This is a genomic window from Rickettsia senegalensis (assembly GCF_056135685.1).
On record NZ_JBVYTQ010000001.1, the window covers coordinates 865,072 to 1,095,757 of the forward strand.

Consider the following 230,686-nt stretch of genomic DNA (forward strand, 5'->3'; position numbering starts at 1 on the left):
AAGTGAAACTGGAGGAATTACCCAGCATATCGGGGCTTATAGAGTAACTCTTGCAGACGGTAGAGCGATTACTTTTATTGATACTCCGGGTCACGAGGCTTTCTCGGAAATGCGGTCAAGAGGCGCTAAAGTAACGGATATAGTTATTATAGTAGTCGCAGCAGATGATGGAATCAAAACGCAAACGGTTGAGGCAATTAATCATGCGAAAGCAGCGGGCGTTCCTATAATTGTAGCTATTAATAAGATTGATAAGCCTGATATTGATATTGAACGTGTAAAGAACGAATTATATGTACACGAAATTATAGGTGAAGAGGCAGGTGGTGACGTTATGGTCATTCCTATCTCGGCACTAAAGACAATTAACTTAGATAAACTTGAAGAAGCAATTTTGTTAATTGCAGAAATGCAGGATTTAAAAGCGAGTCCTTTCGGTTCGGCTGCCGGTGTTGTAATCGAGTCAAAAATCGAAAAAGGAAGAGGAACACTAACCACTATATTAGTTCAGCGAGGTACTTTAAGAAACGGTGATATTATAATAGCAGGTAGCTCTTACGGTAAAGTTAAAAAGATGACTAATGATAAGGGATTAGAAATAGTGGAAGCAACACCATCTGTTCCTGTAGAAATTCAAGGCTTAAACGTAGTACCTTTTGCCGGTGATAAATTTAACGTAGTACAAAACGAGAAACAAGCAAAAGATATAGCCGAATATAGAATGCGTCTTGCTAAAGAAAAGAAAATATCTATTGCACTGCGTTCAAGTTTAGAGGATTTGTTTTTAAAGGCTTCCGGTAATAGTAAAATTAAGGAATTACCTTTAATTATTAAAGGTGATGTCCAAGGGTCGGTTGAAGCTATTTCAGGTAGCTTATTAAAATTACCGAGTGATGAAATAAAGCTTCGTATACTTCATAGCGGCGTAGGTCCGATAACGGAATCCGATGTATCTCTTGCACATGCTTCTTCAGCTATTATTGTCGGCTTTAACGTTAGAGCAGGGACAAATGCTTTAACTGCAGCAGAAAAAGAAAAAGTCGATATTAGATATTATAGTATAATATATAATTTAATTGATGACGTAAAAGCCATTATGAGCGGTATGCTTGATCCGATCGTTAGAGAGCAATATATCGGAAGCGTAGAAATCAGACAAATATTCAATATTACCAAAGTCGGTAAAATAGCCGGTAGCTATGTAACTAAAGGGATTATTAAGAAAGGAGCGGGCGTACGCTTATTACGTGATAATGTAGTAATTCATGAAGGAAAACTCAAAACCTTAAAACGCTTTAAAGATGAAGTTAAAGAAGTTAGAGAAGGATATGAGTGTGGTATAGCATTTGAAAATTACGAAGATATTAGAGAAGGAGACACAGTTGAAGTTTTTGAGCTAGTTCAAGAACAGAGACAATTATAATATACTCTGCTGATTTCAAGAATTGCTTTTTCATTTTATCAAGGATTCGCATCCTCTCCTATTAAGTATAGGCTGCGGGTGCTCGCCTTTCAAAATAAAATTCAATTATTGAAATCATTTGAGTATATACGAAAATCAACTTCAAAAATTGGCTACGTCATCCTACAAGTACTGCGGTACTCACGTGGCATTGTTACGTGGATCAGTGTTAGCTCTGTCATCCCGTGGCTTGACCACGGGATCCAGTTAAAAGTACTAAAATTATTAGTATTTTTTATTGTTTTTATGGACCTAGTTAGCAAGCGAACTAGGTGCCACAGTGGGTTTTACTAGTCCACGCAATAAGATCTGCCCGCCTACGCAGGAATAACATTTAGTAGAATATCTCTCTTTGATAAATTAATCAATTTTAAGCAAAATATAATAAAAAAGTTAATAATTATTAGCCTTTATCTTGACCTCCTCATAATTTCTATTATTATGCAACGCTGATTATTATAATAAGAAATGAGAAAGAATTATGGCAATAACATCAATTTTTAATAAGTTACAAAATTTAATCCCACATAATACTTATCCAAAGCCAGCCTCTTATCTTGCTAACGATGAATTTAATTATCGTTCAAATGAAGAATTAAAAATTTGGGGGTATAAAGATACTCTAGACATCTCTCAAATCAAATATACTGATATTATGAATGAGCTTGATGGTAGCGAAAAAGTAACTAACACAGCTGAAAGTAAAGGCTTTTTCAGTACATTTAGTTCATCATTAAAAACAGTTTATGATTTTGGAGTAAAGAGTTTTAATATTATAAAAAATACATCTAGTATTCTTTCTTCTAAAGTTACTGAAACTTTTAATCTTGTGAGTAATAAAGTTTTTTCTTATTTAAATAATGAAGCTGAAGAAACATTTAATCTCTTAGATCAACTTGAAACTCCTTCTGATAATGAGTTAGTAGAAGAAATTTTAAACACGCCTGAAAATGAATTAGATGAAGTGTTTGAAAAGATGACATATGAAAAATTAGCAGAATTAATTAATAATATTTCCGATGAGCAAGCACAAAAATTAGTTAATTATATTTTGCCTTGGCATCTTGAAAAAGTAATAGATTTAATTACACAAGATAAGTTGGATAAATTATTTAATGAAAACCCTAATAATCTTTCTTTAGAAGAACTTACCGAGCAGGAACTAAAAAAATTATCAAATGAGGGTATTTCTGATGAATGGCTTGAAAATATAATTATTTTAGCAGGAGAAGAAAAATTTGCAGAAAAGCTTGATATTATTCCAAATGAAAATTTAGTAAGAATCATCAGTAATATTTCAAATGATAAGCTAGTAACAATAATTTCTCACGCCTCAGATGAAAGTATAGTAAGAATCATTAATATCAACTTACCAAAGATATTGCCTTTGCTTCCTTTTGAAAAAATTACACAAATACCAACTTTAATGGACAATGAAGAAATTGTAGAGCAGCTTGAAAAACAGAAATTATTAGAAGAAATTTTAAACATTTCTGAAAATGAACTGGATAAAATTAAGACCACAAAATTAGCAGAATTAATTCATAATACTTCAGATGAAAGTTTAGAAAGAATCGTTGATAGTATTCCAAACGATAAATTAGCAGTGATAATTAATACCGCCTTAGATGAAGATTTAGAAAGAATCGTCGATAGTATATCAGATCAAAACTTATCAAAAACATTGTCAGAGATATCATCTTTATTACCTGAAGAAAAATTTAAACAAATAATGATCTTAATTCATGGTGCAGAGGTTGTAGAGCAGCTTGAAAATCAACAATTATTAGAAGAAATTATAAATACGCCTGATAGTGAATTAGATAAAATTAAGATTACATATGAAAAATTGGCAAAATTAATTAATAATACTTCGGATGAGGATTTAGAAAGAATTGTTGATAGTCATAGTTTATCAGAATCGTTAGTTCAACAAATAATAACCCTTATATATAACAAGAAGTGTGCAAAGCAAGAATCAGATGGAGTATCTGATAGTGATTCCGGGTTCTCTGATTATGAAGATGAAATAGAAGTATCATGCAATCAAGTAGGATTTTCTAATAGTGATTTTACTACGAAGTTATCAGGTAATGATTTTGGATTCATTGATTATGAAAGTGATGATGTAGTATATTTATAATAAAGCTCTTATCTCAACCTATCTTATGGTAGACAAAAAATGGATTACTGTTTTTAGCAGCTTTGTTGCATGGATCAAAAAACCTACTGGGTGTCACACCGTGGCTTGTCCACGGTATCCAGTAAAATAACTAAAAATACTAATAATATTAGTATTTTTAACTGGATCCCGTGAATAAATCACGGGATGACAAAAAAAACTGAGCCATGCAACAAGGTTGCTTTTAACTAGGAGTAGGAGCGACGTAATTTATTGCTATTTTAGCATCAGGCAGGCGTATATAAAGCGGTTCGATAGCGCTATTTAACTTCATACCGCTGGATAATCTACTAGCAATATATCTACAAATAACCCATGCTTTAACTCGTGCAAAACGTGGCAAGGTTATTATATTCGGTAAATGTATAATTTGAGGATATATAAATTCAAGCCCACTACCGCAGCAAACTATATTCCCTTTCTCATTTGCAAGCAGTTTTATAGCATACTCGAAATCTATCAATAACGGCTCTTCTATTTTTTCTGATTTATGAAAAACTTGCATATAAAGCTGTGAGCGATAAGCGTTTAAAAAGACATATATTTTATCATAATCTTTAACTTGAGTTATGGCTCTAAAGTAGGCATATTCAAAATTGCTAACCGCTACTGCTTTAGTATTTTCCTTGGCAAACAATATACCTTTAGCACTAGCAAGTCCTATCCTAATACCTGTAAAGCTACCAGGACCTAGAGTTACCGCTAAATAATCTAGATCATCATATGAACATTTAGCCGATTTCATCACGTCTTCTATCATCGGCATGAGATTCTCTGCTTGCATGGAAGGGCGTAATTCTTCTATATATGCCAGAATATTCTCATTTTCGGATATTGCTACCGATGCAGTATTATTGGCTGTGTCAAATGCCAGTATTTTCATAGGTTATTATTTGAATAAGTCGCTATAGGTGCCGAGTGTACCGGAAAATTTTTAAAAAATCTCTTATGTCATTCCTGCGAAAGCAGGAATCTAGGCTAAAAAAGTCTTTTTATTATGTTGTTTTCTTTTTGAGTAAAGCTTTTAAGAAGCTTTACTCAACTGGATTCCCGCTTTTAGCTAGGAATGACATAGAATAAAATACCAGAAGTTTGCAAAATCATATTAAATTAAGTTTTTTATACATTTCTTTATATGAAGAATATTTATTAATATTTAAACCTTTTGCTGATTCTTCTAATATTTTAATTGATTCTGCATTTAATTCTTTTTCCTGTTCTATTTTATGATATATCGCTTCTCTTACAAAATTCATAATAGTATCATTTTTATGTGCAGTATGAACTTTAAGAAAACGATGTAATTCGTTTGGTATATCTATGCTTAGTCTAGTCATATTACGTACTTATTTAAGTAATTACTTAAATAAGTATATCATTAAAAAAGAAAAATAAAAGTAAAAATATAGCCTCTAAGAATTATTTAAAATATACTCCATAAAAATTTGGCGCGCTTCAGCCTGTCTATTATTATGAAACAAATACCTATTAAAAAAATAGTTTGTTAAGGTTAAAGCTTGTCTTTTTTCTTCTAATGTAATCTCACTATCATCTGAAAGTAAAAATTTTGGTAAAATCAATAATTTATCTTTGTAAGGCTTTCCTACTTCATATGATAACGCTCTACCTGATTTAGGTGATACATAAGTTAAATCAATTGTTGTGTGGCTAACTGCACACTTGCTAAGGTCGAGTTTATAACCCGTCTCGGCAAGTAAAGTCAGCTCAAAATTAATATAATCACGAAAACAAAAATTCTTTGATAAATTATCTAAATAATTAATTAGAAACAAAAAAAAACTAGGATGTTCTTCTCTTTCATGAAATAACTCTTTGATCAAAGATATAACAGAATTAAAGGCATATAATTTAACTTTATTTGTAATAAAATGACCGGTATAAGATTTTATAAGTTCACACTTGGCTATGCCTATATGTTCATGTAATCTTGCTTGCCAAAGAAAATCTACAATATTACCTTCTTGATATATAAATTTACTTTTCTTAGAAGATTCCTTTGCAACTCCCGAATATAAACCGTGATTTTTAGTAAAAATTGTAACAATAAACATATTTTCTTTTAAAGGCTTTCTAGCAATTATTACCCCTATATCTTTGACATTCATAGTTTTTAGTATTAAATTTTTGTCAAATCGTCATTGCGAGCGACCGTAGGGAGAGCGGCAATCCAGTAAACATGCTGATTTACAGAATTTTTTTAATCTTTTTCTGGATTGCCACGTCGCTTCGCTCCTCGCAATGACGACTGGGAGTCCACGCAAGCAAGCCTTTCTCGCAAGGCGTTGTTGCGTGGAGATTAAAAAAAGTCAATATAGCGCTTAGAGTATAAAAATAATTAAATTTTATATAATTCTAAAAGCTATATTGAGCTGTAGAAGTCAAGATTTAATCTTACAGACATTATAAAAATTATATCTGAATGTCTGATAAGTTATGACTGTCAGATGAGTATTCAAGATATAAGATTTCGTTATTCTTTTCAACAGCTAACTTTTTACTATCCATAAAAGTCTGCATAGGTGTTTTTCCATAGCAATATTTACCGGAATGCGGTCTTTCATTATTATAATATTCTAGCCAAATATCAAGATCTAGTTGTAGATCATCAAGATCAGTATAGATCTTTTTACGCATAGCAGTATCAAAGAATTCTTGTTTCATAGTTTTATTAAAACGTTCACACATACCATTTGTTTGAGGAGAATATGCTTTAGTAGTAGTATGCTCAATACCCTCAATGCTTAAGAACAATTCAAAAGCATGATGTTCTATATTACCTTTATACTCACCACCTCTATCAGTTAAAATACGAAGTACTGGTATTTGCTGACTCTCATACCATGGTAACACTCTATCATTAAGCATGTCAGCAGCGGTAAGTGCTGTTTTATCAGTATATAGTTTAGCCTCTGCAACCCGAGTGTAACTATCAATAAACACTTGAGAATATACCTTGCCTATGCCTTTAAAATTACCTACATAATATGTGTCTTGGCATCCTAGATAACCTGGATGCTGTGTATCAATCTCACCATGAGCTTCTTTCTCGCTACGCCGTTTCTCTAATACTTGTAACTGAGCTTCGGTAAGAACAATACCATCCTGAGCCATTTTGGCTTCTAATGCTTTAAGTCTTTTATTGATATTATTTAAATCATTACGTAGCCAAATAGATCTAACTCCTCCAGGTGATACAAGAATACCAGTCTTTTTAAGCTCATTTGATACTCGCAGCTGACCATAAGCGGGGTATTCTATTGCCATATCTAATACTGCTCTCTCTACGGCAGGATCAACTCTATTCGCTATAATTGGCTTCTTCCGACTAATCTCATATAATGCTTCTTCTCCTCCTGTTTCATATAACTCTTTAAACCTATAATAACTGTCTCTACTGTAACCCATAGCTTTATATGCTGACGATATACTACCAAGACTCCTAGCTAATTCTAGTAATCCTATTTTTGGCTTTATTATTTTTTGATTTAGATTCATCTCTAATCCTCCATTTAATATTATCTTAATTTTACTAAATGTAAGATTAAATCTCAACTATTACATATAATTCTAAAAGCTATATTGAGCTTTCCCAAGGGCAATCATTTCATTTAATATATTTATCTTAGTAATTACTTCGTTTTTTCTTCCTTTCTCTGTTTTTTGTTGTAAGTTAAAGCCAAACGTTCGCTTCAACCTAAACATAAACGATTCAACCCTTGACCTTTGATGATAGCCGCTATTAATTTTCCATGCTTTTAAACCTTCATCAAAATTTTTATATTCTCTAATTCCTTTTATTACTTTATCTCTGTAAGCTAAATGTTCTTTCTCTACCTTGCTTTTATTCTTTAATTCATCTTGTGACTTAGATGTTCGTGCTGGGGGCATTAAATCTTGTGCTCCCCAATCATATATTATCTTTCTAAACTCCTGCGTATCATAAGCTCCATCTGCTATAACGGTTTTAGCTTTGCCTGTTATCTCTTTGCTCATATCACCAACAACTTCACAGTCGTTTGTGTTACTATCCGTATAGGCTACAGATAGTACTTCCATACTATCTAAATCGACTGCTACATGTATCGGTAATCCTCCCATTTTTAATCGCAATAGAGAGTAGAGAGTTAAGTTGCGAGAGCTAATTTTTGTATTGGTGTTATACCGCCAATAGCCATATTAAGTCTTTCGTTATTATAAGACCAAAGCCATTGAGTTGCAAGATCCTGTGCTTCTTGTATATTAACAAATAAATACTGATTTAACCAATCATATCTTACAGTTCTATTATATCTTTCAATATATGCATTTTGCTGAGGCATGCCTGGCTGAATGAATAATAACTTGATATTCTTTTCTTTTGCCCACTTGCTCAATAATTTACTGATATATTCAGGTCCATTATCACAACGTATAGATTTTGGCTTACCTCGCCATTCTATAATTTGATCTAGTGACCTGATAACTCTTCCTGCTGACAATAAAAAATCAGTCTCAGTACCAAGGCTCTCTCTATTAAAGTCATCAATCACATTAAATAAACGATATTTCCTACCATTCTCTAAACTATCGTGCATAAAATCCATGGACCAGCAATCATTTATTGTTTTAGACACTATAAGGGTCATGCCTCCATATTGCAGTTACGCCTATTAAAAAGCTATACGTTCAATAAGAGTACCAATAACCTTATCATGAATATCCAATGACCTGGAAAAGCAGATTGTCTTACGTGCAAGCCTCTTGCATCTCGTTCTAAGGTTCAAGTTACTTCGTTCTATCCGTTGAGTGTATTTTTTACTGATAATATACTTTTTAGGGTCTAATAACCTAGCATAACTCCCCCATCCATCTGTATAGTAAAAAGTCACCTTGAAATTCTCTAGTTTTTTCAGTAATGATTCTAATGTGCTATCACATCTTGTACCAAACGTATAAGCAACTACTTTTAACGAAATCTTATCCAAGGCATACCAAAGCCATCGTTGTCTGGATTTATTCTGTACATAAGACCATTGTTCATCTATCTCAGGAGCAATAATTACTTCTGTTGTACTGATAGAATGATTTATTGTTTTTTAATACTAGATTTTTTTAAAACACGGATAACTGTATTGATACCCACTTTTAATACTCTTACTGTATCTCTAACTCCAGAGCCGTTGATTGACATTTCTACTATTTGCTCCTTAACTCCAGGCTTAGATGCATTATTAATATACTCCAATTGAAAATATCGATTACACCGCTTGCATTGATATCTCTGTTGTTTTGAAATTGAATATCCTGACTTTATTACTTCTTCTGTGTTGTTACAATATCTACACTTAACATCTATTTTTGCCATAACTCCTTAACTATAATTCTCTCTTATTACTGTTTGAGGATTATAGACTATTTACTCTAAACTGCAATACGGAGGCACGACCTAATTTAGTAATCATCGGTAAAGCCATACCACCATACTTTGATCTCCATTTATAAAATGTCGCTGATGGTATTTTGTGCTCTCTCAGTATAGACGCTACAGGCATCCCACCGCTCGCTTGCTTTAAGATAGACATGATTTGGCTATCACTGTGCTTTGATATTGTCATTTATAGAATCTCCTCCTTTGTTTCTAGAAAATTCTACTCCTTTTGTCGATTGTTTTTGGGGGGGTTGCCCATCTGCTATAACGGTTTTAGCTTTGCCTGTTATCTCTTTGCTCATATCACCAACAACTTCACAGTCGTTTGTGTTACTATCCGTATAGGCTACAGATAGTACTTCCATACTATCTAAATCGACTGCTACATGTATCTTCTTCCACTGTTCTCTCTTACGATATAATCCATCCTTACCGTTATAATCCATCCTTACCGTATTTCCTTTGATGCCACCCACTGGTGCTATATACATTTACTCCGGTACTATCAAATACTATCTCTTTCCCTGAACCTTTCTCTTGTACTCCAATATTTTTTACTCGTAACTTTAGCTTACTAGCGATTCTTGATGCATGGGCATAATCCGGTATTCTTAAATCCTTACCCGCAAATATTTTGCTAAACATTCCTTCTGCAAATCCGCTTGTTGCTCGCCATGGCAATCTTAATAACAGCTTAATTGTTAGCAAATATTCATACATCTTGCTATTATATCTTCTCGCTCCTCCTTGCCTCTGTTCCCCTCCATAATATAACTCTTTTAAATATTCTTCACAAAATGTGAAAATTATTGTTCCTCTTTTCTTTAAACTTCTGTTATATTCTTTCCAGTTGCAAACTTTTTGTAGCTTTGACATACACACTTGTGGTTAAGTTTTTTGTCGATTTACTACTTTTCTTAGTTCGCAGCTACTTTTTTTATATCTACGCAACAAGGTCTCCTCGTGAAAGCGGGAATCCAGAAAAAGTAATATTGGATCCCGTTTTCACGGGGATGACAATAAAATACAGCAGTATGATAAGAAAATTCTGTTGCTTGAAGATATTAATGAAAAAGCCTATGCCGTGCATCGTAATCTAGTTCAGTTAAAAAATGCCGATATATTTGATGATATAGAGGCAATAATTTTCGGTGATTTTACCAAAGGGGATGAGTTTGTAGAACAAGCTACAAAAAGTTTTTGTTTAAATCATATTCCGCATATAGAAACTTATAAAGCTGACGGAATAGGGCATGGAGAGGTAAATCATCCGGTTATTATGAATCATGAAGTAATTATAAACAGTAATATTTTAAGTTTTACTAGCCCTTTTGAAATAGTAGAAAACAAATGATAAATTCTATCAGAATAGGTACAAGAAAAAGTCCACTTGCTTTAATACACACTAATTTAGTTATTCAGCAAATCAAACAATTTTTTCCTGATATTAATTGCGAAATAGTACCCATTATTACTAGCGGTGATTTAATTCAAAATAAACCATTATACGATATAGGAGGTAAAGCTTTATTTTTAAAGGAAATAGAGCAAGCTTTACTTGATAAAAAAATTGACTTAGCCGTTCATTCTTTAAAAGACGTACCTGGTAGAATACCCGAAGAGCTAGTAATAGCTGCTGTTTTAGAGCGTGAAGACCCCAGAGATGTTTTTGTATGTTTAAATTATAAATCCATAGAAGAACTGCCGCAAAATGCCGTAATAGGTAGCTCGGCAGTGCGAAGAAAAGCATTTATCCAAAAAATAAGACCGGATTTAAAGGTAACAATTTTTAGAGGGAATGTTGATTCAAGAATAAAAAAGCTAATGACCGGCGAAGTTGATGCAACAATTTTAGCATATGCGGGTCTGAAAAGGCTTGGAGCGTTTAATCCGGAATATTGCCATTTGATAGAATATTCACAGATGTTACCGTGTGTAGGGCAGGGAGTCATTGCAATTGAGATACGACAGGATGATAATGCTATGCTTGAGATAGGTAGCCGCATTAATCATCTTCCTACCTTTGAACTAATAAAACCCGAAAGAGCATTTTTAGAATATCTAGATGCTAATTGCCGTACACCGATTGCTGCTTATTCAAAATATCTAGATGCGGATAATATACAAACCGATTTCATGCTCGGTAATCTCGCCGGCAGTAAAACAATCTTCCACACCGAAGTCACCGATATAAATACCTCAAAAGAAGCGGGCATAAAAGTTGCCAAAATGATATTGAACCAACTGGATAAATAGATATTTTGGGAGTATACCCCTTAAATATCTAAATTTGAAAAGATTGATTTTATATTTCACAATAATGCATTTGAAGTTAAAAATTGCTTCTTCTATACAAATAATTAATCACTTTTTAATCGAGGAATATATGAAAACAATTTTACTTGTAGTACTACTTAGTTCTCAATATATGGGTGATAACAGTAATACATTAGGCATTAGAACGACATTAAGCGAAGGTTATGAGAAAGAAGGCTTTACGGTTGAGAATGTTGGGATAAATATTGAAGAATTAGCGAATGCTCAAATAAATACTAATCAAGCAAAAAAGCAAGTCATTTTTATAGGTGCAGGGCTTGATGGGATCAAAGGATTTGATATCTTAAAATCGACAAAAAATAATAGTAAATTTATTTGGAGCGGCCATCAGCTACCAACGGAAGTAAAGGATGATTTAGAAGTTTTAGATACGATATCCTTGTCTTTTTATGCTTTAAACGAAGAACAAAAGAAATACATTAAGCAAGCGAATCCTGAAATTAAATTAATAGAAACTATAGGCATACCTCATAACCTTACAAAAGAAGAATGTATAAAAGATTACAATGATTTAAAAAATGCCGAAAAGATTCCTTCTTCTCATAAAGGCTATATAATTACATGTTTAGCAGGTGATACACCGGATGCACAAGGAAATATAAAATTTTATACAGAAAATGAAGCATATGAGTTAGGAAAGCATTTAGCTAAAATTGCAAAAGATCAAAATATGATACTTTTAGCAACTAACGGTCATAGAACAGGTCAATATAATCCGGAAACTAAAGAAAAACTTTCGGTACATAAAAAAGAAGATCAATTGGATAAAGTTAGTCAAAAATTCTTAGAAGAAGTTAAATCAGAAGGAATAGCCCAATATTTGAAAATTTTGTATTTGGAGTAAAAACTATATTTAACGGGTATTTAGGGGTGGCTTTAGAAAATCAACAAAGCATAGTAATTATTCCGGGCGAATCTTCAAGCCAAGTGACCGTAGGTACAAATTTATTACTGGGGCAGGTATATATCAAACCGGTCATGCCTCCATATTGCAGTTACGCCTATTAAAAAGCTATACGTTCAATAAGATGTAGAAGTCAAGATTTAATCTTACAGACATTATAAAAATTATATCTGAATGTCTGATAAGTTATGACTGTCAGATGAGTATTCAAGATATAAGATTTCGTTATTCTTTTCAACAGCTAACTTTTTACTATCCATAAAAGTCTGCATAGGTGTTTTTCCATAGCAATATTTACCGGAATGCGGTCTTTCATTATTATAATTATGTAATAGTTGAGATTTAATCTTACATTTAGTAAAATTAAGATAATATTAAATGGAGGATTAGAGATGAATCTAAATCAAAAAATAATAAAGCCAAAAATAGGATTACTAGAATTAGCTAGGAGTCTTGGTAGTATATCGTCAGCATATAAAGCTATGGGTTACAGTAGAGACAGTTATTATAGGTTTAAAGAGTTATATGAAACAGGAGGAGAAGAAGCATTATATGAGATTAGTCGGAAGAAGCCAATTATAGCGAATAGAGTTGATCCTGCCGTAGAGAGAGCAGTATTAGATATGGCAATAGAATACCCCGCTTATGGTCAGCTGCGAGTATCAAATGAGCTTAAAAAGACTGGTATTCTTGTATCACCTGGAGGAGTTAGACCTATTTGGCTACGTAATGATTTAAATAATATCAATAAAAGACTTAAAGCATTAGAAGCCAAAATGGCTCAGGATGGTATTGTTCTTACCGAAGCTCAGTTACAAGTATTAGAGAAACGGCGTAGCGAGAAAGAAGCTCATGGTGAGATTGATACACAGCATCCAGGTTATCTAGGATGCCAAGACACATATTATGTAGGTAATTTTAAAGGCATAGGCAAGGTATATTCTCAAGTGTTTATTGATAGTTACACTCGGGTTGCAGAGGCTAAACTATATACTGATAAAACAGCACTTACCGCTGCTGACATGCTTAATGATAGAGTGTTACCATGGTATGAGAGTCAGCAAATACCAGTACTTCGTATTTTAACTGATAGAGGTGGTGAGTATAAAGGTAATATAGAACATCATGCTTTTGAATTGTTCTTAAGCATTGAGGGTATTGAGCATACTACTACTAAAGCATATTCTCCTCAAACAAATGGTATGTGTGAACGTTTTAATAAAACTATGAAACAAGAATTCTTTGATACTGCTATGCGTAAAAAGATCTATACTGATCTTGATGATCTACAACTAGATCTTGATATTTGGCTAGAATATTATAATAATGAAAGACCGCATTCCGGTAAATATTGCTATGGAAAAACACCTATGCAGACTTTTATGGATAGTAAAAAGTTAGCTGTTGAAAAGAATAACGAAATCTTATATCTTGAATACTCATCTGACAGTCATAACTTATCAGACATTCAGATATAATTTTTATAATGTCTGTAAGATTAAATCTTGACTTCTACACTTTCTCGCTACGCCGTTTCTCTAATACTTGTAACTGAGCTTCGGTAAGAACAATACCATCCTGAGCCATTTTGGCTTCTAATGCTTTAAGTCTTTTATTGATATTATTTAAATCATTACGTAGCCAAATAGATCTAACTCCTCCAGGTGATACAAGAATACCAGTCTTTTTAAGCTCATTTGATACTCGCAGCTGACCATAAGCGGGGTATTCTATTGCCATATCTAATACTGCTCTCTCTACGGCAGGATCAACTCTATTCGCTATAATTGGCTTCTTCCGACTAATCTCATATAATGCTTCTTCTCCTCCTGTTTCATATAACTCTTTAAACCTATAATAACTGTCTCTACTGTAACCCATAGCTTTATATGCTGACGATATACTACCAAGACTCCTAGCTAATTCTAGTAATCCTATTTTTGGCTTTATTATTTTTTGATTTAGATTCATCTCTAATCCTCCATTTAATATTATCTTAATTTTACTAAATGTAAGATTAAATCTCAACTATTACATATAATGAACCTTGTAAATCTAATTTTGATGCAAAATCAATCAAGTAATTAGATCCCATGCCAGGACCGCCGGGAAGAAAAAGCCAATTAAGTTTACAAACACTATGTTCTTTTAATTTATTTAACCTATAATTTCTTACGAATAAATAATTAGTTTTCATTCCCTCCTCTTTCATATAAATTCCTTATATTGTCTTAGGTTTTGTGAACATCTCTAAAAAGATTTAATTTTTGCTATTTTTTGCTGCAAGAAATATAAGTAAAGAAAGCGTGGCATTTTTTAAAGATCAGGCAGCTACTGCCCATGTCCCTTATCAAAAAATGATTAGGATTTTACTAGATAAATATACTAAACACTATAAAGGAAATAAACGGGCATAATACCCTAGACTGAGCTGGCGGATAGGGTGGGATTCGAACCCACGGTACGGTTGCCCGTACGCCAGTTTTCAAGACTAGTGCCTTAAACCACTCGGCCACCTATCCAAGAAGATTCATACCAAATAATCTTATATATTTCAAGGGAAATCGTAAAAATTAATATTATAATGTTTAAATAGTTTATTAACATAATTTTTGACCATTGGGTACCTTAGGGTCAACTGTAACTAAACATATATCATTATTAATATCGGAAAAGCCAACTAACAAGAATTGAGACAAGACACCGGATATATTTTTTTCTCCTAAATTTATACAGCCGACAATAGACTTGCCTACTAATTTTTCAATAGTATAATGTTTTGTTATTTGTGCAGAAGTCTGCAAAACTCCAATTTCAATGCCAAAATCAACCCAAACTTTAAAAGCCGGTTTTTTAGCTCTTGGCAACACTTCTACTTTGACAATATACCGGAACGTAATTCAACACGTTCAAATTCTTCATATGTGATTGTTTTCGTACTTACCTAAAGGTTAAAATCATATGTTTTCCTATATACCAAAAATAAATACTTAAAGCAAATTAAATTACAAATCCGAATTGTTCTTTCACTTCGTTAACCGTTTCAGAGGCTCTAATTCTTGCTTTTTCTGCCCCAATGCGTAGTATTTTTAATAAATATTCTTTATCATTCATTAATTCTAAATATTTATCACGTATCGGTTGTAGATTTGTAATAATAATTTCTGCTAAATCCTCTTTAAATTTTGAAAAACCTTGGTTCTGATAATTATTGATTATGTTTTCTAAACTTTCCTCGGATAAACTTCTATAAATATCTAATAAATTACTAATTTCCGGTCTTGTTTCTTTATCATAGCTAACAAAGCTTAAATGATCGGTTTTGGCTTTTTTTATTTTTTGATGAATAAGATCGTTATCGTCTTTTAAATTGATACGGGCAAAATCCGAAATATCAGATTTGCTCATTTTCTTTAATCCATCCCGTAAGCTCATGATTCTTATACCTGTTTCACTAATTAAAACCTCAGGAACTTTTAGAATTTCTTTATCAAATCTCCTATTTATCACCCCTGCAATATCTCTTGTTAGTTCTAGATGCTGTTTTTGGTCTTCACCGACAGGCACTATATCAGCTTTATATATAAGTATATCAGCTGCCATAAGAACCGGATAGGAAAATAACCCAAGGCAAGCTTTCTCTTGATCACTTCCGGCTTTATCTTTAAATTGGGTCATTCGCTTTAACCATCCGAGCGGTGTAACACAATTTAGTAGCCAAGCAAGTTCTGCATGCTCTTTTACCATACTCTGGGCAAAAATCGTTACTTTGTCGGGGTTAAGCCCTGCCGCTAAATAAACGGCAAGAACCCCCATAATTGAATTATTAAGTTCTGAGGGCTTAATATCAACCGTGATAGCATGCAAATCCGCTAAGAAGAAAAAACAATTATATTCTTCCTGCATTTTAACCCAGTTTCTAATTGAACCTAAATAGTTACCGAGATGTAAAGAACCGGTTGCTTGCACACCGGAAAGAACAGTTTTTTGCATTATAATACCTTATTTATTTTACTCGTTGTAAAATTATGTTATATATACTCGATCAACTTGAAAAATTGGCAACAAAGTTTTTCATTTTTAATCCTCACGTAGCTTTAACTACGATGTGGTTAAAAATCTCAAAACGCCTTGCTCTTTTTCAAGTTGATCTTCGTATACTAAATTATATTAATTTTTTGTTAAATTATGCTTTGGCGTTTAAGAATTTTATCATTTTACGGATTATTATCGTTATTTACATTTATTTTTTTTCTTATATGTTACATACCCGTAACATTTTTCAATGTCAACTATCAAATAAGATACAGAATTGCCATTATCTTTTCTTATGCTTTTGTGTGGCTTGCAAAAATTTGTTGCGGTCTTAAATATGAAGTAGAGGGGCTTGAGAAATTACCGAAAACTACTTCAATAGTTGTGTCTAATCATCAATCCTTTTGGGATCAAATGTTTATGCAACTGATTATTCCTAAACATTCTTGGGTATTAAAGCGTGAATTATTTAATATACCCTTGCTTGGTTGGGGGCTTCGGATGGTTAAACCTATTGCGGTTGACCGTGGTACTAATAGCTCGGTTGCTCAGATTTTAAGAGAAGGTCAGGAAAAAATAAAAGAAGGGCTATGGTTAATAATATTTCCGGAATCAACCAAAGTCCCACCTGATAGAACAGTGAAATTTAAGCCAAGCGCCGTAAAGCTTGCTTCAATTACTAAAGTTCCAATTGTAATGATGGCTCATAATGCCGGTTTATTTTGGCCTAGAGGCTTTTGGTTTAAGCAGCCTGGTACTATACAGGTAAAGATTATAGGTGTAATAGAAAAAGAAGAAATAGAACAAACAGACGTACGTATACTTAATGACAAGGTTGAGCAAATTATTAACAGTGAAAAGCAAAAATTATTAAATTAATATTAGGTTTTAAAAATAATTAGTATTATCATAAAATTACAACCTAGTTCTTATGGGGGTATTTATGGTAAGTACAGCACCGTTAAAATTAATTGCAGTTATCGATAGTAAGCAAATGATGCTTTACGACGCATTGGGGATTAAAATTACTACTAATAAACCTTTAAAATTATCTTTAGATTTAGAGGAACATCATCACCATAGAGAAAAAAGACAAAGCCTTTACCAGAATAAATCGACCCCAGGATCACTTTTTGAGCCACATACTTCGCTAAAAGATATAGAACATAAAGAAGCAGCAAGGAGCGTTATTAAACATTTAGAGAAAGTAACTACTGCTGATCAAGCTAAATATAAGGAATTGATTATTGTAGCAGAACCGCAGATGCTTGGATGTGTTAGACAAGAACTTAAAAACGGTCTAAAAAAGATGGTTACTAAAGAAATCGCTAAGGATTTAGTACAACATAGTACAGATGCAGTCGAGCGAGCAGTATTTTCTTAGACCAAATAGTATTTTTGTAATAGTTGAGATTTAATCTCACATTTAGTAAAATTAAGATAATATTAAATGGAGGATTAGAGATGAATCTAAATCAAAAAATAATAAAGCCAAAAATAGGATTACTAGAATTAGCTAGGAGTCTTGGTAGTATATCGTCAGCATATAAAGCTATGGGTTACAGTAGAGACAGTTATTATAGGTTTAAAGAGTTATATGAAACAGGAGGAGAAGAAGCATTATATGAGATTAGTCGGAAGAAGCCAATTATAGCGAATAGAGTTGATCCTGCCGTAGAGAGAGCAGTATTAGATATGGCAGTAGAATACCCCGCTTATGGTCAGCTGCGAGTATCAAATGAGCTTAAAAAGACTGGTATTCTTGTATCACCTGGAGGAGTTAGATCTATTTGGCTACGTAATGATTTAAATAATATCAATAAAAGACTTAAAGCATTAGAAGCCAAAATGGCTCAGGATGGTATTGTTCTTACCGAAGCTCAGTTACAAGTATTAGAGAAACGGCGTAGCGAGAAAGAAGCTCATGGTGAGATTGATACACAGCATCCAGGTTATCTAGGATGCCAAGACACATATTATGTAGGTAATTTTAAAGGCATAGGCAAGGTATATTCTCAAGTGTTTATTGATAGTTACACTCGGGTTGCAGAGGCTAAACTATATACTGATAAAACAGCACTTACCGCTGCTGACATGCTTAATGATAGAGTGTTACCATGGTATGAGAGTCAGCAAATACCAGTACTTCGTATTTTAACTGATAGAGGTGGTGAGTATAAAGGTAATATAGAACATCATGCTTTTGAATTGTTCTTAAGCATTGAGGGTATTGAGCATACTACTACTAAAGCATATTCTCCTCAAACAAATGGTATGTGTGAACGTTTTAATAAAACTATGAAACAAGAATTCTTTGATACTGCTATGCGTAAAAAGATCTATACTGATCTTGATGATCTACAACTAGATCTTGATATTTGGCTAGAATATTATAATAATGAAAGACCGCATTCCGGTAAATATTGCTATGGAAAAACACCTATGCAGACTTTTATGGATAGTAAAAAGTTAGCTGTTGAAAAGAATAACGAAATCTTATATCTTGAATACTCATCTGACAGTCATAACTTATCAGACATTCAGATATAATTTTTATAATGTCTGTAAGATTAAATCTTGACTTCTACATATCGAACAAATTAAATATTATGAATAATTATGCCGCAAATTTATTTTAACGGTCCGGAAGGACGAATTGAAGGAAGATATGCAAAAGCTACCTCGCCTAATGCCCCTATTGCATTAGTTCTTCATCCTCATCCTTTATATGAGGGTAATATGAATAATAAAGTAGTTTATAATGCCTATAAAATTTTAGCAGATAACGGTTATACCGTCTTACGTATTAATTTTAGAGGAGTAGGGGGTTCGCAAGGTAAATTTGATAACGGAGTCGGTGAAGTTGTTGATGCGGGGGCAGCTCTCGACTGGTTACAGCAGAATAACCCAAATGCTCAATCCAATCTAATATTAGGATTTTCGTTTGGAGCATGGATAGCTATGCAGCTTGTAATGAGACGTCCGGAAATAAATCATTTTATTGCTATTTCGCCGCCGGTTAATACAATTCATAAATATGACTTCTCTTTCCTTTCACCTTGTCCCATCCCAGGGTTTATATTACAGGGAGATAATGATAGTATAGTATCGGCAGATGATGTAAAAGACCTAGCAAATAGATTATCTAAGCAACAATCCCATATTAAAGTTGATTATAACATTATCAATGGGGCTGACCATTTCTTTCGTTATAAAACTGAAGAATTTTCTAAAGCAATAAGTGATTATTTAATAACGATCCAATCTAATTATCATCACCATAATAACAATGTAAATGAAGAAGTTAGTAAGAGCCAAAAGAAACTATTTTTATATTAGGTTTTATCTTATCCGTCATTCCTGCAAGACCTTGTTGCGTAGATATAAAAAAAGTAGCTGCGAACTAAGAAAAGTAGTAAATTGACAAAAAACTTAACCACAAGTGTGTATGTCAAAGCTACAAAAAGTTTGCAACTGGAAAGAATATAACAGAAGTTTAAAGAAAAGAGGAACAATAATTTTCACATTTTGTGAAGAATATTTAAAAGAGTTATATTATGGAGGGGAACAGAGGCAAGGAGGAGCGAGAAGATATAATAGCAAGATGTATGAATATTTGCTAACAATTAAGCTGTTATTAAGATTGCCATGGCGAGCAACAAGCGGATTTGCAGAAGGAATGTTTAGCAAAATGGTAATCCTCCCATTTTTAATCGCAATAGAGAGTAGAGAGTTAAGTTGCGAGAGCTAATTTTTGTATTGGTGTTATACCGCCAATAGCCATATTAGGTCTTTCGTTATTATAAGACCAAAGCCATTGAGTTGAGTGTAGAAGTCAAGATTTAATCTTACAGACATTATAAAAATTATATCTGAATGTCTGATAAGTTATGACTGTCAGATGAGTATTCAAGATATAAGATTTCGTTATTCTTTTCAACAGCTAACTTTTTACTATCCATAAAAGTCTGCATAGGTGTTTTTCCATAGCAATATTTACCGGAATGCGGTCTTTCATTATTATAATATTCTAGCCAAATATCAAGATCTAGTTGTAGATCATCAAGATCAGTATAGATCTTTTTACGCATAGCAGTATCAAAGAATTCTTGTTTCATAGTTTTATTAAAACGTTCACACATACCATTTGTTTGAGGAGAATATGCTTTAGTAGTAGTATGCTCAATACCCTCAATGCTTAAGAACAATTCAAAAGCATGATGTTCTATATTACCTTTATACTCACCACCTCTATCAGTTAAAATACGAAGTACTGGTATTTGCTGACTCTCATACCATGGTAACACTCTATCATTAAGCATGTCAGCAGCGGTAAGTGCTGTTTTATCAGTATATAGTTTAGCCTCTGCAACCCGAGTGTAACTATCAATAAACACTTGAGAATATACCTTGCCTATGCCTTTAAAATTACCTACATAATATGTGTCTTGGCATCCTAGATAACCTGGATGCTGTGTATCAATCTCACCATGAGCTTCTTTCTCGCTACGCCGTTTCTCTAATACTTGTAACTGAGCTTCGGTAAGAACAATACCATCCTGAGCCATTTTGGCTTCTAATGCTTTAAGTCTTTTATTGATATTATTTAAATCATTACGTAGCCAAATAGATCTAACTCCTCCAGGTGATACAAGAATACCAGTCTTTTTAAGCTCATTTGATACTCGCAGCTGACCATAAGCGGGGTATTCTATTGCCATATCTAATACTGCTCTCTCTACGGCAGGATCAACTCTATTCGCTATAATTGGCTTCTTCCGACTAATCTCATATAATGCTTCTTCTCCTCCTGTTTCATATAACTCTTTAAACCTATAATAACTGTCTCTACTGTAACCCATAGCTTTATATGCTGACGATATACTACCAAGACTCCTAGCTAATTCTAGTAATCCTATTTTTGGCTTTATTATTTTTTGATTTAGATTCATCTCTAATCCTCCATTTAATATTATCTTAATTTTACTAAATGTAAGATTAAATCTCAACTATTACATTTTATACTCTAAGCGCTATATTGACTTTTTTTAATCTCCACGCAACAACGCTGTAGCGAAGTGCTTTATTGCATGGCTTGTATCATGTCATTCCTACGAAAGCAGGAATGACATGATACAACAACACCTATAATTCTAAATAAGCTTCTATTGCCAAAATTAATATTTCATCTTTTTTAGCATCTAACTCTTGAGTTAATTCTTCGTAAATTTGCCTATCTGATAGAGAAGTAAATTTTTTAAATAGCTGCACTAATTTTAAAGAAGGGATAATACGAAAAGCATCTTTTAATATTTTGGTCTTTTTATTAACATTAAGCTTATCATTTAAATTAAAGTAAAATTCTAGTAATTCATCGTTATAAAAATTTAAATCTATAGCTGTTTCCAAATAATCTATAGCATTAGCTGCATTATTACTTTCTACTTCTTGCTTTGCTGCTAATAAATAATACTCAGCAATTTTCGGCATAGACTCATGTTTATGAAATTTTGCGAGTTTATTTGTTATAAAAATAAATTTCGTCCATAGAGAAAGTCTAGCATAACAACGCATTAAAGTAATTAAATTGTCACTATCAAGTTCATTGAAATTATAAGCCTTTGTTGCGTAATTTTCTGCTTTCTCATACAAGGATTTATCATAATAAAGTTTTGCTAGGTTTTTGCTACTGAAAAAAGCGAATTCTTTAGATGCAATAAGTTTTTCAAAATAGAAAATTTTTCTATCTACATCCTCTTCAGTTACGGCTAAGATTAAATTATGGAATTCTTGTGAATCTTTTAGATCTTCAGAAGATAAATTTTTGCGAACAATAGAAGCAGATTTAGCTTTATTACTCATAATATATTCGGCAAAAGCTAAAATTAAAGTATATTTATCATGATTAACTTTTCGTTTATTAAAAATATTATGTATTTTAGACGGTAAATCGATAATTAATATTAGAAATCTAATGACAATAAAACAAGAAATTAGTAATAATAACCCTAAAATAAGACTAAAGAACAAAGTAGTCTCAATATTATAATCGTATAAACTAATAAAAACTTTTGAATCAAAGCTCTCTATTAAAGTAAACCCGAAATAAAGTAGTAAAAAAGTAGTGCATATTAATAATAACCTAAACATCTTTATTTACACACTCCTGCATAAATTTTTCTGAATAAAGAAAATCGATTAGATAGTTTAATTTCTCTAAAATTAGAGTTTTATCTTGTTCTTTTATTATCATAGAAGAAGGTTTTTTCTCAATTTTGATAAATTTCTCCAGCCACTTATGGTTGGTAGGAAAAATTACTTCTGTACTACTTGATTTCGAGAAAAGATAATTATTATTATATGCTTCTAGGCTAGTTAAAATATTCTTTATATCTCGAGGCAGCAGGCGGAATTTTACTATTCTTAACTCCTTACTATAGTCTTTATCCTGCATGAAATTATATACTAATAGATTTACATTTAATAAGTAATTAATATAATCCACTGAATATTGTTTAATAGGAGCTTCTACATTATTATCCCGTAGCTTGACCGAGGAATCCGGTTCCGGTGCTTCAGGGAACTTTAAAGAACTTACGTAATTTAAAAGCGACTTAGTAGATAATAGAGAGGCTGCTTCCTTTTCTTCTACGGTATTTTCTTTATTTTCTACTGCTTGATCAGGAATTTGACTTAAATCTTTATTTTCACTTTTAAACAGTTTTAAAATATCGGCTCTATTATGATAAAAAGTAAAAGAAGATAAGACAAATATTACTATTGCTATAAAAAAGATATTTTTGCTTTTAAATAAACTATCAAATTTTTGCATTTTCGGATAATAACTTGATTATATCGTTAGGATTTCGATCATCACAATAAACCACATTTTTTATAAAAGGTCTAACTATATTTGCAACTTTCAAACTTATAGCTACAACTAAACTATCTTGTAAATATTCTAGTAAATTATTTTGAAGTAATAATCTTAAAAAAGTTTTAGCACTATTCTGAGAATAAAGTAAAATAAAGTCAATAGACATCTTCCCAAACTCCGCTTCCAGAGGTAATTTATACGTCGATCCGGTACTCGCATCCTCACGTACTTCTATGTACGCTGCGGTGCTGCGTCCCGTGTCTCCTTTAAATTCCTCTCTATAAGCTGGTTTGGAAAGATGTCTAATATTGCTTTTAAATTCTTTTATAACAGATAACGGCAGCTCGTTCAAATATTCTACATTATAAATGATATGTCTAGCTATTTTATTAGGCAAATCTTTAGTAATTTCATTTGAAGATAAATATATAGTCTGCTCATATAAATCAGGAGGAAAATGCTTAATCAAATCTTCCGCGTTTTTAGCAGTATAAATTACTTTCTTGCCTAATAATCGTTTTGACTTACTACCTACTACCCAAATATCTTGTTTTAAGTTATGACCGGCTAAGATATTTGCTGCGTATTTACTAGTGATTATTATATTTAAGTAATTATCTAAAATATCAATATTAAAATCTAGAATTTCATATTTAATTAAAGGACAATGAATATAACGTAAATCTAAATTATATTTACTTATTTCTTTTATAGTTTCATTATTTTCTTCAATATTTCTAGTTAATAAAACCGATTTCATACAATATTTGTACCCCAATATAAAAAGCAACTGCCCAAATAATAATAGCAGCTATTTTATTAATTATGGTTAAAATCGTGCTACTTTTATTTAGCTTTCTGATATTATAACCTGCAACTGCTAAAGAAAAAAACCATATCCAAGATATAAATATACAAGTTAAGGTAAACATAATTTTTGCAATACCGTTATACTTTAAAGCACTAGTACCTATTACTATAATCGTATCCATAATAGCATGAGGATTTAATATTGACACCGATATAGTAAATAAAATTTGTTTTTTAGCTGAAAAAGCCCCGGAATTCATTGTAAGATCAATAGGCGGCTGTTTCCAAGTATTATATCCCATATAAATTAAAAAAATAAATCCAACAATAAATATAGATAATTTTAACCAAGAAATTTCAAGAATTAATAAAGATACCCCAAGAACTGCCATACATATAAGAATAGTATCACATATTGAGGCTGCAATTATGCTAGGTAAAGCTTTACTAAACTTTGGCTGTTTTGCTCCTTGATTAAATATAAAAATATTCTGTACTCCGAGCGGCACTATTAAACCAAGAGCTAAAACAATACCATGTAAAAAAGCACCTAATATATCATTCATTATTGTAATTTAGTTTTTATCTTTAATAATATTAACAAAGAGGGGATAGTTATAATAGTAGTAAATAAAAAGAAATTTTGCCAACCGAAATTTACTACCATATAGCCTGAAATTATAGGAAAAATTGAGCGTGAAATTCCCATCATCGACGAAAGAAAAGAATATTGAGTAGCTCGAAATTTACCTTGGCATAGCGAAGAAATAAAAGCTATATAAGCAGTCATCGTCATACCACCAGTAATACTTTCTATTCCTATCGTGATAAATAATAATAAAGAATTTTTACCGTTTATTTCAAGAACAATAAACAAAATATGTCCTAAAGCATGAATAATCCCAAATAAAAATATATTATTTAATATATTTTTATGTTTCATAATAAAGCCACCAAGTAGTCCGCCGATTATAGCTCCTACAACACCCCAAAACTTCCCAACACTTGCTATCTCAAAAGCATCATACTCAAGATGAAGCAAAAACGGATTAATCATAACATTGATTAAGTTATCCGGTAATCTATATAATACTAGGAAAATTAATATATGGATAATGAAATATGCGAGGCTGATGCCATTCCCGCGGAAGCGGGAATCCAGAAAGATCTTTAAGAAATTAGAATAATAACGTTTTATAAAAAATTCATTATTTGGATTCCCGCTTCCGCGGGAATGACATATTCTTTCTTCAACGAGACCAAAAGAATTAGTATATCTAGCAGCTACAATCAATAAAATTAAATAAATAAATACTAAGCCGGCAAAGATTTTATATATTTCATTAAATGTAAAATAAATAGATAAATAAATAGCTCCGGAACCAGCTAAAAGCATACCGACCCGATAACCGAATATATATATTCCTGAAGTAAACCCAAGCGATTCTTTAGGTACTATTTCCGTTCTTAAAGCACTTAATATAGTATCTTGGGCTGCACTAAAAAAAGAAATAATTAAAGCCGTAAAGGTAAATAATACTAGATTAGTACGAGGATCTAGAAAGCTGAAAATATATATAAGAAATATTAACGCAGTACTAGTTAAGCAAATCCAAGATAATCTATGACCGAATATTTTGTTTAAATATTTAATTTGCACTGCATCAAAAATCGGTGCTAACAAGAAATTAATAGAGTAGGGAAGCGTTATGAATGATAATATACCGATTGTTTGCAGTGCCATATCCTCTTTAGCAAGCCAATAATTTAAAGTATTACCGGTAATCATTAGATTAAAACCGCTAATAAGTCCAAACAACCAAATAATAAGTAAATGAGAGTTATTTAACATGAATTTTATATATGTATTAATTTTATGATGTGGGTCTTATTGCATGATTCGACCTACTCGATGTCATTCCCGCGTAGGCAGGAATCCAAAAAAAATAACTTCAATAAGTTTTTATAGATTTTACTGGATTCCCGCCTACGCGGGAATGACATAAAATGAGCCATATAACAAAGCTTATGATGTGCGACCACGATAATTGTTGTGACACTGCCACAACAATTTCTTGATAAGGATATAATTTAGAAAATTTAACCATACGCGAAAGGTTAGCAAAATCAAAACCATTACCATATAGTAGGGTTAACCTTTTAGCCATTTGAGATAATATTTGCTCTCCATATTCAGCCCGTTATTGTTTAGAATTTCTTGATTAATAAGAGAACCAATATGCCAATATAACATTACTAAAGTACTATTAGTGTAACTTGCTACCTGCGATTTAGCTGATTTAATTTGATAAATTATATTACTATAATGGACTGAGAAATCAAGACAAAAAATAATCAAATTCGTTTCCTATTTTTATTATATTGTTAAGCAGCTAATTGATAATAATTTTGCGTATAATTCAGATAAACATCCATAGGTTTTTTGTAACCAATACCCGAATGAAATCTTTGATAATTATACTTATACAGATAATTATCAATACCTATCCTCAGTTCTTTAATATTTTTAAAATCATTAATAAATATACAGTTATATTTTATAGTCCTAAAAAATCTCTCTATTACGATATTATCAATACTTCGACCTTTTCCATTCATTGAGATTTGAATATTATTATCTTTTAGTATCTGTATATGGTCATGACTAGTATATTGACTACCCTGATCACTATTAAATATCTTTGGAGCATTATATTTATTAAGGGCATCCTTCAAGACATCAGTAACAAGAGTTGCATCCATAGAATTGGATAATTTATAACTTAATATAGCTTTGCTATGCCAGTCTATAATAGCCGCCATATACATAAAGCCATCATGAGTTCTAATGTAAGTAATGTCACCACTCCAAACCTCATTGACATTAGGTACATGTACTGTTTTTGTTGTTCTAGATTTAGTCCAATATTGATCAAGTAAATAACTGTATACTTTATGCTCATTATCCTTTACAGAAGTAGACTTTCTCTTATGAGGATAAATGGCTTCTATTCCCATCATCCTCATATATTTTAATACTCGATCTCTGCCAATTGAAAAACCATCCTCTAATAACTGATGATAAATATAACGATAACCAAATTCGGGATTATCTGTATATATTTCATCTATTCTATTTAAGATACTTAATTTATCTACACTAAGCGGTTTAACTTTATAATATGTTGTAGAGCGACTAATATCTAGCAACTCACATTGTCTTGTCTTTGGTAGTTGATCTAGCTTGGACTGGACAAGACTCTTTCTATTTGATAAGTCCAAGCTTTTTAGCTTTCCCACAGCCCAGTCCCTCTCCACCGTAGCTTTCCCAAGAGCTTTAGCTAGTTCATCATTTTGTTCTTTGAGATCACTAATTTGTTCTTGATATTCACTCAAAACTTTAGCTGGCTCAAAAGCTAGAGCTGCATTAGCAACAAACTGCTTTTTCCAATTCTGAATTGTCTTGGAGCTTATCTCATATTTTGATGCTAATTGACTTAAGGTAGCATCCTCTTTTATTAATTCTAATACTACCTTAGTCTTTTCTTCACTACTGAAAATCCTAACCTTATTTTTCTTCATCTTTCCTCCTAAGTTTTACCTATTTATTGTAACTTATTTCGGAAACTTGAGTACTATTTTTTCTGTCCAGTTTTCTCAGTCCATTATATAGTTTAATCTCTCTTAATATACCGGAACTTACTGCTAGATGTTTATATAGGCTTAGCTTAATTCACTTACTAGGCAGGTCATCTTTTAATGAAAAAACCATACAAACTGATTATAAGCTTGCCATAGAAGAAATACAAAATGTAATTAAGTTAACCGGTATAAGGCAAAAATAACATACTAGATATAGCATTAACTATTAATGATAAGTTTGCTATTCATGCCGGTACAGTAATAGCCTCTAGTTTACTAAATAGCGATTTAGATAGTTTCTATAGATTTCATATTGTTATGGATTCTAATGACCCTGTTAGTCAAGAATCAATGGAAAAACTAGCTTCCATGAAATATATCAGAGATTATTCTATAGATTTTATTACTTTTCCTGAAAATATATTAAATCAAGCTTTAAAAGATAAGAAAATAAAATTTACGTATAATTGGCCTAGTCTAGTAATGTATAGGTTATATTTTGATCAAATCTTTCCTCATCTAGACTCTATATTATATCTTGATGCGGATATTGTAGTGTTGCATGATTTGAATTCTCTTAAAAAAATAGATATGAGTAATTATATTGCCGCAGGTAGCATAGATACAGGTATTACATATTGTAATCACAAATTGATAAAAGAATGTAAAAGAAATATGGATCATTCTTACAAAAATAGCGGGATAGTATTTTTAAACTTAAAAAATATGCGAGAAAAACAAACTGAATCTGCGATATTAGAAACTATAAAAAGATCAGAATGTGACTTTTCGCTTCCTGATCAAGATGTGTTAAATATAGCTTTTCATGATTACATTTATCCTTTGTCGATGAGATGGAACTTTTTGACATATTTTGAGGATCAAGGCCCTTATTTTTCTTGCTTCATTTTACACTATGCAGGACCTAAGCCATGGACTACCGATAAGCATGAACTATGGAAGACAAATCAGGACAAATTAGATAAAATCACAAAATATTACTGGCGATATAGAGAAATAACACCTTGGAGTAATATAAATTAATTATTTTAATTGACTTTAGCACTTAAGAGATTTAAAAGTTAACTTTAATATGTAAGGTTACAATAAAAATGTTACCGCCTAAAATTTTCTTTGAAAAAGTTAAAGAAATAATTTGGCCTATAGAAAGGAAAGAATTAAAGCTATTTATACCTATGGCTTTAATGATGTTATGTATCCTTTTTAATTTTGGGGCTTTAAGATCTATCAAAGATAGTTTAGTAGTACCCTCTATGGGGGCCGAAATTATTAGTTTCTTAAAATTATGGTTAGTATTACCCTCGTGCGTAATTTTTACCGTACTTTATGTTAAGCTTAGTAATAAATTAAATTTTGAATATATTTTCTACATTATAGTCGGCAGTTTTTTACTATTTTTCTTATTATTTGCCTATATTATTTATCCCAATCAAGATATTTATCATCCTAACGATGAAATGATAAATAATTTAATTGCTTCATACCCTAATTTTAAATGGTTCATTAAAATAGGTAGTAAATGGAGTTATGCACTGATGTATATTTTCTCAGAATTATGGAGTGCAGTAGTCATAAACTTAATGTTTTGGCAGTTTGCCAATCACATTTTTGATACTTCTAAAGCTAAAAGATTCTATCCAGTTCTTGGAATGGTCGGTAATATAGGTCTTATAATAGCAGGCAGCGTACTTGTCTTTTTCTCAAGCGGGCAGGATGTCATTGATTCAGAATTATTACTGGATTCTTTTAATTTATCTGCCGGAAATGCTATAATGCTTCAGCCAATCATGTCAATTATTGTTGCTGCAGGAATAGTTGCTATGTTTCTATTTAGAATAATAAATAGATTTATTTTAACGGATTCCATAAATGTTTTAGATACAAAAAAAGTTACGACTAAAACGAAAACAAAACTTTCGGTAATTGAAAGTATCAAATTAGTAATTCACTCAAAATATATAGGTCGTATTGCTTTACTAATAATTTGTTATGGATTATTAATAAATATAGTCGAAGGACCTTGGAAAGCAAAAATAAAAGAATTACATCCAAACACTATAGACTATGTTAACTTTATGGGCAGGTTTAATATTTGGATGGGGATATCATGCGTTACTTTCATGGTAATAGGCAGCAACATCCTTAGAAGGCTCGGTTGGCTCAGTTCTGCATTATTAACTCCTATTATGTTGTCTATTACCGGCTTGATGTTTTTTATCTTTATAATTTTTATTGAAGAAATAGGAGCGTGTTTCGGCGATTTTAATCTTCTATATGCAGCGATTATCGTTGGAGCTATTCAGAACATACTTAGTAAATCGTCCAAATACTCATTATTCGATTCAACAAAAGAAATGGCGTATATCCCTTTATCTTTAGAGCTTAGAACTAAGGGAAAAGCTGCTGTAGAGGTAATAGGTACTAAATTCGGTAAATCGCTTGGAGCATTTATACAGTCTTTGATATTTATTATTATTCCGACTGCTACCTTTGATTCTATTATAATATATTTATTAGTAATTTTTATAGTTATGATGAGTTTATGGATTTGGAACGTTATAAAACTAAATAAGGAATATATAGAGCTGTGTAAGTAGATTGGGTTTTAAATACTTTTTATTATATTAGTTGCTAAATTGTACCAATTATGGTACATTATTATAATGCTTAATACATCAAAAACTCTCACTGTAAAATTTTACCGTGCTATAACTAAAAAAGAACCGGTACGCGATTGGTTACTTGAATTAGACCCTAAAGATTGTAAAATCATTGGTACAGACATTAAAGTCATAGAATATTTTTGGCCAATTGGAATGCCTGCATGCAAATCTTTAGGTAAAGGAATGTATGAAGTAAGATCAAATTTAACAGATGGCAAAATAGGAAGAGTATTTTTTGTGTAGCAGTTAATAAAATGATTCTATTGCATGGGTTTTTAAAAAAATCTCAAAAAACTCCTGATAAAGAATTAGACTTAGAATTTAAAAGAAAAAAGAGGTAGAATTATGAATAAACTTAATCAAAAGTATATTGGTTCTAATTTTGATGATTTTCTTAATGAAATAGGAATATTAGAAGAGGTAACAGCAGTAGCTCATAAGCGTATTATTGCACAGCAAATAAAACAGATTATGGAACAAAAACACATAACAAAATCAGAAATGGCTGAAAAAATGAAAACAAGTAGATCGGCTGTAAATAGACTTCTAAACCCTAACAACCCTAATGTTACTATTGATACTCTTGATCGTGCCGCTATTGCTCTAGGAATGAAATTAAATATTTCTTTAATTTGATTTCTTATTTAAATTAAAAGAAATGAAAAAAATTCTTAAAATAATATTATTTATAACTATCTTTACTATACTCGCATATAGTGGGCTATGGTTTACTATTATGTTCTCTTTATCACACTCTATAAATCAAAAATATGCCGGTACCAACCTTAATATAGAAGAGACTGATAATAATCCTAATCAACAATATCTTATTAAATTTTCTAAAGTTCAGCCATATGGTTTTCCTTTTAAATTAGGTATTTCGGTAATTAATTGGCAAGAAGAGAGTATTAATAGAGTAATTGAATTTACCTCACCGATAAATATCGGTTATGATTTACTTAAACAGAAATTATTTATAAATTTTTCCGGAGAAGCATTCGGAAAATTTAAGCCGGTTCAAAGAGGCTTTGGAGTAAGGTTTTATAATGAGAACTGTATATTATCAACAAAAATACCGTTAAATTTTAAATTATTTGAAATAGTACGATCAAAAAAAGATTTATTTGAAGTTATAAATTTAATAGAAAATATTAAATTTACTTCCGGTAAAACAGAAATTTTTGACTTAGTCGATAATCAAAAATTATATGAAGAAGCTCATACTATACTTACTATGTTATTTGACAAAAGTAAGTATTATATAAGTAAACAGGATTTCCTTGATAATATACCGCAAAAATTAGAAATTTATTATGAAACCGAAATAGTAAAAAGTAACCTTGAAGATAGAATAATACCTGCCGGCTTATTATTATATAGACCCGCTTGGAATAATAATTTCAAATTTTCCGGTAATTTCTTGATTAGTACTAGTAGTTTGCATTTTAAAGATATTGCTAAAGATTTAACAATTGAAGTTACTAATGCAAAAATAAATAGTAATAACTTTGAAAATAATATTAATTTATTATATAAAGGTAAGTTAAACGATTTCGGCAATAATAATATTGATCTTTTAATAGATTCGCAATTTAAGCTAAAACCTGGTTTTATAATAGGTTCATTAGAATTTATAAAGAAATATTACGATAGGCAAACCTATCTGTTTAAACTCACCGATAATAATCTATATAAAGATTTGAATAATGAACTAAGCTATATTTTAAATAATAATAAACAATATAATTTTAGTATTTTTGAAGATAGGCGATATAATTTTAATTTAAATATTAATTTAGTTACTGAATTAAATAAATTAACTAGAGCACAGATAAATGCTTTAAGTCTATATTCAAACGCATCGGGATTTAATATAACAAATGAAACTATAGTAAATACTCTTAAAGATTCTTACAGTAAAGGTACGATAGTAATTAATGATTACTCTAAAATAATAGATGTTTTAAGTCTATATGTATATGGGGTAGGTGATTTTAAAAACTTATCCAAAGAGAGCAAAGAAGTATATGGAGATGCTCTAAAATCATTTTTAAAAACTATATCCGATCACCCGAACTCATCTAATTTAATTGACGCTAGCATTGAGTATGAGTTTGATTTATCCGATTTAAACAAAGCTAAAATAGGTAATATAGATGATATAAATAAACTTATACCTTTATATTATTTATCTTTATACCAAGCAGCAGTAAAAAAAGTGAAACTCGGTGAAAATGTAAAAGAAAAAATTATGGAGTTAATTCCGAGTGTTAATCAAAAAATATTAGAGGAATGTATAATTAATGAACCTCGTTAGTCGTCATAAGCTAAACGGTCGAAGACCGCGTGGCAATATCGTGAAAATAGTACAAAATTTCTGAGATTGCCACGTCGAGACTTCGCCTCTCCTCGCAATGACAGAAAAATTTAAAAAAATACCATGAATATTATAGTAAAAATACAGCAAGATTTAAAAGATGAAGTAACTAAGTTAAACGATTTAATCATTAGCTGTTTAAAAAGTGATGAAGAATTAATAGAAATAGTAGGTAAATATTTGCTAGAGGCGGGGGGTAAAAGAATTCGTCCACTTTTAACTATAATAACCGCTAAAATGTCTGATTATAAAGGCGATAATCATATAAAGCTCGCAAGTGCCGTTGAATTCATGCATACCGCCACATTGCTTCATGATGATGTCGTAGATGACAGCACTTTAAGAAGATTCAAACCTACCGCTAACGTTATTTGGGGAAGTAAAACAAGTATTTTAGTGGGTGATTTCCTCTTTAGCCAGTCTTTTAAGTTAATGGTCGCTTCCGGCTCTATTAAAGCTATGAATGTTCTAGCTAAAGCTTCAGCAATTATTTCCGAAGGGGAGGTAGTACAGCTAGTTAAGCTAAATGAACGACGCATTATAACTATCGAAGAATATCAGCAAATAGTTAAATCTAAAACCGCCGAACTATTTGGAGCTTCTTGTGAAGTTGGAGCTATTATAGCAGAACAGGTAGACCATATTTCTAAAGATATGCGGGACTTTGGGCAATTACTCGGAACGATATTTCAGGTTATAGATGATCTACTTGATTATTTGGGTAATGATAAACAGGTAGGCAAAAATATCGGCGATGATTTCTTAGAAGGAAAAGTTACATTACCGCTGATTTTTTTATATAATAAGCTAGAGCAAGATAAGCAGCTCTGGCTTGAAAATATAATTAAATGCGATAAGCGTACTAATGATGAGTTTATTAAAGTACGTGATTTGATGATTGAACATGAAATTCATAATGAAACAGTTAGTTATTTGAGTAACTTAGAAAATGAAGCAAATAAGTTATTAAATAAAATTCCGGTTCAGAATGGTTATAAAGATTATTTGTTTTCGATTATTAGATTTATTTTGGACCGTTCTTATTAATTATTGTTTTTTCCGTCATTGCGAGAAGAATTACGTAGTAATTCGACGAAGCAATCCAGTAAAAATGCTGATTTACAGAATTTTTTTAATCTTTTTCTGGATTGCCACGTCGCTTCGCTCCTCGCAATGACGACTGGGAGTCCACGCAAGCAAGCCTTTCTCGCAAGGCGTTGTTGCGTGGAGATTAAAAAAAGTCAATATAGCGCTTAGAGTATAAAAATAATTAAATTTTATATAATTCTAAAAGCTATATTGAGCTGTAGAAGTCAAGATTTAATCTTACAGACATTATAAAAATTATATCTGAATGTCTGATAAGTTATGACTGTCAGATGAGTATTCAAGATATAAGATTTCGTTATTCTTTTCAACAGCTAACTTTTTACTATCCATAAAAGTCTGCATAGGTGTTTTTCCATAGCAATATTTACCGGAATGCGGTCTTTCATTATTATAATATTCTAGCCAAATATCAAGATCTAGTTGTAGATCATCAAGATCAGTATAGATCTTTTTACGCATAGCAGTATCAAAGAATTCTTGTTTCATAGTTTTATTAAAACGTTCACACATACCATTTGTTTGAGGAGAATATGCTTTAGTAGTAGTATGCTCAATACCCTCAATGCTTAAGAACAATTCAAAAGCATGATGTTCTATATTACCTTTATACTCACCACCTCTATCAGTTAAAATACGAAGTACTGGTATTTGCTGACTCTCATACCATGGTAACACTCTATCATTAAGCATGTCAGCAGCGGTAAGTGCTGTTTTATCAGTATATAGTTTAGCCTCTGCAACCCGAGTGTAACTATCAATAAACACTTGAGAATATACCTTGCCTATGCCTTTAAAATTACCTACATAATATGTGTCTTGGCATCCTAGATAACCTGGATGCTGTGTATCAATCTCACCATGAGCTTCTTTCTCGCTACGCCGTTTCTCTAATACTTGTAACTGAGCTTCGGTAAGAACAATACCATCCTGAGCCATTTTGGCTTCTAATGCTTTAAGTCTTTTATTGATATTATTTAAATCATTACGTAGCCAAATAGGTCTAACTCCTCCAGGTGATACAAGAATACCAGTCTTTTTAAGCTCATTTGATACTCGCAGCTGACCATAAGCGGGGTATTCTATTGCCATATCTAATACTGCTCTCTCTACGGCAGGATCAACTCTATTCGCTATAATTGGCTTCTTCCGACTAATCTCATATAATGCTTCTTCTCCTCCTGTTTCATATAACTCTTTAAACCTATAATAACTGTCTCTACTGTAACCCATAGCTTTACATGCTGACGATATACTACCAAGACTCCTAGCTAATTCTAGTAATCCTATTTTTGGCTTTATTATTTTTTGATTTAGATTCATCTCTAATCCTCCATTTAATATTATCTTAATTTTACTAAATGTAAGATTAAATCTCAACTATTACATATAATTCTAAAAGCTATATTGAGCTTTCCCAAGGGCAATCATTTCATTTAATATATTTATCTTAGTAATTACTTCGTTTTTTCTTCCTTTCTCTGTTTTTTGTTGTAAGTTAAAGCCAAACGTTCGCTTCAACCTAAACATAAACGATTCAACCCTTGACCTTTGATGATAGCCGCTATTAATTTTCCATGCTTTTAAACCTTCATCAAAATTTTTATATTCTCTAATTCCTTTTATTACTTTATCTCTGTAAGCTAAATGTTCTTTCTCTACCTTGCTTTTATTCTTTAATTCATCTTGTGACTTAGATGTTCGTGCTGGGGGCATTAAATCTTGTGCTCCCCAATCATATATTATCTTTCTAAACTCCTGCGTATCATAAGCTCCATCTGCTATAACGGTTTTAGCTTTGCCTGTTATCTCTTTGCTCATATCACCAACAACTTCACAGTCGTTTGTGTTACTATCCGTATAGGCTACAGATAGTACTTCCATACTATCTAAATCGACTGCTACATGTATCTTCTTCCACTGTTCTCTCTTACGATATAATCCATCCTTACCGTTATAATCCATCCTTACCGTATTTCCTTTGATGCCACCCACTGGTGCTATATACATTTACTCCGGTACTATCAAATACTATCTCTTTCCCTGAACCTTTCTCTTGTACTCCAATATTTTTTACTCGTAACTTTAGCTTACTAGCGATTCTTGATGCATGGGCATAATCCGGTATTCTTAAATCCTTACCCGCAAATATTTTGCTAAACATTCCTTCTGCAAATCCGCTTGTTGCTCGCCATGGCAATCTTAATAACAGCTTAATTGTTAGCAAATATTCATACATCTTGCTATTATATCTTCTCGCTCCTCCTTGCCTCTGTTCCCCTCCATAATATAACTCTTTTAAATATTCTTCACAAAATGTGAAAATTATTGTTCCTCTTTTCTTTAAACTTCTGTTATATTCTTTCCAGTTGCAAACTTTTTGTAGCTTTGACATACACACTTGTGGTTAAGTTTTTTGTCGATTTACTACTTTTCTTAGTTCGCAGCTACTTTTTTTATATCTACGCAACAAGGTCTTGCAGGAATGACGATGAGGTATTCACACAACAACGTTTGCTTAACTTATGACGGCTTGATATCCACCCAACACTCTCTTAGCTTCCTCAGAACTTCCTGTATATATTATATTCTTATACCCTAGTTTGATTGCAGTAAATAAAGCAGGATGGTCATCGCCTACATCTACAATAAGATCTACAACTTTTTCCGGGAATTCTTTACTTAAAGTTTTAAGCATATGATCAATTACTAGCATACCGTAATATTTTACGCTTCCGTTTGGAGTGCTTAAGGCAAATTTTCCTTTTTCAGAAGATAAAAAATTTCGTGCTTCTTCCAAATTTCTTACCTCATAAACTAGAGTATTTTTATATTTTTTTTCATTTAATTAGCTCTTTTAGGTCTTTCAAATGAGAAACGGAAGATATAAAGTCATAAGTTAAATTCTCAAGCTTAGAACAAATAATTCTATTAAATCCAAGCTTTACGGCTTCTTTTATTCTTGTTTCTGCTTTTGCAGTTTTTCTTATCTCACCCGATAAGCTTATTTCGCCGAAAAAAACGCTTTGTTCAGGAACCGGTTCTCCTGTTGCGGCAGATATTAAGCTCGCTGCTACTGCGAGGTCCGAAGCAGGATCGGCAATTTTAAGCCCTCCAGCGATGCTTAAATATACTTCATAATTAGCAAGATTAAGTCCTATCCTACTACTAAGCACGGCAAGTATCATTGATAACCTATTCGCATCCCAGCCCACCGCAGAGCGTCTAGGAGTTACCATATTTGAAGGTACTATGAGGGCTTGTACTTCCATAAGTAACGGTCTTGAGCCTTCAATTCCTGCAAAAATAGACGTACCTATAACGTTCTGTTCTCGCTTCATCAAAAATAATTCTGATGGATTAGTGACTTCAATAAGTCCGCTACCGCTCATCTCAAATACTCCTATTTCACCCACACCACCAAAACGATTTTTATATGAGCGTAAAATACGGAAATGATTATTATGATCTCCTTCAAAATATAGCACAGTATCAACTAAATGCTCAAGTATCTTAGGACCAGCTAATTGTCCGTCTTTAGTTACATGACAGCTTAATAAAATAATTATATTATTTTGTTTAGAATAATTAACAAGTTCATTTGCACATGTACGGATTTGAGAAACAGTGCCTGGAGGTGAGGATAATTCTTTTGTGGTAATTGTTTGAATAGAATCGATCACTACTAAATCGATATTATTCTTATTTGCTTCTATACTCGCAATAATATCTTCTAAATTAGTAGCTGCTAAAATATTGGTATTGCTATTGACAATACTTAGCCTAATAGCTCTTAATTTTATTTGATCTAATGATTCTTCGCCAGTTATATACAGACAATTCATCTTTGAAGTAAAGTTACTTGCTGCTAGTTGTAATAGTAAAGTAGATTTACCTATACCTGGATCACCACCTATTAATATAGCTGAGCCAAGCACTAAACCACCGCCAAGTACTCTATTTAATTCGCCTATAGGGGTAGGGATGCGCAACTGTTCTGTTACATCACTTGAAAGCTTATCAAAATCCTGTCTGCTACCTGTTTTAACAATCGCTTTATTTGTGCTTACGATCTCTTCAACAATACTACCCCATACACCGCAATCAAAGCATTGCCCCGACCATTTAGGACTAATATTTCCACAGTTAGAGCATGTATAATGTTTTTTGTCTTTGGTCATGTTTTACTTTCTAGTGATGATGAGTAATATGGCAGTGTCATTGCGAGTGACTAAAAAGAGCGTGATAATCTCAGGACTTTGGCACGAGATTGCTTCGTCAAAACTTAGAGTTTTTTCTCACAATGACATTTCCTTAAAACCAACAGCTTACTCTTACCATATAGTTTTTCGCGTATAATTTCAATATTTTCTTCTAAAGCATAGTCATCTAATTTAGCCATCTCAATTACTATGATAGTGCCGTCTTTAAGCCAATTATTATTTATAAGCAATTTCATTATTTTAGGTACTATATCTTTATGATAAGGGGGATCAATAAATACAAGATCAAAAACCTTATTAGCTTTCGGTAGATTTAAGGCATTAAGATTAACGAAATTAACTCTATTTTCAATGTTTAGAGATTTAGCGAATCCTTCGGCTATTTTTAATGAGGATGTATCAATATCAATTAAGGTAACAAAACCTGCTCCTCTTGATAAGCTTTCAAAAGCAAGACTTCCGCTACCAGCGAATAAATCGAGTATATGAGTATTTTCGTTAAATAATTTATTACCGATAAACTCAGCAGAGGTTAATATACTAAATATTGCCTCTTTGAGCTTACCGGTGGAAGGACGATATTTGATATTTTTAGCGGTAGGTATAATTTGATTTCTATATTTACCGGATATTATTTTTAACACTTATTTAGTTATATGCTTCTTTTGTTGAATTTGTTTTTTTTCATCTTTTATTTTTTCGACAAATCCTTTGCCTTTAGTGTTAAGCTTAAATTTTGTTACAAATTTACCAGGCTCTGTTTGTTGTTTTTCTACAGTTTTATCTTTCTTTTCTTTTATTTCTACTTTTGGCGTTCCCTGGTTTAAATTATTTTGTACTTGTTTTAAAATATCTTGTTTTTTAGCTTTATCAATATTATTATTTACATTATTTAAATTTTCTTCTCTTTCCTTAGATTTTTCTGTTTCAGCTTCTTGTTTTGCTTGTTGTTTTTCTGTTACTAATTCATCAATATTTTCAGGAGGTGGTGAGATATATTTATCTATACTGCTAGTCAAATTTTCAAATGATTTCTGAAGATTGCGTAAAGGTTTTTGAGTAAGTTTATAAGTTCCGGTAGCGACTAGACCTCCAGCTAAAATACCTGCTCCTAGAATAACAGCTTTAGTAGCAAGGGCTGTGCCGGTGACCAATAATACAGGCATCGCTACAAAAGGTGCAGCTACTACGGCAAGACCTGCTACTACGGCAAGCCCTACTAAAAATTTCTTACTTGCTAAAAAATTTGTTACGCTGCTAATTCCTGATGTAGTAGTTTTAGCAATTTTTGTACAAAACTGTCCTACTCCGGTTTTCAGAAACCAACCGCTTTTTTCTCTTGCATGAATTTTATCTTGTAATTTAGCATGTTCGTTAACATTGACAGATGTTTTTTTACCATCTTTATCTTGGTGATCTAAATTCCCTTTAGCCTCACCTTTAGTATCATGCATCTTTGTAGCATCGTTGATTTTTGCTTTATCAAAATCTGCTCCTTCTTTATTAATTCCAGCTAGATTTGCTGCTTTTAGATTTGCTGCTTTTAGATTTGCTTCTTTAAGTATAGCCTCGGCTGCTTCTACTGCTTGCATATCGGCATCTTCAAGCACCGCTTTAGTGAAATCAGCTTTAGTAAGATCGGCACGCTGCATAATTGCTTTCTTAAAGTTAGCTTCCTTAGCATTAATATTTTTAGCAATAGCATCAGAAATATTTAATCCTTCAGCTTCTGCTTTTTCTAAAGTAGCATTACTTAACTTAGCAAATTGTGCAGTTGCATTAGTAAGCGTAGCGTTTGTAAGATCGGCATATTCAAGATTTGCTTTATCAAGCTTTGCTTTTGTTAAATCAGCGTTCTTAAGTTTAACACGCTGCATTATAGCTTCTCTTAAGTCAGCTTCTTTTAAAGATAGTATATTTTCAAATTCAGCATCGCTAAAATAGGCATTCCTTGCAGTTATGCCTTGCATGTTACATTGCTCTTTGAATTTTGCTTCTAACGCATGTGCATTATTCATAAAAGCATTTTCAAGAACAGTAGAAACGATATTTGCTTGATCTAGAAGTGCGTTATTTAAAACTACCCCCTGCATTTGAACTCTTTTCATATCTGCATAAGCAAGTGATATACCGGTAAGATTAGAGTTTTTCCATTCTGAATCTTTAATAATTAACTTTTCAGCATCGGCATTAACCATCATAACAGCATTAAATTTGCTATTTGTTACCTCTGCTTCAGATAAATCTACTTTAGACATGTAAGCTCTCGACATATCACTATTTTCAATTTTACTCTTTTTAAGATCAGCAAAAAGAAATCCCGCGTTACGAGCGTTAACATTTTGAAAAACGACATTTTGTAAATTAGCTCCTTCAAAATTAGCAAAATCTAAATTACAATTTGAGATATTAACATTTTCTAAATTAGCTGCAACAAATAATGTATTTTTCAGGTTAAGATTAGTAAGAGTTCTACCAGATAAATTAATTTCTGAAAGATCAGGAACTATATTTAAATCTTCTGAAAGATTTTTTTGCTTTCTAACAAATTCGGTAAGAGATAATTTTGTATCAGAGTGTTTTGCTGCTTCAGCTAAATATAGATCAAATTCAGCAGAAGTTAATTTTATATATTCTTTCGGCATCTCTAGTTCTTTGGCAGTTGAACCTATAACATATGAAGGGTCTAGTTTAACTTGTATTTCTTCATCTTTTAGCTGCTCAAAAATATCTGCAAGACCATTACCGCAGAACATTCTAAGATTAGCTAAAGCATATACTTCAGTTTCTAGTTTATTTACTTCATGCTGTAAGTTATTGATTTTTACTAGTTCATTGTGTCGATTTTGAGCAATAGTTTCGGCGCTATTCCAAAAAGCATTTAAAAAATTGGTAGCAATCCCAGGATTATCTAAATTTTGTTCTAAATCTTTTAACCCTTCTTGCTTAGTTTTTAGTTCTTTGGATTTAACTTCCCATAAAGTTTTTTCGTCTTCAGTAGCTAGAATATATTTCTTTTTGTTTGTAATTTCATCTATAACTATTTCTTTTATACGTTCTTTTTCTAAATCTTTATCTATATATTTATTTATTCTTTCAAGATCTGAAAAAGACAGTTTGATATCTCGTATTTTATCTTTTAGATTAGGGATTTTATAGTTATCATAATCATAATCTTTATAATTAAAGTCTGCGTAATGAAGATTTGCTCCTCTAAAGTCGGTACCGATAAATGTACAATCATTAAATTTTACATTTGTTAAATCTGAATCGCATAATATGGTATTTGTTAAGTCACAATTATTAAATACGGCATCTGTTAGTATTGTACCTTGGAAATTAGCATTGGTTAAATCTGCGTTAATTTCCATATTTTCTAAACTAGTGATGATAATTTTATCATTATCTTCAGCAAAATATTTATTTTTGATAAAATCATTTAGTGAGACACTAGGGTTATCTTTTATATAACCAAGATAATCGCTTAAGTCTTTTTCTTCACATTTATATATATTAAGATTTGTCATATGTTTTCTATATGATTAGTTAAAATGCGTTAATAATAACACATTACTAATTATTTTTCCAGTATTGTATTATTTATTTCTTTATAAGCTCCGGGTTTTAGATTATCTATTGTAAAACTACCATATTGAATCCTAATTAATTTGTTAACTTTTAGTCCAAAATACTCGAATATTCTTCTAATTTCCTGATTTTTTCCTTCAAATAAAACTACTTCAAACCAAGAATTACTCTTATTTTGCTTAAGTAACTTTATCGAATGAGGATTATAGAATATCCCGTCAATTTCTAAATTTTTATAATCGCTTTTTAGTAGAATATCAGACTTCCCATATGCCCTAACATGATATACTCGCTTTAACCTATTTGAAGGTAGCTCAAACTGACGCGCTAAGTCACCGCTATTAGTTAGTAATAACAAACCCTCGCTATTTAAATCCAGCCTACCTATTGAAATTACACGAGGTAAACCGGTTAGTTGTTCAAACACCGTTTTACGAGATAAAGGGTCTTTATGAGTGGTAATTAAACCGACAGGCTTGTAATAAATCCAAAGCCTTGGTTTTTGCGATTGATTGATTAATATGCCTGATACTTCAATTTGATTACTGATATCAACATTTGTAGCCGGTGATAAAATTGTAATGCCGTCTACTTTTACCTGTCCTTCAGCTATCAGCTTTTCAGCATCACGCCTAGAACATATTCCTGCATTACTAATTATTTTGGCTAATCTCGGCATTTTTAAATATAGTAAATTTCATAGACATCTTTCTAAGTCAGCTTCTAGAAGTTATTTAGAAAGCTGTCTAATAAAAACATACAAAAATACCCTTAAAAAGCAATATTAATAATTTGACATAAATAATTAATATAATTATATTATATCGTTATATGTGCTTTAACAAAATTATACGAATGTTAATTTTACTTATCAAAACTTTTTCCTTTAAAATCTTATCTTCTTTTTTTAGCTGATTTTCTTTTTAGTAAAAATTACATACTTTTTTCTTCACTCTAAACTTCATTAAATTATGCAAAAACTTATTGGTTCAATCCTGTGAATTTCAGGTACTTGTATAGGTAGCGGTATGATAGCACTGCCTATGGTATTAGCAAAATTAAGTATAAAACATAGTATAATATTGATGTTTATAATTTGGTTTATAATGTATTATACTTCTTTAATTAACCTGGAGCTTAATCTTCAAGCGGGTAAAGGTTTAACACTTGGAGCATTGGGAAAATATTTTTCAGGACATACTGCTCAAATCATCGGTACGGTAAGCCTTAAGCTCCTTTCATATGCTTTACTTGCAGTATTTATATATGGGTGTTCTTCAATATTACAGAAGTTATTAGCTTTAGATACAAGTATAACTTATATAGGAGCATGGTATGTTATTATTAGCATTCTAATATTATTATTACCTCTAAAGTTAGTAGATTATATAAATCGAGTGCTATTTATCGGGTTGCTTATAATTGCAATTTTAGTTATTGGACTTGTTTCCATGATTCAGTGGGACAATTTACCTTTATTCTCACCAAATTATAAAGAAATATCTATATGGGGCGTAGTAACTCCGGTAGTTTTTACTTCGTTTGGTTTCTAAGTAATCTTCCATGTAGAAGTCAAGATTTAATCTTACAGACATTATAAAAATTATATCTGAATGTCTGATAAGTTATGACTGTCAGATGAGTATTCAAGATATAAGATTTCGTTATTCTTTTCAACAGCTAACTTTTTACTATCCATAAAAGTCTGCATAGGTGTTTTTCCATAGCAATATTTACCGGAATGCGGTCTTTCATTATTATAATATTCTAGCCAAATATCAAGATCTAGTTGTAGATCATCAAGATCAGTATAGATCTTTTTACGCATAGCAGTATCAAAGAATTCTTGTTTCATAGTTTTATTAAAACGTTCACACATACCATTTGTTTGAGGAGAATATGCTTTAGTAGTAGTATGCTCAATACCCTCAATGCTTAAGAACAATTCAAAAGCATGATGTTCTATATTACCTTTATACTCACCACCTCTATCAGTTAAAATACGAAGTACTGGTATTTGCTGACTCTCATACCATGGTAACACTCTATCATTAAGCATGTCAGCAGCGGTAAGTGCTGTTTTATCAGTATATAGTTTAGCCTCTGCAACCCGAGTGTAACTATCAATAAACACTTGAGAATATACCTTGCCTATGCCTTTAAAATTACCTACATAATATGTGTCTTGGCATCCTAGATAACCTGGATGCTGTGTATCAATCTCACCATGAGCTTCTTTCTCGCTACGCCGTTTCTCTAATACTTGTAACTGAGCTTCGGTAAGAACAATACCATCCTGAGCCATTTTGGCTTCTAATGCTTTAAGTCTTTTATTGATATTATTTAAATCATTACGTAGCCAAATAGATCTAACTCCTCCAGGTGATACAAGAATACCAGTCTTTTTAAGCTCATTTGATACTCGCAGCTGACCATAAGCGGGGTATTCTACTGCCATATCTAATACTGCTCTCTCTACGGCAGGATCAACTCTATTCGCTATAATTGGCTTCTTCCGACTAATCTCATATAATGCTTCTTCTCCTCCTGTTTCATATAACTCTTTAAACCTATAATAACTGTCTCTACTGTAACCCATAGCTTTATATGCTGACGATATACTACCAAGACTCCTAGCTAATTCTAGTAATCCTATTTTTGGCTTTATTATTTTTTGATTTAGATTCATCTCTAATCCTCCATTTAATATTATCTTAATTTTACTAAATGTAAGATTAAATCTCAACTATTACAACTAATTATTGTAACAAAGATGCTAAAATGCTAAAGACGGCGTTTTTATTTGGAAGCTTAATTCCTGCAATAGTATATATAATTTGGACTTGTAGTATTCTTATTGTAGTACATCATAATAATCCAACATTTTACCAACAAATGATTACAAGTAATGTAGAAGTCGGAGATTTAATTAAGGAATTAAGTAATATAGCAAAATGGCAGTCCGTACAATTATTAGGTCGTGCCTCCGTATTGCAGTTTAGAGTAAATAGTCTATAATCCTCAAACAGTAATAAGAGAGAATTATAGTTAAGGAGTTATGGCAAAAATAGATGTTAAGTATAATGGACTGAGAAATCAAGACAAAAAATAATCAAATTCGTTTCCTATTTTTATTATATTGTTAAGCAGCTAATTGATAATAATTTTGCGTATAATTCAGATAAACATCCATAGGTTTTTTGTAACCAATACCCGAATGAAATCTTTGATAATTATACTTATACAGATAATTATCAATACCTATCCTCAGTTCTTTAATATTTTTAAAATCATTAATAAATATACAGTTATATTTTATAGTCCTAAAAAATCTCTCTATTACGATATTATCAATACTTCGACCTTTTCCATTCATTGAGATTTGAATATTATTATCTTTTAGTATCTGTATATGGTCATGACTAGTATATTGACTACCCTGATCACTATTAAATATCTTTGGAGCATTATATTTATTAAGGGCATCCTTCAAGACATCAGTAACAAGAGTTGCATCCATAGAATTGGATAATTTATAACTTAATATAGCTTTGCTATGCCAGTCTATAATAGCCGCCATATACATAAAGCCATCATGAGTTCTAATGTAAGTAATGTCACCACTCCAAACCTCATTGACATTAGGTACATGTACTGTTTTTGTTGTTCTAGATTTAGTCCAATATTGATCAAGTAAATAACTGTATACTTTATGCTCATTATCCTTTACAGAAGTAGACTTTCTCTTATGAGGATAAATGGCTTCTATTCCCATCATCCTCATATATTTTAATACTCGATCTCTGCCAATTGAAAAACCATCCTCTAATAACTGATGATAAATATAACGATAACCAAATTCGGGATTATCTGTATATATTTCATCTATTCTATTTAAGATACTTAATTTATCTACACTAAGCGGTTTAACTTTATAATATGTTGTAGAGCGACTAATATCTAGCAACTCACATTGTCTTGTCTTTGGTAGTTGATCTAGCTTGGACTGGACAAGACTCTTTCTATTTGATAAGTCCAAGCTTTTTAGCTTTCCCACAGCCCAGTCCCTCTCCACCGTAGCTTTCCCAAGAGCTTTAGCTAGTTCATCATTTTGTTCTTTGAGATCACTAATTTGTTCTTGATATTCACTCAAAACTTTAGCTGGCTCAAAAGCTAGAGCTGCATTAGCAACAAACTGCTTTTTCCAATTCTGAATTGTCTTGGAGCTTATCTCATATTTTGATGCTAATTGACTTAAGGTAGCATCCTCTTTTATTAATTCTAATACTACCTTAGTCTTTTCTTCACTACTGAAAATCCTAACCTTATTTTTCTTCATCTTTCCTCCTAAGTTTTACCTATTTATTGTAACTTATTTCGGAAACTTGAGTACTATTTTTTCTGTCCTGTTTTCTCAGTCCATTATAAAGTGTAGATATTGTAACAACACAGAAGAAGTAATAAAGTCAGGATATTCAATTTCAAAACAACAGAGATATCAATGCAAGCGGTGTAATCGATATTTTTAATTGGAGTATATTAATAATGCATCTAAGCCTGGAGTTAAGGAGCAAATAGTAGAAATGTCAATCAACGGCTCTGGAGTTAGAGATACAGTAAGAGTATTAAAAGTGGGTATCAATACAGTTATCCGTGTTTTAAAAAAATCTAGTATTAAAAAACAATAAATCATTCTATCAGTACAACAGAAGTAATTATTGCTCCTGAGATAGATGAACAATGGTCTTATGTACAGAATAAATCCATACAACGATGGCTTTGGTATGCCTTGGATAAGATTTCGTTAAAAGTAGTTGCTTATACGTTTGGTACAAGATGTGATAGCACATTAGAATCATTACTGAAAAAACTAGAGAATTTCAAGGTGACTTTTTACTATACAGATGGATGGGGGAGTTATGCTAGGTTATTAGACCCTAAAAAGCATATTATCAGTAAAAAATACACTCAACGGATAGAACGAAGTAACTTGAACCTTAGAACGAGATGCAAGAGGCTTGCACGTAAGACAATCTGCTTTTCCAAGTCATTGGATATTCATGATAAGGTTATTGGTACTCTTATTGAACGTATAGCTTTTTAATAGGCATAACTGCAATATGGAGGCATGACCAGTAATTCTAATTTAATTAGAATTAAAAGTTCTTTTCTCCAAATTACCAAATTTAGAAAATTGACTATCATAATAAAGCGAAACATTTCCAACCGGTCCGTTACGGTGTTTTGCAACAATGATATCAGCGACATTATATACTTTGTTGAGCTTGTCTAACCATTCAGCATGTTTAGCGTCACCTGCTGCCGGTTCTTTTCTAGTTAGATAATATTCTTCACGGTAAATAAACATTACTATATCCGCATCCTGTTCTATGGTTCCTGATTCTCGCAGATCAGATAGCATAGGCTTTTTGTCCTCACGTAGTTCTACCGCTCGTGAAAGCTGAGATAAGGCTATAACCGGAATATTTAACTCTTTTGCTATTGCTTTTAAGCCTTGTGTAATCTCTGAAATTTCACTAACTCTATTTTCGGACTTACTCGCTCCTCTAATTAACTGCAAATAATCGATAAATAATATACCAAGATTATGCTTACGTTTCATTCTTCTCGCTCTTGTTCTTATAGCAGAAATAGATAGAGCAGGGGTATCATCGATAAAAAATTGTAATTCCGATAAAGTATTTGCTTCTTTGCGAAGACGGTTATATTTTTCTTCACCTAGAATCCCCGTACGAAGAGAAGTAGAATCAATTTCTGCACACATTGAAAGTAGACGTGTGGTTAGCTGTTCTGAGGACATTTCTAAAGAGAAAAAACCTACCGACTGAATTTCCTGATTATCCCTAATATTTTTAAGACGCATATTATTACAGGCGTTAAGTGCAAGATTTATAGCAAATGCTGTTTTACCCATCGATGGACGTCCTGCGAGAATTAAAAGATCGGAATTATGAAAGCCGAATAATTTATTATCTAGATCAAGTAAACCTGTAGATATACCGATTACGTGATCGTTATTTTTCATAGCTCTATTGATGCTAGCAAGGGATTCCGAAATAGGAATACCGATTCTGGTAAAACTCTTTTCATTTAGGCCTTCGCTAGCTAAATCGTAAAGTTTAGCCTCGGCATGTTCAATCTGTTCTCTTGCTTCAATCTCTAATGAGGAGTTATAAGCGTCGTTTACTACTTCTTCACCGATATTGATTAAATTACGCTTTATTGCTAAATCATATATTATTTTACCGTAATCAACCGGATTTATTACCATCATTGACATAGTTATCAATTTTGCTAAATATTCCGCTCCTTCTATTTCTTGAAATAGTTCATCTTGAGTTAACATACTACGTAAAGTAATAGGTGTAGCTATCAAACCTTTTTCGGTAATTTTTTCAATTGCGTTATAGATTTTTTGATGAATAGGTTCGAAAAAATGTTCACTACGCAAAAATTCCGATACATAACTAAGTAATTCATTATTAGTTAAAATCGCTCCAAGTAGCATTTGTTCTGCTTGAACATTTGAAGGTAAAACCCTTGTAGGTAAATTATCTTCATCATCAGTTAGTATATTTGTCATTTTATTTATTACTTAACGAATAAGTATAATTTTACAATTTAATTGCACATTAGCCCATGCTTTATCTATCGTGTATATAGGATAGCCGGTAATTAACCCTAGTGTAATACAAGCACGATCTCCAAGCGATAAGCCGAAATGTCTAGTTTGTTTTTTATAGTTGCAGCAAGAAAAGATTGTTTCTCATCAAAAGGTACAATAGAATTTACAAATGGCTTTATATAATCCTTACATTCTTGATATGACATTCCAGATTCTAATAAAATTCCGGCTACTTCAGACACATTAAAGGAAGACATGGATACATTTCCTAATAATTTTTTTAATTCTATATTAACGCTTTCATTCTTTATTAGAGCCAATAAGGTTGACGCATCAAATATTACATTATTCATTTTTTGCTTCATTTCTACGTTCAGCGATCAATTTATCTACTAAACTTTCTTCCGAAGAGTAGTATTTATTGATATTAGTATGGACTTTTTTTAATACAAAACTTAATGGAGAAATTACCACCTCATTTTCTTTAAGAGTAAATACTACTTTATCCCCTTCTTTTAAATGTAATTGTTTCCTATAAGCAGCCGGTATAGAGACTCTACCATCTTTAGCTATTTTAGCACTATTTACCATATGGATACCGCAATCATTAAGATTAACCTACAATTATATTCTATATTAAAAATGATTGTAGTACTATTATTATATTTAGAACTAATTTTTAATTAAACACTCCCCCAACGTTTAATTAAATTAGTTTCAATATCAAAAAAATCTAAAACTCTAGTAATAGAATGATTCACTATATCATCTATTGCTTTAGGATTATTATAAAAAGCCGGTACGGGCGGTGCTATGATACCGCCGTAATTCGCTACTTTTAACATATTTTCTAAATGTCCGATATGTAGCGGAGTCTCACGGGTCATTAAAATAAGTTTTCGTCTATCTTTAAGTACAACACCTGCTGCTCTACTAATTAAACTATCTTCCATTGAGTGAGCAATACTTGCTAAGGTCTTCATACTACAAGGAGCTATTATCATTCCCAAAGTTTTAAAAGAACCGCTTGAAATGCTAGCGCCTAAATCTTTATCGTCGTAGCAATAATCAGCTAGAAACTTAACTTCATCTATAGAATATCTAGTTTCGAGCTTTATAGTAAGAGCTGCTCCCTCTGAAATAACTAAATGAGTTTCGATATTTTGTTCTTTTAGTACTTCAAGCAAACGAATACCATATATAGCACCTGATGCTCCGGAAATTGCTATAATAATTTTTTTATCTTTATTCATCTAGGTTTCTATAATTTATCAGTTTAGTATATAATAAAAAAAAATTTAAAATACATTATATATGCGAATAGCAAAAATATTATTACCGGCAGCAAAATTATTCCCTTTAGACTATTTAATACCAGAAGATTTGGAGCTAAATATCGGTGATCTTGTCATAGTGCCTTTTAGAAATAAGGAATTAACCGGTATAGTATGGGAATTTGCTACCACTCCTGAAGCAAAAAAGCTAAAAACCGTAAAAGAAAAAGTACCATTAAATTTAAATATTACTTCAGAAGTTTTAGAGCTGATTAAATGGATGAGCGGTTACTATATGTCAGAACTTGGGAGCGTAGCCAAGTTAGTATTACCTATAGATATTGCTGAAAAACCGATTAAAGTTAAAGAGCAGAAAGTAAATAATAACTTTGTGCTACCTGATTTGTCAGAAGAGCAGAATAGGGTAGTAACAGTCTTAAATGAAAGCCGTAAGCCTGTGATTATTAAAGGTGTTACAGGGTCAGGTAAAACGGAAATATATTTTCATCTAATAGCAGACTACTTAGCAAAAGGCAAACAAGTGCTTGTGATGTTGCCTGAAATTGCTTTAAGTACACAAATTATTAATCGTTTTACAGAGCGATTCGGTTTTGAGCCTATCATATGGAACTCAAGCGTTACCAAAGCTCAAAAGAAAATGATTTTAAGAGGTATATTAAGCGATAATGTTAAAGTAGTAATTGGGGCTAGAAGTAGTTTATTTTTACCTTTTAAAAATCTCGGTTTGGTGGTTATAGATGAAGAGCATGACGATTCCTATAAACAAGATGACGGTATATTATATAATGCTCGGGATACGGCTATCGTAAGAGGTACATTTGATAAAGCACAAATTGTTTTGTGTTCGGCAACGCCGTCTATTGAAACGATGTATAATATAGAAATAGGTAAATATCAATTGGTTACATTGGTTAATAGATACAAAAATGTCGGTTTGCCGAATATAGAAATAATCGATATGACTAAAGAAAAGCTATCTAAGAATTCCTATTTATCCAAGATTCTTATAGAAGCTATCAAAGATAATTTAGATAATAAAAAGCAAGTATTATTATTTCTTAACAGGCGAGGCTATGCACCGCTCATGCTCTGCAAAGCTTGCGGCCACAGATTTGCCTGTAAATTCTGCTCTTCTTGGATGGTGGTACATAAAGCAACTAAAAAACTTGAATGTCACCATTGCGGTTATCAAAGTAAAATTTTTAGTTCTTGTCCTGAATGTCTAGAGGATGAAACATTAACTATCTGTGGTCCAGGAATAGAAAGAATAGAGGAAGAAGCAAAGGCACTTTTTTCTGAGAGTAAAATTGCGGTGATAAGTAAAGATCATGCTAAAAGTCCGGAAAAAATAGTACAACTTCTACAACAAATGGAAAATCTAGAAATTGATATTTTAATAGGCACACAAATAATAACAAAAGGCTATCATTTTCCAAATCTTACTTTAGTTGGAGTAATAGATGCCGATCTTGGGAGTAATAACGCCGATCTTAGAGCATCTGAGCGAACTTTTCAGCTACTACATCAAGTAGGCGGTAGAGCGGGTAGGGGAGATGGTAAAGGTGTAGTATATTTACAAAGCTATTATCCTGATAATATAATTTTTAGTTATATTAAAGCCGGCGATGAAGATAGTTTTTTTGCAAATGAACTTGAAATAAGAAAATCAGCAGATATGCCTCCATTTTCCAAAACGGCATCGGTAATTTTATCAGGTTCCAATGAGTCTAAAATTTTAGAGATTGCTAGAGCTATGGTCCGAATTGCACCAAAAGCAAACGTGAAAATTTTAGGACCGGCAAGCTCATTAATGTCAAAGCTTGCCGGTAAATATCGTTACCGGATACTTGTTATAGCCGATAAGAAATTTAATTTGCAGAAATATTTAAAATTTTGGCTAAGCCTTATAAAAATTCCTTCTTTTTGCCATCTAAAAATAGATATCGATCCTAAAAGTTTTTATTAGCTTCTATACCTTTCTCCTTTATTCTTCGACGGTGGAACATTAGATGAATGAGGAGAAGGATTAGTAAGAGATTTTTGTATTTCTGCTATAGCTTTTTTAGTATTTTGAGTAGAATTTTTTATAGCGTCTTTATAAAAAGCAGCTTTAGCTTTATCTCCGGTAAATGAATATTTTATAAAATTACCAATATTTTTCCAAATAGGATTATTATCCATTTTTGTAGTTTCTTCACACCATTTACCTACCTCTTTCAGTTTTGCTTCAACTTTAGTTATAGCAGCTGGATTATGTTTATTATCATCATAAATTTGAATAAGGTTATTTACTTTTTCTTTAAATTCAATGTGTTTGCTACTTTGTTTTAAATGACCTATTATATCATCATTGTTTACTAATTCTCTAAGATTATCAATTATATCAGGTAATTTAGGTGGCTCAGGTAATTTATAATGTTGATTGATTTTCTCAAATTTATCTTTGTGTGGATGATTCTTTATTAGCTCATCTTCTATAAAAGAAACAAACTCTTTTTGAGGTACTTCTACTTGATTTATTAGTCGTCCTAATGATTGTTCATAAGCTTTAACAGTAACATCAAGACGCTTTCCTGCCATAGAATTGCTTAATTCTATATAGCGACTAAATTCCGGAATAAAAGCATCTTTGGTATCAATATTATGATTTTTAAAAAATTTCTCTATTTTTTCTTGTACGGTTAAATTAGATTGTTTTTTAGGTGTTTCTTCCGGTACTTTTGTTCGTTCCGGAGCGGGTTTTGAAAAAATAATAGGCTTTTGGGTTTCCACTTGTGGAGATGTGGTATCGACAAATATATCAAGTGCTTGGGAATGCGTAGTTAAGTCAGTCTGTTTTTTATGTTCCTCGTTCCATGTCTTTATTTTCTCAGGAGTAGGTTTTGGAGGAACAGCCGGCTTTGTATTTTTTGGTGGGGTATCTGACATATTTGTTTTGTTTTCCCACTCTTTTATTCTATCTTTTACTGTTTTTGGAATATTATCTTGTGCCATATTAAGCTCCTATATTTCTTTACATAATTAAACCATATTTTTATCTTCGTTAGTTTGCTTAAATTTTTTATAAATTGCAAGTAAAATTTCTTTTTGTAATGCAATATTTTGACTATAAGATAATTAGGTTATATATTTTATATATTAGAATCCAAGTTATTAACTAAAATGAGATGTGAATTTTATGTACCCCCTTATTAGACTTAGAAGAAATAGAAAAGCTTTTTGGCTTAGAGAATTAATAGCCGAAAGTAGCTTATCGGTTAATGATTTAGTGTTACCTTTATTTGTTGTTGAAAGACATAATGAAAGACCAGAAATTAAGACTATGCCCGGTATATATCGCTTATCGATCGATCAGGTAGTGGAGACGGCAAAAAAAGCAGTAGGACTTGGTATTAATGCTATTGCATTATTTCCTAGCATTGATCAAAGTCTAAAAAGTGAAAATGCCGATGAGGCTTATAATTTAGATAATTTAATATGTAGAACTATTAGAAGCATCAAAAACGCTAATATCGATATTGGTATAATATGCGATGTAGCACTTGATCCTTACACTACAAGCGGTCATGACGGTATTGTACATCATGGGGAAGTTGATAATGATAGATCATTAAGAGCTTTATGTAATCAAGCATTAGTGCTAGCAAAAGCCGGAGTAGATATTGTTGCACCTTCCGATATGATGGATGGAAGAATCGGGGCTATAAGGGAATATCTTGACAAAGAGGGATTTATAAATGTTGGAATTCTTGCTTATGCCGCTAAATATGCTTCAAGCTTTTACGGTCCGTTTCGTGATGCTGTTAAGAGTAATAAAAAGAATTATTTAGATAAATCAAGCTATCAAATGGATGTACGTAATATTAAGGAAGCAATGCTTGAGATTGAGCATGATATAGCAGAGGGAGCCGATATGGTTATGGTGAAGCCCAGTATGATGTTTTTGGATGTTATTCGTGAAGCGGCGAATAATTTTAATGCTAAAATTTTTGCATATCAGGTTAGCGGAGAATATGCAATGTTAAAATTTGCAGCAGAAGCAGAGGCAATTGATTGGGAGAAAGCTTTGATGGAGTCATTAATTAGTTTTAAACGTGCCGGTGCAACCGGTATATTTACCTATGCTGCTCTTGAAGTAGCTGAAATGTTGGGGAACAATAAAATTAAGTAGAAAACGGCTTCAATCCTTGATATAAAATAAATAATATGTTTTATAATTATATCAAAATTATCAATTTTATATAAATCATTATAAAGAGGCGAGGATGACTCACAATAAGCAATCAGTATTTAAAGGTTGGAATTTTTTAAAACCTAAAGGAGGCGGAGCTAATGAAGCAGGAGAGCATGGCGGAGTATATCAAAGCTCAGACGGTAAAATTACAGCGATGATAAAAAAAGAGGCTTCAAGCTCAAAAAATATAGCCGAGTTTTTAGGATCCCAAATTTTTGAAGCTATAAGTCCCGGAAATGGAGCAAAGGTTAATTTAATTGCTCCTGATGATTTTAATAAATCTAAGGCCGTTGATTCACAAATATACGTCAAATCTGAATTTTTTGAGAATTATAGTAGTGATATGTATGTGGACATGGATAAACATATGTCTGCTAAAACTAAACCGAGTTCTTGGTTTAGAAAGGACGGCGGTAGACCGCTTTTTATGGGGGCTAGAAATAAATTATTTAGAACCTTAGAAAATGCTTTTAAGGAAATTAAGTATCAGAACTTTGAAAACATTATGCCGGCAAGTTTATTGATAGGCGATTTTGATATACATGTTGGAAATATAGGAGTTATCAGAGATCAAAAAAATCCAAAAACTTTACCTAAATTAGTAAGAATTGATTTTGCCGGTAGTTTTGATAATTTAACAAATAATATATATCCGCATTCAAGAGCCAAACATTTGCCGGGATTCGGTCCTACTAACCATTTTAGAGAATTTCCTTCTAATTTAAGAACAAAAAATCCTAATTTTGCCGATAGCTTACTTGCAGTTTCTAAAATTGATTTAAGCAAAACTATTGATAAAAGTTTTGATGAATTAACTAAATATTATAGTAATGAAGCAATTGCAGAATTTGCAAAACAAGCAATGCCAAAGAAATTTAATAATAAAAAATCTAAAGAAATAACGCCTGAAGAAATTAAGGCTAGTTTAATAGATACAATGAAAAAAAGACAAGAATCCTTAAAGGAATACGGCTTAGAAATTAAAGTAAATAGCCTAATTTCTAAAAAATATAGTTTTCCTTATTACAAAGTGAAAGCGCAAGGATTAAAAACATTAATGAAAGAATCTCCTGATTATTTTGAGAAAATTCTTAATTATGAAGAAAGAAAAAAAGGAGGACAAAAACTTAAATTAAGAAATAAAATCACTACTAGTTTTGCAAGAATTTTAGAAATACTCGGTATTAGGGATAGTGCGAAAAAACATTTAATAAAGACAATAAAAAGTTTAAATGAAGATATTAAAGATGAAAGAAATTTAGCTGATTCTTCTGATAAAATAAAGAAAGAACCAAAACAAAAATCTGTAAAGACAAATATAGACACAAATAGAGAATATGTAGACGCTCTAGAAAAATTCAAGAAAGAAGTCGGAACGGATGATATTGTTAGTGTTACTCCAAGTCAATTAGGTTTAGGTAGAAAAGCTAAACAGAAAGACCAAGATTTATTAAAATTAGATGAAGAAGATCTAAAACATATAAAGAATCTAAAAGACAAGGTTATGAAGCCTACAAAAATTACTTCGGCTAATGTTGTTAATAAAAAGTCTACACCGGCTAAAACGAGATAATAAATGAACCGAGCAACAAGAAGCCTACAACTAAGTAATTAATCAGTAAAAGCCCATATTGCATAGGAAGCTTAATTATCTCAATCTTTTTAGAAAAATACATGGCTTTTACTACTTTAAGATAATAAAAAGCAGCAACTACGCTGGTAAAAATACCACAATAAGCTAATACGAATTCTTCTTGATTAATTGCTTGGTAAAAAAGGTAATATTTACTGAAAAATCCTGTGAGAGGAGGAATTCCGATCATCGAGAACATAACTATGCTAATTACGGCAGCTATAGTTTTATGGTTCTCTGCAATTCCTTGTATAGTTTTAAAACTAGCTTTATCGGCATCTTTACCGAGTAGCATAATTAAGCAAGTAAAAAATCCTATACTCCCTACCGCATATATTAGAATATATAGTAAAGCTGCTTTATACCCTTCTTGATTATGCAGAAGAACGCCGATTAATACATAACCGATATTTAAAATAGTACTATAAGCCATTAATCTTTTCAGAGAAGTTTGACGAATGGCTCCAAAAGCTCCAAACAGCATAGATAATATAGCAATTATTTTTATTAAATTATAATTAATAGGATAGTAATTACCTATAATTAATTTGCTAATATTTAATAAAACAATAACCATACCTATTTTTGAGGCAGCGGTGAAATAAGTAACCGCACTAATCGGTGATCCTTCATATACGTCAGGAACCCAAAAATGAAGAGGAGTACTTGAAAGTTTGAAGAAAATACTACTTAAAAATAATACAATACCGATTATTAAACCAAAATTCATCCCAGAATTATTATTTAGTTTATATAAGATATCCTCAAATTGTAGGCTTCCACCGAATCCATATATAAAAGAAATCCCGAATAATGATAAACAACTAACCAGACTACCTAAGATAAAATATTTTAAAGCACCCTCCGATGATTTAATATCATTTAATTTGAATCCTGCAAGTGCATATGAAGTTAAAGCAGTAAGCTCCATACCGCAGAATAATAATAGAAAATTCCGTGACGAAATTGCAACAAAAATACCTACGGCCGATAATAATATTAAAGTGATAAATTCAAACTTTAATTCCTCAGCAACAAGAATAGAGTAATCACAGTATATAATCATGGATATAATAGTGAATAGCAGTACTATACTTTTACTAATACCGATATTTATTCCGGTAGCAAATGAGTACCATGCCCCTTCATAGCTTGAGTACTTAAAGGTAAGAAAAATTGATAATATACATAATAAAATAACGATATTAGAAATAATTCTATTTTTATTTGGTATAATTACGGCAAAAAACTGCCCTAAAAGTGCTATTAAAGTCAAAGTTATTTCAGGAAGTAGCAGTAGCATATAAAACTAATATTATTTATGGAAATATAGATATTAGTAAATAAATCATTTTTTATCAACAAACTTATATATAATATTGAACTCTAATACTACCTCTAATTAAAATTATTTTCTTTGTAAAATTTTACTTAGCTCTAATCCCATAATAATTATTGCAACTCGATCATTATTAGTTGCAATAAATAAAAAAATAGATTATTTTGGTTAATCAATTTTAAATTGCTTAAACAAATTTAAATTCTTAAACTCACACCTATAATTGTTTTAATCTAATTAGGTTTTCTAATAAAATATATTTTCTACCATTAAGTAAAAATATGAAGCCTTCTACTTCAAAATCATTAACTGACAAGTTAAGAACCTTATATAGTTCTCACAATACTTTACCAAAGCTAATAGAAGATGAGAAAATCAAAGCTCAGTCTTTAGAGGAATATTAAGTAAAATTACAGATATTACTGAGTGAAGATGATGAAGCAGGCAAAGCAGCATTACGTGATAAAGTGGTCGGAGAAAAGAAATCGGTAGAAATAGAGAATATCTTTAAAGCTGTGGATACGAAAAAGAAAATAAAGGAGTTGCTTAATAAGAAAGAGCTACATAATAAGGATGATGAGATTGATAATATAGTTAAGTCACTAGAGGGAGAAACAAATGAGGAAAATAAGTTTGCGATACTTCGCAGGAATCTAACTAATAAAAGTGAATCAGAGATAAAAAATATAGCTGAATCAATAAATAGAATCCAAGCAGGTATAAGTAAAGTATTGTTACTTGGTAGTGCAGGAATAGGTAAAACTACGTTAATGCATTATCTATCTTATAAATGGGGAAAAGGAAATTTATGGAACGATAAGTTTGATTATGTTTTTAGAGTTAAGTTAAAAGAGCTATTAAATGAAAGTTGGAAAGACGGTTATAGTGGGCATTTTGATATTAATAATTTATCTCAAAGTAAGCTTAATTGTTTTATCCATTATTGTTTAGGCGGTAGCGAAAGTACCTTAAGCGTTAAGGAAATAATGGATATCCAAAATAAAGATAAGATGTTGTTATTACTTGACGGATATGACGAAGTAGCACATTTAAATATTCGAGATGAATTTAAAAAGTTAATAGATAAAATATTAGAATATAACAACGTAATAATGACTTCTAGACCTAATGCGGTTATAGAAGAAATGAGTAACAGGTTTGAGCGGAAAGTAGAAAATACAGGCTGGGATACAGAGGGAATAAGGCAATATGTAAATAAAAATTTTGAGTATGATAAAGAGCTGGGAACACAATTAACAAGCTTTTTGGATACTCACAGCTAAATAAAAGAAATATGCGTAGTTCCTATCAATACTGCATTAATATGTTTGGTTTGGAACGATAAAGATATAAGGGATAAATTTCAAAAAATAGTAATGAAGATTTTAATATAAGTCGTTTATATAGTGAAATAATAAATTGGCTTAATAATAGGCATCTAGCAAAAACCCAGCATAAATATAAGAATAAAACAGAAGCTAATAATCACTTTAAAAACATAATGAGATTTTTAGAGCAGATAGCCTATGAGTTGTAATAGTTGAGATTTAATCTTACATTTAGTAAAATTAAGATAATATTAAATGGAGGATTAGAGATGAATCTAAATCAAAAAATAATAAAGCCAAAAATAGGATTACTAGAATTAGCTAGGAGTCTTGGTAGTATATCGTCAGCATATAAAGCTATGGGTTACAGTAGAGACAGTTATTATAGGTTTAAAGAGTTATATGAAACAGGAGGAGAAGAAGCATTATATGAGATTAGTCGGAAGAAGCCAATTATAGCGAATAGAGTTGATCCTGCCGTAGAGAGAGCAGTATTAGATATGGCAATAGAATACCCCGCTTATGGTCAGCTGCGAGTATCAAATGAGCTTAAAAAGACTGGTATTCTTGTATCACCTGGAGGAGTTAGATCTATTTGGCTACGTAATGATTTAAATAATATCAATAAAAGACTTAAAGCATTAGAAGCCAAAATGGCTCAGGATGGTATTGTTCTTACCGAAGCTCAGTTACAAGTATTAGAGAAACGGCGTAGCGAGAAAGAAGCTCATGGTGAGATTGATACACAGCATCCAGGTTATCTAGGATGCCAAGACACATATTATGTAGGTAATTTTAAAGGCATAGGCAAGGTATATTCTCAAGTGTTTATTGATAGTTACACTCGGGTTGCAGAGGCTAAACTATATACTGATAAAACAGCACTTACCGCTGCTGACATGCTTAATGATAGAGTGTTACCATGGTATGAGAGTCAGCAAATACCAGTACTTCGTATTTTAACTGATAGAGGTGGTGAGTATAAAGGTAATATAGAACATCATGCTTTTGAATTGTTCTTAAGCATTGAGGGTATTGAGCATACTACTACTAAAGCATATTCTCCTCAAACAAATGGTATGTGTGAACGTTTTAATAAAACTATGAAACAAGAATTCTTTGATACTGCTATGCGTAAAAAGATCTATACTGATCTTGATGATCTACAACTAGATCTTGATATTTGGCTAGAATATTATAATCATGAAAGACCGCATTCCGGTAAATATTGCTATGGAAAAACACCTATGCAGACTTTTATGGATAGTAAAAAGTTAGCTGTTGAAAAGAATAACGAAATCTTATATCTTGAATACTCATCTGACAGTCATAACTTATCAGACATTCAGATATAATTTTTATAATGTCTGTAAGATTAAATCTTGACTTCTACACTCAACTCAATGGCTTTGGTCTTATAATAACGAAAGACCTAATATGGCTATTGGCGGTATAACACCAATACAAAAATTAGCTCTCGCAACTTAACTCTCTACTCTCTATTGCGATTAAAAATGGGAGGATTACCATTTTGCTAAACATTCCTTCTGCAAATCCGCTTGTTGCTCGCCATGGCAATCTTAATAACAGCTTAATTGTTAGCAAATATTCATACATCTTGCTATTATATCTTCTCGCTCCTCCTTGCCTCTGTTCCCCTCCATAATATAACTCTTTTAAATATTCTTCACAAAATGTGAAAATTATTGTTCCTCTTTTCTTTAAACTTCTGTTATATTCTTTCCAGTTGCAAACTTTTTGTAGCTTTGACATACACACTTGTGGTTAAGTTTTTTGTCAATTTACTACTTTTCTTAGTTCGCAGCTACTTTTTTTATATCTACGCAACAAGGCCTTGCGAGGAGCCATAGGCGTTGTTGCATGGTCCGGTTTTTCTCCTTTCATCCCGTGATTTATTCACGGGAACCAGTTAAAAATATCAATATTATTGATATTTTTAGTTGTTTTCTGGATACCGTGGTCAAGCCACGGTATGACACCGAGTGCGTTTTTCGATCTATGCAACAAAGCCGAAAATAGATAAACGATTATATAGTAATAACTTAAAAACAATAATATTTATGAACGATTCAAGGAAAACAAAAATTTCTAAAGACTTAGCAGAAGTACAAGAGCATTATCAAGATTATCCTTATCCTTTCAGAGACCCAAATCAAGAAAAAGAACGTTTACTTGCAATTTGCGGTGAGTTCTTAGGAGAATTAAACCATTTTCTATATAAAGGAAAAGAAAATTTTAATAATGGATTTAAATGCTTAATAGCGGGCGGCGGCACCGGTGATTCGACTATTTATCTTGCCAAGCAGTTAAAAGATAAAAAAATGCCGAGATAATATATCTAGATTTTAGTAAACCTAGCATGGAAGTAGCACAAAAACGTGCAGAAGTACGAGGACTTAAAAATATTAAATGGATTAATGATTCAATATTAAATATACCTAATTTAAAACTTGGAAAATTCGATTATATAAATTGTACCGGTGTGCTTCATCATTTAGCAAATCCTGATGAAGGTTTAAAAAATCTAAAAGATTCTTTAAAACCGACCGGCGGTATGGGTTTAATGGTATATGCTAAATACGGACGTACCGGTGTTTATCAAATTCAGGATTTAATGAAAATGATAAATAAAGATACTAAAAACCGTGTCGAAGAAGTAATGAACGGGAAGCTAATTCTAGATAATTTGCCTGCTACTAACTGGTATAAAAGAGGTTGGGAATTATTTTCAGACTACCAAAATTTCGGTGACATTGGAGTTTATGATATGTTCCTGCACAAACAGGATAGAGCCTATTCCGTTCCTGAGTTATATGAATTCGTAGAAAAAGCAGGCTTAAATTTTGTTGATTATCTTGATCCTTTAGAGAAAATTTTATTAAGACCGGAAAATTATGTAAAAGATTTTTCACTTCTACAAAAAATTAAAAAGATGGATAAAGTAACTAGAGAAGCAATTTCTGAAATACTTACCGGTAATATTATTAAACATTCATTTTACGTATCAAATCAAAAAGATAGTGTAGCCTCTCTTGATGACCTTGATAATATACCGTACTTCCATAATATTGCCAATTTTGCTAAACAAATTTATGAGCATTTGGAATCTAATCCTTCAGCAGTAAATAATGTTATTAATTTTATTATTAATAATGGGATATTAAATAATGTTAATATCTCAATGTCGATATTTAGAAGCACTAAATATATTTTTAAATATATGGTAGAAGAGAAAAGTTTAAGAGAAATATTTGATGCGGTACGCAGCGAATTAAACCAAGAAATAAGCAATGAAGCATTATTAAACGAAGTTAAAAACGTTTTCACTCCATTACTTAATTCAAATGTATTATTATTAAAATCAAAGGATTTGTAGAGTATACGTGGATTAGTTTATCCAAACGCCCTTGATGTCATACCCTGGCTTGTCCAGCTTTGTTGCATGGCTTGGTTTCCGTCATTGCGAGAAGAATTACGTAGTAATTCGACAAAGTAATCCAGTTAAAAATTTTGATTTACAGAATTTTTTAATTATTTTTCTGGATTGCAACAATGCTTCGCTCCTCGCAAAGCAGTGTTGCGTGGATCGGTAAAACCTTCTGTGTCACCCCGTGGCTTGACCAGGGGTCTATAAAAACAATAAAAAATACTAATATTTTAGTATTTTAACTGGATTCCGTGGTCAAGCCACGGGATGACAGAGGCGAAATTGATCCACACAACAATACCTGCTCGCAATGACGATTTGGGTTGACAATGCGCTATTACGTTGTTAGTATGCTTTTACATACATAAACAATTCTTATAAGCTAACAAGATAAATAATTCTTCAAACCGCAAGAATAAATAAAATTTTCTAAAAATCTAATTTGATTCCTAATTTTAAATAAGTATATTACTTACCTTTAAACTTAATTGCTAACTCAACTTTTCAATTATAATCTATTAATAATAAAATAATGAACACAACTAATAAAGAATCTACAGAAGAACTTAACAATACCGAATCCAATAACAATCATAATAATTTTGCAGAGCACGGTAATATTATTAATTTAAAACAATTAAAACGTAAATTACCAGAGGAACTACAAGCTCAAGCAGAAGAATTAAAAATTGAAAATATTAATTCATTACTTAAACAAGAATTAGTTTTTGCAATTTTGAAAAAATCCGTAGAGCAGGGAGGTTTAATAGTTGGCGAAGGGGTACTTGAGGTATTACCTGACGGGTTTGGTTTTTTACGTTCACCGGAAGTAAACTATTTAGCAGGTCCTGATGATATTTATATTTCTCCTAGTCAGATTCGTCGCTTTGGTCTGCGCACCGGTGATACTGTAGAAGGTCAGATCAGAGCTCCAAAAGCCGGAGAACGTTATTTTGCTTTACTGAAAGTCAATAGAGTAAATTTTGAAGACCCTTCTAAAGCTTATCATCGTGTTCATTTTGATAATTTAACTCCCTTATATCCTGATGAAAAATTAGGATTAGAACTTGAAAATAATAGTAAAGATAGTAAGGATTTTAGTACACGGGTTATTGAACTTGTTGCCCCTATGGGTAAAGGACAACGTGCATTAATAGTAGCGCCGCCTCGTACAGGTAAAACCGTATTATTACAAAATATAGCACATGCAATTACAACTAATAATCTGGAAGTATTTTTAATAGTACTGTTAATAGACGAAAGACCTGAAGAAGTAACCGATATGCAACGTTCCGTGCGTGGAGAGGTTGTTAGCTCTACTTTCGATGAACCGGCAAGTAGGCACGTGCAGCTTGCAGAAATGGTTATCGAAAAAGCAAAGCGTTTAGTAGAACATAAAAAAGATGTGGTAATTTTAGTAGATGCGATAACACGACTCGCTCGTGCTTATAATACCGTAGTGCCGTCATCAGGGAAAGTATTAACGGGCGGTGTTGATGCTAATGCACTACAAAGACCGAAAAGATTTTTCGGAGCAGCAAGAAATATCGAAAACGGCGGTTCGCTTACTATAATCGGTACGGCTTTAATTGAAACCGGTTCTCGTATGGATGAAGTAATTTTTGAAGAATTTAAAGGTACAGGTAATTCCGAGATAGTTCTAGACCGTAAGATTGCCGATAAGCGTATTTATCCGGCTATTGATATAACTAGATCAGGAACTAGAAAAGAAGATTTATTAGTAGATAAAATAATATTAAATAAAATGTGGGTTCTTCGTCGTATTATCGATCCGATGGGTAGCAGTGAGGCAATAGAATTTTTACTCAAAAAACTTGAACATACTAAAACTAACGGTGAGTTTTTTGAGATGATGAAGAGCCCTGAACGTCCTAAAAACGGTTTATAGTCGTACCGTCATTGCGAGAAAAAATTGAAAATTTTGACGATGTAATAGTTGAGATTTAATCTTACATTTAGTAAAATTAAGATAATATTAAATGGAGGATTAGAGATGAATCTAAATCAAAAAATAATAAAGCCAAAAATAGGATTACTAGAATTAGCTAGGAGTCTTGGTAGTATATCGTCAGCATGTAAAGCTATGGGTTACAGTAGAGACAGTTATTATAGGTTTAAAGAGTTATATGAAACAGGAGGAGAAGAAGCATTATATGAGATTAGTCGGAAGAAGCCAATTATAGCGAATAGAGTTGATCCTGCCGTAGAGAGAGCAGTATTAGATATGGCAATAGAATACCCCGCTTATGGTCAGCTGCGAGTATCAAATGAGCTTAAAAAGACTGGTATTCTTGTATCACCTGGAGGAGTTAGACCTATTTGGCTACGTAATGATTTAAATAATATCAATAAAAGACTTAAAGCATTAGAAGCCAAAATGGCTCAGGATGGTATTGTTCTTACCGAAGCTCAGTTACAAGTATTAGAGAAACGGCGTAGCGAGAAAGAAGCTCATGGTGAGATTGATACACAGCATCCAGGTTATCTAGGATGCCAAGACACATATTATGTAGGTAATTTTAAAGGCATAGGCAAGGTATATTCTCAAGTGTTTATTGATAGTTACACTCGGGTTGCAGAGGCTAAACTATATACTGATAAAACAGCACTTACCGCTGCTGACATGCTTAATGATAGAGTGTTACCATGGTATGAGAGTCAGCAAATACCAGTACTTCGTATTTTAACTGATAGAGGTGGTGAGTATAAAGGTAATATAGAACATCATGCTTTTGAATTGTTCTTAAGCATTGAGGGTATTGAGCATACTACTACTAAAGCATATTCTCCTCAAACAAATGGTATGTGTGAACGTTTTAATAAAACTATGAAACAAGAATTCTTTGATACTGCTATGCGTAAAAAGATCTATACTGATCTTGATGATCTACAACTAGATCTTGATATTTGGCTAGAATATTATAATAATGAAAGACCGCATTCCGGTAAATATTGCTATGGAAAAACACCTATGCAGACTTTTATGGATAGTAAAAAGTTAGCTGTTGAAAAGAATAACGAAATCTTATATCTTGAATACTCATCTGACAGTCATAACTTATCAGACATTCAGATATAATTTTTATAATGTCTGTAAGATTAAATCTTGACTTCTACAGCTATGGAAAAACACCTATGCAGACTTTTATGGATAGTAAAAAGTTAGCTGTTGAAAAGAATAACGAAATCTTATATCTTGAATACTCATCTGACAGTCATAACTTATCAGACATTCAGATATAATTTTTATAATGTCTGTAAGATTAAATCTTGACTTCTACAGCTATGGAAAAACACCTATGCAGACTTTTATGGATAGTAAAAAGTTAGCTGTTGAAAAGAATAACGAAATCTTATATCTTGAATACTCATCTGACAGTCATAACTTATCAGACATTCAGATATAATTTTTATAATGTCTGTAAGATTAAATCTTGACTTCTACATTTCATTTAATATATTTATCTTAGTAATTACTTCGTTTTTTCTTCCTTTCTCTGTTTTTTGTTGTAAGTTAAAGCCAAACGTTCGCTTCAACCTAAACATAAACGATTCAACCCTTAACCTTTGATGATAGCCGCTATTAATTTTCCATGCTTTTAAACCTTCATCAAAATTTTTATATTCTCTAATTCCTTTTATTACTTTATCTCTGTAAGCTAAATGTTCTTTCTCTACCTTGCTTTTATTCTTTAATTCATCTTGTGACTTAGATGTTCGTGCTGGGGGCATTAAATCTTGTGCTCCCCAATCATATATTATCTTTCTAAACTCCTGCGTATCATAAGCTCCATCTGCTATAACGGTTTTAGCTTTGCCTGTTATCTCTTTGCTCATATCACCAACAACTTCACAGTCGTTTGTGTTACTATCCGTATAGGCTACAGATAGTACTTCCATACTATCTAAATCGACTGCTACATGTATCTTCTTCCACTGTTCTCTCTTACGATATAATCCATCCTTACCGTTATAATCCATCCTTACCGTATTTCCTTTGATGCCACCCACTGGTGCTATATACATTTACTCCGGTACTATCAAATACTATCTCTTTCCCTGAACCTTTCTCTTGTACTCCAATATTTTTTACTCGTAACTTTAGCTTACTAGCGATTCTTGATGCATGGGCATAATCCGGTATTCTTAAATCCTTACCCGCAAATATTTTGCTAAACATTCCTTCTGCAAATCCGCTTGTTGCTCGCCATGGCAATCTTAATAACAGCTTAATTGTTAGCAAATATTCATACATCTTGCTATTATATCTTCTCGCTCCTCCTTGCCTCTGTTCCCCTCCATAATATAACTCTTTTAAATATTCTTCACAAAATGTGAAAATTATTGTTCCTCTTTTCTTTAAACTTCTGTTATATTCTTTCCAGTTGCAAACTTTTTGTAGCTTTGACATACACACTTGTGGTTAAGTTTTTTGTCGATTTACTACTTTTCTTAGTTCGCAGCTACTTTTTTTATATCTACGCAACAAGGTCTTGCAGGAATGACGTTGATTGTACTAATTAAAAATATCAAAAATCATGAGTATAACACCTGATTATTTAATTGAAAGAAGACAAATAAAATCTCGTTTGTTAATTTGGAAACTAGCAGCTATTATTTTAATTGCTATCGTATTCTTACTAGTCGGTAAAGATTTTGCTCCAAAAGAGGTTTTACCTATTAATAGTAATGAAGATTATATAGCTTCCGTATTAATAGATGAAATAATCCTTGAAGACGAAAAGCGTGACAAAAAGCTCAAAAAAATAATCGATGATTCTCATATTAAAGCGTTAATAGTTAACGTAAATTCTCCCGGCGGCACGGTAGTCGGCTCTGAAAAAATTTATAATATCTTACGCAAAATATCCGAAAAAAAGCCGGTAGTAATCGTTATGGGAACAATGGCTGCAAGTGGCGGTTATTTAATCTCTCTCGGAGGCGATTATATTATTAGCCATAATGGAACTATTACAGGTTCAATCGGTGTAATACTACAAACAGCCGAGGTAACGGAGCTTGCTCAAAAATTGGGGATTAAGTTCAATAATTTTAAATCGGGTGAATTAAAAGCTGTCCCAAATCCTACCGAAAAACTGACGGAAGCAGTGCGGGTAGCCATTATGGAAAATATAGAAGATACTTATAATTTTTTCCTTGAACTTGTTTCAGAGAGACGCAATCTTCCTATAGAAGAAGTAAAAAAGCTCGCAGACGGGCGAGTATATTCAGGTCGTCAGGCTTTAAAGTTAAAGCTTGTGGATGCTATAGGCTCGGAAGATACTGCATTAAAATGGTTACAGGAAGTTAAGAAAATTAATGCTAATCTACTAGTTAAAGATTATCAATTAAAACCAAAACCAAAATTAATCGACATAATACTTGAAGATTTTGATAGTATAGCACCTAGCTTTTTTAAAAATAGTTTTAATGGAATCAAAGCGATTTTTTAATAATGGTTACTAAGAATTATTTAATAGATAAAGTACATGATAAGCTGAATTATCTTTCCAAAGAAGATGTTAAAGATTCAGTAGATTTAATCTTAGATTATTTAAGTCGGTCTCTCAAAAAACAAGAGCGTACCGAAATTAGAAATTTTGGTAACTTCTCCATCCGCAAACGCAAATTCCCCGAAAGCGAAAAATTCTATAATATTGTTTATTACAGAATGCCTAAAAATTTATTTAAGGAGTGAGTTATGGAATGGTCTAAATATAGTGTTATAGAGAAGTGGAAAATAATAAAAAGCATGGCATTACATAATAATATTTTTTCCATGGCTCTTCATATTGAAGATTTAGAACTCTTCAAAAAAATATTATCGATAGACGGAAACTGGTTATTCAAGCACTTAATATAGACTCTCTCATGTATCACGATATTATAGGTAATGGGAAATATGATTCTTTTTTTGAAGCATTATATAATTACTTAAATGATAGTAAACCAGCACTCATGCCTTTAGTATCTAATAAGAAAGAATATTATCCTATTTTTGAAGAAGTATGTATTGAATCTTTGGTCGTGCCTCCGTATTGCAGTTTAGAGTAAATAGTCTATAATCCTCAAACAGTAATAAGAGAGAATTATAGTTAAGGAGTTATGGCAAAAATAGATGTTAAGTGTAGATATTGTAACAACACAGAAGAAGTAATAAAGTCAGGATATTCAATTTCAAAACAACAGAGATATCAATGCAAGCGGTGTAATCGATATTTTTAATTGGAGTATATTAATAATGCATCTAAGCCTGGAGTTAAGGAGCAAATAGTAGAAATGTCAATCAACGGCTCTGGAGTTAGAGATACAGTAAGAGTATTAAAAGTGGGTATCAATACAGTTATCCGTGTTTTAAAAAAATCTAGTATTAAAAAACAATAAATCATTCTATCAGTACAACAGAAGTAATTATTGCTCCTGAGATAGATGAACAATGGTCTTATGTACAGAATAAATCCAGACAACGATGGCTTTGGTATGCCTTGGATAAGATTTCGTTAAAAGTAGTTGCTTATACGTTTGGTACAAGATGTGATAGCACATTAGAATCATTACTGAAAAAACTAGAGAATTTCAAGGTGACTTTTTACTATACAGATGGATGGGGGAGTTATGCTAGGTTATTAGACCCTAAAAAGCATATTATCAGTAAAAAATACACTCAACGGATAGAACGAAGTAACTTGAACCTTAGAACGAGATGCAAGAGGCTTGCACGTAAGACAATCTGCTTTTCCAAGTCATTGGATATTCATGATAAGGTTATTGGTACTCTTATTGAACGTATAGCTTTTTAATAGGCATAACTGCAATATGGAGGCATGACCGAATCTTTAAAGGAAAAATATCATCAATAATGACATATTTAGAAAAAGAATCGGATGATCACCCTAGATGGGAATATGAAGAAACTTTAGCATATTATTTAGAAACTAGAAAAAATTATGATGAGCCTAAACCTGAACCTGAAATAGAAAAAAGCGAAGAGGAACCTAATTTAGATTATGCAGAATTAGATTTAAAATATTATGAAGAATCTTTAGATTATTACTTAAATGTTATAGGGTAGGGTAATAAAATTTTCCTCTCACTTGACATTATAATAATAGGCAACTATCTTAAGTGTAAAATTAAAATAGGGTATTTATGATAAGATATTTAATAATTTTATTTGCTTCTATAGCTTTAATTGGTTGTACAGGTCAAAAAACTACGAAATCAAAAGAAGTAGTAGAACTTGACGGTGATCCAAGTTATGCAATTATGAAAACAATTGATAATACTAACAGAAATATCGCTAATACTACCTCATCTCTTCCGAGTACTCCGGTTAGATAGGAATGCTTGTTATTATTTCTTCCGCTAAAACTCTTAATTTTGAGAAGTTAGCTCTTAAGACAGAGCTAACGACTCCTATATTCCCTAATTTAACTAATCAGTTACTTTCTACACTCCAAAGCTATTCTGAGAATCAATTATCGGAAATAATGAATATAAGCGCAAAGCTTGCACATATAAATAAAGAAAGATTTAAGGATTTTGATAATCAAAAGAGTAAAGCAGCTATTTTTGCTTATGCAGGAGATGTTTTTAATAATATACATGTAGAAAAACTAACTAATCATGAACTAAATTTCCTACAATCACATTTGCTTATTATATCAGGTCTCTACGGAGCCTTAAAACCACTAGATGCTATTAAGCCGTATAGATTAGAAATGACAACAAAACTAAATGAAATAAATTTAACGAGCTTTTGGCAAGATGAAATCACGGATTATATTAATAAAGCCCTTGCTAAGCATGAAAATAAATATTTACTCAATCTAGCATCACAAGAATATTCATCTGTAGTAAATCTAAATAAGCTTAAATATCAATTAGTTAACATTCATTTTAAAGAAAATAGAGACGGAAAATTATCAACAATTGGAATAAATGCTAAAAAGGCTCGTGGGAATATGGTGAATGTTATCGCTAGTAACTCAATTGATTCCCCTGAACTACTTAAAGATTTTTCATATTTAGGTTATGAATTTAGCACAAAACACTCATCCGATAGTGAATTGGTTTTTATTAAGGAGTGAGATGGTGGGTGATAGTGGACTCGAACCACCGACCTTTACGATGTCAACGTAATGCTCTAACCAACTGAGCTAATCACCCTTATAACGCCAATTATATGTATAAGCTTTTGCAAGCAAAGCCTTATACATAGTTAGCTTATAATTTTAAATTCTATATTTATTGCATAATGTACTAGATTTCAAGCTTTATTTCTATTATTTATAATATTTTATTACTTAGTCTATAATTTTATGGTGGATTTAAAAACTAAAACCTTCGATTTTTCTCAAAATTTTACTATTTCCCTTGACGGCCCTGCTGCTTCAGGTAAAGGGACTATCGGTTTAATATTGGCAAAAAAATTTTCTCTTAAATATTTTCAGTCAAGTATTGTTTATAGGCAGCTTGCTTTTGACTGTATTAATCAAAAAATAGATGTCACTGATATAGATGCAGTAATTGCTTTATCTAAAGAATTAAAACTCGGTAATAATTTTGACTTAGAAAATGAGGATATAGGGAATATAGCCTCGCAAATTGCCGTAATAAGCGAAGTTAGAAATAATCTAAATAAATATCTGATTAATCTAGTAAAAACAACACCAAGAATCATTATGGAGGGTAGGGATATAGGTACCGTTATTGCACCTGACGCCGATTTAAAGGTTTTTATCACTGCAAATCCTCAAATTAGGGCTGAAAGACGATATAAGCAGTTGCAAGCAAAAGGAACAACATGTATACTCGATGAGATTTTACGGCAAATAATTTTGCGAGATAAAAGAGATAAAGAGCGAAAAGCCGCACCGTTATTACCGGCTTCAGATGCTTTAATTATCGATACTTCAGAGCTTTCAGCTATAGAAGTCGTAGAAGAAATAACGAATTACATGAAAAATAAAATAACTTGAAAAAGTGCTAGTTATTTTATTCGATTTTGTGGTGTTGTTGCATGGATACCAGAACCGTCATTGCGAGTGACTGAAAGGAACGCGGCAAACCAGAAAATAATTAAAAAAATGCTAATTTTTAGCCTTTTTACTGGATTGCTTCGTCGCATTACTACGTAATTCTTCTCGCAATGACGGAAAACCGAGCCATGCAATAACATCCAATTTTATTAACCCTTTAAAAAATCTTATTAGCCTCTAGCACTTTAGCTAATATTACGAGAAAAATATGTCAATAAAACTAAAACAACGATTTGTTCCACAACTTGCAGCAATTAATCACGAATTTGAAGAAGATTTTTCTAAAATGCTTGAAACCGTTGATACAAGTCATATAAAAGAAAAAACGGTAGTTAAAGGCCAAGTAATCGAAATAAAAAACGATATGGTTATTGTTGATGTTGGATTAAAAAATGAAGGTAGAATACCTAAATCTGAATTTTTAGCTCTACCTGAAGTTGGGGACGTAGTTGAAGTTTTCATCGAGAAAATTGAGGGACGTAACGGCAGAACGATATTGAGTCGTGAAAAAGCAGTCAAAGAAGAATTATGGGGACAACTAGAAATCATGTGTTCCAAGGGTGAATTTGTCGACGGTACAATTTTTGGTCGTGTAAAAGGTGGCTTTACCGTGGATTTATCCGGTGTAGTAGCATTCCTGCCAGGAAGCCAAGTTGACGTTAGACCTATTAAAGATCCTACTTCTATAATGAATATTAAACAACCGTTTAAAATTTTAAGCATGGATAAAAAGCTTGGTAATATAGTAGTTTCAAGAAGAGCTATTTTAGAAGAATTACGTTCCGAATCTAGAGAGGAGATGCTATCTAAAATTAAAGAGGGTATGGTATTAGAAGGAACCGTAAAAAACATTACTGATTACGGTGCGTTTATCGATCTTGGAAGTGTTGACGGTTTATTACATTTAACCGATATTTCTTGGGGAAGAGTTAACCACCCTTCAGAAGTATTAGAATTTAACCAAAAGGTTAAAGTAATGGTTATTAAGTTTGATGAAAAAACCAAAAGAATATCACTTGGTATAAAACAACTTGATTCTAACCCATGGGAAGCAATTAAAGAAGAATTCCCCGTCGGTAAAAAAATGACCGGTAAAGTTACAAATTTTGCTGATTACGGCGTATTTATAGAATTAAGAGACGGACTTGAAGGGCTTGTTCATTCAAGCGAAATTAGTTGGTTAAAATCTAATCAAAACCCTAGAAAAACATTAACTATAGGACAAGAAGTGGGATTCGTAGTTTTAGAGGTCGATACTGAAAAACATCGTGTTTCTTTAAGTATTAAACAATGCCAAGAGAATCCTTTAATAAAGTTTGCTGAAAATAATCCTGTCGGTACTATAATTAAAGCACCGATTAGAAATATTACGGATTTCGGTATTTTTGTTGCACTAGGTAATAATATGGACGGCATGATTCATGAAGGTGATATTAGCTGGGAAGATAAGGGAACAGATCTATTAAAATCATACAAGAAAGGTGACGAAATAGAATGCAAAGTTCTAGCCATTAATATTGAAAAAGAACAAGTTAGCTTAGGTATAAAACAATTGTCACCTAATCCATATCAAGAAATCAGTGACGAATATAAAAAAGGTACAATAGTTAAAGCCCTTATAACAGAAGTTCAAGATGATGGACTCGAAGTACTATTAAACAATAAAGTAGCAGGTTTTATTAAAAGAACTGAATTATCGGATGAAAAAGACGAGCGGAAGCCTGAAATGTTTAAAATAGACGAAGAAATAGAAGCAAAAGTTGTTTCTATCGAGAAATCAACCGGTAGAATTTTATTATCGGTCAAAGCTCATAAAATAGCAGAACGTCAAAAAGCTCTCAAAGAATATGGTTCTAGTGATAATACCACTAATATGGGAGATATACTTGCTAATGCTTTAGAAGATAAGAAGTAGAAGCTTTTTTTCAATTTGTTATACCGTGGCTTGACCACGGTATAACATTTTAATATAATTTCAGGAGAAAATATTAATGTCGTATGTACCGATAGTAATTGAACAAACCTCACGTGGGGAGCGTGCTTATGATATATATTCAAGATTGTTAAAAGAACGTATAATCTTCGTATGTAGTACTGTTGAAGATCATATGGCAAACTTAGTCGTTGCACAATTATTGTTTCTTGAAGCAGAAAATCCTAAAAAAGATATATATATGTATATCAATTCCCCCGGAGGAGTTGTAACCGCAGGACTTGCTATTTATGATACAATGCAATATATAAAGCCTAAAGTAGCTACATTATGTATAGGTCAAGCTTGTTCTATGGGTTCACTTTTACTTTGCGGAGGCGAGAAAGGAATGCGTTATAGTTTACCTCATAGCCGTATTATGATCCATCAACCGTCAGGAGGTTATAGAGGACAAGCTACCGATATAGAAATTCACGCTCAAGAAACCCTAAAAATCAAAAGATTACTTAACGAATTGTATAGTAAACACACTGGACAAGAGTTAAAACATATCGAAAAAAGTATGGAACGTGATAATTTCATGTCGCCGGAGGAAGCAAAGAAATTTGGAATAATCGATAATATAATTTCTTCTAGAGATGCTATGACAATGTCAGCAAAATAAAGAATTGGTATTGCTAACTAAATATAGATGCGTCATTGCGAAGCCATGAAAGCGTTGTTGCATGGCTCGGCTTATCCTTTGTCATCCCGTGATTTATTTGTAATAGTTGAGATTTAATCTTACATTTAGTAAAATTAAGATAATATTAAATGGAGGATTAGAGATGAATCTAAATCAAAAAATAATAAAGCCAAAAATAGGATTACTAGAATTAGCTAGGAGTCTTGGTAGTATATCGTCAGCATGTAAAGCTATGGGTTACAGTAGAGACAGTTATTATAGGTTTAAAGAGTTATATGAAACAGGAGGAGAAGAAGCATTATATGAGATTAGTCGGAAGAAGCCAATTATAGCGAATAGAGTTGATCCTGCCGTAGAGAGAGCAGTATTAGATATGGCAATAGAATACCCCGCTTATGGTCAGCTGCGAGTATCAAATGAGCTTAAAAAGACTGGTATTCTTGTATCACCTGGAGGAGTTAGATCTATTTGGCTACGTAATGATTTAAATAATATCAATAAAAGACTTAAAGCATTAGAAGCCAAAATGGCTCAGGATGGTATTGTTCTTACCGAAGCTCAGTTACAAGTATTAGAGAAACGGCGTAGCGAGAAAGAAGCTCATGGTGAGATTGATACACAGCATCCAGGTTATCTAGGATGCCAAGACACATATTATGTAGGTAATTTTAAAGGCATAGGCAAGGTATATTCTCAAGTGTTTATTGATAGTTACACTCGGGTTGCAGAGGCTAAACTATATACTGATAAAACAGCACTTACCGCTGCTGACATGCTTAATGATAGAGTGTTACCATGGTATGAGAGTCAGCAAATACCAGTACTTCGTATTTTAACTGATAGAGGTGGTGAGTATAAAGGTAATATAGAACATCATGCTTTTGAATTGTTCTTAAGCATTGAGGGTATTGAGCATACTACTACTAAAGCATATTCTCCTCAAACAAATGGTATGTGTGAACGTTTTAATAAAACTATGAAACAAGAATTCTTTGATACTGCTATGCGTAAAAAGATCTATACTGATCTTGATGATCTACAACTAGATCTTGATATTTGGCTAGAATATTATAATAATGAAAGACCGCATTCCGGTAAATATTGCTATGGAAAAACACCTATGCAGACTTTTATGGATAGTAAAAAGTTAGCTGTTGAAAAGAATAACGAAATCTTATATCTTGAATACTCATCTGACAGTCATAACTTATCAGACATTCAGATATAATTTTTATAATGTCTGTAAGATTAAATCTTGACTTCTACAATTTATTCACGGGATCTAGTTAAAAATACTAATAATTTTAGTATTTTTAGTTGTTTTACTGGATACCGTGGACAAGCCACGGTATGACACCGAGCGGGTTTTTAAGTCATGCAACAAAGCCAGCCATGAGGTGGCTGGGTTAATCCAGAAAAATAATAAAAGTGCTAATTCTAATATTTTCTTACTGGATTGCTTAGTCAAAATTTTTAATTTTTTCGTAGCTCAGACGTTAATTTCTAATTAATCTATACTTAGTTAGCAATGCTTAAAGAATTTTATAAAAAAATCTTATAGATTTAGTTTTATTATTATAGTATAAGAGAATTAATTTGTTATTGGGGTCATAGCTCAGTTGGTAGAGTGCTTGAATGGCATTCAAGAGGTCGAGGGTTCGATTCCCTCTGGCTCCACCATGTCTTATTTCTATTTCAATTTATAAATACTTCAAACAGTAAACATATTATACACTAAGAACTTTATTCCTTTTTAGATTAGTTTTAACTTACTTAGTGAATTAATTAAGAGACTATAAAATGAATAAAGTAATTACACAATTATCAGAAATTAAATTAGTCGGTATTACAGCCTGCACCTCAAACGCCGCAGAAATGAACGCTGATACTGTAAAAATAGAGACAACAATGCAGCGATTTTTTGCAGACAAATTACAAGATAAAATCCTAAATAGAAAAACTCCGGAAAAAATTTTTGCAGTTTATACAAATTATGAGAGTGACGCTACCGGGGAATATACTTACTTTCTTGGAGAAGAAGTTACTTCTTTTGAGAATATAGATAAAGGATTTTCAACTCTTACTATTCCAATGCAAACTTATGCAAAATTTACATCAGGTCCCGATCAAATGCCTAAAGTCGTTATTGATATGTGGCGAAAAATATGGAATATGAATACGGCAATGTTAGAAGGTGAAAGAGCTTACATAGCTGATTTTGAAATATATGATGAAAGAAGTAGTGATTTAAATAATGCTGTAGTTGATATTTATATTGGTATACTCGATGAACTTGAAAAATTGGCTACGTCGTCTTTGTATGTAGAAGTCAAGATTTAATCTTACAGACATTATAAAAATTATATCTGAATGTCTGATAAGTTATGACTGTCAGATGAGTATTCAAGATATAAGATTTCGTTATTCTTTTCAACAGCTAACTTTTTACTATCCATAAAAGTCTGCATAGGTGTTTTTCCATAGCAATATTTACCGGAATGCGGTCTTTCATTATTATAATATTCTAGCCAAATATCAAGATCTAGTTGTAGATCATCAAGATCAGTATAGATCTTTTTACGCATAGCAGTATCAAAGAATTCTTGTTTCATAGTTTTATTAAAACGTTCACACATACCATTTGTTTGAGGAGAATATGCTTTAGTAGTAGTATGCTCAATACCCTCAATGCTTAAGAACAATTCAAAAGCATGATGTTCTATATTACCTTTATACTCACCACCTCTATCAGTTAAAATACGAAGTACTGGTATTTGCTGACTCTCATACCATGGTAACACTCTATCATTAAGCATGTCAGCAGCGGTAAGTGCTGTTTTATCAGTATATAGTTTAGCCTCTGCAACCCGAGTGTAACTATCAATAAACACTTGAGAATATACCTTGCCTATGCCTTTAAAATTACCTACATAATATGTGTCTTGGCATCCTAGATAACCTGGATGCTGTGTATCAATCTCACCATGAGCTTCTTTCTCGCTACGCCGTTTCTCTAATACTTGTAACTGAGCTTCGGTAAGAACAATACCATCCTGAGCCATTTTGGCTTCTAATGCTTTAAGTCTTTTATTGATATTATTTAAATCATTACGTAGCCAAATAGATCTAACTCCTCCAGGTGATACAAGAATACCAGTCTTTTTAAGCTCATTTGATACTCGCAGCTGACCATAAGCGGGGTATTCTATTGCCATATCTAATACTGCTCTCTCTACGGCAGGATCAACTCTATTCGCTATAATTGGCTTCTTCCGACTAATCTCATATAATGCTTCTTCTCCTCCTGTTTCATATAACTCTTTAAACCTATAATAACTGTCTCTACTGTAACCCATAGCTTTATATGCTGACGATATACTACCAAGACTCCTAGCTAATTCTAGTAATCCTATTTTTGGCTTTATTATTTTTTGATTTAGATTCATCTCTAATCCTCCATTTAATATTATCTTAATTTTACTAAATGTAAGATTAAATCTCAACTATTACAAATAATTTACTGATATATTCAGGTCCATTATCACAACGTATAGATTTTGGCTTACCTCGCCATTCTATAATTTGATCTAGTGACCTGATAACTCTTCCTGCTGACAATAAAAAATCAGTCTCAGTACCAAGGCTCTCTCTATTAAAGTCATCAATCACATTAAATAAACGATATTTCCTACCATTCTCTAAACTATCGTGCATAAAATCCATGGACCAGCAATCATTTATTGTTTTAGACACTATAAGCTTTTTAGGCTTTGCTCTAAGTAATCTCTTCTTAGGCTTTATTCTCATATTAAGGGCTAGCTCCTTATATATCCTGTATACACGTTTATGATTCCAACCAAAACCTTTGATATTACGTAAATATAAAAAGCAGAGGCCAAGGCCTCAGTTCTTTTGATCACCTACTAAACGCATTAGCTGGCCTGCTATAATATCATCCTCAGATGATAGCTTCCTTTTATATCTATAGCATGTTTCGCTGACACCAAAGATCTTGCATGCACTCCTTATAGAAATATCTTTTTCTCCAGATATTATTTTAGCCATCTCCCGCCTTTGAGATGGCTTCCTAACTTTTTTTTCAAGTACTTCCTTTAATATATCAGCTCTTAGCCTTTCCTCAGCATACATCTTTTTAAGCCGTGCATTTTCCGATTCTAACTCCTTTAATTTAGTAATCATCGGTAAAGCTATACCACCATACTTTGATCTCCATTTATAAAATGTCGCTGATGGTATTTTGTGCTCTCTCAGTATAGACGCTACAGGCATCCCACCGCTCGCTTGCTTTAAGATAGACATGATTTGGCTATCACTGTGCTTTGATATTGTCATTTATAGAATCTCCTCCTTTGTTTCTAGAAAATTCTACTCCTTTTGTCGATTGTTTTTGGGGGGTTACCAAATATATGCGGGTAAGGATTTAAGAATACCGGATTATGCCCATGCATCAAGAATCGCTAGTAAGCTAAAGTTACGAGTAAAAAATATTGGAGTACAAGAGAAAGGTTCAGGGAAAGAGATAGTATTTGATAGTACCGGAGTAAATGTATATAGCACCAGTGGGTGGCATCAAAGGAAATACGGTAAGGATGGATTATAACGGTAAGGATGGATTATATCGTAAGAGAGAACAGTGGAAGAAGGGTCGTGCCTCCGTATCAATAAATCATTCTATCAGTACAACAGAAGTAATTTGTAATAGTTGAGATTTAATCTTACATTTAGTAAAATTAAGATAATATTAAATGGAGGATTAGAGATGAATCTAAATCAAAAAATAATAAAGCCAAAAATAGGATTAATAGAATTAGCTAGGAGTCTTGGTAGTATATCGTCAGCATATAAAGCTATGGGTTACAGTAGAGACAGTTATTATAGGTTTAAAGAGTTATATGAAACAGGAGGAGAAGAAGCATTATATGAGATTAGTCGGAAGAAGCCAATTATAGCGAATAGAGTTGATCCTGCCGTAGAGAGAGCAGTATTAGATATGGCAATAGAATACCCCGCTTATGGTCAGCTGCGAGTATCAAATGAGCTTAAAAAGACTGGTATTCTTGTATCACCTGGAGGAGTTAGATCTATTTGGCTACGTAATGATTTAAATAATATCAATAAAAGACTTAAAGCATTAGAAGCCAAAATGGCTCAGGATGGTATTGTTCTTACCGAAGCTCAGTTACAAGTATTAGAGAAACGGCGTAGCGAGAAAGAAGCTCATGGTGAGATTGATACACAGCATCCAGGTTATCTAGGATGCCAAGACACATATTATGTAGGTAATTTTAAAGGCATAGGCAAGGTATATTCTCAAGTGTTTATTGATAGTTACACTCGGGTTGCAGAGGCTAAACTATATACTGATAAAACAGCACTTACCGCTGCTGACATGCTTAATGATAGAGTGTTACCATGGTATGAGAGTCAGCAAATACCAGTACTTCGTATTTTAACTGATAGAGGTGGTGAGTATAAAGGTAATATAGAACATCATGCTTTTGAATTGTTCTTAAGCATTGAGGGTATTGAGCATACTACTACTAAAGCATATTCTCCTCAAACAAATGGTATGTGTGAACGTTTTAATAAAACTATGAAACAAGAATTCTTTGATACTGCTATGCGTAAAAAGATCTATACTGATCTTGATGATCTACAACTAGATCTTGATATTTGGCTAGAATATTATAATAATGAAAGACCGCATTCCGGTAAATATTGCTATGGAAAAACACCTATGCAGACTTTTATGGATAGTAAAAAGTTAGCTGTTGAAAAGAATAACGAAATCTTATATCTTGAATACTCATCTGACAGTCATAACTTATCAGACATTCAGATATAATTTTTATAATGTCTGTAAGATTAAATCTTGACTTCTACAAGTAATTATTGCTCCTGAGATAGATGAACAATGGTCTTATGTACAGAATAAATCCAGACAACGATGGCTTTGGTATGCCTTGGATAAGATTTCGTTAAAAGTAGTTGCTTATACGTTTGGTACAAGATGTGATAGCACATTAGAATCATTACTGAAAAAACTAGAGAATTTCAAGGTGACTTTTTACTATACAGATGGATGGGGGAGTTATGCTAGGTTATTAGACCCTAAAAAGCATATTATCAGTAAAAAATACACTCAACGGATAGAACGAAGTAACTTGAACCTTAGAACGAGATGCAAGAGGCTTGCACGTAAGACAATCTGCTTTTCCAGGTCATTGGATATTCATGATAAGGTTATTGGTACTCTTATTGAACGTATAGCTTTTTAATAGGCGTAACTGCAATATGGAGGCATGACCTAAAGTTTTATCTCTGCTTTTGCTAAATCTTTTAAAGTGCGTGATCCGGTGCATAGCATGGTAATTTTAAGCTGCTCGATTATTAATTGTATCTCTTCGGAAAGTAAGCTTTCTGATGTATCTGCCGCTTTTAAGAATTGACCGGCGAGTCCAAAAATATTAGCTCCCATCCGGATTGCTTTCGCCCCGTCAATGCCGGATTTTAACCCGCCGCTAGCAATAATCGGAATGTCCCTCGATACTTCTCTCACCATTTTTAGAGAATCTAAAGTCGGGATTCCCCAGTTAATAAAGCTACTAGCTATACGGTTTTGCAGTGAATTTGTAGCACGATAAGCCTCTACTTGACTCCAAGATGTTCCGCCGCTCCCTGCAATATCAAGAACCTTAACCCCTACCCCTATAAGGCTTTCAGCAACTTTTTTAGATAAACCGTATCCTACTTCTTTAACAATTACAGGCACAGAGAGGTAATTAACTAGCTCTTTTATCTTAGGCAAAAGATTTTCCCAGTTTCTATTACCTTCCGGCTGAGTCAGTTCCTGCAATACGTTTAGATGTAAGATTAAGGCATCAGCTTTAGTAGTATCAACTAAATACTGACATTCTTTAGGTGTTACCCCGTAATTAAGCTGCACTGCACCGATATTAGCAAGTAATGGAATATCAGGGGCAACATCCCTTACCGCAAATGTCTCGATCGTATCCAGCTTCGTTAACAAAACCCGCATAGAACCAAGCCCCATAGCAATTCCGGCTTTTTGGGCGGCTTGTGCAAGTCGATAATTGATATCGCTAGCTCTAGTCGTGCCTCCGGTCATACTAGAAATTAGAATAGGTGCTTGCAAAGATGTTCCAAGGAAAGTACTAGTAGTATCTATGCTATCGTAGTTAATTTCCGGTAATGCGTTGTGAATAAATTGCATAGATTCAAAACCGCTTGTAAGCGTAGATGCAACGTTTTTCGTAAGATTAATTTCAATATGATCTTGTTTTCTTTCTATATCTAAATTCTGGTTTTTCGGCATTTTACTCACTAATTCCTTTTTGTACTTAATCTATATTAATATTTCTAGCTTTGCAAAATATATTTGGTATTGCCTTAAAAAGGTAATTTTATCGTCATTTCCTCGCAAGGCGTTGTTGCGTGGAGATTAAAAAAAGTCAATATAGCGCTTAGAGTATAAAAATAATTAAATTTTATATAATTCTAAAAGCTATATTGAGCTTTCCCAAGGGCAATCATTTCATTTAATATATTTATCTTAGTAATTACTTCGTTTTTTCTTCCTTTCTCTGTTTTTTGTTGTAAGTTAAAGCCAAACGTTCGCTTCAACCTAAACATAAACGATTCAACCCTTGACCTTTGATGATAGCCGCTATTAATTTTCCATGCTTTTAAACCTTCATCAAAATTTTTATATTCTCTAATTCCTTTTATTACTTTATCTCTGTAAGCTAAATGTTCTTTCTCTACCTTGCTTTTATTCTTTAATTCATCTTGTGACTTAGATGTTCGTGCTGGGGGCATTAAATCTTGTGCTCCCCAATCATATATTATCTTTCTAAACTCCTGCGTATCATAAGCTCCATCTGCTATAACGGTTTTAGCTTTGCCTGTTATCTCTTTGCTCATATCACCAACAACTTCACAGTCGTTTGTGTTACTATCCGTATAGGCTACAGATAGTACTTCCATACTATCTAAATCGACTGCTACATGTATCTTCTTCCGGCCATGCCTCCATATTGCAGTTATGCCTATTAAAAAGCTATACGTTCAATAAGAGTACCAATAACCTTATCATGAATATCCAATGACTTGGAAAAGCAGATTGTCTTACGTGCAAGCCTCTTGCATCTCGTTCTAAGGTTCAAGTTACTTCGTTCTATCCGTTGAGTGTATTTTTTACTGATAATATGCTTTTTAGGGTCTAATAACCTAGCATAACTCCCCCATCCATCTGTATAGTAAAAAGTCACCTTGAAATTCTCTAGTTTTTTCAGTAATGATTCTAATGTGCTATCACATCTTGTACCAAACGTATAAGCAACTACTTTTAACGAAATCTTATCCAAGGCATACCAAAGCCATCGTTGTCTGGATTTATTCTGTACATAAGACCATTGTTCATCTATCTCAGGAGCAATAATTACTTCTGTTGTACTGATAGAATGATTTATTGTTTTTTAATACTAGATTTTTTTAAAACACGGATAACTGTATTGATACCCACTTTTAATACTCTTACTGTATCTCTAACTCCAGAGCCGTTGATTGACATTTCTACTATTTGCTCCTTAACTCCAGGCTTAGATGCATTATTAATATACTCCAATTGAAAATATCGATTACACCGCTTGCATTGATATCTCTGTTGTTTTGAAATTGAATATCCTGACTTTATTACTTCTTCTGTGTTGTTACAATATCTACACTTAACATCTATTTTTGCCATAACTCCTTAACTATAATTCTCTCTTATTACTGTTTGAGGATTATAGACTATTTACTCTAAACTGCAATACGGAGGCACGACCTAATTTAGTAATCATCGGTAAAGCCATACCACCATACTTTGATCTCCATTTATAAAATGTCGCTGATGGTATTTTGTGCTCTCTCAGTATAGACGCTACAGGCATCCCACCGCTCGCTTGCTTTAAGATAGACATGATTTGGCTATCACTGTGCTTTGATATTGTCATTTATAGAATCTCCTCCTTTGTTTCTAGAAAATTCTACTCCTTTTGTCGATTGTTTTTTGGGGGGGTTACCTCATAAGTTATAATGGACCAAATTTTCCGTCATTGCGAGGAACGTAGTGACGAAGCAATCTCAGGATATTTGACGAGATTGCCAAGCAACCTACGACTCTTAGCTCATTACGATTAGAGTATACTTATAAAAAATAATACTGGAGCGGTTAAAATAATACTATCAAATCTGTCTAATACTCCTCCATGACCAGGTATTATATGACCGCTATCTTTAATATTAAATTTTCGCTTAAAATATGAAATAAATAAATCACTTGATTGAGCTATTAATGCTAATATACAACTAATTATACACAAATAAACTTTATTTGAAAAATAGTAATTTTCAATATGAAAGTTTGGTATAAAACTAGCTAATACCGCAACCAAACCTGCTGATAATACTCCGGTAACTAAACCGCTCCAAGTTTTTTTAGGACTGATTTTTGGAGCAAGTGTTGCTCCTTTAAAAGTTTTGCCGCCAATCATTGCAAAACTATCTACCGACCAAATTATGCAAAAATAAAGCATAATAAGCCATCTATTGGTATCTTCCATACTTAAAAATATTAATAGGCTTATAGGAATCGGAATAATCATTAGCCCGATTAATAGATAAGGAATAGAAGAATAGGTCATATTATACCATTCACTTAACATTCCCATACCCACTAATATCATTAGAATATAGAATAAAGGCTTAAACCATAATATAGCTATAACAAATAACGGCACTAAAACTATACCGGACAGGATTCTTAAATATATATTTTGTTTATCTTTTGCCAAATGTTCTGTTCCTTTTTGAGTAATCATTTATAGCTTCTATTATATCATCTTTATTAAAATCGGGCCAATATTTGGGTGAGAAATATAATTCAGCATAAGCTGCTTGCCAAAGCAAGAAATTACTGATGCGATAAACCCCACCCGGTCTTATTAATAAATCTACATCCGGCATTTCAGGATCATATAAAGCGCGTCCTATATCGCTTTCACTTATTTCTTTTTTACCGCTTGCAATAATTTTTGTGCAGGCATCAACTATTTCTTGACGACTTCCATAACTAAAAGCTATACAAAGCGTTATTTTATTATTATTTTTTGTTAATTCTATAGCATTATTTATTTGTTTTTGCAATGAGCTACTTAATAAATTAAGCCTACCTATTACTTTTATTTTAACGCCGTTTTTATGTAAACTGTTTAATTCATTTTTTAAATAAATACTTAATAATTTTATTAAGAAATCTACCTCCGTGCTTGAACGTTGCCAATTTTCGGAAGAGAAAGTATATAAAGTTATATAAGGTATATTAAGATTAATAAACTCAGGCAGTAATTCACGAATTTTATCGGCGCCTAGCTTATGTCCTTCAGATTTTGTTAAGTTATGCCGATCTGCCCAACGAGCATTACCATCCATTATTATTGCTAAATGTTTTATGTTAGTCATTATTTTATATTTTAAATTTTGCTGCATGAATAGATTTTCCTGTCATTGCGAGCGACTGCAAGGAGCGCGGCAATCTCAGGAGTCCTACTTTATGAGATTGCTACGCCCTAGGCTTTGCCTCTCCTCGCAATGACATCGGCGTCATATTCTAGGTATTTCGATTCTTACCGATAACCCGCCTAAATCCTTGCTATCTTCTAAATAAATAGAGCTTTTATGATCGTTTATTATTTCTTGAGTAATAGCAAGCCCAAGTCCTACATTGCTTGCATTATCAAGCTGTCTTGCTTTATCCGATCTATAAAACGGTTTAAATACAAGGTGTTTTTCCGTATCATCTATACCGGGACCGTTATCCTCAATAATTATAGCTACCGTAGATGAATTATCTGTCAAAGATATTTTAATTTTATTTCCATATTTTATAGCGTTACCGATTAAATTAGACAAAGCTCTTTCAAAAGAATTCGGTTTAATTCGTACTTTTGAATTAACTATATTATTAAGTTTTATAAATTCAATATCTACATGTGACCATTTATTTAAAAAATGTTCTATCCAAGGTAATAATAAAATTTCTTCAAATTCTTCTGTACTTTCACCTTTAGCAAAATCTAAATAAGCACTTATCATTTGCTGCATAGTTAATATATCTTGTTTTAATCCTGTAATTTCTTCACTTTCTTCCATCAATTCAAGTTGTAGCTTCATTCTTGTTAAAGGAGTTCTAAGGTCATGCGAAATCATAGCAAGCATAGTGGTTCTTTTAGTAATTTGTTTTTCAATACGGGCTTTCATTTTTAAAAAAGCAAGCCCTGCTTTTCTTATTTCTAAAGCTCCTGAAGGTTTGAAATTTTTGTCTTTTAAAACACCTCGACCAAATTTATCCATGCTATCCGCAAGAGTGATTATTGATTTAATTTGATTTTTGGAGAAAATAATAGAAATAGAAAGTAATATAACAGTTAAAGATATAATCCATAAAACAAATATATATACTGTAGGATTAAGTAGTAATTTTGCAGGAAAAGTAATATATAATATTCCATCTTTTAATTCTAAAAATACTTCGATTTTATTTTCTTTATTTAGTTTAACTATATTTTTTTCATGGATTTTTGTAGCTAAAATATTTTTAAATATAGTTAGAGGCTCACTTAATTTAGGTTGTCTTATAGATAACTTTTTATTAAGCTGAAATTGATAAGATAAATTAAGATAATTTTCCGATAAATGGGTTATCTCTCTTGAATTATTTTTATGTTCTTTAATCAGTGATTCTATTTCATTAATAATAATAGTACTAGTATAGTATGAAACATTATACCAATGACGATCGTAAAACAAAAATATAGCAACAATTTGTCCTATTAAAATCGGAATGATTATTATGAACATAAATCGTACAAATAATGTTCTCGGTAATAATTTAGATATAAAGTGCATAGCCCTCATTACGCACGGTTTTTAAATATTTCGGCTCTTTTGGATTATCTTCTAGTTTACTTCTTATTCTTGTAATTTGTACGTCGATAGAACGCATACTAAGCCCACCCATAATTTTTGAAAGTTCAAAACGACTAGTAGATTTACCGGAATTTTTTATTAATATCTCAAGTAATTTTTGTTCGGTAGAGCTAAGAGATATGATTTGATCGTTCTTAGTGAATTCCTTTGTATCAAAATTATAGAAATTATTGCCGAATTTAATTATATTCATTTCTTTTTTAAAGTTATTATAATTATTAATTAAATTATTTATCCGAAGTAATAATTCTCGTGGTTCAAAAGGTTTAGTTATATAATCAGAGGCACCGGCTTCAAGTCCTTTAACACGGTCATCGACTTCCGATAAAGCAGTAAGCATAACTATAGGAATATTATTACCGGCATCCCTTATAGTAGTAGCAAAATCAAGCCCTGTTATTTCAGGTAACATAACATCTAAAATAATTAAATCATAATTAGAAGTTTTTAATAGATTTTTAGCTTCTATGACTGAGCTTGCCGTTGATACTAAAAACTCATTTTTATTTAAAAACTGCTTTAAAAGTGCTAATATTCTGCTATCATCATCTACGATTAAAATATGTGCTTTATATGGTTGCATGTATACTCATTTAATTTGAAAATTGGTGTCGTTGCTTGCATGAATAACGAGTCGTCATTGCGAGCAGCCGTAGGCTGGCCTTGTTGCGTAGATATAAAAAAAGTAGCTGCGAACTAAGAAAAGTAGTAAATCGACAAAAAACTTAACCACAAGTGTGTATGTCAAAGCTACAAAAAGTTTGCAACTGGAAAGAATATAACAGAAGTTTAAAGAAAAGAGGAACAATAATTTTCACATTTTGTGAAGAATATTTAAAAGAGTTATATTATGGAGGGGAACAGAGGCAAGGAGGAGCGAGAAGATATAATAGCAAGATGTATGAATATTTGCTAACAATTAAGCTGTTATTAAGATTGCCATGGCGAGCAACAAGCGGATTTGCAGAAGGAATGTTTAGCAAAATATTTGCGGGTAAGGATTTAAGAATACCGGATTATGCCCATGCATCAAGAATCGCTAGTAAGCTAAAGTTACGAGTAAAAAATATTGGAGTACAAGAGAAAGGTTCAGGGAAAGAGATAGTATTTGATAGTACCGGAGTAAATGTATATAGCACCAGTGGGTGGCATCAAAGGAAATACGGTAAGGATGGATTATAACGGTAAGGATGGATTATATCGTAAGAGAGAACAGTGGAAGAAGATACATGTAGCAGTCGATTTAGATAGTATGGAAGTACTATCTGTAGCCTATACGGATAGTAACACAAACGACTGTGAAGTTGTTGGTGATATGAGCAAAGAGATAACAGGCAAAGCTAAAACCGTTATAGCAGATGGAGCTTATGATACGCAGGAGTTTAGAAAGATAATATATGATTGGGGAGTACAAGATTTAATGCCCCCAGCACGAACATCTAAGTCACAAGATGAATTAAAGAATAAAAGCAAGGTAGAGAAAGAACATTTAGCTTACAGAGATAAAGTAATAAAAGGAATTAGAGAATATAAAAATTTTGATGAAGGTTTAAAAGCATGGAAAATTAATAGCGGCTATCATCAAAGGTCAAGGGTTGAATCGTTTATGTTTAGGTTGAAGCGAACGTTTGGCTTTAACTTACAACAAAAAACAGAGAAAGGAAGAAAAAACGAAGTAATTACTAAGATAAATATATTAAATGAAATGATTGCCCTTGGGAAAGCTCAATATAGCTTTTAGAATTATATAAAATTTAATTATTTTTATACTCTAAGCGCTATATTGACTTTTTTTAATCTCCACGCAACAACGCCTTGCGAGGAGCGAAGCAACGTGGCAATCCAGAAAAAGATTAAAAAAATTCTGTAAATCAGCATTTTTACTGGATTGCTTCGTCGAATTACTACGTAATTCTTCTCGCAATGACGGGTAGCCAACCTCTCGCAATGACAATACTTTAATATAAATATAGGTTAATGACAATGATAAAACTAGAGCAAATTTTTTGGCATGTTTGGATTAATAGTGCTTTAGTTCCTTATCAATTCGCAAGGATTCATGTTTTAACTCATAGCCTGCATTATTCAGGATCGGTGTTTGAGGGTGAGAGAGCTTATAACGGCAAAGTTTTTAAGTTAAAAGAACATACGGAAAGATTAATAAAATCAGCAGAAGCATTAGGTTTGAAAGTACCTTATAGTGTAGACGAGATAATAAAAGCTCATGAACTTGTAATAAAACAGAATAATATTATGGATGCGTATATAAGACCGCTTATTTGGTGCGGAGACGAGTCGCTAAATATTACTAACCCTGATTTGTCTACTAATCTTTTGATTGCCGGTATTCCATCAATGCCCAGGTCTTTTGAGAAAGGTATAAATTTGCATGTAAGCCGCTGGCGTAAAGCAATACCTGATAGCACTCCGGTACAATCTAAATCTGCCGCTCAATATAATATGGCAATAACGAGTAAAAAAGAAGCTAAAGCTCTTGGCTATGATGATGCCTTATTACTTGATTATGAAGGATATATTGCTGAATGCACTACAACAAATATTTTCTTTGTTAAAGATAAAACATTATATACTCCAATTGCCGATAGATTTTTAAACGGTATAACAAGACAGACTATTATTGAAATTGCAAAAGATTTAGGTCTAGAAGTAAAAGAAGAGCGTTTGAAATTAGAGCAAATAGAGAATTTTACCGGATGTTTTGTTACAGGCACGGCAATTGAGGTACAAAATATTGATTCTATAGATTTAGGCAATACAAAGATTACTTTCGATGATCATCAAATTGCAGAGCATTTGAAAAAAGAGTATGGGCGTATTGTTAGGGAGTAGGAAGAGCTATGTGGGACACGCGAGCCGTCATTGCGAGGAAAATTATGAAGTAATTTGACGAAGCAATCTCAGGATGTTTGACAAGATTGCCACGTCGAAACTACGTTTCTCCTCGCAATGACAAATTAATAAAAAAATAAAAAACAATGAATAACATATTTAAAGGTTTAATTACCGCAGCTATAACACCTTTTAAAGATAATAAGTTAGACTTATATGCTTTAGAGAGAATTTTAAAACATCAAATAAAGCATGAAGTCGATGCAGTATTAATTGCAGGCTCAACCGGAGAAGGTAGTAATCTCAGCTTTGAAGAATATAAATTATTACTGCAAACTAGCGTAGAAATCGTTAATAAGCGTATTCCTATAATAAGCGGATGTTCATCAAATAATACTGCTTATGCAAGAGAGCTTGCAGCGGAATCTACAAAAATCAAGGTTGATGGTTTTATGGCTAGCCCGCCATCTTATGTAAAACCTACCCAACACGGCATTTATAAGCATTTTGAAGCATTACATGAAGCGTGTAATCTACCTATTATGTTATATTCAGCTCCAACTAGAAGCGGAGTAGATTTTTCTGATGAGACGATATTAAAACTTAGCAAGCTACCGCGTATCTTAGCATTAAAAGACTGCGGCGTAGATTTAGAACGCCCATTGCGGATTAGAGCAATAGTTAAAAAGGATTTCAACATTTTAACCGGTAACGATGAAGTAGTCTTAGCTTTTAACGCACAAGGTGGGGTAGGGTGGACTTCCGTAGCCTCTAATATTGCTCCTAATATATGTAAAGAGCTACTAGAGAAGTGGAATAAGAATGATACTAAAGGAGCATTAGAAATCCATCAGAAATTACTGCCTTTATATAAAGCATTATTTGTAGAGTCTAATCCGATTCCGATAAAATATGCTGCATATTATTTAGGTTTATGTGAAAATGAAATTAGACTCCCATTAACTGAAGCAAGCTATAGTGCTAAAAAACAAATTGAATACATTATAACATCACTATCTATAAAAATATGACCGAATATAAGAAAGTTATTGCACAAAATAAGAAGGTCCTTTTTAATTATTTGATTGAAGAAAGATTAGAAGCAGGTATTGTATTAAAGGGTAGTGAAGTACAGTCTCTGCGTCAAGGCAAAGCTTCTATAGAGGAAAGCCATGCGGCAGATACCGGACATGAGGTATTTTTGTATAACTGCCATATTGCGGAATATGAGAAAGCGAATAGATTTAATCATTCTACTCGTAGACCTCGTAAATTATTGTTGCATACTAAAGAGATAAAGAAAATTATCGGTAGAATTAGAATAAAAGGCTATACGCTAGTAGCTCTTTCTATGTATTTTAATAAAAAAAATAAAGTAAAAGTTGAACTTGGTATTGCTAAAGGTAAGAAATTACATGATAAAAGAGAATCAATTAAAGAAAAAGATTGGAAAAGAGATCAAAGCAGATTAATAAGACAAAAGTAATGGGTTTTGCTACACTGGGTGTCAAGCCGACGTTACATGGCTCGTTTTATGTCATTCCCGCAAAAGCGGGAATCTAGTAAAACATATAAAAAATAAGTTTTTATATGTTTAGTTTAACGAATTTTTGTATCAATATTAAGATTATTTTCTGGATTCCCGCTTTTGCGGGAATGACATATAGAACTACTTTGACCTTAGCAAGACATAACATTTTCAAAAAAAGTAAAAACAATATAAAAATTAAATATAGGAATTTATGCAGCATATTATAGGTAAAATATTGGTTATATTTGTAGTTGTGATAGGAGTTTTATTTGTTTTCAAAACAATGAAAACTTATTCTACAAATCCGGTTTCCGTTGTGGTTAAACAAAGCGAGGATGCAAGGAAATGTGAAGAGGAGAGAGTCCAAGAAATAATCAAAGATTATTTGCTTAAAACTCCGGAAATAATAATAGAATCAATAGAAGGTTTGCAAAAACGTAAAGTACAGGAAAATGAGACTAAAGTTAATAACTATCTAAAAGATAATAAGTTAGGTATTGAAGATAGCACAAGCTTTCCTATTATAGGAAATAAAGACGGTGATATAACAATAATTGCTTTTTATGATTACAATTGTTCTTATTGTAAAAAAGGCGATGTTTCTATAAATGAATTATTGCAAAACGATCCAAAAGTTAAAGTTATATTACGACCGCTACCTTTCCTTGGAGATGCTTCCGAATATCTGGCAAGAATAGTTTTAGCCGTTTATAAGGTTAATCCAAGTAAATTTAAAGCTGTTCATGATGAACTAATAAAAATAAGAGATGTTTCTAAGGAATCTATAAAAGAATTATTAACCGAGAATGGCTTAAATGCTACGGAAATTGAAGAAATGGCCGATAGCAATGAGATTAAAGATTTAATTACTCAAAATATGAAAATAGCTAGAAGCCTTAGAATCCAAGGAGTACCTGCGTATATAATTGATTCAAAATTAATACCCGGGTTAATAGATTTCCTACAGTTACTAAATATAGTTAAAGAAATTAGGGATAGTAAAAATTCTTAAGAAACTTGGAGGGGTTTGGTGTTATTGCATGGCTCGGAAAACCCGCTCGGTGTCATACCGTGGCTTGTCCACGGTATCCAGAAAAACAGTTTAAAATACTAATAACTTTATTATCTTAATAGTAAATAATAAACTGCTATGAATTAAGGCAATTATTATTGGTTAAACAAATTACTGCCGAATATCAAAATAACAAAATTAGTTTAAATAATTTTAATTCCTCGTGATATTCATAAACAAACAGGTCACATAGGAGGAATAGATTTATGGTACAAATAAAAAATATTAAAGATATTAAATGGTATGTCAAAAATTCTCCATTAGAAGAAAAAATTTAATTTTATTAAAAGATTTTCCATTTAAATTACCAAAAATATTTATCGATTTACTTAAAATAAGCGACGGAGGAAGAGTAGATTACGTTTTTGATTATTATGATGAATATTTTCAAGAATTATTGAGGCGGAAGCGGTATAGGACAAATATACGTGATTTGTACAAAAGATTCTAAAATGCTTAATAGAAATTATGATCCTGATGGATTTGGTTTTGATAAAAAAGAATATTTTATAACTCATAATAATATAATAGATATTTATAATAATCCTGCTGAATTTTTTCCTAAAAATTTAGTAGCATTTGGTATAGATGGAGGAGGCAATAAGATATGCTTTGATTATCGAGCTGATCCGAATACTGATAATCCGCCAGTAGTTTATTGGATTATTGGCTATAATGAGGGAGAAGATATATCATTTTTAGCATATAATTTTGAGGAACTTTAAAGATATTAAAAGAACCGGAAGATGGTGATCTTGAGGAATAAAAAAAGAGAATTTAGTAGTATGGCAAAGTGTTGCGAAACGTGCAATGATATTGCTAAAGTGGAAGCGCTGCTTAATTATTTTGATATTGAGGTAATTTACTCTATAAACCTTATTAATCAAGAAAAATTTACATAGGAAGATTTACGAAAGATTAATAATATCACTCCTGCTATAGAAAAATTAATTAATGAAAAATTACAACTATGGTAATCCTCCCATTTTTAATCGCAATAGAGAGTAGAGAGTTAAGTTGCGAGAGCTAATTTTTGTATTGGTGTTATACCGCCAATAGCCATATTAAGTCTTTCGTTATTATAAGACCAAAGCCATTGAGTTGCAAGATCCTGTGCTTCTTGTATATTAACAAATAAATACTGATTTAACCAATCATATCTTACAGTTCTATTATATCTTTCAATATATGCATTTTGCTGAGGCATGCCTGGCTGAATGAATAATAACTTGATATTCTTTTCTTTTGCCCACTTGCTCAATAATTTACTGATATATTCAGGTCCATTATCACAACGTATAGATTTTGGCTTACCTCGCCATTCTATAATTTGATCTAGTGACCTGATAACTCTTCCTGCTGACAATAAAAAATCAGTCTCAGTACCAAGGCTCTCTCTATTAAAGTCATCAATCACATTAAATAAACGATATTTCCTACCATTCTCTAAACTATCGTGCATAAAATCCATGGACCAGCAATCATTTATTGTTTTAGACACTATAAGCTTTTTAGGCTTTGCTCTAAGTAATCTCTTCTTAGGCTTTATTCTCATATTAAGGGCTAGCTCCTTATATATCCTGTATACACGTTTATGATTCCAACCAAAACCTTTGATATTACGTAAATATAAAAAGCAGAGGCCAAGGCCTCAGTTCTTTTGATCACCTACTAAACGCATTAGCTGGCCTGCTATAATATCATCCTCAGATGATAGCTTCCTTTTATATCTATAGCATGTTTCGCTGACACCAAAGATCTTGCATGCACTCCTTATAGAAATATCTTTTTCTCCAGATATTATTTTAGCCATCTCCCGCCTTTGAGATGGCTTCCTAACTTTTTTTTCAAGTACTTCCTTTAATATATCAGCTCTTAGCCTTTCCTCAGCATACATCTTTTTAAGCCGTGCATTTTCCGATTCTAACTCCTTTAATTTAGTAATCATCGGTAAAGCTATACCACCATACTTTGATCTCCATTTATAAAATGTCGCTGATGGTATTTTGTGCTCTCTCAGTATAGACGCTACAGGCATCCCACCGCTCGCTTGCTTTAAGATAGACATGATTTGGCTATCACTGTGCTTTGATATTGTCATTTATAGAATCTCCTCCTTTGTTTCTAGAAAATTCTACTTCTTTTGTCGATTGTTTTTGGGGGGTGCCTCATAAGTTAAATTATCTTAGATTTCTGTTTTTGCAGGAATGAAATCAGCAACCTAACAACAATGCTTATAGTTGTGTGTAATAACGTTAAATTGAATAATATCGTATTTCTAACTTTTATTTAACAAATCTAACATAGTTTTACCGATATCGGCAGGGGATCTAGTGATAGTTACGCCGGCACTTTGTAGAGCTTCAAGCTTATCTTCGGCACTTCCTTTTCCTCCGGCAATAATAGCACCGGCATGCCCCATTCTTTTACCTGGAGGTGCTGTAATACCTGCAATAAAGCTAACAATAGGCTTCTTGATTTTCGATTGCTTGATAAACTCGGCTGCATCTTCTTCTGCATTACCGCCGATTTCACCAATCATAATAATTGCTTTTGTTTCATCATCTTTCAAAAACATATCAATACAATCAACAAAATTAGTGCCGTTAACAGGATCGCCGCCTATACCGACACATGTAGATTGGCCAAGCCCTACGGCTGTTGTCTGTGCTACTGCTTCATAAGTTAGAGTACCTGATCTTGAAACAATACCCATCGTTCCTCTTTTATGAATATGTCCAGGCATAATACCGATTTTACATTCACCAGGTGTGATAACTCCAGGACAGTTAGGACCGATTAATCTAGTTTTAGAACCGATTAAAGCACGTTTTACTTTCACCATATCAAGTACCGGAATTCCTTCCGTTATACATACTACTACTTCGATTTCGGCATCGATTGCTTCTAATATCGAATCAGCAGCAAAGCCGGGCGGAACATATATAACGCTTGCATTTGCACCGGTTTTTGCTTTTGCTTCATGTACGGTATTATATACAGGTAAATCAAGGTGAGTATGACCGCCTTTGCCGGGTGTAACGCCGCCAACCATGTTAGTGCCGTAAGCTATCGCTTGTTCAGAGTGAAAAGTTCCTTGTGAACCAGTAAAGCCCTGACAGATAACTTTTGTTTTTTTATTTATTAATATTGCCATGTTAAATAATTTTTATTGTTTTTATTTTTTTGTGTCGTCATCGTCATTGCGAGCAACTGAAAGCGTTGTTGCATGGATTGTTATTATGTCATTCCCGCGTAGGTGGGAATCCAGTAATTTAAAGGTTATACACAATAGGTTTTTAAAATTAAAAACTCGATTTATCTCGTTTTACCCTGGATTCCTGCTTTCGCAGGAATGACACCTACAACTTTACCGTATCGCTTCAACTATCTTGCTTGCAGCATCTGCTAAATCATGTGCTGGTATTATTTCTAAACCGGAATTTGATAAAATTTCTTTCCCTTTTTCAACGTTTGTACCGGCTAAACGAACCACTAACGGTACTTTTATACCTATGTCTTTTGCTGCTGCAATAATCCCTTCCGCTATAATATCACAACGCATAATACCGCCGAAAATATTAACTAGAATCCCTTGTACTTCTTTATCGGATAAAATTATTTTTAAAGCTTCTTTTACACGCTCACGATCAGCCCCACCGCCAACATCTAAGAAATTTGCAGGTGACGCACCGTAAAGTTTAATAATATCCATAGTAGCCATAGCAAGACCGGCTCCGTTAACCATACAGCCGATATTACCGTCCATTTTTACATAGCTAAGTCCTGCATTTGCCGCTCTAGTTTCTAAAGGATCTTCCTCATCGTGATCACGCATTGCCGTAATATTCGGATGTTTGAATAAGCCGTTATCATCAAAAGTGATTTTTGCGTCTAAAGCGAGTAAATTTCCGTCCGTTTGTACAATTAACGGGTTGATTTCAATTTGTGCTGCATCAGTTTCAACAAAAGCATTATAAACTGATTTTACTATTTCTTTCATCTGTTTTGCTTGGTTATCCTTAAAGCCTAACTCATAAGCTATGCCTCGCATATGAAAATCTTGTAAACCGGTTGCAGGATCAACGGAAAATTTAACAATTTTTTCCGGAGTTTTTTCTGCTACTTCTTCAATATCAACTCCTCCTTCGGTAGAAGCTATGAAAGTAATACAGCTAGCTGATCTATCAAATACGATACTGAAATAATATTCTTTTAAAATATCACAACCTGATTCAATATAAAGACGGTTTACTTTTTGTCCTTGAGGTCCTGTTTGATGTGTTACTAAATTAATACCAAACATGTCATGAGCCACTTTCTTAGCTTCTTCTTTACTCTTAACAACCTTAACGCCGCCGGCTTTACCTCTGCCTCCGGCGTGTATTTGTGCTTTAACCACATATACTTCCGTATTTAACTTATCCATTGTTTCATTAATCTTTTCGGTTTTCGTGACAACGAGTCCGGTGGAAGTAGGTACGCCGTATTTTCTTAAAATCTCTTTTGCTTGATATTCATGAATATTCATTTTAAATAATTTATTTAAATAATTAAAGCACAGTATAATAATTAATCTTTAAACTGTAAAGTAGAGAGTTTTTTGTCGCTTGTCATTCCTGCGGAAGCAGGAATCCAGTAGTACTCAACGTCATCCCGCGAGCTTGTAGCGGAATCTAGTTTTTACTTTTTTATGGATACCGTGGTCAAGCCACGGTATAACACGGGAAAGAGCTGGATTCCTGTTTCCGCAGGAATGACATATGCTACTCATTCCACATCCTCTTAAGTACGTTATCTTTCCTAATAAAGTGATGATATAATGCAGCTAGTATATGCAAAATAATTAAGGCAGTAAATAACAAAGCAGCTTTTTTATGGATTTTCTTAAAGATTTTGGCAAATTGTAAATCTTGAGCAAAAGAATTTATAGTAAACAAACCGTAAAAATCAATATGATGATTTGATAGGATAGTCATAAAAAAGCCGCTTATCGGCATTAATAACATTAAAAGATATAGCAAATTTATATTAATATTAGCGGCTTTTTTCTGCCAATTCGGTAAATCAGCTGGTAATAAAACATTAGTATTATAGAACTTCCATAAAAGCCTTATTATTACTAAAGATAAAACAACTATACCGGTTGCTTCATGTATCCCGTATAATTGCCATTTTAGAGGCGGTTCTATATAATTATCCATTAAGAAACCGACAACGAGCATTACTATAACTATAATACTCATTATCCAGTGAAAAAGTTTTGCAATTAAGCCATAAGAATTTTCAGTATTTGTCAGTAGCATAGTGGTACTCCTCATTGCTATGATAACGTCATTGCGAGGAGCGTAGCGACGTGGCAATCTCATAAAGTAGTGTAGTATAATTCCTGAGATTGCTTCGTCAAAACTTGCAGTTTTTCCTCGCAATGACGGCTGACGGCTTTGGTATCCACGCAACAATGCCTGCTCGTAATGACGGGTTATTCTTCGCAATGATGTGAAGGTTCTAATTCCCAACTGCTGTATCTATAATCTTTTCCGCCTCTGTACCGCTAATTTTTTCTTTATCATTCAGAATGAGATTAGCATTCTTTAAATCGTCTCCTATATACTCCGCTCTTCCTTTTAAAATCTTAGCTAAAAACTGCTCGGCAAGAGCATAATATGAGATTCTGTTACCGGGCTTTGCAAAGCCGTGTCCTTCATCTTTGTAAAGTGCATAAACTACCGGTATACGCTTTGCTTTCATGCTATTTACAATCTGTTCTGATTCTGTCTGTACGACCCTCACATCGTGAGCACCTTGTGCTATAAATAAAGGCTTTTTGATATTATCAACAAAATTAATCGGTGATTTTTGTCTTAAAAACTCTTTTTCTTCTTCAGTATCCCAAGGTCCTATACGTGTTTTATATATACTTAACAATGGTGTCATATAAGGAGCTTTAGATTGCACATGAGTTAATAAATTAGACATACCGACAACGTCAACACCGCAAGCAAATATGTCAGGAGTCATGGTAAGACCGACAAGTGTAGCATAACCACCATAACTTCCGCCCATAATACAAACTTTATCAGGATCAACTATATTATTTTTAATAGCCCAGTTAACACCGTCAATTAAATCGGTGTGCATTTTACCGGCATATTCTAAATTACCGGTGTTTAAGAAATCTTTCCCAAAACCGGTAGAACCACGGTAATTTATACTTAAAACTGCGTAACCACGATTTGCAAGCCATTGATGCTCAGGATTGTATCCCCAGCTATCACGAACCCACGGTCCGCCATGAACATTAATTATTAGCGGTACTTTTTTATCAGGAATATTATTTTCATCAAGCTTTATGTCATTTGGAAAAGTGATATAGCTAACTAAATCAAGCCCATCACGTGACTTGATAATTACCGGTATCATCTTAGCAAGATTATATTGCTCAAGTTCTTTGCGATTAGTAAATAAAAATTCGGCTTTTTTATTTGCCCTATCATATTTATAATATTTCACCGGTGCATTATCAGCCATATAAGCAACGATCCAAATTTTATCGTCTAACGTCCTACTATTAATAATTAAATCACCGCGATCGAGAGATTGCAAATATTTAATATCATCTTCAATATCTTTATCTAATATTTTATATGAGACTCTATCATAATCTATAGATACTGCTTGCGGAGTTTGCTTTGTGGGATGAACTGTAAATAAGCCGATATCGGCTTTTGCATCTTCGGCTAATATTTCTTCGCTGCCTGTAGCAAGTGTTATCGCCTTAAGAGCTGAAGTATTGCGGTTACGCCCCTCAAGCATATAAAGAATTTCGCCGCTAGCATCAAAACCGAGTATAGAAGTATTGAAAGAATCTTCCATTGAGATTTTAGTATATAATTTAGGTTCGCCGTCTCTTAATTCATAATATTCAACGGCTCCGTCTTTATCTAGTAAACTACCGAATCTTAAATTTAAATTTTCATCGACTACGTAATCAGTAAATCTATCATTTTTATAAATTAATTCTTTTTCTAGAGTATCTAGATTTAATTTGTAAATATCAAAATATTCAGGATTACGCTCATTTAAATATATTAATATCTCATTTGGTTTCTTATGACTTGCTCCTGCTATTCCGGCTTTAACTCCTTTTTCAGGAGTAAGTAGCTTTGACTCTTTCGTTTCTATATTATAACTGTAGATTCGGTCATTTTCATCACCGTTAAAATCTTGAGTATATAAAATATTTTTATTATTATAAGCTTTAGCATAAGACCAAATACCACGTCCTTTGTCATGGGTTATGGCTTCTGCTTTACTAATATCATCTGAGGGGGCTAGCCAGATATTTAATACACCGTCTTTCGGTGCAATATATAGAATATATTTGCCGTCGTGGGTTAGAGAAACCCTTGCTTTATCAGGGTTACCGAATAAAACTTTTCTTGGGATTATTTGATTGTTATCTGTTGCTGTTTGTTTTTGAAACATAAAAATACCGACACTTATTATTAATATAGTGCCTATAATATAGAAAATTTTACTCATTACTAATGGTTTGTTAGGTTATTTAGCCATCATTGCGAAAAGAAACTGCAAGTTTCGACGAAGCAATCTCAGGAGTTTGTTGTTATTTCATGAGATTGCCGCGCGGTCTTCGACCGCTCGCAATGACGGGTTAGGGTATTCCTCGCAATGACGTAGAATTTTATTTACACCTTCTCAATATTGCTTAAAAACCAATCAACTTCTTTAGTATTAGCATTACGTGTAAATGTCCATTCTTCTTTTAAATCTTCAATTTTGTCAACTACATTTTTACCTTGAAATAGTAATTTAATAAATATGTTATTACCGAACATGTAAATTTCTGAATATTTGGCACTTAAAGCTGATGAGTCAAAAAAATCACCATAGGACGGTGTTATTTTTTCAAATTCTTCCAAGTATCTTTTATCTATCAGCTCAGATAATTCTTGAGCATCTTTTTTATAAGCCGCCTCTATAATCATTTGAAAAGCAGTTTTAGCATTATTTATAAATTTAACCGGATCAAAGGAGTAAAGACGTTTATGGACTTGTTCCATTCCATCTACGACCGCAGTTATATTATGTTCCACTATTATATCTTTAAAAGCTTTAATATCTTGGGCTGTTGGAATATTTTTTTCTTCTTTATTAGATTTAACTGTACTGTAAGTTACGTCCTTAATAACCGGTTCGCCAAAATAAGATTTTTGCTTTGTTTGTTCCTCTTCTGAAGTAGAACCGAGAGTCGTAATTAATTTGTTGATAATGTAAAAAGCAATAACGGCAAAAATTAATAACTCTATTATTTGAGGAGACATTTTCTATTTATTTTTATTAAAAGATTATTCTTATATCTTAATATAAAAAAATAATCTTTTAAAGTTATTTAATAAAAATAAGGATTTATTTTTATTTGAGTTATACTTAAAGTTTAAAAAAATATTAAACGATAACTAAAATATCTTGATTACTTCAATTATTATGATATTATTGTTTTGTAAATGATGTTTAAACTCCATCATTGCAAAACATTTATAGCCTTTAGTTTATTTATGCTAGGGAGCTGTTGTACTAAAGGCTTAATTTTTAAGCGTTTTTAGTATAACGGATAATTATTGTTTTCAATGATTGAGTTTATCCCCTAGCACCTATATATTTTTTAGCAACTCTTCCACTTTTATAGCATTATCAAATCCGTGATCGTAATGAAATCTTATATCAGGCGAGAAGTTCATATTTATTTTATTAGTAATAAAATTTCTGATAGCATTTTTAGAATTACTTAAGGCATCCATAATTTCATCTATTGTTAGTTTAGTATTAAAAGGCAAGAAATAACAATTAGCTATTTTTAGATCAGCAGTAACTATAACTTTTGTAATAGTGAGAGGATAATCAAAAAGTCTGCTATCCAGCATTTTACCACGTCTTAGAATTTCGATTAATGCTTCATTTATAATACTTGCTAATTTTTGTTGTCTATGAGAATTAGTTTTGGTTAATTTTTTCATAAATTATAAAATATATAATGTTAGAGCATAATAGCATGCTTTTGCCAAACAACCAATACCTAAAAATTTTAGAAATTTTGTTTTAAAAAAACCGGAAAATAAGGAAATAAAGCATCCCCAAAAAGGAAAAGCCATTAAGAAAATTATAAATATCTCATATTTATAATATAATTTTGTTAAATTTTTATGTCTTAAGATATTTTGTTCATTTTTGGAAGCATAAAAGATATTTAAAACAATTCTTCCAAAAATATAATTGACTGCATTACCGCTAAGAGAAGTGCAAATAGCCACCAGCAGCATTATTACACTATTATAGCCCCCAAACATTTTCATAGAATGAAATATTAATTCATTCTGAAAACCGATAACAAGATTTGAGACAAAACTATCAACAAATAATAAACTATATGCTTCAAATTGGTTCATAAATGTAATATATTGAATTTTGATTAGGGGTACTAATCGTCATTGCGAGCGACCATAGGGAGCGTGGCAATCTCAGGAATTGCTATTACTTTATGAGATTGCCGCGTCGACGCTACGCATCTCCTCGCAATGACGATTTCGGTAACCCCTACCATCTAACACCAAAATAAAGTAACCGGCAATGAAAAAGCAAATTATTTATCCTGATTTTATAGCACGAATTTTTTCTACGGCACTTGATTTATCATTATTTGCCTTTATAGCAATCCCAATATCACAATTTTGTTCTTTTAATTTATTATGGTTGTTCTTTAATGATTATTTCCTTAGTAATAACATTAATCTTCATAATTCCAATGAAATGTTTAACTCTGTTATGAGTCAGGAATTTTATGAATATCTTAAAGCAGGGAATTTTAATAAATATATTTTGTTTAATATTTCAATTTTTGCTACTAATATATTAGTAATAGGCTCATATTTCGTAACGCTTTGGTATTATAAAGGTGCAACGCTTAGTAAAATGTTTTTACATATGAAAATCGTAGATGCCGTAACATTAAATCGTCCGACTTTAAAGCAGTTAATTAAAAGATTTTTAGGGTATATGACTTTTCCTATAGGTATTTTTTTCATACTTTTTTCTTCTAAAAAACAAGCATTGCATGATAAGATAGCCGGAACCGTCGTAATCAAATCTTAATATATGAACAACAACACAAATGACATAGACCAGCTAATTTATCTTTTTTCTAAATTGCCTGGGCTTGGCAGTAGGTCGGCAAGACGTATAGCGCTTTATCTATTGCAAGATAAAGATGTTAGGTTAAAAAGCCTGATTAATAACCTTGTAGAGATAGATAAGAAAATAGTAAAATGTGAGATTTGCGGTAATATGGATACGGAAAATATTTGCTGTATTTGCTCTTCTGAATATAGAGATAAATCGGTTGTTGCCGTTGTTGAAACCGTAGCTGAATTATGGGCAATGGAGCGTAGCGGTAATTTTAAAGGTTTATATCACGTACTAGGTCATAATTTATCGGCAGCTAGTAGGCAAAATCCTAGCATACTTCGGTTACCTGAATTACTTAAAAGATGTTTTGCAGAAAATATTAAAGAAGTTATTATTGCTACTAATTCTACTTTAGAAGGTCAAACTACTGCCTATTTTATTACTGAATATCTAAGAGAACATCCTGCTAAAATTTCTCGCCTAGCTAGCGGTATACCTATCGGAGGTGAACTTGATTATTTAGATGAAGGTACCTTATCTGCTGCTATTAACCTACGCCAACCTTTTGAGTAAAATGTTATTGCTTTTATCTATCTAATTACTTAATAAAAATTAATTATTTCTTGACCTAATTATTAATTAATACTAATAATTAGTAGGTCATGCCTCCATATTGCAGTTACGCCTATTAAAAAGCTATACGTTCAATAAGAGTACCAATAACCTTATCATGAATATCCAATGACTTGGAAAAGCAGATTGTCTTACGTGCAAGCCTCTTGCATCTCGTTCTAAGGTTCAAGTTACTTCGTTCTATCCGTTGAGTGTATTTTTTACTGATAATATGCTTTTTAGGGTCTAATAACCTAGCATAACTCCCCCATCCATCTGTATAGTAAAAAGTCACCTTGAAATTCTCTAGTTTTTTCAGTAATGATTCTAATGTGCTATCACATCTTGTACCAAACGTATAAGCAACTACTTTTAACGAAATCTTATCCAAGGCATACCAAAGCCATCGTTGTATGGATTTATTCTGTACATAAGACCATTGTTCATCTATCTCAGGAGCAATAATTACTTCTGTTGTACTGATAGAATGATTTATTGTTTTTTAATACTAGATTTTTTTAAAACACGGATAACTGTATTGATACCCACTTTTAATACTCTTACTGTATCTCTAACTCCAGAGCCGTTGATTGACATTTCTACTATTTGCTCCTTAACTCCAGGCTTAGATGCATTATTAATATACTCCAATTAAAAATATCGATTACACCGCTTGCATTGATATCTCTGTTGTTTTGAAATTGAATATCCTGACTTTATTACTTCTTCTGTGTTGTTACAATATCTACACTTAACATCTATTTTTGCCATAACTCCTTAACTATAATTCTCTCTTATTACTGTTTGAGGATTATAGACTATTTACTCTAAACTGCAATACGGAGGCACGACCTAGGTATTATATGAAATCAAAAAAGTTTCTATTAATCTTTCTGAAAATAACCATATTTTATGGTTACCGCTTGTTGGTGATATTATGTTACAAGGGACAACAACATATATCGAAGATAAAGTTAGAAAGTGTAAAATAGAAAATTATTTAGAAACTTAGAGAACGTAAAGGATTTAAAATTAGCTTTAGAAACAGCAAATATAGCAAGTAATAGACTAAGTAATAGACATAAAAAATTATTACTAAAATGTTTATTAAAAAATTATAATTATGAAGACCTTAAAAGCCATAAATTATTTGAAGATTATACCATAAATCAAGATAAAACGGCTATAATTCACAAAAGCTATGTATCAGAAATTAAGTTTAAATTTGAACCTATATCATTTCAAAATCCTTTAGATCGTATTACTTATAAGTATAATGCACAACAAAATATTTTCTTTATAGCAGTAGTAGAAAAAAATATTCAAATTATGGAAAAAATAGCCAAAGATCTACTTAATACTGCCCCCGTAGTTTCAAAATTACTAAAAACTACAATAGATTATCCACAATATCTTCAATTCTTAGAACATATTGTAACATTTATAAAACCTGAAAAGCAACTTAAAGTTATAAAAAATTTAATAAATACAATAACTATAAATCTTATGCGCTTAGCTCATTTTTCAGGAATATTAAGTAATGCTAAAGAATATGAAGCAGTAATAATAATACTTGAGTCTACACTACTTAATCCTCAGTTACCAACTTTAGTAAGTGACGGTGAAGAAAAAGAAGCTTTATATTGTTGTTGGACTAATCTGTGGTCAGCATATGTTAATACAAGAAATTTAGCATCAGCTGAAGAGCAATTATTGCTCATGTTAAAAGACAAACCAAATAATAGTAACTTCTATAATTTGTTTACGATTTATAGGCTCAATGGAAAATTTACAGAAGTAGAGAATTTAATACAAAATGCTTCTAATGATATAAAAACTTTAGCAAAAATGATTTTGAATTCTAACGAAATTTCTCAATCTAACTTAAATTCAATTAATCCAAATAATTTACCTGATAATTGTAAAGGCATGTTACGCATCTTTCAATATATGGCTAAATATAATAAATATTCTACTTCTGAGAAAATTTTAAATAAAGAAAACCTACGAGATGAGCTAATTAAAATTAGTAAGAGTGTTAATGAACCGTATACATTAGCTCAAATTGCATTAAAGACTAAACAATACGAACTAGCACAGCAGTTTTTAGAAAAAGTACCTCAAATAACTCTCTATCTAGATACACAAGTAAATAATACTTTTAAGGAATTAGAATTTTTACTAAACCCTGAAAAACATAGCAATCAAATCCAGGTCGTGCCTCCGTATTGCAGTTTAGAGTAAATAGTCTATAATCCTCAAACAGTAATAAGAGAGAATTATAGTTAAGGAGTTATGGCAAAAATAGATGTTAAGTGTAGATATTGTAACAACACAGAAGAAGTAATAAAGTCAGGATATTCAATTTCAAAACAACAGAGATATCAATGCAAGCGGTGTAATCGATATTTTCAATTGGAGTATATTAATAATGCATCTAAGCCTGGAGTTAAGGAGCAAATAGTAGAAATGTCAATCAACGGCTCTGGAGTTAGAGATACAGTAAGAGTATTAAAAGTGGGTATCAATACAGTTATCCGTGTTTTAAAAAAATCTAGTATTAAAAAACAATAAATCATTCTATCAGTACAACAGAAGTAATTATTGCTCCTGAGATAGATGAACAATGGTCTTATGTACAGAATAAATCCAGACAACGATGGCTTTGGTATGCCTTGGATAAGATTTCGTTAAAAGTAGTTGCTTATACGTTTGGTACAAGATGTGATAGCACATTAGAATCATTACTGAAAAAACTAGAGAATTTCAAGGTGACTTTTTACTATACAGATGGATGGGGGAGTTATGCTAGGTTATTAGACCCTAAAAAGCATATTATCAGTAAAAAATACACTCAACGGATAGAACGAAGTAACTTGAACCTTAGAACGAGATGCAAGAGGCTTGCACGTAAGACAATCTGCTTTTCCAAGTCATTGGATATTCATGATAAGGTTATTGGTACTCTTATTGAACGTATAGCTTTTTAATAGGCATAACTGCAATATGGAGGCATGACCAAAACCTAGTTATTTTGACAAGGCATTATATATTATTTTACTTTTTAGTAAAGTAATTATTAATATTTCTTAATTATTTAGTAAATTGTTTTTTAATATTAATTTTGTTGCATGGATCAGAAAACGCATTTTATGTCATACCGTGACTTGAGTGGCGTTGTTGCATGGCTCGATTTTCCTTCTGTCATCCCGTGAATAAATTACGAGATGACATCGAGCTTTTTATTATTATCTCTCTTTAGTTAGCAATGCCTATCCACCGAATTGCTCTTTAATAATTCTATCTTCCAGCGTATGGTTTTTATTAAAGAGTAGTTTGATAGGTTTATCCTTAGTAGATTTAATGGTAACATTCGTGATATTATTAAACTCCTGAAAGTCGGCAGTAGCATTTACCGGTCGTTTATTTGTATTAAGTATTTCAAATTTAATTGTAGCAGATGAAAGCAGTAAAGCACCGTGCCATCTACGAGGTCTAAAAGAGCAGATAGGGGTTAGGCATAACATGTTTGAATCAAGCGGTAAAATAGGACCGCCGGCAGATAAATTGTAAGCACTACTTCCGGCAGGCGTTGCAACTAAAGCTCCGTCTGCTACTAATTCGCTCATTCTCTCTATTCCGTTTACGTCTATTCTAAATTTAGCAGCTTGATTAGTTTTACGAAATATCGATACTTCGTTAATAGCAAGTGCGGTATATATTTGACCGCTTATATCTTCAGCTTGCATAAGAAGAGGATTTAGAATAGAAACTGTGCTTTCATGTATATTTTGTAATAAATGCTTGGTATCTAAAGGATTCATTAAAAAGCCGAGACTTCCTAAATTAACTCCATAAAAAGGGATATTAAGATTCATATAGCGGTGAATATTATGTAGTAATTCTCCATCGCCGCCTATTACGATAATTGCTTCTGCTTCCTCTATTTTACAATAATTATAGAGTTTTTTTATTTCCTCTATAATAGCTAGATGTTTGGAATTTTGGTTATAAATTAATGTTATTTTATTTATATTCATTATATGAATTTCTTTTTTAATGTATAGACGCTTAACTAATAATAAGTTATAAGAATAAAGTAATAAAATAAATATTAAGTTAAATTATGTCATCATTCAACATCAAAAATCATAAAAATGATCTGCTATTTGTACCGCTAGGAGGATCTAATGAAATAGGTATGAATCTTAATCTTTACCATTATAAAGGTAAATGGTTAATGATTGATTGCGGTAGCGGTTTTGCCGATGACTACTTACCTGGTGTTGATATGATAATTGCCGATAGTAGCTTTATAGAGAAATATAAAAAAGATATAGTAGGTCTGATTTTAACTCATGCTCATGAGGATCATTTAGGCGGTGTCCAATATTTATGGAATAGCCTTAAATGTCCTATTTATACTACTACTTTCACAGCAAATTTTTTAAAAATTCGTTTAAATGAATATGATTTTGCTAAAAATATAAAAATTCACGAAGTAAAACCGGGTAGTAAAATAAATCTAGAGCCTTTTTCTTTAGAAATGGTGCCGCTCACTCACTCGGCTCCTGAAATGCAAGCAATTATGATTCGTACGGATGCAGGTAATATTTTACATACGGGAGATTGGAAATTTGATAATGACCCGGTACTTGGTAAAAAAGCCGATGAGGAGCTTTTAAAGTCTTATGGAGATGAAGGGGTTCTTGCACTTGTTTGTGATTCAACTAACGTATTTAATAAAGGAAGCTCAGGTTCTGAAGGAGATGTTAGAAAAAGTTTAGTAGATATCATAGCCGGCTGCCCTCAAATGGTTGTAGTTTCAACCTTTGCCTCTAATTTAGCACGGCTTGATACGATAATTCATGCAGCAGGGCTTGCAGGTAGAAAAGTAATTTTAACAGGTAGAAGTTTGCATCGTATGATGCTTGCTGCTCAAGAAAGCGGCTATTTCAAAGATATTGCTCCTCTAATTAGTGAACGTGATGTTAGTAGATTTAGAAGAGAAGAATTATTAGTAATTGCTACCGGTTGTCAAGGTGAACCGCTCGCTGCAACTGCAAAATTGGCTAGTAATGCTCATCAGTCAATAAGACTTGCTCCTAAGGATACAATGATTTTTTCTTCAAAAATTATTCCCGGCAATGAAAAGAAAATATTTAGGTTATTTAATATATTTGTTAAAGCCGGTGTAGAAGTTATTACCGAGCGAGATCATTTTGTCCATGTATCAGGTCATCCATCTATTGATGAGCTACAGAAAATGTACTCTCTCATTAGACCGAATATTTGTATTCCCGTTCACGGCGAGCCGGTACATATTCATGAACATGTTAAGCTTGCTAAGAAAAACGGCATAAAACAGGCAGTAGAGGTTGAAAACGGTAGTGTAGTATTGCTTGAACCTAATAATGCGAAAGTAATTTCAAAGGTAGAAAACGGCTATTTAGCTGTAGATGGTAATTATTTACTGTCCGTCGAATCTCCGATTTTCAAAGCTAGAAGACGTATGCGTGAGTCGGGTATCGTGGTAGCGTCAGTAGTAATTAATAAAAAAGGGCTGCTTGCTGCAAACCCAATGCTGTCTATGCCTGGTCTGCTTGATCCGAAAGAGGATATGGCATTAGTTAACCTCATTAAAAATGATATTAAAGAACTTGTTACTATTCAAAATAAACAGGCTAAAAAAGCATTGTCGGATGAACAAGTAATCGAAGCAATAAAAGGAACAATCCGTAAAACCTTGAAACAGGAAATAAATAAGTCACCTGTAATAATAGTAAATCTTGAGAAAGCTGTGGAGTAGAGGAGTTGTAGATCGTTTTTTCCGTCATTGCGAAGAAAAATTGAAAATTTTGACGAAGCAATCTCAGGATATTTGACGAGATTGCCGCGTCGTTGCTAAAGCAACTCCTCGCAATGACGATTTGTGTATTGCGGGGTGACAAAGAAATAAGCACATGAATAAATTTAAAAATATTGCGGTTTATGGAGGAGGGAGTTATGGTACTAGTCTTGCTTCTTTAGCAGCACAAAACTGTAATAACGTTACTTTATTTTTACGAGATGAGGAAATAGCAAAAGAAATTTTACATAACAAAACTAATGTAAAATATTTAGGGGATATTAAATTACCCGCTCATTTACAGGTTACTACAAACTTAAGTGTAATTAAGGATTTTGAACTAATTATTATTGCAGTGCCGTCTTATACTTTTGATGACTCAATAAAATTATTAAAAACTCACGGCATTTCTCAAGACAATACTCTTCTAATCGCAACAAAAGGCTTTGCTCGTAACCCTACCGAATTATTTTCAGATAGGTTAAAAACTCTATTACCGCATAGCACTACAGTGTTTTTTGCGGGTCCGAATCTAGCGAAAGAACTAGCTAAAAATTTACCGGCTTCAGCAAGTATTGCAGGTGTAGATATAGATATAGCAAATAAGATAGCTTATAATCTAGGTTCAAAAAATTTTACTACTAATGTGACAAGCGATATTGTGACCTTACAAGTAGCAGGAGCTTTAAAAAATATTTTTGCTATTAAAAGCGGAATTGATTTAGCAAAGAAGCAGGGTGAGAATGCAAGAGCAACGCTTATAGTATCCGCCTTAAAAGAAATTGCTACTTTATCTAAGGCTTTGGGTAGTAAAAGGACGGATATTTTACTAGAAGCTGGGGTAGTAGGTGATTTAGTGCTTACCTGTTACTCTTTAGGCTCACGTAATACAAAATTCGGTTATGAGCTTGGGATTAGTAGCGATAAAAAGAAATTTTTACAGGAATATAAAGAGTTAGTAGAGGGAAGAGAAGCATTAAAATTAGTTTTGGATTTGATAAAAAAATATAATTTACATATGCCTATAATTTCCGAAGTGGCTTCGTGTATACTCGTTTAATTTGAAAAATAGATAGACGAAGATCAACTTCAAAAAGAGCAAGGAGTCTATAAGTCGAGGAGCGAAGCGTATACTAATACGTGAGCACCACAGATCTTATATGTAGAAGTCAAGATTTAATCTTACAGACATTATAAAAATTATATCTGAATGTCTGATAAGTTATGACTGTCAGATGAGTATTCAAGATATAAGATTTCGTTATTCTTTTCAACAGCTAACTTTTTACTATCCATAAAAGTCTGCATAGGTGTTTTTCCATAGCAATATTTACCGGAATGCGGTCTTTCATTATTATAATATTCTAGCCAAATATCAAGATCTAGTTGTAGATCATCAAGATCAGTATAGATCTTTTTACGCATAGCAGTATCAAAGAATTCTTGTTTCATAGTTTTATTAAAACGTTCACACATACCATTTGTTTGAGGAGAATATGCTTTAGTAGTAGTATGCTCAATACCCTCAATGCTTAAGAACAATTCAAAAGCATGATGTTCTATATTACCTTTATACTCACCACCTCTATCAGTTAAAATACGAAGTACTGGTATTTGCTGACTCTCATACCATGGTAACACTCTATCATTAAGCATGTCAGCAGCGGTAAGTGCTGTTTTATCAGTATATAGTTTAGCCTCTGCAACCCGAGTGTAACTATCAATAAACACTTGAGAATATACCTTGCCTATGCCTTTAAAATTACCTACATAATATGTGTCTTGGCATCCTAGATAACCTGGATGCTGTGTATCAATCTCACCATGAGCTTCTTTCTCGCTACGCCGTTTCTCTAATACTTGTAACTGAGCTTCGGTAAGAACAATACCATCCTGAGCCATTTTGGCTTCTAATGCTTTAAGTCTTTTATTGATATTATTTAAATCATTACGTAGCCAAATAGATCTAACTCCTCCAGGTGATACAAGAATACCAGTCTTTTTAAGCTCATTTGATACTCGCAGCTGACCATAAGCGGGGTATTCTATTGCCATATCTAATACTGCTCTCTCTACGGCAGGATCAACTCTATTCGCTATAATTGGCTTCTTCCGACTAATCTCATATAATGCTTCTTCTCCTCCTGTTTCATATAACTCTTTAAACCTATAATAACTGTCTCTACTGTAGCCCATAGCTTTACATGCTGACGATATACTACCAAGACTCCTAGCTAATTCTAGTAATCCTATTTTTGGCTTTATTATTTTTTGATTTAGATTCATCTCTAATCCTCCATTTAATATTATCTTAATTTTACTAAATGTAAGATTAAATCTCAACTATTACATCTTATAAGACGACGTAGCCAATTTTGAAGTTCATCGAGTATACTACAACATTCTCTTCATCTGTTCTTGCTCTAATTTTTCTTCTTTATCTAGTTTATTTAAAAATTCTTTATAAAAACCGTTTGTTATATATACAAGTTCCATTTCGGTATTTAATTCCGAAGATTCAAGTATGATTAAACATTCACCATCCTTGAAAGTAACCACTTTATCATTTTCTTCTTCTAAACTATATTTATCTTTTAAAATGTTATAAAACTCTTCAAACTTATTTTTATCTATAGTTAAGATAACGGCTTCTATTACATTAAAATCATTACATATTACTAAAGCTTTAGATATAGCTTTTTCATTTGGTTCTATATAATAATTATATCCTTGCCAATAATTAGGTTCTTTATTGATGATTCTGTATTTTTTTGTTAAATCTATATTGGTAGTTTTATTTAATTCAAGACCAAGCGACATAGGATTAGAATAGGTATTTAAACAAAAAAATATAATTAATAAGGGTAATAGATTTTGCATAAATATATAATATTAAACAACAAATCTTAAATACTATAATATTTATATTATTTCAATTAAAAGTTAATACAATAAAAATCTTTACAAAATTTAGTGAAAAAAATAAAACCTCATATATTATAAGTAATTATATCTTTAGCTCATTACATGATAATCTTTAGTATAGTTTTTTTTAAAACCGTTTCGGTATTATTAAGTGTAGTAATAGGATTCTTAGCAGGTAAATATTCAAATGTTGAAAGAGATAGTATCTCTTCGTTACTATTTTATTTTATATCACCTATAGTATTTTTTACGATACCTGCTAGTACAACCTTAACACTTTCGGCATTAAGCGTTACGATCGTAACATTTGTAATTGCAACACTCTTATCGCTTTTTTCTTATTATTTTTTTGGTAAATTTTGGCAAGATCATACACGTAATATTATAGCTTTGTCTGCAGGTACGGCAAATGGCGGATATTTTATGTTGCCTATAGCTGCAGCACTTTTCGATGATTATACATTAAGTATTTACATGATGGCTGTTATAGGAGTTAATATTTATGAATGTTCTGTCGGCTTTTATATTTGTATGCGAAGTTTTGCAAATACCACCGATAGTATATTAAAAGTAGTAAAATTACCGATTTTAAATGCTTTTTTCTTGGGATGTTTATTTAGTTTTTGCGGTTTTACTTTACCGGATTTTTTAGATGATTTTATATATAATATGAAAGGTTCTTTTTCGATACTCGGTATGGTAATGGTGGGCCTTGCTCTTTCATCTCTACAAAAATTTGAAGTCGATATAAAATTTACTCTTGCTACGTTTGCTGCTAAATTTTTATTCTATCCTTTGGGAGTAGGGTTATTTATCATGTTTGATCATTTTGTAACAAAATGGTATAACAATGATTACTATAATGCTCTAAAACTACTTTCTACGGCACCGCTCGCAGCAAATACTATAGTTATAGCGAATTTACAGAAATTTTATCCTGAGAAAGTTGCAGCTACCGTGTTTTTATCTTTGCTTTTTGTAGTTATATATATGCCGACAATGGTCAGTATATTTTTAAGTGACTTAAATTAATAACATGATGACAATGATTTTTTTAAAATTTATTCTAAATTGGTATTAATAGGTTCATATGAAAATTAATTCAATAAAAATTGGTCCCTATATTAATTTATTACCTCTTCAATATATACCGAAACATAAAATTTCTTATGTGGAATTCGGTGATCCTAAAAATAAAAATATAATAGTATGTGCTCACGGATTAACTAGAAATGCTCATGATTTTGATAAAATAGCTAAAGAGTTAAGTAAAAATTATAGAGTAATTTCAATAAATTATCCTGGTCGTAGTGATAGCGAAAATTTTAAAAAAGCTAATCATTATAATTATACTACCTATATTAAAGACACGTTATTCTTTTTTAAAAGACTAAATATTGAAAAACCTATTTGGCTCGGTACTTCAATGGGCGGTATTATAGGTATGGTACTTGCCAGTAAATATAAAAATATTTTTAAAGCCTTAATATTAAATGATATAGGGGCATTTATTGATGCTGCTCCTTTAATTAAAATTGAAGGTTATGCTAAAAAAACGGTACTCTTAGATGATTTGGCTAGTGCAAAAGAACATTTAAAACTTATTTACGCCCAAATAGGTATTAAAGATGAAGAAGATTGGGATTATTTAACAAAATATAGCGTAATTTCTACATTTGGCGGAAAATATAAAATGAATTATGATCCTGCTATAACAAAAGGAATGAAAAATGCTAGTAACCAAGAAGATGTTAAACTATGGTCCGTATGGAATAAAATAAAATGTAGAATATTAGTAATTCATGGGATGAAATCTCAAATTTTAACAAAATCTACTGTTAAAAAGATGAAAGAAACAAAAACTTTTGATCTTTATGAAATAAAATATGCTGGTCATGCTCCTTCCCTAATGAATCCTGAAGAAATTAACTATATCAAATCTTGGTTAGAGAAGAAGTCTTGATGTCATTTCTGCGTGGACATCAAATCGTCATTGCGAGGAGCGAAGGGCTTTGTCGCATGGATCAAAAAACGCCCTCGGTGCCATACCGTGGCTTAACCGCGGTATCCAGAAGAACAACTAAAAATATCAATAATATTGATATTTTTAACTGGATCCCGTGAATAAATCACGGGATGACAGCAAAAAATTTGGATTCTCGCTTCCGCGGGAATGACATCGGAATCATTTAAATTAATAACAAATAATAATTATGAAAATTACTACTAAAGTACTAATAATAGGTTCAGGCCCTGCGGGTCTAAGTGCCGCTATTTATACGGCTAGAGCCGCTCTAAAACCAATATTAATTAATGGTATGCAGCCAGGCGGGCAGCTTACAATTACCACCGATGTTGAGAATTATCCCGGATTTGCGGAAACGGTGCAAGGACCTTGGCTTATGGAACAAATGTCTATGCAAGCTAAAAATGTCGGTACAGATATTATTAGTGATTATGCAGAAAAAGTGGATTTATCAAAGAGGCCTTTTAGAGTATTTACAGGATCAGGAAATGAATATGAAGCAGAAAGTATAATCATCTGTACCGGTGCAGAAGCAAAATGGCTTGGTATAGCTTCAGAGCAGGAATTTCGTGGTTTTGGTGTTTCGGCATGCGCTACTTGCGATGGTTTCTTTTTTAAGAATCAAGAAATAGTTGTAGTAGGGGGAGGAAATAGCGCAGTAGAAGAAGCTTTATACTTAACCAATCATGCTAGCAAAGTTACTATAATACATAGAAGAGATAGTTTTAGAGCTGAGAAAATATTACAGGATCGATTATTTAAAAATCCTAAAATATCGGTAATTTGGGATCATGTAGTAGATGAAATTGTAGGTAGCGATAAACCAAAATCCGTTACCGGAGTTAAAATTCAAAATGTCCACACCAAAGAAATTAGTTTAGTGAATTGTAGCGGTGTATTTATAGCTATCGGGCATGCACCGAATACGGGGCTATTTACCGGACAAATTGCAATGGATGACGATAATTATATCATCACGAAGTTAGGTACAACTAAAACTAGCGTAGAAGGGGTTTTTGCTGCCGGTGACGTTCAGGATAAAATTTATAGACAAGCAGTAACTGCTGCAGGTAGTGGCTGTATGGCTGCTCTTGAGGTAGAGAAATTTTTGAATAAATAATAAAATTCCTAAAAAAAGACATAATCATACAAGAATTTATTAATTTTTTTTAATGAATTCTTGTATTAAAAATTATAGCAATATAATCTTTCTTTCTAATTTTATAAAATAGAGAGGAATTATGCCTACACAGCACTTAACTTTAGAGAAAAAATGGGAAATTTTTTTAAAAGCTATAGGAGCAGCAATAGGAGTTACAAAGGTAACTGATAATAAAGTTATTTTTAAAACAACTTCTAATGACTTAGAACATTTTCGTACATTATTAGCTTCCCTTGATGAATTAAAGAAGAATGTGATACATGCTGTATTTAAGGATAATAAGGAGAATATAGTAGAATCTGAATTATATAATGCGGATACTTCAGATATAGAAATAGGAGAGTTATTTTATAAGCTAGTAGACGGTGATCTTATAACAGAGTATGGTTTATCTAAAATTTTAGAAACAATAAGATTAGAAGCTGAATTTAATAAAGAATTATTAACTGCTGAGATTCAACTCTCTTGTGGAAATCCAATAAAACATAAAATGGATGAATCCAAACTCGAGACATTACAAGCCGTTATAAGTGATGAAAATAAATTATCAAAAATTTTAACAGGTGAAGCAACACCGGCTACAGATTATACCCATCCACCTACTGAATTTTCTAAATTAATATCCCAAATTATTTCTCATAGAGAAAATAATAGCTTAACTTTTACTCTAAATAACGGTGCAGCAATGCAAGTCGTTCAAGCTTATAAAGTTGACGGTAAACCACCTATTATCGCCTCTAATTTAGAATGCGGATTTATCCTTGATAAGCAGTATTTATTAAAATATTTATTTCCGATATTTAACGGTTTTGTCTGGCAAGAAGACGGTAAAGTTCTTATTATGTTTTCTTCTAAAGACCCAGAATATCTAAATACTAATAATAATCATGAAATTACTTTATTAATAGATATTAGCGGTAGTATGAAATATACTTTTAGTGATTAAAAAAGTAATATACAAAAGATACTAGCTAAATTAGTTGAGATCCCTAATTGGAAAATTAATATAGTTTCATTTAATGATCAATCTAGCATGAAATCTTTTTCTGATAAGAAAAACTCTCTTGAAGATATTAAGAAATATGTAGAAAATTTAAATGCTGAAGGATATACAAGATTATACGGTACCGTCAAAGATGCTTTAGAATTATTGAAAGAAGAAATAGATATACATTCTACTATTATAGTATTTACTGATGGAAAGAACGAAGGAACTGACTGTAATACAACACAACAAGAGGTTATAGAGTCTGCAATCTCTGTAATACAAAACCCTCAGTTTAATATGTATGCGGTAAGATTTGGTGAGAACTACAATAAAGAATTTTTTGAAGAAATTGCAATGCGTGGAGGATTTACTCATATTAGTTTAAGAGATCCGAGCGGTATGAAACGGCTTGAACAATATATTGACAATATTGAGCAAAAGGTGGTTATTTGGCAAATATTAGGAGAACAATTAAATTTAATAACACGAGTACAAGAAGGTGATGTTTTTATTGGAGATAAAGTAGATACCGATAAAGAAATTACGTTCTCTAAAGACGGTCAACAATTCACGATTGGAGTAGAAGAGTTTGATACAAATATTGCCGGCGTAGTAAGAAGTTGTTACGATGAAGTAGCTTAATTATTATATTTCTCTTGCTAGTATTAGCGGATAATTTTAAGATTAGAAAAATACTATATGTCACCTCAATGTCATTCCCGCGTAGGCGGGAATCCAGCATAAAGCGAGCTTTTAAAGAGTTTTAAAGTACTGGATTCCCGCCTACGCGGGAATGACATAAGAGCCATGCGAGCAATACCAATGTTCGCTTGCAATGACGATTTTAGTATCCACGCAATAATGCCATGAGGGATTTATGAACTTACTTAAATGTAGAAGTCAAGATTTAATCTTACAGACATTATAAAAATTATATCTGAATGTCTGATAAGTTATGACTGTCAGATGAGTATTCAAGATATAAGATTTCGTTATTCTTTTCAACAGCTAACTTTTTACTATCCATAAAAGTCTGCATAGGTGTTTTTCCATAGCAATATTTACCGGAATGCGGTCTTTCATTATTATAATATTCTAGCCAAATATCAAGATCTAGTTGTAGATCATCAAGATCAGTATAGATCTTTTTACGCATAGCAGTATCAAAGAATTCTTGTTTCATAGTTTTATTAAAACGTTCACACATACCATTTGTTTGAGGAGAATATGCTTTAGTAGTAGTATGCTCAATACCCTCAATGCTTAAGAACAATTCAAAAGCATGATGTTCTATATTACCTTTATACTCACCACCTCTATCAGTTAAAATACGAAGTACTGGTATTTGCTGACTCTCATACCATGGTAACACTCTATCATTAAGCATGTCAGCAGCGGTAAGTGCTGTTTTATCAGTATATAGTTTAGCCTCTGCAACCCGAGTGTAACTATCAATAAACACTTGAGAATATACCTTGCCTATGCCTTTAAAATTACCTACATAATATGTGTCTTGGCATCCTAGATAACCTGGATGCTGTGTATCAATCTCACCATGAGCTTCTTTCTCGCTACGCCGTTTCTCTAATACTTGTAACTGAGCTTCGGTAAGAACAATACCATCCTGAGCCATTTTGGCTTCTAATGCTTTAAGTCTTTTATTGATATTATTTAAATCATTACGTAGCCAAATAGATCTAACTCCTCCAGGTGATACAAGAATACCAGTCTTTTTAAGCTCATTTGATACTCGCAGCTGACCATAAGCGGGGTATTCTATTGCCATATCTAATACTGCTCTCTCTACGGCAGGATCAACTCTATTCGCTATAATTGGCTTCTTCCGACTAATCTCATATAACGCTTCTTCTCCTCCTGTTTCATATAACTCTTTAAACCTATAATAACTGTCTCTACTGTAACCCATAGCTTTATATGCTGACGATATACTACCAAGACTCCTAGCTAATTCTAGTAATCCTATTTTTGGCTTTATTATTTTTTGATTTAGATTCATCTCTAATCCTCCATTTAATATTATCTTAATTTTACTAAATGTGAGATTAAATCTCAACTATTACACAATAAGAGTACCAATAACCTTATCATGAATATCCAATGACTTGGAAAAGCAGATTGTCTTACGTGCAAGCCTCTTGCATCTCGTTCTAAGGTTCAAGTTACTTCGTTCTATCCGTTGAGTGTATTTTTTACTGATAATATGCTTTTTAGGGTCTAATAACCTAGCATAACTCCCCCATCCATCTGTATAGTAAAAAGTCACCTTGAAATTCTCTAGTTTTTTCAGTAATGATATAATGGACTGAGAAATCAAGACAAAAAATAATCAAATTCGTTTCCTATTTTTATTATATTGTTAAGCAGCTAATTGATAATAATTTTGCGTATAATTCAGATAAACATCCATAGGTTTTTTGTAACCAATACCCGAATGAAATCTTTGATAATTATACTTATACAGATAATTATCAATACCTATCCTCAGTTCTTTAATATTTTTAAAATCATTAATAAATATACAGTTATATTTTATAGTCCTAAAAAATCTCTCTATTACGATATTATCAATACTTCGACCTTTTCCATTCATTGAGATTTGAATATTATTATCTTTTAGTATCTGTATATGGTCATGACTAGTATATTGACTACCCTGATCACTATTAAATATCTTTGGAGCATTATATTTATTAAGGGCATCCTTCAAGACATCAGTAACAAGAGTTGCATCCATAGAATTGGATAATTTATAACTTAATATAGCTTTGCTATGCCAGTCTATAATAGCCGCCATATACATAAAGCCATCATGAGTTCTAATGTAAGTAATGTCACCACTCCAAACCTCATTGACATTAGGTACATGTACTGTTTTTGTTGTTCTAGATTTAGTCCAATATTGATCAAGTAAATAACTGTATACTTTATGCTCATTATCCTTTACAGAAGTAGACTTTCTCTTATGAGGATAAATGGCTTCTATTCCCATCATCCTCATATATTTTAATACTCGATCTCTGCCAATTGAAAAACCATCCTCTAATAACTGATGATAAATATAACGATAACCAAATTCGGGATTATCTGTATATATTTCATCTATTCTATTTAAGATACTTAATTTATCTACACTAAGCGGTTTAACTTTATAATATGTTGTAGAGCGACTAATATCTAGCAACTCACATTGTCTTGTCTTTGGTAGTTGATCTAGCTTGGACTGGACAAGACTCTTTCTATTTGATAAGTCCAAGCTTTTTAGCTTTCCCACAGCCCAGTCCCTCTCCACCGTAGCTTTCCCAAGAGCTTTAGCTAGTTCATCATTTTGTTCTTTGAGATCACTAATTTGTTCTTGATATTCACTCAAAACTTTAGCTGGCTCAAAAGCTAGAGCTGCATTAGCAACAAACTGCTTTTTCCAATTCTGAATTGTCTTGGAGCTTATCTCATATTTTGATGCTAATTGACTTAAGGTAGCATCCTCTTTTATTAATTCTAATACTACCTTAGTCTTTTCTTCACTACTGAAAATCCTAACCTTATTTTTCTTCATCTTTCCTCCTAAGTTTTACCTATTTATTGTAACTTATTTCGGAAACTTGAGTACTATTTTTTCTGTCCAGTTTTCTCAGTCCATTATATGATTCTAATGTGCTATCACATCTTGTACCAAACGTATAAGCAACTACTTTTAACGAAATCTTATCCAAGGCATACCAAAGCCATCGTTGTCTGGATTTATTCTGTACATAAGACCATTGTTCATCTATCTCAGGAGCAATAATTACTTCTGTTGTACTGATAGAATGATTTATTGTTTTTTAATACTAGATTTTTTTAAAACACGGATAACTGTATTGATACCCACTTTTAATACTCTTACTGTATCTCTAACTCCAGAGCCGTTGATTGACATTTCTACTATTTGCTCCTTAACTCCAGGCTTAGATGCATTATTAATATACTCCAATTAAAAATATCGATTACACCGCTTGCATTGATATCTCTGTTGTTTTGAAATTGAATATCCTGACTTTATTACTTCTTCTGTGTTGTTACAATATCTACACTTAACATCTATTTTTGCCATAACTCCTTAACTATAATTCTCTCTTATTACTGTTTGAGGATTATAGACTATTTACTCTAAACTGCAATACGGAGGCACGACCATACCGAATACGGCTTGCAAGGATATGTATATTCAAATAATATATCTGTGGCACAAATGATAGCAACTAGACTTGATTTCGGTATGGTTTCAATTAATAACCCATTGCCCGGAAATGCAAAAGCGCCTTTTGCAGGGCGTAAAGCTTCAGGCTTTGGAGTTGAAGGCTCATTTGAAGGGATATTTGAATATCTAAATACGAAATATATAAATTTACAAGTGTAGATACCAAATCGTCATTGCGAGCAGCCGTAGGCTGCGTGGCAATCTTATCAAATATCCTGAGATTGCTTCGTCAATTACTTCTTCATTTCCTCGCAATGACGGGAGAATTGATCCATGCAACAACACCTATATGATAATGAAATAAAAATTATGCCTGTTCCTATAAATGATATTGAAAGAAAAATTGAAAAAATTAGCCTTATACTTGATAATTATGAACCGCTTTGTTTAATAATAGGTAAAGAAAAAGTTAATCACCACTTACACATAACATCTAATAATCTTGCTGAATTGTTAGATAAAGAGATGTCGCTTTCAATTGAATATTTTGATCCTATAGTACGACTAATTGAACAATTTAATAAGATTGAAATTATAATACCTCAAGAGCTTAATAATGCTTTATGTAATACATTATTAAACTTTGAGCATAATTATTATTCCGACGAATTACAAGAAACCGTAATTCAATATATAGAAAAACTTGATATTCTAGGGGTGAATGCGCACTAACACTCTAAAAATCTCAATAGTTTTACCGGTTTATAATAGAGAGAAGCTATTACCTTTTGCTATTGAGAGCTGCCTTAATCAAAGCTTTAAAGACTTTGAGCTTATTATTATTGATGATTGCTCAAAAGATAGTAGCGTTATAGTAGCTAGGAAATATGCAGAGCAGGATTCACGTATTAAGGTAATAGTAAACGAGACCAATAAAAAATTACCGGCAAGCTTGAATGTTGCTTTTAAAGAGGCCAAGGGGGAGTATTTTACTTGGACTTCAGATGATAATCTTTTCCATGAAAATGCTTTAGAAAAAATGGTTAAGACACTTGATAATTCACCTGAGATAGGGCTTGTATATACTGATTATACTTTAATCGATGAGCAAGGTAGTATAGGCGCAAGACTTTATCAAGAATCGCCTGAGTTTTTACCGATTAGAGATTGCGTCGGTGCATGTTTTTTGTATAGAGCTGATTTAGCAAGGAAAGTAGGCGAGTATAATGAAAATATGCAGTTAGTTGATGATTATGAATATTGGCTTCGTTTTGGACTTGTTACAAAATTTGCTCATATACCGGAATCTTTATATTTCTACCGAGTACATGATCAAAGCTTAACAATAGAGCGTAAAATAGAAGCAAAACAGGCCAAAAGAGCTTTAAAAGAATTATTTAAAGATAAATATATTATTCCTGCTGAGATTAAACCTATAAATGATTTATATAATTGGTTTATTGAAGATAGAAATTTAAGCTCTTATTTTAGGTTATTTAAAATAATTATTTGTAGTCCGATAATTACTATTTCTTATATTATTAAAAATCTGAAAAGAATTAGGTGATGCTTATGTTATTCTTGTTTCTGTCATTGCGAGAAAAAATTGAAAATTTTGACGAAGCAATCTCAGGAGTTTGTTATTATTTCATGAGATTGCCACGTCGCTTCGCTCCTCGCAATGACGACTGGGAGTCTACGCAAGCGAGCCTTTCTCGCAAGGCGTTGTTGCGTGAAGATTAAAAAAAGTCAATATAGCGCTTAGAGTATAAAAATAATTAAATTTTATATAATTCTAAAGCTATATTGAGCTTTCCCAAGGGCAATCATTTCATTTGTAATAGTTGAGATTTAATCTTACATTTAGTAAAATTAAGATAATATTAAATGGAGGATTAGAGATGAATCTAAATCAAAAAATAATAAAGCCAAAAATAGGATTACTAGAATTAGCTAGGAGTCTTGGTAGTATATCGTCAGCATGTAAAGCTATGGGTTACAGTAGAGACAGTTATTATAGGTTTAAAGAGTTATATGAAACAGGAGGAGAAGAAGCATTATATGAGATTAGTCGGAAGAAGCCAATTATAGCGAATAGAGTTGATCCTGCCGTAGAGAGAGCAGTATTAGATATGGCAATAGAATACCCCGCTTATGGTCAGCTGCGAGTATCAAATGAGCTTAAAAAGACTGGTATTCTTGTATCACCTGGAGGAGTTAGATCTATTTGGCTACGTAATGATTTAAATAATATCAATAAAAGACTTAAAGCATTAGAAGCCAAAATGGCTCAGGATGGTATTGTTCTTACCGAAGCTCAGTTACAAGTATTAGAGAAACGGCGTAGCGAGAAAGAAGCTCATGGTGAGATTGATACACAGCATCCAGGTTATCTAGGATGCCAAGACACATATTATGTAGGTAATTTTAAAGGCATAGGCAAGGTATATTCTCAAGTGTTTATTGATAGTTACACTCGGGTTGCAGAGGCTAAACTATATACTGATAAAACAGCACTTACCGCTGCTGACATGCTTAATGATAGAGTGTTACCATGGTATGAGAGTCAGCAAATACCAGTACTTCGTATTTTAACTGATAGAGGTGGTGAGTATAAAGGTAATATAGAACATCATGCTTTTGAATTGTTCTTAAGCATTGAGGGTATTGAGCATACTACTACTAAAGCATATTCTCCTCAAACAAATGGTATGTGTGAACGTTTTAATAAAACTATGAAACAAGAATTCTTTGATACTGCTATGCGTAAAAAGATCTATACTGATCTTGATGATCTACAACTAGATCTTGATATTTGGCTAGAATATTATAATAATGAAAGACCGCATTCCGGTAAATATTGCTATGGAAAAACACCTATGCAGACTTTTATGGATAGTAAAAAGTTAGCTGTTGAAAAGAATAACGAAATCTTATATCTTGAATACTCATCTGACAGTCATAACTTATCAGACATTCAGATATAATTTTTATAATGTCTGTAAGATTAAATCTTGACTTCTACATTTCATTTAATATATTTATCTTAGTAATTACTTCGTTTTTTCTTCCTTTCTCTGTTTTTTGTTGTAAGTTAAAGCCAAACGTTCGCTTCAACCTAAACATAAACGATTCAACCCTTGACCTTTGATGATAGCCGCTATTAATTTTCCATGCTTTTAAACCTTCATCAAAATTTTTATATTCTCTAATTCCTTTTATTACTTTATCTCTGTAAGCTAAATGTTCTTTCTCTACCTTGCTTTTATTCTTTAATTCATCTTGTGACTTAGATGTTCGTGCTGGGGGCATTAAATCTTGTACTCCCCAATCATATATTATCTTTCTAAACTCCTGCGTATCATAAGCTCCATCTGCTATAACGGTTTTAGCTTTGCCTGTTATCTCTTTGCTCATATCACCAACAACTTCACAGTCGTTTGTGTTACTATCCGTATAGGCTACAGATAGTACTTCCATACTATCTAAATCGACTGCTACATGTATCTTCTTCCACTGTTCTCTCTTACGATATAATCCATCCTTACCGTTATAATCCATCCTTACCGTATTTCCTTTGATGCCACCCACTGGTGCTATATACATTTACTCCGGTACTATCAAATACTATCTCTTTCCCTGAACCTTTCTCTTGTACTCCAATATTTTTTACTCGTAACTTTAGCTTACTAGCGATTCTTGATGCATGGGCATAATCCGGTATTCTTAAATCCTTACCCGCAAATATTTTGCTAAACATTCCTTCTGCAAATCCGCTTGTTGCTCGCCATGGCAATCTTAATAACAGCTTAATTGTTAGCAAATATTCATACATCTTGCTATTATATCTTCTCGCTCCTCCTTGCCTCTGTTCCCCTCCATAATATAACTCTTTTAAATATTCTTCACAAAATGTGAAAATTATTGTTCCTCTTTTCTTTAAACTTCTGTTATATTCTTTCCAGTTGCAAACTTTTTGTAGCTTTGACATACACACTTGTGGTTAAGTTTTTTGTCGATTTACTACTTTTCTTAGTTCGCAGCTACTTTTTTTATATCTACGCAACAAGGTCTTGCAGGAATGACGGTTTTGGTATCTATGTAACAATGCCTTACTTCCGCATGATAAGCTTGCCTGTGCCTTAAGAAAGCATAAATAGTAATCAAGAGTGATTTGTGTCAAGTCAAAAATCTAAAAAAAAATAAATATTTATATTGAATAAATTATTATTCTCGTGTCTACTTAGGTGAAGATTCTATACACTGAATATGGTGTCATTTTTCAAAATAAGCATTATAAATAACGCCTACAACCCCATTAGTACCTATAATGAACACGCTTAAAAAAAATAAATTTCAAATAACTATAAACAATAACCATAATAATTTACTTACTCCTTTCGGTAAAGCTATTCTGCGAGATCGATATCTTATGAAAGGTGAGGATTTTCAAGATTTATTTGCAAGAGTTTCTAGTTATTATGCCGAAAATAAACAGCATGCTCAGAAGCTATATGAATATATGAGTAAAATGTGGTTTATGCCGGCAACACCAATCTTAAGTAACGGTGGAACGGATAGGGGGCTTCCTATTTCATGCTTCTTGAATGAGACCGATGACAGCTTAGACGATATAGTAAATTTATGGACGGAAAATGTTTGGCTTGCTGCACGCGGCGGCGGAATTGGAAGTTATTGGGGTAATGTTCGTTCTATTAATGAAGGGATTCGTGATAAAGGTCATTCATCCGGTATTATACCGTTTATTAAAGTAATGGATTCTATGACTCTTGCTATTTCGCAAGGTTCTATTAGACGAGGTTCATCAGCTGTATATTTGCCTATTAATCACCCTGAAATTGAAGAATTTATTGATATAAGACGTCCGACAGGTGGGGATGTTAACCGAAAAGCTCTTAATATTCATCACGGTATAGCTATAACCGATGAATTTATGAAAGCCGTTGAAAACAATACGGATTTTGACCTTGTTAGTCCTGCTACCAAAAAAGTTGTAAATAAAGTTAGAGCAAGAGATTTATGGGTTAAATTATTAACTACTAGAATAGAAACGGGTGAGCCTTACTTGTTATTTATCGATAGTGTTAATAAATCTATCCCTGAGCATCATAAAAAATTAGGGCTTCAAGTTAAAATGTCCAATCTTTGTAGCGAAATTACATTGCCGACGGGAATTGACCATTTAGGCAAGTCAAGAACTGCCGTTTGCTGCCTTTCTTCTTTAAATTTAGAGTATTATGAAGAGTGGAAAGATGATAAAGAATTTATCCATTCTATTATGTTGTTCCTTGATAATGTTTTAGAAAACTTTATTAATAAAGCACCGGATACTATGACAAGAGCTAAATATTCGGCTATGCGTGAGCGAAGCGTTGGACTTGGCGTAATGGGATTCCACTCATTTTTGCAAATGAAAAAAGTACCGATAGAATCGGTTATGGCAAAAGTTTGGAATAAAAAAATATTTGAATATATATCTGCTGAAGCTGATAAAGCATCAATAGAAATCGGTAAAGAAAAAGGAGCATGTCCTGATGCTCTAGATGCAGGAAGTAATGAACGATTTAGCAATAAAACCGCAATAGCACCTACCGCCTCAATTTCGGTAATAGCAGGTAATGCCTCACCCGGAATAGAGCCGTTTGCCGCTAATAGCTTTGTACAAAAGACTTTAACCGGTTCTTTTAACGTGCGTAACAAACATTTAGAAAAGTTATTAGAAGAGAAAGGATTTAATAATGACCAAGTTTGGTCTTCGATTGCAACACATGAAGGATCAGTACAACATTTAACATTTTTATCCGAAGAAGAAAAACAGGTTTTCAAAACCGCTTACGAAATTGATCAGAATTGGCTAATTGAACTGGCAAGCGATCGTACTCCTTACATTACGCAAGCACAATCTTTAAACATCTTTTTACCGGGGAATGTTAGTAAGAAATATTTAAATAATATTCATTTTAAAGCTTGGAAAAAAGGAGTAAAAAGTTTATATTACTGTAGATCGACATCAATACAGCGAGCCGATAAAGTGTCGCATGATGTACTAAAAGCAGATTTTAAAGATTTAGAGAAACAAAACGATAAGTTAGCAGAAGCCGGTAATTACGAAGAATGCTTAGCTTGTCAGTAAGTATAAGTGTTGTTGTATTGATACTAAATCGTCATTGCGAGCGACTGTAAAGAGCGTGGCAATCTCGTCAAATATCCTGAGATTGCTTCGTTAATTATTTCATAATTTCCTCGCAATGACGAAAAACCAAAGCCATAAATATAAAAGAATAATTATGTCATTACTTGATGCAAGTCCAATTTATAAACCGTTTTCATATCCATGGGCATATGAAGCTTGGCACACTCAACAGAAAATTCATTGGCTACCGGAAGAAGTACCGCTTGCCGACGATGTTAAAGATTGGAAATATAACTTAACTCCAGGGGAAAAACATCTATTAACCCAAATATTTCGTTTTTTTACACAAGCAGATATTGAAGTGAATAACTGCTATATGAAGCATTATTCACGAGTATTTAAACCTACTGAAGTATTAATGATGTTATCGGCGTTTTCTAATATGGAAACCGTGCATATTGCAGCGTATTCTCATTTACTTGATACGGTAGGTATGCCGGAAGTAGAATATTCAGCATTTCTTAAATATAAGGAAATGAAAGACAAGTATGATTATATGCAGCAATTTGGAGTGGATACCAAAGAAGATATAGCAACTACACTCGCAGTATTTGGAGCTTTTACTGAAGGATTACAGCTATTTGCCTCTTTTGCGATTATGCTTAATTTCCCTCGTTTTAATAAAATGAAAGGTATGGGACAGATTATTGCTTGGTCAGTGCGTGACGAAACACTTCATACTAATTCAATTATTACTCTGTTCAAGACTTTTGTAAGAGAAAATCCTGAAGTTTGGACGGAAACTTTACGTAAACGTATTTATGAAGCTTGTACGACTATTGTGCATTTTGAAGATGCCTTTATTGAACTTGCTTTTGAAGTCGGCGGTATTGAGGGGTTAACGGCATATGAAGTAAGACAATATATTCGTTATATTGCCGATCGTCGTTTAATGCAGCTAGGACTCAAAGATGTATATTTGGTAAATCATAACCCGCTTCCTTGGCTTGATGAAATGCTAAACGGAGTCGAGCATACAAACTTTTTTGAAAATAGAGCGACTGAATATTCAAAAGCAGCGACTACCGGTTCATGGGAAGAAGTATTCACTGAGATGGATACCAGAAGCGGAGGCTAAATAATATACTCGGATAGAACTTAAAAAATTGGTAGCCATGTCTTCGTAAGTCCTCGGATGCTGAACATGTTGTGTCGAAGTATACATATTAACAACAAGAATAAAAAAATTAAAAATACCTAATCTTTATTTTTAAAAATTTTTTAAAATAGATTTAGAATATTTAAAAATTTCGAGTAATTTTATGGCTATTACGAATAATAAAAACTATCAAAAAGTTGTAGAAAAAGTTTTATCTTCTTCTAAAGCTAATAAAGCACTAAAGAGTGCAATTAAGGACTTATCGTCTTCAAAGAGTATAAGCTTAAGAACGATGTTACTCGGAGCAAGGTTTGTTTTAACTAATCCTGTAAATAGTTATAATCTTGTTAAGCTTGCTAAATCCTCTAATATATATCTTGATCCGGAATTTCAAAAATCACTTCTTGAAAAATCTCCAATATGGGAATTTTTAAAAAAACATTCAGATGACTTGCCTAAAATAGGTCAAATCTTAGCAAATGCGGGCTTTAGAGAATTTCAAGATAAGAGTGCTTTAGATAAAAAGGGACTCGAAATACTAAAAGAATGTTTTAAAAATGAAGAAGTACTTAAAAAACTTCAAGAAATTGCAGTTGAAGTAAAGCAAGAGCTACCGGACTGGAATAAAGTGACTTCTAGAACTTTAGATATGCTGGTTACCGATACAAATTTTAAAAAATTCTTTAATGAAAAGAGCGAAGATATTACGCATTATATACGCACCGGAGCAACTGAAATACTTCCAAGCGATTATATAAAAACTTTTGATGATATATTACAAAAACCCGAAAAGAAAAATTTATTAAAAATATTTAATGAACATCCTGATTTTAAGCAGGAACTGGCTGAAAATATAAACAATCCTAATACTCTAAAAAGGTTTAATAAGTTATCTCCTGAAAAACAACTCATTATTGAAAGTTTCTTAGCAGAAGTAAAAGAACAAGCTAAACCTTTCTTAAAAGAACATTTTGAAAGCTACAAAATCGATCTTAAAATTTTAGATATTATTCCTACTTTATTAAATAAAATTCCTGAGACAAAAGAGATTTTTGATACTCTTAACGCTCCAAATCAAGGTGTAATGATATCTCTTGAAAAATCCTTAGAAATGGTAGTGGGTGATGATAAATTAAAAAGTTTTTTTGCTAATAATAAAACAATCTTACCAAATATTGCTTTAGGTATTATTGAAAATACTCCTAGCGTACAAAGTATAACCAAAGAATATAATTTTGATAAACAAATGCTTAGTATAGTGGGCGAAGTTATGTCAAAACCGGAAATTGCTCATGAGATTATTGCAGACTTAAATAAAGGTGATTATATGAGTTTAACCGGTAATATAATCTCTGCACTTAATGATCATTCATTTAAATTAAAAGATATATTAGTAGAGCAAAGTAAAGAAGGGCTATTTGATAATTTAATTACAGGAGTTTTAGAACAAGATGAAAAAAATAGCCAAACTATAAAACAACAACTCATAAATTACGGTCTGGAAGCGAGTGATATTACAAAGCTAATGAGCATAATGCCTATATTACTTGATAAACCTGAGTCATTAACAAAGGTTTTTCGAGATTTTATTAAAGGTGATTATATGGGAATGGCAAAAGAGTTAATAGCTTTAACTAAAGATAATCCTGAGATTAAGAGATATTTAAACGATAATAAAGAAATATTTGCAAGTATTTTAGATAAAACTTTAAAAGATATACCGGGCATAAATAACCTTGATAAGAAAGAATTATATAATGTACTTCCATCAATGTTAAACCATCCTAATGAATTAGTTAAAATTATAGAAGAGGTTGAACAAAGTAATTATCGTGGAGCCGCTAGTGCTATATATAATCTAGCTCAAAAAACCAATTATTTTGAAGGTCAATTGCCGAATATTATAAAAGCAGGTTTTAGCTATGCTACTGAAAAAGTAAAAGATGTATTTAGTCCATCACAAGATTTTAAAGACAAAACTATAGATGAAATTACTCTTAGAAATAATTTAAATAAAATACAAAATGGAAAATTCAGCTTAGAGGGAGCTATATTAGTAGGTAATTTATCTAATATTGACTTCTCAAGCGTATCATTAAAAAATGCAGATTTAACTAAAGTAACTTCTTTAAAAGATTGTAATTTTAAAAATACTAATTTAGCAGAGACTAAATTACCTGACAATTTAATGCTACTGACTGATACTTACAATCTTGATAAGGCCATTCCTCCTTTAGCACCTGAACTAATTAAAGAACAACAAGCAAAATTAATTGATAAGGCAATTGATAAAGTATTTTTACAAATACAAGCCGAAGAAAAAAGAAATTTACTTAGTAAAAAAGAATTTGCTCAACAGGTAAATATATTATGCGAAGAAAATCAAGTTGTTAAAGACTATATTATAGAAAAACTAAACTCGCTACCTATGAATATGGTTAAGAGCCTTGCTACTCCTAAAACAAATCAATATAAACATATTACAAATCATGTAAATTCTCCATTACAAATATTGAACCCTTTATATGAAAATATTGCAAATAAACAAGATATTAAGAGTAATTTATTTGCAAATATTTTAACCGAGAAAATATCACAAAAACTTTTTGATAAAGGTGATAATAGAGGTGAAGATTTTTACATGATTAATCAGATGCTAAAACCTATCGTTTCTGAATATTCTAAAGAGAATCCTGATAATATAAATAATTTTTTAGAGCCAAAAAATCTAGAAAAGTTAGCAAGTAATATTGCCTCTACTTTAAATTCTAAATCTGCATATACTTGGGCAGGCACTATTACCGGTGGAATTTACTTACCAAAAGAAATCTTCAATGAACAGTTAAAAGATAATTTTAAGAATGAGTTTGAAAATATTAATAAACTAAATGTTTTAAAAGAAGCAAAAAATATAGTTTCAAATTTAGATAGTAAAGTGCATATAGTAAATAATCCCGATAAATCACATACTTATGAATCATTACCTACAAAAAATAAAAAAAATACCCAGATAACTCCATAAATCTTAGATCAAATTGATTTAATTATCATATTATGCAATAAAAATTAAAATATTTAAGTATTTCTTAATTTATTTCTTTGAATCAATTTTAAGATAATTTAATGTTTATGTAATTAAATACATTTCATTATTTTTATGGCAGTTACAAATTCCATTAAAGATATTAAATTAAAGAATTTTAATAAAACTGTTAAAAGGACATTATCTTCTCCTGATGCAGATAAGGCATTTACAAGCTTTATTTATGACCTCGCATCTCCAAAGAAAAAAATATTACCCGTTAGCATAGGAGCATTATTAAAAGGCGCGAAGTTTGCTTTAACTAATCCCGTAAATAGTTATAATCTTGTTAAAATTGCAAGCTCATCTGCTATATATCTTGATTCAAACTTTCAAAAATCCGTTCTTGAAAAATCTGAAATATGGGATTTTCTAAAAAAACATGCAGATGATTTACCAAAAATAGGGCAAATCTTAGCAAAAGCAGGGTTTAGAGAATTTCAAGAAGGTAATTTTCTAGATCAAAAGGGCCTTACAACATTAAAAGAATGTTTTAAAAATGATAATGTACTTAAAAGCATTAAAGAAATTGCAATTGAGCTAAAGCAAGACGTACCAGACTATAATAAAGTGACTTCTAAAACATTAGAAATGTTATCTACCGATAAAAATTTCTTGAAATTTTTTAATGAAAAAGGGAAAGATATAGCAGATTATATGTAGAAGTCAAGATTTAATCTTACAGACATTATAAAAATTATATCTGAATGTCTGATAAGTTATGACTGTCAGATGAGTATTCAAGATATAAGATTTCGTTATTCTTTTCAACAGCTAACTTTTTACTATCCATAAAAGTCTGCATAGGTGTTTTTCCATAGCAATATTTACCGGAATGCGGTCTTTCATTATTATAATATTCTAGCCAAATATCAAGATCTAGTTGTAGATCATCAAGATCAGTATAGATCTTTTTACGCATAGCAGTATCAAAGAATTCTTGTTTCATAGTTTTATTAAAACGTTCACACATACCATTTGTTTGAGGAGAATATGCTTTAGTAGTAGTATGCTCAATACCCTCAATGCTTAAGAACAATTCAAAAGCATGATGTTCTATATTACCTTTATACTCACCACCTCTATCAGTTAAAATACGAAGTACTGGTATTTGCTGACTCTCATACCATGGTAACACTCTATCATTAAGCATGTCAGCAGCGGTAAGTGCTGTTTTATCAGTATATAGTTTAGCCTCTGCAACCCGAGTGTAACTATCAATAAACACTTGAGAATATACCTTGTCTATGCCTTTAAAATTACCTACATAATATGTGTCTTGGCATCCTAGATAACCTGGATGCTGTGTATCAATCTCACCATGAGCTTCTTTCTCGCTACGCCGTTTCTCTAATACTTGTAACTGAGCTTCGGTAAGAACAATACCATCCTGAGCCATTTTGGCTTCTAATGCTTTAAGTCTTTTATTGATATTATTTAAATCATTACGTAGCCAAATAGATCTAACTCCTCCAGGTGATACAAGAATACCAGTCTTTTTAAGCTCATTTGATACTCGCAGCTGACCATAAGCAGGGTATTCTATTGCCATATCTAATACTGCTCTCTCTACGGCAGGATCAACTCTATTCGCTATAATTGGCTTCTTCCGACTAATCTCATATAATGCTTCTTCTCCTCCTGTTTCATATAACTCTTTAAACCTATAATAACTGTCTCTACTGTAACCCATAGCTTTATATGCTGACGATATACTACCAAGACTCCTAGCTAATTCTAGTAATCCTATTTTTGGCTTTATTATTTTTTGATTTAGATTCATCTCTAATCCTCCATTTAATATTATCTTAATTTTACTAAATGTAAGATTAAATCTCAACTATTACAAACCAAATAAATACTGATTTAACCAATCATATCTTACAGTTCTATTATATCTTTCAATATATGCATTTTGCTGAGGCATGCCTGGCTGAATGAATAATAACTTGATATTCTTTTCTTTTGCCCACTTGCTCAATAATTTACTGATATATTCAGGTCCATTATCACAACGTATAGATTTTGGCTTACCTCGCCATTCTATAATTTGATCTAGTGACCTGATAACTCTTCCTGCTGACAATAAAAAATCAGTCTCAGTACCAAGGCTCTCTCTATTAAAGTCATCAATCACATTAAATAAACGATATTTCCTACCATTCTCTAAACTATCGTGCATAAAATCCATGGACCAGCAATCATTTATTGTTTTAGACACTATAAGCTTTTTAGGCTTTGCTCTAAGTAATCTCTTCTTAGGCTTTATTCTCATATTAAGGGCTAGCTCCTTATATATCCTGTATACACGTTTATGATTCCAACCAAAACCTTTGATATTACGTAAATATAAAAAGCAGAGGCCAAGGCCTCAGTTCTTTTGATCACCTACTAAACGCATTAGCTGGCCTGCTATAATATCATCCTCAGATGATAGCTTCCTTTTATATCTATAGCATGTTTCGCTGACACCAAAGATCTTGCATGCACTCCTTATAGAAATATCTTTTTCTCCAGATATTATTTTAGCCATCTCCCGCCTTTGAGATGGCTTCCTAACTTTTTTTCAAGTACTTCCTTTAATATATCAGCTCTTAGCCTTTCCTCAGCATACATCTTTTTAAGCCGTGCATTTTCCGATTCTAACTCCTTTAATTTAGTAATCATCGGTAAAGCGGTCGTGCCTCCGTATTGCAGTTTAGAGTAAATAGTCTATAATCCTCAAACAGTAATAAGAGAGAATTATAGTTAAGGAGTTATGGCAAAAATAGATGTTAAGTGTAGATATTGTAACAACACAGAAGAAGTAATAAAGTCAGGATATTCAATTTCAAAACAACAGAGATATCAATGCAAGCGGTGTAATCGATATTTTTAATTGGAGTATATTAATAATGCATCTAAGCCTGGAGTTAAGGAGCAAATAGTAGAAATGTCAATCAACGGCTCTGGAGTTAGAGATACAGTAAGAGTATTAAAAGTGGGTATCAATACAGTTATCCGTGTTTTAAAAAAATCTAGTATTAAAAAACAATAAATCATTCTATCAGTACAACAGAAGTAATTATTGCTCCTGAGATAGATGAACAATGGTCTTATGTACAGAATAAATCCATACAACGATGGCTTTGGTATGCCTTGGATAAGATTTCGTTAAAAGTAGTTGCTTATACGTTTGGTACAAGATGTGATAGCACATTAGAATCATTACTGAAAAACTAGAGAATTTCAAGGTGACTTTTTACTATACAGATGGATGGGGGAGTTATGCTAGGTTATTAGACCCTAAAAAGCATATTATCAGTAAAAAATACACTCAACGGATAGAACGAAGTAACTTGAACCTTAGAACGAGATGCAAGAGGCTTGCACGTAAGACAATCTGCTTTTCCAAGTCATTGGATATTCATGATAAGGTTATTGGTACTCTTATTGAGCGTATAGTTTTTTAATAGGCATAACTGCAATATGGAGGCATGACCTAGTCATTGAAGGTATTTTTGAAGAAAACGGCATTACGACGGTAATGGATTTAAATAATGCTATTGTTAAAATAATAATATATACTGACAAGCTTTTTGAACATTTCGTGACATATTATTGCACTTTATATACAAAATACGATTTAAACTTTTAAATATATTTAAAACCCGAAACAGTAAAATATAATCAGACTGTAATTAATCGATATAGCAAAACATGTAGAGCAGTTTTTGGAGATAGTAAATGCAAAATAGATAAAGCTTTATATAGCGGCATATATAAGGTTAAAGAAATGCTCAAGGAAAGTTTAAGAATACTAGATTTAGATAAAGAAAACGGCTATTATAACGGCGGTTAAATTATATTCGGCGAAAATCATTTTAACAGTAAAGTTCTAAGTAATTTCTGTGATTTGATTATATTAGAGGATATTATACCGGATTATGCTAAAGATACCGAGGAAGTAAAAATTATTGCCGGATGTGATAAAAATTTTATAAGCTGTTGCAATAAATTTAATAATGCTATAAATTTTAGGGGCGAACCGCTAATACCAAAAAAAGATTTTATAAATTTAGTATAATCAATGAAACAAAGTTTTATAAAACTAGTATATGCAGAGCTAAAGAATATAATAAATATGAAAAGCTCCAAACAACAGCAAAAAAAAGAAACGCAATTAATTGATTATTTTAAAATAGTTGAAAGTAATATATTATATACATTTCAAAAAATAAAAAAGGAATATGAAAGAGACTAAACGTTTTTTTAACAAAAATAATAGATTAAATAAAGGTTATGCTAAGACTTTTAGCGTCAATGAGCCTGATAATAATTTTTACCGTAAAAAATTTGAACATATATTACCGCCAATTGATTTAATCAGTGAGTATGAGAGTATTTATCCCGGTACTTTACAGGAATTAATACATATGGCACAAAAAGAACAAGCTCATAAGCATGCTATAGACCTAAACAACTTGAAAATACAGGAAAGAGTCGCTAAATTAACACGAATCTGTTTATTAATATTTGGAATTTGTCTTGTAGTTTCAATTTTTTTTAAAACTTTCTAAATAAAATTAAAGATAAAATATTTTATTTACTTGTAATTTTAAATAAAATAAGTTAAATGCAATATATATTTATTTATAAACATAATACGGAGAGATTTTATTTCTAAAAATAATTTTCCTAAGGCTAATAGAGAAATCAGAGCTAGAGAAGTTCGTCTAGTAGGCGAAAACGGCGAGATGCACGGCGTCGTAAATATTAGAGAAGCATTAGATATGGCGGAAAGAGCCAGCCTTGACTTAGTCGAGATATCACCGAATGCTGTACCCCCTGTCTGTAAAATTCTAGATTTTGGTAAGTTTAAGTATGAAAGCAAAAAGCGTTTACATGAAGCACGCAAAAAGCAAAAAATTGTCGTACTTAAAGAAATGAAATTTAAACCTAATATTAGTATAGGTGATTTTGAAACTAAACTAAGAAAAATAAAAGAGTTTTTAAAAGACGGCGATAAAGTAAAAATTTCTTTATGGTTTAAAGGTAGAGAGATTCTTCACAAAGAAGTTGGTCAAGAACTATTTAAACGTATAGAAGTAGCACTGGAAGGACTCGTTAAGATTGATCAGCATGCTAAAATGGAAGGTAAGCAGATGATAATGATAGTTAGTCCTGACATTAAGGTACAATAAAATATATTACGAGTGAGCGTTGTCTGCGTAGGTCGTCATTACGAGGAGCGAAGCGACGTGACAATCAAAAAACAATAAAAAATTTTGATTTACAGAATTTTTAACTGGATTGCCACGCAGCCGCCTATGGCTCCTCGCAAGACCTTGTTGCGTAGATATAAAAAAAGTAGCTGCGAACTAAGAAAAGTAGTAAATCGACAAAAAACTTAACCACAAGTGTGTATGTCAAAGCTACAAAAAGTTTGCAACTGGAAAGAATATAACAGAAGTTTAAAGAAAAGAGGAACAATAATTTTCACATTTTGTGAAGAATATTTAAAAGAGTTATATTATGGAGGGGAACAGAGGCAAGGAGGAGCGAGAAGATATAATAGCAAGATGTATGAATATTTGCTAACAATTAAGCTGTTATTAAGATTGCCATGGCGAGCAACAAGCGGATTTGCAGAAGGAATGTTTAGCAAAATATTTGCGGGTAAGGATTTAAGAATACCGGATTATGCCCATGCATCAAGAATCGCTAGTAAGCTAAAGTTACGAGTAAAAAATATTGGAGTACAAGAGAAAGGTTCAGGGAAAGAGATAGTATTTGATAGTACCGGAGTAAATGTATATAGCACCAGTGGGTGGCATCAAAGGAAATACGGTAAGGATGGATTATAACGGTAAGGATGGATTATATCGTAAGAGAGAACAGTGGAAGAAGATACATGTAGCAGTCGATTTAGATAGTATGGAAGTACTATCTGTAGCCTATACGGATAGTAACACAAACGACTGTGAAGTTGTTGGTGATATGAGCAAAGAGATAACAGGCAAAGCTAAAACCGTTATAGCAGATGGAGCTTATGATACGCAGGAGTTTAGAAAGATAATATATGATTGGGGAGTACAAGATTTAATGCCCCCAGCACGAACATCTAAGTCACAAGATGAATTAAAGAATAAAAGCAAGGTAGAGAAAGAACATTTAGCTTACAGAGATAAAGTAATAAAAGGAATTAGAGAATATAAAAATTTTGATGAAGGTTTAAAAGCATGGAAAATTAATAGCGGCTATCATCAAAGGTCAAGGGTTGAATCGTTTATGTTTAGGTTGAAGCGAACGTTTGGCTTTAACTTACAACAAAAAACAGAGAAAGGAAGAAAAAACGAAGTAATTACTAAGATAAATATATTAAATGAAATGATTGCCCTTGGGAAAGCTCAATATAGCTTTTAGAATTATATAAAATTTAATTATTTTTATACTCTAAGCGCTATATTGACTTTTTTTAATCTCCACGCAACAACGCCTTGCGAGGGAATGACGGAAAAATTGGTCCACGCGCGAGCAATGACGTTAAATAACAACAATAAAAAAATCAAATCTAAACAGATTATGCCGATTAAAATTTTAATGCCTGCTTTATCTCCGACTATGACGGAAGGAAATCTAGCTAGGTGGTTAAAAAAAGAAGGGGATAAAGTTAATCCCGGAGAAGTAATTGCCGAAATTGAAACTGATAAAGCAACGATGGAAGTAGAGGCAGTAGATGGGGGGATACTCTCTAAAATAACTATTCCGCAAGGTAGTCAAAATGTACCTGTTAACTCTTTAATTGCGGTGTTAAGCGAAGAGGGGGAAGACATAGCAGATATTGATGCGTTTATTGCAAAAAATAATATTGTATCACTGTCTATAAATGTAGAAGAACAGGGGCAGCTAAATTCACAAAGCTTCAGACAAGATGAATTTAAGGACGAGTCTGCACAGCGCGCATTAGTATGTGAGCACAGACGAGTTCCACAAAATTCGCTTGTGTCAAGCGCGGTGAATGACGCTGTAAATAGTAAAATATTCGCCTCACCACTAGCAAAAAGATTTGCAAAAATGAGAAATGTTAGACTTGAGAATATAAAAGGTAGTGGTCCTCATGGTAGAATAGTTAAACAAGATATCTTATCATATACTCCTAGCACTGTTTATAATAAGATAGTTGCTAGAAATCCTGAAGAATATCGTTTAGTACCAAATAATAATATTCGCAAGATTATAGCTAAGCGTCTACTTGAATCAAAGCAAACTATCCCGCATTTTTATTTATCTATAGAATGTAATGTTGATAAATTGTTAGAGATAAGAGAAGATATCAACAAATCTTTTGCAGAAGACAAATCATCAAGAATCTCGGTCAATGATTTTATTATTTTAGCAGTAGCAAAGGCTTTGCAAGAAGTGCCAAGTGTAAATGCAAGCTGGCAAGAAGATGCTATTAGATACTATAATAATGTTGATATTTCGGTAGCAGTAGCGATTGAGAACGGGCTTGTTACACCGATAGTTAAAAATGCTAATCAAAAAAACATTATAGAGCTATCTCATGAAATGAAAGAATTAATAAAGAAAGCAAAAGATAATAAATTAACCCCTGAAGAATTTCAGGGCGGAGGGTTTACCATTTCTAACCTCGGTATGTACGGTATTAAGAATTTCAATGCTATAATTAACCCACCGCAAAGTTGTATAATGGGCGTCGGAGCTAGTGCAAAACGTGCTATAGTCAAGAATGATCAAGTAACCATAGCAACAATTATGGATGTAACTCTTTCTGCCGATCACCGAGTAGTAGACGGAGCAGTCGGCGCTGAGTTTTTGGCAGCATTTAAGAAGTTTATAGAAAGCCCCGCTTTGATGTTGATATAAGTCGTCATTGCGAGGAGGCATACCCAAACCATCATTGCGAGCAGCCATAGGCTGCGTGGCAATCTCATGAAGCAGTATAAAATTCCTGAGATTGCCGCGTCAAGGCTCCGCCTTTCCTCGCAATGACGTTAAAACTAACCTCATCCCCAAATAAATCAAAAATAACATGAGTTTTTCAGATAATTTAGCAAAAATTTTAGATAAATATGAAAATTTAAGCAAAAAACTATCTTCCGGCATTATGGGAGACGAGTTTGTTAAGGCATCTAAAGAATATGCCGAACTTGAAGATGTTGTAGCAAAAATTAAAGAATATAATAAAGCTAAATCTGAGCTTGAAGAAGCAAATAATTTTAAGCTAGAAGTGGGACTTGATAATGCAACTTTAGAAATGATTGAAGACGAAATACACACCCTTGAAAATTCGTTACCAAAACTTGAAAGAGTCGTAAAAATTGCTTTATTACCGAAAGATGATGCGGATAGTAAAAGTGCTATTATTGAAGTTAGAGCAGGAAGCGGCGGAGAAGAAGCCGCGCTTTTTGCTGCCGTACTTTTCAATATGTACCAACGATACGCCGAGTTAAAAGGATGGCGTTTCGAGATATTAGCAATTTCCGATACGGGAATAGGTGGTTATAAAGAAGCATCGGCATCGATAAAAGGCAAAGATGTATTCTCTAAGCTCAAATTTGAGTCAGGCGTTCATAGAGTGCAGAGAGTACCAGAAACGGAATCACAAGGACGTATTCACACTTCGGCAGCAACGGTTGCAGTACTTCCTGAAGCTGAAGAGGTAGATATTAAAATTGAAGATAAAGACTTAAGAATTGATACTTATAGAGCTTCAGGGGCTGGTGGACAGCACGTTAATACTACCGATTCTGCCGTACGTATAACTCATATCCCTACCGGTATTACCGTAGCCTTGCAAGATGAGAAGTCACAGCATAAAAATAAAGCAAAGGCGTTAAAAATTCTACGTGCTAGAATTTATGAAGAAGAACGCCGCAAAAAAGAACAAGAAAGGGCCGACAGTAGACGAGGGCAGGTAGGTTCGGGAGATCGTTCGGAACGGATACGTACTTATAATTTCCCACAGGGAAGAGTATCCGACCATAGAATAAACTTAACACTTTATAAGATAGACGAAGTGGTTAAAAACGGACAATTAGATGAGTTTGTTGAAGCTTTAATTGCAGATGACGAGGCTAAGAAACTTTCGGAGATATAAGTGTATACGTTATTGTGAGTAGGCATTGTTGCGTGGATACCTAAGTCGTCATTGCAAGGAAATTGCGTAGCAATTGACGAAGCAATCTCAGGAGTTTGTTATTATTTCATGAGATTGCCACACAAGTACTACGACTGCTCGAAATGACGATATACAGCAAAAATACGGTCTAATAAACACATGAAACCACAAGCATCTATAAACGGTAAAATCTGGCAGCAGAAACTGATTAACGAAGATATAGTCACCGAGTTATGTCGTAGTTTCAAAATTAGTGATTTACTGGCTAGGATAGTATCATTAAGAGTAAATAATATAGAGGAAGTAGAAAATTTTTTGATACCGAAAATCAAAAATTTATTACCTAATCCTTTTCATCTACTCGATATGGAAAAGGCTGTAGATAGAACCGTTAAAGCTATTTTAAATAACCAAAAAATATGTATCTTTGCCGATTATGATGTAGACGGTGCTACTTCAGCTGCTTTACTTAAAAACGTCTTTAGAGATTTAAATATACTATGTGATATTTATGTTCCTGATCGTATAGCTGAAGGATACGGTCCGACTCCTTTTGCTATGCAAAAAATTAAAGATAACGGCACAGAATTATTAATTACGGTTGATTGCGGTGCTATGGCACATGAAGCCTTAAAATACGCAAAAGACCTTAACCTTGATGTTATAGTAATCGATCATCATATAGCTACGGAAATATTACCGGATGCAGTAGCTATAGTAAATCCAAATCGTATTGATGAAAAAAGCGAATGTAAACATTTGGCAGCCGTAGGAGTTGCTTTCTTATTTGCAACTGCAATATTATCGAATTTAAAGAAGCAAAATTATTTCACGCAAACAATGCTTCAGCCTAACCTAATGAAGTATCTAGATTTAGTGGCTCTTGGCACTGTTTGTGATATGATGAAATTAACAGGCTTAAATCGCGCATTTGTAGCTGGCGGTTTGAAAGTAATGCAACAAAGACAAAACATCGGTATTAAAACATTATATGATATGGCAGGGCTTAATGAAATACCGAAATGTTATCATTTAAGTTTTATTCTAGGTCCACGTATCAATGCAGGCGGTAGAGTAGGAAAGGCAAGTTTAGGAGCTAATATCCTATCTACTAGTTGTCCTAATGAAGCAAGTAAATTAGCTGAAGAACTTGAAAAACATAATAATGAGCGTAAAGTAATGGAGTTATTAATGATAGAAGAGGCAACAGAAATTGCTTTAACTCAACAAGATAGTAGTTTATTATTTATCGTAAAAGAAGGATGGCATCCAGGCGTTATAGGAATCGTTGCCGGCAGATTAAAAGAAAAGTTTGATAAGCCGGTAGCGGTTGTGGCTTTAAATGACGGGATTGGTAAAGCTTCATGCCGTTCTATTTTAGGTATTGATTTCGGTACTGAGATTATCAATGCTAAAAGCAAAGATTTGCTAATAGCAGGCGGAGGTCATGCTATGGCGGCAGGTTTTACCGTAACTGCTGAAAAATTACAAGAATTGCAGAATTTTTTTAATAATGCTTTTAGAATTAGTATAAATAAACTAGAAAATTATAAGCATGCGGAATATGATATTGATTTAACGGTTAATGGTGTGAATTTCCCTTTAATGGAGGAATTAAATACTTTAGAGCCTTTCGGTCAAGGAAATCATGAGCCTATATTTAAATTCGATGATTTATTTGTATTAAAAGCGGATATCGTTGGAAGTAAACATATTAAATGTATGCTTGCTCCAAATAAGCGAGGCTTTGGTAATAAAGCCTTATCTGCTATTGCTTTTAATTCGGTAGGCACTTCATTTGAAGAGGTTCTATTAAGCCCTAAAGCAAAGAATATTGCCGCAATAGGAACGTTAAAAACGAATAATTGGCAAGATAATTATACTATTCAATTAATTATAAAAGATATAGTTCTTAAAGAGTAGATGGCGATACCCGAATCGTCATTCCCGCGTAAGCATTGTTGCGTAGAGATTAAAAAAAAGTCAATATAGCGCTTAGAGTATAAAAATAATTTGTAGAAGTCAAGATTTAATCTTACAGACATTATAAAAATTATATCTGAATGTCTGATAAGTTATGACTGTCAGATGAGTGTAGAAGTCAAGATTTAATCTTACAGACATTATAAAAATTATATCTGAATGTCTGATAAGTTATGACTGTCAGATGAGTATTCAAGATATAAGATTTCGTTATTCTTTTCAACAGCTAACTTTTTACTATCCATAAAAGTCTGCATAGGTGTTTTTCCATAGCAATATTTACCGGAATGCGGTCTTTCATTATTATAATATTCTAGCCAAATATCAAGATCTAGTTGTAGATCATCAAGATCAGTATAGATCTTTTTACGCATAGCAGTATCAAAGAATTCTTGTTTCATAGTTTTATTAAAACGTTCACACATACCATTTGTTTGAGGAGAATATGCTTTAGTAGTAGTATGCTCAATACCCTCAATGCTTAAGAACAATTCAAAAGCATGATGTTCTATATTACCTTTATACTCACCACCTCTATCAGTTAAAATACGAAGTACTGGTATTTGCTGACTCTCATACCATGGTAACACTCTATCATTAAGCATGTCAGCAGCGGTAAGTGCTGTTTTATCAGTATATAGTTTAGCCTCTGCAACCCGAGTGTAACTATCAATAAACACTTGAGAATATACCTTGCCTATGCCTTTAAAATTACCTACATAATATGTGTCTTGGCATCCTAGATAACCTGGATGCTGTGTATCAATCTCACCATGAGCTTCTTTCTCGCTACGCCGTTTCTCTAATACTTGTAACTGAGCTTCGGTAAGAACAATACCATCCTGAGCCATTTTGGCTTCTAATGCTTTAAGTCTTTTATTGATATTATTTAAATCATTACGTAGCCAAATAGATCTAACTCCTCCAGGTGATACAAGAATACCAGTCTTTTTAAGCTCATTTGATACTCGCAGCTGACCATAAGCGGGGTATTCTATTGCCATATCTAATACTGCTCTCTCTACGGCAGGATCAACTCTATTCGCTATAATTGGCTTCTTCCGACTAATCTCATATAATGCTTCTTCTCCTCCTGTTTCATATAACTCTTTAAACCTATAATAACTGTCTCTACTGTAACCCATAGCTTTATATGCTGACGATATACTACCAAGACTCCTAGCTAATTCTAGTAATCCTATTTTTGGCTTTATTATTTTTTGATTTAGATTCATCTCTAATCCTCCATTTAATATTATCTTAATTTTACTAAATGTAAGATTAAATCTCAACTATTACAGTTAATATACAAGAAGCACAGGATCTTGCAACTCAATGGCTTTGGTCTTATAATAACGAAAGACCTAATATGGCTATTGGCGGTATAACACCAATACAAAAATTAGCTCTCGCAACTTAACTCTCTACTCTCTATTGCGATTAAAAATGGGAGGATTACCAATGTGTTTAAAGAATTTAAAGAATTTGTGTTTCCTAAAGCTATAGAAAGATATGATAAGGATAATTTAGCGGTGCAGCTAGCTTTAAAAGATTCTATTTTATTTATCGAATCTTTATATACAAACCGTGATGATATATTGAATAAAAAAATGATCTTTACGTGCAGGACGAAAAGGGTGAAAACAGTAATATTATCTAATGTTAATCTCTTCTGATACCCAATAAATGCAAAATCAGGTAAGCAGCAATTGCTCATCTCCTAAGAATCGTGCATAAGGATCAGATATCTTTATCATGATTATCAGAAAGGAATTACTCTCACGAGATTTTCCCTATGCTTAACGGTATTTCATCATATTGTCAGGGTAGCTCTTTTTCGTACCCTTAGATTCATCTCTTTGATACAACCTCGTGTCACACACTATTATATGGCTTTTCGGTTATTTAGGTATATGTTAAATATTTATGAATATCATATAAAAGTAATAAAAAACAAAAAATTTCCTTTCATATATCCTTTAGTGTTTTATAATGGCATACAAAATAGAGTTAATTTTATTCTACACTTTGACCAAATTTGGTCAAAATGATATAATAGAAATAGAAAAAATACTTAAATCATAATTAATATAGCCAAAAATTTAATCAAAGCCTGTGCAAGAACTGACTTAATAGCTAACCTCAACCGGATTAAAGAAGGAAGAGAGTGAGAAATTTAAATAAATTACTTATACATGTATTTATTATCATTTATATTAGGAGGATTAAATGCCTTACTCCGTCAATTACGTTTATCAATTAGCTCTATAGAGTTTTATAAAGACGTATATAAAAACTATCAAGGGTACGGAATAAGATATTTATTTACCTTATCTTTTATCCCATCAATAATTTATTGTATTTTTATATTAAATTACATAATAACTTTAAAAGATTATTTTAACGGAATACAATCATCAAAAGTTACAGACAATATTGAATATATTATCAATCAATTACCGGAAATTAAATATAATAATTCAAAAATTTCAGTTGAAGAAGTAGAGCCTATATATTTATATAGCAAGAATAACAATAAAATAGTTGTCATTGATACAAAAAATCAAGTTTCTAATAAAGAAAAAAGCAAAATACCGTTTGTACTTGAAGAGAATAAGCTGAAGATAAATTTAATTGTAGCCAATACTAAGAAAAATTTCCCAAGTACCGTTAACTATTCTGAGATATTTAAACAAAATGAAGTAATTTTAACTCCTGAAATAATAAAAAAATATTTTGCTGATAATTTATTATATGCACCAAATTTATTTATTTATTTCGGTATGCCGGCTATTATATTATTTTGGTTTGTAACATTCTTATTAGAGAGAAGTATTATAGTGTTGTTAGTATATAGCTTAGCTAATTTACTTACTACTAAAACTTCAATACAAACTTCTATAAGGTTAGTAATGTTTTCAAACGGAGTCCCGATAATATTACAACCGGTTATTATTATATTAATACCGGAATTAAGTATATTATTACAGCTACTACAAATGTTCACAACTTGCTTAGTATTTGTTGCTATTTGGCAAATTAACAAGAGCCTGTCGAGTTATATATAAGAAAAATCGGTTATTATATAATATGTGATTTTAAATCCTCAATTTACTAAAAAAATATCCTATTATTAAAAAATAAAAGTTTTTATTGTTAAAATGAAACCTAAAATTATTTGCTTATAAATTTAGGTAATTTAAATGGGTAAAGAAAAAAAGAAAGTAAGGTTTGCAGAAGAGCCGCAAGTTAAGGAATTTTCGCAAGAAAAAGAAGCAACAGAAGTAGATCTTATAAGAGGAAGAGTAATTAATATTTATGATAAAAGCGGCTACTTAAAGCCGGATCAATTGGTAATTCATGCAAGAGAAGCTACTGGAGGAAAAATGTTGAAGTAAAGAGAAATCTAAATTTCTTTCAACAAATTTTCGTTGCAGTAGGTCTTATAAAGGATACAAAAACAATCAAAGAAGAATTTACTTATACTACCGGCGATATACAAGGAATATTAAAGGATAACGGTCAATTTATTAATAATCCCGAAGAAATTAGAAAATTTGTTGATAAAAATAGAGATATTCAAATTGCGGATATTGATGGTATCGGTATTGGTAATTTAAATCATCAAGGTAAAATACAAATTAATTCAAAGCTTGGATTAAATAATGAAAAAATTATCCTTTATAAGGATGGTCAATTAGCTGCTATTGAAAGAAAAGGTCAACTTATAAATCAAGAAGGAGAGCCTTTATACAAAGACAACTTAGTCCAAAAAGATAATAAAGTTTATTTAGTTGGAGACGCCGGAAGAAATATTAATACACCTTTTAGAGATCCAAAAACTAGAACTCGAGATAATTGGAATAGATTAATAAATAAATTTAGGGTTGCTTTAATACCGGAACATGAGTTAAGAAAATTAAACGATGCGATGGTAGATTCTGTAAGAGTTAAAGTAGTTCATCCGAATCCAAAACTTGCGGAACATCATCTTCAAGAAATAGCCCAAGGTAAACAAATATGGGATGGGCATGAATTTGAAATATTGCGTATGGGACCTGAGGAACAAAAAAATCATCGACTATTCTATGATACCCCCTCTCAGAAATTACTTGATTCTAACGGTAAAGTAGCTTCTACTATTGGTAAAGAAAGTAAAAGCATGAATAATGTTCAAGCATTTATAATGGGAAAGGGTGGAGTAATTTATATGGGTACTCATAAAAATCAATATTTGCCAAATACTAAAAATCTTGTTCATGGTTCATTTTTAAGCGGAAAGCCTGCGGAAGCAGCAGGAGTTATAAGTATAAATGATAGAGGAAAAATTGATTATCTTAGTAATAATAGCGGTCATTATCAACCTGAAGCTTTAGATATGTACCGTGCTGTAAAAAAATACAAGAAACTATGCCCAGTGCTTTAGATAAAAATTGTCAAATCGATATTCAAGGACATCCACGAATATTTGTTACTGATTTTATAAAAGATATGGAAACCAAAGTAGGTTTTGGAAAAAGCGTTAAAACCAAGCATGAAAAACTAAGAGAAAATAGAATGGAAAAAAATAAAAATTATCAAGCTAATTTAAAAAATATTGCTGCTTCTTCAAAACCTAAAGCTAGAAATAGAATAACAAATAGAGGGCGTGGGTAAATAATGATGTCATTCCCGAGAGGCATTGTTGCGTGGATACCCAGGTCGTCATTGCGAGGAGGCATTGTTGCGTAGACCGGTAAAACCTACTGCGTCACCTAGTTCGCTTGCTAACTAGGTCCATAAAAACAATAAAAAATACTAATAATTTTAGTATTTTTAACTGGATCCCGCTACAAGCTCGCGGAATGAAAACCGAACCATGCAACAATATCCCTAGTTAATGCTGTATTAATCGCTTATTTATAATATTCTCTCTTTCTCACTTCTAACAGATTCTACGCAATTAAATTTTAGTTTATATTAACAAGCTAATTTTTTATTAAATAATATAATTATATACTTGACTAAATTACTTGGGTATTGTAGATATAAAACAATTTTAAGTTTTAATAGGCTGGTTATATGATGCTGACGACGAAAGGAAGATATGCCGTAATGGCAATACTTGGGTCGTGCCTCCGTATTGCAGTTTAGAGTAAATAGTCTATAATCCTCAAACAGTAATAAGAGAGAATTATAGTTAAGGAGTTATGGCAAAAATAGATGTTAAGTGTAGATATTGTAACAACACAGAAGAAGTAATAAAGTCAGGATATTCAATTTCAAAACAACAGAGATATCAATGCAAGCGGTGTAATCGATATTTTCAATTGGAGTATATTAATAATGCATCTAAGCCTGGAGTTAAGGAGCAAATAGTAGAAATGTCAATCAACGGCTCTGGAGTTAGAGATACAGTAAGAGTATTAAAAGTGGGTATCAATACAGTTATCCGTGTTTTAAAAAAATCTAGTATTAAAAAACAATAAATCATTCTATCAGTACAACAGAAGTAATTATTGCTCCTGAGATAGATGAACAATGGTCTTATGTACAGAATAAATCCATACAACGATGGCTTTGGTATGCCTTGGATAAGATTTCGTTAAAAGTAGTTGCTTATACGTTTGGTACAAGATGTGATAGCACATTAGAATCATTACTGAAAAAACTAGAGAATTTCAAGGTGACTTTTTACTATACAGATGGATGGGGGAGTTATGCTAGGTTATTAGACCCTAAAAAGCATATTATCAGTAAAAAATACACTCAACGGATAGAACGAAGTAACTTGAACCTTAGAACGAGATGCAAGAGGCTTGCACGTAAGACAATCTGCTTTTCCAAGTCATTGGATATTCATGATAAGGTTATTGGTACTCTTATTGAGCGTATAGTTTTTTAATAGGCATAACTGCAATATGGAGGCATGACCCATATTAGAGATTATTTTGAAAATATCTCAATTAAAGATGCTTTAGAGCTAAGTATTATTTAAATATATGATATATTTAGACCATAATGCTACTACTTCTATCAATCCTAGAGTTAAGGAATTCATAATAAGTTTGATGGACAAGGAGCTTAACCCTTCATCAATACATAGATCAGGTGTATTTGCTAAGAATATTGTAGAAGAAGCGCGTTTTCAATTAGCTGCAGCTCTTGGTATATCATTATTTGCGGGAAAATATGATATTACTTTTACTTCTTCCGGAACTGAAAGTAATAATTTAATAATGAAAAATTTTTATGACGGTGATATTTTCATATCGGCTATTGAACATTTATCGATCTATAACCATATAAACTACGCTCCAAATATTAAAGTTATAAAAGTTGATAACCAAGGTTTGCTTGATCTAGAGCATCTAGAAGAATTATTGTCACAAAGTAGTGCTACAAAAAAATTAGTATCTATAATTATGGCTAATAATGAAAGCGGGGTGCTGCAAGATATAACCAAAATAAGTGAAATAGCTAAAAAATATGATGCAAAATTTCATAGTGATTTAGTGCAAGGTTTTGGCAGAATATCTATAAATATCAAAGAGTTAGGATTAGATTTTGCTACAATCTCAGGACATAAAATAGGAGGTGGGCAGGGAGGAGCTGCTTTAATTTCTACTTCTCGCTTTCAGCTTACTCCGATAATTATAGGTGGTGGACAAGAAAAAAATGCGCGTTCAGGTACAGAGAATATTATAGCAATTGCAGGTTTTGGTTTAGCGGCTGAATTAATGAGAAAAAATATAATAGAGAATTATATAAAAATCAAAAGTTTACAAGAAATATTAGAGAAAAAATTAAAAGAATATCCAAACGTAAATATTGTTAGTAATAACGTAGCTAGGTTACCTAATACTACTTTATTTACTGTACAAAATACAGATGCACAAGTGAAATTAATAGGTTTTGATTTACGTAATATTTGCGTAAGCTCTGGTTCTGCTTGCTCATCAGGAAAAATATCTAAATCGCATGTATTAACCAATATGGGTATGAGTGAAAAAGAGGCCAAATCTTCGATTAGGGTATCTTTAAGCCATACTAATACGGTAAGTGATATAAAGGTTTTTATAGAGGCTTTTGAGGAGGTTTATAATATACTCGTTTAATTTGAAAGATTGGCGTCGTTGTTTCATATTTTGGTCGTGCCTCCGTATTGCAGTTTAGAGTAAATAGTCTATAATCCTCAAACAGTAATAAGAGAGAATTATAGTTAAGGAGTTATGGCAAAAATAGATGTTAAGTGTAGATATTGTAACAACACAGAAGAAGTAATAAAGTCAGGATATTCAATTTCAAAACAACAGAGATATCAATGCAAGCGGTGTAATCGATATTTTCAATTGGAGTATATTAATAATGCATCTAAGCCTGGAGTTAAGGAGCAAATAGTAGAAATGTCAATCAACGGCTCTGGAGTTAGAGATACAGTAAGAGTATTAAAAGTGGGTATCAATACAGTTATCCGTGTTTTAAAAAAATCTAGTATTAAAAAACAATAAATCATTCTATCAGTACAACAGAAGTAATTATTGCTCCTGAGATAGATGAACAATGGTCTTATGTACAGAATAAATCCAGACAACGATGGCTTTGGTATGCCTTGGATAAGATTTCGTTAAAAGTAGTTGCTTATACGTTTGGTACAAGATGTGATAGCACATTAGAATCATTACTGAAAAAACTAGAGAATTTCAAGGTGACTTTTTACTATACAGATGGATGGGGGAGTTATGCTAGGTTATTAGACCCTAAAAAGCATATTATCAGTAAAAAATACACTCAACGGATAGAACGAAGTAACTTGAACCTTAGAACGAGATGCAAGAGGCTTGCACGTAAGACAATCTGCTTTTCCAAGTCATTGGATATTCATGATAAGGTTATTGGTACTCTTATTGAACGTATAGCTTTTTAATAGGCGTAACTGCAATATGGAGGCATGACCCATATTTTTTGATCCTCACGTGCTAGTTGTACGCTGCAGTCAAAAAATATGAAACACCTTGCTCTTTTCCAAATTAAACTTCGTCTATTTTTAAGCTTTATATACAAAAAATTAATTTAAAAACCATATGAACCAACAATTAAACAATTTAACCTTGCCTATATACATGGATTATCAGGCAACAACGCCGCTTGATCCAAGAGTAATGGGGGCAATGTTGCCATATTTTACTACCAAATTCGGGAATCCTCATTCACGTAGCCATTCTTTCGGCTGGGAAGCAGAAAACGCCGTTGAAGAGGCAAGGAGTAGAGTAGCAAGGTTAATAGGAGCAGATACTAAAGAAATTATTTTTACCTCCGGTGCAACCGAATCTAATAACCTTGCAATAAAGGGAATAGCAAAATTTTACGGCAATAAGAAAAATCATATTATTACTATAGTCAGTGAACATAAATGCGTACTTGATGCTTGCAGGCATTTAGAGCAGGAAGGTATAAAAATCACATACTTACCAATTAAACCAAATGGAATAATCGATTTAGAAACTCTAAAAAATGCTATTACTGATCAGACTATGTTAGTTTCAGTTATGGCGGTTAATAATGAAATAGGTGTTGTTCAGCCTTTAAAGGAAATAGGAAAAATTTGCCGTGAAAGAGGCGTTTTTTTTCATTCTGATATTGCTCAAGGATTCGGTAAAATTCCAATTGATGTTAACGAGTTTAATATTGATCTTGCTAGTATCTCAGGGCATAAAATTTACGGTCCGAAAGGAATAGGGGCGTTATATGTAAGGAAAAAACCTCGTGTGCGTGTTACGCCACTCATAAACGGTGGCGGACAGGAGAGAGGTATGCGTTCGGGTACGCTACCGACTCCTTTAATCGTAGGGCTTGGCATGGCTGCTGAAATAGCGTATAATGAGATGGAAAAAGATACTAAGCACGTAAATTACTTATTCGACAGATTTTTAAATAATATACATAGCCGAATTTCGGAAGTTTATTTAAACGGTGATAAAAATCAAAGATATAAAGGCAATCTAAATCTAAGCTTTGCCGGAGTAGAGGGAGAATCAATTATCCTTGCCATTAAAGATTTAGCGGTTTCTTCCGGGTCTGCTTGTACTTCCGCCTCTTTAGAGCCGTCATATGTTTTACGTTCTATGGGAATAGGTGAAGAGCTTGCCCATACTTCGATTAGGTTCGGCATAGGTAGATTTACTACCGAGCAGGAAGTTGATTACGCAGTAGATTTAATATGTTCAAAAATCGATAAATTAAGGGAATTAAGTCCTCTTTGGGAAATGATGCAAGAGGGGATTGATTTGAAGAAGATTAAATGGGCTACTCACTAAAAATCGTCATTGCGAGGAGGCGCATAGTGCCGATGCGGCGATCTCATTAAGTAGTATAAAATTCCTGAGATTGCCGCGTCGCCTAGCTCCTCGCGATGACGTTGAAACAAATAAAACCAAATTTTAGAGAATAACAATGGCTTATAGCAAAAAAGTGATAGATCATTATGAGAATCCTCGTAATGTCGGATCGCTTAATAAAGAGAAAAAAAACGTTGGAACAGGACTAGTTGGGGCTCCCGCTTGCGGTGACGTGATGAAGTTACAAATCGAAGTTGATGATGACGGGATTATTACAGATGCTAAATTTAAAACATTCGGCTGCGGTTCAGCTATTGCTTCAAGTTCTTTAGTAACAGAGTGGGTTAAAGGCAGATCAATAAACGATGCCGAAGAGATTAAAAATACTGAAATAGCAAAAGAATTATCGCTCCCGCCTGTAAAACTTCATTGCTCACTACTTGCTGAAGATGCAATAAAAGCAGCTATTGCCGATTACAAACAGAAAAAAGAAATCAAAAAAGACTCTTAAAACATGAAAAATGTTATTTCATTAACCGATGCTGCGGCAAAGCAAGTAAAATTGCTAATAGGAAAACGAGCAAAACCTACTTTTGGTATTAGAGTAGGGGTTAAGGCCGGCGGTTGCGCCGGTCAAACTTACTATGTTGAGTATGCCGATAGTAAAAATCAATTCGATGAAGTAGTTGAAGAAAAGGGCGTACGGATACTAATCGATCCAAAGGCATTAATGTATATTCTCGGTTCTGAAATGGACTATGTAGAGACGAAATTCAAATCCCAATTCACTTTCACCAATCCTAACGAAAAAGCTAATTGCGGCTGCGGCAAATCTTTTAACGTGTAATAATGTTAATCCCACTTGATTAATTACCCACTATATATTATTCTATAAGTTATAATATAAAAAGTAATTTGTATGACACAAGCATGTATATTAAAACCAGATACGAAAGGAAGAATAACACTTGGTAAATTAGCTAAAGGGGTAAGTAGTTTTCACGTCATTGTGAATAGTAAAAAAGGACAAATTATTCTAGAGCCATATACAGAAATACCTTTAAAAGAAAGTTGGCTATTTAATTGTAGAAGTCAAGATTTAATCTTACAGACATTATAAAAATTATATCTGAATGTCTGATAAGTTATGACTGTCAGATGAGTATTCAAGATATAAGATTTCGTTATTCTTTTCAACAGCTAACTTTTTACTATCCATAAAAGTCTGCATAGGTGTTTTTCCATAGCAATATTTACCGGAATGCGGTCTTTCATTATTATAATATTCTAGCCAAATATCAAGATCTAGTTGTAGATCATCAAGATCAGTATAGATCTTTTTACGCATAGCAGTATCAAAGAATTCTTGTTTCATAGTTTTATTAAAACGTTCACACATACCATTTGTTTGAGGAGAATATGCTTTAGTAGTAGTATGCTCAATACCCTCAATGCTTAAGAACAATTCAAAAGCATGATGTTCTATATTACCTTTATACTCACCACCTCTATCAGTTAAAATACGAAGTACTGGTATTTGCTGACTCTCATACCATGGTAACACTCTATCATTAAGCATGTCAGCAGCGGTAAGTGCTGTTTTATCAGTATATAGTTTAGCCTCTGCAACCCGAGTGTAACTATCAATAAACACTTGAGAATATACCTTGCCTATGCCTTTAAAATTACCTACATAATATGTGTCTTGGCATCCTAGATAACCTGGATGCTGTGTATCAATCTCACCATGAGCTTCTTTCTCGCTACGCCGTTTCTCTAATACTTGTAACTGAGCTTCGGTAAGAACAATACCATCCTGAGCCATTTTGGCTTCTAATGCTTTAAGTCTTTTATTGATATTATTTAAATCATTACGTAGCCAAATAGATCTAACTCCTCCAGGTGATACAAGAATACCAGTCTTTTTAAGCTCATTTGATACTCGCAGCTGACCATAAGCAGGGTATTCTATTGCCATATCTAATACTGCTCTCTCTACGGCAGGATCAACTCTATTCGCTATAATTGGCTTCTTCCGACTAATCTCATATAATGCTTCTTCTCCTCCTGTTTCATATAACTCTTTAAACCTATAATAACTGTCTCTACTGTAACCCATAGCTTTATATGCTGACGATATACTACCAAGACTCCTAGCTAATTCTAGTAATCCTATTTTTGGCTTTATTATTTTTTGATTTAGATTCATCTCTAATCCTCCATTTAATATTATCTTAATTTTACTAAATGTAAGATTAAATCTCAACTATTACACTATCCGTTGAGTGTATTTTTTACTGATAATATGCTTTTTAGGGTCTAATAACCTAGCATAACTCCCCCATCCATCTGTATAGTAAAAAGTCACCTTGAAATTCTCTAGTTTTTTCAGTAATGATTCTAATGTGCTATCACATCTTGTACCAAACGTATAAGCAACTACTTTTAACGAAATCTTATCCAAGGCATACCAAAGCCATCGTTGTCTGGATTTATTCTGTACATAAGACCATTGTTCATCTATCTCAGGAGCAATAATTACTTCTGTTGTACTGATAGAATGATTTATTGTTTTTTAATACTAGATTTTTTTAAAACACGGATAACTGTATTGATACCCACTTTTAATACTCTTACTGTATCTCTAACTCCAGAGCCGTTGATTGACATTTCTACTATTTGCTCCTTAACTCCAGGCTTAGATGCATTATTAATATACTCCAATTGAAAATATCGATTACACCGCTTGCATTGATATCTCTGTTGTTTTGAAATTGAATATCCTGACTTTATTACTTCTTCTGTGTTGTTACAATATCTACACTTAACATCTATTTTTGCCATAACTCCTTAACTATAATTCTCTCTTATTACTGTTTGAGGATTATAGACTATTTACTCTAAACTGCAATACGGAGGCACGACCCTGTTTAAGTTGCTCCCATTTATACTTTTCCGGTTTACCATATCCATTTGTAGCTTCTTCTAAGGTATCAGCCTGATATAAAAAAGGAACACTATCTTTTGATAATCTCACATCTACTTCTATTCCTTCTACGTAGCTCATTAAAGCATTTTGTACTGCTTCTACGCTATTACCTTGAAATTTTTCAGAAGTTAAGGATTTATGAGCAATATATTTAGGAAAATAAGTAATGGTAGGCGAAGTAACTAAAGCGGTAGGTGTATACAGAGGTTCAATATTAAGATAAATAGCTAAAATAATACTGCCCAAAAATATTATATATTTTATTATTTTTTTACTTTCATAATATAAAAATAATTAAAAAGGAAATTGTGTTTTTAATAAGTTGCATAAAATCGTTTTTATAGCTATATTAAAAGCCGTTTCTATAATTAAATCAATAACAAAATTATGTCGCAAAAATTAGGTTTCTGGGCGGTTTTTGCCTTAGTAACCGGCAGTCAAATCGGTACTAGCGTTTTTATATTACCGCTAAGTTTAGCACCGTTCGGTATATATAGCATTTGGGGTTGGGTACTTTCATTATTCGGTGCTATGAGTATAGCCCTTGTATTCTCATCCTTATGTGCAAAATTTCCTAAAACAGGCGGTCCGCACGTTTATGTACGAGAGAGTTTCGGGGATAAAATAGCCTTCTTCACCGGCTTCACTTACTGGGTTATATCCTTTGTCAGTACAAGTATAGTTGTCATTTCGGCAATAGGTTATCTAACGCCTTTTTTTCAATCACAAGCGGTTTTAGATTTAATATTACAGATAATATTATTAGGTGTTATTACGGTTTTAAATTTAAAAGGTCCTGAAGTAGCAGGAAAAGCAGAGTTTTATTTGACTCTCTTAAAATTCGTTCCGTTGCTTGTAGTGGGCTTATGTGCATTATCTCATTTTAATATAGATAATATAACTATAGCTGAAGAAGTAGAGAGTTTAAGCATTCCAACCATTATGGGAAGAGCTGCACTTCTTACTTTTTGGGGATTTATCGGTGTTGAGTGTGCCACTACCACGGCAGGAGCGGTAAAAGATCCAGCACAAACCATTCCAAAAGCCATAATAGTTGGAACTTTCTGCGTGGCGGTGTTATATATTATCAATAGCATAGGTATAATGGGATTAATCACTGCTTCTGAACTTATTAGCTCTAAAGCTCCTTATGCCGATGCCGCTACATTATTATTCGGGGGTAAATGGTCAAGCGTAATCACGATTATAGCCTCGATTATATGTATAGGTACGCTCAATGCTTGGGTGCTAACTAGCGGACAGATAGCTCTTGGGCTTGCAGAAGACGGATTATTACCGAAATTCTTTGCTAAGAAAAATAGCAACAACGCTCCAACTAACGGAATTATTGTAAGCTGCCTTGGAATTGTGCCGTTATTAATCTTTACGGCAAATGATAATTTTGCCACACAGATTACGCAAATAATAGATTTCTCGGCGACAACATTCTTATTCGTCTATCTAATTTGTAGCTTAGCTTTCCTAAAGGTAATTTTTAACTCAAAAGAAAAATTTTCTTATTATTATTTACTTATAGCCATAATATCGATTATCTTTTGTGTATGGGTTATCTATGAAACACCTATTAAAACTCTGATTATAGCTAGCTCCTTTACTATGCTCGGTATTCCTTTATATTATGGATGGTATAAACGTCATTCCAGTCTATGAGCAGCAACATTGCATAGCTTGTTTATGTCATTCCCGCAAAAGCGGGAATCTAGAAAAAAGCGAGATAAATCGAGCTTTTAATTTTAAAAACTTGTTGTATATGCGCATTTTAATTACTGGATTCCCGCTTCCGCGGGAATGACATCGAACTAGGAATGACATAAGGGCTATAAACATGACAAAAACCCGCATTAATCTACTTAGAAGCTTATTCACAGAATGTGATATAGACGGTTATATAATTCCGTCTAACGATAAATATATGAGCGAATATGTACCTGCGTATGCTAAAAGGCTTGAATATATAACAGGTTTTACCGGTTCAAACGGTATGGCTATTATATGTAAAGATACAGCATTGTTTTTTACCGACGGACGTTATTTAGAGCAGGCAGCAAGAGAACTTGATCCTACAATATTTCAGATTTTTGACTTAAAAGAGATATCTAAGTTTGGTAAAGATATAAAAATAGGTTACGATCCTGAATTATTTACTTATCCCGCCATATCAAATTTAAACTTCAATTTTCAGAAGATTAACGGAAATTTAATTGATAAAATTTGGCATAATCAGCCATCAGAGCCAAACTCTAAAGTTTATTTACATGATATTAAATTTGCAGGCGTTAGTCATATTGATAAAATAAGTAAATGTCGAGAAGTTGCATTGTCATCCCGCGGCTTGACCTCGGGGTCTAGTAATTATAATGAGCAATGTGCCTTAGTTATTCTCGATAGCTCTTCCATATGTTGGTTACTAAATTTGCGGGCTAGTGACGTTGCTTATACACCTTTAATGTTTGCAAAAGTAATCATTACGTCTACAAAATTATATCTATTTATCGATACTACAAGAATCGATGCCGAAATTATTAATGCACGTCCTGAAATAACAATTTTACCGGAAGAAGAATTTGAAAATATTTTAAAGAGTCATGACGATATTTTGATTGATGATATTATAGCCTCTCTGCATATAATGGACTTAATAGCTGATAAAAAAGTACAAAAAATTACCGATCCATGCTTAACGCTTAAAGCGTGTAAGAACGATGTAGAAATTAAGCATGCAATCGATTTTCATATTAAAGATGCAGTAGCTTTATGTGAGTTTTTTGCTGAGTTAGAGGAAAGTACTCGTCATTGCGAGAAGACGCAAAGCGCCGACGAAACAATCTCAGGAGAATATGATGAGATTGCCACGCAGTCTTCGACTGCTCGCAATGACGAACATTCTATAGGTTTAAAGCTTACGGAGCAACGAGCCAAACAAGAAGACTATGTTTCTGATAGTTTTCCTGCTATTTGCGGATTTCAGGAAAATAGTGCCATTATTCATTATAGAGCTGCTCCTGAAAATGCTAAAAAAATTATAGGGCAGGGGATATTACTGATTGATTCCGGTGGTCAGTACCAAGGTGCTACTACCGATATAACAAGGACAATCGTGATAGGTACGCCGACTGAGGAGCAGAAAAAGCGTTATACGCAAGTACTTAAAGGACATATTGCTTTAGCTAACGCCAAATTCCCAAAAAATATCATCGCAGGAGCTAATCTTGATATACTAGCTCGGCAATATTTATGGCAAGAAATGTTAGATTATCCGCACGGTACAGGGCATGGAGTAGGGAGTTTCTTAAGCGTTCATGAAGGACCACAAAGCATAAATCTTCGTAATAAAACAATACTTAAAGCAGGTATGATCTTATCTAATGAACCGGGTTTTTATATTTCTGGAAAATACGGAATTAGAATAGAAAATTTAATGTATGTAAAAGAAAATAGCGGATGGCTTGAATTTGAAACCTTAAGCCTAGTACCTTATGCTAGTAAATTGATTGATACGAAACTACTTAATATTGATGAAATAAATTATATTAAGGAATATTATAACAAAATTAGAGCTAAAATTTATGATTTATTATCCACGCAAGCAAGGAATTGGCTTAATAACGAAATAAATTTATTTTTGTAATAGTTGAGATTTAATCTTACATTTAGTAAAATTAAGATAATATTAAATGGAGGATTAGAGATGAATCTAAATCAAAAAATAATAAAGCCAAAAATAGGATTACTAGAATTAGCTAGGAGTCTTGGTAGTATATCGTCAGCATATAAAGCTATGGGTTACAGTAGAGACAGTTATTATAGGTTTAAAGAGTTATATGAAACAGGAGGAGAAGAAGCATTATATGAGATTAGTCGGAAGAAGCCAATTATAGCGAATAGAGTTGATCCTGCCGTAGAGAGAGCAGTATTAGATATGGCAATAGAATACCCCGCTTATGGTCAGCTGCGAGTATCAAATGAGCTTAAAAAGACTGGTATTCTTGTATCACCTGGAGGAGTTAGATCTATTTGGCTACGTAATGATTTAAATAATATCAATAAAAGACTTAAAGCATTAGAAGCCAAAATGGCTCAGGATGGTATTGTTCTTACCGAAGCTCAGTTACAAGTATTAGAGAAACGGCGTAGCGAGAAAGAAGCTCATGGTGAGATTGATACACAGCATCCAGGTTATCTAGGATGCCAAGACACATATTATGTAGGTAATTTTAAAGGCATAGACAAGGTATATTCTCAAGTGTTTATTGATAGTTACACTCGGGTTGCAGAGGCTAAACTATATACTGATAAAACAGCACTTACCGCTGCTGACATGCTTAATGATAGAGTGTTACCATGGTATGAGAGTCAGCAAATACCAGTACTTCGTATTTTAACTGATAGAGGTGGTGAGTATAAAGGTAATATAGAACATCATGCTTTTGAATTGTTCTTAAGCATTGAGGGTATTGAGCATACTACTACTAAAGCATATTCTCCTCAAACAAATGGTATGTGTGAACGTTTTAATAAAACTATGAAACAAGAATTCTTTGATACTGCTATGCGTAAAAAGATCTATACTGATCTTGATGATCTACAACTAGATCTTGATATTTGGCTAGAATATTATAATAATGAAAGACCGCATTCCGGTAAATATTGCTATGGAAAAACACCTATGCAGACTTTTATGGATAGTAAAAAGTTAGCTGTTGAAAAGAATAACGAAATCTTATATCTTGAATACTCATCTGACAGTCATAACTTATCAGACATTCAGATATAATTTTTATAATGTCTGTAAGATTAAATCTTGACTTCTACAAATAATTATTGTAATTTAATTATTGTAATTGACGTTTCTGCTATTTATTGGTATAAAGTCCATATACTCGTTTAATTTGAAAAATTGACCATGTTATCTTTTGCTGATAATCCTCACGTACTAATTCTTCATTATTTTCTACATTGGGACGTCGCCAAGTGGTAAGGCAACGGTTTTTGGTATCGTCATTCGGAGGTTCGAATCCTCCCGTCCCAGCCATATGAAAGTACTCTTTCCGAGGTATTTAACCCAACGTCAAGAATACTCTTTAATTATTACTAAAAGCAATAATATTTTATCCTTAGTTTGCCAAAAGGTAGGGGAAATATTTAAATTTAAAATGGGCTTGGTTAACTCTTATAATTGTTCTATAATCTATATTATGGAAAATTATCCGCTCTGCTAAACTTTCGCTTGTCACGATTCAGGTGTAGAAGTCAAGATTTAATCTCACAGACATTATAAAAATTATATCTGAATGTCTGATAAGTTATGACTGTCAGATGAGTATTCAAGATATAAGATTTCGTTATTCTTTTCAACAGCTAACTTTTTACTATCCATAAAAGTCTGCATAGGTGTTTTTCCATAGCAATATTTACCGGAATGCGGTCTTTCATTATTATAATATTCTAGCCAAATATCAAGATCTAGTTGTAGATCATCAAGATCAGTATAGATCTTTTTACGCATAGCAGTATCAAAGAATTCTTGTTTCATAGTTTTATTAAAACGTTCACACATACCATTTGTTTGAGGAGAATATGCTTTAGTAGAGTTTAGCCTCTGCAACCCGAGTGTAACTATCAATAAACACTTGAGAATATACCTTGCCTATGCCTTTAAAATTACCTACATAATATGTGTCTTGGCATCCTAGATAACCTGGATGCTGTGTATCAATCTCACCATGAGCTTCTTTCTCGCTACGCCGTTTCTCTAATACTTGTAACTGAGCTTCGGTAAGAACAATACCATCCTGAGCCATTTTGGCTTCTAATGCTTTAAGTCTTTTATTGATATTATTTAAATCATTACGTAGCCAAATAGATCTAACTCCTCCAGGTGATACAAGAATACCAGTCTTTTTAAGCTCATTTGATACTCGCAGCTGACCATAAGCGGGGTATTCTATTGCCATATCTAATACTGCTCTCTCTACGGCAGGATCAACTCTATTCGCTATAATTGGCTTCTTCCGACTAATCTCATATAATGCTTCTTCTCCTCCTGTTTCATATAACTCTTTAAACCTATAATAACTGTCTCTACTGTAACCCATAGCTTTATATGCTGACGATATACTACCAAGACTCCTAGCTAATTCTAGTAATCCTATTTTTGGCTTTATTATTTTTTGATTTAGATTCATCTCTAATCCTCCATTTAATATTATCTTAATTTTACTAAATGTAAGATTAAATCTCAACTATTACAATTCAGGGTCCAATCAGGGTCCAAATATAATGCTTGAAATTCTTTAGCTATTTCAAGAGCTAACGTAGTTTTACCTTTAATAAACGAAGAAGATATACCTCTAAATGACCGTTATATTGAGTTGATTTAGTGGTGGTGCATTCGATTGGATTTGAACCAACGACCTTTGCCTTCGGAGGGCAATGCTCTATCCAGCTGAGCTACGAATGCAAATGTTGTCATTTCGTCATTGCAAGCGACTAGAAGCCTTGTTGCATGGCTCGGTTTTCCGCTATTAGCGAGAAAGCATTACCCACAAAACCGTCATTCCTGCAAGACCTTGTTGCGTAGATATAAAAAAAAGTAGCTGCGAACTAAGAAAAGTAGTAAATCGACAAAAAACTTAACCACAAGTATGTATGTCAAAGCTACAAAAAGTTTGCAACTGGAAAGAATATAACAGAAGTTTAAAGAAAAGAGGAACAATAATTTTCACATTTTGTGAAGAATATTTAAAAGAGTTATATTATGGAGGGGAACAGAGGCAAGGAGGAGCGAGAAGATATAATAGCAAGATGTATGAATATTTGCTAACAATTAAGCTGTTATTAAGATTGCCATGGCGAGCAACAAGCGGATTTGCAGAAGGAATGTTTAGCAAAATATTTGCGGGTAAGGATTTAAGAATACCGGATTATGCCCATGCATCAAGAATCGCTAGTAAGCTAAAGTTACGAGTAAAAAATATTGGAGTACAAGAGAAAGGTTCAGGGAAAGAGATAGTATTTGATAGTACCGGAGTAAATGTATATAGCACCATGGAATTAGAGAATTTAGAGAATATGTATATAGCACCATGGAATTGAATATAAAATTTTAATCTCCACGCAAATGACGAACGCCTACGCGGGAATGACGAGTTAGTAAATTGTGTAATAGTTGAGATTTAATCTTACATTTAGTAAAATTAAGATAATATTAAATGGAGGATTAGAGATGAATCTAAATCAAAAAATAATAAAGCCAAAAATAGGATTACTAGAATTAGCTAGGAGTCTTGGTAGTATATCGTCAGCATGTAAAGCTATGGGTTACAGTAGAGACAGTTATTATAGGTTTAAAGAGTTATATGAAACAGGAGGAGAAGAAGCATTATATGAGATTAGTCGGAAGAAGCCAATTATAGCGAATAGAGTTGATCCTGCCGTAGAGAGAGCAGTATTAGATATGGCAATAGAATACCCCGCTTATGGTCAGCTGCGAGTATCAAATGAGCTTAAAAAGACTGGTATTCTTGTATCACCTGGAGGAGTTAGATCTATTTGGCTACGTAATGATTTAAATAATATCAATAAAAGACTTAAAGCATTAGAAGCCAAAATGGCTCAGGATGGTATTGTTCTTACCGAAGCTCAGTTACAAGTATTAGAGAAACGGCGTAGCGAGAAAGAAGCTCATGGTGAGATTGATACACAGCATCCAGGTTATCTAGGATGCCAAGACACATATTATGTAGGTAATTTTAAAGGCATAGGCAAGGTATATTCTCAAGTGTTTATTGATAGTTACACTCGGGTTGCAGAGGCTAAACTATATACTGATAAAACAGCACTTACCGCTGCTGACATGCTTAATGATAGAGTGTTACCATGGTATGAGAGTCAGCAAATACCAGTACTTCGTATTTTAACTGATAGAGGTGGTGGGTATAAAGGTAATATAGAACATCATGCTTTTGAATTGTTCTTAAGCATTGAGGGTATTGAGCATACTACTACTAAAGCATATTCTCCTCAAACAAATGGTATGTGTGAACGTTTTAATAAAACTATGAAACAAGAATTCTTTGATACTGCTATGCGTAAAAAGATCTATACTGATCTTGATGATCTACAACTAGATCTTGATATTTGGCTAGAATATTATAATCATGAAAGACCGCATCTTATATCTTGAATACTCATCTGACAGTCATAACTTATCAGACATACAGATATAATTTTTATAATGTCTGTAAGATTAAATCTTGACTTCTACAGGCATCGTAAATCACAAAGGCATCGTAACAATAAACTGAGTCTTATCCTGTTTATCGTTTTCTGCCCAAATTTTTCCGGCGTGCAGTTCTATTACTTTCCTACAGAGAGCAAGCCCTACTCCTCTACCTCCTGCCGGTGTACGTGTTTTAGAGCTTACGACAAATACGCCGAATATACTCTGCAATTCCTCTTTCAGCACTCCTACTCCATCGTCTTTTATACTGAATACAATGCTGTCTTTCTGCTTTTGCAAATCAATTTTTATTATTCCCTCACTACAATAGCTAATAGCGTTAATTATTAGATTATCGAATGTGTGTTTAATATAATGAGGATCACAGTTAAATATTATATTCTCTTCAATATCAGATACAAAATTTAAGGTTTTGCCATTTAGATATAGTTTTTTACATACTTGAATTCTTTCGTGCAGTACTTCGCTTAAGTTTATATCTTCTTTATTTAATTCATAATTAAGACTGGATAATTTTGAAAAATCTAGAATATTATTTATCAAGCTATTTAATCTAATGGAGCTTTTAGCTATAATCTCTACAGCACTACGACGCTGATCTTCATTAAATTTATCATAATTAGCCCATAAGGTTTCACCAAGGCTAATAATACCGGTTAGCGGTGTATTGATTTCATGGTTTATATTACGTAAGAACTCATGTTTCAAATCAAGTAACTTCTCCAATTCCTGCTCTCTATAATTAACTCTATTACCTAAATGAGTATTTTTTAGATTAACTAATCTTTCTTGCTCCTGCCTTGGTTTTAAGAATACTATTAAAAGGCTACTAAATAAGGTTAGGAAATATATTACTTTGAATTGAAAACTATCTATGCTAATTAATAACTGCTCATCCATAAAATATTTATAAAACTCTATACTAGCACACACGCCTGTAACGGTCATAAGTAAAGTAGCTTGCCACCTGAATATAGTTGCAATTATAAGTAAGTTAATTATCGAACACATTAATTGCAACTGATCAAAACTATTTGATATAACAAGTAAACTACCGAAAAATATTAATATAACGAAAGTAGCAACAAACCAAGATAAAGATATAATATAATTCTTTTTAAATTTTAAAGACCATAAAGGATAAGTGATTAATATTGCAGCAGTGATAAGGGTGGTATGGTAAATAATATTATATATCTCCAAATGGTTCATTATTTTACTACCCGATGTGGTATATAAAGATGAGAACATCGATATTAAAATAAATATACCGACATAACTATAAGTAATTTCTTGATTTGGTAGAGTGCTTTCCCAATATTTAAAGATGTTAAAATTCTTAAGATCACGAAATAAAGTCAAAAATTTTCTTTTTCTCTCTTGCTTGATTATTTTAACGGCTAGCGGCTCTTTTAAAGAATTAAACCCTCCTGGTTGTTTTAAAATATAATGGCTTCCAAGGAAAAAGAGTAAATTTACTATAGTTGCGGGCAATATCGGATAAATACCTAAAACCGCTCTTAAAGAAAATACTTGCCACAATATAATAGTTAATATTGCAGCAATCATACCGATAAAAAAACTTTTGGCACTTGATTTAAAACCGTATATTAACAAAATTAACGGCAAAGTGATTAGCGGCAAATAGATACTAGTCAATAATAGAAATAGATTTATTAAATCTTTCGTATAGAGTGATATAATAAAACCTATTAATCCTATAGTGATTGCCGTTACATAATTACTATTTAGAGAAGCCTTTTTAATTATGTCATTAGTAAAAGTTACCGCTACAACGTTAATATAAGTGTTGGTACTTGAGATTATCATTGCCATAATAACACCGACAATTAACCCCTTAAATCCTATATAACTTTTAATAATCCGTAAAAACAATTCATTAGTGTTAACACTTGGATCTTGAGATAGTAATAATATTACAATCCAAATAAATAAGGCGGATAAACAAAGACAAATAATTGACGAAATAAAAAATGTTTTTGATATTTGCTTTGTGTCTTTTGCCATCAATATTCTTTGAAAAATTGAAGGACCAAGCGACGGAATCGCAAAATATATAAAAATATTTAAAGAAATCCAAAATTTAGGACTAGTATAGTGAAACAAACCTTGTAAATCAGCTAGACGAGTCTGTACGTTTGAGTCTATAACTATATGCGGATCGCTAAAAACGTTCCATACGACAATTCCTATTACCGGAATAATTGCACTATAGGTAAAAAACTGTACGGCTTCGGTAAAAGTAACCGATTTTACACCGCCAAAAGCAGAATAGCTTATTATTACGGTGGCAATACATAAATCTATGTAAAAATTTGAAATATTAAAGAATAGCTGTAATATTAAACTTGCTACGTGGAATTGCATGGCAATCCTACCTATAGACATTAATATACTAACTATCGACGTAAGAATACGAACTTTGTTACCGTAAGCCTCCCCTATTATTTCCGCTGCTGATAAACTACCCAAAAAATTCTCAAAACGAGGAGCTATAAAGTAACTAATTAATAACCAACTAACGACGCTCCCGAATATACTAGGTAATAAGTAAAATAGCCCGTCCGTATATATTCTTGAATTATCGATTAAAAAAGTACTAGTACCGATCCAAGTAGCAATAAGAGTTGCGACTATCGTACCTGTAGAAAAATTCCTTTTTCCTATCGCATATTCGCGAATGTTTTTTATATTTTTGATATTTAGAAGTCCAACTAGCAAATTAATTGCTAAAAAGCTAGTAAAAATGAGGAGATCTATATTTGGCATAGAGTTAAGTTATAGGGATTTTCTATATTTGGCATAGAGTTAAGTTATAGGGATTTTCTATGCAAATAATAATAAAAATAAAACAAGTAGCAATAAGAGTTGCGACTATCGTACCTGTAGAAAAATTCCTTTTTCCTATCGCATATTCGCGAATGTTTTTTATATTTTTGATATTTAGAAGTCCAACTAGCAAATTAATTGCTAAAAAGCTAGTAAAAATGAGGAGATCTATATTTGGCATAGAGTTAAGTTATAGGGATTTTCTATATTTGGCATAGAGTTAAGTTATAGGGATTTTCTATGCAAATAATAATAAAAATAAAAAAAGAAACAAACAATATTTTTGTAGATATATGTCATTCCCGCGTGAATCCGTCATTGCGAGGAAATGACGTAAGTAATTGACGAAGCAATCTCAGGAGGTTTGGCGAGATTGCCACGCAGGCATACATGCCGGCTCGCAATGACGTTCAAAACAAGCCATTGCAGTAAGGCTATAACAAGACAAGGGTCGTGCCTCCGTATTGCAGTTTAGAGTAAATAGTCTATAATCCTCAAACAGTAATAAGAGAGAATTATAGTTAAGGAGTTATGGCAAAAATAGATGTTAAGTGTAGATATTGTAACAACACAGAAGAAGTAATAAAGTCAGGATATTCAATTTCAAAACAACAGAGATATCAATGCAAGCGGTGTAATCGATATTTTCAATTGGAGTATATTAATAATGCATCTAAGCCTGGAGTTAAGGAGCAAATAGTAGAAATGTCAATCAACGGCTCTGGAGTTAGAGATACAGTAAGAGTATTAAAAGTGGGTATCAATACAGTTATCCGTGTTTTAAAAAAATCTAGTATTAAAAAACAATAAATCATTCTATCAGTACAACAGAAGTAATTATTGCTCCTGAGATAGATGAACAATGGTCTTATGTACAGAATAAATCCAGACAACGATGGCTTTGGTATGTAATAGTTGAGATTTAATCTTACATTTAGTAAAATTAAGATAATATTAAATGGAGGATTAGAGATGAATCTAAATCAAAAAATAATAAAGCCAAAAATAGGATTACTAGAATTAGCTAGGAGTCTTGGTAGTATATCGTCAGCATATAAAGCTATGGGTTACAGTAGAGACAGTTATTATAGGTTTAAAGAGTTATATGAAACAGGAGGAGAAGAAGCATTATATGAGATTAGTCGGAAGAAGCCAATTATAGCGAATAGAGTTGATCCTGCCGTAGAGAGAGCAGTATTAGATATGGCAATAGAATACCCCGCTTATGGTCAGCTGCGAGTATCAAATGAGCTTAAAAAGACTGGTATTCTTGTATCACCTGGAGGAGTTAGATCTATTTGGCTACGTAATGATTTAAATAATATCAATAAAAGACTTAAAGCATTAGAAGCCAAAATGGCTCAGGATGGTATTGTTCTTACCGAAGCTCAGTTACAAGTATTAGAGAAACGGCGTAGCGAGAAAGAAGCTCATGGTGAGATTGATACACAGCATCCAGGTTATCTAGGATGCCAAGACACATATTATGTAGGTAATTTTAAAGGCATAGACAAGGTATATTCTCAAGTGTTTATTGATAGTTACACTCGGGTTGCAGAGGCTAAACTATATACTGATAAAACAGCACTTACCGCTGCTGACATGCTTAATGATAGAGTGTTACCATGGTATGAGAGTCAGCAAATACCAGTACTTCGTATTTTAACTGATAGAGGTGGTGAGTATAAAGGTAATATAGAACATCATGCTTTTGAATTGTTCTTAAGCATTGAGGGTATTGAGCATACTACTACTAAAGCATATTCTCCTCAAACAAATGGTATGTGTGAACGTTTTAATAAAACTATGAAACAAGAATTCTTTGATACTGCTATGCGTAAAAAGATCTATACTGATCTTGATGATCTACAACTAGATCTTGATATTTGGCTAGAATATTATAATAATGAAAGACCGCATTCCGGTAAATATTGCTATGGAAAAACACCTATGCAGACTTTTATGGATAGTAAAAAGTTAGCTGTTGAAAAGAATAACGAAATCTTATATCTTGAATACTCATCTGACAGTCATAACTTATCAGACATTCAGATATAATTTTTATAATGTCTGTAAGATTAAATCTTGACTTCTACACATTATAACAGGCATCGTAATCAACTATAGCTGTTTTTTCTCTTCTAATACATCTGCTACGGTTTTATTACCAACCATCTGGATACTTGGATCAAACGGCGGCTTATTTTCTTTATTTAATAATGCTTTTAAAGTTAGAAGTTTTGGAGTATTAGCATTCACTTTTGAATTATTTAAAAATAATCTATGGCTAGGCGTCGCTGCATCTTGAGTACATTGACTATTTACATTACCACCGATTTTTATTAAAGTTTCTACGATTTTAGTAGCGTTATAGTCACTATACCAATCAAGTGGTGTTCTACCACTCTTATCAGAGAAATTTACATCAGGTTTTGTATACATATTGTTTATACATTTTTCTAAGAATTCGGCTCCAAATTCACCAAGCCATGCTATGGTATTAGAATTCAATTGATCCATAATGTTAGGATTAAATCCTTGTTGTTTTACTATTTTTTCTATTATAGGCTCCGCTAAAGATTTTAGCTCTTTAAAATTGTTGATTAACAATGTTTTTTCTTGACCGGATGCTTTTGAAATATCTTGTTTAATAGACCATATTATATTACCAAGCGTAGCAATCATATTATTACCGCCGGTAGAATTTACAAGATTACAATTTTCTAATGTTTTTTCTGCTAATTCCTTTACATTTTTTATTAAAGTTTTAAACCTGCTTGAGCTAAATATTTATGACCGTTATCGGGTATTTTAGATATTGTATTTTGTATTTGTAAAGTACCGTTAGCTAATAAATTTAATATATTATTTGTTACAAGCGAAGGGTTAGCTCCAAATTTTAGCAAATTTTCAACTATTTTATAATATTTATCCATTTGAGTTTGAAATAAACTTATATTTTGATTACTCGGATTATTAGTAATAAGCTGATATTTATTTCAATATGTATTTACATAAATATTTATTGCAGAATATAAAGCGGTATGATTATCTTGACCAAGATCGTTAATATCTAAACCTAACGACTTTAATTTTTCGGTTTGGTCTTTACGGAAATCATCCGAAATATGCGGCTCCATAGCAACACGGAAAAAATTATGAATTTTTGCTTTTTCAGCTGCAACAAATTTATCCATTATTTGAGAATTATTATGAAATACATCCATTACCTTAGAGCTATTACTCCAAATTCCCCACTCAAGTATAGTATTACCAGCTCTGTCTTTCTTACCCCAATTTTAGTTTCAGGGATGGAGATCATTTTGCTTAATATCTGTACAGCAGTATTTTCTAAAGCATTTTTAACGTTCTGATCTTGTTGTTGAGGTATTAAATTACAAAGAGTTTCAAAAATATTAAGATTGTTGTTAACATTATTGACATTATCTTTATTTAAAGCCGTTGGTACAGACATTATATCTTGTATACGTCCGGTATTAAGTAATTCACAAGGTGTACGTGTATCAGGAATATTAATATCAAGACTTATTTGTTTAAATTTTTCGATTTGCTCGTTTTGGAACGTAGAGGCAAGATGGTTTGATTTTAAAACACGTGTAAAATTTTGCATTTGTGCTTTTTCAATTGCTATAAACTTCGTTGTTGTATATGCAGAACCGCTCCAAATACCCCATTCAAGTATAGTATTACCGGCTCCATCTTTCTTACCCCAATTAGTTTCAGGGATGGAGATCATTTTTCCTAATGTTTGTATTGCAGTATTTTCTAAAATATTCTTAACATTCTTATCTTGCTGTTGAGGTATTAAATTGCAAAGAGTTTCAAAAATATTAAGGCTGTTGTTAAGCTCATTAACATTAGTTCCATTTAAAAACTGCGGTATATATTGTATATTTCCTGAAGTTAACAATTGGAAAGTTGTAGTCATAAAAGTATCCAATTTATATTATTTTTTATAAAAAATACCATGAAATATGGTTCGCATCTAGTTGTAATATATATAATACGTGAAAACTTAATGGGTCTCAAGTAATTATTAAAAAATTAATTATTATTTAATACCAAGGTGCGAGAGATAAGTTTATTTTAATTCCTTTAACTGTGATATCAGATTTTTTACAGGCAAGATATTTTTCTTCTCTAATTAAGGCGATAGCTTTATTACGGTAACTTGAACATATTACACCGATTTTTTCATTACTTGCTAGTATATCTTCATCTTTAACTAATAAAGATAAATCGTCATCTGCTGTAATTTTATATATCTTTCTTCTTATAACCCCTTGATATTTAGCTCTTGAAATGACTTCCTGACCGACATAACAGCCTTTGTCAAAACTAATTGCCTTTAACTTCTCAGCACCGTACATATTTGGAATGGATTTATCTGTGATTAAATCTTCCACACCGTCTATTATTGCGAAATTATATTTATCTTCGAGGTATAAGGAAGCTGGATTCTCGCTTCCGCAGAGAGATGTTGTTGCGCAGTTCTCCAAACCGTCATTGCGAGTGACCATAGGGAATGTGACAATCTCAGGAATTTTGTCCGAGATTGCTTCGTCGACGCCTATGGCGTCTTCTCGCAATGACAAAAAAGATGACACGATTGAGCGAAAACCGAGCATAGGATATCTCGGATCACGAAACGTAACTAGCGTGTCTATATCTAATTTTTGATGTGAATAGACAATTTTATACTCTTCGCTAAAATTTATTATTTGTATTTTTGAGCGAAATTTATAGAAGTTTAAATGCTCTATCAAAGCAGCTTTATTACTTTTATCAATATCAAGGTAAATTTCCTCAAGGTTATGAACATACACGAAAAAATCAAATAAATATCTTCCTTGATTATTAAGCAAATAGGTATAACAGTAGCTGCTCTTACAAATATCGTTAGTAATGAGATTTTGTAGGAACTTTACCGAATCTAAACCTATTATTTTGATAATCTCTCTATTACTTAATATTTCATACATAATTATAATATTATTGACTTTATAGGTGCCTAACTACTATACTCTAAATTTATATAAATTAAACTTAATAATCATGAGATGTTCATCTTACTGCACTTCTTCCGAATATAAGATGAGTGATCTAGTTACTAATTTAAAAAAGATTGGTCTTGAGCCTCAGCATTTTGACGATGTTTTATATATTCGGAAAGAGATAAATAAAGACTCTGATTTTATAGAGATATTTTTCTTTCCGTTTGGCTGTGTAACTATTTGGGGCGGCGATGAAATTCAAGAAAAAATAGTTTTAAACGATACTGATTTAGTAACAGTTAATAAGCTTAAAGAGCCGGTATCTGATTATATTTATTTTGAATATAATACAGAAGCCCCGAAAACATTTATTGACGAAGAAAAAAATAAAATAATCTTAGCAGATAAATCAGTTTTTGTTAAACTTTCTATTTCTCATGCTCTTGCACAATCGGTTAAACTTAGCGTTCTTGAGCAATCCGTTAGTAACTTGATTGTTCAGACCACTCCTATTCAGCAGGAACTAGCTAGAACCGGCAGCGTATCGCTTTCAAAAAAGGAGATATTACAGCAAATAGGTATATTATTTAACGAGCGTTATTCAATCAGTTTGCATAGCGACATATTCGATACTCCGGAATTCTTTTGGCGTCGTCCGAGCTATGAGCCTCTATATCTGATGACGGCAGAGTTTCAAGACATAGAAATACGGCAAAATATAATGAATCATCGGCTTAATATGATTCACGAGCTTTTAGACATTCTTTCAAATGACCTTAATTATAAACATTCTACCAAACTTGAGTGGATTATTATTATTTTAATCGGTCTTGAAGTTGTCTTGTCGTTATCTCATACTAATCTTTTCTTAAAAATTATCGGAGCTTTATAAATAGCTTCTATGCAAATTATCGATAATCAAAAAACATTAGAAGAATTTTGTAACAGGTTAGCAAATAAGACGTGCTTAAGCATAGATACGGAATTTGAGCGTCGCTATACCTATTATGCTCAGCTTAGTATAATTCAAGTTAAAGCAGAAGAATATTGCGGAATAATTGATGCATTAAGCAACTTAGATCTGAATATTTTTAATAAGTTACTTGCAGATAATAATATTACTAAAATATTTCATGCTCCTCGGGAAGATTTAGAGATTTTCTATAATTTATTTAAAACCCTACCTTCTAATGTTTTTGATATACAAATTGCAGCAAATATTTGCGGATTCGGTAAACAGCTAAGCTATGATGACCTTTGTTATAAGTTAATTGGTATTACTATCGATAAAACCCACCAAAAATCTAACTGGCTAAAACGCCCTATCACTAGTGATATGTTAAATTATGCAATGTTAGATGTGGAGTATTTGTATAAGATATATAAAGAGCTAAATAATATAATTATTAGAAATAATTTAACTAATAAATACCAAACTACTCTTAGTTCTTTATTAGACGTTAGAAATTATAAGGTTGAGCCGAAAAATGCGTGGAAAAAAATAAAATATAGAAGTGATGATGAGAGTTTTAACCGTAAAATTCAAGCGCTTGCAGCTTATCGTGAAGAGAATGCACAAACTATAAATATTCCTCGTAAGCATTTTATTTTAAATGAAGATTTAATAAAGCTTAGTAAATGCCCGCCATTGCATCACAAGGATTTTAAAAATCTAAATTTAAAAAGCAAATATTTACATAAACAAAAATATAAAGATGAAATAATAAGTTTGTGTAATAACTTATAAGAAAAAAGCTACAAATCAAATAATTTGTAGCCTATATATGATGTAGAAGTCAAGATTTAATCTTACAGACATTATAAAAATTATATCTGAATGTCTGATAAGTTATGACTGTCAGATGAGTATTCAAGATATAAGATTTCGTTATTCTTTTCAACAGCTAACTTTTTACTATCCATAAAAGTCTGCATAGGTGTTTTTCCATAGCAATATTTACCGGAATGCGGTCTTTCATTATTATAATATTCTAGCCAAATATCAAGATCTAGTTGTAGATCATCAAGATCAGTATAGATCTTTTTACGCATAGCAGTATCAAAGAATTCTTGTTTCATAGTTTTATTAAAACGTTCACACATACCATTTGTTTGAGGAGAATATGCTTTAGTAGTAGTATGCTCAATACCCTCAATGCTTAAGAACAATTCAAAAGCATGATGTTCTATATTACCTTTATACTCACCACCTCTATCAGTTAAAATACGAAGTACTGGTATTTGCTGACTCTCATACCATGGTAACACTCTATCATTAAGCATGTCAGCAGCGGTAAGTGCTGTTTTATCAGTATATAGTTTAGCCTCTGCAACCCGAGTGTAACTATCAATAAACACTTGAGAATATACCTTGCCTATGCCTTTAAAATTACCTACATAATATGTGTCTTGGCATCCTAGATAACCTGGATGCTGTGTATCAATCTCACCATGAGCTTCTTTCTCGCTACGCCGTTTCTCTAATACTTGTAACTGAGCTTCGGTAAGAACAATACCATCCTGAGCCATTTTGGCTTCTAATGCTTTAAGTCTTTTATTGATATTATTTAAATCATTACGTAGCCAAATAGATCTAACTCCTCCAGGTGATACAAGAATACCAGTCTTTTTAAGCTCATTTGATACTCGCAGCTGACCATAAGCGGGGTATTCTACTGCCATATCTAATACTGCTCTCTCTACGGCAGGATCAACTCTATTCGCTATAATTGGCTTCTTCCGACTAATCTCATATAATGCTTCTTCTCCTCCTGTTTCATATAACTCTTTAAACCTATAATAACTGTCTCTACTGTAACCCATAGCTTTATATGCTGACGATATACTACCAAGACTCCTAGCTAATTCTAGTAATCCTATTTTTGGCTTTATTATTTTTTGATTTAGATTCATCTCTAATCCTCCATTTAATATTATCTTAATTTTACTAAATGTAAGATTAAATCTCAACTATTACATAATGAATAGAAAAAAATTAGCCAATTAATGTAACTTGTATCTCACTATCTTGTACTATTTTGACATATTCATTGTATACATCATCAGGCAAGTTACTAAATGCCTGATCGATGATAAGTGTCCCTACTCCTATCAATGCTAATTGAAAGCAAATATCTCCAGTCTGAGTATCGCCGGATACTTGTCCTGTTTCTAGCCAATCTCCAACTGCTTGTGCAAAAAAAGCAAAAGGTACACCGAGCAATACAACAATTTTTTTTATTATATCAACCATTTTATTCTATGTCATTCTCGCGTGGTATTTGTTGCGTGGCTCGTTGTATGTCGTTCCCGCGGAGGCGAGAATCCAGTAATAAATATATAAAAACAAGTTTTTTATATATTTATTTTATCAAATTATGTGACCTCTGTATCAATATTGAAGTTATTTCCCTGGATTCCTGCTTTCGCAGGAATGACATAGAATAAAATCAAGTTTACGATCATGAGGTTCAACCGGAAAATTATCTATTAACTGCTCTTTTAAACAAACTCCGACAGCCAATATATTTCGGTTATTATTAAGATATCGGTCAAAATGTCCTTTGCCGTATCCAAGTCTATAACCGTCCCGACTAAACGCAAGCCCCGGAATAATGACTAATTCAGGGATAACACAATCATTATTTATAGGTTCATAGGTTTTAAAAGCACCTAAAGCCAACTGATCGTTATAATGATAAGGACAATATTTTATCTCATTTTTTATAACTTTCGGTAGGAAGAATCTTATTTTAGGATGTAAGTTTGTTATCTCAAGTAAGTTAATCTCGTATTTTAGAGGATAGTAAAGTCCTACTATCTTTACTTTTAACTCCTTTAATAACCGGCTAATTTTATTTATTAGAGAGTTTTTGACTAAGTCGGAATTAATCTTATCTTGGTTTTTTATTAAAAATTCTTTGAAATAAAGCCGCAGCTCTTGTTTGGTCATAAATATCCTTAAATTCGTCATTGCGAGGAGCGAAGCGACGTGGCAATCTCATAAAGCATAACTCCTGAGATTGCTTCGTCGAATTACTGCGTAATTCTTCTCGCAATGACGTAGGGGTATATTACATATTAATCGTTCTTTTATCTACACTAAGAGCTGCTTCTTTTATAGCCTCGCTTAATGTTGGATGGGCGTGGCAGGTTCTTGCTATATCTTCCGAAGCTGCTCCGAATTCCATATAAGCGATAAGCTCGGCAATAAGCGTACCTGCATCAACTCCTATAATATGAGCTCCTAAAACCCTATCGGTTTTACTATCGGCAAGAATTTTAACCATCCCTTCCGTACTACCGATTGCTCTTGCTCTACTATTTGCTAAAAACGGAAACTTACCTACTTTATAATTAATGCCTTTTCCTCTTAGCTGTTCTTCCGTTTCACCGACGCTTGCTACTTCGGGATAAGTATATATTACGCTTGGAATTAGATTATAGTTAACATGTCCTGTTTGCCCTGCCATAATTTCCACGGCAGCTACAGCCTCTTCTTCGGCTTTATGAGCAAGCATAGCTCCTTTTACCACATCACCGACTGCGTAAATATTTGAAACAGCTGTTTGGAAATGGTCATTAATCTCAATTCTACCTTGTTTATCTGTAATAATACCTACAGACTCAAGCCCTAGATTTTGGGTATAGGCTTTTCTACCTACTGCCATTAATACCACATCGCTAGTTACTGCCGAACTCTTACCACCCTCCTCTATTGTCAGATTTACTTTTCCTGACTTTACTTCAGCAGACAGCACTTTAGTATTTAGTTTAAACTCTATACCTTGTTTTTGCTGTAGCTTCATAAATTGCGTGGCAATTTCCTTATCAAGCATCGACACAATGCTCGGTGCATACTCAATAACCGTTACTTTAGCACCTAAACGACGCCAAACTGAACCAAGTTCTAAACCTATATACCCTCCCCCGACTACTATTAAGTTCTCAGGTACTTTAGAAAGCTTTAAAGCTCCGGTAGATGAAACAATAAACTCTTCATCTATTTTGATATTCGGTATTTCTATGACGCTGGAACCTGTAGTAATTAGGATATTTTTAGCTTTAATTTGCTCTTTATTTACCTCAACGATATTGCTAGAGATAATTTTAGCTTCACCTTTTATCCTAGTAATCTTATTTTTGGCAAATAGGCTTTCTATCCCTTTTGTAAGGTCAGAAACTACTTGATCTTTATTAGCTAGCATTTTTTGTAAGTCTAATTTTACATCTGCAGTAATACCTATACTCTCAAAATGCTTTAGAGCTTCTTCATATTTTTCGGAGGAATTAAGTAAAGCTTTTGACGGTATGCACCCTATATTTAAACAAGTGCCGCCGAGAGTATCGTTTTTCTCAACACACGCTACTTTCATACCAAGCTGAGCAGCTCTAATACTACCTGTATAACCGGCCGGACCGCTACCTATTACCACTAAATCAAATTCTTGCATATTTGTTTGACCTTAATAAATTGTTGAATCGTCATTGCGAGGAAATTATGTAATAATTGACGAAGCAATCTCAAGTAAGATTCCTGAGATTGCCACGCTCCTTTCAGTCGCTCGCAATGACGTAATACTGCTAAAAATACACCACTATCACCTTTATAACAACTTTAATCTTATACTATTCTTATTTGACGAAGCAATAAAACTAATTAAATTAATATTATCTTCAAAGCCGTTTGTATAATTTTGTAGTAAAGAGAACATCTTTTTAGAAATAGCGTAATTGTGACTAGCATTTAGTGAATTTGACTCACCGATATTTTTTATTTCTTTCATTAACGCTAAAGGATTATCAAATTTTAACTCTATATTTTCATAATCAACAATTACTTCGGCAAATCCTGCTTGTGATAATAGCATTGGGACATGGTCAAAATGAATAAAAGAAGAAATATGAGGAGAGTGTTTAAAACCACTTGCTGTTTCGGCATCTATTAAAGATTTACGTAAATTCTTTAAACTATTTCCGCCGACAAAATTACCGATAAAAATACCGTCAGGCTTTAAAAATGTTCTTATATTAGATAGAAAACTCTGCACATCATTTATCCAGTGTAACCCTAATGAATAAATAATTAAATCAAAAGAGTCTTTTGGAAATTCTAAATCTTCATCATCAATAGACATCTTCCCAAACTCTACTTCTAGAGGTAATTTAGACGTCGATCCGGTACTCGAATCCTCACGTACTAGTGTGTACGCTGTGGCGCTGTGTTCCGTGTCTCCTTTAAATTCCTCTCTATAAGCTGGTTTGGAAAGATGTCTAATTAATAATTTACGATCATGCCTAAATGAATCAAGCAATAAAGGCGACATATCCGTTGCAGTAATATCGGCATTTCGGTAGGTAGTTTTTAACAGTTTTGTAAGGTAACCGCATTTAGCCGATATTTCTAGAATATCCGAAAAATCCTTATCAATCATCCCTAATCGGCTTATTATATCGTCAGCTGCATGCTTGATAAATAAGCTGTCACTTATTCCCTCTACTGCATTATTTCGGTGATTTTTTAGCTTTAATCTGTTGAATATATAATCCCTTCCATTTATCTTCTATCTTTTGACCTAAAGTGTTAGTCGGGAATCGAGAAATAAGATCTCCTCTTAACCAACTATTTTGAATAAGTTCTCTCTGTCTTGCAGCGCGAATATCATCCCCTTTAACTCTATCTAGCCTTTCAAAATTCTCTTGAATACCTACAACTATAGGTTTTGTATTTTTATTGTTAGGTGATAAAGGTTCTAAACTCAACAGGCTTTTTTCTGAAGGATTTAAATCCAAAATTAGATCCAAATGCTCTAAGTAGACAGGTTTTAGTTGTTTATCATTACTAGAAACTTTTTTCTTTCTATCCCTGAAATATTGTTCGCGGTCTTATTAGATTCTCCTAGAGATTTATCACTACTTATACACAACAATACTAATATAAATTTCTTTAACATAAATAACCTTGTATATTATTATAGTTAATATAAATTAAATAATATATGAATCAAGTGCTGAAATAAATTAATTATTTCTAAAGATATTATCTTCGTATTTTTTTCTATAATGTATTTTGTAATTCTCGTTTCTTATATCATTAAACCATTGATCTTGTTGTTTTTTAATGTAATAATTTAGGGAATTAGATTTACTTTTACTAGTTTGGAAATTATCTTCACAAAATTTTAAAAAACCTGATATTAAAGTTTCTACCCCATTAGTCTCAGATTTTTTCTCAAGAAATTGCATAGAAAAATTAGTAAGATTATTATGTTTTAAATAAAATTGCTTATACTTCTCATGAATTTTATTTTCTTTTTTTATTTGTTGTTCTGAAAAAGATAATTTTTCCTCTAATAATTTATGAATTTCGGTACAGTCGCTCCAAGGTAATTCTATTGTTAGCTGCTCTTCCTGATATTCAAAATTATCTTGAATATTGTTAAAATCGGCATTTACTTTTACCGCACTTACTAATATTAAAAAGTAAATGAAAAGCTGGTATACGAAGTTCAACTTGAAAAAGAGCAAGGAATCCACAAGACGAGGAACACAGCGTATACTTAAACGTTCAGTATCGCAGTAATTGTAGGATGACGTAGCCAATTTTTTAAGTTCAACGAGTATACTCATAAAATTTAATTAATTTTAGCAGGAATCGGTACCATAATACTACTTCTGTATCTTTTATTGCCACTAAAAAGTGATTTTTTTTGAATTTTGTTATTATTTACTGGAATTGTATCTTCTAAAGCCCCTTCATTATTATTTAGATAACTATGTAAGGATGCTTTATAAAGAGCCATATTACTTGCTATTTTAACTACATCTTGCTTATATTTAAACCCTAAGGAATGAGTGGCTGAGTGGTAATGTGCTATAGCTTTGTGCCAACTCCCTAACTGATCATATTTTGAGCGCAAAAACTCTGCCCCGTAACGAACGTTATTATTTGGATCGAATGCTTGGTCAAGGGAATTAAAAGCTCCTAAATGATGTCTTAAGTTAATCTGCATACATCCGACATCAATACTCTCTCGCCCTCTTATAAGCTCTATTCTAACAAAACTTACAGCTTCTCTTTTTGTATTAAAATAATAGCCTTTTCCTTCAACGTTTACCGTCCAAGGCCATACTACTCTAATTTTACGGGTTGTATGTTTTTTTCCCGATTCTTTTAAGGCTATTGAATGTAATGTATTAGATGGGATGTTAAATTTTTTTTCAAAGTAAGGAAAAAGTTTTGAACATTTAAAGGATTCAGTGATTTCAGGATCGGCAATAGCCGGATTTGAAAAGAAGAAAAAGGAGCATAGTAGGATTTTAGCGTCATTGTGAGGAAAATTACGAAGTAATTGACAAAGCAATCTCAGGAGTATTATTTTATGAGATTGCCACGCTCCTTTCAGTCGCTCGCAATGACGACTTGGTATCCACGCAATAATATGAGGGAATGATATAATGTTCTTTCGAGCCATACCGGCAACGCTAAAATAAACTTGAGTTACTAATTAAGATAAACTAGCCTACCATAACTTATCTTATGAAGCAAGGGAAGTTATGAGATAAGAAACAAACAAGATTACTTATAAATCATTAGTGTCAAAATTATCTTTAGCAATACCTAATGTTTCTAATATTTGTTCAAGTTCTATTACTACAGACCCTAACTCAGCTGACTTTTTGTTAAAGTTAAAATTTTCTGAGGTTAATGTTGCTTCGTTTAAACTTGCAGTTCTAACTACACTAAATCTTACGCCAACTTCTTTAAGCCATTGATATGCATTATTAACATCTTCATTATTTCTATAATAATCACTACAATCATTTAGTAGTATGTGAAATATTTCTGCTTTTAATGTGTAATAGTTGAGATTTAATCTTACATTTAGTAAAATTAAGATAATATTAAATGGAGGATTAGAGATGAATCTAAATCAAAAAATAATAAAGCCAAAAATAGGATTACTAGAATTAGCTAGGAGTCTTGGTAGTATATCGTCAGCATATAAAGCTATGGGTTACAGTAGAGACAGTTATTATAGGTTTAAAGAGTTATATGAAACAGGAGGAGAAGAAGCATTATATGAGATTAGTCGGAAGAAGCCAATTATAGCGAATAGAGTTGATCCTGCCGTAGAGAGAGCAGTATTAGATATGGCAATAGAATACCCCGCTTATGGTCAGCTGCGAGTATCAAATGAGCTTAAAAAGACTGGTATTCTTGTATCACCTGGAGGAGTTAGATCTATTTGGCTACGTAATGATTTAAATAATATCAATAAAAGACTTAAAGCATTAGAAGCCAAAATGGCTCAGGATGGTATTGTTCTTACCGAAGCTCAGTTACAAGTATTAGAGAAACGGCGTAGCGAGAAAGAAGCTCATGGTGAGATTGATACACAGCATCCAGGTTATCTAGGATGCCAAGACACATATTATGTAGGTAATTTTAAAGGCATAGGCAAGGTATATTCTCAAGTGTTTATTGATAGTTACACTCGGGTTGCAGAGGCTAAACTATATACTGATAAAACAGCACTTACCGCTGCTGACATGCTTAATGATAGAGTGTTACCATGGTATGAGAGTCAGCAAATACCAGTACTTCGTATTTTAACTGATAGAGGTGGTGAGTATAAAGGTAATATAGAACATCATGCTTTTGAATTGTTCTTAAGCATTGAGGGTATTGAGCATACTACTACTAAAGCATATTCTCCTCAAACAAATGGTATGTGTGAACGTTTTAATAAAACTATGAAACAAGAATTCTTTGATACTGCTATGCGTAAAAAGATCTATACTGATCTTGATGATCTACAACTAGATCTTGATATTTGGCTAGAATATTATAATAATGAAAGACCGCATTCCGGTAAATATTGCTATGGAAAAACACCTATGCAGACTTTTATGGATAGTAAAAAGTTAGCTGTTGAAAAGAATAACGAAATCTTATATCTTGAATACTCATCTGACAGTCATAACTTATCAGACATTCAGATATAATTTTTATAATGTCTGTAAGATTAAATCTTGACTTCTACATTTAATGGATCGCTTTTAGTTACCGGTAAATTTGAGCAAGTAACTCTAATATGTCCTTACCTTTTATAATAGCTTCATTATTATTTTTTGCTTCTTTTGAAACCTGCTCTAAGGACAACAAGCTTTGCCTTAACGCTATATTATCAATATTACTAGCTTCAATAAACTTTTTAATTTCGATAAGTATACTCAAATAATCTGTCGTCTCTAGTGGTCTTACTGTATCTTTTTTTAATTTTTCAACTAATGACTCTTTCACAAAAATATATCTTTATTTAAATTAAATTCAAATCTTAAAAAACCATGGAATATGGATTCTGAATTTTTGAAAACGGCAATATATAGAATTTGTAAAATTTTGTCAATAAAATATAAGATTTGTGTATAGAAATTATTAATTATTTTTAATAAAAAAGACAAGTATCATAACTTCCCTTATGAAGCAAAGATAGTTATGATATTTAAGATTTGAAAACTTAACCTAAATCAAGATCAGCCTGTAAAGTATCGCCTAAAGAATCGACTTCATGGTTGTTTAAATTACTTCCGGTAGTGTCAAAATTTTCACTTCTAGAAAAATGTTCTTCATACCATTTTATATATGTTTCTGCTGCTATTTTTAATGGATTTAATGGTTCTCCACCAAACATAGCACCTAATACTTGTAATGGATTACTTGTTCCTTCTGTTATTACTTTACAATATTCATATTTTAGAGTTTTACTTTCTTTATCTAATATAGGTAGTAAATCTTCTATAAATTCTGCTAAATTTTGAAACTCATCTGACTCTACAAATAAAGATTTACTTACAAAATTCAGAGAAGCGTAATGATTACCTAATGATTTCGTAAGATTTTCTACTATTATGAGAAGTCCTTGTTTAATAAAGTGAGGCTTATTTAAAGCTTGATCTATTATCTCTGCATCTTCGGTTTCTAAGACTCTATTTATATATTCTTCACTGATTACTATTTTGTAATTTTTTATTAACTTATTGATTTCATTAATACTTTCTTTAACATTAAACACTACTGTATTAGAGCTAGCGGTATTTGAACTAGTAGAAGGTTGTTCACCTAATTCTGCATTATTTAATATTGAACCGGCATGATTTTGCCATGCTTGATAATTTCCAGGTGTTGAAGTTGCTTTATTAGCGAGAGCTATTGCTTGACTAAATAATGCTGCAAGTTGCTCAGAATTACCAAGGTCTATATATTGCGGCATTTCCGGCGGTGGAGTAAAATCGTTACGAGAAATATTTGATTCTTCTTCAAGAGATTCATCTTCAAATAACTCTTCTGTAGGTTCTATAGTAGCCCAACATACTGCTAATGTTGCAAGCTCATCATTAACAAATACTTGATGTTTTGCAACTGCATGTTTTACATTTTCATTATTTTTATAATTACTAGGAATAGTGTATAAACCGTATTCTCCTTTATTTGCTTCTTCTAATATAAGACTAAATATTTTTGATTTAATTTTATGGTTTTTTGTTTCTTGTAAATTGTGCTCTAGTAGTTTTAGTATCTGATCGCCTTGTGCTGCTCCTTTATTATTTTCCCAACCTCTTATTAAACTACAATAATCTATACCTGATGTTTTAGCATACTCTAACACTGCTTTTATAGCTTTCCATTGATTATTAGCTTTTTCATTTTCACCTTGCTGCACATCTTTAATAGCATTCTCAGCCCATTTAGCAAGCTGAGCATAGGATGCTAGCTTCCCTACTGCATTAAATATGGATACATGTTTACCTGGATAATCTACTTTTGTAATTATTTCAGATAGATCAAATTTTTGAACTAATTTCGGTAATTCAACAAGAAATTCATCATAATATGGTTTGTCTAAACTCCATTTTCTTCCATTTTGTTTGATTTCATTTATAGTTGCTTGATTAAAATCATATGGCGAATATTTTTTCATAATTTGACCTTTTTATAATTATGGGTTAAATTTATACTCAAAAAACCATAAAATATGGTATCTCTTAATTTTTATAAATACATAACACATTATTTTATTAATATATGTCAATAAAACCATGAAACATGGTATTTTGTTTTAAAATGCTTTAAATTGGTAATTGACTGATTAAATGAAAATGTTTATTATTAGTCCAAATTAAATGTAATTAAGTATATTCTATGAAAGTCGTTAGCTCATTAAAATCACTAAAAAAACGTGATAAAGATTGTCAAATTGTTAAAAGAAGAGGCAAAATTTTTGTAATAAATAAAAAAAACAAAAGATTTAAAGCAAAACAAGGTTAATTGTTTCTAGATAGAATATGGCCGGTCACTCAAAGTTTAAAAATATTCAGCATCGTAAAGGGGCTCAAGATAAAAAAAGAGCAAAAGTTTTCACTAAATTAATTCGTGAAATAGTTACTGCAGTTAAAACCGGTTCTTCTAATATCCCTGAAAATAATCCGCGTCTTAGACATGCTTTAACCGCCGCACGCAGTCAAAATCTCCCAAAAGAAAGAATAGACAAAGCTATTAATAGTGCTGACGATGCTAATACCGAAAATTATACGGAAATTAGATATGAAGGTTATGCACCGAATGGTATTGCTATAATAGTTGAAGCTTTAACTGATAATAAAAACCGTACTGCTGCCGAAGTGCGTTCCGGTTTTACCAAATACGGTGGCAGCTTAGGTGAAACAGGTAGCGTTAATTATTTATTCAAACATTGCGGGGTTATCCAGTATCCAACAAACATAGCATCGAATGAAGATATTTTTGAGGCAGCCATAGAAGCTGGAGGGGATGATATCGTATCTGATGAAATATTCCATACAATCTATACGGATATTGAAAATTTTTCTAAAGTTCTAGAATTTTTAACCGGCAAATACGGTATACCTGAAGACTCTTATATAGGCTGGATTCCATTAAATACAATAATTATAGATGATAAGGAAAAAGCTGAAAAATTACTAAAGCTTGTGGAAATTTTAGAAGACAGCGATGATGTGCAAAGAGTTTTCGGGAATTATGAATTATCTGATGATGTTTACGAAATAATACAAGGAGAAGAATGACTTATAACGATGCAAATTATCAAATAATTATTTTAGCAGCCGGTAAAGGTACTAGAATGGAATCCGATTTACCGAAAGTAATGCATAAAGTCGGCGGAGTTCCAATGCTTGAAACAGTATTAAAGAATTCGCTTAACATCACAAATGATGTAATTATAGTTTATTCAGAAGAACTTAAAAAACATTTAACGTCCTATGAAAATATGTGTCGCTTTGTACTGCAAGAGGAACCTAAAGGCACAGCTCATGCTACTCATGCAGCAATAGATTTAATTGATAAAAATAAAACAATATTAGTTTTATACGGTGATCATCCTCTTATTACTCCAAAACTTATACATGAATTAATAGATTATTTAAGCCTTACTAATTCTGCATTAGTGACTTTAAGCTTTGAGAGAGCAAATCCGGCTCAATATGGAAGAATAGCTACTGATAAAAATGGTGAATTCTTAGAGATAATCGAACATAAAAACGCAAGTGAAGAAGAGAAAAATATAAAACTCTGTAATTCAGGTATTATGGCTTTCAGTAGCGGAATTTTAAATAAATACTTACCTTTATTTGCTACTAATACTAACGGTAATAAGGAAGTTTATTTAACTGAAATAGTAAAAATATGCAAAAATCATGGTGAAAAAGTTTCATATTTATTGTCTACTGATCATGATTTAATTGTTGGTGTTAATACTAAAAATGAGCTAGAAGAAGCTAATAATATTTTTTCTAAGAATAAGTCTTAGCATTACCAGCATGAATACCGAGTTGTCATTGCGAGTGGTATTGTTGCGTGGAGCGAAAAACGCATTCGGTGTTATACCGTGGCTTGACTACGATATCCAAAAAACAATAAAAAATACTAATATTTTTAACTGGATCCTGTGGTCAAGCCACGGTATGACGACATAGGTGAAATTGATCCACGCAAATACCTTGTGAGAATAACATAGAAAGCCATACAGGCAATGCTAAAAATTTTGGAGAGATGGACCGAGCGGTTTAAGGCGCATGCCTGGAAAGCGTGTTCACGGCAACGTGTCGGGGGTTCGAATCCCCCTCTCTCCGCCAGCTTGATTTATATAAGTAAGGTATTACAAAAATAAAGCAAATTTTAATATCAAAAATTTTCCTTTTAAAACTGATCTAAAATATCTGCTAAACATTTTACATCATTCTCAGTTAATTGACTTAACAAATTTCTTGCTTCATTATTATTAGAATCTATCCATAAATTATCCCAAGCCGTTTTTTTAACTGGATCATTTAGAATTTCAGGACCATTAAAATGAAGGGTCATGCCTCCATATTGCAGTTACGCCTATTAAAAAGCTATACGTTCAATAAGAGTACCAATAACCTTATCATGAATATCCAATGACTTGGAAAAGCAGATTGTCTTACGTGCAAGCCTCTTGCATCTCGTTCTAAGGTTCAAGTTACTTCGTTCTATCCGTTGAGTGTATTTTTTACTGATAATATGCTTTTTAGGGTCTAATAACCTAGCATAACTCCCCCATCCATCTGTATAGTAAAAAGTCACCTTGAAATTCTCTAGTTTTTTCAGTAATGATTCTAATGTGCTATCACATCTTGTACCAAACGTATAAGCAACTACTTTTAACGAAATCTTATCCAAGGCATACCAAAGCCATCGTTGTATGGATTTATTCTGTACATAAGACCATTGTTCATCTATCTCAGGAGCAATAATTACTTCTGTTGTACTGATAGAATGATTTATTGTTTTTTAATACTAGATTTTTTTAAAACACGGATAACTGTATTGATACCCACTTTTAATACTCTTACTGTATCTCTAACTCCAGAGCCGTTGATTGACATTTCTACTATTTGCTCCTTAACTCCAGGCTTAGATGCATTATTAATATACTCCAATTGAAAATATCGATTACACCGCTTGCATTGATATCTCTGTTGTTTTGAAATTGAATATCCTGACTTTATTACTTCTTCTGTGTTGTTACAATATCTACACTTAACATCTATTTTTGCCATAACTCCTTAACTATAATTCTCTCTTATTACTGTTTGAGGATTATAGACTATTTACTCTAAACTGCAATACGGAGGCACGACCGTTTTATTTTATTAAGTTATCTTCTACAAACTTCCAGTTAATCATATGCTTAATAAATATGTCAACATAATCAGGTCGTTTGTTACGATAATCAATATAATAAGCATGTTCCCATACATCACATGCAAGAAGCGGCTTCATACCGTTTGCTATAGGTGTACCGGCATTAGCGGTTTTTATAATTTGTAACCTATTATCGTGATATACAAGCCATGCCCAGCCGCTACCGAAATGTCCTACTGCCTCTTGCTTAAACTGTTCACAAAATCCTTCAAAACTACCGAAATCTTTATTAATTTGTTCTAATATTTTACCGCTTGGCTTACCTCCGCCCTGCGGCTTTATTGAAAGCCAAAAAAAGGTATGATTCCATATTTGGGCTGCGTTATTAAAAATAGCCGCATTTGAGTTTTGAGATGACCATTCTATTATTTCTTCTAAATCTTTTTTTTGTAATTCTTCTTTATCTTTGAGTAAATTGTTTAGATTTTGTACATAAGTATTATGATGTTTACCATGATGATAATCAAAAGTCTCGGGAGTAAAATGTGGTTTAAAGCTCTCTTTGTCATAAGGCAAATCAGGTAAGATAAAAGGATATGAGGTTTGATTAGATTTGTTGCAATAAGTCATGTTATTTTCTCCTAGGTTTGTTTTGGTATTTATCGTCATTGCGAGCGAACGTTAGGGAGCGTGGCAATCTCAGGAATTCTCCCGAGATTGCTTCATCAATTTACTATTGTAAATTTCCTCGCAATGACGTTTAACGCAGCAACTTATAAAAATCGGAAGCTAAATGAAGCGATCCGGTTATTATAATATTTGCTTTATTATCGCCGTTTATCTTCTTTATATTACTAATCGCTTCTTTGAGGGAGTCACTTTCGCTAAAATCAATTCCACTCTTTTTGCCTTCCGAATTTATTGTTTCTGCACTATGGCTTAATGGTTCGGATAAAACTTTAACACCGTAACCTTTAATTGTCAAACCCTTAAAGCAGGAGCAAAACTCCCCGATATTCCTATTTTTAGTCATACCCAGTATTAAATATATCGGTGATTGTAAATTATCACGAATCCAATTTGCCAAAACTTGAGCTCCGCTATTATTATGAGCTGCGTCTACCCAAATTTGAACATTATCACCTATTAATTTAGAATATTTTTTCGGCTCTATTTTTTCGATTCTAGCCCGCCAAATAGTATTTTGCAGTCCTTTAGAGATAATTTCGTTGCTAATATTAAATTGTTTATTTATCAAACTTATTAAAGCAATAACGCTTGCAGCATTTATTAATTGATGATCACCGAGTAGCGAAGGAGTCGGAAACTCATAACTAAAATTTCGTGATGAATAAATAAATCCGTTGTCCGTCTTTTTAATACCGAAATCATATTCGTAGCAAAATGTGGGTACATCTAGCTCTTCGGCTTTTGCAAATAATGTTTCATAAACTTCTAAAGTCTGCATACTTATAATGCAAGGTACGCAAGGCTTCATAATACCGGCTTTCTCAGCTGCTATTAAGGGGAGTGTATTACCCAGCATATTCATATGATCATATGAAATAGGTGTAATTAAGGTAATTAGAGGCTGCTTGATTATATTTGTTGCGTCTAACCGACCGCCTAGTCCCGTCTCTAAAATTAATATATCGGCTTTCGTTTCTGCAAATGCTAGAAACGCAGCAGCTGTAGTACCTTCAAAAAAGCTAGGTTCAATATTAAATTTCTCGCTTGCTACTCGAACCTCCTCACAAACCTGCCATAATTCATTATCCGAGATTTTCTCACCTGCTACTACGATTCGTTCATTAAATTCTAATAAATGAGGAGATGTATAGCAATGTACCTTATAACTGGCAAGCGTAAAGATGCTTTTAAGTATAGCGCTGCTTGAACCTTTACCGTTTGTACCTGCTATATGTATGACGGGAGGAAGCCTTAAATGAGGGTTACCTAAGGCTTTTAAAAGTCTTGCTATATTTTCAAGATCATATTTAATATTATTTTTCCAGGTCGGCACCGGAAAATGCGGCATTAGCATTGTTATTGATTTTTTTCATGAATATATAGAGTTATACAAAACTATAAACGCTTAGGATAGAAAAAGATTTTAAAGAAATATTTTTTAGCGATTAATCCAAATCTTGGAAATATTTTAAGGCTTATTCAATTCTATTATTTCGTCAAAGGATAGTTTGTCAATTTTTGTATCGATTTTATCAATTGATATAGCATTAATTTTATCAACCATAATACAAGATTGTGATTTAAGACCATTTAACTCTGTAGGAGTCAATAGCAGACGATAAATTGCAGTATTTATTAAATAGGTTGTTATAGGACAAACTAATATACTGGCAAGAGTTTTATTTAACGAGTTAGATTGAATAACAACAGCAGGACGAGGTTTGCCGTAATCTCCACTTAATACACATGTAGAAGTCAAGATTTAATCTTACAGACATTATAAAAATTATATCTGAATGTCTGATAAGTTATGACTGTCAGATGAGTATTCAAGATATAAGATTTCGTTATTCTTTTCAACAGCTAACTTTTTACTATCCATAAAAGTCTGCATAGGTGTTTTTCCATAGCAATATTTACCGGAATGCGGTCTTTCATTATTATAATATTCTAGCCAAATATCAAGATCTAGTTGTAGATCATCAAGATCAGTATAGATCTTTTTACGCATAGCAGTATCAAAGAATTCTTGTTTCATAGTTTTATTAAAACGTTCACACATACCATTTGTTTGAGGAGAATATGCTTTAGTAGTAGTATGCTCAATACCCTCAATGCTTAAGAACAATTCAAAAGCATGATGTTCTATATTACCTTTATACTCACCACCTCTATCAGTTAAAATACGAAGTACTGGTATTTGCTGACTCTCATACCATGGTAACACTCTATCATTAAGCATGTCAGCAGCGGTAAGTGCTGTTTTATCAGTATATAGTTTAGCCTCTGCAACCCGAGTGTAACTATCAATAAACACTTGAGAATATACCTTGCCTATGCCTTTAAAATTACCTACATAATATGTGTCTTGGCATCCTAGATAACCTGGATGCTGTGTATCAATCTCACCATGAGCTTCTTTCTCGCTACGCCGTTTCTCTAATACTTGTAACTGAGCTTCGGTAAGAACAATACCATCCTGAGCCATTTTGGCTTCTAATGCTTTAAGTCTTTTATTGATATTATTTAAATCATTACGTAGCCAAATAGATCTAACTCCTCCAGGTGATACAAGAATACCAGTCTTTTTAAGCTCATTTGATACTCGCAGCTGACCATAAGCGGGGTATTCTATTGCCATATCTAATACTGCTCTCTCTACGGCAGGATCAACTCTATTCGCTATAATTGGCTTCTTCCGACTAATCTCATATAATGCTTCTTCTCCTCCTGTTTCATATAACTCTTTAAACCTATAATAACTGTCTCTACTGTAACCCATAGCTTTATATGCTGACGATATACTACCAAGACTCCTAGCTAATTCTAGTAATCCTATTTTTGGCTTTATTATTTTTTGATTTAGATTCATCTCTAATCCTCCATTTAATATTATCTTAATTTTACTAAATGTGAGATTAAATCTCAACTATTACAATTGATACACAGCATCCAGGTTATCTAGGATGCCAAGACACATATTATGTAGGTAATTTTAAAGGCATAGGCAAGGTATATTCTCAAGTGTTTATTGATAGTTACACTCGGGTTGCAGAGGCTAAACTATATACTGATAAAACAGCACTTACCGCTGCTGACATGCTTAATGATAGAGTGTTACCATGGTATGAGAGTCAGCAAATACCAGTACTTCGTATTTTAACTGATAGAGGTGGTGAGTATAAAGGTAATATAGAACATCATGCTTTTGAATTGTTCTTAAGCATTGAGGGTATTGAGCATACTACTACTAAAGCATATTCTCCTCAAACAAATGGTATGTGTGAACGTTTTAATAAAACTATGAAACAAGAATTCTTTGATACTGCTATGCGTAAAAAGATCTATACTGATCTTGATGATCTACAACTAGATCTTGATATTTGGCTAGAATATTATAATAATGAAAGACCGCATTCCGGTAAATATTGCTATGGAAAAACACCTATGCAGACTTTTATGGATAGTAAAAAGTTAGCTGTTGAAAAGAATAACGAAATCTTATATCTTGAATACTCATCTGACAGTCATAACTTATCAGACATTCAGATATAATTTTTATAATGTCTGTAAGATTAAATCTTGACTTCTACATATTATCGCCTATTTCTACCGGTCCGTTAAATCTTGAAGTATGAATTACACTACCGTCTTGCACGTTAGTATTATTTCCTATTGTTATTGATTCAACGTCGCCTCTAAGAACCGTATTAAACCAAATACTTGAATTACTGCCTATTTCAACATCTCCTATTAAAGAGCTGCTTTCGGCAATATATGCAGTTTTATCGATTCTTGGCGTAACTCCTTTATAAGGGATAATAATCATTAATTATAATCTACCCAAGAAATATTACCGTCTTTACGATAATAAACTATATTGATACGATCATTATTGATATTTTTAAATACTACCGTAGGTAAATCTTCTAAATCCATTTTCATTACCGCTTCTTTTACTGATAATTTTAATATTTCTACAGGCTTTTCAGCAATAATTGCCGGATTATCATTATCTTCGGAGTTAGAGGTGTCACTATCAGATTGCGGATTAATAATATATTTGGTACCTTCATAAGCAATTTCTGATATTTTTATTTTACCCGCATGATGATTTTTGAATTTTGATTTATATTTTCTAAGCTGTTTTTCTAGTTTTGACATAGCTTTATCAAAAGCTACATATATATCGCTACAACTATCATTACTTTTGACTACACTATGTTTACCTGATCCATATTTTACTATAATATCACATTTAAAGTTAATTCCCTCTTTTGAAAAATGTATATCTATATTTATTATATCGGTAAAATATTTTTTAACGACTTGCGTAGCCCTCTCTTTGGAATATTCTTGTAAGCTATTACCGATCGAAATATGTTGAGCTGAAACTGAAATAATCATAAATAACCTTTATAATCTGAAATAATTAATTGTATAGGCGTTACTAAGTAACACCTATACAATTAATTTATATTTAGAGTAATTTCGAGTTTTATTACAAATTAATTTAATTTAAACTTTAGCCGTAGAGTTTAGGACGCTTATCTTTATTTTGTTGCGATTTAATTAGTTTTTTAGCAGTCTTTCTTACATAATTAGGCTCAATGTCCATTTCTAAGCAGGTAGCATTAAAATTTTCATTATTTTCAAAAAGCCACTTTTTAGCATTATATTCTGCTTTTGTTGCTTCTATTATTGCCTGCATAATAATAGCACTTCTAAGAGCAATATCGGGTATAGGATTATAAAGTTTAATACGCTCAAGAGGAGTAGTTAATTTAATGACATATGGTTTAGTCATATAAAACCTCTAATAATTATTAATAAAATAAGATTTTGTTAATGTAAATATAACCAATAGGTTTTTCTTTTTAACAAAGTCCTTAAAAAGTATAATAATTTTCAAGGCTTCAACTAATAGTAACTAATTTGGATTAATAATAATAAGCAGGAATGTTTAGAGGCTTAGGTGTTATATATTTTTTGATAAAATAAGATATTTTACTCTTGCAGAAATAGAAGAATTGTTATATATTGTTATCTCTTATATATAAGGGGGTGTAGCTCAGTTGGTTAGAGCGTCTGCCTGTCACGCAGAAGGTCGCGGGTTCGAGTCCCGTCACTCTCGCCAAGCCCTTTCTGGGTTTCAGCGTTTCTTTTCGTTTTCTAAAAAATCCATATGCTCCTTTTATTCGCCTTTTGTTCTAATTTTTGTATTAAGTCTCTTTTAAATACCGAATTTTAAATATCCTCAAAAAACTAACTTTGTATATTTCTTAAAGCAACCTCAACTCATTTATTCGTACTTTTAGTTAAATTTCTATTGCATTCTTAAAACTCTTTACTATGATTCTATCTATAAGCTCATTTTTAACAAAATATTAAAATTTATAGAATTTAATAAGGATATAATTATGTTTACAGGGTGGTTTCAGACTTCATACGATAAATTAATAGAAGCAATAAAAGCAGAAAGTGAAATAGAAGCACAGAACTTAATTGCCAAAATGGATATTACTGAATTAAACACAGTTGATAACGGCGAAACAGCTTTAACTTTGGTTGTGGGTAAGAGATTAAGCACAGTTTGTGAAATGCTTATACCTAAAATGTCAGAGCAGGCTATTTAATCACGTTAATAATAACGGCGATACAGCTTTAATTTTGGCTACTAGTAAGGCATTAAGTAAAGTTTGTGAAATGCTTATACCTAAAATGTCAGAGCAGGCTATTAGTCAGGTTACTAATAATGGTGAAACAGCACTAAGCTTAGCTACAAAACATGGTTTTAAAAATATATATGATTTATTGACGAATAAAAAAATAATTTAGCTAATAAAGCTGATACAGAAGAGAAGCAAGAAAAACAATAGAGTTTAAAATTGAAGCAAGAAGCTTCAGTAACAAATGATGAGAATAAGCAGCTAGATATAAAAGATTTACCTAAAGCAGCAGAAAAACAAGATACAACTCAAGAAAATCTTGAAGAAAAGTTAGTGACATTTCAAAAAATAGTAATAGAAGCAACCGCTGAAATAGAAAGTAATATAACTATTAGTAAAGAAAATACAGTAGTATTGCAAGATAGGATAAGTGAGATAGCAAGAACGGTAAAGACTTTCCTAAATAAAACCGATGTGGATAGAATAATCAAAAGTATGGAAGTTTTTGCAAATGGCAAAATTACTAAAGCAAAAGTTGCAGTTGTAGAAGAGGATTTAATCGAAATAATAGAAGAACAAGTTAAATTAGATGAGCATATACGTGCAGAAAAACTAGCTATATTTCAGAAAGTAGTAGCAGATATAACGGTTAAATTAGAGAGTAATACAACTGTTAATCCAAAAGATAAATATATAATGCAAAATAATATAAATAGGATAATAGATAAGGTACAGAAATTAGTTAATAAAGTTGATATAGAAACAATAACCGAAACCACGAAAGAGATAGTAAACAGCAAAATTACTAAGGCAAGGCTTGGAGTTGTAGAAAAGGATCTTAATCAATTAATAGAACAACAAAGCAAGCCAAGCCATAATATCATTGTGAATAAAGTAGAAGAAATAATTGATAATCAAAATACAAACAATGATATTAGTATGTTAGGTGATGATTGCTAAATAATGTAGAAGTCAAGATTTAATCTTACAGACATTATAAAAATTATATCTGAATGTCTGATAAGTTATGACTGTCAGATGAGTATTCAAGATATAAGATTTCGTTATTCTTTTCAACAGCTAACTTTTTACTATCCATAAAAGTCTGCATAGGTGTTTTTCCATAGCAATATTTACCGGAATGCGGTCTTTCATTATTATAATATGTAATAGTTGAGATTTAATCTTACATTTAGTAAAATTAAGATAATATTAAATGGAGGATTAGAGATGAATCTAAATCAAAAAATAATAAAGCCAAAAATAGGATTACTAGAATTAGCTAGGAGTCTTGGTAGTATATCGTCAGCATATAAAGCTATGGGTTACAGTAGAGACAGTTATTATAGGTTTAAAGAGTTATATGAAACAGGAGGAGAAGAAGCGTTATATGAGATTAGTCGGAAGAAGCCAATTATAGCGAATAGAGTTGATCCTGCCGTAGAGAGAGCAGTATATAATGGACTGAGAAATCAAGACAAAAAATAATCAAATTCGTTTCCTATTTTTATTATATTGTTAAGCAGCTAATTGATAATAATTTTGCGTATAATTCAGATAAACATCCATAGGTTTTTTGTAACCAATACCCGAATGAAATCTTTGATAATTATACTTATACAGATAATTATCAATACCTATCCTCAGTTCTTTAATATTTTTAAAATCATTAATAAATATACAGTTATATTTTATAGTCCTAAAAAATCTCTCTATTACGATATTATCAATACTTCGACCTTTTCCATTCATTGAGATTTGAATATTATTATCTTTTAGTATCTGTATATGGTCATGACTAGTATATTGACTACCCTGATCACTATTAAATATCTTTGGAGCATTATATTTATTAAGGGCATCCTTCAAGACATCAGTAACAAGAGTTGCATCCATAGAATTGGATAATTTATAACTTAATATAGCTTTGCTATGCCAGTCTATAATAGCCGCCATATACATAAAGCCATCATGAGTTCTAATGTAAGTAATGTCACCACTCCAAACCTCATTGACATTAGGTACATGTACTGTTTTTGTTGTTCTAGATTTAGTCCAATATTGATCAAGTAAATAACTGTATACTTTATGCTCATTATCCTTTACAGAAGTAGACTTTCTCTTATGAGGATAAATGGCTTCTATTCCCATCATCCTCATATATTTTAATACTCGATCTCTGCCAATTGAAAAACCATCCTCTAATAACTGATGATAAATATAACGATAACCAAATTCGGGATTATCTGTATATATTTCATCTATTCTATTTAAGATACTTAATTTATCTACACTAAGCGGTTTAACTTTATAATATGTTGTAGAGCGACTAATATCTAGCAACTCACATTGTCTTGTCTTTGGTAGTTGATCTAGCTTGGACTGGACAAGACTCTTTCTATTTGATAAGTCCAAGCTTTTTAGCTTTCCCACAGCCCAGTCCCTCTCCACCGTAGCTTTCCCAAGAGCTTTAGCTAGTTCATCATTTTGTTCTTTGAGATCACTAATTTGTTCTTGATATTCACTCAAAACTTTAGCTGGCTCAAAAGCTAGAGCTGCATTAGCAACAAACTGCTTTTTCCAATTCTGAATTGTCTTGGAGCTTATCTCATATTTTGATGCTAATTGACTTAAGGTAGCATCCTCTTTTATTAATTCTAATACTACCTTAGTCTTTTCTTCACTACTGAAAATCCTAACCTTATTTTTCTTCATCTTTCCTCCTAAGTTTTACCTATTTATTGTAACTTATTTCGGAAACTTGAGTACTATTTTTTCTGTCCTGTTTTCTCAGTCCATTATATACTGATAAAACAGCACTTACCGCTGCTGACATGCTTAATGATAGAGTGTTACCATGGTATGAGAGTCAGCAAATACCAGTACTTCGTATTTTAACTGATAGAGGTGGTGAGTATAAAGGTAATATAGAACATCATGCTTTTGAATTGTTCTTAAGCATTGAGGGTATTGAGCATACTACTACTAAAGCATATTCTCCTCAAACAAATGGTATGTGTGAACGTTTTAATAAAACTATGAAACAAGAATTCTTTGATACTGCTATGCGTAAAAAGATCTATACTGATCTTGATGATCTACAACTAGATCTTGATATTTGGCTAGAATATTATAATAATGAAAGACCGCATTCCGGTAAATATTGCTATGGAAAAACACCTATGCAGACTTTTATGGATAGTAAAAAGTTAGCTGTTGAAAAGAATAACGAAATCTTATATCTTGAATACTCATCTGACAGTCATAACTTATCAGACATTCAGATATAATTTTTATAATGTCTGTAAGATTAAATCTTGACTTCTACACTTCGATTCTGATTAGAATTCGGCTCATTTAGACCGCTTAAAGTATTTTCATCACCTAATTCTTCTAACCTATTGCCAATTCTTTCAGAAGTAAGGTTATCTATATTTATTGCTATATCGGTTAATAAATCCTCAATCTCTATACCGTTAAACTCTCCCACTCCTTCGTTAATTCCATTAGTATTTGTCCTGTGACCAAGTCTATCTAAAGCCTCAGAAACTCTACTCGGCGACATCAAACCTAAATCATTTAATAATTTACCTGCATCAGTATTATTACCAAAACCTTTAACATTATTAATGAGCTGATTTGCTATACCGGAAGCTACTTGGTTGTTTTTAGTATCATCTAGGATAGGAGATGGATCAAAAATAGGGACGGCACCGCCTCCGCCGGAATTGCCGCCTCCACCGGAGCCACCTCCTCCATTACCGCCGCCATTGCCTCCGTCACCACCGCCATTATCACCTCCGCTGCCACCGTCTCCGCCTCCGTTATCGGTATTTGCAAGTAATACAAGACCATTTGCATCACTGACCCATTTTACAAATCTGTTTTGTTCACCGCTTGCATCAATAGTGACTTTAGCTTGAGGTGCAGGAGTAAATGTTGCGCCCACTTCAAGTGCTACTACTTGGTGTTTAGTATTTGAAGTGATTTTAGTAATATCGGATCGGGATTTAATTTTAACTATTAAATTATCTAAACCGGACATATCAACATTAGCACCGTTACCGACTAATATATGACCACCTTTTTGTAATGCCGTATCAAAATGAGTAATAATAGTAAGCAGCCCGTTATGTGTAACATTTCCTGTATATTTTAGTTCATAAGTAGCGACATCTAATACAACGTCTCTAACATTTAAATTAGTGTTCATTTCTAAATTATTTAACAATACTAAATTTGCCTCATCGGCAATTAAAGTGCCAGCTTTAATATTTTTCTCAAGTAACATGAATTTATTAGAGGCAATTTCTATGCTTTTTGCATTTGTAATTTCTTGTTTTAACCAAACATTTTCATTGAACTTTAAAGTACCGCCGTTATTAATCGGTGCATCTATTAAAACTGCATCTTTGAAATTTGCCGTGGTCGTAGCATCTGCAAAATTTAAATTATCTGCTTTAATATCGGTTAAATAATTAAATAGAGAGAGTGAACGAGGTAACACGTCTAAATCTACTATAGCCCCAAGTATAGCTAAATTTTTTGGATTTGCGTTATTATTACCTCTATCAAAATCTATAGTTTTACCTGCGTCTATATTAATATCTTTAGAATATACATCACCTTTAACCGTACTATTTCCACTAACTTGTACGCTTGCTAAACTGCCTAGCTTACTACCTAAATCATAAGCAATCTCGCCATCTATATTTAGCTTTACGTTACCTTGTTCATTATTTGCGGTGGTAATTCCTGAATAGAAATTCTTAGAGTTAACCATAACTGTGCCGTTACCTGTTAACTCTATTGCTTTTAATCTGTTATTTGCGGTTCCTACATTGCCGTTACCGGTATCAAAATCCGTTACCGCTAAAGTGTGGATATTATTTCCTGCCGTAGTAATATTAGTAACTTGTGCTGCTGCACCTAAAGTTAAGGTAGCTGCCTGAGCTGCATTTGAGAAATTGATATTTTGTGCTTTTAGCCCGCCCGTAACGGTAGCATCATTATTTGCAACTTCTATCGTACCTATAGTATTATTATTGCCAGGTGTACCGGTTATATTAATAGGTGCAGGATTATTTAGTTTTAAAGTACCGTCATTAGCATTTTCACCTGAGATATCAGTAGCAGGGTCGCGCCTCCGTATTGCAGTTTAGAGTAAATAGTCTATAATCCTCAAACAGTAATAAGAGAGAATTATAGTTAAGGAGTTATGGCAAAAATAGATGTTAAGTGTAGATATTGTAACAACACAGAAGAAGTAATAAAGTCAGGATATTCAATTTCAAAACAACAGAGATATCAATGCAAGCGGTGTAATCGATATTTTTAATTGGAGTATATTAATAATGCATCTAAGCCTGGAGTTAAGGAGCAAATAGTAGAAATGTCAATCAACGGCTCTGGAGTTAGAGATACAGTAAGAGTATTAAAAGTGGGTATCAATACAGTTATCCGTGTTTTAAAAAAATCTAGTATTAAAAAACAATAAATCATTCTATCAGTACAACAGAAGTAATTATTGCTCCTGAGATAGATGAACAATGGTCTTATGTACAGAATAAATCCAGACAACGATGGCTTTGGTATGCCTTGGATAAGATTTCGTTAAAAGTGTAGAAGTCAAGATTTAATCTCACAGACATTATAAAAATTATATCTGAATGTCTGATAAGTTATGACTGTCAGATGAGTATTCAAGATATAAGATTTCATTATTCTTTTCAACAGCTAACTTTTTACTATCCATAAAAGTCTGCATAGGTGTTTTTCCATAGCAATATTTACCGGAATGCGGTCTTTCATTATTATAATATTCTAGCCAAATATCAAGATCTAGTTGTAGATCATCAAGATCAGTATAGATCTTTTTACGCATAGCAGTATCAAAGAATTCTTGTTTCATAGTTTTATTAAAACGTTCACACATACCATTTGTTTGAGGAGAATATGCTTTAGTAGTAGTATGCTCAATACCCTCAATGCTTAAGAACAATTCAAAAGCATGATGTTCTATATTACCTTTATACTCACCACCTCTATCAGTTAAAATACGAAGTACTGGTATTTGCTGACTCTCATACCATGGTAACACTCTATCATTAAGCATGTCAGCAGCGGTAAGTGCTGTTTTATCAGTATATAGTTTAGCCTCTGCAACCCGAGTGTAACTATCAATAAACACTTGAGAATATACCTTGCCTATGCCTTTAAAATTACCTACATAATATGTGTCTTGGCATCCTAGATAACCTGGATGCTGTGTATCAATCTCACCATGAGCTTCTTTCTCGCTACGCCGTTTCTCTAATACTTGTAACTGAGCTTCGGTAAGAACAATACCATCCTGAGCCATTTTGGCTTCTAATGCTTTAAGTCTTTTATTGATATTATTTAAATCATTACGTAGCCAAATAGGTCTAACTCCTCCAGGTGATACAAGAATACCAGTCTTTTTAAGCTCATTTGATACTCGCAGCTGACCATAAGCGGGGTATTCTATTGCCATATCTAATACTGCTCTCTCTACGGCAGGATCAACTCTATTCGCTATAATTGGCTTCTTCCGACTAATCTCATATAATGCTTCTTCTCCTCCTGTTTCATATAACTCTTTAAACCTATAATAACTGTCTCTACTGTAACCCATAGCTTTACATGCTGACGATATACTACCAAGACTCCTAGCTAATTCTAGTAATCCTATTTTTGGCTTTATTATTTTTTGATTTAGATTCATCTCTAATCCTCCATTTAATATTATCTTAATTTTACTAAATGTAAGATTAAATCTCAACTATTACACTTATTGAACGTATAGCTTTTTAATAGGCGTAACTGCAATATGGAGGCATGACCCAACAGCATTTGCTTTATCGGCCGATATTTTAATTCCAAGTCCTCCAACCGCTATTTGAATAATATCGCCGTTATTAAATACTCCTCCTACAAGACCGGCACCGGTACTCAAGCTTACGCTACCGAGATTAGGAATTGTTGCTCCTGCAGCATTAGAGCTAGTGAATAATGTTCCGCATAATGATGCCGTTGTTAGAAATTTTCTTAATATTTTTGATTTTTTCATTAATATTAACCCCAATACATTAATTATTTTTTAATAAATATTAGTAATTAGTTAAAAAATATTAATATATTTTATATAGATAAAGTTAATTTTAATTAATAATTAGTAATGATTAATAATTTGTAGCAACTTTTTTACAACAATAGATTTTTGGGATTATTTATAGGATAGTAATAAATTTTATGGATTGAACCACAACCGAAAGATTGCGGCGCTATTGCATGGTTCGGTTTTTCCGTAATTGCGAGAAGGCACTGCCCGTGTGGATACCAATGTCATTCCTGCGAAAGCAGGAACCCAGCATAAAGCGAGATAAATCGAGCTTTTAATTTCAAAAATTTGCTGTATTTATATTTTTTTTCTGGCTTCCTGCTTTCGCAGGAATGACATCGAGGGTTCTTTAAAAATTATCCAGTACTATCGTATGACCGATTTCTATTTATTTATCGGGGTTTCTACCAAAGCATGCTTAAGTACTTGGTCGATATTTGATACGGATATAATTTCTAGGCTTTCTTTTATATTCGGCGGTATATCTTTTAAGTCTTTAACATTCTCCTCAGGAATTAATACGGTTTTAATCCCTCCCCTACTCGCAGCAAGTAACTTCTCTTTAAGACCACCGATAGGTAAAACATTTCCTCTTAAAGTAATTTCACCGGTCATTGCTACAGTGCGGTGTACGGGTATTTTAGTCATTAACGAAACAATAGTAGTAAACAAAGCACAGCCGGCAGACGGTCCATCTTTTGGAATAGCTCCGGCCGGTACGTGAATGTGGATATCAAAATCTTTATAATTATCGTATTTTAATCCAAAATTTGTTGCTCTGCTTCTAAAACAACTATAGGCAGCCATTGCCGATTCTTTCATAACATCACCGAGTTTTCCGGTGGTCTTTATTTCACCTTTCCCTAGAAATGCTAAAGCTTCTATAGTTAAAAGCTCTCCTCCTACTTCAGTATAAGCAAGTCCTGTAGTACTACCTATTTGGTCTTCTTTCTCGGCAAGCCCGAAATTATATTTTTTAGCTCCTAAAAATTCTTCAAGATTATTACTATCTATGGTAATATGCTTAACATTTTTATCTGCTAAAATTTGCTTTAATGCTTTTCTAGTTAATGCTCCTATTTCACGCTCTAAAGCTCTTACACCTGATTCCTTGGTATAATATCTAATTAAATCCAAAATTGCCGCTTCGGATATAGTAATTTCATCTTTCTTAATTTTATGTACTTTAAATTGTTTTGGAACTAAATAATTTTTGGTGATTTGGAGCTTTTCTTCCTCTACATAACCGGAAATATATATTTTTTCCATCCTATCACTTAAAGCTCTAGGTAAATCATGAGAGTTAGCAGTAGCAATAAATATTATATTTGATAGATCATATTCTACTTCTAAATAATGATCAACAAAGTGACTATTCTGCTCAGGGTCTAATACCTCAAGCAAAGCGGATGCCGGATCACCTCTAAAATCAGAACTCATTTTATCGATTTCATCAAGCAGCATTACAGGATTACTAGTCTTAACTTTCTTAAGTTGACCTAAAATTTTACCGGGCATTGATCCAAGGTAAGTTTTTCTATGCCCTCTGATTTCTGCTTCGTCTCTAACACCGCCAAGAGCAAATTTAGTGTATTTTCTGCCCATTCCTTCGGCAATAGATTTTACAAGTGAAGTTTTACCGACCCCTGGCGGACCTATCAAACATAATATAGGTCCTCTAATTTTACTTGAACGCTGTAATACCGCTAAATATTCTATAATTCGCTCTTTAACTTTTTCGAGTCCAAAATGGTCACGATTTAAAATTTTCTCCGCTTGGTTAATATCTATTTTGCTATTATCATATTTACCCCAAGGCAAACTTAGCAAAGTCTCAAGATAATTACGCGTCACTCCCGACTCTGCCGACATTTGATTCATACTGCGGAGTTTTTTAAGCTCTGATTCTGCTTTCTCTTTAGCTTCTTTAGATAATTTTAACCTTTTAATTTTTTTCTCGATATCGGCAAGTTCCGATTTATCTTCATCAAGCTCCTTTTGAATAGCTTTCATTTGTTCGTGCAGATAATAATCACGCTGCGTTTTTTCGATTTGCTTTCTTACTCTTTGCTGTAATGCCTGCTCGGTTTCTGAATTTACTATATTAGAAGTAAGCGTACTAATAACCGTAGTGATACGCTTAAAAGGACTAGTTTCTTCTAATAAATGCTGCTTTGCCTCAAGTGAAGTTATAAGATGTGAAGCTAATATATTTATAATATTTATAAAATTAGTGCTATTACTTATTTCTTTATTGATAGTTTCAATAATTTCCGCATTAACTTTTTTATCATTAATCGCATATTTACTAAATAATTGTACTGCATTATCCACTAATGAACGCATGTTATTAACGTCAAATATTTCTTCATCCGGAATAATTTCATAATTTGCTTCAAAAGCATCGTTGCCTTTGATATTGCTTAGCTTTACTCTTGCTACTGCTTCTATTAAGATTTTTGCCGTATTATTAGGCAACTTCACTATTTGGATAATCTTGGCAAGTATAGCTGTGTTATAAAGTTCATGTTTACTAGGGTTTTCTTGATCAAATTTTTTCTGTAAAGTTACTAAAATATATTTACTATTATCTTCCTCAGAAACGGTAGTATGAGATAACGCTTGCAGCGATTTTTGTCTACCCACGAAAATAGGAGCAATTACTCCCGGGAATACTACCATATCTCTTAATGCCATAAGCGGCAGGGATTTTTTATTCATCAATTAAAACCTTTTAAAATGTCTAATTATTAACTATATAATATAGTATAAATGCGATTTCAAGCCATCTTTATTAATTATATTTATGAATTTATTACTACAATCTTCTCAAAATGTAGCTACTGCACATAATAGAATAAAACAATATCTACATTTAACTCCAATCGTTCACTCTGAAAGCTTAAATGAGATGCTCGGTCATGAGATTTTTTTTAAGGTTGAATCATTACAAAAAACCGGTGCATTCAAAGTTAGAGGAGTATTAAATCATTTATTAGAATTAAAAGAGCAAGGAAAATTACCTGATAAAATAGTCGGTTATAGTACGGGTAACCATGGGATTGGGCTTGCTTATGCAAGTAAATTATTCGGTATTAAAATAAGGATTTATTTACCGTTAAATACTTCAAAAGTAAAACGGCAAGCGGCTCTTTATTACGGCGGTGAAGTGATATATACAGATACTCGACAAGAAGCAGAAGAAAGAGCAAAAGAAGATGAAAAGCAAGGATTTTACTATATACATCCTTCCGATAGTGATTCTACAATAGCAGGTGCCGGCACATTATGCTATGAAGCATTACAACAACTAGGCTTTAGTCCTGATGCTATTTTTGCCTCTTGCGGCGGCGGCGGTTTAATTTCCGGCTCATATCTTGCCAAGGAATTAATATCACCGACAAGCTTGTTAATAGGTTCAGAACCGCTTAAGGCAAATGATGCTTATTTATCGGTTAAAAACGGCTCAATATATAGATTTGATAATGCACCGACTACCATCGCAGACGGTCTTAAAACCTTGAGTGTATCAGCTCGTACATTTGAATATCTGAAAAAACTTGATCATTTTTATTTAGCAGAAGAATATGAAATATATTATTGGACAGCGTGGCTTACTCATTTACTTAAAGTTATATGCGAGCCGTCAAGTAGTATAAATATGGTTTCAGTGGTAAATTGGTTAAAAACACAATCCAAACCTCAAAAATTACTAGTACTAATCTCAGGGGGTAATATTGACCCTATTCTTTATAACGAGCTATGGAAAGAGGAGTGTTTAACCGTCCCACCAAGCATTACTAACTAAAGGTAAATATCGTCATTGCGAGAAGAAACTGTAAGTTTCGACGAAGCAATCTCGGATATTTGAAGATAATTGATTTACTCTTGGGACGAACTGCTTACTATCTTCATTAAATTTCTGATTTTTATCTTCTTGAATAATAAATTTTTCATATTTTTCAAGTTTTTCCGGAGTGTTTTTAGGATCTTGTTTTAAGATTTCTATAGCTTTATCTTTTACAGCCTGTGCATATTGCTCTTTAGGTATAGAATTTCCACTTACGCTATTAATGCTTCTTTAGTTGCTCTTATAGGATCAGCAAAGATTTCTTCTTCATCCTCTATACCCATAAATGATAATTCATCAAAAGGCCCCCCTTTATTTAGAGGAAGTACAAAACCTTTAAGTGCTGCCTCGGCCCTTGCGACATCAAACTTTAACTTATCTGCTGCACTAGGTATTAGTTTTGGATCGTGCCTCCGTATTGCAGTTTAGAGTAAATAGTCTATAATCCTCAAACAGTAATAAGAGAGAATTATAGTTAAGGAGTTATGGCAAAAATAGATGTTAGGTGTAGATATTGTAACAACACAGAAGAAGTAATAAAGTCAGGATATTCAATTTCAAAACAACAGAGATATCAATGCAAGCGGTGTAATCGATATTTTTAATTGGAGTATATTAATAATGCATCTAAGCCTGGAGTTAAGGAGCAAATAGTAGAAATGTCAATCAACGGCTCTGGAGTTAGAGATACAGTAAGAGTATTAAAAGTGGGTATCAATACAGTTATCCGTGTTTTAAAAAAATCTAGTATTAAAAAACAATAAATCATTCTATCAGTACAACAGAAGTAATTATTGCTCCTGAGATAGATGAACAATGGTCTTATGTACAGAATAAATCCAGACAACGATGGCTTTGGTATGCCTTGGATAAGATTTCGTTAAAAGTAGTTGCTTATACGTTTGGTACAAGATGTGATAGCACATTAGAATCATTACTGAAAAAACTAGAGAATTTCAAGGTGACTTTTTACTATACAGATGGATGGGGGAGTTATGCTAGGTTATTAGACCCTAAAAAGCATATTATCAGTAAAAAATACACTCAACGGATAGTATAGAAGTCAAGATTTAATCTTACAGACATTATAAAAATTATATCTGAATGTCTGATAAGTTATGACTGTCAGATGAGTATTCAAGATATAAGATTTCGTTATTCTTTTCAACAGCTAACTTTTTACTATCCATAAAAGTCTGCATAGGTGTTTTTCCATAGCAATATTTACCGGAATGCGGTCTTTCATTATTATAATATTCTAGCCAAATATCAAGATCTAGTTGTAGATCATCAAGATCAGTATAGATCTTTTTACGCATAGCAGTATCAAAGAATTCTTGTTTCATAGTTTTATTAAAACGTTCACACATACCATTTGTTTGAGGAGAATATGCTTTAGTAGTAGTATGCTCAATACCCTCAATGCTTAAGAACAATTCAAAAGCATGATGTTCTATATTACCTTTATACTCACCACCTCTATCAGTTAAAATACGAAGTACTGGTATTTGCTGACTCTCATACCATGGTAACACTCTATCATTAAGCATGTCAGCAGCGGTAAGTGCTGTTTTATCAGTATATAGTTTAGCCTCTGCAACCCGAGTGTAACTATCAATAAACACTTGAGAATATACCTTGCCTATGCCTTTAAAATTACCTACATAATATGTGTCTTGGCATCCTAGATAACCTGGATGCTGTGTATCAATCTCACCATGAGCTTCTTTCTCGCTACGCCGTTTCTCTAATACTTGTAACTGAGCTTCGGTAAGAACAATACCATCCTGAGCCATTTTGGCTTCTAATGCTTTAAGTCTTTTATTGATATTATTTAAATCATTACGTAGCCAAATAGATCTAACTCCTCCAGGTGATACAAGAATACCAGTCTTTTTAAGCTCATTTGATACTCGCAGCTGACCATAAGCGGGGTATTCTATTGCCATATCTAATACTGCTCTCTCTACGGCAGGATCAACTCTATTCGCTATAATTGGCTTCTTCCGACTAATCTCATATAATGCTTCTTCTCCTCCTGTTTCATATAACTCTTTAAACCTATAATAACTGTCTCTACTGTAACCCATAGCTTTACATGCTGACGATATACTACCAAGACTCCTAGCTAATTCTAGTAATCCTATTTTTGGCTTTATTATTTTTTGATTTAGATTCATCTCTAATCCTCCATTTAATATTATCTTAATTTTACTAAATGTAAGATTAAATCTCAACTATTACAGCTAATTTTTGTATATCTTTATTTTCTACGACTTCACTAATAATTTTACTGGCAAGTACTTCAAGCGTACTAGTGATATATTCTTCAGATTGTAAATATTGTTGAATAGGGTCTAGAGTAACAATATTTTTATTCAAAGTATCTAATCTACTATCTACGTTTTTTATATCAACTATTTTACCTTTTACTGCCGCCGGTATCTCAGTTACTTCATCGTTTTTTTAATTTTTTCAATAGTATCATTTATATTAGTTATAATCTCTGCCATATAATACTCATTATTAAGTTATTTGATATAATGTAACCAAGTTATCAAACTTCTTAAAAATTCGCAACTATATTATCATATAAATCATTATTTACTATGCCCTGACTGTTGCCCACTCTCTTTACTTTTATTAAGTTTATCAACATGAGATATAGGGGTTGATATAGAAGACTTATAGCTTTGGGATATTGTTTTATTTTGCTCCTTACCTTGCTCTTTTTTTGCTGTTACGATATTGATTTCTTTATTTGGTGCTTGTTTTTCTCGTTGCAGTTCTTCCGATAAATTTTTCATATCTATATATAAACTATTACTTTTTTCAAAGTTAGCGACTGCTTTATCTATATTTTTTGAGCATAATCCGTACCGGTAAAAACTGCTACTATTCTTTGCCATAGCTTAGGTTTGGCTACCCTTTGTAATTCTAATGCTATACCTTCTCCTTTTCCGTGTACAGTTAAATATCCAAGTTCTAGCTCTGATAGTACTTTTTTAGTACCGTTAACAAGTGCAGGATTATTGCTCTCAAGTAATGGGGCAAAATTTTTGATAATTTCTCTACCTTGCTCTGTCATTTTTTCAGGAGGTAGTTTACTTATTGCCGGTAGTAATGAATTTATTATTTCACTTTCATTTACTCCTGCTCCTTGAATTATATCTATTCCTTGCTTTATGTTTTTATTTGTTTCAATATTTTTTTCAAGAAACTTGCATAATTTATCTATTGTACTTTTAAAAGCATTTTGAACCTCAACCTGGTCCGAAGTTAATGTAGTTTGTTGTAAATCTATATTCTTATGAGCTTTCTTAATTAATTTTTCAGCCTCTGATATTGTTTCTTCAGAAATTTCAACTGTTTCTTTTGTTACTTCATCATAAAAAGGTTTATCTAATTTTTCTTTAACTCTTTTTAAGAGTTCTTCTCCATATTTTTTACGAGGTATTTGTTCATCATCTACACTCATTTCTATTAAAGCACTTTCAACAGCGTTTTTATAAGCTTTTGCTTGTACTTTAACAGTTATATGATCTGCTACTCCATCAAATGATATTGGAAAGTCTTTAATTATAACTTCATTTTTAGCTACTAATTTTTCATATATATCTTTTTCTTTAGGCAATAAATTTATAGTATATTTTTATTTTCTTTCAATAAATCAGCTAATTTTTGTATTTCAGTATCATTAAGATATTGATTTGCTACTTCAGGAGAGTACAAAGTTATAGCTGCTCCTACAGCTTGTAAATGTAGGTCTTGCCTTTTGATTAGAGAAGGCTCTTTTAAAGCCAGCGTTACTTTTTCCTCTAGTTTTCTTATTATCCCTGCTGCACTATCAACTTGATATTCAAAAGCAGTTTTAAGTTTCTCTTGTGGTCTATCAGGTATTAGCTCCTCGGCCATATCATTTCCTCTATTAATTATTATTAATTAAATTAGATAATAATTAGTTAAAGAATGTAAACCAATTTAAAATTTATAAATGAAAATTAATTAAACTTATAAAAAGAATTGTATTTTTTCATAGAAGAGGTCCTAATCGTAATTTCATCAGGGATTTCGGTTATGAACCTTGAAGGGTAAGAGCGGACTATTTCATAAAATATTTTTCTGCTTTCGGCGTGGGTAATGTAGAGATCTTTTTTGGCTCTCGTAATACCGACATAAGCAATGCGGCGTTCTTCTTCTAAGCCTTTTTCGCCGTCTTCGTCTAGGGATCTTTGAGATGGAAATACCCCCTCTTCCCAGCCCGGTAAAAACACCACGTCAAACTCAAGCCCTTTAGCTGCGTGCAGGGTCATTATAGTAACAGAACCACCGTAATTAGTTTCAAGCACTTCATTTTCCATAACTAAACTTGAATGTTCGATAAAATCATGAACATCGTTAAATTCGGCAATAGCTCTAAGCATTTCGTTAACATTTTCGATTCTACCGAATGCTTCTTCGGTTTTTTCTTCTTGAAGCATTTTAAGATAACCGGAATCATCAAGTATTGCTTTAACCACGTTTATTGGAGCATCTATACTAAATCTTTCGTGCCAATTATCTATTTTAGTCACCAAATCTTTTAGAGTTTCATATGGTTTTGCTTTAATCTCGCCCATTTCCAACATTTCTTTAATGGCTGCGAAATTAGAAATATTTCGCTCAAGTGCATAGACTCTAATTTTATTTAAGCTAGCTGCACCTATTGCCCTTTTCGGCACATTTATAATACGCTCAAGTGCTAGATTGTCATTTTGATTCAAAGATATACGGATATAAGCAAGCACGTCTCTTATTTCCATACGTTCATAGAACCTCAAACCTCCTATAATTTTATAAGGTATAGCACTATTTATAAACGCTTCCTCAAAACTTCTTGTTTGAAATCCGGCTCGTACTAATATTGCAATATTGCCGGCATTATATCGGTCTTCTCTCACTAATTTATCTATTTCGCCGGCTATATATCTTGCTTCTTCTTTATCACTCCAACAAGAGATAATTTTTATCTTTTCACCGCTTTCCCTATCCGTCCATAACGTTTTACTGTGACGGTTTTTATTATTATTAATAACATTGGAAGCAGCAGCAAGTATCGGCAAAGTTGATCTATAATTCTGCTCTAACTTAATAATCGTTGCACCTGCAAAATCTTTTTCAAAGCGTAATATATTACCGACTTCCGCTCCTCGCCAACCATAGATAGATTGATCATCATCCCCTACACAGCAAATATTTTTATATAAACTTGCGAGCATTCTTGCCCATAAATACTGGACAACGTTAGTGTCTTGATATTCATCGATTAAAATATAACGATATTTTTCCTGGTAATATCTTAATATTTCAGGATTTTTAATAAAAAGCTCATTATTATAAAGTAGCAAATCTCCAAAATCTAAAACATTAGAAATAAGTAAATTTTTCTGATATTCTTCGTATACAAGTTTTGCCACCCTCTGCAACGGTAAATTAGTATCTGATGCTGATAGTGTACTTGGTAATAATCCTTGATCTTTCCATCTCGAAATTATGATATGTATTAATTTAGGAGCATATTTTTTAGTATCGATATCTTTTAGTTTTACTATATCTTTAACTAGTTTTAATTGATCATCATGACTAATAATAGTAAATCTATTATTTAAACCAAGATTTAAATGCTCAATTTGGTCACGTAATATCCTAGCTGCCATTGAGTGGAAAGTGCCTATATTAAGACCGTAGCAATTAATGAGACCGTTAACTCTTTCAGTCATTTCTTTAGCAGCTTTATTAGTAAAAGTAACGGCTAGAATATTTTGAGGTGAGGCTAAATTTTGGTGAACAATATTAGCTATTCGTGAGGTAAGTACCTTTGTTTTACCTGTTCCGGCACCTGCAAGCAATAAAAGCGGTCCTTCAGTATGAAGAACTGCTTTTTGCTGTTGTGGATTTAATGTATGTATGAAATCTTGATTATTTAACATTATTATACAATTTGCATATTGTTAGACCGTAGTTGTCATTCCCGCGTGGCATTGTTACATAGATACCAAAACCGTCATTCCTGCAAGACCTTGTTGCGTAGATATAAAAAAAGTAGCTGCGAACTAAGAAAAGTAGTAAATCGACAAAAAACTTAACCACAAGTGTGTATGTCAAAGCTACAAAAAGTTTGCAACTGGAAAGAATATAACAGAAGTTTAAAGAAAAGAGGAACAATAATTTTCACATTTTGTGAAGAATATTTAAAAGAGTTATATTATGGAGGGGAACAGAGGCAAGGAGGAGCGAGAAGATATAATAGCAAGATGTATGAATATTTGCTAACAATTAAGCTGTTATTAAGATTGCCATGGCGAGCAACAAGCGGATTTGCAGAAGGAATGTTTAGCAAAATATTTGCGGGTAAGGATTTAAGAATACCGGATTATGCCCATGCATCAAGAATCGCTAGTAAGCTAAAGTTACGAGTAAAAAATATTGGAGTACAAGAGAAAGGTTCAGGGAAAGAGATAGTATTTGATAGTACCGGAGTAAATGTATATAGCACCAGTGGGTGGCATCAAAGGAAATACGGTAAGGATGGATTATAACGGTAAGGATGGATTATATCGTAAGAGAGAACAGTGGAAGAAGATACATGTAGCAGTCGATTTAGATAGTATGGAAGTACTATCTGTAGCCTATACGGATAGTAACACAAACGACTGTGAAGTTGTTGGTGATATGAGCAAAGAGATAACAGGCAAAGCTAAAACCGTTATAGCAGATGGAGCTTATGATACGCAGGAGTTTAGAAAGATAATATATGATTGGGGAGCACAAGATTTAATGCCCCCAGCACGAACATCTAAGTCACAAGATGAATTAAAGAATAAAAGCAAGGTAGAGAAAGAACATTTAGCTTACAGAGATAAAGTAATAAAAGGAATTAGAGAATATAAAAATTTTGATGAAGGTTTAAAAGCATGGAAAATTAATAGCGGCTATCATCAAAGGTTAAGGGTTGAATCGTTTATGTTTAGGTTGAAGCGAACGTTTGGCTTTAACTTACAACAAAAAACAGAGAAAGGAAGAAAAAACGAAGTAATTACTAAGATAAATATATTAAATGAAATGTAGAAGTCAAGATTTAATCTTACAGACATTATAAAAATTATATCTGAATGTCTGATAAGTTATGACTGTCAGATGAGTATTCAAGATATAAGATTTCGTTATTCTTTTCAACAGCTAACTTTTTACTATCCATAAAAGTCTGCATAGGTGTTTTTCCATAGCTGTAGAAGTCAAGATTTAATCTTACAGACATTATAAAAATTATATCTGAATGTCTGATAAGTTATGACTGTCAGATGAGTATTCAAGATATAAGATTTCGTTATTCTTTTCAACAGCTAACTTTTTACTATCCATAAAAGTCTGCATAGGTGTTTTTCCATAGCAATATTTACCGGAATGCGGTCTTTCATTATTATAATATTCTAGCCAAATATCAAGATCTAGTTGTAGATCATCAAGATCAGTATAGATCTTTTTACGCATAGCAGTATCAAAGAATTCTTGTTTCATAGTTTTATTAAAACGTTCACACATACCATTTGTTTGAGGAGAATATGCTTTAGTAGTAGTATGCTCAATACCCTCAATGCTTAAGAACAATTCAAAAGCATGATGTTCTATATTACCTTTATACTCACCACCTCTATCAGTTAAAATACGAAGTACTGGTATTTGCTGACTCTCATACCATGGTAACACTCTATCATTAAGCATGTCAGCAGCGGTAAGTGCTGTTTTATCAGTATATAGTTTAGCCTCTGCAACCCGAGTGTAACTATCAATAAACACTTGAGAATATACCTTGCCTATGCCTTTAAAATTACCTACATAATATGTGTCTTGGCATCCTAGATAACCTGGATGCTGTGTATCAATCTCACCATGAGCTTCTTTCTCGCTACGCCGTTTCTCTAATACTTGTAACTGAGCTTCGGTAAGAACAATACCATCCTGAGCCATTTTGGCTTCTAATGCTTTAAGTCTTTTATTGATATTATTTAAATCATTACGTAGCCAAATAGATCTAACTCCTCCAGGTGATACAAGAATACCAGTCTTTTTAAGCTCATTTGATACTCGCAGCTGACCATAAGCGGGGTATTCTATTGCCATATCTAATACTGCTCTCTCTACGGCAGGATCAACTCTATTCGCTATAATTGGCTTCTTCCGACTAATCTCATATAATGCTTCTTCTCCTCCTGTTTCATATAACTCTTTAAACCTATAATAACTGTCTCTACTGTAACCCATAGCTTTATATGCTGACGATATACTACCAAGACTCCTAGCTAATTCTAGTAATCCTATTTTTGGCTTTATTATTTTTTGATTTAGATTCATCTCTAATCCTCCATTTAATATTATCTTAATTTTACTAAATGTAAGATTAAATCTCAACTATTACAGCCAAGACACATATTATGTAGGTAATTTTAAAGGCATAGGCAAGGTATATTCTCAAGTGTTTATTGATAGTTACACTCGGGTTGCAGAGGCTAAACTATATACTGATAAAACAGCACTTACCGCTGCTGACATGCTTAATGATAGAGTGTTACCATGGTATGAGAGTCAGCAAATACCAGTACTTCGTATTTTAACTGATAGAGGTGGTGAGTATAAAGGTAATATAGAACATCATGCTTTTGAATTGTTCTTAAGCATTGAGGGTATTGAGCATACTACTACTAAAGCATATTCTCCTCAAACAAATGGTATGTGTGAACGTTTTAATAAAACTATGAAACAAGAATTCTTTGATACTGCTATGCGTAAAAAGATCTATACTGATCTTGATGATCTACAACTAGATCTTGATATTTGGCTAGAATATTATAATAATGAAAGACCGCATTCCGGTAAATATTGCTATGGAAAAACACCTATGCAGACTTTTATGGATAGTAAAAAGTTAGCTGTTGAAAAGAATAACGAAATCTTATATCTTGAATACTCATCTGACAGTTATAACTTATCAGACATTCAGATATAATTTTTATAATGTCTGTAAGATTAAATCTTGACTTCTACAAGTGTGTTTGTTTGCAGAGAATCAGCAGTCGGAACATACGTACCAAAAGCTAAAGGAGTAGCAGTAACTATACAAGACGGTAAAACCGTTGCACTAACAAGGAAAAAAGCATTAGCAGACGAGGTGAGGCTATTTCCTGTACTTATAGTTAAGATAATAAAACCGATAATATTTCGTAGAATTTTAAAGTTATTATTCATATTTTTTAATAAAAATAATTAATGTTCATTATTAATCTTTGACAAATTTTAACGATTTTAGAAGGTGAGTTTAAGAAATAGTTATATTTAAATATGAATTTATGATATTTTTCCTACAGAATATATTTACAAATAAATTAAAAATGTAATTGACTATTCTATTTGAGTATTATAACATGATAATACTTTTACTTTCTGGTATATAAAATGACTACTAAAATAGCAATAAGTCAATTTAAATCTCATTGTCTTGAGATAATAGAAAAATTACAAACCGATAAAGAATCCATTATAATTACTAAAAGAGATAGGGAAGTAGCACAAATATTGCCTATCAATACTAAAAAGACCTCAATATTCGGTATGTTAAAAAATAAAGCTGAGATAAAAGCAGATATATTAGATTCAATAGAAGAAAAATGGAATGCAGAACATTAATAGTGGCTTAGTACTAGACACCAATGTTTTATTGTGGTCAATATTACAACCTGAAGAATTATCAGAACAAATCGGTCGTGCCTCCGTATTGCAGTTTAGAGTAAATAGTCTATAATCCTCAAACAGTAATAAGAGAGAATTATAGTTAAGGAGTTATGGCAAAAATAGATGTTAAGTGTAGATATTGTAACAACACAGAAGAAGTAATAAAGTCAGGATATTCAATTTCAAAACAACAGAGATATCAATGCAAGCGGTGTAATCGATATTTTTAATTGGAGTATATTAATAATGCATCTAAGCCTGGAGTTAAGGAGCAAATAGTAGAAATGTCAATCAACGGCTCTGGAGTTAGAGATACAGTAAGAGTATTAAAAGTGGGTATCAATACAGTTATCCGTGTTTTAAAAAAATCTAGTATTAAAAAACAATAAATCATTCTATCAGTACAACAGAAGTAATTATTGCTCCTGAGATAGATGAACAATGGTCTTATGTACAGAATAAATCCAGACAACGATGGCTTTGGTATGCCTTGGATAAGATTTCGTTAAAAGTAGTTGCTTATACGTTTGGTACAAGATGTGATAGCACATTAGAATCATTACTGAAAAAACTAGAGAATTTCAAGGTGACTTTTTACTATACAGATGGATGGGGGAGTTATGCTAGGTTATTAGACCCTAAAAAGTATATTATCAGTAAAAAATACACTCAACGGATAGAACGAAGTAACTTGAACCTTAGAACGAGATGCAAGAGGCTTGCACGTAAGACAATCTGCTTTTCCAGGTCATTGGATATTCATGATAAGGTTATTGGTACTCTTATTGAACGTATAGCTTTTTAATAGGCATAACTGCAATATGGGGGCATGACCAACAAATAAAACACAAAATCAATTTGGCTCAAGAAAATTCGAAATTATTTCTTAGTTCTATTTCATTATGGGAAATAGCTATGCTTAACTTTAAAAAGCGTATTAATGTTTACGAACCTATAAAAGATTTTCTGAATTCTATAACAAATATCAACGGGTTATCTATTAAAGATATTTCTCCGGAGGTCGCTGCTGAGAGCGTTTCTCTTATGGATGATTTTCATGGTGATCCGGCTGACAGAATTATTGTAGCAACAGCAAAATGCCTTGGAGCTACCCTACTTACTAGAGATCAAAAAATTCTTAGTTGGGCTAAGTTAGGACATATTAAATCAATATCTATTTGATTATTTCCTCAATATCTAATAAAATCCTTTTTAAAATTCAGGATATTATATATGACACATACTACGGATGTTGTAATAATAGGTGCAGGTCCCGTAGGACTATTTACGATTTTTCAGGCCGGAATGCTTGGGATGAAGTGCCACATTATCGATGCTCAAGAAATCATAGGAGGTCAGTGTATTACTCTATACCCTGAAAAGCCTATTTACGATATACCGGCTTATCCTAAAATTGCAGCAGAAGAGCTAATAAAACAGTTAGAGCTTCAAGCAACTCCTTTTAAGCCTGTATATCACTTAAATCAGCAAGCTATAGAGCTAAATAAACAAGATGATTTTTTTGAAATTAAAACCTCAAAAAATACTCTTATTAAAAGCAAAGTTATTATTATTGCAGCAGGAGCAGGTTCATTCGGTCCAAATAAACCGCCCCTTGCAAATATTGAAGATTTTGAAGGCAAATCGGTTTTTTATTTCATTAATGATAAAAGCAAATTTGCAGGTAAAAATATAGTTATAGCAGGCGGCGGGGATTCGGCTGTTGACTGGGCTATTTCTCTTTCGGAAATTGCAAATAAAATATATTTAGTACATAGACGGGATAAATTTACAGCAGCTCCTGAAAGCGTAAGGCAATTAAGGCATATTGCAGAAACCGGTAAAATCGAGTTAGTAATCGGTTATCAGCTAAATGCTTTAGAGGGTAATAACGATGAACTTCAAGAAGTTATAGTTAGAGATCTACAAAATAACACTCGCAAATTAGATGCAAATATATTACTACCGTTTTTTGGTTTAAAACAAGATTTAGGTAGCTTAGCAAATTGGGGTTTAAATGTTAAGCTTCACCATATTGAAGTAGATCACTCCTATTATCAAACTAATATAGAAGGTATTTACGCCATTGGAGATATTGCTCATTATACAGGTAAGCTTAAGCTGATTCTTACGGGCTTTGCTGAAGCTGCAAGCAGCCTCCATCACGCTTATAGTAGAGTATTTGACGGCAAGGCTCTACATTTTGAGTATTCCACTACTAAATATGGGGAAAGGAAGTAAGATAAAAATCATAGTACTCGATGTCATTCCCGCGTAGGCGGAAATCCAGTAGTTAAAAAGCATACATATGCTAAATTTTAAAAATTAAAGCGGAGGTTATCTCGCTTTATGCTGGATTCCTGTTTTCGTAGGAATGACATCGAGAGCTTTGTGAAAAACTGTCCTATACTATAATTATGGATAAAAATATAGTGAATAATATAATTGACGGTAAAGCGTTAGCAAATGAGATACTAGCAGATTTAAAGCTAGAAATTCAAGAACTTAAAAGTCAAACCAACGCTTCACCAAAGCTTGCTATAGTACTAGTAGGCGATAATCCAGCAAGCATTATTTATGTAAAAAACAAAATAAAAAATGCTCATAAAATAGGAATTGATACTTTATTAGTAAATCTATCTACTACTATTCATACTGATGATTTAATAGCGAAAATCAACGAGTTAAATCTTGATAACGAGATTTCAGGAATTATAGTTCAGCTTCCTTTGCCAAGCTCCATAGATAAAAATAAAATTTTATCAGCAGTATCACCCTATAAAGATATAGATGGTTTTCATCCTTTAAATGTCGGTTACTTACATAGCGGGATTATAGTCAAATCAGTTGGATTTAATTACAAGGAGCAAGGGACGAAGCCTATAGATAATAGGAGAGCGACGAGTGACGATGGAAGTGAATTCAAATCATTTGACTATAGTCAAGGCTTTGTACCCTGCACTGCCCTTGGATGCCTTGCAGTTATAAAAAAATATGAACCGAATTTAAGCGGTAAAAACGCCGTAATTGTCGGACGATCAAATATAGTAGGTAAACCTCTAAGTGCCTTACTATTGCAAGAAGATTGCAGCGTTACTATTTGTCATTCCAAATCGCAAAATCTAAGCTCCATCACTTCTAAAGCTGATATAGTTGTTGCGGCAATAGGCTCACCTTTAAAATTCACTGCCGAATATTTTAATCCTGAATCTATAGTAATTGATGTAGGAATTAATAGAATTAGCGGCAATAAGATTATCGGTGATGTTGATTTTGAAAATGTGAAGTCTAAAGTAAAATATATTACTCCCGCCCCCGGTGGCATTGGACCTATGACTATTGCTTTTTTACTTAAAAATACGGTTAAGGCGTTTAAGAATTCTTATAGTACAGTATGTCATTCCTGCCTTTAGCGACTTTGTTGCATGGTTCTTATGTCATTCCTGCGAAAGCAGGAATCCAAAAAAAAGTATAAATACGGCAAGTTTTTAAAATTAAAAGCTCGATTTATCTTGCTTTATGCTGGATTCCCGCCGTTGCTGGAATGACACTAAATCTTATAAACATTTGCAAGTTCTACATAATTTCTTGCGTTATCTTGCATATATTCTAAATCTTGATCAGTTAAATATCTAACAAATTTTGCAGGGATACCCATCCATAATTCTTTAGATTTAATTATCTTCTTTGGTGTGACAAGACTTCCTGCAGCAATAAAAGCATATTCTTCTATTACTGCATAATCCATTATCGTAGTACTCATGCCGATAAAAGCATTATTATGTATGGTACAGGCATGAATAAGAGAGATGTAATAGTTGAGATTTAATCTTACATTTAGTAAAATTAAGATAATATTAAATGGAGGATTAGAGATGAATCTAAATCAAAAAATAATAAAGCCAAAAATAGGATTACTAGAATTAGCTAGGAGTCTTGGTAGTATATCGTCAGCATATAAAGCTATGGGTTACAGTAGAGACAGTTATTATAGGTTTAAAGAGTTATATGAAACAGGAGGAGAAGAAGCATTATATGAGATTAGTCGGAAGAAGCCAATTATAGCGAATAGAGTTGATCCTGCCGTAGAGAGAGCAGTATTAGATATGGCAGTAGAATACCCCGCTTATGGTCAGCTGCGAGTATCAAATGAGCTTAAAAAGACTGGTATTCTTGTATCACCTGGAGGAGTTAGATCTATTTGGCTACGTAATGATTTAAATAATATCAATAAAAGACTTAAAGCATTAGAAGCCAAAATGGCTCAGGATGGTATTGTTCTTACCGAAGCTCAGTTACAAGTATTAGAGAAACGGCGTAGCGAGAAAGAAGCTCATGGTGAGATTGATACACAGCATCCAGGTTATCTAGGATGCCAAGACACATATTATGTAGGTAATTTTAAAGGCATAGGCAAGGTATATTCTCAAGTGTTTATTGATAGTTACACTCGGGTTGCAGAGGCTAAACTATATACTGATAAAACAGCACTTACCGCTGCTGACATGCTTAATGATAGAGTGTTACCATGGTATGAGAGTCAGCAAATACCAGTACTTCGTATTTTAACTGATAGAGGTGGTGAGTATAAAGGTAATATAGAACATCATGCTTTTGAATTGTTCTTAAGCATTGAGGGTATTGAGCATACTACTACTAAAGCATATTCTCCTCAAACAAATGGTATGTGTGAACGTTTTAATAAAACTATGAAACAAGAATTCTTTGATACTGCTATGCGTAAAAAGATCTATACTGATCTTGATGATCTACAACTAGATCTTGATATTTGGCTAGAATATTATAATAATGAAAGACCGCATTCCGGTAAATATTGCTATGGAAAAACACCTATGCAGACTTTTATGGATAGTAAAAAGTTAGCTGTTGAAAAGAATAACGAAATCTTATATCTTGAATACTCATCTGACAGTCATAACTTATCAGACATTCAGATATAATTTTTATAATGTCTGTAAGATTAAATCTTGACTTCTACATACAAAAATTAGCTCTCGCAACTTAACTCTCTACTCTCTATTGCGATTAAAAATGGGAGGATTACCATATTACCTTGTTAAATTGGAGCTTAAGTAGAAGTTAACAGAAATTAAATCTACAATTTAAATTTAGTAATATTTTTGCTAAAAGAAAAGTTCGGCAGTGGAAAAAGAGATTATTTTTTTGGAAGGTAGTTGCAATATTATTCTGCCGGTACTATCTATATCTTTAAAACGACCGGTTACTATATCATTTTGATATTTAACGCTAATATTTTCATGTAACTTATAAGCATGTTTTAACCAGCTTTCTCTAATAAAAGAAAAGCTGTTATTATGCCAAATTTGATAATATTTTTCAAAATTCTCTATTAATTTTTCAAGTAAAGCTTGCGGTTCTATAGGCGGTAGATTTTCGCTTATTAAGCTAGTAGTAGGCTGGTCGATATTATCAGGGTGATAGGTGATATTAATACCGATACCGATAATAAGGTAATAATTCTTTTCTACTTTAACGGATTCAAGAAGTATACCGGCAATTTTCCGACCGTTCACGAGAACATCGTTAGGCCATTTTAGTTGTATAATGTCATCCTCACCTCTTATGTCATTCCTGCGTAGGCGGGAATCCATTTCTTTTAAAAATTTTTCTGGATTCCCGCTTTCGCGGGAATGACATAAGAGGTGAGGATGACATAGAGAACTATAGGAGTGACATAAAGAGGCTATACTCTCATAAACGGCAAGTGCTGTAACAAAAGATAATTGCGGTAATAATTCTAGCTCTTTATCAGGCTTTATTAGTAAACTTGCATGTAAGTTACCTACCCTAGACTGCCAGTTTTTACCGCTTCTACCACGTCCTTTAGTTTGAGATTTGGCAAGTATTGCATAGTTTGAATCAACCTTATTACTCTTAGCAATTCTTATAGCCTCAGAGTTCGTACTGTCTAGTTCATCAAAAACAATTAGTTTAAATTTACCTATATTCATTTTTTAGTAGTTATCATTACAAGAAAGGTTTGCTTGCATAGATACCAAAACCGTCATTGCGAGGAGACCTTGTTGCGTAGATATAAAAAAAGTAGCTGCGAACTAAGAAAAGTAGTAAATTGACAAAAAACTTAACCACAAGTGTGTATGTCAAAGCTACAAAAAGTTTGCAACTGGAAAGAATATAACAGAAGTTTAAAGAAAAGAGGAACAATAATTTTCACATTTTGTGAAGAATATTTAAAAGAGTTATATTATGGAGGGGAACAGAGGCAAGGAGGAGCGAGAAGATATAATAGCAAGATGTATGAATATTTGCTAACAATTAAGCTGTTATTAAGATTGCCATGGCGAGCAACGGTCGTGCCTCCGTATTGCAGTTTAGAGTAAATAGTCTATAATCCTCAAACAGTAATAAGAGAGAATTATAGTTAAGGAGTTATGGCAAAAATAGATGTTAAGTGTAGATATTGTAACAACACAGAAGAAGTAATAAAGTCAGGATATTCAATTTCAAAACAACAGAGATATCAATGCAAGCGGTGTAATCGATATTTTCAATTGGAGTATATTAATAATGCATCTAAGCCTGGAGTTAAGGAGCAAATAGTAGAAATGTCAATCAACGGCTCTGGAGTTAGAGATACAGTAAGAGTATTAAAAGTGGGTATCAATACAGTTATCCGTGTTTTAAAAAAATCTAGTATTAAAAAACAATAAATCATTCTATCAGTACAACAGAAGTAATTATTGCTCCTGAGATAGATGAACAATGGTCTTATGTACAGAATAAATCCAGACAACGATGGCTTTGGTATGCCTTGGATAAGATTTCGTTAAAAGTAGTTGCTTATACGTTTGGTACAAGATGTGATAGCACATTAGAATCATTACTGAAAAAACTAGAGAATTTCAAGGTGACTTTTTACTATACAGATGGATGGGGGAGTTATGCTAGGTTATTAGACCCTAAAAAGTATATTATCAGTAAAAAATACACTCAACGGATAGAACGAAGTAACTTGAACCTTAGAACGAGATGCAAGAGGCTTGCACGTAAGACAATCTGCTTTTCCAGGTCATTGGATATTCATGATAAGGTTATTGGTACTCTTATTGAACGTATAGCTTTTTAATAGGCGTAACTGCAATATGGAGGCATGACCAGAGAATGGTAGGAAATATCGTTTATTTAATGTGATTGATGACTTTAATAGAGAGAGCCTTGGTACTGAGACTGATTTTTTATTGTCAGCAGGAAGAGTTATCAGGTCACTAGATCAAATTATAGAATGGCGAGGTAAGCCAAAATCTATACGTTGTGATAATGGACCTGAATATATCAGTAAATTATTGAGCAAGTGGGCAAAAGAAAAGAATATCAAGTTATTATTCATTCAGCCAGGCATGCCTCAGCAAAATGCATATATTGAAAGATATAATAGAACTGTAAGATATGATTGGTTAAATCAGTATTTATTTGTTAATATACAAGAAGCACAGGATCTTGCAACTCAATGGCTTTGGTCTTATAATAACGAAAGACCTAATATTGCTATTGGCGGTATAACACCAATACAAAAATTAGCTCTCGCAACTTAACTCTCTACTCTCTATTGCGATTAAAAATGGGAGGATTACCATGATAATACATTTAAACAATCATTCTAAAAAAATAATTCTAAATATCTTTTTAGCCTTACTGCTTGGATATTTTGTTTTTCATTGCATATATGGTAACAAAGGGATTATTGCGTATTTAAAAGTAAATAGGCAGCTTGAAAAAGCTTATGATGAACTAAAAGGCTTACGCGCAGAAAGAGTAGAACTTGAACATAACGTCAAATTACTCCGAACGGAATCGTTAAATAAGGATATGTTAGAAGAACAAGCAAAGAAAGTTTTAGGAGTAGCAGATCCTAAAGAACAGGTGTTTACAATAAAAGATAAACCTAATCAAAGGTAAACAACGTCATTGCGAGGAAGGCTTGCTTGCGTAGACCTATTTATCCGTCATTGCGAGGAAAAATTGAAAATTTTGTACGTCCGCAATCTCAGAATGTTTGACAAGATTGCCATGTCGGGACTATGTCCCTCCTCGCAAGGCGTTGTTGCGTGGAGATTAAAAAAAGTCAATATAGCGCTTAGAGTATAAAAATAATTAAATTGTAATAGTTGAGATTTAATCTTACATTTAGTAAAATTAAGATAATATTAAATGGAGGATTAGAGATGAATCTAAATCAAAAAATAATAAAGCCAAAAATAGGATTACTAGAATTAGCTAGGAGTCTTGGTAGTATATCGTCAGCATGTAAAGCTATGGGTTACAGTAGAGACAGTTATTATAGGTTTAAAGAGTTATATGAAACAGGAGGAGAAGAAGCATTATATGAGATTAGTCGGAAGAAGCCAATTATAGCGAATAGAGTTGATCCTGCCGTAGAGAGAGCAGTATTAGATATGGCAATAGAATACCCCGCTTATGGTCAGCTGCGAGTATCAAATGAGCTTAAAAAGACTGGTATTCTTGTATCACCTGGAGGAGTTAGATCTATTTGGCTACGTAATGATTTAAATAATATCAATAAAAGACTTAAAGCATTAGAAGCCAAAATGGCTCAGGATGGTATTGTTCTTACCGAAGCTCAGTTACAAGTATTAGAGAAACGGCGTAGCGAGAAAGAAGCTCATGGTGAGATTGATACACAGCATCCAGGTTATCTAGGATGCCAAGACACATATTATGTAGGTAATTTTAAAGGCATAGGCAAGGTATATTCTCAAGTGTTTATTGATAGTTACACTCGGGTTGCAGAGGCTAAACTATATACTGATAAAACAGCACTTACCGCTGCTGACATGCTTAATGATAGAGTGTTACCATGGTATGAGAGTCAGCAAATACCAGTACTTCGTATTTTAACTGATAGAGGTGGTGAGTATAAAGGTAATATAGAACATCATGCTTTTGAATTGTTCTTAAGCATTGAGGGTATTGAGCATACTACTACTAAAGCATATTCTCCTCAAACAAATGGTATGTGTGAACGTTTTAATAAAACTATGAAACAAGAATTCTTTGATACTGCTATGCGTAAAAAGATCTATACTGATCTTGATGATCTACAACTAGATCTTGATATTTGGCTAGAATATTATAATAATGAAAGACCGCATTCCGGTAAATATTGCTATGGAAAAACACCTATGCAGACTTTTATGGATAGTAAAAAGTTAGCTGTTGAAAAGAATAACGAAATCTTATATCTTGAATACTCATCTGACAGTCATAACTTATCAGACATTCAGATATAATTTTTATAATGTCTGTAAGATTAAATCTTGACTTCTACACGTTATAATCCATCCTTACCGTATTTCCTTTGATGCCACCCACTGGTGCTATATACATTTACTCCGGTACTATCAAATACTATCTCTTTCCCTGAACCTTTCTCTTGTACTCCAATATTTTTTACTCGTAACTTTAGCTTACTAGCGATTCTTGATGCATGGGCATAATCCGGTATTCTTAAATCCTTACCCGCAAATATTTTGCTAAACATTCCTTCTGCAAATCCGCTTGTTGCTCGCCATGGCAATCTTAATAACAGCTTAATTGTTAGCAAATATTCATACATCTTGCTATTATATCTTCTCGCTCCTCCTTGCCTCTGTTCCCCTCCATAATATAACTCTTTTAAATATTCTTCACAAAATGTGAAAATTATTGTTCCTCTTTTCTTTAAACTTCTGTTATATTCTTTCCAGTTGCAAACTTTTTGTAGCTTTGACATACACACTTGTGGTTAAGTTTTTTGTCGATTTACTACTTTTCTTAGTTCGCAGCTACTTTTTTTATATCTACGCAACAAGGTCTTGCAGGAATGACGGTTTTGTGGGTAATGCTTTCTCGCTAATAGCGGAAAACCGAGCCATGCAACATCCCAATAATTATAGGCTAACTATATATCAGTGACAAAGAAAGAAATAATTATATTATGCGGGCCGACTGCTAGCGGAAAGTCTTATTTAGGGCATGAACTGGCTAAAGCTTATAATGGCGAAATTATTAATATCGACTCAATGCAGGTTTATAAAGAAATCCCTATTATTACCGCCTCCCCTCCGAAAAGCTATATAGCTGAAGTTACTTACCATTTATATAATTTTCTATCAATTACGGAAGATTTCTCAGTAATAAAATATCTAAAACTTGTAACAGAAAAAATAAAAGAAATAACCGCTCGAGGTAAGCTACCTATATTAATAGGAGGAACGGGATTATATATCAATTCCTTAGTTTTTGGCTATAATAATATCCCCGATATATCAGAAGATTTACGAAAACAAGCAAGAAACTTACATGCTGAAATAGGCAATATAGAACTATGGAATAAATTAGAGGAACTTGACTCGCTTGCTGCTTCTAAAATAAACCAACATGATACTCAGCGTTTAATTAGAGCTTATGAAGTATTTATGCAAACCGGTAAATCTATTTTTTCCTTTCAAACTTTACCAAAAGAACAGATCTTATCTGATTTTAATTTCAAAATTATCTTCTTAAATCCTGAGCGAAAATTTGTGTATAAGACATGCGATGAGCGTTTAGATAAGATATTTAAAGAAGGAGCAATTGATGAAATAGCTTTAATAAAAAAGCAATTTACTCCTAAAGATTATGCGAATTTAAAAGCTGTAGGGATAAAAGAAATTTTGGCTTATTTAGACGGTAATCTTACTTTAGATGAGGCTTTAAATGCAGCTCAAATACGAACCCGCCATTATGCTAAAAGACAAGTTACTTGGTTTAAAAATCAGATACAAGATAAAACCACATTAGAATATTCTAACCAAGAAGAGTTTGCGCAAATATTAAATGTCATTCCAGCGTGGCATTGACGTTGTTGCAGGAATGACATCGAGGGTTTTTCAAATTCAGCGAGTATAGCCTATCTATTTATTTGTAATAGTTGAGATTTAATCTTACATTTAGTAAAATTAAGATAATATTAAATGGAGGATTAGAGATGAATCTAAATCAAAAAATAATAAAGCCAAAAATAGGATTACTAGAATTAGCTAGGAGTCTTGGTAGTATATCGTCAGCATATAAAGCTATGGGTTACAGTAGAGACAGTTATTATAGGTTTAAAGAGTTATATGAAACAGGAGGAGAAGAAGCATTATATGAGATTAGTCGGAAGAAGCCAATTATAGCGAATAGAGTTGATCCTGCCGTAGAGAGAGCAGTATTAGATATGGCAATAGAATACCCCGCTTATGGTCAGCTGCGAGTATCAAATGAGCTTAAAAAGACTGGTATTCTTGTATCACCTGGAGGAGTTAGATCTATTTGGCTACGTAATGATTTAAATAATATCAATAAAAGACTTAAAGCATTAGAAGCCAAAATGGCTCAGGATGGTATTGTTCTTACCGAAGCTCAGTTACAAGTATTAGAGAAACGGCGTAGCGAGAAAGAAGCTCATGGTGAGATTGATACACAGCATCTGTAGAAGTCAAGATTTAATCTTACAGACATTATAAAAATTATATCTGAATGTCTGATAAGTTATGACTGTCAGATGAGTATTCAAGATATAAGATTTCGTTATTCTTTTCAACAGCTAACTTTTTACTATCCATAAAAGTCTGCATAGGTGTTTTTCCATAGCAATATTTACCGGAATGCGGTCTTTCATTATTATAATATTCTAGCCAAATATCAAGATCTAGTTGTAGATCATCAAGATCAGTATAGATCTTTTTACGCATAGCAGTATCAAAGAATTCTTGTTTCATAGTTTTATTAAAACGTTCACACATACCATTTGTTTGAGGAGAATATGCTTTAGTAGTAGTATGCTCAATACCCTCAATGCTTAAGAACAATTCAAAAGCATGATGTTCTATATTACCTTTATACTCACCACCTCTATCAGTTAAAATACGAAGTACTGGTATTTGCTGACTCTCATACCATGGTAACACTCTATCATTAAGCATGTCAGCAGCGGTAAGTGCTGTTTTATCAGTATATAGTTTAGCCTCTGCAACCCGAGTGTAACTATCAATAAACACTTGAGAATATACCTTGCCTATGCCTTTAAAATTACCTACATAATATGTGTCTTGGCATCCTAGATAACCTGGATGCTGTGTATCAATCTCACCATGAGCTTCTTTCTCGCTACGCCGTTTCTCTAATACTTGTAACTGAGCTTCGGTAAGAACAATACCATCCTGAGCCATTTTGGCTTCTAATGCTTTAAGTCTTTTATTGATATTATTTAAATCATTACGTAGCCAAATAGATCTAACTCCTCCAGGTGATACAAGAATACCAGTCTTTTTAAGCTCATTTGATACTCGCAGCTGACCATAAGCGGGGTATTCTACTGCCATATCTAATACTGCTCTCTCTACGGCAGGATCAACTCTATTCGCTATAATTGGCTTCTTCCGACTAATCTCATATAATGCTTCTTCTCCTCCTGTTTCATATAACTCTTTAAACCTATAATAACTGTCTCTACTGTAACCCATAGCTTTATATGCTGACGATATACTACCAAGACTCCTAGCTAATTCTAGTAATCCTATTTTTGGCTTTATTATTTTTTGATTTAGATTCATCTCTAATCCTCCATTTAATATTATCTTAATTTTACTAAATGTAAGATTAAATCTCAACTATTACATCTTAATTTCTATTTTGTCCATTTATTAAATCCAATCTGTGTAATCTTGATTTTCCCATTCCTCTTCTAATTTTTTTTGTTCCCTAGATAACAAAGATTGCCGTTTAACATCTTCTGCTTTTAATTGTTTAATACGTTCCTGTCCCTCGACAAATAAACGTACAGCTTCATTAATTAAATCGTTTGGACGACAATGTAATTCTGCAGCCATCAATGTAATTTTTTCACTTAAATTGGTTTCTAAGTATATACTAGTTGGAGTGTTTTTTGTCATTTTATACCTGCACAACAATATTGATAATATAGATTATAACATATTATATTATAATCTACACTATACTTGTATTTCACTACAGTCAAATTTTGAAGTTCATCGAGTTTGTGGTTTTACTATGTTAACTAGCCCTACTAATAATACCGATTTAATTATACCCGGTATAATGAAAAAGAGTACTCCGCTATGAAATGCTTCTTTTAATCCTAAAAATTTGGATAACCATAACCAGCCTAAACTCATAATAATTATATTACCGATCAAACATAAAGATATCTGATTTAACAATTTATTAGAAATAAAAATTTTATCTTTTAAGCTAGCCATAATATATACGGCAACTATGAAACCCGCTAGATATCCTGCGGTAGGACCGAATAATATTCGTAACCCGCTCGAAAACTCTCCAAACACAGGGATTCCCATTGCTCCAAGAGTTATGTAAGAGAGTATAGTTAAAGGTGCTGTAGTCTTATTATATGTAAGTCCGATGAACATCACTGCAACGGTTTGCAATGAAATAAATATAGGCTTCATAGGTATTAATATTTGTGAACAAATAGTAAGTAATGCCACTCCTAAAACTATTTCTATTGCTTGCCTTTTGGTTAACGGTAGCGAGACTGAATTAAGTTGCATAAAATTACCTCATAATTTATTTTTAAGTAATTACACTAAATAGAATTATATAATGTTCTTGTCAATAATATAAAAATGAAAATAAAAATTTATAATGATTTAGGAGTTTCAAAAGAAAGTATTAAGCATTGCGTGCATAACTTAAAACTTTATGCTCCAAAGTATGAGGTAGATTATATTACTGCACAAGACATTATAGGCGGAAAGTGGGTTCAAAACACCTTATTACTTATTTTACTCGGTGGAAGAGATTTATACTATGTACACAAATTGCAAGGCAAAGGAAATAATAATATAAAAAATTATTTAAAAAATGGCGGTAATTTTCTTGGAATATGTGCCGGTAGTTATTATAGCGGCAATTATTTAGAATTTGCTAAAGGAACAAATATAGAAGTTATAGGTGAAAGAGAATTAAAGATTTTCAATGGAACGGTTAGAGGACCATTGCTTGCTCCTTACTACTATAATTCAAATAAAGGAGCAAGAGCCGCTTACCTAAAAATAAATCCAACACTTAATTTAAATATTAAGGATAGTTATGCTTTTTATAATGGTGGTGGATATTTTGTTGATGCAGAAAATACTAAAGATACTGAAAATTGTAGAAGTCAAGATTTAATCTTACAGACATTATAAAAATTATATCTGAATGTCTGATAAGTTATGACTGTCAGATGAGTATTCAAGATATAAGATTTCGTTATTCTTTTCAACAGCTAACTTTTTACTATCCATAAAAGTCTGCATAGGTGTTTTTCCATAGCAATATTTACCGGAATGCGGTCTTTCATTATTATAATATTCTAGCCAAATATCAAGATCTAGTTGTAGATCATCAAGATCAGTATAGATCTTTTTACGCATAGCAGTATCAAAGAATTCTTGTTTCATAGTTTTATTAAAACGTTCACACATACCATTTGTTTGAGGAGAATATGCTTTAGTAGTAGTATGCTCAATACCCTCAATGCTTAAGAACAATTCAAAAGCATGATGTTCTATATTACCTTTATACTCACCACCTCTATCAGTTAAAATACGAAGTACTGGTATTTGCTGACTCTCATACCATGGTAACACTCTATCATTAAGCATGTCAGCAGCGGTAAGTGCTGTTTTATCAGTATATAGTTTAGCCTCTGCAACCCGAGTGTAACTATCAATAAACACTTGAGAATATACCTTGCCTATGCCTTTAAAATTACCTACATAATATGTGTCTTGGCATCCTAGATAACCTGGATGCTGTGTATCAATCTCACCATGAGCTTCTTTCTCGCTACGCCGTTTCTCTAATACTTGTAACTGAGCTTCGGTAAGAACAATACCATCCTGAGCCATTTTGGCTTCTAATGCTTTAAGTCTTTTATTGATATTATTTAAATCATTACGTAGCCAAATAGATCTAACTCCTCCAGGTGATACAAGAATACCAGTCTTTTTAAGCTCATTTGATACTCGCAGCTGACCATAAGCGGGGTATTCTATTGCCATATCTAATACTGCTCTCTCTACGGCAGGATCAACTCTATTCGCTATAATTGGCTTCTTCCGACTAATCTCATATAATGCTTCTTCTCCTCCTGTTTCATATAACTCTTTAAACCTATAATAACTGTCTCTACTGTAACCCATAGCTTTATATGCTGACGATATACTACCAAGACTCCTAGCTAATTCTAGTAATCCTATTTTTGGCTTTATTATTTTTTGATTTAGATTCATCTCTAATCCTCCATTTAATATTATCTTAATTTTACTAAATGTAAGATTAAATCTCAACTATTACACTGAAATAATAGCAAGTTATGAAGATAATAAACCTGCAATAATAAAATGTGTTTGCGGTGACGGGACAGCTATTTTAAGTGGAGTTCATCTTGAATATGAGCCTGCACTCATAAAAAATCAATCTCTTGATAATATTCGTAAAATACTAAAAGCTCATGATACGGAAAGAATCAAATTATTAAATTATATATTAGACTTCTTCATAAACTCGCTTATAGAGAGGAATTTGTAGGAAACACGCAGCACAGCACCGCAGCGTACATAGAAGTACGTGAGGATGCGAGCAGCGGATTGACGCACAAATTACCTCTAGAAGTAGAGTTTATGAAGTGTAATAGTTGAGATTTAATCTTACATTTAGTAAAATTAAGATAATATTAAATGGAGGATTAGAGATGAATCTAAATCAAAAAATAATAAAGCCAAAAATAGGATTACTAGAATTAGCTAGGAGTCTTGGTAGTATATCGTCAGCATATAAAGCTATGGGTTACAGTAGAGACAGTTATTATAGGTTTAAAGAGTTATATGAAACAGGAGGAGAAGAAGCATTATATGAGATTAGTCGGAAGAAGCCAATTATAGCGAATAGAGTTGATCCTGCCGTAGAGAGAGCAGTATTAGATATGGCAATAGAATACCCCGCTTATGGTCAGCTGCGAGTATCAAATGAGCTTAAAAAGACTGGTATTCTTGTATCACCTGGAGGAGTTAGACCTATTTGGCTACGTAATGATTTAAATAATATCAATAAAAGACTTAAAGCATTAGAAGCCAAAATGGCTCAGGATGGTATTGTTCTTACCGAAGCTCAGTTACAAGTATTAGAGAAACGGCGTAGCGAGAAAGAAGCTCATGGTGAGATTGATACACAGCATCCAGGTTATCTAGGATGCCAAGACACATATTATGTAGGTAATTTTAAAGGCATAGGCAAGGTATATTCTCAAGTGTTTATTGATAGTTACACTCGGGTTGCAGAGGCTAAACTATATACTGATAAAACAGCACTTACCGCTGCTGACATGCTTAATGATAGAGTGTTACCATGGTATGAGAGTCAGCAAATACCAGTACTTCGTATTTTAACTGATAGAGGTGGTGAGTATAAAGGTAATATAGAACATCATGCTTTTGAATTGTTCTTAAGCATTGAGGGTATTGAGCATACTACTACTAAAGCATATTCTCCTCAAACAAATGGTATGTGTGAACGTTTTAATAAAACTATGAAACAAGAATTCTTTGATACTGCTATGCGTAAAAAGATCTATACTGATCTTGATGATCTACAACTAGATCTTGATATTTGGCTAGAATATTATAATAATGAAAGACCGCATTCCGGTAAATATTGCTATGGAAAAACACCTATGCAGACTTTTATGGATAGTAAAAAGTTAGCTGTTGAAAAGAATAACGAAATCTTATATCTTGAATACTCATCTGACAGTCATAACTTATCAGACATTCAGATATAATTTTTATAATGTCTGTAAGATTAAATCTTGACTTCTACATATTCAAAAATCTAAATCCGCATAATAGCTAGGAGGGGTAAAGCCAGGGATTCTATCTTGTAATAGTAACCTAAAAGCCGGTCTTGATTTAATTAGTGAATACCAATGTTTGATAAGCGTCCATTTATCCCAATAAATCTCGCCGAAATAATCGAGTACCGATAAGTGACAGCTTGCGGCAATATCGGCAATAGTTAGCGAATCCAATACAAGATAACTTCTTTTTTCTAATAAAGAAGTTATATATTCTAAATGATAATTCAAATTATTTTTTGCAGCACGTAAAAATTCGGTTCTTGGGCTGCTCATTTTAGCAATTGATCTTATAACTTTTTCATCGATAATAATCTTAGTAACTTCACGATAAAATTTATCGTTAAACCAAAAGAATAATCGTCTAATTTCGCAACAAATATCAATATCTTCATCTAAAAAATTAAAATTCGGATATTTGCTATTAAGATATTCAACAAAAGGATAAATACCTACCACAAATAAGCCGTATGATTCTTCTAAAATAGGCAATGTTCCGGCAGGATTTATTTTTAAGAAATCTTTATTAAATTGCCAATAATCTTCTTTAATCGTAGTAAATTCTATATCTAATTCTTTTAAGAAGACACGGGCTTGTCTTGAAAGAGGACAAATAGGATAATGATATAACTTTTTCATTAAATTTGTGTCATAGTAAGTTCTAGGTCATCTAATGGTTTGACAGAGGTTGTTGCATCACACATTTATGTCATTCCCAGGTAGCATTGTTGCGTGGATCGGTAAATGCTCTTTTGTCATTCCTAGCTAAAAACGGAAATCCAGAAAAAAGTATAAATACAGCAAATTTTTAAAATTAAAAGCTCGATTTATCTCGCTTTATGCTGGATTCCTGCTTTCGCAGGAATGACATCGGTATCCACGCAGACAATCCCACGCGGAAATGACATAGAATGCTTTTTGAGCCATACGGGCAACAGCAGCCAAGCCACGGGATAACAATAAGGTCTATAAGCCGGATTCTGTATGAATATAAATTCATTGCAGTTATTTATCTAGGATAAACGTTACCGTTTACCTCAAGCGATCTACCCGCATTACAAGCCGGCTAGAGATAACCCGGGAACTTGATAAGTTCTGTAACGCCTATTTGATCTTGCTCTTGGTGGGGTTTACCATGCGTAATTTGTTACCAACTTACCGGTACGCTCTTACCGTACCTTTTCACCCTTACCGAATATACTAAGATAGAACTTCAAAAATTGGCTACGTCGTTCTACAAGTACTACGGTACTCACGTATTAAGTATACGCTCCGTTCCTCGTCTTGTGAACTCCTTGCTCTTTTTGAAGTTGATTTTCGTATTCATATTCGGCGGTATATTTTCTGTGGTACTTTCCCTAAAGTAATAATACTCTGCCGGATGTTAACCGGCACCATACCTCTATAGAGTCCGGACTTTCCTCGTGATTATATCATCACGCAACTGCACGACCGTTTAGAATTATGGTCAATTTTCTTAAATTAGTCAATAACATTTAGAAAAAGTTCAATTAACTTATTAAGTTCTGTGAAAGTTTCTAATTGATTTACTATCTTGAGATATTTTTTAGCAAAAATTAATAAGATTTTTTTGAAAATTTGACTTTTGTACACAGAATATAATTAAATTAATAAGTATAATAACAAATTTATTAACAAATTTAAAATTTCAACTATTTTATTAAAGATATTCTTAATTTAACATTGCTACTATTTTTTTCATACTGTATAAATATGTATTTAATGCTTCTAAACACATAAATTGTTAGCAAATTTTGATATATGATATGAAAAAATTAATTTATTATTTTGGCAGTAATGGTAGTGATGGAAACGCTAGCATGAAGAATGTACTTGGTAATAAAGGTGCCGGTCTTGCTGAAATGTCTAATCTAAAACTACCTATTCCTGATGGTTTTACAATAACTACGGAGCTATGTAATTACTTTTATACCCACAATAATAACTTTCCTAAAAATTTTCAAAACGACTTAAAAAAAGCTATCACCGAACTTGAAATAACTACCGGTAAAATTTTCGGTAGTACAAGCAAGCCCCTATTATTATCTGTGCGTTCGGGTTCTACGGTTTCAATGCCTGGAATGATGGATACTATCCTTAATCTTGGAATGAATAACGAAGTGTGCAATGCTCTTGCGGATTCCTGTGGTGATAAACGATTTGCTCTTGATAGTTACAAAAGATTTCTAGAAATGTATGGTTCAACGGTATTATCTATACCTAGTGATCTATTTGAACAAATTTACGAAAAGCACAAGATTCAAGCCGATATTCATAAAGATAGCGATATTACCGTAGAATTATTAGAAAAAATTATTGATGATTTCAAACGGTTGCATATTAAGTATATTAAGCAACTAATTAATGATCCTTATGAACAGTTAGAATCTGCAATTAAAGCGGTGCTACATTCTTGGATGAGTAATAGAGCGGTTATATATAGAAAAATCAATAATATTTCGAAAGGTTTCGGTACGGCTATTAATATCCAAGCAATGGTTTTCGGTAATTTAGGTAAAACTTCAGCTACGGGAGTTGCTTTTACTAGATCACCTTCTACAGGAGAAAAAAAGCTCTTTGGAGAGTTTTTAATAAATGCTCAAGGTGAAGACATAGTATCGGGAACTAGGACACCTATGCCTATTATTGCAAATGATTCAAATTCTATGCAAGCAATGATGCCGAAAGTGTTTAAGG

At 32.4% G+C, this 230,686-nt stretch carries 231 protein-coding genes, 7 tRNA genes, 1 other RNA gene and 43 pseudogenes (2 of these 282 running past the window's edge); 148 read left to right on the forward strand and 134 right to left on the reverse strand.

Going from position 1 to position 230,686, the window contains the following annotated elements:
• A protein-coding gene (infB, locus tag AC0ODJ_RS04655) for a translation initiation factor IF-2 (protein WP_218460112.1) crosses the window boundary here: on the forward strand, positions 1–1,423 show its 3' portion. 1,067 nt of this gene lie to the left of the window's left edge; only the last 1,423 of its 2,490 coding nucleotides appear in the window; its start codon lies off the left edge, out of view; its stop codon occupies positions 1,421–1,423.
• Between the two features lie 520 nt (positions 1,424–1,943).
• Positions 1,944–2,927, forward strand: a pseudogene (srfC, locus tag AC0ODJ_RS04660) (SrfC family effector protein); the annotation flags it as partial.
• 901 nt (positions 2,928–3,828) lie between these two features.
• On the opposite strand, the gene tsaB reads toward srfC, so the two are convergent.
• The 10 genes and pseudogenes from tsaB to AC0ODJ_RS04710 form a co-directional block, all read right to left on the reverse strand.
• Entirely contained in the window at positions 3,829–4,527 is a 699-nt protein-coding gene (gene tsaB / locus AC0ODJ_RS04665; RefSeq protein WP_218460111.1) for a tRNA (adenosine(37)-N6)-threonylcarbamoyltransferase complex dimerization subunit type 1 TsaB, read from the reverse strand.
• Between the two features lie 217 nt (positions 4,528–4,744).
• Positions 4,745–4,981, reverse strand: a complete 237-nt coding sequence (locus AC0ODJ_RS04670) for a hypothetical protein (RefSeq protein WP_218460538.1) — start codon at positions 4,979–4,981, stop codon at positions 4,745–4,747.
• A 75-nt stretch (positions 4,982–5,056) separates the two neighbouring features.
• Complete coding sequence (recO, locus tag AC0ODJ_RS04675) at positions 5,057–5,770, reverse strand: DNA repair protein RecO (RefSeq protein ID WP_474465119.1); 714 nt, start codon at positions 5,768–5,770, stop codon at positions 5,057–5,059.
• A 304-nt stretch (positions 5,771–6,074) separates the two neighbouring features.
• Positions 6,075–7,160 carry an IS481 family transposase gene (locus AC0ODJ_RS04680; protein WP_121834048.1) on the reverse strand — a complete coding sequence of 362 codons (1,086 nt, stop codon included), beginning with the start codon at positions 7,158–7,160 and terminating at the stop codon, positions 6,075–6,077.
• Between the two features lie 72 nt (positions 7,161–7,232).
• Positions 7,233–7,775, reverse strand: coding sequence for a transposase (locus tag AC0ODJ_RS04685; RefSeq protein ID WP_474465120.1), 543 nt, complete (start codon positions 7,773–7,775; stop codon positions 7,233–7,235).
• Between the two features lie 14 nt (positions 7,776–7,789).
• Positions 7,790–8,263, reverse strand: a pseudogene (locus AC0ODJ_RS04690) (DDE-type integrase/transposase/recombinase); the annotation flags it as partial.
• Positions 8,264–8,314: 51 nt separating this feature from the next.
• Positions 8,315–9,009 (reverse strand): IS1 family transposase gene (locus tag AC0ODJ_RS04695; protein WP_474465121.1). Its coding sequence is split into 2 segments (ribosomal slippage): positions 8,315–8,736 and positions 8,736–9,009, totalling 696 coding nucleotides; the frame shifts between segments, so codons are not numbered across the junction.
• An 82-nt stretch (positions 9,010–9,091) separates the two neighbouring features.
• Positions 9,092–9,259, reverse strand: a pseudogene (locus AC0ODJ_RS04700) (transposase); the annotation flags it as partial.
• A complete protein-coding gene (locus AC0ODJ_RS04705; RefSeq protein WP_474465122.1) occupies positions 9,237–9,518 on the reverse strand; it encodes a transposase in 282 nt (93 codons plus the stop codon). The pseudogene AC0ODJ_RS04700 and the gene AC0ODJ_RS04705, both read right to left, overlap by 23 nt.
• Positions 9,508–9,948, reverse strand: a complete 441-nt coding sequence (locus AC0ODJ_RS04710) for a transposase (protein ID WP_121843865.1) — start codon at positions 9,946–9,948, stop codon at positions 9,508–9,510. Before AC0ODJ_RS04710 ends, AC0ODJ_RS04705 begins: the two co-directional genes overlap by 11 nt.
• Positions 9,949–10,034: 86 nt before the next feature.
• Between AC0ODJ_RS04710 and AC0ODJ_RS04715 the strand changes: the two are divergent.
• The 4 genes and pseudogenes from AC0ODJ_RS04715 to AC0ODJ_RS04730 all read left to right on the forward strand — a co-directional run.
• Positions 10,035–10,426 (forward strand): annotated as a pseudogene (locus AC0ODJ_RS04715) (LD-carboxypeptidase); the annotation flags it as partial.
• Entirely contained in the window at positions 10,423–11,328 is a 906-nt protein-coding gene (gene hemC, locus AC0ODJ_RS04720) for a hydroxymethylbilane synthase (RefSeq protein ID WP_218459953.1), read from the forward strand. The pseudogene AC0ODJ_RS04715 and the gene hemC, both read left to right, overlap by 4 nt.
• Positions 11,329–11,458: 130 nt before the next feature.
• Positions 11,459–12,253 carry a hypothetical protein gene (locus AC0ODJ_RS04725; RefSeq protein ID WP_474465123.1) on the forward strand — a complete coding sequence of 265 codons (795 nt, stop codon included), beginning with the start codon at positions 11,459–11,461 and terminating at the stop codon, positions 12,251–12,253.
• A gap of 26 nt (positions 12,254–12,279) precedes the next feature.
• On the forward strand, positions 12,280–12,417 hold the full coding sequence (locus AC0ODJ_RS04730) for a hypothetical protein (protein WP_474465124.1): 138 nt from the start codon (positions 12,280–12,282) through the stop codon (positions 12,415–12,417).
• A gap of 60 nt (positions 12,418–12,477) precedes the next feature.
• On the opposite strand, the pseudogene AC0ODJ_RS04735 reads toward AC0ODJ_RS04730, so the two are convergent.
• A pseudogene (locus AC0ODJ_RS04735) lies at positions 12,478–12,645 on the reverse strand (IS481 family transposase); the annotation flags it as partial.
• Positions 12,646–12,705: 60 nt separating this feature from the next.
• Here AC0ODJ_RS04735 and AC0ODJ_RS04740 point away from each other — a divergent pair.
• On the forward strand, positions 12,706–13,791 hold the full coding sequence (locus AC0ODJ_RS04740; protein ID WP_474465598.1) for an IS481 family transposase: 1,086 nt from the start codon (positions 12,706–12,708) through the stop codon (positions 13,789–13,791).
• A gap of 40 nt (positions 13,792–13,831) precedes the next feature.
• Here AC0ODJ_RS04740 and AC0ODJ_RS04745 read toward each other — a convergent pair.
• Both AC0ODJ_RS04745 and AC0ODJ_RS04750 read right to left on the reverse strand, forming a co-directional pair.
• Positions 13,832–14,284: pseudogene (locus AC0ODJ_RS04745) on the reverse strand (helix-turn-helix domain-containing protein); the annotation flags it as partial.
• 46 nt (positions 14,285–14,330) lie between these two features.
• On the reverse strand, positions 14,331–14,510 hold the full coding sequence (locus tag AC0ODJ_RS04750) for a hypothetical protein (RefSeq protein WP_474465126.1): 180 nt from the start codon (positions 14,508–14,510) through the stop codon (positions 14,331–14,333).
• 91 nt (positions 14,511–14,601) lie between these two features.
• Between AC0ODJ_RS04750 and AC0ODJ_RS04755 the strand changes: the two are divergent.
• Positions 14,602–14,730, forward strand: a pseudogene (locus AC0ODJ_RS04755) (CopG family transcriptional regulator); the annotation flags it as partial.
• A gap of 15 nt (positions 14,731–14,745) precedes the next feature.
• On the opposite strand, the gene AC0ODJ_RS04760 reads toward AC0ODJ_RS04755, so the two are convergent.
• The 3 genes from AC0ODJ_RS04760 to trpS form a co-directional block, all read right to left on the reverse strand.
• Positions 14,746–14,835 (reverse strand) — tRNA-Ser (locus AC0ODJ_RS04760).
• A 78-nt stretch (positions 14,836–14,913) separates the two neighbouring features.
• Complete coding sequence (locus AC0ODJ_RS04765; RefSeq protein WP_256621201.1) at positions 14,914–15,180, reverse strand: tRNA-binding protein; 267 nt, start codon at positions 15,178–15,180, stop codon at positions 14,914–14,916.
• 133 nt (positions 15,181–15,313) lie between these two features.
• Complete coding sequence (gene trpS, locus AC0ODJ_RS04770) at positions 15,314–16,306, reverse strand: tryptophan--tRNA ligase (RefSeq protein ID WP_218460237.1); 993 nt, start codon at positions 16,304–16,306, stop codon at positions 15,314–15,316.
• Positions 16,307–16,501: 195 nt separating this feature from the next.
• Here trpS and AC0ODJ_RS04775 point away from each other — a divergent pair, with 195 nt between their 5' ends.
• From AC0ODJ_RS04775 to AC0ODJ_RS04795, 5 genes are all read left to right on the forward strand, one after another.
• On the forward strand, positions 16,502–17,227 hold the full coding sequence (locus AC0ODJ_RS04775) for a lysophospholipid acyltransferase family protein (protein WP_474465132.1): 726 nt from the start codon (positions 16,502–16,504) through the stop codon (positions 17,225–17,227).
• A gap of 64 nt (positions 17,228–17,291) precedes the next feature.
• Complete coding sequence (locus AC0ODJ_RS04780; protein WP_039595012.1) at positions 17,292–17,732, forward strand: host attachment protein; 441 nt, start codon at positions 17,292–17,294, stop codon at positions 17,730–17,732.
• Positions 17,733–17,812: 80 nt separating this feature from the next.
• Positions 17,813–18,898, forward strand: coding sequence for an IS481 family transposase (locus AC0ODJ_RS04785; RefSeq protein WP_474465674.1), 1,086 nt, complete (start codon positions 17,813–17,815; stop codon positions 18,896–18,898).
• 69 nt (positions 18,899–18,967) lie between these two features.
• Positions 18,968–19,687, forward strand: coding sequence for an alpha/beta hydrolase (locus AC0ODJ_RS04790; RefSeq protein ID WP_218460683.1), 720 nt, complete (start codon positions 18,968–18,970; stop codon positions 19,685–19,687).
• A 109-nt stretch (positions 19,688–19,796) separates the two neighbouring features.
• Positions 19,797–20,099, forward strand: coding sequence for a transposase (locus AC0ODJ_RS04795; RefSeq protein WP_474465136.1), 303 nt, complete (start codon positions 19,797–19,799; stop codon positions 20,097–20,099).
• A gap of 115 nt (positions 20,100–20,214) precedes the next feature.
• On the opposite strand, the gene AC0ODJ_RS04800 is transcribed toward AC0ODJ_RS04795, so the two are convergent.
• From AC0ODJ_RS04800 to AC0ODJ_RS04840, 9 genes and pseudogenes are all read right to left on the reverse strand, one after another.
• Complete coding sequence (locus AC0ODJ_RS04800; protein ID WP_121834048.1) at positions 20,215–21,300, reverse strand: IS481 family transposase; 1,086 nt, start codon at positions 21,298–21,300, stop codon at positions 20,215–20,217.
• Between the two features lie 193 nt (positions 21,301–21,493).
• Entirely contained in the window at positions 21,494–22,498 is a 1,005-nt protein-coding gene (locus AC0ODJ_RS04805; protein WP_218460309.1) for a tetratricopeptide repeat protein, read from the reverse strand.
• A pseudogene (locus tag AC0ODJ_RS04810) lies at positions 22,491–22,856 on the reverse strand (hypothetical protein); the annotation flags it as partial. The pseudogene AC0ODJ_RS04810 and the gene AC0ODJ_RS04805, both read right to left, overlap by 8 nt.
• A 63-nt stretch (positions 22,857–22,919) precedes the next feature.
• A pseudogene (locus AC0ODJ_RS04815) lies at positions 22,920–23,180 on the reverse strand (hypothetical protein); the annotation flags it as partial.
• Entirely contained in the window at positions 23,167–23,985 is an 819-nt protein-coding gene (locus AC0ODJ_RS04820; RefSeq protein ID WP_218460311.1) for a palindromic element RPE1 domain-containing protein, read from the reverse strand. The gene AC0ODJ_RS04820 and the pseudogene AC0ODJ_RS04815, both read right to left, overlap by 14 nt.
• Positions 23,963–24,604, reverse strand: coding sequence for a LysE/ArgO family amino acid transporter (locus AC0ODJ_RS04825; protein WP_474465748.1), 642 nt, complete (start codon positions 24,602–24,604; stop codon positions 23,963–23,965). The genes AC0ODJ_RS04820 and AC0ODJ_RS04825 overlap by 23 nt, the downstream gene beginning before the upstream one ends.
• Complete coding sequence (locus tag AC0ODJ_RS04830) at positions 24,601–25,887, reverse strand: AmpG family muropeptide MFS transporter (RefSeq protein WP_218460312.1); 1,287 nt, start codon at positions 25,885–25,887, stop codon at positions 24,601–24,603. Before AC0ODJ_RS04830 ends, AC0ODJ_RS04825 begins: the two co-directional genes overlap by 4 nt.
• Positions 25,888–25,987: 100 nt before the next feature.
• The gene (locus AC0ODJ_RS04835; protein ID WP_256621215.1) at positions 25,988–26,203 is read right to left on the reverse strand and encodes a DUF1016 N-terminal domain-containing protein; all 216 of its coding nucleotides are present in this window, start codon (positions 26,201–26,203) and stop codon (positions 25,988–25,990) included.
• Between the two features lie 217 nt (positions 26,204–26,420).
• Positions 26,421–27,617: an IS3 family transposase gene (locus tag AC0ODJ_RS04840; RefSeq protein WP_474464651.1), complete on the reverse strand. Its 1,197-nt coding sequence runs from the start codon at positions 27,615–27,617 to the stop codon at positions 26,421–26,423.
• An 83-nt stretch (positions 27,618–27,700) separates the two neighbouring features.
• Between AC0ODJ_RS04840 and AC0ODJ_RS04845 the strand changes: the two are divergent.
• The 6 genes and pseudogenes from AC0ODJ_RS04845 to AC0ODJ_RS04870 form a co-directional block, all read left to right on the forward strand.
• Positions 27,701–28,721: pseudogene (locus AC0ODJ_RS04845) on the forward strand (glycosyltransferase family 8 protein); the annotation flags it as partial.
• 68 nt (positions 28,722–28,789) lie between these two features.
• Positions 28,790–30,295 carry a nucleotide exchange transporter Tlc3 gene (tlc3, locus tag AC0ODJ_RS04850; protein WP_218460210.1) on the forward strand — a complete coding sequence of 502 codons (1,506 nt, stop codon included), beginning with the start codon at positions 28,790–28,792 and terminating at the stop codon, positions 30,293–30,295.
• 66 nt (positions 30,296–30,361) lie between these two features.
• Positions 30,362–30,702 (forward strand): annotated as a pseudogene (locus AC0ODJ_RS04855) (type II toxin-antitoxin system RelE/ParE family toxin).
• 4 nt (positions 30,703–30,706) lie between these two features.
• A complete protein-coding gene (locus AC0ODJ_RS04860) occupies positions 30,707–30,997 on the forward strand; it encodes a helix-turn-helix domain-containing protein (protein WP_218460211.1) in 291 nt (96 codons plus the stop codon).
• Between the two features lie 22 nt (positions 30,998–31,019).
• Positions 31,020–32,678 carry a hypothetical protein gene (locus AC0ODJ_RS04865; protein ID WP_218460212.1) on the forward strand — a complete coding sequence of 553 codons (1,659 nt, stop codon included), beginning with the start codon at positions 31,020–31,022 and terminating at the stop codon, positions 32,676–32,678.
• Between the two features lie 123 nt (positions 32,679–32,801).
• On the forward strand, positions 32,802–33,785 hold the full coding sequence (locus AC0ODJ_RS04870; RefSeq protein WP_474465144.1) for a polyprenyl synthetase family protein: 984 nt from the start codon (positions 32,802–32,804) through the stop codon (positions 33,783–33,785).
• Positions 33,786–34,082: 297 nt separating this feature from the next.
• On the opposite strand, the gene AC0ODJ_RS04875 is transcribed toward AC0ODJ_RS04870, so the two are convergent.
• From AC0ODJ_RS04875 to AC0ODJ_RS04910, 8 genes and pseudogenes are all read right to left on the reverse strand, one after another.
• Positions 34,083–35,168 carry an IS481 family transposase gene (locus AC0ODJ_RS04875; protein ID WP_474465632.1) on the reverse strand — a complete coding sequence of 362 codons (1,086 nt, stop codon included), beginning with the start codon at positions 35,166–35,168 and terminating at the stop codon, positions 34,083–34,085.
• Positions 35,169–35,240: 72 nt separating this feature from the next.
• Positions 35,241–35,810, reverse strand: a complete 570-nt coding sequence (locus AC0ODJ_RS04880; RefSeq protein WP_474464679.1) for a transposase — start codon at positions 35,808–35,810, stop codon at positions 35,241–35,243.
• Positions 35,800–36,240, reverse strand: coding sequence for a transposase (locus tag AC0ODJ_RS04885; protein ID WP_121843865.1), 441 nt, complete (start codon positions 36,238–36,240; stop codon positions 35,800–35,802). Before AC0ODJ_RS04885 ends, AC0ODJ_RS04880 begins: the two co-directional genes overlap by 11 nt.
• Positions 36,241–36,363: 123 nt before the next feature.
• On the reverse strand, positions 36,364–36,645 hold the full coding sequence (locus AC0ODJ_RS04890; protein WP_218460687.1) for a hypothetical protein: 282 nt from the start codon (positions 36,643–36,645) through the stop codon (positions 36,364–36,366).
• Between the two features lie 40 nt (positions 36,646–36,685).
• Complete coding sequence (gene radA / locus AC0ODJ_RS04895; protein WP_474465147.1) at positions 36,686–38,026, reverse strand: DNA repair protein RadA; 1,341 nt, start codon at positions 38,024–38,026, stop codon at positions 36,686–36,688.
• Between the two features lie 104 nt (positions 38,027–38,130).
• On the reverse strand, positions 38,131–38,712 hold the full coding sequence (rsmD, locus tag AC0ODJ_RS04900; RefSeq protein WP_218460689.1) for a 16S rRNA (guanine(966)-N(2))-methyltransferase RsmD: 582 nt from the start codon (positions 38,710–38,712) through the stop codon (positions 38,131–38,133).
• Between the two features lie 4 nt (positions 38,713–38,716).
• Positions 38,717–41,595 (reverse strand): annotated as a pseudogene (locus AC0ODJ_RS04905) (pentapeptide repeat-containing protein).
• A 50-nt stretch (positions 41,596–41,645) separates the two neighbouring features.
• A complete protein-coding gene (locus AC0ODJ_RS04910; protein WP_218460691.1) occupies positions 41,646–42,335 on the reverse strand; it encodes a pseudouridine synthase in 690 nt (229 codons plus the stop codon).
• A gap of 349 nt (positions 42,336–42,684) precedes the next feature.
• Between AC0ODJ_RS04910 and AC0ODJ_RS04915 the strand changes: the two genes are divergently transcribed.
• On the forward strand, positions 42,685–43,209 hold the full coding sequence (locus AC0ODJ_RS04915) for an aromatic amino acid transport family protein (protein WP_218460692.1): 525 nt from the start codon (positions 42,685–42,687) through the stop codon (positions 43,207–43,209).
• 50 nt (positions 43,210–43,259) lie between these two features.
• Here AC0ODJ_RS04915 and AC0ODJ_RS04920 read toward each other — a convergent pair whose 3' ends face one another.
• Entirely contained in the window at positions 43,260–44,345 is a 1,086-nt protein-coding gene (locus AC0ODJ_RS04920; RefSeq protein WP_474465674.1) for an IS481 family transposase, read from the reverse strand.
• 59 nt (positions 44,346–44,404) lie between these two features.
• Here AC0ODJ_RS04920 and AC0ODJ_RS04925 point away from each other — a divergent pair, with 59 nt between their 5' ends.
• Complete coding sequence (locus AC0ODJ_RS04925) at positions 44,405–44,674, forward strand: aromatic amino acid transport family protein (protein WP_474465753.1); 270 nt, start codon at positions 44,405–44,407, stop codon at positions 44,672–44,674.
• A gap of 124 nt (positions 44,675–44,798) precedes the next feature.
• Here AC0ODJ_RS04925 and AC0ODJ_RS04930 read toward each other — a convergent pair whose 3' ends face one another.
• Positions 44,799–45,995, reverse strand: a complete 1,197-nt coding sequence (locus AC0ODJ_RS04930; RefSeq protein WP_474464651.1) for an IS3 family transposase — start codon at positions 45,993–45,995, stop codon at positions 44,799–44,801.
• A gap of 82 nt (positions 45,996–46,077) precedes the next feature.
• On the opposite strand from AC0ODJ_RS04930, the pseudogene AC0ODJ_RS04935 reads away from it, so the two are divergent.
• A pseudogene (locus AC0ODJ_RS04935) lies at positions 46,078–46,760 on the forward strand (IS1 family transposase).
• Between the two features lie 42 nt (positions 46,761–46,802).
• On the opposite strand, the gene AC0ODJ_RS04940 reads toward AC0ODJ_RS04935, so the two are convergent.
• From AC0ODJ_RS04940 to AC0ODJ_RS04955, 4 genes are all read right to left on the reverse strand, one after another.
• Positions 46,803–48,260: a replicative DNA helicase gene (locus tag AC0ODJ_RS04940; protein WP_218460336.1), complete on the reverse strand. Its 1,458-nt coding sequence runs from the start codon at positions 48,258–48,260 to the stop codon at positions 46,803–46,805.
• Positions 48,261–48,358: 98 nt separating this feature from the next.
• Entirely contained in the window at positions 48,359–48,655 is a 297-nt protein-coding gene (locus AC0ODJ_RS04945; RefSeq protein WP_371920395.1) for a hypothetical protein, read from the reverse strand.
• Positions 48,648–48,893 carry an AbrB/MazE/SpoVT family DNA-binding domain-containing protein gene (locus AC0ODJ_RS04950; protein WP_218460335.1) on the reverse strand — a complete coding sequence of 82 codons (246 nt, stop codon included), beginning with the start codon at positions 48,891–48,893 and terminating at the stop codon, positions 48,648–48,650. Before AC0ODJ_RS04950 ends, AC0ODJ_RS04945 begins: the two co-directional genes overlap by 8 nt.
• Before the next feature lie 92 nt (positions 48,894–48,985).
• Positions 48,986–49,555: a UbiX family flavin prenyltransferase gene (locus AC0ODJ_RS04955; protein WP_218460334.1), complete on the reverse strand. Its 570-nt coding sequence runs from the start codon at positions 49,553–49,555 to the stop codon at positions 48,986–48,988.
• Between the two features lie 61 nt (positions 49,556–49,616).
• On the opposite strand from AC0ODJ_RS04955, the gene AC0ODJ_RS04960 reads away from it, so the two are divergent.
• Entirely contained in the window at positions 49,617–51,563 is a 1,947-nt protein-coding gene (locus tag AC0ODJ_RS04960; RefSeq protein WP_218460333.1) for a primosomal protein N', read from the forward strand.
• Here AC0ODJ_RS04960 and AC0ODJ_RS04965 read toward each other — a convergent pair.
• Positions 51,560–52,591: a hypothetical protein gene (locus AC0ODJ_RS04965; protein WP_474465158.1), complete on the reverse strand. Its 1,032-nt coding sequence runs from the start codon at positions 52,589–52,591 to the stop codon at positions 51,560–51,562. The genes AC0ODJ_RS04960 and AC0ODJ_RS04965 overlap by 4 nt on opposite strands.
• A gap of 184 nt (positions 52,592–52,775) precedes the next feature.
• On the opposite strand from AC0ODJ_RS04965, the gene hemB reads away from it, so the two are divergent.
• Together hemB and AC0ODJ_RS04975 are read left to right on the forward strand one after the other, a co-directional pair.
• Positions 52,776–53,768 carry a porphobilinogen synthase gene (gene hemB / locus AC0ODJ_RS04970; RefSeq protein ID WP_218460331.1) on the forward strand — a complete coding sequence of 331 codons (993 nt, stop codon included), beginning with the start codon at positions 52,776–52,778 and terminating at the stop codon, positions 53,766–53,768.
• A gap of 94 nt (positions 53,769–53,862) precedes the next feature.
• Positions 53,863–55,404 carry a hypothetical protein gene (locus AC0ODJ_RS04975; RefSeq protein ID WP_218460330.1) on the forward strand — a complete coding sequence of 514 codons (1,542 nt, stop codon included), beginning with the start codon at positions 53,863–53,865 and terminating at the stop codon, positions 55,402–55,404.
• On the opposite strand, the gene nuoN is transcribed toward AC0ODJ_RS04975, so the two are convergent.
• Positions 55,391–56,767 carry an NADH-quinone oxidoreductase subunit NuoN gene (gene nuoN / locus AC0ODJ_RS04980; RefSeq protein WP_218460329.1) on the reverse strand — a complete coding sequence of 459 codons (1,377 nt, stop codon included), beginning with the start codon at positions 56,765–56,767 and terminating at the stop codon, positions 55,391–55,393. The two genes, AC0ODJ_RS04975 and nuoN, sit on opposite strands and share 14 nt — an antisense overlap.
• 503 nt (positions 56,768–57,270) lie before the next feature.
• Between nuoN and AC0ODJ_RS04985 the strand changes: the two genes are divergently transcribed.
• Together AC0ODJ_RS04985 and AC0ODJ_RS04990 are read left to right on the forward strand one after the other, a co-directional pair.
• Positions 57,271–58,086 carry an NACHT domain-containing protein gene (locus tag AC0ODJ_RS04985; RefSeq protein ID WP_371920394.1) on the forward strand — a complete coding sequence of 272 codons (816 nt, stop codon included), beginning with the start codon at positions 57,271–57,273 and terminating at the stop codon, positions 58,084–58,086.
• 314 nt (positions 58,087–58,400) lie between these two features.
• Positions 58,401–59,486: an IS481 family transposase gene (locus AC0ODJ_RS04990; RefSeq protein ID WP_474465757.1), complete on the forward strand. Its 1,086-nt coding sequence runs from the start codon at positions 58,401–58,403 to the stop codon at positions 59,484–59,486.
• A 115-nt stretch (positions 59,487–59,601) separates the two neighbouring features.
• Here AC0ODJ_RS04990 and AC0ODJ_RS04995 read toward each other — a convergent pair whose 3' ends face one another.
• The gene (locus AC0ODJ_RS04995) at positions 59,602–59,904 is read right to left on the reverse strand and encodes a transposase (RefSeq protein WP_474465136.1); all 303 of its coding nucleotides are present in this window, start codon (positions 59,902–59,904) and stop codon (positions 59,602–59,604) included.
• Positions 59,905–60,212: 308 nt separating this feature from the next.
• Between AC0ODJ_RS04995 and AC0ODJ_RS05000 the strand changes: the two are divergent.
• From AC0ODJ_RS05000 to AC0ODJ_RS05020, 5 genes and pseudogenes are all read left to right on the forward strand, one after another.
• Positions 60,213–61,528, forward strand: a pseudogene (locus AC0ODJ_RS05000) (class I SAM-dependent methyltransferase).
• Positions 61,529–62,111: 583 nt separating this feature from the next.
• Positions 62,112–63,488, forward strand: coding sequence for a transcription termination factor Rho (rho, locus tag AC0ODJ_RS05005; protein WP_218460844.1), 1,377 nt, complete (start codon positions 62,112–62,114; stop codon positions 63,486–63,488).
• Positions 63,489–63,593: 105 nt separating this feature from the next.
• Positions 63,594–64,679, forward strand: a complete 1,086-nt coding sequence (locus AC0ODJ_RS05010; protein ID WP_474465632.1) for an IS481 family transposase — start codon at positions 63,594–63,596, stop codon at positions 64,677–64,679.
• A 35-nt stretch (positions 64,680–64,714) separates the two neighbouring features.
• Positions 64,715–64,843: pseudogene (locus AC0ODJ_RS05015) on the forward strand (IS481 family transposase); the annotation flags it as partial.
• A gap of 8 nt (positions 64,844–64,851) precedes the next feature.
• Entirely contained in the window at positions 64,852–65,007 is a 156-nt protein-coding gene (locus tag AC0ODJ_RS05020; protein WP_474465165.1) for a hypothetical protein, read from the forward strand.
• Between the two features lie 34 nt (positions 65,008–65,041).
• Here AC0ODJ_RS05020 and AC0ODJ_RS05025 read toward each other — a convergent pair whose 3' ends face one another.
• Both AC0ODJ_RS05025 and AC0ODJ_RS05030 read right to left on the reverse strand, forming a co-directional pair.
• Positions 65,042–65,581 (reverse strand): transposase, encoded by a 540-nt coding sequence (locus AC0ODJ_RS05025; RefSeq protein ID WP_474465168.1) that lies wholly within the window; start codon positions 65,579–65,581, stop codon positions 65,042–65,044.
• Positions 65,571–66,011: a transposase gene (locus AC0ODJ_RS05030; protein ID WP_121843865.1), complete on the reverse strand. Its 441-nt coding sequence runs from the start codon at positions 66,009–66,011 to the stop codon at positions 65,571–65,573. The genes AC0ODJ_RS05025 and AC0ODJ_RS05030 overlap by 11 nt, the downstream gene beginning before the upstream one ends.
• 127 nt (positions 66,012–66,138) lie before the next feature.
• On the opposite strand from AC0ODJ_RS05030, the gene sppA reads away from it, so the two are divergent.
• The 7 genes and pseudogenes from sppA (at position 66,139) to AC0ODJ_RS05065 (ending at position 69,690) form a co-directional block, all read left to right on the forward strand.
• Positions 66,139–67,053 carry a signal peptide peptidase SppA gene (sppA, locus tag AC0ODJ_RS05035; RefSeq protein ID WP_011271095.1) on the forward strand — a complete coding sequence of 305 codons (915 nt, stop codon included), beginning with the start codon at positions 66,139–66,141 and terminating at the stop codon, positions 67,051–67,053.
• 2 nt (positions 67,054–67,055) lie between these two features.
• Positions 67,056–67,298, forward strand: coding sequence for an HU family DNA-binding protein (locus AC0ODJ_RS05040; protein WP_218460144.1), 243 nt, complete (start codon positions 67,056–67,058; stop codon positions 67,296–67,298).
• A gap of 173 nt (positions 67,299–67,471) precedes the next feature.
• The gene (locus AC0ODJ_RS05045; protein WP_474465175.1) at positions 67,472–67,654 is read left to right on the forward strand and encodes a hypothetical protein; all 183 of its coding nucleotides are present in this window, start codon (positions 67,472–67,474) and stop codon (positions 67,652–67,654) included.
• A 51-nt stretch (positions 67,655–67,705) separates the two neighbouring features.
• A pseudogene (locus AC0ODJ_RS05050) lies at positions 67,706–68,400 on the forward strand (IS1 family transposase).
• Positions 68,401–68,459: 59 nt separating this feature from the next.
• Positions 68,460–68,672, forward strand: coding sequence for a hypothetical protein (locus AC0ODJ_RS05055; protein WP_474465179.1), 213 nt, complete (start codon positions 68,460–68,462; stop codon positions 68,670–68,672).
• A 77-nt stretch (positions 68,673–68,749) separates the two neighbouring features.
• Entirely contained in the window at positions 68,750–68,941 is a 192-nt protein-coding gene (locus AC0ODJ_RS05060) for a hypothetical protein (RefSeq protein ID WP_039594994.1), read from the forward strand.
• Between the two features lie 2 nt (positions 68,942–68,943).
• Positions 68,944–69,690, forward strand: a complete 747-nt coding sequence (locus tag AC0ODJ_RS05065) for a YaaA family protein (protein WP_218459780.1) — start codon at positions 68,944–68,946, stop codon at positions 69,688–69,690.
• Positions 69,691–69,692: 2 nt separating this feature from the next.
• Here the strand turns inward: AC0ODJ_RS05065 and AC0ODJ_RS05070 are convergent.
• Positions 69,693–69,769 (reverse strand) — tRNA-Val (locus AC0ODJ_RS05070).
• 152 nt (positions 69,770–69,921) lie between these two features.
• On the opposite strand from AC0ODJ_RS05070, the gene cmk reads away from it, so the two are divergent.
• From cmk to AC0ODJ_RS05100, 6 genes are all read left to right on the forward strand, one after another.
• The gene (gene cmk / locus AC0ODJ_RS05075) at positions 69,922–70,581 is read left to right on the forward strand and encodes a (d)CMP kinase (protein WP_218459782.1); all 660 of its coding nucleotides are present in this window, start codon (positions 69,922–69,924) and stop codon (positions 70,579–70,581) included.
• A 268-nt stretch (positions 70,582–70,849) separates the two neighbouring features.
• A complete protein-coding gene (locus tag AC0ODJ_RS05080) occupies positions 70,850–72,556 on the forward strand; it encodes a 30S ribosomal protein S1 (RefSeq protein WP_218459892.1) in 1,707 nt (568 codons plus the stop codon).
• Positions 72,557–72,632: 76 nt separating this feature from the next.
• Positions 72,633–73,238 carry an ATP-dependent Clp endopeptidase proteolytic subunit ClpP gene (gene clpP / locus AC0ODJ_RS05085; RefSeq protein WP_011271101.1) on the forward strand — a complete coding sequence of 202 codons (606 nt, stop codon included), beginning with the start codon at positions 72,633–72,635 and terminating at the stop codon, positions 73,236–73,238.
• A gap of 163 nt (positions 73,239–73,401) precedes the next feature.
• A complete protein-coding gene (locus AC0ODJ_RS05090; protein ID WP_127896995.1) occupies positions 73,402–74,487 on the forward strand; it encodes an IS481 family transposase in 1,086 nt (361 codons plus the stop codon).
• Positions 74,488–74,863: 376 nt separating this feature from the next.
• A tRNA-Ala gene (locus AC0ODJ_RS05095) sits at positions 74,864–74,939 on the forward strand.
• A 120-nt stretch (positions 74,940–75,059) separates the two neighbouring features.
• Positions 75,060–75,599: a GyrI-like domain-containing protein gene (locus AC0ODJ_RS05100; RefSeq protein ID WP_218459894.1), complete on the forward strand. Its 540-nt coding sequence runs from the start codon at positions 75,060–75,062 to the stop codon at positions 75,597–75,599.
• Positions 75,600–75,619: 20 nt separating this feature from the next.
• Here AC0ODJ_RS05100 and AC0ODJ_RS05105 read toward each other — a convergent pair whose 3' ends face one another.
• On the reverse strand, positions 75,620–76,705 hold the full coding sequence (locus AC0ODJ_RS05105) for an IS481 family transposase (protein WP_121834048.1): 1,086 nt from the start codon (positions 76,703–76,705) through the stop codon (positions 75,620–75,622).
• Between the two features lie 70 nt (positions 76,706–76,775).
• A pseudogene (locus tag AC0ODJ_RS05110) lies at positions 76,776–77,612 on the reverse strand (IS3 family transposase); the annotation flags it as partial.
• Positions 77,613–77,667: 55 nt separating this feature from the next.
• On the opposite strand from AC0ODJ_RS05110, the gene AC0ODJ_RS05115 reads away from it, so the two are divergent.
• The 3 genes from AC0ODJ_RS05115 to AC0ODJ_RS05125 all read left to right on the forward strand — a co-directional run bounded on the left by AC0ODJ_RS05115 (position 77,668) and on the right by AC0ODJ_RS05125 (position 79,558).
• Complete coding sequence (locus AC0ODJ_RS05115; protein ID WP_474465202.1) at positions 77,668–77,880, forward strand: hypothetical protein; 213 nt, start codon at positions 77,668–77,670, stop codon at positions 77,878–77,880.
• Positions 77,881–78,039: 159 nt separating this feature from the next.
• A complete protein-coding gene (locus AC0ODJ_RS05120) occupies positions 78,040–79,125 on the forward strand; it encodes an IS481 family transposase (protein ID WP_474465759.1) in 1,086 nt (361 codons plus the stop codon).
• 46 nt (positions 79,126–79,171) lie between these two features.
• Entirely contained in the window at positions 79,172–79,558 is a 387-nt protein-coding gene (locus AC0ODJ_RS05125) for an IS1 family transposase (RefSeq protein WP_474465763.1), read from the forward strand.
• Between the two features lie 29 nt (positions 79,559–79,587).
• Here the strand turns inward: AC0ODJ_RS05125 and fni are convergent, their stop codons facing one another.
• From fni to AC0ODJ_RS05165, 8 genes and pseudogenes are all read right to left on the reverse strand, one after another.
• Positions 79,588–80,616, reverse strand: a complete 1,029-nt coding sequence (gene fni / locus AC0ODJ_RS05130) for a type 2 isopentenyl-diphosphate Delta-isomerase (RefSeq protein ID WP_218460584.1) — start codon at positions 80,614–80,616, stop codon at positions 79,588–79,590.
• Between the two features lie 182 nt (positions 80,617–80,798).
• Positions 80,799–81,353 carry a transposase gene (locus tag AC0ODJ_RS05135; protein ID WP_474465767.1) on the reverse strand — a complete coding sequence of 185 codons (555 nt, stop codon included), beginning with the start codon at positions 81,351–81,353 and terminating at the stop codon, positions 80,799–80,801.
• A protein-coding gene (locus AC0ODJ_RS05140; protein ID WP_240466735.1) for an IS1 family transposase occupies positions 81,353–82,047 on the reverse strand; the annotation gives its coding sequence in 2 pieces (ribosomal slippage) (positions 81,353–81,774 and positions 81,774–82,047; 696 coding nt in all). Before AC0ODJ_RS05140 ends, AC0ODJ_RS05135 begins: the two co-directional genes overlap by 1 nt.
• An 82-nt stretch (positions 82,048–82,129) precedes the next feature.
• Positions 82,130–82,297 (reverse strand): annotated as a pseudogene (locus tag AC0ODJ_RS05145) (transposase); the annotation flags it as partial.
• A gap of 183 nt (positions 82,298–82,480) precedes the next feature.
• Positions 82,481–83,164 (reverse strand): phosphatidate cytidylyltransferase, encoded by a 684-nt coding sequence (locus AC0ODJ_RS05150; RefSeq protein ID WP_218459920.1) that lies wholly within the window; start codon positions 83,162–83,164, stop codon positions 82,481–82,483.
• A complete protein-coding gene (uppS, locus tag AC0ODJ_RS05155; RefSeq protein WP_218459921.1) occupies positions 83,124–83,831 on the reverse strand; it encodes a polyprenyl diphosphate synthase in 708 nt (235 codons plus the stop codon). Before uppS ends, AC0ODJ_RS05150 begins: the two co-directional genes overlap by 41 nt.
• 114 nt (positions 83,832–83,945) lie before the next feature.
• Positions 83,946–85,250 (reverse strand): ATP-binding protein, encoded by a 1,305-nt coding sequence (locus AC0ODJ_RS05160; RefSeq protein WP_218459923.1) that lies wholly within the window; start codon positions 85,248–85,250, stop codon positions 83,946–83,948.
• Complete coding sequence (locus tag AC0ODJ_RS05165; RefSeq protein ID WP_218459925.1) at positions 85,234–85,914, reverse strand: response regulator transcription factor; 681 nt, start codon at positions 85,912–85,914, stop codon at positions 85,234–85,236. Before AC0ODJ_RS05165 ends, AC0ODJ_RS05160 begins: the two co-directional genes overlap by 17 nt.
• Positions 85,915–86,072: 158 nt before the next feature.
• On the opposite strand from AC0ODJ_RS05165, the gene AC0ODJ_RS05170 reads away from it, so the two are divergent.
• The 7 genes from AC0ODJ_RS05170 (at position 86,073) to AC0ODJ_RS05200 (ending at position 91,509) form a co-directional block, all read left to right on the forward strand.
• A complete protein-coding gene (locus AC0ODJ_RS05170) occupies positions 86,073–86,513 on the forward strand; it encodes a transposase (protein WP_121843865.1) in 441 nt (146 codons plus the stop codon).
• Entirely contained in the window at positions 86,503–87,072 is a 570-nt protein-coding gene (locus AC0ODJ_RS05175) for a transposase (RefSeq protein WP_474464397.1), read from the forward strand. Before AC0ODJ_RS05170 ends, AC0ODJ_RS05175 begins: the two co-directional genes overlap by 11 nt.
• 236 nt (positions 87,073–87,308) lie before the next feature.
• Positions 87,309–88,181, forward strand: a complete 873-nt coding sequence (locus tag AC0ODJ_RS05180; RefSeq protein ID WP_218459870.1) for a branched-chain amino acid transaminase — start codon at positions 87,309–87,311, stop codon at positions 88,179–88,181.
• 146 nt (positions 88,182–88,327) lie between these two features.
• Complete coding sequence (gene dapA / locus AC0ODJ_RS05185) at positions 88,328–89,212, forward strand: 4-hydroxy-tetrahydrodipicolinate synthase (protein ID WP_218459874.1); 885 nt, start codon at positions 88,328–88,330, stop codon at positions 89,210–89,212.
• Positions 89,209–89,667, forward strand: coding sequence for an SsrA-binding protein SmpB (gene smpB / locus AC0ODJ_RS05190; RefSeq protein WP_218459878.1), 459 nt, complete (start codon positions 89,209–89,211; stop codon positions 89,665–89,667). Before dapA ends, smpB begins: the two co-directional genes overlap by 4 nt.
• A 256-nt stretch (positions 89,668–89,923) precedes the next feature.
• Positions 89,924–90,724 (forward strand): DsbA family protein, encoded by an 801-nt coding sequence (locus tag AC0ODJ_RS05195; RefSeq protein WP_218459880.1) that lies wholly within the window; start codon positions 89,924–89,926, stop codon positions 90,722–90,724.
• 512 nt (positions 90,725–91,236) lie between these two features.
• The gene (locus AC0ODJ_RS05200) at positions 91,237–91,509 is read left to right on the forward strand and encodes an SMI1/KNR4 family protein (RefSeq protein WP_218459882.1); all 273 of its coding nucleotides are present in this window, start codon (positions 91,237–91,239) and stop codon (positions 91,507–91,509) included.
• A gap of 287 nt (positions 91,510–91,796) precedes the next feature.
• Here the strand turns inward: AC0ODJ_RS05200 and AC0ODJ_RS05205 are convergent.
• The 8 genes and pseudogenes from AC0ODJ_RS05205 to AC0ODJ_RS05240 all read right to left on the reverse strand — a co-directional run bounded on the left by AC0ODJ_RS05205 (position 91,797) and on the right by AC0ODJ_RS05240 (position 100,251).
• Positions 91,797–92,885 (reverse strand): annotated as a pseudogene (locus tag AC0ODJ_RS05205) (IS3 family transposase).
• Between the two features lie 177 nt (positions 92,886–93,062).
• Positions 93,063–93,941 carry a succinate--CoA ligase subunit alpha gene (sucD, locus tag AC0ODJ_RS05210; protein ID WP_218460037.1) on the reverse strand — a complete coding sequence of 293 codons (879 nt, stop codon included), beginning with the start codon at positions 93,939–93,941 and terminating at the stop codon, positions 93,063–93,065.
• 213 nt (positions 93,942–94,154) lie between these two features.
• The gene (gene sucC / locus AC0ODJ_RS05215; protein WP_218460038.1) at positions 94,155–95,315 is read right to left on the reverse strand and encodes an ADP-forming succinate--CoA ligase subunit beta; all 1,161 of its coding nucleotides are present in this window, start codon (positions 95,313–95,315) and stop codon (positions 94,155–94,157) included.
• 235 nt (positions 95,316–95,550) lie between these two features.
• On the reverse strand, positions 95,551–96,246 hold the full coding sequence (locus AC0ODJ_RS05220; protein WP_256621180.1) for a cytochrome b: 696 nt from the start codon (positions 96,244–96,246) through the stop codon (positions 95,551–95,553).
• A gap of 46 nt (positions 96,247–96,292) precedes the next feature.
• Positions 96,293–98,329 carry a S9 family peptidase gene (locus AC0ODJ_RS05225; RefSeq protein WP_474465220.1) on the reverse strand — a complete coding sequence of 679 codons (2,037 nt, stop codon included), beginning with the start codon at positions 98,327–98,329 and terminating at the stop codon, positions 96,293–96,295.
• Positions 98,330–98,493: 164 nt separating this feature from the next.
• On the reverse strand, positions 98,494–99,129 hold the full coding sequence (locus tag AC0ODJ_RS05230; RefSeq protein WP_218460040.1) for a Tim44 domain-containing protein: 636 nt from the start codon (positions 99,127–99,129) through the stop codon (positions 98,494–98,496).
• A 330-nt stretch (positions 99,130–99,459) separates the two neighbouring features.
• On the reverse strand, positions 99,460–99,822 hold the full coding sequence (gene rbfA / locus AC0ODJ_RS05235; RefSeq protein ID WP_218460041.1) for a 30S ribosome-binding factor RbfA: 363 nt from the start codon (positions 99,820–99,822) through the stop codon (positions 99,460–99,462).
• A gap of 3 nt (positions 99,823–99,825) precedes the next feature.
• Positions 99,826–100,251 carry a YqaA family protein gene (locus AC0ODJ_RS05240; RefSeq protein ID WP_218460042.1) on the reverse strand — a complete coding sequence of 142 codons (426 nt, stop codon included), beginning with the start codon at positions 100,249–100,251 and terminating at the stop codon, positions 99,826–99,828.
• Between the two features lie 181 nt (positions 100,252–100,432).
• Between AC0ODJ_RS05240 and AC0ODJ_RS05245 the strand changes: the two genes are divergently transcribed.
• Together AC0ODJ_RS05245 and recR are read left to right on the forward strand one after the other, a co-directional pair.
• Complete coding sequence (locus AC0ODJ_RS05245) at positions 100,433–100,954, forward strand: RDD family protein (protein ID WP_218460045.1); 522 nt, start codon at positions 100,433–100,435, stop codon at positions 100,952–100,954.
• Between the two features lie 3 nt (positions 100,955–100,957).
• Positions 100,958–101,560: a recombination mediator RecR gene (gene recR / locus AC0ODJ_RS05250; protein WP_218460046.1), complete on the forward strand. Its 603-nt coding sequence runs from the start codon at positions 100,958–100,960 to the stop codon at positions 101,558–101,560.
• Positions 101,561–101,675: 115 nt separating this feature from the next.
• On the opposite strand, the pseudogene AC0ODJ_RS05255 reads toward recR, so the two are convergent.
• Positions 101,676–102,370, reverse strand: a pseudogene (locus AC0ODJ_RS05255) (IS1 family transposase).
• Positions 102,371–102,928: 558 nt separating this feature from the next.
• Here AC0ODJ_RS05255 and AC0ODJ_RS05260 point away from each other — a divergent pair.
• Positions 102,929–103,843, forward strand: coding sequence for a hypothetical protein (locus tag AC0ODJ_RS05260; RefSeq protein ID WP_474465230.1), 915 nt, complete (start codon positions 102,929–102,931; stop codon positions 103,841–103,843).
• A gap of 51 nt (positions 103,844–103,894) precedes the next feature.
• Positions 103,895–104,589 (forward strand): IS1 family transposase gene (locus tag AC0ODJ_RS05265; protein WP_240466735.1). Its coding sequence is split into 2 segments (ribosomal slippage): positions 103,895–104,168 and positions 104,168–104,589, totalling 696 coding nucleotides; the frame shifts between segments, so codons are not numbered across the junction.
• A gap of 282 nt (positions 104,590–104,871) precedes the next feature.
• Here the strand turns inward: AC0ODJ_RS05265 and AC0ODJ_RS05270 are convergent.
• The gene (locus AC0ODJ_RS05270; protein WP_474465232.1) at positions 104,872–105,639 is read right to left on the reverse strand and encodes an NAD kinase; all 768 of its coding nucleotides are present in this window, start codon (positions 105,637–105,639) and stop codon (positions 104,872–104,874) included.
• A gap of 86 nt (positions 105,640–105,725) precedes the next feature.
• Between AC0ODJ_RS05270 and AC0ODJ_RS05275 the strand changes: the two genes are divergently transcribed.
• The 3 genes from AC0ODJ_RS05275 to AC0ODJ_RS05285 all read left to right on the forward strand — a co-directional run bounded on the left by AC0ODJ_RS05275 (position 105,726) and on the right by AC0ODJ_RS05285 (position 108,613).
• Positions 105,726–107,408 carry a ribonuclease J gene (locus AC0ODJ_RS05275; RefSeq protein WP_218460777.1) on the forward strand — a complete coding sequence of 561 codons (1,683 nt, stop codon included), beginning with the start codon at positions 105,726–105,728 and terminating at the stop codon, positions 107,406–107,408.
• 154 nt (positions 107,409–107,562) lie between these two features.
• A complete protein-coding gene (locus AC0ODJ_RS05280; RefSeq protein ID WP_218460778.1) occupies positions 107,563–108,507 on the forward strand; it encodes an NAD(P)H-dependent glycerol-3-phosphate dehydrogenase in 945 nt (314 codons plus the stop codon).
• Between the two features lie 22 nt (positions 108,508–108,529).
• On the forward strand, positions 108,530–108,613 hold the full coding sequence (locus AC0ODJ_RS05285) for a palindromic element RPE5 domain-containing protein (protein ID WP_218460779.1): 84 nt from the start codon (positions 108,530–108,532) through the stop codon (positions 108,611–108,613).
• A 34-nt stretch (positions 108,614–108,647) separates the two neighbouring features.
• On the opposite strand, the gene AC0ODJ_RS05290 is transcribed toward AC0ODJ_RS05285, so the two are convergent.
• Together AC0ODJ_RS05290 and AC0ODJ_RS05295 are read right to left on the reverse strand one after the other, a co-directional pair.
• Positions 108,648–109,733 (reverse strand): IS481 family transposase, encoded by a 1,086-nt coding sequence (locus AC0ODJ_RS05290; protein ID WP_127896995.1) that lies wholly within the window; start codon positions 109,731–109,733, stop codon positions 108,648–108,650.
• A gap of 108 nt (positions 109,734–109,841) precedes the next feature.
• Complete coding sequence (locus AC0ODJ_RS05295) at positions 109,842–110,267, reverse strand: hypothetical protein (protein ID WP_474465236.1); 426 nt, start codon at positions 110,265–110,267, stop codon at positions 109,842–109,844.
• 207 nt (positions 110,268–110,474) lie between these two features.
• Here AC0ODJ_RS05295 and AC0ODJ_RS05300 point away from each other — a divergent pair, with 207 nt between their 5' ends.
• The 5 genes from AC0ODJ_RS05300 to AC0ODJ_RS05320 all read left to right on the forward strand — a co-directional run bounded on the left by AC0ODJ_RS05300 (position 110,475) and on the right by AC0ODJ_RS05320 (position 115,190).
• Positions 110,475–111,404: an AEC family transporter gene (locus tag AC0ODJ_RS05300; RefSeq protein WP_474465238.1), complete on the forward strand. Its 930-nt coding sequence runs from the start codon at positions 110,475–110,477 to the stop codon at positions 111,402–111,404.
• Positions 111,405–111,462: 58 nt separating this feature from the next.
• Entirely contained in the window at positions 111,463–112,335 is an 873-nt protein-coding gene (locus AC0ODJ_RS05305; RefSeq protein ID WP_218460545.1) for an alpha/beta fold hydrolase, read from the forward strand.
• 250 nt (positions 112,336–112,585) lie between these two features.
• A complete protein-coding gene (gene trxB / locus AC0ODJ_RS05310) occupies positions 112,586–113,518 on the forward strand; it encodes a thioredoxin-disulfide reductase (RefSeq protein ID WP_218460546.1) in 933 nt (310 codons plus the stop codon).
• A gap of 121 nt (positions 113,519–113,639) precedes the next feature.
• Positions 113,640–114,506: a hypothetical protein gene (locus tag AC0ODJ_RS05315; RefSeq protein ID WP_474465243.1), complete on the forward strand. Its 867-nt coding sequence runs from the start codon at positions 113,640–113,642 to the stop codon at positions 114,504–114,506.
• Between the two features lie 18 nt (positions 114,507–114,524).
• The gene (locus AC0ODJ_RS05320) at positions 114,525–115,190 is read left to right on the forward strand and encodes a vWA domain-containing protein (RefSeq protein ID WP_474465774.1); all 666 of its coding nucleotides are present in this window, start codon (positions 114,525–114,527) and stop codon (positions 115,188–115,190) included.
• Between the two features lie 289 nt (positions 115,191–115,479).
• Here the strand turns inward: AC0ODJ_RS05320 and AC0ODJ_RS05325 are convergent, their stop codons facing one another.
• From AC0ODJ_RS05325 to AC0ODJ_RS05350, 6 genes are read right to left on the reverse strand one after another with little or no spacing between them, the layout of a single operon-like run.
• Complete coding sequence (locus AC0ODJ_RS05325; protein ID WP_121834048.1) at positions 115,480–116,565, reverse strand: IS481 family transposase; 1,086 nt, start codon at positions 116,563–116,565, stop codon at positions 115,480–115,482.
• 60 nt (positions 116,566–116,625) lie between these two features.
• The gene (locus tag AC0ODJ_RS05330) at positions 116,626–116,883 is read right to left on the reverse strand and encodes an IS1 family transposase (RefSeq protein ID WP_474465245.1); all 258 of its coding nucleotides are present in this window, start codon (positions 116,881–116,883) and stop codon (positions 116,626–116,628) included.
• Positions 116,884–116,925: 42 nt separating this feature from the next.
• A complete protein-coding gene (locus AC0ODJ_RS05335; RefSeq protein ID WP_474464651.1) occupies positions 116,926–118,122 on the reverse strand; it encodes an IS3 family transposase in 1,197 nt (398 codons plus the stop codon).
• Between the two features lie 19 nt (positions 118,123–118,141).
• Positions 118,142–118,384, reverse strand: coding sequence for an IS1 family transposase (locus AC0ODJ_RS05340; protein ID WP_474465775.1), 243 nt, complete (start codon positions 118,382–118,384; stop codon positions 118,142–118,144).
• Complete coding sequence (locus tag AC0ODJ_RS05345) at positions 118,381–118,539, reverse strand: IS1-like element transposase (protein WP_474464717.1); 159 nt, start codon at positions 118,537–118,539, stop codon at positions 118,381–118,383. The genes AC0ODJ_RS05340 and AC0ODJ_RS05345 overlap by 4 nt, the downstream gene beginning before the upstream one ends.
• Positions 118,540–118,659, reverse strand: coding sequence for an IS1 family transposase (locus AC0ODJ_RS05350; protein WP_121834047.1), 120 nt, complete (start codon positions 118,657–118,659; stop codon positions 118,540–118,542). It lies immediately after the preceding gene.
• A gap of 81 nt (positions 118,660–118,740) precedes the next feature.
• On the opposite strand from AC0ODJ_RS05350, the pseudogene AC0ODJ_RS05355 reads away from it, so the two are divergent.
• The 4 genes and pseudogenes from AC0ODJ_RS05355 to AC0ODJ_RS05370 all read left to right on the forward strand — a co-directional run.
• A pseudogene (locus AC0ODJ_RS05355) lies at positions 118,741–118,965 on the forward strand (aldehyde dehydrogenase family protein); the annotation flags it as partial.
• A gap of 150 nt (positions 118,966–119,115) precedes the next feature.
• Positions 119,116–119,478: a hypothetical protein gene (locus AC0ODJ_RS05360; RefSeq protein ID WP_474465247.1), complete on the forward strand. Its 363-nt coding sequence runs from the start codon at positions 119,116–119,118 to the stop codon at positions 119,476–119,478.
• Positions 119,468–120,313, forward strand: a complete 846-nt coding sequence (locus AC0ODJ_RS05365) for a glycosyltransferase (RefSeq protein WP_218459927.1) — start codon at positions 119,468–119,470, stop codon at positions 120,311–120,313. The genes AC0ODJ_RS05360 and AC0ODJ_RS05365 overlap by 11 nt, the downstream gene beginning before the upstream one ends.
• 334 nt (positions 120,314–120,647) lie before the next feature.
• Positions 120,648–121,733 (forward strand): IS481 family transposase, encoded by a 1,086-nt coding sequence (locus AC0ODJ_RS05370; protein ID WP_127896995.1) that lies wholly within the window; start codon positions 120,648–120,650, stop codon positions 121,731–121,733.
• 34 nt (positions 121,734–121,767) lie between these two features.
• Here the strand turns inward: AC0ODJ_RS05370 and AC0ODJ_RS05375 are convergent, their stop codons facing one another.
• Both AC0ODJ_RS05375 and AC0ODJ_RS05380 read right to left on the reverse strand, forming a co-directional pair.
• Positions 121,768–122,307 carry a transposase gene (locus tag AC0ODJ_RS05375; RefSeq protein ID WP_474465250.1) on the reverse strand — a complete coding sequence of 180 codons (540 nt, stop codon included), beginning with the start codon at positions 122,305–122,307 and terminating at the stop codon, positions 121,768–121,770.
• Positions 122,297–122,737, reverse strand: coding sequence for a transposase (locus AC0ODJ_RS05380; RefSeq protein ID WP_121843865.1), 441 nt, complete (start codon positions 122,735–122,737; stop codon positions 122,297–122,299). Before AC0ODJ_RS05380 ends, AC0ODJ_RS05375 begins: the two co-directional genes overlap by 11 nt.
• Before the next feature lie 339 nt (positions 122,738–123,076).
• On the opposite strand from AC0ODJ_RS05380, the gene AC0ODJ_RS05385 reads away from it, so the two are divergent.
• From AC0ODJ_RS05385 to AC0ODJ_RS05400, 4 genes and pseudogenes are all read left to right on the forward strand, one after another.
• Positions 123,077–124,900 (forward strand): ribonucleoside-diphosphate reductase subunit alpha, encoded by a 1,824-nt coding sequence (locus AC0ODJ_RS05385; RefSeq protein ID WP_218460422.1) that lies wholly within the window; start codon positions 123,077–123,079, stop codon positions 124,898–124,900.
• A gap of 154 nt (positions 124,901–125,054) precedes the next feature.
• Entirely contained in the window at positions 125,055–126,038 is a 984-nt protein-coding gene (locus AC0ODJ_RS05390) for a ribonucleotide-diphosphate reductase subunit beta (RefSeq protein WP_218460423.1), read from the forward strand.
• A 184-nt stretch (positions 126,039–126,222) separates the two neighbouring features.
• Positions 126,223–129,081 carry a pentapeptide repeat-containing protein gene (locus tag AC0ODJ_RS05395; protein WP_474465254.1) on the forward strand — a complete coding sequence of 953 codons (2,859 nt, stop codon included), beginning with the start codon at positions 126,223–126,225 and terminating at the stop codon, positions 129,079–129,081.
• Positions 129,082–129,216: 135 nt separating this feature from the next.
• Positions 129,217–129,801: pseudogene (locus AC0ODJ_RS05400) on the forward strand (pentapeptide repeat-containing protein); the annotation flags it as partial.
• 37 nt (positions 129,802–129,838) lie between these two features.
• On the opposite strand, the gene AC0ODJ_RS05405 reads toward AC0ODJ_RS05400, so the two are convergent.
• The gene (locus AC0ODJ_RS05405) at positions 129,839–130,924 is read right to left on the reverse strand and encodes an IS481 family transposase (RefSeq protein WP_474465620.1); all 1,086 of its coding nucleotides are present in this window, start codon (positions 130,922–130,924) and stop codon (positions 129,839–129,841) included.
• 69 nt (positions 130,925–130,993) lie between these two features.
• Positions 130,994–131,835: pseudogene (locus tag AC0ODJ_RS05410) on the reverse strand (IS3 family transposase); the annotation flags it as partial.
• A 64-nt stretch (positions 131,836–131,899) separates the two neighbouring features.
• On the opposite strand from AC0ODJ_RS05410, the pseudogene AC0ODJ_RS05415 reads away from it, so the two are divergent.
• The 10 genes and pseudogenes from AC0ODJ_RS05415 to recJ all read left to right on the forward strand — a co-directional run bounded on the left by AC0ODJ_RS05415 (position 131,900) and on the right by recJ (position 140,188).
• A pseudogene (locus AC0ODJ_RS05415) lies at positions 131,900–132,593 on the forward strand (IS1 family transposase).
• A gap of 443 nt (positions 132,594–133,036) precedes the next feature.
• The gene (locus tag AC0ODJ_RS05420) at positions 133,037–133,207 is read left to right on the forward strand and encodes a phage BR0599 family protein (protein ID WP_218460090.1); all 171 of its coding nucleotides are present in this window, start codon (positions 133,037–133,039) and stop codon (positions 133,205–133,207) included.
• Positions 133,208–133,210: 3 nt separating this feature from the next.
• On the forward strand, positions 133,211–133,384 hold the full coding sequence (locus AC0ODJ_RS05425) for a hypothetical protein (protein ID WP_008580225.1): 174 nt from the start codon (positions 133,211–133,213) through the stop codon (positions 133,382–133,384).
• Positions 133,371–133,700 carry a DUF2335 domain-containing protein gene (locus AC0ODJ_RS05430; protein WP_218460092.1) on the forward strand — a complete coding sequence of 110 codons (330 nt, stop codon included), beginning with the start codon at positions 133,371–133,373 and terminating at the stop codon, positions 133,698–133,700. Before AC0ODJ_RS05425 ends, AC0ODJ_RS05430 begins: the two co-directional genes overlap by 14 nt.
• A 135-nt stretch (positions 133,701–133,835) precedes the next feature.
• On the forward strand, positions 133,836–134,324 hold the full coding sequence (gene infC / locus AC0ODJ_RS05435) for a translation initiation factor IF-3 (RefSeq protein ID WP_474465779.1): 489 nt from the start codon (positions 133,836–133,838) through the stop codon (positions 134,322–134,324).
• A gap of 222 nt (positions 134,325–134,546) precedes the next feature.
• On the forward strand, positions 134,547–134,987 hold the full coding sequence (locus AC0ODJ_RS05440) for a transposase (RefSeq protein ID WP_121843865.1): 441 nt from the start codon (positions 134,547–134,549) through the stop codon (positions 134,985–134,987).
• A complete protein-coding gene (locus AC0ODJ_RS05445; protein ID WP_474464397.1) occupies positions 134,977–135,546 on the forward strand; it encodes a transposase in 570 nt (189 codons plus the stop codon). Before AC0ODJ_RS05440 ends, AC0ODJ_RS05445 begins: the two co-directional genes overlap by 11 nt.
• A 159-nt stretch (positions 135,547–135,705) precedes the next feature.
• Positions 135,706–137,010, forward strand: coding sequence for a pyruvate dehydrogenase complex dihydrolipoamide acetyltransferase (locus tag AC0ODJ_RS05450; protein WP_474465782.1), 1,305 nt, complete (start codon positions 135,706–135,708; stop codon positions 137,008–137,010).
• Positions 137,011–137,176: 166 nt separating this feature from the next.
• A complete protein-coding gene (gene prfA / locus AC0ODJ_RS05455) occupies positions 137,177–138,244 on the forward strand; it encodes a peptide chain release factor 1 (protein WP_474465260.1) in 1,068 nt (355 codons plus the stop codon).
• A gap of 180 nt (positions 138,245–138,424) precedes the next feature.
• Entirely contained in the window at positions 138,425–140,188 is a 1,764-nt protein-coding gene (gene recJ, locus AC0ODJ_RS05460; protein ID WP_218459884.1) for a single-stranded-DNA-specific exonuclease RecJ, read from the forward strand.
• Between the two features lie 209 nt (positions 140,189–140,397).
• On the opposite strand, the gene AC0ODJ_RS05465 is transcribed toward recJ, so the two are convergent.
• A complete protein-coding gene (locus tag AC0ODJ_RS05465; RefSeq protein ID WP_121834048.1) occupies positions 140,398–141,483 on the reverse strand; it encodes an IS481 family transposase in 1,086 nt (361 codons plus the stop codon).
• 678 nt (positions 141,484–142,161) lie between these two features.
• On the opposite strand from AC0ODJ_RS05465, the gene AC0ODJ_RS05470 reads away from it, so the two are divergent.
• The 12 genes from AC0ODJ_RS05470 to AC0ODJ_RS05525 all read left to right on the forward strand — a co-directional run bounded on the left by AC0ODJ_RS05470 (position 142,162) and on the right by AC0ODJ_RS05525 (position 150,685).
• A complete protein-coding gene (locus AC0ODJ_RS05470; RefSeq protein ID WP_474465264.1) occupies positions 142,162–142,299 on the forward strand; it encodes a hypothetical protein in 138 nt (45 codons plus the stop codon).
• A 144-nt stretch (positions 142,300–142,443) separates the two neighbouring features.
• Positions 142,444–143,316 (forward strand): DUF1189 family protein, encoded by an 873-nt coding sequence (locus AC0ODJ_RS05475; RefSeq protein WP_218460098.1) that lies wholly within the window; start codon positions 142,444–142,446, stop codon positions 143,314–143,316.
• Between the two features lie 135 nt (positions 143,317–143,451).
• Complete coding sequence (locus tag AC0ODJ_RS05480; protein WP_474465268.1) at positions 143,452–143,646, forward strand: hypothetical protein; 195 nt, start codon at positions 143,452–143,454, stop codon at positions 143,644–143,646.
• 533 nt (positions 143,647–144,179) lie between these two features.
• Complete coding sequence (locus AC0ODJ_RS05485; protein ID WP_256621184.1) at positions 144,180–144,674, forward strand: hypothetical protein; 495 nt, start codon at positions 144,180–144,182, stop codon at positions 144,672–144,674.
• Positions 144,659–144,904, forward strand: coding sequence for a hypothetical protein (locus AC0ODJ_RS05490; protein WP_218460097.1), 246 nt, complete (start codon positions 144,659–144,661; stop codon positions 144,902–144,904). The genes AC0ODJ_RS05485 and AC0ODJ_RS05490 overlap by 16 nt, the downstream gene beginning before the upstream one ends.
• Positions 144,905–145,437: 533 nt before the next feature.
• Positions 145,438–146,132, forward strand: a protein-coding gene (locus tag AC0ODJ_RS05495) for an IS1 family transposase (protein WP_474465273.1) whose coding sequence is annotated in 2 segments (ribosomal slippage) — positions 145,438–145,711 and positions 145,711–146,132 — 696 coding nt in all. Because the reading frame shifts where the segments join, the coding sequence is not laid out codon by codon here.
• A gap of 97 nt (positions 146,133–146,229) precedes the next feature.
• Positions 146,230–147,345 carry a cysteine desulfurase family protein gene (locus AC0ODJ_RS05500; protein WP_218459777.1) on the forward strand — a complete coding sequence of 372 codons (1,116 nt, stop codon included), beginning with the start codon at positions 146,230–146,232 and terminating at the stop codon, positions 147,343–147,345.
• 114 nt (positions 147,346–147,459) lie between these two features.
• Positions 147,460–148,154, forward strand: a protein-coding gene (locus tag AC0ODJ_RS05505; RefSeq protein WP_240466735.1) for an IS1 family transposase whose coding sequence is annotated in 2 segments (ribosomal slippage) — positions 147,460–147,733 and positions 147,733–148,154 — 696 coding nt in all. Because the reading frame shifts where the segments join, the coding sequence is not laid out codon by codon here.
• A 157-nt stretch (positions 148,155–148,311) separates the two neighbouring features.
• Positions 148,312–149,544, forward strand: a complete 1,233-nt coding sequence (locus tag AC0ODJ_RS05510; RefSeq protein ID WP_218459817.1) for an IscS subfamily cysteine desulfurase — start codon at positions 148,312–148,314, stop codon at positions 149,542–149,544.
• 136 nt (positions 149,545–149,680) lie between these two features.
• A complete protein-coding gene (iscU, locus tag AC0ODJ_RS05515) occupies positions 149,681–150,076 on the forward strand; it encodes a Fe-S cluster assembly scaffold IscU (RefSeq protein WP_218459818.1) in 396 nt (131 codons plus the stop codon).
• A gap of 3 nt (positions 150,077–150,079) precedes the next feature.
• Positions 150,080–150,412, forward strand: coding sequence for an iron-sulfur cluster assembly accessory protein (locus AC0ODJ_RS05520; RefSeq protein WP_218459823.1), 333 nt, complete (start codon positions 150,080–150,082; stop codon positions 150,410–150,412).
• A 72-nt stretch (positions 150,413–150,484) separates the two neighbouring features.
• A complete protein-coding gene (locus tag AC0ODJ_RS05525) occupies positions 150,485–150,685 on the forward strand; it encodes a hypothetical protein (RefSeq protein ID WP_474465279.1) in 201 nt (66 codons plus the stop codon).
• A 3-nt stretch (positions 150,686–150,688) separates the two neighbouring features.
• Here the strand turns inward: AC0ODJ_RS05525 and AC0ODJ_RS05530 are convergent, their stop codons facing one another.
• The 4 genes from AC0ODJ_RS05530 to AC0ODJ_RS05545 are packed head-to-tail and all read right to left on the reverse strand — an operon-like array spanning position 150,689 to position 152,800.
• On the reverse strand, positions 150,689–151,774 hold the full coding sequence (locus tag AC0ODJ_RS05530; protein ID WP_121834048.1) for an IS481 family transposase: 1,086 nt from the start codon (positions 151,772–151,774) through the stop codon (positions 150,689–150,691).
• Positions 151,775–151,834: 60 nt separating this feature from the next.
• Complete coding sequence (locus AC0ODJ_RS05535) at positions 151,835–152,134, reverse strand: IS1 family transposase (RefSeq protein ID WP_474465786.1); 300 nt, start codon at positions 152,132–152,134, stop codon at positions 151,835–151,837.
• The gene (locus AC0ODJ_RS05540; RefSeq protein WP_474464641.1) at positions 152,131–152,409 is read right to left on the reverse strand and encodes an IS1-like element transposase; all 279 of its coding nucleotides are present in this window, start codon (positions 152,407–152,409) and stop codon (positions 152,131–152,133) included. Before AC0ODJ_RS05540 ends, AC0ODJ_RS05535 begins: the two co-directional genes overlap by 4 nt.
• 40 nt (positions 152,410–152,449) lie before the next feature.
• Positions 152,450–152,800 (reverse strand): glycerophosphodiester phosphodiesterase family protein, encoded by a 351-nt coding sequence (locus AC0ODJ_RS05545; RefSeq protein ID WP_474465281.1) that lies wholly within the window; start codon positions 152,798–152,800, stop codon positions 152,450–152,452.
• A gap of 141 nt (positions 152,801–152,941) precedes the next feature.
• Between AC0ODJ_RS05545 and AC0ODJ_RS05550 the strand changes: the two genes are divergently transcribed.
• From AC0ODJ_RS05550 to AC0ODJ_RS05565, 4 genes are all read left to right on the forward strand, one after another.
• Complete coding sequence (locus AC0ODJ_RS05550) at positions 152,942–154,225, forward strand: APC family permease (protein WP_218460300.1); 1,284 nt, start codon at positions 152,942–152,944, stop codon at positions 154,223–154,225.
• Positions 154,226–154,400: 175 nt separating this feature from the next.
• Positions 154,401–156,203, forward strand: a complete 1,803-nt coding sequence (locus tag AC0ODJ_RS05555; protein ID WP_218460299.1) for an aminopeptidase P family protein — start codon at positions 154,401–154,403, stop codon at positions 156,201–156,203.
• A gap of 60 nt (positions 156,204–156,263) precedes the next feature.
• Positions 156,264–157,349, forward strand: a complete 1,086-nt coding sequence (locus AC0ODJ_RS05560; protein ID WP_474465620.1) for an IS481 family transposase — start codon at positions 156,264–156,266, stop codon at positions 157,347–157,349.
• A 183-nt stretch (positions 157,350–157,532) separates the two neighbouring features.
• Positions 157,533–157,607: transfer RNA gene (locus AC0ODJ_RS05565), tRNA-Gln, on the forward strand.
• 249 nt (positions 157,608–157,856) lie between these two features.
• Here AC0ODJ_RS05565 and AC0ODJ_RS05570 read toward each other — a convergent pair.
• Positions 157,857–158,760: pseudogene (locus tag AC0ODJ_RS05570) on the reverse strand (integrase core domain-containing protein).
• Positions 158,761–158,958: 198 nt separating this feature from the next.
• Positions 158,959–159,035: transfer RNA gene (locus AC0ODJ_RS05575), tRNA-Arg, on the reverse strand.
• Positions 159,036–159,223: 188 nt separating this feature from the next.
• Here AC0ODJ_RS05575 and AC0ODJ_RS05580 point away from each other — a divergent pair.
• Positions 159,224–159,670: a transposase gene (locus tag AC0ODJ_RS05580; RefSeq protein ID WP_474465286.1), complete on the forward strand. Its 447-nt coding sequence runs from the start codon at positions 159,224–159,226 to the stop codon at positions 159,668–159,670.
• A gap of 130 nt (positions 159,671–159,800) precedes the next feature.
• Positions 159,801–160,803, forward strand: a pseudogene (locus AC0ODJ_RS05585) (IS481 family transposase).
• A gap of 50 nt (positions 160,804–160,853) precedes the next feature.
• On the opposite strand, the gene AC0ODJ_RS05590 reads toward AC0ODJ_RS05585, so the two are convergent.
• Positions 160,854–163,607 (reverse strand): sodium:solute symporter family transporter, encoded by a 2,754-nt coding sequence (locus tag AC0ODJ_RS05590; protein WP_474465288.1) that lies wholly within the window; start codon positions 163,605–163,607, stop codon positions 160,854–160,856.
• Between the two features lie 591 nt (positions 163,608–164,198).
• Between AC0ODJ_RS05590 and AC0ODJ_RS05595 the strand changes: the two genes are divergently transcribed.
• Genes AC0ODJ_RS05595 through AC0ODJ_RS05605 form a run of 3 tightly spaced genes read left to right on the forward strand, consistent with a single transcriptional unit; the run spans position 164,199 to position 165,725 of the window.
• Positions 164,199–164,477 carry an IS1-like element transposase gene (locus AC0ODJ_RS05595; RefSeq protein ID WP_474464641.1) on the forward strand — a complete coding sequence of 93 codons (279 nt, stop codon included), beginning with the start codon at positions 164,199–164,201 and terminating at the stop codon, positions 164,475–164,477.
• Between the two features lie 29 nt (positions 164,478–164,506).
• A complete protein-coding gene (locus tag AC0ODJ_RS05600; RefSeq protein ID WP_474465789.1) occupies positions 164,507–164,593 on the forward strand; it encodes an IS1 family transposase in 87 nt (28 codons plus the stop codon).
• A 46-nt stretch (positions 164,594–164,639) separates the two neighbouring features.
• On the forward strand, positions 164,640–165,725 hold the full coding sequence (locus AC0ODJ_RS05605) for an IS481 family transposase (protein ID WP_474465620.1): 1,086 nt from the start codon (positions 164,640–164,642) through the stop codon (positions 165,723–165,725).
• 63 nt (positions 165,726–165,788) lie between these two features.
• On the opposite strand, the gene AC0ODJ_RS05610 is transcribed toward AC0ODJ_RS05605, so the two are convergent.
• The 5 genes from AC0ODJ_RS05610 to ygfZ form a co-directional block, all read right to left on the reverse strand.
• The gene (locus tag AC0ODJ_RS05610) at positions 165,789–166,352 is read right to left on the reverse strand and encodes a hypothetical protein (RefSeq protein ID WP_256621156.1); all 564 of its coding nucleotides are present in this window, start codon (positions 166,350–166,352) and stop codon (positions 165,789–165,791) included.
• 74 nt (positions 166,353–166,426) lie between these two features.
• A complete protein-coding gene (locus AC0ODJ_RS05615) occupies positions 166,427–166,603 on the reverse strand; it encodes a hypothetical protein (protein ID WP_256621155.1) in 177 nt (58 codons plus the stop codon).
• Between the two features lie 63 nt (positions 166,604–166,666).
• Positions 166,667–166,864: a hypothetical protein gene (locus tag AC0ODJ_RS05620; RefSeq protein WP_218459804.1), complete on the reverse strand. Its 198-nt coding sequence runs from the start codon at positions 166,862–166,864 to the stop codon at positions 166,667–166,669.
• Positions 166,865–166,893: 29 nt separating this feature from the next.
• Positions 166,894–167,628, reverse strand: coding sequence for a hypothetical protein (locus AC0ODJ_RS05625; protein WP_474465297.1), 735 nt, complete (start codon positions 167,626–167,628; stop codon positions 166,894–166,896).
• A 115-nt stretch (positions 167,629–167,743) separates the two neighbouring features.
• Positions 167,744–168,670, reverse strand: coding sequence for a CAF17-like 4Fe-4S cluster assembly/insertion protein YgfZ (ygfZ, locus tag AC0ODJ_RS05630; protein ID WP_218459802.1), 927 nt, complete (start codon positions 168,668–168,670; stop codon positions 167,744–167,746).
• 112 nt (positions 168,671–168,782) lie between these two features.
• Between ygfZ and AC0ODJ_RS05635 the strand changes: the two genes are divergently transcribed.
• Together AC0ODJ_RS05635 and AC0ODJ_RS05640 are read left to right on the forward strand one after the other, a co-directional pair.
• Positions 168,783–169,574, forward strand: a complete 792-nt coding sequence (locus AC0ODJ_RS05635) for an RMD1 family protein (protein ID WP_218459801.1) — start codon at positions 168,783–168,785, stop codon at positions 169,572–169,574.
• 9 nt (positions 169,575–169,583) lie between these two features.
• A complete protein-coding gene (locus AC0ODJ_RS05640) occupies positions 169,584–170,429 on the forward strand; it encodes a ribonuclease D (RefSeq protein ID WP_218459799.1) in 846 nt (281 codons plus the stop codon).
• A gap of 80 nt (positions 170,430–170,509) precedes the next feature.
• Here AC0ODJ_RS05640 and AC0ODJ_RS05645 read toward each other — a convergent pair whose 3' ends face one another.
• The 8 genes from AC0ODJ_RS05645 to AC0ODJ_RS05680 all read right to left on the reverse strand — a co-directional run bounded on the left by AC0ODJ_RS05645 (position 170,510) and on the right by AC0ODJ_RS05680 (position 177,156).
• Positions 170,510–171,595 (reverse strand): IS481 family transposase, encoded by a 1,086-nt coding sequence (locus AC0ODJ_RS05645; RefSeq protein ID WP_474465674.1) that lies wholly within the window; start codon positions 171,593–171,595, stop codon positions 170,510–170,512.
• 82 nt (positions 171,596–171,677) lie between these two features.
• On the reverse strand, positions 171,678–171,935 hold the full coding sequence (locus AC0ODJ_RS05650; RefSeq protein WP_474465308.1) for a hypothetical protein: 258 nt from the start codon (positions 171,933–171,935) through the stop codon (positions 171,678–171,680).
• A 150-nt stretch (positions 171,936–172,085) separates the two neighbouring features.
• Entirely contained in the window at positions 172,086–172,634 is a 549-nt protein-coding gene (locus AC0ODJ_RS05655; protein ID WP_474465311.1) for a 5-formyltetrahydrofolate cyclo-ligase, read from the reverse strand.
• A gap of 121 nt (positions 172,635–172,755) precedes the next feature.
• Entirely contained in the window at positions 172,756–174,135 is a 1,380-nt protein-coding gene (gene lpdA / locus AC0ODJ_RS05660; protein WP_218460305.1) for a dihydrolipoyl dehydrogenase, read from the reverse strand.
• A 153-nt stretch (positions 174,136–174,288) separates the two neighbouring features.
• Complete coding sequence (locus AC0ODJ_RS05665; RefSeq protein WP_371920393.1) at positions 174,289–175,155, reverse strand: palindromic element RPE1 domain-containing protein; 867 nt, start codon at positions 175,153–175,155, stop codon at positions 174,289–174,291.
• A 31-nt stretch (positions 175,156–175,186) separates the two neighbouring features.
• A complete protein-coding gene (locus AC0ODJ_RS05670) occupies positions 175,187–175,474 on the reverse strand; it encodes a hypothetical protein (protein ID WP_256621213.1) in 288 nt (95 codons plus the stop codon).
• 228 nt (positions 175,475–175,702) lie between these two features.
• Complete coding sequence (locus tag AC0ODJ_RS05675; RefSeq protein ID WP_256621212.1) at positions 175,703–176,194, reverse strand: DUF2532 domain-containing protein; 492 nt, start codon at positions 176,192–176,194, stop codon at positions 175,703–175,705.
• 122 nt (positions 176,195–176,316) lie between these two features.
• The gene (locus tag AC0ODJ_RS05680) at positions 176,317–177,156 is read right to left on the reverse strand and encodes a lytic transglycosylase domain-containing protein (protein WP_218460302.1); all 840 of its coding nucleotides are present in this window, start codon (positions 177,154–177,156) and stop codon (positions 176,317–176,319) included.
• Positions 177,157–177,604: 448 nt separating this feature from the next.
• On the opposite strand from AC0ODJ_RS05680, the gene AC0ODJ_RS05685 reads away from it, so the two are divergent.
• Positions 177,605–178,690, forward strand: coding sequence for an IS481 family transposase (locus AC0ODJ_RS05685; protein ID WP_121834048.1), 1,086 nt, complete (start codon positions 177,605–177,607; stop codon positions 178,688–178,690).
• 58 nt (positions 178,691–178,748) lie between these two features.
• Here AC0ODJ_RS05685 and AC0ODJ_RS05690 read toward each other — a convergent pair whose 3' ends face one another.
• Positions 178,749–178,988, reverse strand: coding sequence for a hypothetical protein (locus AC0ODJ_RS05690; protein WP_218460480.1), 240 nt, complete (start codon positions 178,986–178,988; stop codon positions 178,749–178,751).
• Between the two features lie 217 nt (positions 178,989–179,205).
• Positions 179,206–180,666, reverse strand: coding sequence for a hypothetical protein (locus AC0ODJ_RS05695; RefSeq protein WP_474465321.1), 1,461 nt, complete (start codon positions 180,664–180,666; stop codon positions 179,206–179,208).
• A gap of 221 nt (positions 180,667–180,887) precedes the next feature.
• On the opposite strand from AC0ODJ_RS05695, the gene ykgO reads away from it, so the two are divergent.
• The 4 genes from ykgO (at position 180,888) to AC0ODJ_RS05715 (ending at position 182,857) form a co-directional block, all read left to right on the forward strand.
• Positions 180,888–181,013 (forward strand): type B 50S ribosomal protein L36, encoded by a 126-nt coding sequence (gene ykgO / locus AC0ODJ_RS05700; protein ID WP_004998227.1) that lies wholly within the window; start codon positions 180,888–180,890, stop codon positions 181,011–181,013.
• A 17-nt stretch (positions 181,014–181,030) separates the two neighbouring features.
• Positions 181,031–181,789: a YebC/PmpR family DNA-binding transcriptional regulator gene (locus AC0ODJ_RS05705; protein ID WP_218460479.1), complete on the forward strand. Its 759-nt coding sequence runs from the start codon at positions 181,031–181,033 to the stop codon at positions 181,787–181,789.
• Positions 181,786–182,532 carry a sugar phosphate nucleotidyltransferase gene (locus AC0ODJ_RS05710; RefSeq protein ID WP_218460478.1) on the forward strand — a complete coding sequence of 249 codons (747 nt, stop codon included), beginning with the start codon at positions 181,786–181,788 and terminating at the stop codon, positions 182,530–182,532. Before AC0ODJ_RS05705 ends, AC0ODJ_RS05710 begins: the two co-directional genes overlap by 4 nt.
• Before the next feature lie 236 nt (positions 182,533–182,768).
• Positions 182,769–182,857: transfer RNA gene (locus AC0ODJ_RS05715), tRNA-Ser, on the forward strand.
• Positions 182,858–182,921: 64 nt separating this feature from the next.
• Here the strand turns inward: AC0ODJ_RS05715 and AC0ODJ_RS05720 are convergent.
• From AC0ODJ_RS05720 to AC0ODJ_RS05745, 6 genes are all read right to left on the reverse strand, one after another.
• A complete protein-coding gene (locus AC0ODJ_RS05720) occupies positions 182,922–183,086 on the reverse strand; it encodes a hypothetical protein (protein ID WP_474465333.1) in 165 nt (54 codons plus the stop codon).
• 24 nt (positions 183,087–183,110) lie between these two features.
• Positions 183,111–183,805, reverse strand: a protein-coding gene (locus AC0ODJ_RS05725) for an IS1 family transposase (RefSeq protein ID WP_474464353.1) whose coding sequence is annotated in 2 segments (ribosomal slippage) — positions 183,111–183,532 and positions 183,532–183,805 — 696 coding nt in all. Because the reading frame shifts where the segments join, the coding sequence is not laid out codon by codon here.
• Between the two features lie 85 nt (positions 183,806–183,890).
• A complete protein-coding gene (locus AC0ODJ_RS05730) occupies positions 183,891–184,520 on the reverse strand; it encodes a superoxide dismutase (protein WP_218460611.1) in 630 nt (209 codons plus the stop codon).
• A gap of 130 nt (positions 184,521–184,650) precedes the next feature.
• Positions 184,651–185,934 (reverse strand): folylpolyglutamate synthase/dihydrofolate synthase family protein, encoded by a 1,284-nt coding sequence (locus tag AC0ODJ_RS05735; RefSeq protein ID WP_474465338.1) that lies wholly within the window; start codon positions 185,932–185,934, stop codon positions 184,651–184,653.
• Positions 185,935–186,048: 114 nt separating this feature from the next.
• On the reverse strand, positions 186,049–186,339 hold the full coding sequence (locus tag AC0ODJ_RS05740) for a type II toxin-antitoxin system PemK/MazF family toxin (RefSeq protein WP_218460610.1): 291 nt from the start codon (positions 186,337–186,339) through the stop codon (positions 186,049–186,051).
• A 27-nt stretch (positions 186,340–186,366) separates the two neighbouring features.
• Positions 186,367–187,452, reverse strand: a complete 1,086-nt coding sequence (locus AC0ODJ_RS05745) for an IS481 family transposase (RefSeq protein ID WP_121834048.1) — start codon at positions 187,450–187,452, stop codon at positions 186,367–186,369.
• 65 nt (positions 187,453–187,517) lie between these two features.
• On the opposite strand from AC0ODJ_RS05745, the pseudogene AC0ODJ_RS05750 reads away from it, so the two are divergent.
• A pseudogene (locus AC0ODJ_RS05750) lies at positions 187,518–188,135 on the forward strand (integrase core domain-containing protein); the annotation flags it as partial.
• A gap of 37 nt (positions 188,136–188,172) precedes the next feature.
• On the opposite strand, the pseudogene AC0ODJ_RS05755 reads toward AC0ODJ_RS05750, so the two are convergent.
• From AC0ODJ_RS05755 to AC0ODJ_RS05765, 3 genes and pseudogenes are all read right to left on the reverse strand, one after another.
• Positions 188,173–188,409 (reverse strand): annotated as a pseudogene (locus tag AC0ODJ_RS05755) (gamma carbonic anhydrase family protein); the annotation flags it as partial.
• A complete protein-coding gene (gene hpf / locus AC0ODJ_RS05760) occupies positions 188,409–188,987 on the reverse strand; it encodes a ribosome hibernation-promoting factor, HPF/YfiA family (protein WP_474465342.1) in 579 nt (192 codons plus the stop codon). The pseudogene AC0ODJ_RS05755 and the gene hpf, both read right to left, overlap by 1 nt.
• 118 nt (positions 188,988–189,105) lie before the next feature.
• Complete coding sequence (locus tag AC0ODJ_RS05765; RefSeq protein ID WP_218460454.1) at positions 189,106–189,387, reverse strand: hypothetical protein; 282 nt, start codon at positions 189,385–189,387, stop codon at positions 189,106–189,108.
• Between the two features lie 253 nt (positions 189,388–189,640).
• Between AC0ODJ_RS05765 and AC0ODJ_RS05770 the strand changes: the two genes are divergently transcribed.
• The 4 genes from AC0ODJ_RS05770 (at position 189,641) to AC0ODJ_RS05785 (ending at position 191,209) form a co-directional block, all read left to right on the forward strand.
• Positions 189,641–189,717: transfer RNA gene (locus AC0ODJ_RS05770), tRNA-Asp, on the forward strand.
• A 283-nt stretch (positions 189,718–190,000) separates the two neighbouring features.
• Positions 190,001–190,216, forward strand: a complete 216-nt coding sequence (locus AC0ODJ_RS05775) for a hypothetical protein (RefSeq protein ID WP_256621243.1) — start codon at positions 190,001–190,003, stop codon at positions 190,214–190,216.
• On the forward strand, positions 190,176–190,418 hold the full coding sequence (locus AC0ODJ_RS05780) for an ankyrin repeat domain-containing protein (protein WP_371920402.1): 243 nt from the start codon (positions 190,176–190,178) through the stop codon (positions 190,416–190,418). Before AC0ODJ_RS05775 ends, AC0ODJ_RS05780 begins: the two co-directional genes overlap by 41 nt.
• A 50-nt stretch (positions 190,419–190,468) precedes the next feature.
• Positions 190,469–191,209, forward strand: coding sequence for a hypothetical protein (locus AC0ODJ_RS05785; protein ID WP_474465348.1), 741 nt, complete (start codon positions 190,469–190,471; stop codon positions 191,207–191,209).
• 43 nt (positions 191,210–191,252) lie between these two features.
• Here the strand turns inward: AC0ODJ_RS05785 and AC0ODJ_RS05790 are convergent.
• Positions 191,253–191,420, reverse strand: a pseudogene (locus tag AC0ODJ_RS05790) (IS481 family transposase); the annotation flags it as partial.
• 59 nt (positions 191,421–191,479) lie between these two features.
• Between AC0ODJ_RS05790 and AC0ODJ_RS05795 the strand changes: the two are divergent.
• Positions 191,480–191,704: pseudogene (locus AC0ODJ_RS05795) on the forward strand (helix-turn-helix domain-containing protein); the annotation flags it as partial.
• Between the two features lie 63 nt (positions 191,705–191,767).
• Here the strand turns inward: AC0ODJ_RS05795 and AC0ODJ_RS05800 are convergent.
• Positions 191,768–192,964: an IS3 family transposase gene (locus AC0ODJ_RS05800; protein WP_474464651.1), complete on the reverse strand. Its 1,197-nt coding sequence runs from the start codon at positions 192,962–192,964 to the stop codon at positions 191,768–191,770.
• An 83-nt stretch (positions 192,965–193,047) separates the two neighbouring features.
• On the opposite strand from AC0ODJ_RS05800, the pseudogene AC0ODJ_RS05805 reads away from it, so the two are divergent.
• Positions 193,048–193,539, forward strand: a pseudogene (locus AC0ODJ_RS05805) (integrase core domain-containing protein); the annotation flags it as partial.
• A gap of 26 nt (positions 193,540–193,565) precedes the next feature.
• Here the strand turns inward: AC0ODJ_RS05805 and AC0ODJ_RS05810 are convergent.
• Positions 193,566–195,383: pseudogene (locus AC0ODJ_RS05810) on the reverse strand (autotransporter outer membrane beta-barrel domain-containing protein); the annotation flags it as partial.
• Between the two features lie 84 nt (positions 195,384–195,467).
• On the opposite strand from AC0ODJ_RS05810, the gene AC0ODJ_RS05815 reads away from it, so the two are divergent.
• From AC0ODJ_RS05815 to AC0ODJ_RS05825, 3 genes are read left to right on the forward strand one after another with little or no spacing between them, the layout of a single operon-like run.
• Complete coding sequence (locus AC0ODJ_RS05815) at positions 195,468–195,587, forward strand: IS1 family transposase (protein WP_121834047.1); 120 nt, start codon at positions 195,468–195,470, stop codon at positions 195,585–195,587.
• Positions 195,588–195,746, forward strand: coding sequence for an IS1-like element transposase (locus AC0ODJ_RS05820; protein ID WP_474464717.1), 159 nt, complete (start codon positions 195,588–195,590; stop codon positions 195,744–195,746).
• 29 nt (positions 195,747–195,775) lie between these two features.
• Positions 195,776–195,874, forward strand: a complete 99-nt coding sequence (locus AC0ODJ_RS05825; protein ID WP_474465795.1) for an IS1 family transposase — start codon at positions 195,776–195,778, stop codon at positions 195,872–195,874.
• Between the two features lie 34 nt (positions 195,875–195,908).
• Here the strand turns inward: AC0ODJ_RS05825 and AC0ODJ_RS05830 are convergent, their stop codons facing one another.
• The 3 genes and pseudogenes from AC0ODJ_RS05830 to lon all read right to left on the reverse strand — a co-directional run bounded on the left by AC0ODJ_RS05830 (position 195,909) and on the right by lon (position 200,111).
• Positions 195,909–196,994, reverse strand: a complete 1,086-nt coding sequence (locus AC0ODJ_RS05830; protein ID WP_474465632.1) for an IS481 family transposase — start codon at positions 196,992–196,994, stop codon at positions 195,909–195,911.
• Positions 196,995–197,114: 120 nt separating this feature from the next.
• A pseudogene (locus AC0ODJ_RS05835) lies at positions 197,115–197,339 on the reverse strand (hypothetical protein); the annotation flags it as partial.
• 435 nt (positions 197,340–197,774) lie between these two features.
• Positions 197,775–200,111 carry an endopeptidase La gene (lon, locus tag AC0ODJ_RS05840; protein WP_474465351.1) on the reverse strand — a complete coding sequence of 779 codons (2,337 nt, stop codon included), beginning with the start codon at positions 200,109–200,111 and terminating at the stop codon, positions 197,775–197,777.
• 85 nt (positions 200,112–200,196) lie between these two features.
• Here lon and AC0ODJ_RS05845 point away from each other — a divergent pair, with 85 nt between their 5' ends.
• Positions 200,197–201,198, forward strand: a complete 1,002-nt coding sequence (locus tag AC0ODJ_RS05845) for a serine/threonine dehydratase (RefSeq protein WP_218460349.1) — start codon at positions 200,197–200,199, stop codon at positions 201,196–201,198.
• A gap of 63 nt (positions 201,199–201,261) precedes the next feature.
• Here AC0ODJ_RS05845 and AC0ODJ_RS05850 read toward each other — a convergent pair.
• Positions 201,262–201,647 (reverse strand): annotated as a pseudogene (locus AC0ODJ_RS05850) (hypothetical protein); the annotation flags it as partial.
• 78 nt (positions 201,648–201,725) lie between these two features.
• Between AC0ODJ_RS05850 and AC0ODJ_RS05855 the strand changes: the two are divergent.
• From AC0ODJ_RS05855 to AC0ODJ_RS05865, 3 genes are read left to right on the forward strand one after another with little or no spacing between them, the layout of a single operon-like run.
• A complete protein-coding gene (locus tag AC0ODJ_RS05855) occupies positions 201,726–201,845 on the forward strand; it encodes an IS1 family transposase (protein ID WP_474465354.1) in 120 nt (39 codons plus the stop codon).
• Entirely contained in the window at positions 201,846–202,004 is a 159-nt protein-coding gene (locus AC0ODJ_RS05860; protein ID WP_474464717.1) for an IS1-like element transposase, read from the forward strand.
• 26 nt (positions 202,005–202,030) lie between these two features.
• Complete coding sequence (locus AC0ODJ_RS05865; protein ID WP_474465799.1) at positions 202,031–202,300, forward strand: IS1 family transposase; 270 nt, start codon at positions 202,031–202,033, stop codon at positions 202,298–202,300.
• Between the two features lie 34 nt (positions 202,301–202,334).
• On the opposite strand, the gene AC0ODJ_RS05870 is transcribed toward AC0ODJ_RS05865, so the two are convergent.
• From AC0ODJ_RS05870 to pcrA, 6 genes and pseudogenes are all read right to left on the reverse strand, one after another.
• On the reverse strand, positions 202,335–203,420 hold the full coding sequence (locus tag AC0ODJ_RS05870; protein WP_127896995.1) for an IS481 family transposase: 1,086 nt from the start codon (positions 203,418–203,420) through the stop codon (positions 202,335–202,337).
• A 67-nt stretch (positions 203,421–203,487) separates the two neighbouring features.
• A pseudogene (locus AC0ODJ_RS05875) lies at positions 203,488–203,753 on the reverse strand (hypothetical protein); the annotation flags it as partial.
• An 87-nt stretch (positions 203,754–203,840) separates the two neighbouring features.
• Complete coding sequence (locus tag AC0ODJ_RS05880) at positions 203,841–204,149, reverse strand: hypothetical protein (protein ID WP_256621275.1); 309 nt, start codon at positions 204,147–204,149, stop codon at positions 203,841–203,843.
• The gene (locus tag AC0ODJ_RS05885; RefSeq protein ID WP_256621276.1) at positions 204,095–204,874 is read right to left on the reverse strand and encodes a hypothetical protein; all 780 of its coding nucleotides are present in this window, start codon (positions 204,872–204,874) and stop codon (positions 204,095–204,097) included. The genes AC0ODJ_RS05880 and AC0ODJ_RS05885 overlap by 55 nt, the downstream gene beginning before the upstream one ends.
• A 5-nt stretch (positions 204,875–204,879) precedes the next feature.
• Positions 204,880–205,155 (reverse strand): hypothetical protein, encoded by a 276-nt coding sequence (locus tag AC0ODJ_RS05890; RefSeq protein WP_256621278.1) that lies wholly within the window; start codon positions 205,153–205,155, stop codon positions 204,880–204,882.
• An 86-nt stretch (positions 205,156–205,241) separates the two neighbouring features.
• A complete protein-coding gene (gene pcrA, locus AC0ODJ_RS05895; RefSeq protein ID WP_474465362.1) occupies positions 205,242–207,209 on the reverse strand; it encodes a DNA helicase PcrA in 1,968 nt (655 codons plus the stop codon).
• Between the two features lie 168 nt (positions 207,210–207,377).
• Between pcrA and AC0ODJ_RS05900 the strand changes: the two genes are divergently transcribed.
• Together AC0ODJ_RS05900 and AC0ODJ_RS05905 are read left to right on the forward strand one after the other, a co-directional pair.
• Positions 207,378–207,818, forward strand: coding sequence for a transposase (locus tag AC0ODJ_RS05900; RefSeq protein WP_121843865.1), 441 nt, complete (start codon positions 207,378–207,380; stop codon positions 207,816–207,818).
• Positions 207,808–208,347 (forward strand): transposase, encoded by a 540-nt coding sequence (locus AC0ODJ_RS05905; protein ID WP_474465168.1) that lies wholly within the window; start codon positions 207,808–207,810, stop codon positions 208,345–208,347. The genes AC0ODJ_RS05900 and AC0ODJ_RS05905 overlap by 11 nt, the downstream gene beginning before the upstream one ends.
• Positions 208,348–208,381: 34 nt before the next feature.
• On the opposite strand, the gene AC0ODJ_RS05910 is transcribed toward AC0ODJ_RS05905, so the two are convergent.
• A complete protein-coding gene (locus AC0ODJ_RS05910; protein ID WP_474465165.1) occupies positions 208,382–208,537 on the reverse strand; it encodes a hypothetical protein in 156 nt (51 codons plus the stop codon).
• A gap of 8 nt (positions 208,538–208,545) precedes the next feature.
• Positions 208,546–209,631: an IS481 family transposase gene (locus AC0ODJ_RS05915; RefSeq protein WP_121834048.1), complete on the reverse strand. Its 1,086-nt coding sequence runs from the start codon at positions 209,629–209,631 to the stop codon at positions 208,546–208,548.
• A 67-nt stretch (positions 209,632–209,698) separates the two neighbouring features.
• Here AC0ODJ_RS05915 and AC0ODJ_RS05920 point away from each other — a divergent pair.
• Positions 209,699–210,283: pseudogene (locus AC0ODJ_RS05920) on the forward strand (integrase core domain-containing protein); the annotation flags it as partial.
• A 38-nt stretch (positions 210,284–210,321) separates the two neighbouring features.
• Here the strand turns inward: AC0ODJ_RS05920 and AC0ODJ_RS05925 are convergent.
• Positions 210,322–210,522 (reverse strand): annotated as a pseudogene (locus AC0ODJ_RS05925) (Csu type fimbrial protein); the annotation flags it as partial.
• Between the two features lie 207 nt (positions 210,523–210,729).
• On the opposite strand from AC0ODJ_RS05925, the gene AC0ODJ_RS05930 reads away from it, so the two are divergent.
• From AC0ODJ_RS05930 to AC0ODJ_RS05950, 5 genes and pseudogenes are all read left to right on the forward strand, one after another.
• Positions 210,730–210,960, forward strand: a complete 231-nt coding sequence (locus AC0ODJ_RS05930) for a type II toxin-antitoxin system Phd/YefM family antitoxin (protein WP_011271032.1) — start codon at positions 210,730–210,732, stop codon at positions 210,958–210,960.
• Positions 210,961–211,115: 155 nt separating this feature from the next.
• A pseudogene (locus AC0ODJ_RS05935) lies at positions 211,116–211,810 on the forward strand (IS1 family transposase).
• A 53-nt stretch (positions 211,811–211,863) separates the two neighbouring features.
• A complete protein-coding gene (locus AC0ODJ_RS05940) occupies positions 211,864–212,187 on the forward strand; it encodes a type II toxin-antitoxin system VapC family toxin (protein WP_474465364.1) in 324 nt (107 codons plus the stop codon).
• A 51-nt stretch (positions 212,188–212,238) separates the two neighbouring features.
• The gene (locus AC0ODJ_RS05945; protein WP_218459887.1) at positions 212,239–213,246 is read left to right on the forward strand and encodes an NAD(P)/FAD-dependent oxidoreductase; all 1,008 of its coding nucleotides are present in this window, start codon (positions 212,239–212,241) and stop codon (positions 213,244–213,246) included.
• Positions 213,247–213,437: 191 nt separating this feature from the next.
• Complete coding sequence (locus AC0ODJ_RS05950) at positions 213,438–214,418, forward strand: tetrahydrofolate dehydrogenase/cyclohydrolase catalytic domain-containing protein (protein ID WP_218459891.1); 981 nt, start codon at positions 213,438–213,440, stop codon at positions 214,416–214,418.
• 137 nt (positions 214,419–214,555) lie between these two features.
• On the opposite strand, the pseudogene AC0ODJ_RS05955 reads toward AC0ODJ_RS05950, so the two are convergent.
• Positions 214,556–214,819 (reverse strand): annotated as a pseudogene (locus AC0ODJ_RS05955) (LbetaH domain-containing protein); the annotation flags it as partial.
• 61 nt (positions 214,820–214,880) lie between these two features.
• Between AC0ODJ_RS05955 and AC0ODJ_RS05960 the strand changes: the two are divergent.
• Positions 214,881–215,966 (forward strand): IS481 family transposase, encoded by a 1,086-nt coding sequence (locus tag AC0ODJ_RS05960; RefSeq protein WP_474465674.1) that lies wholly within the window; start codon positions 214,881–214,883, stop codon positions 215,964–215,966.
• A gap of 183 nt (positions 215,967–216,149) precedes the next feature.
• Here the strand turns inward: AC0ODJ_RS05960 and AC0ODJ_RS05965 are convergent, their stop codons facing one another.
• Positions 216,150–216,998, reverse strand: coding sequence for a biotin--[acetyl-CoA-carboxylase] ligase (locus AC0ODJ_RS05965; protein ID WP_474465367.1), 849 nt, complete (start codon positions 216,996–216,998; stop codon positions 216,150–216,152).
• Between the two features lie 147 nt (positions 216,999–217,145).
• Between AC0ODJ_RS05965 and AC0ODJ_RS05970 the strand changes: the two genes are divergently transcribed.
• From AC0ODJ_RS05970 to AC0ODJ_RS05990, 5 genes and pseudogenes are all read left to right on the forward strand, one after another.
• The gene (locus tag AC0ODJ_RS05970) at positions 217,146–217,388 is read left to right on the forward strand and encodes a hypothetical protein (RefSeq protein ID WP_474465369.1); all 243 of its coding nucleotides are present in this window, start codon (positions 217,146–217,148) and stop codon (positions 217,386–217,388) included.
• A gap of 51 nt (positions 217,389–217,439) precedes the next feature.
• Positions 217,440–218,134 (forward strand): IS1 family transposase gene (locus tag AC0ODJ_RS05975; RefSeq protein ID WP_474465121.1). Its coding sequence is split into 2 segments (ribosomal slippage): positions 217,440–217,713 and positions 217,713–218,134, totalling 696 coding nucleotides; the frame shifts between segments, so codons are not numbered across the junction.
• 34 nt (positions 218,135–218,168) lie between these two features.
• Positions 218,169–218,600: pseudogene (locus tag AC0ODJ_RS05980) on the forward strand (integrase core domain-containing protein); the annotation flags it as partial.
• A gap of 40 nt (positions 218,601–218,640) precedes the next feature.
• On the forward strand, positions 218,641–218,964 hold the full coding sequence (locus AC0ODJ_RS05985; protein WP_218460064.1) for an FtsB family cell division protein: 324 nt from the start codon (positions 218,641–218,643) through the stop codon (positions 218,962–218,964).
• A gap of 266 nt (positions 218,965–219,230) precedes the next feature.
• Entirely contained in the window at positions 219,231–220,316 is a 1,086-nt protein-coding gene (locus AC0ODJ_RS05990; RefSeq protein ID WP_127896995.1) for an IS481 family transposase, read from the forward strand.
• 41 nt (positions 220,317–220,357) lie between these two features.
• Here the strand turns inward: AC0ODJ_RS05990 and AC0ODJ_RS05995 are convergent, their stop codons facing one another.
• Positions 220,358–220,798, reverse strand: coding sequence for a transposase (locus tag AC0ODJ_RS05995; protein WP_121843865.1), 441 nt, complete (start codon positions 220,796–220,798; stop codon positions 220,358–220,360).
• A gap of 178 nt (positions 220,799–220,976) precedes the next feature.
• Here AC0ODJ_RS05995 and miaA point away from each other — a divergent pair, with 178 nt between their 5' ends.
• A complete protein-coding gene (miaA, locus tag AC0ODJ_RS06000) occupies positions 220,977–221,906 on the forward strand; it encodes a tRNA (adenosine(37)-N6)-dimethylallyltransferase MiaA (protein WP_218460321.1) in 930 nt (309 codons plus the stop codon).
• A 128-nt stretch (positions 221,907–222,034) separates the two neighbouring features.
• A pseudogene (locus tag AC0ODJ_RS06005) lies at positions 222,035–222,517 on the forward strand (helix-turn-helix domain-containing protein); the annotation flags it as partial.
• Between the two features lie 40 nt (positions 222,518–222,557).
• On the opposite strand, the gene AC0ODJ_RS06010 reads toward AC0ODJ_RS06005, so the two are convergent.
• The 3 genes from AC0ODJ_RS06010 to AC0ODJ_RS06020 form a co-directional block, all read right to left on the reverse strand.
• A complete protein-coding gene (locus tag AC0ODJ_RS06010) occupies positions 222,558–223,643 on the reverse strand; it encodes an IS481 family transposase (protein ID WP_474465674.1) in 1,086 nt (361 codons plus the stop codon).
• Between the two features lie 90 nt (positions 223,644–223,733).
• Positions 223,734–223,982 (reverse strand): hypothetical protein, encoded by a 249-nt coding sequence (locus tag AC0ODJ_RS06015; RefSeq protein WP_218460474.1) that lies wholly within the window; start codon positions 223,980–223,982, stop codon positions 223,734–223,736.
• A 96-nt stretch (positions 223,983–224,078) separates the two neighbouring features.
• Positions 224,079–224,621: a biotin transporter BioY gene (locus AC0ODJ_RS06020; RefSeq protein ID WP_218460473.1), complete on the reverse strand. Its 543-nt coding sequence runs from the start codon at positions 224,619–224,621 to the stop codon at positions 224,079–224,081.
• A gap of 75 nt (positions 224,622–224,696) precedes the next feature.
• On the opposite strand from AC0ODJ_RS06020, the pseudogene AC0ODJ_RS06025 reads away from it, so the two are divergent.
• Positions 224,697–225,221, forward strand: a pseudogene (locus AC0ODJ_RS06025) (BPL-N domain-containing protein); the annotation flags it as partial.
• A gap of 42 nt (positions 225,222–225,263) precedes the next feature.
• On the opposite strand, the gene AC0ODJ_RS06030 reads toward AC0ODJ_RS06025, so the two are convergent.
• Positions 225,264–226,349, reverse strand: a complete 1,086-nt coding sequence (locus tag AC0ODJ_RS06030; protein WP_121834048.1) for an IS481 family transposase — start codon at positions 226,347–226,349, stop codon at positions 225,264–225,266.
• A 106-nt stretch (positions 226,350–226,455) separates the two neighbouring features.
• Between AC0ODJ_RS06030 and AC0ODJ_RS06035 the strand changes: the two genes are divergently transcribed.
• The 3 genes and pseudogenes from AC0ODJ_RS06035 to AC0ODJ_RS06045 all read left to right on the forward strand — a co-directional run bounded on the left by AC0ODJ_RS06035 (position 226,456) and on the right by AC0ODJ_RS06045 (position 227,896).
• Positions 226,456–226,647, forward strand: coding sequence for a BPL-N domain-containing protein (locus tag AC0ODJ_RS06035; protein ID WP_474465802.1), 192 nt, complete (start codon positions 226,456–226,458; stop codon positions 226,645–226,647).
• Positions 226,590–226,754, forward strand: a pseudogene (locus tag AC0ODJ_RS06040) (palindromic element RPE1 domain-containing protein); the annotation flags it as partial. The gene AC0ODJ_RS06035 and the pseudogene AC0ODJ_RS06040, both read left to right, overlap by 58 nt.
• Before the next feature lie 56 nt (positions 226,755–226,810).
• Positions 226,811–227,896 (forward strand): IS481 family transposase, encoded by a 1,086-nt coding sequence (locus AC0ODJ_RS06045; RefSeq protein WP_474465598.1) that lies wholly within the window; start codon positions 226,811–226,813, stop codon positions 227,894–227,896.
• Between the two features lie 42 nt (positions 227,897–227,938).
• On the opposite strand, the gene AC0ODJ_RS06050 is transcribed toward AC0ODJ_RS06045, so the two are convergent.
• Positions 227,939–228,607, reverse strand: a complete 669-nt coding sequence (locus tag AC0ODJ_RS06050; RefSeq protein ID WP_474465373.1) for a glutathione S-transferase family protein — start codon at positions 228,605–228,607, stop codon at positions 227,939–227,941.
• Positions 228,608–228,921: 314 nt separating this feature from the next.
• An RNA gene (rnpB, locus tag AC0ODJ_RS06055) (RNase P RNA component class A) lies at positions 228,922–229,428 on the reverse strand.
• Between the two features lie 327 nt (positions 229,429–229,755).
• Here rnpB and ppdK point away from each other — a divergent pair.
• On the forward strand, positions 229,756–230,686 hold the start of the coding sequence (gene ppdK, locus AC0ODJ_RS06060; protein ID WP_218460425.1) for a pyruvate, phosphate dikinase. Its footprint extends 1,706 nt past the window's final position; 931 of the gene's 2,637 nt are visible here — the first part of the coding sequence; its start codon is at positions 229,756–229,758; its stop codon lies beyond the right edge, outside the window.

Coding starts and splice junctions, on each gene's coding strand:
- tsaB (WP_218460111.1), bottom strand. CDS start 4,527: ATGAAAATACTGGCATTTGACACAGCCAATAATACTGCATCGGTAGCA.
- AC0ODJ_RS04670 (WP_218460538.1), bottom strand. CDS start 4,981: ATGACTAGACTAAGCATAGATATACCAAACGAATTACATCGTTTTCTT.
- recO (WP_474465119.1), bottom strand. CDS start 5,770: ATGAATGTCAAAGATATAGGGGTAATAATTGCTAGAAAGCCTTTAAAA.
- AC0ODJ_RS04680 (WP_121834048.1), bottom strand. CDS start 7,160: ATGAATCTAAATCAAAAAATAATAAAGCCAAAAATAGGATTACTAGAA.
- AC0ODJ_RS04705 (WP_474465122.1), bottom strand. CDS start 9,518: ATGGATTATAACGGTAAGGATGGATTATATCGTAAGAGAGAACAGTGG.
- AC0ODJ_RS04710 (WP_121843865.1), bottom strand. CDS start 9,948: ATGTCAAAGCTACAAAAAGTTTGCAACTGGAAAGAATATAACAGAAGT.
- hemC (WP_218459953.1), top strand. CDS start 10,423: ATGATAAATTCTATCAGAATAGGTACAAGAAAAAGTCCACTTGCTTTA.
- AC0ODJ_RS04725 (WP_474465123.1), top strand. CDS start 11,459: ATGAAAACAATTTTACTTGTAGTACTACTTAGTTCTCAATATATGGGT.
- AC0ODJ_RS04740 (WP_474465598.1), top strand. CDS start 12,706: ATGAATCTAAATCAAAAAATAATAAAGCCAAAAATAGGATTACTAGAA.
- AC0ODJ_RS04750 (WP_474465126.1), bottom strand. CDS start 14,510: ATGAAAACTAATTATTTATTCGTAAGAAATTATAGGTTAAATAAATTA.
- trpS (WP_218460237.1), bottom strand. CDS start 16,306: ATGCAAAAAACTGTTCTTTCCGGTGTGCAAGCAACCGGTTCTTTACAT.
- AC0ODJ_RS04775 (WP_474465132.1), top strand. CDS start 16,502: ATGCTTTGGCGTTTAAGAATTTTATCATTTTACGGATTATTATCGTTA.
- AC0ODJ_RS04780 (WP_039595012.1), top strand. CDS start 17,292: ATGGTAAGTACAGCACCGTTAAAATTAATTGCAGTTATCGATAGTAAG.
- AC0ODJ_RS04785 (WP_474465674.1), top strand. CDS start 17,813: ATGAATCTAAATCAAAAAATAATAAAGCCAAAAATAGGATTACTAGAA.
- AC0ODJ_RS04790 (WP_218460683.1), top strand. CDS start 18,968: ATGCCGCAAATTTATTTTAACGGTCCGGAAGGACGAATTGAAGGAAGA.
- AC0ODJ_RS04795 (WP_474465136.1), top strand. CDS start 19,797: ATGTCAAAGCTACAAAAAGTTTGCAACTGGAAAGAATATAACAGAAGT.
- AC0ODJ_RS04800 (WP_121834048.1), bottom strand. CDS start 21,300: ATGAATCTAAATCAAAAAATAATAAAGCCAAAAATAGGATTACTAGAA.
- AC0ODJ_RS04805 (WP_218460309.1), bottom strand. CDS start 22,498: ATGTTTAGGTTATTATTAATATGCACTACTTTTTTACTACTTTATTTC.
- AC0ODJ_RS04820 (WP_218460311.1), bottom strand. CDS start 23,985: ATGAAATCGGTTTTATTAACTAGAAATATTGAAGAAAATAATGAAACT.
- AC0ODJ_RS04830 (WP_218460312.1), bottom strand. CDS start 25,887: ATGTTAAATAACTCTCATTTACTTATTATTTGGTTGTTTGGACTTATT.
- AC0ODJ_RS04835 (WP_256621215.1), bottom strand. CDS start 26,203: ATGGCTAAAAGGTTAACCCTACTATATGGTAATGGTTTTGATTTTGCT.
- AC0ODJ_RS04840 (WP_474464651.1), bottom strand. CDS start 27,617: ATGAAGAAAAATAAGGTTAGGATTTTCAGTAGTGAAGAAAAGACTAAG.
- tlc3 (WP_218460210.1), top strand. CDS start 28,790: ATGTTACCGCCTAAAATTTTCTTTGAAAAAGTTAAAGAAATAATTTGG.
- AC0ODJ_RS04860 (WP_218460211.1), top strand. CDS start 30,707: ATGAATAAACTTAATCAAAAGTATATTGGTTCTAATTTTGATGATTTT.
- AC0ODJ_RS04865 (WP_218460212.1), top strand. CDS start 31,020: ATGAAAAAAATTCTTAAAATAATATTATTTATAACTATCTTTACTATA.
- AC0ODJ_RS04870 (WP_474465144.1), top strand. CDS start 32,802: ATGAATATTATAGTAAAAATACAGCAAGATTTAAAAGATGAAGTAACT.
- AC0ODJ_RS04875 (WP_474465632.1), bottom strand. CDS start 35,168: ATGAATCTAAATCAAAAAATAATAAAGCCAAAAATAGGATTACTAGAA.
- AC0ODJ_RS04880 (WP_474464679.1), bottom strand. CDS start 35,810: ATGGATTATAACGGTAAGGATGGATTATATCGTAAGAGAGAACAGTGG.
- AC0ODJ_RS04885 (WP_121843865.1), bottom strand. CDS start 36,240: ATGTCAAAGCTACAAAAAGTTTGCAACTGGAAAGAATATAACAGAAGT.
- radA (WP_474465147.1), bottom strand. CDS start 38,026: ATGACCAAAGACAAAAAACATTATACATGCTCTAACTGTGGAAATATT.
- AC0ODJ_RS04910 (WP_218460691.1), bottom strand. CDS start 42,335: ATGCCGAGATTAGCCAAAATAATTAGTAATGCAGGAATATGTTCTAGG.
- AC0ODJ_RS04915 (WP_218460692.1), top strand. CDS start 42,685: ATGATAGCACTGCCTATGGTATTAGCAAAATTAAGTATAAAACATAGT.
- AC0ODJ_RS04920 (WP_474465674.1), bottom strand. CDS start 44,345: ATGAATCTAAATCAAAAAATAATAAAGCCAAAAATAGGATTACTAGAA.
- AC0ODJ_RS04930 (WP_474464651.1), bottom strand. CDS start 45,995: ATGAAGAAAAATAAGGTTAGGATTTTCAGTAGTGAAGAAAAGACTAAG.
- AC0ODJ_RS04940 (WP_218460336.1), bottom strand. CDS start 48,260: ATGACAAATATACTAACTGATGATGAAGATAATTTACCTACAAGGGTT.
- AC0ODJ_RS04945 (WP_371920395.1), bottom strand. CDS start 48,655: ATGAATAATGTAATATTTGATGCGTCAACCTTATTGGCTCTAATAAAG.
- AC0ODJ_RS04950 (WP_218460335.1), bottom strand. CDS start 48,893: ATGGTAAATAGTGCTAAAATAGCTAAAGATGGTAGAGTCTCTATACCG.
- AC0ODJ_RS04955 (WP_218460334.1), bottom strand. CDS start 49,555: ATGAATAAAGATAAAAAAATTATTATAGCAATTTCCGGAGCATCAGGT.
- AC0ODJ_RS04960 (WP_218460333.1), top strand. CDS start 49,617: ATGCGAATAGCAAAAATATTATTACCGGCAGCAAAATTATTCCCTTTA.
- AC0ODJ_RS04965 (WP_474465158.1), bottom strand. CDS start 52,591: ATGGCACAAGATAATATTCCAAAAACAGTAAAAGATAGAATAAAAGAG.
- hemB (WP_218460331.1), top strand. CDS start 52,776: ATGTACCCCCTTATTAGACTTAGAAGAAATAGAAAAGCTTTTTGGCTT.
- AC0ODJ_RS04975 (WP_218460330.1), top strand. CDS start 53,863: ATGACTCACAATAAGCAATCAGTATTTAAAGGTTGGAATTTTTTAAAA.
- nuoN (WP_218460329.1), bottom strand. CDS start 56,767: ATGCTACTGCTACTTCCTGAAATAACTTTGACTTTAATAGCACTTTTA.
- AC0ODJ_RS04990 (WP_474465757.1), top strand. CDS start 58,401: ATGAATCTAAATCAAAAAATAATAAAGCCAAAAATAGGATTACTAGAA.
- AC0ODJ_RS04995 (WP_474465136.1), bottom strand. CDS start 59,904: ATGTCAAAGCTACAAAAAGTTTGCAACTGGAAAGAATATAACAGAAGT.
- rho (WP_218460844.1), top strand. CDS start 62,112: ATGAACACAACTAATAAAGAATCTACAGAAGAACTTAACAATACCGAA.
- AC0ODJ_RS05010 (WP_474465632.1), top strand. CDS start 63,594: ATGAATCTAAATCAAAAAATAATAAAGCCAAAAATAGGATTACTAGAA.
- AC0ODJ_RS05020 (WP_474465165.1), top strand. CDS start 64,852: ATGTCTGTAAGATTAAATCTTGACTTCTACAGCTATGGAAAAACACCT.
- AC0ODJ_RS05025 (WP_474465168.1), bottom strand. CDS start 65,581: ATGGATTATAACGGTAAGGATGGATTATATCGTAAGAGAGAACAGTGG.
- AC0ODJ_RS05030 (WP_121843865.1), bottom strand. CDS start 66,011: ATGTCAAAGCTACAAAAAGTTTGCAACTGGAAAGAATATAACAGAAGT.
- sppA (WP_011271095.1), top strand. CDS start 66,139: ATGAGTATAACACCTGATTATTTAATTGAAAGAAGACAAATAAAATCT.
- AC0ODJ_RS05040 (WP_218460144.1), top strand. CDS start 67,056: ATGGTTACTAAGAATTATTTAATAGATAAAGTACATGATAAGCTGAAT.
- AC0ODJ_RS05045 (WP_474465175.1), top strand. CDS start 67,472: ATGTATCACGATATTATAGGTAATGGGAAATATGATTCTTTTTTTGAA.
- AC0ODJ_RS05055 (WP_474465179.1), top strand. CDS start 68,460: ATGACATATTTAGAAAAAGAATCGGATGATCACCCTAGATGGGAATAT.
- AC0ODJ_RS05060 (WP_039594994.1), top strand. CDS start 68,750: ATGATAAGATATTTAATAATTTTATTTGCTTCTATAGCTTTAATTGGT.
- AC0ODJ_RS05065 (WP_218459780.1), top strand. CDS start 68,944: ATGCTTGTTATTATTTCTTCCGCTAAAACTCTTAATTTTGAGAAGTTA.
- cmk (WP_218459782.1), top strand. CDS start 69,922: ATGGTGGATTTAAAAACTAAAACCTTCGATTTTTCTCAAAATTTTACT.
- AC0ODJ_RS05080 (WP_218459892.1), top strand. CDS start 70,850: ATGTCAATAAAACTAAAACAACGATTTGTTCCACAACTTGCAGCAATT.
- clpP (WP_011271101.1), top strand. CDS start 72,633: ATGTCGTATGTACCGATAGTAATTGAACAAACCTCACGTGGGGAGCGT.
- AC0ODJ_RS05090 (WP_127896995.1), top strand. CDS start 73,402: ATGAATCTAAATCAAAAAATAATAAAGCCAAAAATAGGATTACTAGAA.
- AC0ODJ_RS05100 (WP_218459894.1), top strand. CDS start 75,060: ATGAATAAAGTAATTACACAATTATCAGAAATTAAATTAGTCGGTATT.
- AC0ODJ_RS05105 (WP_121834048.1), bottom strand. CDS start 76,705: ATGAATCTAAATCAAAAAATAATAAAGCCAAAAATAGGATTACTAGAA.
- AC0ODJ_RS05120 (WP_474465759.1), top strand. CDS start 78,040: ATGAATCTAAATCAAAAAATAATAAAGCCAAAAATAGGATTAATAGAA.
- fni (WP_218460584.1), bottom strand. CDS start 80,616: ATGCCGAAAAACCAGAATTTAGATATAGAAAGAAAACAAGATCATATT.
- AC0ODJ_RS05150 (WP_218459920.1), bottom strand. CDS start 83,164: ATGATTACTCAAAAAGGAACAGAACATTTGGCAAAAGATAAACAAAAT.
- uppS (WP_218459921.1), bottom strand. CDS start 83,831: ATGCAGCAAAATTTAAAATATAAAATAATGACTAACATAAAACATTTA.
- AC0ODJ_RS05160 (WP_218459923.1), bottom strand. CDS start 85,250: ATGCACTTTATATCTAAATTATTACCGAGAACATTATTTGTACGATTT.
- AC0ODJ_RS05165 (WP_218459925.1), bottom strand. CDS start 85,914: ATGCAACCATATAAAGCACATATTTTAATCGTAGATGATGATAGCAGA.
- AC0ODJ_RS05170 (WP_121843865.1), top strand. CDS start 86,073: ATGTCAAAGCTACAAAAAGTTTGCAACTGGAAAGAATATAACAGAAGT.
- AC0ODJ_RS05175 (WP_474464397.1), top strand. CDS start 86,503: ATGGATTATAACGGTAAGGATGGATTATATCGTAAGAGAGAACAGTGG.
- AC0ODJ_RS05180 (WP_218459870.1), top strand. CDS start 87,309: ATGACAATGATAAAACTAGAGCAAATTTTTTGGCATGTTTGGATTAAT.
- dapA (WP_218459874.1), top strand. CDS start 88,328: ATGAATAACATATTTAAAGGTTTAATTACCGCAGCTATAACACCTTTT.
- smpB (WP_218459878.1), top strand. CDS start 89,209: ATGACCGAATATAAGAAAGTTATTGCACAAAATAAGAAGGTCCTTTTT.
- AC0ODJ_RS05195 (WP_218459880.1), top strand. CDS start 89,924: ATGCAGCATATTATAGGTAAAATATTGGTTATATTTGTAGTTGTGATA.
- AC0ODJ_RS05200 (WP_218459882.1), top strand. CDS start 91,237: ATGCTTAATAGAAATTATGATCCTGATGGATTTGGTTTTGATAAAAAA.
- sucD (WP_218460037.1), bottom strand. CDS start 93,941: ATGGCAATATTAATAAATAAAAAAACAAAAGTTATCTGTCAGGGCTTT.
- sucC (WP_218460038.1), bottom strand. CDS start 95,315: ATGAATATTCATGAATATCAAGCAAAAGAGATTTTAAGAAAATACGGC.
- AC0ODJ_RS05225 (WP_474465220.1), bottom strand. CDS start 98,329: ATGAGTAAAATTTTCTATATTATAGGCACTATATTAATAATAAGTGTC.
- AC0ODJ_RS05230 (WP_218460040.1), bottom strand. CDS start 99,129: ATGTCTCCTCAAATAATAGAGTTATTAATTTTTGCCGTTATTGCTTTT.
- rbfA (WP_218460041.1), bottom strand. CDS start 99,822: ATGAAAAAATTAACCAAAACTAATTCTCATAGACAACAAAAATTAGCA.
- AC0ODJ_RS05240 (WP_218460042.1), bottom strand. CDS start 100,251: ATGAACCAATTTGAAGCATATAGTTTATTATTTGTTGATAGTTTTGTC.
- AC0ODJ_RS05245 (WP_218460045.1), top strand. CDS start 100,433: ATGAAAAAGCAAATTATTTATCCTGATTTTATAGCACGAATTTTTTCT.
- recR (WP_218460046.1), top strand. CDS start 100,958: ATGAACAACAACACAAATGACATAGACCAGCTAATTTATCTTTTTTCT.
- AC0ODJ_RS05260 (WP_474465230.1), top strand. CDS start 102,929: ATGGAAAAAATAGCCAAAGATCTACTTAATACTGCCCCCGTAGTTTCA.
- AC0ODJ_RS05270 (WP_474465232.1), bottom strand. CDS start 105,639: ATGAATATAAATAAAATAACATTAATTTATAACCAAAATTCCAAACAT.
- AC0ODJ_RS05275 (WP_218460777.1), top strand. CDS start 105,726: ATGTCATCATTCAACATCAAAAATCATAAAAATGATCTGCTATTTGTA.
- AC0ODJ_RS05280 (WP_218460778.1), top strand. CDS start 107,563: ATGAATAAATTTAAAAATATTGCGGTTTATGGAGGAGGGAGTTATGGT.
- AC0ODJ_RS05290 (WP_127896995.1), bottom strand. CDS start 109,733: ATGAATCTAAATCAAAAAATAATAAAGCCAAAAATAGGATTACTAGAA.
- AC0ODJ_RS05295 (WP_474465236.1), bottom strand. CDS start 110,267: ATGTCGCTTGGTCTTGAATTAAATAAAACTACCAATATAGATTTAACA.
- AC0ODJ_RS05300 (WP_474465238.1), top strand. CDS start 110,475: ATGATAATCTTTAGTATAGTTTTTTTTAAAACCGTTTCGGTATTATTA.
- AC0ODJ_RS05305 (WP_218460545.1), top strand. CDS start 111,463: ATGAAAATTAATTCAATAAAAATTGGTCCCTATATTAATTTATTACCT.
- trxB (WP_218460546.1), top strand. CDS start 112,586: ATGAAAATTACTACTAAAGTACTAATAATAGGTTCAGGCCCTGCGGGT.
- AC0ODJ_RS05315 (WP_474465243.1), top strand. CDS start 113,640: ATGCCTACACAGCACTTAACTTTAGAGAAAAAATGGGAAATTTTTTTA.
- AC0ODJ_RS05325 (WP_121834048.1), bottom strand. CDS start 116,565: ATGAATCTAAATCAAAAAATAATAAAGCCAAAAATAGGATTACTAGAA.
- AC0ODJ_RS05335 (WP_474464651.1), bottom strand. CDS start 118,122: ATGAAGAAAAATAAGGTTAGGATTTTCAGTAGTGAAGAAAAGACTAAG.
- AC0ODJ_RS05350 (WP_121834047.1), bottom strand. CDS start 118,659: ATGGCAAAAATAGATGTTAAGTGTAGATATTGTAACAACACAGAAGAA.
- AC0ODJ_RS05360 (WP_474465247.1), top strand. CDS start 119,116: ATGCCTGTTCCTATAAATGATATTGAAAGAAAAATTGAAAAAATTAGC.
- AC0ODJ_RS05365 (WP_218459927.1), top strand. CDS start 119,468: ATGCGCACTAACACTCTAAAAATCTCAATAGTTTTACCGGTTTATAAT.
- AC0ODJ_RS05370 (WP_127896995.1), top strand. CDS start 120,648: ATGAATCTAAATCAAAAAATAATAAAGCCAAAAATAGGATTACTAGAA.
- AC0ODJ_RS05375 (WP_474465250.1), bottom strand. CDS start 122,307: ATGGATTATAACGGTAAGGATGGATTATATCGTAAGAGAGAACAGTGG.
- AC0ODJ_RS05380 (WP_121843865.1), bottom strand. CDS start 122,737: ATGTCAAAGCTACAAAAAGTTTGCAACTGGAAAGAATATAACAGAAGT.
- AC0ODJ_RS05385 (WP_218460422.1), top strand. CDS start 123,077: ATGAACACGCTTAAAAAAAATAAATTTCAAATAACTATAAACAATAAC.
- AC0ODJ_RS05390 (WP_218460423.1), top strand. CDS start 125,055: ATGTCATTACTTGATGCAAGTCCAATTTATAAACCGTTTTCATATCCA.
- AC0ODJ_RS05395 (WP_474465254.1), top strand. CDS start 126,223: ATGGCTATTACGAATAATAAAAACTATCAAAAAGTTGTAGAAAAAGTT.
- AC0ODJ_RS05405 (WP_474465620.1), bottom strand. CDS start 130,924: ATGAATCTAAATCAAAAAATAATAAAGCCAAAAATAGGATTACTAGAA.
- AC0ODJ_RS05425 (WP_008580225.1), top strand. CDS start 133,211: ATGAAACAAAGTTTTATAAAACTAGTATATGCAGAGCTAAAGAATATA.
- AC0ODJ_RS05430 (WP_218460092.1), top strand. CDS start 133,371: ATGAAAGAGACTAAACGTTTTTTTAACAAAAATAATAGATTAAATAAA.
- AC0ODJ_RS05440 (WP_121843865.1), top strand. CDS start 134,547: ATGTCAAAGCTACAAAAAGTTTGCAACTGGAAAGAATATAACAGAAGT.
- AC0ODJ_RS05445 (WP_474464397.1), top strand. CDS start 134,977: ATGGATTATAACGGTAAGGATGGATTATATCGTAAGAGAGAACAGTGG.
- AC0ODJ_RS05450 (WP_474465782.1), top strand. CDS start 135,706: ATGCCGATTAAAATTTTAATGCCTGCTTTATCTCCGACTATGACGGAA.
- prfA (WP_474465260.1), top strand. CDS start 137,177: ATGAGTTTTTCAGATAATTTAGCAAAAATTTTAGATAAATATGAAAAT.
- recJ (WP_218459884.1), top strand. CDS start 138,425: ATGAAACCACAAGCATCTATAAACGGTAAAATCTGGCAGCAGAAACTG.
- AC0ODJ_RS05465 (WP_121834048.1), bottom strand. CDS start 141,483: ATGAATCTAAATCAAAAAATAATAAAGCCAAAAATAGGATTACTAGAA.
- AC0ODJ_RS05470 (WP_474465264.1), top strand. CDS start 142,162: ATGTTAAATATTTATGAATATCATATAAAAGTAATAAAAAACAAAAAA.
- AC0ODJ_RS05475 (WP_218460098.1), top strand. CDS start 142,444: ATGTATTTATTATCATTTATATTAGGAGGATTAAATGCCTTACTCCGT.
- AC0ODJ_RS05480 (WP_474465268.1), top strand. CDS start 143,452: ATGGGTAAAGAAAAAAAGAAAGTAAGGTTTGCAGAAGAGCCGCAAGTT.
- AC0ODJ_RS05485 (WP_256621184.1), top strand. CDS start 144,180: ATGGTAGATTCTGTAAGAGTTAAAGTAGTTCATCCGAATCCAAAACTT.
- AC0ODJ_RS05490 (WP_218460097.1), top strand. CDS start 144,659: ATGCCCAGTGCTTTAGATAAAAATTGTCAAATCGATATTCAAGGACAT.
- AC0ODJ_RS05500 (WP_218459777.1), top strand. CDS start 146,230: ATGATATATTTAGACCATAATGCTACTACTTCTATCAATCCTAGAGTT.
- AC0ODJ_RS05510 (WP_218459817.1), top strand. CDS start 148,312: ATGAACCAACAATTAAACAATTTAACCTTGCCTATATACATGGATTAT.
- iscU (WP_218459818.1), top strand. CDS start 149,681: ATGGCTTATAGCAAAAAAGTGATAGATCATTATGAGAATCCTCGTAAT.
- AC0ODJ_RS05520 (WP_218459823.1), top strand. CDS start 150,080: ATGAAAAATGTTATTTCATTAACCGATGCTGCGGCAAAGCAAGTAAAA.
- AC0ODJ_RS05525 (WP_474465279.1), top strand. CDS start 150,485: ATGACACAAGCATGTATATTAAAACCAGATACGAAAGGAAGAATAACA.
- AC0ODJ_RS05530 (WP_121834048.1), bottom strand. CDS start 151,774: ATGAATCTAAATCAAAAAATAATAAAGCCAAAAATAGGATTACTAGAA.
- AC0ODJ_RS05540 (WP_474464641.1), bottom strand. CDS start 152,409: ATGGCAAAAATAGATGTTAAGTGTAGATATTGTAACAACACAGAAGAA.
- AC0ODJ_RS05550 (WP_218460300.1), top strand. CDS start 152,942: ATGTCGCAAAAATTAGGTTTCTGGGCGGTTTTTGCCTTAGTAACCGGC.
- AC0ODJ_RS05555 (WP_218460299.1), top strand. CDS start 154,401: ATGACAAAAACCCGCATTAATCTACTTAGAAGCTTATTCACAGAATGT.
- AC0ODJ_RS05560 (WP_474465620.1), top strand. CDS start 156,264: ATGAATCTAAATCAAAAAATAATAAAGCCAAAAATAGGATTACTAGAA.
- AC0ODJ_RS05580 (WP_474465286.1), top strand. CDS start 159,224: ATGTCAAAGCTACAAAAAGTTTGCAACTGGAAAGAATATAACAGAAGT.
- AC0ODJ_RS05590 (WP_474465288.1), bottom strand. CDS start 163,607: ATGCCAAATATAGATCTCCTCATTTTTACTAGCTTTTTAGCAATTAAT.
- AC0ODJ_RS05595 (WP_474464641.1), top strand. CDS start 164,199: ATGGCAAAAATAGATGTTAAGTGTAGATATTGTAACAACACAGAAGAA.
- AC0ODJ_RS05605 (WP_474465620.1), top strand. CDS start 164,640: ATGAATCTAAATCAAAAAATAATAAAGCCAAAAATAGGATTACTAGAA.
- AC0ODJ_RS05610 (WP_256621156.1), bottom strand. CDS start 166,352: ATGATTGCTACGCTTGGTAATATAATATGGTCTATTAAACAAGATATT.
- AC0ODJ_RS05615 (WP_256621155.1), bottom strand. CDS start 166,603: ATGGATAAATATTATAAAATAGTTGAAAATTTGCTAAAATTTGGAGCT.
- AC0ODJ_RS05620 (WP_218459804.1), bottom strand. CDS start 166,864: ATGGATAAATTTGTTGCAGCTGAAAAAGCAAAAATTCATAATTTTTTC.
- ygfZ (WP_218459802.1), bottom strand. CDS start 168,670: ATGTATGAAATATTAAGTAATAGAGAGATTATCAAAATAATAGGTTTA.
- AC0ODJ_RS05635 (WP_218459801.1), top strand. CDS start 168,783: ATGAGTGATCTAGTTACTAATTTAAAAAAGATTGGTCTTGAGCCTCAG.
- AC0ODJ_RS05640 (WP_218459799.1), top strand. CDS start 169,584: ATGCAAATTATCGATAATCAAAAAACATTAGAAGAATTTTGTAACAGG.
- AC0ODJ_RS05645 (WP_474465674.1), bottom strand. CDS start 171,595: ATGAATCTAAATCAAAAAATAATAAAGCCAAAAATAGGATTACTAGAA.
- AC0ODJ_RS05650 (WP_474465308.1), bottom strand. CDS start 171,935: ATGGTTGATATAATAAAAAAAATTGTTGTATTGCTCGGTGTACCTTTT.
- AC0ODJ_RS05655 (WP_474465311.1), bottom strand. CDS start 172,634: ATGACCAAACAAGAGCTGCGGCTTTATTTCAAAGAATTTTTAATAAAA.
- lpdA (WP_218460305.1), bottom strand. CDS start 174,135: ATGCAAGAATTTGATTTAGTGGTAATAGGTAGCGGTCCGGCCGGTTAT.
- AC0ODJ_RS05680 (WP_218460302.1), bottom strand. CDS start 177,156: ATGGCTCGAAAGAACATTATATCATTCCCTCATATTATTGCGTGGATA.
- AC0ODJ_RS05685 (WP_121834048.1), top strand. CDS start 177,605: ATGAATCTAAATCAAAAAATAATAAAGCCAAAAATAGGATTACTAGAA.
- AC0ODJ_RS05695 (WP_474465321.1), bottom strand. CDS start 180,666: ATGAAAAAATATTCGCCATATGATTTTAATCAAGCAACTATAAATGAA.
- ykgO (WP_004998227.1), top strand. CDS start 180,888: ATGAAAGTCGTTAGCTCATTAAAATCACTAAAAAAACGTGATAAAGAT.
- AC0ODJ_RS05705 (WP_218460479.1), top strand. CDS start 181,031: ATGGCCGGTCACTCAAAGTTTAAAAATATTCAGCATCGTAAAGGGGCT.
- AC0ODJ_RS05710 (WP_218460478.1), top strand. CDS start 181,786: ATGACTTATAACGATGCAAATTATCAAATAATTATTTTAGCAGCCGGT.
- AC0ODJ_RS05720 (WP_474465333.1), bottom strand. CDS start 183,086: ATGACCCTTCATTTTAATGGTCCTGAAATTCTAAATGATCCAGTTAAA.
- AC0ODJ_RS05730 (WP_218460611.1), bottom strand. CDS start 184,520: ATGACTTATTGCAACAAATCTAATCAAACCTCATATCCTTTTATCTTA.
- AC0ODJ_RS05735 (WP_474465338.1), bottom strand. CDS start 185,934: ATGCTAATGCCGCATTTTCCGGTGCCGACCTGGAAAAATAATATTAAA.
- AC0ODJ_RS05745 (WP_121834048.1), bottom strand. CDS start 187,452: ATGAATCTAAATCAAAAAATAATAAAGCCAAAAATAGGATTACTAGAA.
- hpf (WP_474465342.1), bottom strand. CDS start 188,987: ATGATTATTTCAGTTTCAGCTCAACATATTTCGATCGGTAATAGCTTA.
- AC0ODJ_RS05765 (WP_218460454.1), bottom strand. CDS start 189,387: ATGACTAAACCATATGTCATTAAATTAACTACTCCTCTTGAGCGTATT.
- AC0ODJ_RS05775 (WP_256621243.1), top strand. CDS start 190,001: ATGTTTACAGGGTGGTTTCAGACTTCATACGATAAATTAATAGAAGCA.
- AC0ODJ_RS05800 (WP_474464651.1), bottom strand. CDS start 192,964: ATGAAGAAAAATAAGGTTAGGATTTTCAGTAGTGAAGAAAAGACTAAG.
- AC0ODJ_RS05815 (WP_121834047.1), top strand. CDS start 195,468: ATGGCAAAAATAGATGTTAAGTGTAGATATTGTAACAACACAGAAGAA.
- AC0ODJ_RS05830 (WP_474465632.1), bottom strand. CDS start 196,994: ATGAATCTAAATCAAAAAATAATAAAGCCAAAAATAGGATTACTAGAA.
- lon (WP_474465351.1), bottom strand. CDS start 200,111: ATGAATAAAAAATCCCTGCCGCTTATGGCATTAAGAGATATGGTAGTA.
- AC0ODJ_RS05845 (WP_218460349.1), top strand. CDS start 200,197: ATGAATTTATTACTACAATCTTCTCAAAATGTAGCTACTGCACATAAT.
- AC0ODJ_RS05855 (WP_474465354.1), top strand. CDS start 201,726: ATGGCAAAAATAGATGTTAGGTGTAGATATTGTAACAACACAGAAGAA.
- AC0ODJ_RS05870 (WP_127896995.1), bottom strand. CDS start 203,420: ATGAATCTAAATCAAAAAATAATAAAGCCAAAAATAGGATTACTAGAA.
- AC0ODJ_RS05880 (WP_256621275.1), bottom strand. CDS start 204,149: ATGGCAAAGAATAGTAGCAGTTTTTACCGGTACGGATTATGCTCAAAA.
- AC0ODJ_RS05890 (WP_256621278.1), bottom strand. CDS start 205,155: ATGGCCGAGGAGCTAATACCTGATAGACCACAAGAGAAACTTAAAACT.
- pcrA (WP_474465362.1), bottom strand. CDS start 207,209: ATGTTAAATAATCAAGATTTCATACATACATTAAATCCACAACAGCAA.
- AC0ODJ_RS05900 (WP_121843865.1), top strand. CDS start 207,378: ATGTCAAAGCTACAAAAAGTTTGCAACTGGAAAGAATATAACAGAAGT.
- AC0ODJ_RS05905 (WP_474465168.1), top strand. CDS start 207,808: ATGGATTATAACGGTAAGGATGGATTATATCGTAAGAGAGAACAGTGG.
- AC0ODJ_RS05910 (WP_474465165.1), bottom strand. CDS start 208,537: ATGTCTGTAAGATTAAATCTTGACTTCTACAGCTATGGAAAAACACCT.
- AC0ODJ_RS05915 (WP_121834048.1), bottom strand. CDS start 209,631: ATGAATCTAAATCAAAAAATAATAAAGCCAAAAATAGGATTACTAGAA.
- AC0ODJ_RS05930 (WP_011271032.1), top strand. CDS start 210,730: ATGACTACTAAAATAGCAATAAGTCAATTTAAATCTCATTGTCTTGAG.
- AC0ODJ_RS05945 (WP_218459887.1), top strand. CDS start 212,239: ATGACACATACTACGGATGTTGTAATAATAGGTGCAGGTCCCGTAGGA.
- AC0ODJ_RS05960 (WP_474465674.1), top strand. CDS start 214,881: ATGAATCTAAATCAAAAAATAATAAAGCCAAAAATAGGATTACTAGAA.
- AC0ODJ_RS05965 (WP_474465367.1), bottom strand. CDS start 216,998: ATGAATATAGGTAAATTTAAACTAATTGTTTTTGATGAACTAGACAGT.
- AC0ODJ_RS05970 (WP_474465369.1), top strand. CDS start 217,146: ATGTCAAAGCTACAAAAAGTTTGCAACTGGAAAGAATATAACAGAAGT.
- AC0ODJ_RS05985 (WP_218460064.1), top strand. CDS start 218,641: ATGATAATACATTTAAACAATCATTCTAAAAAAATAATTCTAAATATC.
- AC0ODJ_RS05990 (WP_127896995.1), top strand. CDS start 219,231: ATGAATCTAAATCAAAAAATAATAAAGCCAAAAATAGGATTACTAGAA.
- AC0ODJ_RS05995 (WP_121843865.1), bottom strand. CDS start 220,798: ATGTCAAAGCTACAAAAAGTTTGCAACTGGAAAGAATATAACAGAAGT.
- AC0ODJ_RS06010 (WP_474465674.1), bottom strand. CDS start 223,643: ATGAATCTAAATCAAAAAATAATAAAGCCAAAAATAGGATTACTAGAA.
- AC0ODJ_RS06015 (WP_218460474.1), bottom strand. CDS start 223,982: ATGACAAAAAACACTCCAACTAGTATATACTTAGAAACCAATTTAAGT.
- AC0ODJ_RS06020 (WP_218460473.1), bottom strand. CDS start 224,621: ATGCAACTTAATTCAGTCTCGCTACCGTTAACCAAAAGGCAAGCAATA.
- AC0ODJ_RS06030 (WP_121834048.1), bottom strand. CDS start 226,349: ATGAATCTAAATCAAAAAATAATAAAGCCAAAAATAGGATTACTAGAA.
- AC0ODJ_RS06045 (WP_474465598.1), top strand. CDS start 226,811: ATGAATCTAAATCAAAAAATAATAAAGCCAAAAATAGGATTACTAGAA.
- AC0ODJ_RS06050 (WP_474465373.1), bottom strand. CDS start 228,607: ATGAAAAAGTTATATCATTATCCTATTTGTCCTCTTTCAAGACAAGCC.